The sequence below is a fragment of the Acinetobacter sp. NIPH 1852 genome (genome assembly GCF_022549455.1).
Taxonomy (GTDB): domain Bacteria; phylum Pseudomonadota; class Gammaproteobacteria; order Pseudomonadales; family Moraxellaceae; genus Acinetobacter.
In genome coordinates, this window is the sequence record NZ_JAKZGG010000001.1 from 56,820 (window position 1) to 287,505 (window position 230,686).

The following is a 230,686-nucleotide window of genomic DNA, read 5'->3' on the forward strand; positions in this document are numbered from 1 at the left end:
ATAGCAAGCTTTACACTTTGCAGTCCATTGCTGTTTTCCGTTCCGAAAGCCATTCTTATTGAAGAATTCGCAATCAAAGGGGTAGTACTCGCCACAAGTACTGCACATTCGTTCTGTGCCTAGTTCCGTATAGATAAATATCATGCTGCACCGCCTAGATTTATCAGGATGTAAGCGATGATTAGGATTGCTAGAAATGCGAGTGTATCTAAGATTTTTTTTCGGGTGTGGGCTTTCTTTTTAGATGCGAGATATGCAGGTAAATCAAGGACAGGGGTGTGTTCAATAGGTGTGCTAGACGTGCGTGTGTCTGCACTATAAATACGTGTGTTCATAGTCGTTCTCTTTGATAAGTTTTAACACTTACCGCCATTCTTTCCACGGAATGGTGGCAGCCTAAACAGGGGTGGAAATACCGCTCAAAGAGTAACGGCCAGCCTTACGACTGCCCTGAATAGACTGCCATAACGACTGACTAAACAGTTTGCAAAAAAAAAGCCGCTAATAGCGACATTCCTCTGCGCTCTTTGATGATAAAACAGGTTTCCACGCCCGCTCACAGATTTTGCTGTGATTTTTGAAATATAACGGTATCTTTTTTTTAATGCAATATCTTTTAAAGGATAATTGCGGAATTCGCCTATTGACTAAACAATAATTAAGTCAATGCGTTATGTAATGCCGTAATTATGAAGCTCGCTAATGTTTTGCTAATGCAAGATTATCAATGTATTGCATTGGGCTAATGCAACGGATTATCAAGCTCGTTAATGTTCTGTAATTGATTGATTAAGGAATTTGCAATCGTTTTGCTAATGTTTGGTTATGTCATTCTTTTTTAATTCTAATGCTTATTTTATTTATATAAGGAAAGATCGTATCAATTTGGCCTAATGCATAGGCTTAGATTGACTCTATGGATTGGATCACATTGAGCTAATGCATAGTGTCAAAGAATATAATTTAATGTACATTCTTGTTTTAACTATTGTTTGTGGGTTTCTAATGGGGTTTATTAGCGTCTTAGCTGCATTATTGCTGTTTATTGTATCTTTGGTTATGTGTATTGGATTGATTAATCCTAAATGGTTAAAGAATCCTAAAAAACCTGATGAAATTATGAAAAGATCAGAGCTTCTCGGTGGTGGTCTTCTGGCAATTGTTGTATTGACCTTTATCACTGTAGTCACCTCACCTGAACCAAGTAGCAATGTACAGAATGCTAATAATGTAAAAGCAGAGGTCAATTCTGAAAACTTAGTATCTAACAATATTAAATTCGATTATGACATTATTTCAGATGAAAAAATGAGAACAATTAAGCGTAGTGTTAATGTTGAATTGCCTGAACGTTTATCTAAAGAGCAGCTTGAACAACTTGCTTATGAAATTAAAAATTTGGATAAAAATGAATATGAGCGGACATTTATTCTTTATCGAATTAAGGGCGAAAAAAGCGATGCTGCGTGGGCAACGACACATTTCAATCCTAATTTAGAAGTTAAGTTTATTGGGCTTTAGATATTGTAAAAACTGCAAATCGAAAACAGTCAAAAACTTGAAAAGGAATCAATGTTTGTTAATATAAGAAAAGGTTATTTCTCCTTAACTTTGTTGGTTGAGTTTGTACATACCTCTCTTGCTAGGATGAAATAGTGTTGGCGCACTAATTTATTCGGAAAAACCAGTGTTGTCGCACTGGTTTTTTTTATTTCCAATTTACTTTGGTACGATGTATAGTAGTTTTATGCCAAGAAAGTTAGTTCCTATTTCCCCACCGTCCCCATACGGTGGTTTTTTTTGCCGATTAAAAAAGCCACCTCGCGGTGGCTGTTTGCTTATAGTGGGCTTAAAAACTTAATGATTTGATTCATTTGTTCACTTATATGGTTTAAGCAAATTTCATGGGCTAATGTTGGGTTTTGTTCTTCAGTTAATTTTTCAATCTGTTCATTTAAGTGGTCAAGTTTAGTTTTTAGTTGATTTACTTGGATCTGGTAAGCTTCTAAATGTTCGTTTGTCATATAAAAATCCCTATTTATCAAGTTGATATGTTTGTTTTGATAAGAGCATGTTCGCTCTCTTTCACAACGATAGCAAGGAATAAATATAACAAATTTGATATATTTTATATTGAATATATAACAAACTTGTTATATTATTGGTTTATTGTTTAAACAAGGAGCTAGCATGAGCTACAGCGAGTTTAAACGGTGGCTCATTGAACAAGGTGTTGTTTTTGTTCGTCGCGGTAAGGGTTCCCACTGGATTATCCAGTTAAATGATAAACGTAGTGTTTTCCCCGATCATGGCAGTAAAGAGATACCCAATGGAACCCGTTTGAAAATCAAAAAGGACTTGGGGCTTTAAGCCCCCAGATCCTTAAGTAGCAAAGTTAGCTTCAATTATCTTTATATGATCAGTAGTGCTTAACGCTGATAGGGTACAATAATATTAAGAGGTCTTTGAGATGGAATACGCAGTACGAATCGTGCCAGAAGGTGATGCGTTCGTTGTGTCTAGCCGCGATCTACCAGAGCTTAACAGTGTCGGATATTCTTTGGACGAGGCAAAGCAAGAAGCCTTGGACGGAATTGAAACTGCTTTAATGATTTATTATATGGATGGGAAAAAGACAATTCCTTTACCATCTGAAGCACAAGAGGGTGAATTTATAGTTCGTTTACCTGCTCAAGTTGCTGTCAAAGTTGCTTTATACAACGAAATGTTAAAGCAAAAAATCACTAGAGCTGAGTTAGGTCGTAGATTGCATTGGCAACAAGCGCAAGTAAATCGATTATGGTCATTAGATCATTCAACTAAATTGGAAAATATAGAGGCCGCATTTCATGCGCTTGGTAGGGAGATCGAGTTAGTCGTTGCCTAGCCTAACTCGTTAAATATATAAGCCACCAGAAGGTGGCTTTTTTAATGTTGTTGAACACATTGTAGGCAGATACTAATTTGAATATTGTTGTGAATATTATGGGCTGTACAGCCATATAGTGTGTGGATTAATAAAAATAAGTAAATTGTTTTCATAGGGCTGCTTCAAGTTCGAGCTGCATTGTCAAACCACCTGTAGAATAACTATGAGTGGCTTTTTCTACTATCCATTTAAGTTTGTCCACCTGCGGTTTAAATCCCTCCAGTTGTATTGGAGACTCAGTGGAAATAGAAGGAATACCGAAAGCTGTATTGATACTAAATTTTGCCTTCTGGCGTTTGATTTCATCCATTTTTGCTTTGGATGCTCGTTCAGCCTCTTCTTTGTTTGCGAAGGTTCCCTTCAGTTTTTTTACTTTGCCTTTCGTGCCTGCTGTAGCCGTTTCACGTTTAGCTTTGCTTGTGTCCTGATAGCTTGCTGATACGCCTGTGTGATCTGATTCCCTATCTTGTTCAGAGTATCTAAACTGATCACCATCTCTACGTGTAAGTAGGAGAGATGGTAAAGCCTTGCCTGAGGCAGTTTTTGCGGTACCTGCTTTGAATATTAATAAACGATCTTTTTTGACTGCCATTTCAGCACCATTTTGTTTTGACAGTCGTACTAGCAAATTTAAGTCTGATTCATTGGTTTGATCAACATGGTTGAGATCGATATTTTTTAGCTCATCGATCATCACTAATTCTAATTTATGATTAGTCGCAATACCTGAAGCAACTTCGCCGAATTTTTTACGATGATAGGATTTTGATTTAGCTTCTTTGATATTACTTTTAAAGTTAGCACTGGAGGCTTTGATCGTAATGGCATCAGGTGTGCCCGACCATTCGGTTTCATCCACAATAAAATCACCTTTATCGTGAACTCCTTCGCCAACAAAGCCAAGCTGACAATTAATTTTTACGCCACGACGTGGCAGCTCTAAAACGCCATCGCTGTCATCGAGAACAATGTCCAATTGATCAGCTTCATTGGCTCTATTATCGGTTACAGTCACGCTTAGGATGCGTTTGAGGATTTGATCGTTTAAAGGCTTGCTATCTGCAGTCAAAATACAAATGGGAGTCTTTATCATGATTAAGACTCCGCTTCCGTCTGTTGTTCAATACGTTCATCATCAACGCGAGAAAGTTTGATTGTGAAGTCTACTTTTCTGGGTACGCCATTGAATAATAAAATTTGTTTAGTTTCGTCAATACTATCGATGGTATAGACCCCATACAAATATCCACTGCCATCGACTAGAACAAAGCCTTGTCCAGTATCAGCCATTGCTGCAAGCTCATCGATCGAATAGCGATTTCCAAAGCCATACTCCTGATAAATAAGACCAGGAAGCGTGACGATATCATCACCTGCACCAATAAATTGACGCTGTTTACGACCTTTAGCCACAGCATTATCGGCATATTGCCAAGAACGTTGGCGTTGGATCTCGGTGAAGGTGAGCGTGTCAGTGGTAAAGGGGAATTGTCCTAAGCACATAAGCATGGTGATTTACTCAATCAATATCGTTGTATGAACGAGGGTTACTACTTGATACACGTTGGAATTTTGCGACTTCAGCAGCGACCTGTTGGGCTAATGATCTTTCATCCATACCTGCAGAAGGGTAGACGTTGATGGTCAATTGCATTGGTTGAGAATTTCCTGCAGCTGCAGCACCTGATAGACGTGACGAAATTGGTGGACGTGAATCAAATCGAATGCCACTTGTATCGAATGAACCAAGTAAATCCTTACTAATATTGCTTATGGCTAGACTTGGGAGCTTTGCATTTTGATCTATTCCCATTGCTAAACCATGCATGTTATATGCACCCAATTCAGCAAAGACGCGGCTAGGGGAGTGAATGCCAAACGCCCCCTTAACTGTATTTGTAATTGTTGATGCGACTTCTTTAGCTTTTGCAACGACAGCACCCATAGCACTGCCGATACCATTGGCTAAACCCTGCATAAGCATTTGCCCGAAACCAGTAAATGTACTCGGCAGTTGAAACCCAAAATAATTCATTACGCCTGCAAAGGCTTTGTAAAATAAGCCGAGAGGTGACCAGTTAATGATGGTTGAGGTTATGTTTGCGATACCACTACTGAAAAATGATTTGATACTCTCCCAAACATTACCGAAAAACTGTTTGATGGGTTCCCAATTTTTATAGACGGTATATGCCAAGATAGCCAATGTTGTGATTAGCAGAATAATAGGATGTGCTCTTGCAACAACAAATAAATATTTGAGTAGCCCACCAATCCGCGTAAACACATTGATTAGGCTGAAAGCTTTCAAGCCTAATGTTGCCATAGAAACTTTCAATATTGCTAATGGGGCGAGGATGGTCACCATTGTCATGGTTAGTACGCCCATTGCAGCAATGATTGCCAGCACCGCAACAATTATCTTGGCCATCGTTGAGACAAGCACAGGATTGCTTTTTGAGAACTCATTAAATTTGCCGATAACAGAGGTCATTGTTTGTAAAAGATCTCGTAAATCATCTTTAATGGAATCGGAAATAGTGGTTCGTAAACCATCAAAACCACTGGTAAGTTTTGTCCAGTCACCAGCAACGTTATCATTCATCGTTTCTGCTAGTTTTTTTGCCTCTCCACTAGCGGCCTTATTGATTTTGACTAACTCTTGAAGTGCGCCATTACCTGCTTGTTCCACGAGGACTTGAAGTCCACTAAATGCCTCTTCACCTGCTATAGCCTTAAAGAACTCAGCACGTTGTGCGTTGCCCATGTTCGAGGTTTTTTGTTCTAGCTCAGTCAGTATGGTTGGCAAATCTCTTAAATTACCTTTTGCATCTTTGGTGCTTATACTGAGCTGATCAAGTGCTTTTGCTGCTGCCTTGGGGGGAGCTGCTAACCGACCTAGGATCGATCGTAATGCGGTACCTGCCATTGAACCTTGTAAGCCTGCATCACCAAGTTTACCTGTGGCTGCTGCCAACGTCTCGATATCTACACCCAGTCCAGAAGCGACAGGAGCCACATATTTCATGGTTTCACCCATCATACTGATATCGGTATTGGATCTCGTCATGGTTGCGGACATAACATCGCCCAATTGTCCCATTTGATCGGCCTTCATCTTCATGCCAGTCAAAATATTTGAAGCAATATCTGCTGTTGAACCTAGATCAAGGCTGCCAGCAGCAGCGAGACTTAACATACCAGGCATCGCGGCTTTGATACTTTCAGGGGTAAATCCAGCCATCGCAAGGAATGCTTGGCCTGATGCTGCATCAGCTGCAGTGAATGAGGTTTCAGAACCAAGCTTTTGTGCTTGTTCTCGAAGTGCTTTCAACTCAGGTGAATTTTTATCAAGTCGTGTTAATGCCTGAACTCGACTCATATTAGAGTCAAGGTTTGTACCTGGTGCAATAAAACGAGCACCTGCATAAGCAGACATGCCAGCACCTGCAACTTGCATTGCCCCTTGAGAGAATTTTCCTTGGAGTTCTGAAGAGTGTCGCTGCAGATCATTTACTTTTTTTTGAGATTGGGAGATACGATCTAGCATTTCTTTCTTTTTGCGTAAAGCGACGGTCGCCGAATCAATTTTGATTCTTAACTGCTGTTCATCTTTCGAGAGATTCTTTGTACTGATCCCAGTTTGAGAAAGCGATTGACGTAAGCGCTGTAAATGTACAACCTGATCCCTTTCTTCTTGCTTCAATTGGTTGACTGCAAGCCGAGCACGGTCAAGTTCTTTTGTCATTGCACGTGTCGGTTTCGGCATTGCAGCATGTGCTTGAGCGAGTTGTGTAGCTCGCTCCTTAGCTCGTTGCATTTCACTGCGAGTTTTACCCAATGCATCGTTTAAACGTTTAAAAGAAGTAATATCCGCTTGTGTTTGATTCAACTTTTTCAAAGCAGCTTGTTGATCCTTAAATTGACCAGAAAGCCCTTTACTATTTTTTTGAATGTCTCGAATCGGCTTAGATGCTTTATCGATGATTTCAAGCACTGTTTTTAAGGCTAACTTACTCATTTATCGTTACTTTCCCAGCGTTTATGGGCACGTTCTCGCCATTGCATTAGTTCTTCAAGCTCAAAGTCATCACAGTCACTTGGCTTCCAGTGAAACACGAGAGCCAAGTCTGCGATCACATCATCTATGAACTCGGGGAGTCGTCGTTCGTACTCGCGAAAAAACCAATCAGTTCAGTCCCAAGTTTTGTTATATCGGAAGGTTCAAGTTCATAAACATCCTGCGGACTCATTACGGGTTGTGTGACACGACTTGCAACTTTTGCGATCGTGTCAATATCAAGATTGAGTAAGTTGACAAGTGATAGTCCTCTTAATGCATGAGTCTTGGGTTTGCGGAGAGTGATTTCCTTAATCATTTCTTGACCACGAATGAAACCTACATCGAATTTGACGAGTTTAATATTTGGATCAATAACGGTTTCTAGCGATTGGCTTTGTTCTTCAGTTGTCATGAAATTTTTCCTGTTTGGGATTTTTTAGGGGGGGAGGGGGATTACCTGACCTATAGGCCGAGTAGTTCACGAATTTCCTGAGCGATGTCGCTATCACCAAAACGTTCAATGCCATTAATTAAATCAAGCTCAACTTCGACTACACCATCCACTTCCATGCGGTAGTAGGTGTGGTTATAAGTCATGGTGATTTCAGTTCTGTCACCATTTTTAGTGGTACCAGGGTCAAGTTCTAATGCCTGGCCACGCATATAGATTTCTACATTTTGATTGGTGCAATTGTCCTGACGTTCATAAATACCAACATAGCGGATTGGTAAGTCAGAAGTACCGCAGACTCCTAACTGGCGGTATTGCTTGATGTCAAAACCAGCATAAGTGACTTCGCTCTCAAGCTTTTCGTAGCCCATTGCCAGAGCCACGTCACCGATCATTCCAGCGCCACGATAGTCATCCGTTTTTTTGGTAATCTTTGGAATCGTGATGGACTCAGCTACGCCTGCCCATGAATGTGTATTTACAAAGACATTAAAATTTTTGAGTGTTCTAGGAAGCATAATTAAGCACCTTCAGTTGTCGTGCCGCCACCGAGCAATTTGCTGAAATCAACTAAATAGCGGTCAGTGATACGTTGGTTTAAGCCAAGATTTTCAAGTGTTGGTACAGGGGTATAGTCGTAGTCGATCCACAATTGACCTTGTTGTAACCCTTGAATCGAGTTTTCAGCAGCGTCATACCAAACTGAAGCACCGAGTAAATGTCGTGCTGTGACGTGTTCTTGCAATTCAGCATGAATAGAATCGATGATGTCTTTGGCCAGATAGGGAGTCAGAGGCTGATCAATAAATGGAAAACAACCATTTAAAATGGTGTCTAAAATAAATTGAGCTGTCCGGGTCGAAACCTCAAATGAAAAGCGAGGGTCGTCAGAACAGTTGCGATTGCCCCAAAATCGAAAGCCCTGATGTTGAATCATAGTGGTGATGTCATGGTTATTTAGATAACCTGCATCGGTGTCAGGATCTTCAAGATCCCAAGTGATGTCTTTACTGATGCCAGTTGGTCCAGTCACAGGAATATTTGATAAGGATTTGTGCCAACCGACTTTTTCATCAGTTTCAGCACGTAAGGCTGCTGCAGCAACAACGGCAGTAAAGTTGCCATGTCCGTACAATAGGGTTGGTTCAGGCATGTTGTTCCCATGTCATAAATGGTGATGGGTCAATCATGCTGTGATTGAATTAGCTTCGCTATTCGGGCTTTCCTGATTAAATGCTATTCAGGATTGGCGTGTGGTTGTACCTTTATTTTCTATTTTCAAAACCAGTACATAGTGGTCAGTACATTGAATTCTTCATTTGTTAGTATGTTGCTAAAATAAAACAGAGGGTTAAATTTTGGCGACACCTTATATTGTAGTTGGCTGCCCCACGACTGGCGGTGGAAAAGTCATTTCAGGAAGTAATTTTTTCTTAATTGAGGGCATTCCACTTGCTTGCGTAGGAGATAAAGCAACTTGTCCTAAGCATCAAACAGTTGCAACGATCATTACTGGTGATCCGCACATGCAGGTCATGGGTAAAATGGCCGCTAGGGTTAATGACTCCCTATCTTGTGGATGTAAGTTGTTACCGATGCAGAATCTTGTTGTTCAGGATAATGGTCCATCGCCCGGCTCTAATGCTGCAAGCTCATCTACGCCTACACCTGTTCAGGATAGTTTCATTGCACAAAATCCAGATGATCACGGCATAAAATTTAAGTTGCTAGATGAAAAAACAGGGCAACCTTTAGTTGAACAATATTTCAAACTGAAAGCACCTGATGGCAGCATGATTGAGGGTTTTACAGATGAAACTGGCCATACCGAGCTTGTTGAGTCAGGAAAAGAAACAAAAGAAGTTGATTTGATTACGTTTGACTTATCTAAGCCAATGGGAAAATGGAATTAAACATGTCAGAAGATTTAAGAAATCCACATAATAGACAGGTACACCCCGAATCAATGGTTAACCCTCCGCAGGAACAAAAAGTCTGCGTCATGACGGAACCATTATGTAATCAATATATAAAAGAAAGAAATTATTATATGGCCCGTCCATATAACTTCATGCTTGATTTAGGGCAATGGACTGACGTAGCACAAAACAACATTGAGTTGTTGATGGCAGTAAGGTTTGGCATGGAATACGATGTGAATACCTTTCCAGAAAGCTACATACACGACATTGGTTTTCACACACAAATGTATATTAAGTTCCATGACTATGTACTCAAACACTCATTAAAAGAAATTCCTAAAATTGTCGGTGAGTTTCAACAAACTGCATTTAAAGTAAGATTTCTGAGTACATTCGCAATCAACGACTTGAGAGAATTGCGAAATTTAGGACCATTTGCACAGGGCAAAGGGGCTGTAAAAGCTCTAAATGATTTAAATAAGACTGTTGGGAAATTAAATGTGGTAAATGCCACCGCTGCACTAGCAGACTTAACAAAAAATGGTGGACCTCTACATATCAACAGAAATATGTTTAAACGGGTATTCAAACAAGATTATCACCCAAACATGGTACAAATTTTAAGAAATGAAGGTATATACAGAGGTGATCCAGACAATGTTCAATACTCAGAATTTGAAAAAAAATTTAGTCGTTAGTATGTTTAGTATTAGTGCATTATCTGCCTGTACAAGTACATTAACGAATAATGAGTTTAAAGAGGCCTTGGTGCACGGAAACTCAGGCGCAATAAGTATGCTCTTACTAGATTCAGCAGTGTATCGTAAAGCTGCTGAAAGGGATTTGGATGCAGTTACATGGGAGTTGTTAAAATCTACTCTATCCAAAGTTGACGTAGTGCGTCAGTTTGAAAAAGAGATTGGAGGATCATATAAAATTGAAGAAAGTTTGACATTAGGTAATATGAATCAGCTTTGCCTAGTTAATAGTTTCTTACTCACGCACAAGAAAGAGCTACCACCTAATATTGATCATTCAGAAACATACAACTGGGTTGAATCGAAGCAAAAAGTATTCATAAATAATCTAAATGAAACTTTGGGTGATAAGAGAATGCAAAACGACTGTCGATCCTAAATAAAAAAGCCAACTTCTAAAAGTTGGCTTTTAATGCATATTGCTTTAATAGTTATGAAGGAATAGCAAAGATTCGACTAGCGTAATAAGACCAACCTGATGCTGATTTATAAGCATCTACAGATTCAGCAGGGACATAGATCGGAGCATTGTTTGTGTTGTTAAAAGCAATTGTTCCTAGTACTGGTGGAACAACAGCTAAACATCTTATAGATATACAAGATATCCAATTCTGAAAAACACCTTCTCCAATGTTTATAACACTTTCGGGAATGACCAAAGATGTAGCAGATAACCAATTGGTAAAAGCATTAATGTTAATCTTAGTAATACTATTGTTTATAACTAAAGATGTTCTTCCTTCCCCTTGATTTTCAAAATAGTAATTAGGAATCGGGTCACCAGTTACCTCTCTAATCGTTTCACCATTCAACACATACTCAATATCCCAAGGTTCATCAATAATTTCAGCCGCAGCTAAACAGAATGTAAGACTTCCATCTTCATGTTCTGTAAAGGTTGGATCACCGTTTGATAAACTCCAAGCAGACCCGCTAATAGGAATTAATCTAAATCTATGGGGTTCAGAATCTTCATTCAAAATATGCATGCTTCCGTCCCAACTAACATTAAAGAAATGGCTATAGTTATCGTTAAGATATAGGGGTACGTTTGCAGTCTCAGCGAGTAGCTCTCCATCTAGTTCAATCTGCCAAGTTCCGTCAAAATAATTAAAATCGATTGAGTCATTAGCACCCTCGCAAGAAATCGGTGGCATGACTAGCTCAGATAAACAAAATGCGACTTTACGATATTCCAACTCTCCGTCAGTGTCGGGGTTATGAGGATCACTGAAAACTACTGACTGATTACCTGCCAAATCAACTAAAAAGTATTCGTCATTAACTGAATAGAAAATCTCTAATTCAATTCGCAATGGACTATCAGAATTATTAGTAAATTCAAATAAATTCGAGTCAGTTAATAAAACTTCACAATTAATATTGTTTTCAAGAAAGTGATCACGCAATCCATATTGATCGTTTGATCCCTCAATCGAAATAGGTTCGCCACCAAAGACATCAACGCCATTAACCTTAGCTTTAAAAAGCGTGGTTGGATCACTGAAATATCTTAATTGAACTGTATTTGTTGCCCCCTCACAATTAACTATTGGAGGGGTAATAACTCCCCCAAGTCTGCTCCTAAAAATACGTTGCCGCTCGTCCACTCAGGCCAAATAATTTCGATTTCTCGGTGGGCTAACTGATCACGATAAGCCACAACTAGCTCAGCAGTTTCTAACATTTCTGCATCTTCATCACGTGGGGTTATATAGCAGTATGCTCGAAGTTTTTTACAAACAGACGCTAATGCTTCAACGACATCAGGGGTTTCTACATCAGGTGCAATAATAATTTTAGGCGTTAAGCCGAGTTTCGATTTAGCTGAAAGTAAGGCTTGAATGCCTGTACGTCCTGCTTCGGTCGTTGTTCCGATAACGTTACTTTGTTCAAAAACCTCCCCAAACGGACTGTTGACACGGATTACAATCAGTGTGGGGTTGGTAATCATAGAAATGATTTCAAGATTTTTGCGTAAGTTGCCTTCGTACCCAGCTGCAGGTAATACACGATTGATCGAATTCACTAGGACTGGGGTGTTGAGTGGGAAAACAATTTCATCAGCATCATCAGCATGCGTAATCATTGCGATTACGTTTGTTTGAGCATCACGCATTGGGATGATACCTGATTGAACTTCACGTCCTGAAATTCCGTGGTGGAACTGTGCCATAGATGACTCCAAAAGTAATGTTGGCTTTGTGAGTCATATTGAAGCTAGTGATATCTGAGTGCGAATGTTTGAATCCTGATTAAATGCTATTCAGGATTTGCTGATGGGTTCATGCACGATGAGATAATTTCTTAAAAATTTCGAGATAATTGACACTTAAATCATTTTCATATGCTGCAAAAAGATTTCAATTTTAGCCCAGCATCCCTATACATATTGGTGGAAGCATATAAATGCCACCAGGCGTTATTTGGCTTGTACAACACAAGAACATTCCATAATTCTGATTTCGCTTCCATCTGAAATTATTAAAAGTGTTGTATGTAACTCCTTTTGCTATCCAGTTAAGTGTTGGGTAAGCAGTTAGCGCTCGATCAATATCTAAAAAATAAGATGGGTCTGTGATCATTATTAGCTGATTGTTAAAGCTGCTTGAAGTTTCTACAACTCGAATCATCCCACGCATCCAAAGCGCACCGTCTTTTTTGCATACCTGAATGCCGCCAGTTCCACCCGTTTCATAATAGGGTTGAATCCACTGTCCCCAAGTCCCTACAGTATCCACCTCTACCCAATTCCATTTATTTGCATCCACTTGTGCTTGCAACTTACCTATAGCAGTTTCTAATTGATCAATAGGCAATACTGGACTCACATTTGAAGTATCAAGCCCATTAAATGTTACTTGACGCACACGCGCTGAAGTGAAATATAAGTTCGTTGAGCCTTCAGGGACTTCATCAGTATTAGAGCCAACGTTTACTGCATGAACAATCCATTTGCTATCATCACCGTCCCATATTGCGACCATTCGATCAAAGCCACTACCTGAGTCTATATGCGCATAATCTCCATCGATAGCTGTAGGCAAGGCTGAAGTAAGCGCTGCATAGCTACTGAATACACCACGAAAATGCTGTACAAAATCAACTTTATCAAGCTTCTGATTATCTAGTGTTTCAAGTACAGCTTGAGCTGCTCCAACCTGATCAGCACCAACGTCATTTGCATTTAAGACAATATCACCAATTTTACCTTGAACGGAATTTACTGGTGAAGATGGGTAGGGGGTGAAAACTCCAAAAGGTATCTCAATAACACAATCAGCTTCATCAATTAATCGATCGATAGGAATTGGATTATTTGACCAACGGATCTCGATAATAATTTCTTCATTCAGCATTATGAAATTCCCTTATAAATCGTAAATGCAAATTTTCCTGAGCTTTTAACTTTTTCTTCAATCGTCAATTTTATATCCAAAAAAGCAGAACCAGTTTTCCAAGTCTGTGTAATAGACTTATCCACCTCAAATAAGATACTGCCTTTATTTGATGCCTGATCAGGAAAAATCGTTACGTTACAAGTCGCAATTTGCTCACCTTTTTGATTAATAATTTTTGATGTGATTTCCATATCTGCCGTAATCTCGATAGGTTCACGACTTTTTTTTGTTTTAAAGGTAGCGATAAATGAAAAGCTGTCGCCGATGGTAATGTAGGGTGTATTCATCATTTTTAATTCCCAATCGCAAACCAATAGAACTCTGTGCCACTGGTGGCATCATTACCCTCGTAAACTTTGAATTGTGACTTACTAACGATCTCTACATATACTTTACTGGTTCCACCACCGCTAATTTGCTGAGCAATAATTGCAAAAGCTGCATTTGGAAATTGGATAGGGAAGTTTTGAGATGTAAAATCGTCGCTGACTTTACCCCATTGCAAAATTAGGTTATTCGGCAATCGGGTATAACCATTTGGGGTGGCTGAAAAAGTTCCAAGCATCAAGTTAATAGCGGTCAATGTTCCTAAAACGGTTGCATCTCCTGCGATGTTGCCACCAGTTTTATCGTATTTATTATTCAATTGATTATTAACTGATGTTGATAATAGGCTGATTTGAGTGTTTACCCATTCTTTATTGGCTGTTACAACATTTGGATCGATTGAGATTAAAGCCTCTTTCCCTGATTCAGCAGTAATATCAATCACGATCGTGAGTTCACCACCTGCACCTTCAGCAATCACGGGTTTATACCCCCCATGATAATTGCCAATATAAACAAGCTGGCCTGTGTCATCTTTTAATCCAATTTCATGCAGGTTAAAGCCACCGATATTGGCTTCGACAGTTGCAGTCACAGTGGTAACAGCATCATTTATCACAACAGATTGAACAGGAACGGTTGCTCTTTGATTAACAAGAGCTGTACGGTTTTTTTGATCAATTGGATCATATGGAATATTGTTTGCATCACCCAAGACCATTTCACTTAATACAATTGATGCAACATCATGTGCTTGAGCAACTAAGGTTGCACCATAATCCGTCAGTGTCACATAAAATTTTGCTGTCATGTTTTATCCTAAAGTGTACTTAAATTAACGGTTTCACCTGAATGACACGCACCTGTCATTTGGTATTGGCCACTACTAACAACTTTTGCCGATATTGAAAAACTATCTCGAGCAGACTTAGTGGCTTCGACTGCAGTTTGAATCTGTAAGAGTTGATCGATTGAAACTGTGAGTTCGTTGATAATCACAACGAAAGTGAAAGGGGGTTGTTGTGGGGTGAACTCATGCCAAGCTTTAAGCTGAAAATTATTTGCAAATTTACTGATCAAGCTTTCGATTGAGGAACGTGTACCACGTTGAGCATTGAAGGTTTTGCTTTCAGATATCGAAAGGCGTTTCTCTGCTTCGCTCCAGTCAGATCTCCAATACTCGACACGATGATCCCAAGCTAACCATGCTAGAAAAGGAACAGGGCAAAATTCGACCCGATAAAGTTCAACAAAAGGGATGGGTAATTGAGTAATACGCTGACCGATCTGCTCTATATTTTTTTCAAGCTTTGTCGCATTTGGTGGGAGTAAGCTAGACATCTCTAAACTCCGTAATTGTGATATTTATGCCGACGTTCTTGGCATAATTATTCTTTTGAATCACGATGTCGTTGAGTGGCTCAAGGATAATAACGTTTTGAACTCCGCCCTGGTGCAATGCTCTAAATAATCCGCTGCGAGTGACATCATAACCAAGCGAATTAGTGATCTTTATATATTCAGCCAAAGCAGTTTCAGCTGCTTCTTTAACGACTTCAGCATCAGGACCAGGGAATAAAACTAGAGAAGTATTCAAGTTCCATTCAATCGGTGTGGCAGCTTTGACAGTAACTTTATCTGTAAGAGGTCTGCGAGTGCTTGGAGTCAGTGTGTGATCGACGATATCAAGTAAAGTTTGAACCGCAACTTCATCGATATGACTTTGTACCCAAATATCGACAAAGCCTGAGTTGGGGGTGGTGACTGCGATATCTTTGACATGGCCATGTGCTGACAAACCCCAAAATTGATAACAACCTTCTGACCCTGCTGACATCGATTCAGGTTCTAAATGAACTCGTCGTCTCAGATCCTCATCTAACTCCATTACTGCTTCAGTTGGAGGCGCGGTGGTTGGATCTGCTTCAATGATAGTTTTACGGTAAATGCCACGATTTGCTGCAAGATGGTCAAGGTCAGAACCTTTTGCATAAGCAAGCATCAGGGCTTTAGCTTTTTCATTAATTTGGCCAGTTTTTAAGAATTGGCGATAAGCAAATGTCTGCAGCAGTTTGACCAAGGGTTCACTTTCATAATTTAGAACTGGTGCAAGATCAGGATCTCTAGAAATGAGATCCGCTTTGCAGGCTTCTAGCTCGGTTTCATAGTCCAGTGTTTCTAAAACATTGGGAAAGGGGAGAGCTGATAAATCAATTCGGGTGGTGCTCATGCAGCTGCTCCGATCATAAAGTTTTCGTTAAATGGTTTTTCACCTGAGGCGGTTATTTGGTTTCCTAAAATAAAGAAATCCCATTTGCCTGGTGTCTGAGCTGATTGATTCACTTGGATCTGACTGATCTTGATTCGGGGTTCAAAACGGATCAGTGAAGTTGCTGCTGCGGACATGAGTTTTATTTGGGTAAATTCGTTACATGGTTGGTCAATTAATTCAGGAACTAAAGAACCATAAAAGCGACGGCATAAACGTGTACCGATGAGTGTGCTTAAAATGTCGTGAATCGATTGCTTTAAATGAGCATATGCTTGGCTTTCATCATCTGTGATGGCATAACCATTCAATCTAGACATGCCTTTCATCATTCACCTCCGCTAGAAGGTAATGCAGGGGTAGTTTGTCCTGGTCCATTCAGGACATTGCCGTGAGGGTGTTTAATAAGGCTGATATTTGCTGCAATGACATCGATGTCCGAAGTAATTTCATCTTCTGCATGGACCGTACCTTTAAATATTGTTTCTGGCACATCAAAAATGCATTTACTCAACTTGAAATTGGCTTCACCAGTGGTGACATTGACGACAATGCTATGCTCGCCTAATTGAATATAAACCTCGTTAGGATTATCAGTCGGTGGGGGGTTATTCTCAGAAAATAGGCTGATTTGAGGGATAGCACTGGTCAGCTCACCACCTTGAGCCGTGACAGAAAACTGTTCGCCAAGTGAAGGACATCTCCAAACCTTAACGATACCTGCAGCTATAGTAGGAATAGGAATCCAGTCAGTTTCATTTTCATCGATTTTTAAGCGTAATTTACCTGCAGATGCATCGACTGCAATCACGGTACCGATGGCTGCTAGATTTTGAAATTGTCTTGTTAAATTACTCATGATGAAATCAAAAAGCCCATGATGTTTGGATCATGGGCTTTTTAAGTATGGCTTGCTATTTAGGCATTCCTGATTAAAGGTTATTCAGGAAGTACAAAGTTAGTAATGATCAATTCCTTTCCATTATTTTCATCAGTTGAATCTGTATTTAATGACCATCGTATTTTCTTACTGTGTAAATTGAAGTCGGCAAAGAGTTCTCGTACTTCAGGAAGGTCATTTAAACTCAAAATAAATTTCCCTTGAATATTTTTAAGAATATCTCGAAGTTTGACGAAATCATCACGGCTGAAAATATTTTTTCCATAATAATTTTCACAATTGTAATAAGGTGGATCTAGATAAAAAAGTGTGTCAGGACGATCCATTTTTGTAATTAACGCATCAAAATTGCGATTTTCGATAGTAACTTTTTGCAATCGGTCATGAATAAGGGTTAAGACTTGCCGTAACTCATCTCCCAATTTTAAGTGGCGTGGACGTTCTACATGACTAAAGAAATTTGGATCTGAAATTTTTGCTCCAAAGCACGTACGTAATAAGTAATAAAAGCGAGCTGCTCGTTGGATGTCAGTCAAGGTATGTGAGGGGATCACTTTCAATCGTTCAAATTCATCACGGCTGATCAGTTGCGTTTCAAACTCTTGAAGTAATGCATCCAAATGATATTTAAATACCCGATAGAGATTAATCAGATCTCCATTGATGTCGTTTATCGTTTCATATTTGGAAGGGGATTTTTTAAATAATACCCAACCTGCACCACCAAAGACTTCACAATAGTGAGCATGTTCAGGCATCATTTCAATGATTGTTCGTGCAAGTTGTGATTTACCACCCAACCATCCTGAAAATGAACGGCCTGAAGGGTTGTAAGTTGGTTTTGATAAATCCTGAGAGTTATCCTGGTTTGAGTTTTTTAGGCGCATGATATTGCTCCATTGGTAGCTCAAGGCTATCTAACCCGACGTTCTAGACGTTCCAATGGTTAACCACACGACAGCGTGGACATTTAATTTCAATTTTTACCGAGATTTTTTCAATTTTCCCAAGTAATTTTCCGCAGTTACATCGTAATTCGATCATATTGTTAAAAATTTCTGAATTTCTGATTTAATCCATTGCTCATCATCTTTGCTGAACCCGACCACTTGACGGATTGGGTAGCGTGTTGGCTTTGCATTTTTGCTTGGCCGAATTGTTTTTCCTTCCTGGTGTACTGAAGCAACAAATCCCGTGCGTCCACCGAAACCAACTACAGCATGATTGTCTGAATATTCAGTCTTTAATTGCTTACCAATTTTTTGAAACAATGTTGCGTTACGTTTTATTTTTCCAGTTTGATCCCTTTTCCGCGGGATGAATCGATTTCCATCAGGATCTCGTTGTTGCTTAATTCGGTCACGAAATCTCACACGTAAACCCTGAGCCAAACGTCGCATTAACTCTCGGCGTTGTTTGGGTTCAAGCATCAAATCAATTTGATCAAGCCAATGATTTAATCCACCTATCGCATCCATTATCCACCTTTAGGAAAAAATCCACCTTGTAGTTCATTCCAAACAAGATCAGGGCAAATATGGTATCCATTACAGTTTGAGATCACTTTGTCACGTTGTGGGAAATCAATTTCAAGATCAAAGGTTTCAGAATCAATAATCTCAGAACTAAAAGAAATCTGAATATCTTTTCCAGTCTCATCCAAATGCAGATTATTGGATTTTAACCATTCACGAATCACCATAATTACTTCTACTGGGTCTGCACGATAATCTATGATTAATAGTCGTGCGGTATATTCTAGATATCCGTCCTTTTGTGTCCCATTGACGATCAGCAGATGACATTTATCCACTGTCATCATCGGGAAATGATCACTTAAAAATTGTTTGAGGGGAACAAGGGCTTTCATTGTTAATTATCAACAGCTGCATATAGCAATTGAGTTGCTACGCGATTGGTCCACCCTTTGCCATATGTTGGCCAAGTTGAAAGTTTTGTGTAGTAGGCCAGACGTTCAGCATTAAATTTCATTAATACATCATTTAAGTCTGCAGAGTTTATGGCTTCCAAAGTGATAGGACCAATAATTCCATCATCTGCCACACCTACTGCGCTTTGAAGTTTTCGTTTTGCTGTGGACATTCCAGCATTTATAGCAAAATCCCAAAGTTGAAAAACGATAGCCGCTTTAATTTCATTTGCATTTAAAGCATCCCACCAATCCCTTTTATAGATATTTTTGGCTTGTTCAAGCTTGATGTTTTTAATATCTAGATCTGGGTAAGTCATTGCAGAAATGCCAAACTTAGTGCCTTTAAGTTGGCCTTTTCCGATTATACCAGTTGTCCAGTTGCCACGATCTCGACGATCATCTGTGAACTTTCCTTCATGGCCAATCAAACGTTTGAATGCCTCATCAAAAGTTAATTTGCTCATATCAACACTCACTTAAAAATTGCAACAAATGCAGATTTGACTTCAGCAATGAGTTCACTAGGCTTTTTTCCTTCCATCAGTCGTATTGACTGATAGATGATTCCAATGAACAGCAAGCCAAATACGGCAAAAACAAGCATCACTGCGCCCTGTGCAGGATGCGAATAATGTGATAGTTGGTAATATTCAATGTAGGCCGCACCGCCATAAAGACTGATTGCAACACTAATGGTAAATTTGATAATCACACCTTTGGTGATTTTGATTCGACCTTCCATGTCAATATCACCACTTAAAGTTAGGGCAAAGATCGCCCCAATTACTGCAGCAATTATTTTTAAGAACCATGGTAGTCCTTTGATACTAATTGGGTCATTCATGCCCATCCCCTTAATCCCAAAGCTTGAGTGTTTGTGGTGCTGAAGCTTTGGTTAATTCTGGTAATTGTATGGATTGATGTTGGTTTAAAAATATTTGTTCATTGGTTGAATTGGCTTCAACTAAGGCAGGCAACATATCGACTGCCTTTGCACCGTAATAACGATATGCAATCGACTCCAATGTATCGCCTTGTATAGCGTTGACTGATTTCATATCAGTCGAACTCGGTTACGAGGACGATTGGTTAAATCAGCAATGGTGTGTTGAACAATCCTGCGAAGCGAATCTGCTTTGTCTTTCTGATTTTCACCACGCGACTGCCCAGTGGTGGTGGTATCAAAATCAAGATTGTCTTCACAAATAAGTGCTGCGGCTTCGTAGCTCACAGCGCGTTTATATTTGCGGATCTGTTCTTCTGATTGGATATCGATGGCTTTTAAGTCACCATTGATAGTATCCATCGCCAACAGAATTTTTTCAGTGAGTAAAAGCTCGCCTTTGGATTGATCTAAACGCACCTGTCCAAGTAAATCCTTAATGCTGATATTTGGATATTCAGCAATTGGATTTTGGACTTCAGCATCATTTACGGGTGCGTTTAGAAGCATGGGTTACTCCTTTGGCTTGGAGTCGGTGGACGCAGGATCAGTCCCATCAGCTTTTTGATCAGCCGTTGAAACTGCCTGCGAGCCGACAGTGGCGTCGGGAGACGACTCGGTTGCAGGTAGACGCAATCGTTTTTCAAGCTGTTCTAAATCCTTTTTACAGCCAGCTTTAGGATTGTGTCGAATTGCATTCTTGTAAGCTGATACAGCTTCAATGGGTTGTGCCTGGTTTAAAGCATCACCTAGAGCACGATAAATTTTGGCGCGAACTTCATCGACCATTTGTTCGCCTTCACCAAGACTGATGATGCGTTCAATCAAGGAAGCATTTGCAATTGCAATGTCGGTATCATCGATAAGTACTTCAGCACATTGCTCTGTTACGAATTCAGCAGTCGAACGTGAGTAGCCTTCAGGCATCACCATGTCATTCAGCACTGCATATTCAGCAATTTTAATTGCCAGTTCAAAATCATTGGCATCAATTGCCCAAATCATTAAATGAACTAATGTCGTGTTTTGGGGTGCAGGGGACACCGCAAGGCAACCATCGATATAACCGTAGTACTCAGGCAACCATTCTGCTTTTTTGGCAATACGCTCTTGAATAGATTTTAAACCACTTAAAATATTCAAATGGTTGAACATACGCAGTTCAACATTTGGAACATTTGTCTGATTTAAAAGTTCAGCAGGGATTTGAACCGATTGATCAGGTCCTGAAGAGAGATCCCAAGCCAATGTACGCTTTTGACGTGGATCAAGACTTTGCTGCGATTTTATGGCTTTCTCAGCCAACATTTTTTCACGATGTTGGCGCATTGAATTCATACCCATGTTAGTCATCCAGTTCGATGTTTTCGATTAACAAGCACTTGGTATAGTCTTCAACTACATAGTCCTCGTTGATTGATTGATAATCCACAGCACGATCCCATTGAGGTTCATCAACGATCGAACGATTAAATGTACCGTTTTGGATATAGATCGAAAGATTGTCAGGTGTAGTGATCAAAATTGTTTTTGCAGGGAAAGTTGGTACGTGCATCGCAGGTAAAGTGCCAAGCTGCTTATTGGCATAAATGGTACGTGCAGCCAATTGTTCAGTTGGATCTTGAATGGTATTCAAAAGTGGTAAATATTTATCGCTTAAAATTCCACGACCACAAATGGCAATCAAACCACGGTCACGGTGCTGTTCAGCAATATATTCTTCGATTCCGTATTCAACTAAGCCATCAACCGTTTTGAATTCATGGGTAGCACCAATTTGTGTTTTAAGAACACCGCCACCAATATCAATGCCTTCATAATGTTGCTCAGGTGCATTATCACGGATTTTTTGCAGCCAACCTTTTTTGACATCTTGTAATAATGGATTGGTAACACGGTCACTGGTGGGTGCTCGATATACGCCATTAAAACCGATACAAAGCTTGTCTAATGCCACAGCACGAATGACCATTTCCTGAAGCTTTTTCTTAAAATCAGTGTGATGTCGCCATGCATTCAGCAAGATCCATTTCATCGCAACGTCATAGTTGGTTTGAGTACAGTCGTATTCATCCAGTAAATCGAGTGCTCCGACAGGAGTCGGTTGTCGAGCTTGGACGTTGGTATTGGTATTACCTGCAATGGTAGAACCAATACTCATCGCAATTTTTTCGCCTTTGGCATTATCAACAGGGAAAATATTAATCAGCTTTAAGAAATCAGCACTTTGTTGATAGGCTTGGATAATTTTTTGAGTTGGTACGGGTAAAACTGCAAAGGTTTGTTTTGCACTTTCAACACCATTTGCGCGCGCAACATCAGCTTTATAAGCATTAAATAACTGACGTGCTTCAGGTTGTAGAACGACTGACATAATTATTTAATTCCTTAGTAATCGACTGTGTTTGCTGCACCACCTGTTTGAACAGGCGGTGGATTCATTGGAGTTGTGCTCATGGCATTAAATTGGTTTTGTAAACCAGTAAGACCTTGAGTGAGCTGCTGTAAAGTGGCTTCAAGATTTGCACCGGGTGCAGCAGGTGCATTTTGGTTTGATTGTTGTTCAGGAGCAGCTACAGGTGGCGTTTGTGGAACAGAAGCGGTTTGGTGAGTTGGAGCTGCTGCAGGCGGTGCGCTTAATGTTTGTTTTAATGCACCAACTTCTTGAGTTAAGGTTTTTAGACCGTTAAAGCATTGCACTAAGCCTTGTGTTAATTGTGCAGCAAGCTCATCGCTAAATTGCTCTTTTGGCTTAGGTGCAGGCGTGAACACTTCTTTAAGTTGATCAAGAAGGCTTTTACCTTCATTTGGATGTTGTTCAGACATGGTGATATAGATCTCCGAATCAGGTTGGGTACTGAGCGAATGAAGTTTGTTAGAAAATTTAATGGCTTGAGTACCGAGAGAGTTCGGAGTATCTGTCATGCCTAGACCGACTTGATAGGCTTTTCCAGTACCTGCGAAATTTCGATAGAACTCAATTGAAGGGTAAATTTTTTGCCCTTTTTTATTCATGGCTACAAAGTTTGGCAATGCAGAAAGCGTGTTGTACAAACACATCAAACCATTTTCTTCAATGGCTTCGACTTTTACGATATCCCCATAGGCATTGAAAGGTGGTTCAGGTGAAAACCCACTCCAATGTTCAATATTGATCCGACCTGCATAATGCTCAGGATTGTATGAACTCGCCATTTCTTGAATTTCTTGGCGCGTTAATTCACGCCCATCTACGGTTTGCCCTTCACGAGCAACTCGAAAGCGTTTGATTACACGTCCTTCTCCTGGTAGCTCCGCCATTTGTATTCCACATATCATTTTTACGATGATTGAAGTCTGCTTCGGGCTGAGGTATTGGCGCAATCAAACCTATCCTGATTAAGCTGTAATCAGGAAAACATCACTCAAAGAATTTTTGTGCTTAAAGCAACATTAGGCACATGAATACAAACACACCGACGTTCCTAGAACTCATGAATCCAAGACAGCAGGGAAGAATACTTTTCTCGATGGGTATGTCTGTCTCTGAAATCGCCAAACACACTGGGGAAAATCGTTCGACAGTTGAAAGTTGGAAACAGCGTGATCAATGGTCACAAACGGATGTATATGATGAGGTGACAACAGGTTTAAAAATTCGCTATATGACACTGACTTTTATGGAAAATAAAAGTAATGCGAATTACAAAGAAATGGACATGATCGCTCGTCAGTTTGAACGATGGGCGAAAATTCAAAAATATCTGGAGTCAGGTAAACAAACGGATCTCAATCCGAATCTTGAGAATCGTAATGCTGCTCCGAAAAAGAAAAAGCTGAAGAATCAAATCACGCTCGAGGACTTGGAAAAACTGGAACAAGCATTCAACGAGTTTTTATATGTTTATCAAGAAGAGTGGATGGATGCGGTTTCCTGGTCTCGAATCTTTATCTTATTAAAATCACGTCAGATTGGTGCGACTTATATTTTTGCTCTATGGGCTTTAATCGATTTATTAAAAACTGGAAAAAATAAAATCTTTATGTCGGCATCGAAAGCTCAGGCATATCAGTTCATTGAATACATCAAAGCTTTTGTTTTAGATGTGATTGGATTGGATTTGACTGGAGATCCGATCGTAATTAATGGTCCGAATGGACAAGCAACCGTGTATTACTTGGGAACCAATGCGCTGACAGCTCAAGGTCGACATGGTGATGTAATCATGGACGAATTTTTTTGGATTCGTAAGTTTTTACAGTTTAAAAAAGTCGCTTCAGCAATGGCTTCGCAAAAGATGTATAAGCAAATTTATATGTCTACACCCTCCAGTATATTGCACGAAGCCTATAGCTTTTGGACTGGCAAAGACAGCAAACGTAAATTACCGATTGAGATCGATGTCAGCAAAGTCGCTTTAAAAGCGCCAGTCAAATGCGTTGATAGAAAAACTCGTCAAATTGTGACTTTGACCGATGCTGAAGAAAAAGGCTGTGATCTATTTGATCGTGAGGATCTGCTTGCCGAATATGGAGATGATGAGTTCGCTAATCTGTTTGATTGCGAGTTTATTGATGACTCAGGTTCTTATTTTCCCCTCAAAGAAATTGTCCCCAATATGGTCGATAGTTGGGAGATATGGACAGACTTTTTCCCGAACCAAAATCCACGTTATGAAGGGGAGGTATGGTTAGGCTATGACCCATCTTTCACAGGTGATAATGCTGCCCTAGCTGTAATCGCACCGCCCAAAACACCGCTTGAACCATATCGAATTCTTGAGATTAAACAGTTTCATGGAATGAAAGCCAGTGAGCAAGCTTTGTATATCAAAAAAGTATGTGGTCGATACAACGTCACCTTTATTGGGATTGATAACACTGGAAATGGCTTAGCCGTGGCTGAACATGTTGAACTTTTCTTTCCTCAATTAACACGTCTGAACTATACCCCTGAACTAAAAATCAGAATGGGGTTAAGGGTAAAAGAGTTATTTCAAAAACGTAGACTGCATTTTGATGCAGGTTTGCAAATCGTTGCTAAGTCATTCTTGTCTATTAAAAAAGCACTTACTGGTGGTGGTGGAAATAAAACACTGATTACCAGTCGAAGTGCTGAAACTGGACATGGTGACATAGCTTGGGCAGTTATGAACGGATTGGAAAAGGCACCAATTATTCATGTTGCAGATCCATCACATCTCGGCGCACAACAAAGCCGAATCAGAGTATTTAATTCATGAAAATATTGGATAGATTATTATCAACAGTTTTACCACGTATGGACCAATTTTCTGTACATGCGCCTGATTCAACTTTGCCAGTGGTACAACCTGCACAAACAAAGATGATCATGAGTAGTTTTGGTGAAGCTGAACCTGTTTTGGATGGGCATACACTATTTGAATATGGTTATTGTCCAGTGTGGCAAGATTGGTTCGAGCTGCCATTTGATATTGCTGCGACCGCAAAGTTATATCGCGGTACCAGTCACCATACCAGTGCGATCGTTATCAAGAGAAATATTCTCTCAGGTGATTTTATTCCTCATCCACTTTTGAGCCGACATGAGTTCAATGCTTTAGCTTTAAACCTAATCACCTTCGCAAACTCTTATGCCCATATTCAATACAATCGCTTTCGGGGTGTTATGAAAATAACATCACGACCTGCGATCAATATGAGAAAGGGAACTGATCTTTCTAAGTTCTATCAGTTGGATGGTTTTCAAAGTAAACAGCATGTTTTTAAACCTGAAGAAATCATCCATATTGCTGATGCAGACATCATGCAAGAGATTTATGGTGTTCCAAATTATTTGAGTAGCATCAATGCAATTTTATTAAATGAAGCTGCGACCTTATTCCGCAGAAGATATTACAAAAATGGAGCGCATGCTGGTTTTATCTTACATATCACTGATGCTTTGAAATCACAAAATGATGTTGATGCTCTTGAAGATGCATTAAGGAATTCAAAAGGTGCTGGAAACTTCAAGAATCTATTAGTGTATACACCTGGTGGAAAAGAGAAGGGACTAAATGTTATTCCACTGGCTGAAGTTGCTGCGAAGGATGAATTTTATAATATTAAGATTGCAAGCCGTGATGATCAGCTTGCAGGACATCGTATACCACCACAGCTCATGGGTGTGGTACCGCAAAACTCAGGTGGGTTTGGCGATATAGAAAAGGCAGCGCGAGTATTTTATTACAATGAGATTGTTTATTATCAAAACCTATTAAAACAAATTAATGATCAGCTTGGTATTGAAGTCATTAAGTTTAAAGAATATGACTTAATTTCTGCCGCTACAAACACATAGACACTTAAATTATATCAAAATCTCTATATAAAATATATATTTATTAAATGTTTGTGATGCCAAGTTTAAATGCTTGGCATTTTTTTTTGCTATTTGAAATCAATAAATATCAAGTTAATAGAACCAACAAACTACAACAGGGTCGAGAGGGCAAACGCAGTCTCCTCTCCCGCCTGCGCAGTTACTAAATGTCTCATTTCTGATGCACAGTAAAAAATTACTCAAGCGTTATGTTTCATAAGGTTTAGAGCAATTTCTTTATAGTCCTTTAGATGCGCTTTGATGCATTCCGATGCAATACATAATTAAACCTTAAAGATAGTAATTTTTTAACTCTGAAAACTATATGTTTTTAGAGGTTACAACTTAAAATTAAAGGAAATAAATAAGAGTAAATTATTGTTTTTTAAGGATTTAATTTGTAACCTCTTAGAGGTTACATGAGGTTACGGATAATTTTAAATATACTAAATATTTATATAAATCATATATATAAGGGGTTACACATTGTAACCTCAAAAAGGAGTTACATGTAACCTTAAAGTAACTCTGTTGTAACTTTTATAAATATAGTAATTATTAATAATAATCATATATATAACTATATAAATATAAATCTGTAACTTTTGTAACCCTTATTTTTGATAACTTAAAGTTTGGTGCGAGTCTTATAAATGATAACTAAATACTTGTTTCTACATTGCTGATATTTCTCTGTTTTTTCTCCATATATGCACACTATCTCCACATTTATGCATATAACCCTTTGAATTAATTATCTTACTGTGATCCCGACCCTCGGGACCAAGATTCAAAGACCCCAAGCTGGTATTAAAGGCTTGGGGTTTTTTTATGGCGATTAAAAATGTTAGTCTAAGAAGCTTGTTTAATTTTTGCTCCAGTTTAGGTCGTGGTTGCTTTATAGCCATAGGCGTAAATTTTTTGAAGAATAATCAGGATCTGTTGTCATTCTAATCATTCATTATGTTATGCCTTGTACTGTTTAGGATTGCTTAAGTCGAAAGCACTTGAGTCGCCAGTATTTGTGTAATGTCAGCAGATCCTATGAAAAGGATAAATAATGAAGCCGTATCAAAGAGCCGCACTTGCTTTGGCAGTACTAAAGCTGGAAACCAATAACACAAAACGCAATATCTATGATTATACTCAATCTTATTATCCTCGTATTTCAGGTCATGCCGATAAAGAGTGCATAAAGTTTTTTGATTATGATCGAAATACCTATTTTGAGGGACGGTTTAATGGCGGTGAATATCGCCTTTATGACTATGGGCATGGTGAATACATCTCGATAAAACAAAAATCTGCTGGTTGTTACGAGGGGTATCATTATGGAAGCGGTCGTTATTATTCGATTGCATGTCAGGGAAATAATGTGAGTTTTTATGACTATGGCACCGCGCTATACTATAACTATGCATAAAAATATTTTTATTACTTCATCTTTTATAAATTAATAATTTTCAATTGCTTGTCTTTAAATAATTTTTAAACAAACATGAATGGCGAAGAGCAGTGGTCTATGACTGCTTCTTTGCGCATTGATGACAAGTGTAATCTGCTTTATTCGTCCGCAAGTTTTAGTAGACTTCTTTCATACATACCCTTGCGGAACTTCAATCGTTGCTCATTCTCTCGATGGGGGAAAATGCAAAGCGGCTAAAATGTAGAAGATCGCTTGTGTGATACGGTTCTCTTTAATCAAATATTCATGTTAAAATTTAATGAAATTTCACGTTTTGTTTCGAAATAATGAGAAGCGTTTATTGCCTTTTATGTTAAACTTTGTTAATACTAAGTGATAGTTGTCACATTTTTCTTAATAAAACGTAAGCAACCGTATAATGATAATATTCGAGAGGCGGGCATGGCTATTCAACTATTAGAATTACAGCAGGCCGAAAAGTTAAGTGCTTGTAAGATATCTTTGTCTTTAGGCCTAAACACTGAACAGAACTTGATTGAACATTTCCTGCAATTTAATCGTAAATTGATGCAGGCCAGCACAGCATTGCTCGCTTTTCACCAAGAACCTTATCTTTGGCACCGTTGCCCTGAAAAATTACAAGCAATTGATTCTACAAAGATTGCAAAAAGTTTAAATACATTATTTGTCAATGATGATCTGATCGATAGTGAGCATCCGCGCTATCCAACCTTGATTGCCTTTTTAAATACATTCAAGCGAAAAGTACAAAGTGCCATTGCATTGCATCTCAGACATCCAGATCAAACCTCATTAGGATATGTGGTTTTATTTGATGAGGACGCCCAAGCATTTAGCGAGTTACAAAAACAGCTCTTACAGGCACACTGTGTTAATTTTATGCAACAGCTAGAGTTGAAATTTAATCATGATGAATTAAAAGAATTGTACGAACAAGAAGCGGCTTTGAATGTCAGTAAAACCAAATTCTTTTCGATCATTTCACATGATTTACGCGCACCTTTTCATGGCTTACTTGGCTTTTCTGAAATATTGGCGAAAGAGCGTGATACTTTAGATGAATCCAGTATTCAAAATATCGCAGATTATCTCCATGATACTTCGCAATCGACTTATAACTTATTGGAAAGTTTGCTGAATTGGGCAATGGCTGAGGGTGGTCGTTTTGTTTATCACCCAATTAATTTTAAGTTGCGGCAGATTACCAACATTGTCACTGATATTTTGAAAACGTTGGCTTTGAAAAAACATATCGAACTGGTCAATGAAGTCGATGAGAATCTTAAAGTTTATGCCGATATGAATATGATCACTTCGGTGATACAGAACCTCGTTTCAAATGCATTGAAATTTACCGATGTTGATAGCGCTGGAAAAGTCTTTATTCGAGCGAAAAACAACGGTGACTTTGTGGAAATCCATGTCAAAGACACAGGGTTAGGTATGACTCAAGCACAGATAAAGGAGCTATTTCAGCCTCGGATTACCATGAGTTTAAAAGGGACGGCTGGGGAAAAAGGCGCTGGTTTAGGGCTGGCTTTGTGTAAGCGGTTTGTTGAAATGAACCTTGGTGAAATTAGTGCCAGCTCGAAAGAAGGGGAAGGTACGCTCTTTACTGTACGATTGCCTATAGCACGTGAACATGTGGATTCATGTGTTGAACAGCATAAAAGTCAAGAAAAATTAGCTTAAAGAGATTTTAAAGATAAGGGTGTAACTGATATAACTAGAAAGGTCTACAGACCTCATTAAGATGACATCAAGTCGAGTTTTTTTATATGAATGCAGCACAGCTACAAAGAACTTTAGTTGCCAGTCAGTATGCAGAGCAAGTTTTAAATTTATATACATTACAATTAGAACAAGATTATGCTGAAGATCAATTTCTTGGTCCACTTTCGACGGAAAGTATTTTTCAAAAAGTTCAACAGGCCATTGCAGATTTAAGTGATGAACAAGCTTGGATGAAAGCTTTGCGTATCTTGCGTGCCAAACTGATGTTTCGCTGGATTTGGCAAGATGCCAATCAACTGACGGATGTGGTTACCCTGACTCGTGAGCTTTCCGACTTTGCTGATGCCAGTATTTGTGCTGCGAAAGCTTTCGCACGTGCCCCTTTGATAGCCAAGCATGGTGAACCAATCGGTTATTCAGGTCTGGTGCAAGATCTCATTGTCATCGGTATGGGCAAACTTGGTGCTCAGGAGCTTAATCTTTCTAGCGATATTGATTTGATTTTTGCTTTTGATGAACAAGGCGAAACTAATGGTCGTAAATGTATTGATGTTCAGCAGTTCTGTATTTTGTGGGGACAAAAACTGATTTATTTGCTCGATCAAATTACCGCAGATGGCTTTGTGTTTCGCGTGGATATGCGGTTACGTCCGTGGGGAGATGGTTCCGCGCTTGCGATTAGCCACATAGGTTTAGAAAAATATTTAAGTCAGCATGGTCGGGAATGGGAACGCTATGCGTGGATTAAAGCACGGGTAATTACTGGTGGCAAAGAGGGTGCAGATTTAATGGCGATGGCACGTCCTTTTGTGTTCCGTCGCTATGTCGATTATTCCGCATTTGCTGCGATGCGTGAAATGAAAGCCATGATCGAACGTGAGGTGATGCGTCGTAATATTGAGGATGATATTAAACTGGGCGCAGGCGGGATTCGTGAAATTGAGTTTATTGTCCAAGTTTTTCAGTTGATTTATGGTGGATCAAGACGCGAACTGCATGATCGTCAGTGCTTGGTCAATTTACAGCATTTGGGGCAGGCTGAATTACTGGATCAGCAGGCAGTGACTGACCTAGAGGATGCTTATTTATTTCTAAGACGAGTCGAACATGCGATTCAAGCACTCAATGATCAGCAAACACAGTACTTACCGACTGAACCTGAACTCAGACAACGTATGTTGGATACCTTGGGTTTTACGGATTGGTCATCATTTTTAAATGTGCTGAACCAGAAGCGCGATAAAGTTAAAGTCCAATTTAAACAATTGATTCAAGAAAACGAATTTTCTGAACCTGTTGATGATTTTGAGCAGTTGGAACAGCAACTGAATACGGTATTGGATGATGATGCACAGAAACTAATTCAGAACTTCTGGCATGGACAGGCCTTAAAGAAAATTCCTGCAAGTGCACTCGAACGGCTAAAGAAATTTTGGCCACATTTGATTGAAGCAATTTTACAGTCTGATCGACCGCAAATGGCATTGTTACGTTTGATGCCTTTGGTGGAGTCGGTACTGCGCCGTACCGTGTATTTGGTCATGTTGATGGAAAGCCGTGGTGCTTTGCAACGCTTGGTGAAAATGGCAACGGTGAGCCCGTGGATTTGTGAAGAATTAGCACAATATCCAGTGTTGCTCGATGAGTTTTTATCAATGGACTTTGGTTTGCCCTTACGCAAAGACTTAGAAGACTCTCTACGCCAGCAATTACTGCGTATCGAGATTGATCAAGTTGAAGATCAAATGCGTGTGCTACGTTTATTTAAAAAGAGCAACGTTTTAACTGTTGCTGCCAGTGATGTATTGGCTGAAAGTCCATTGATGAAAGTTTCAGATGCTTTAACCGATATCGCTGAGGTCAGTGTACAAGCCACCTTAAATCTGGCCTATCAAGCGGTTGCACAACGACATGGTTATCCAATGGGGAGCAATGGACAGCGTTGCAGTCTGGATGTAAAAGGCTTCACCGTGATTGGCTATGGCAAGCTCGGCGGAATTGAATTGGGCTATGGCTCTGATCTTGATTTGGTATTTATCCATGCCTTTGAAGAACAAAGTGAAACGGATGGCAGAAAGCATATTAGTAGTGCTGAGTTTGCCATTCGTGTGGCACAGAAATTTATGTCGCTCATGACCACGCAAACGCTAGATGGGCGCGTCTATGAAATTGATACTCGTCTAAGACCGTCAGGCGAGGCGGGAATGTTGGTTACTAGCCTAAAGGCCTTTGAGCAATATCAGCAAAAACATGCATGGCTATGGGAGCATCAAGCCTTGGTGCGCGCTCGTTCGATTGCAGGTGATACACAGCTTTGTCAGCAATTTGAAACGGTTCGGTGCAAAATCCTTACTCAAGTTCGTGATGAAAACGTAGTTCGTGAAGAAGTAATCAAAATGCGCCAAAAAATGAAAGATCATTTGGGTTCATCTTCTGAGCAAAAAAAACATGGCATTTTTCATTTAAAACAGGATGCGGGTGGTATCGTTGACATAGAATTTATGGCACAGTATGCAGTGCTTGCATGGAGTGGGACGAATACAGATCTCGCCCATTTTTCCGACAATGTGAGAATTTTAGAGGATGCTGCTAAAGCAGGCTGCTTATCCAGTGAAGATGCCACAGCATTAATACAAGCTTACCTCCGTGAACGAGCTGAGAGTCACCGTTTAGCGCTTGCAAATCAATCTATGCAAGTCAATGCTGCGGATTGGCACGATACCCGCGAGATCGTTTGCAAGTTATGGCAAAGATTAGTTGATCCAAATGCAATAGCATTGGAAAGTGAATAATAGTGAAAAAAATGGAGTATGTGCGATGAGTTTGGCTGATCGTGATGGTTTTATTTGGCAAGATGGAAAAATGGTTGATTGGCGTGATGCAAAGATTCACGTCTTAACACATACACTACATTATAGTATGGGTGTGTTTGAGGGTGTTCGTGCCTATGAAACTCCGAATGGTACAGCAATCTTCCGTTTGCAAGATCATACCAAACGCTTATTAAATTCAGCAAAAATTTATCAAATGAAAGTTCCATTTGATCAAGCGACTTTAGAACAAGCACAAATTGATGTCGTGCGTGAAAATAAATTGGTGTCATGCTATTTACGTCCATTGATTTGGATCGGTTCTGAGAAGCTAGGCATCGCGGCAACGGATAATACCGTTCATGCAGCGGTTGCGGCGTGGTCTTGGGGAACGTATCTTGGTGACGAAGCAATGGCGCACGGTATTCGTGTAAAAACGTCTTCATTTACCCATCACCATCCAAACGTGACCATGTGTAAAGCAAAAGCTTGTGGTAACTACACAGTATCAATCTTGGCACACCAAGAAGTTGCTCGTGCGGGTTATGACGAAGCGATGCTGCTTGACCCACAAGGTTTTGTTTGCCAAGGCGCTGGTGAAAATGTCTTCTTGATCAAAGATGGCGTGTTACATACCCCAGATTTAGCAGGCGGTGCACTTGAAGGGATTACTCGTCAAACAGTGATGACCATTGCTAAAGACCTTGGCTATGAAGTCGTAGAGCGCCGTATTACTCGTGATGAGTTTTATATTGCTGACGAAGCATTCTTTACTGGTACTGCTGCTGAAGTAACCCCAATTCGTGAGTATGATGATCGTGAAATCGGTTGTGGTTCACGTGGTCCGATCACCACTGAAATTCAAAAGACTTTCTTTGATGCTGTTCAAGGCCGTAATGATAAATATGCGCATTGGTTAACTTATGTGAAATAAGTAAATAACCATCGATTAAGCGAAGCTCAGGCTTCGCTTTTTTATTAGCTGCTTTTTAATAGTGAAGCTGTCAACAGATTGCAATCAAAGCATCATCAATCCTTAATTAAACTCGGCTACGTTGATCTCTAAGCACAATTAAAAAATAGAGAAACAATGAAAATTACCGTGGTCGGCGCAGGTTATGTGGGTTTATCCAATGCCTTGTTATTTTCCAAACAACACGATGTGATCGTACTAGACATTGACCAAACAAGAATTAAGCAGATCAATCAAAAGATATCCCCAATTAGTGATGCCTGTATCCAAAGCTACTTAGCCGAATCGCATATTGAAGCCACCAGTGATAAAGAACTGGCTTATCAACAGGCAAAATTGATTATTATTGCCACCCCAACCAATTACAATCCTGAAACCAATTACTTTGATACCTCAAGTATTGAAAGCGTGATCGCAGATATTCAAAGCATCAATCCCAAAGCACTCATGTTGATTAAATCCACCGTACCCGTTGGCTATACTGCTGAAATTTCTAAAAGGCTCAAGTTAAAGAATCTGATCTTTTCGCCTGAGTTTCTTAGAGAGGGGCAGGCATTGCAGGATAATCTATATCCATCACGAATTATTGTCGGTGAAAAATCTAAACGCGCAGAAAAAATCGCCAAGTTGTATCTAAAAGCAACGATTAAAAAAGATGCTGTGTTGCTCTGTGTCGACTCGACCGAAGCTGAAGCGATTAAGCTATTTTCAAATACCTATTTGGCTATGCGAGTGGCTTTCTTTAATGAACTCGATACCTATTGTTTGAAGAATAAATTGAGTGCTTTAGATATTGTTACAGGTGTTGCTTTGGATCAGCGTATCGGAGATCACTATAACAATCCATCCTTTGGTTATGGTGGCTATTGCTTGCCGAAAGATACCAAACAACTGTTAGCCAATTATTACGATACGCCACAAGAACTGATTTCAGCGATTATTCGTTCCAACCAGACACGTAAACAGGCGATTATTGAAGATATTTTGAGTCGAAAAGTATCCTGTGTCGGGGTTTATCGACTAACCATGAAAGCTGACTCAGACAATTTTAGAGAGTCGGCTGTGCATGATGTGTTGCAAGGTTTGGCTGAGCAAGGTATCAACATTGTGATTTATGAGCCGACCTTGGATGTAAAGGAATATTTAGGTCATCCGATTGAATCAAGCCTACAAAAATTTAAGAGCAAATCTGATTTAATTATTGTGAACCGAATGGTTCCTATGTTTAGTGATGTAATGGAAAAAATTTATACAAGGGATTTGTTTGGAGTGAACTAGCTTTTGTACCAAAAACAAAATGAAATAATCCTAATCGTTTGACGAATTTATAATAATCAATTTAATCATGCCTATGCTAAGATAGCTCAATATTCGGTGCGTACTATTTAAGGCTTGCGATATCGGACGCGCAACGCAAAAAATATTATTTCAGGCATTCAAGGTTATCAAATGGTCGACATTCAACAAAGCTCAGCAACACACGAAGAAAATATCATTTTGTGTATGAAATGGGGAACCAAATACGGTGCTGAATACGTCAATCGTTTGTATAACATGGTCAAACGCCACCTGACCCTGCCTTTTAAAATGGTCTGTCTCACTGATCGTACCGAAGGGATTGACCCCAATGTACAATGTTTCCCAATCCCACCTTTAGATTTGCCAGCAGGTGCGCCTGAGCGTGGTTGGAATAAACTTTCTACCTTTGAGCCTGATTTATACGGCTTGAAAGGTAATGCACTTTTTCTTGATCTTGATGTTGTGATTATTGATAACATTGATTGCTTCTTTCAAGAATCAGGTGAGTTCCTGGTTATCCATGATTGGAAACGTCCTTGGCGTGTCACAGGCAATAGCTCAGTTTATCGTTTTAAGTTGGGTGCTTTTTCTGGAATTTTGCCGTATTTCCGCGAAAACTTTGATGAAATCAGTCATAAATTTAGAAATGAGCAAGAATACTTATCTTGGTTTGTGCATAAAGAAGGTAAATTAAGCTACTGGAATAAAGAATGGTGTAAGAGCTATAAATACCATTGCTTAAGAAAAGTACCATTTGCTTATTTTCAGCCACCAATCAAACCAAAAGGTGCAAAAATTATTATTTTCCACGGTGAGATTAATCCACCTGATGCAGTCAGCGGCGGCGGTGGGAAATGGTATCGTTATGTATTGCCATCGGATTGGATTAAAGACGCTTGGCAGTAAGTGTAACTGCGATAAGGACAAAAGAGTTTGATTTATGATAGATACCATACAACCTATTGATATCGTGATTGCTTGGGTTGATGGGAGTGATCCTAAGTTAAAAAACAAGCGTCAACAATTTATAAATCCATCTGCACCATCAAATGCTGTAGAAGCCACCCGTTTTGCCAGTAATGATGAAATTTATTTTTGCATTGCCTCAATTCTAAAATATGTGCCGTATTGTGGAACAATCTATGTGGTGACAGATCAACAGTCACCACAATGGTTAGATCAATTTGAACAACAAAATCTTTGTGAAAAAGGTAAAATTAGAATCGTCGATCATACCGAATTATTTGTAGGTCATGAGTCTGCACTGCCGACGTTTAATTCATTGAGCATAGAAACCATGCTTTGGAATATCCGAGGACTATCGGAGCGTTTTATTTATCTAAATGATGATTTCTTTTTTAATCGTATCTCTAATATCCATGATTTTTTAGATGCAGACCGTATGGTGGTCTATGGTCATTGGCAAAGTAATTTTATAAAAAAAATGAAATACATCATTCGTCGATTTCTCCAAGAAAAAATGGGGAAAATCGCGCAACCGAAATATTCAATTGCACAGATGTTAAGTGCAGATATGCTCGGTTTACCCAAATATTATGAAATACACCACCGTCCGCATATTCTCGATAAAACAATTTTAACTCAGTATTTTCAACAACATCCTAGTGTTTTAGAAAAGCAAATAAGTTTTAGATTTAGACATATCGACCAATTTTTGCCTGTAGGCTTGTCAAATCATTTAGCTATTCAGTCTAATCAAACGATCTTAAATGATGACGTTGAAATTGCCTATTTGAAAGATGGTCGTGATTTAGAACGGTTTATGCAGCAACTGAAAAAAGGCGAAACCAAGTTTGGCTGTATCCAAAGTCTAGATCAGTTAGAGCCAAATGCAGAGCAAACAGTACGTTCAGCATTGATCGATAAATTTAATGATGTTTTGCCGAGTCAGATTCGAGCAAGTGTCGCAGTATAAGGTAGAGATCTCATATGAAAGTCGTAACTTATCTGATCAATCTTGAAGGTAGTGACCAACGCTTAGCCAATGCAACAGCCCAATTACAAAAAGAAAATTGGGAGTTTAGTCGTTTCCCCGCATACGATGGTCGAGGCAAAGCACTCACTGAGTTTGAAAATTATGATGATCAAAGCGCTCAAAAAATCTTAGGGCGTAGTTTGATCAGTTCAGAGCTCGGTTGTTATTTGAGTCACTATGGTTGTGCTGAAAAATTTTTAGAAACTGATGCTGATTATCTCGTAGTACTCGAAGATGATATTGATGTTTTACCGAACTTTAAGCAAAATCTAAACTCACTTTTAAGTTATCTCGATCAGCATAAAGAACTTGATTGGTATGTGGTGAACCTTGCTGCGAAAAAGAAAAAACTCGCAAAAGATATTGTTCAAATCCATGAATATACACTCTGGCATGCCTATTATTTCCCGATTCGCGGTGTGGGATTGGTTTGGTCAAGACAGGGGGCAGAAGCGTTTGTTCGACTTGGTAAAACGATGCAAGTTCCTGTCGATATTTTCTTCCAAAGTTGGTTAAGTAAAAATGGTAAAGGATTGGGAGTATGGCAACCCTTTGTGCAGCCGGCGGGTATAGATAGTGATATTTTAGGTACTGTTGCGACACAGGGTATCAAACGTAAAGATTTAGAAAACCGCAGTGCGTCTCATGGTTTAAAGAAGCAGAAGCGAATGTGGCGTGATCGCTTTTATGCTATTCGACATTTGATTTCTTAAAGGTTGGTCACTTGAGTGGGTCACAATGCACCACATTATATTTATTTATAGCTGAGTATTTTGATGAAAATTTTTAAAAAATTATTCTATTTAGCAAAATTTCATTTGATGTATTCCTATAAAGTTAGGCATAAGAATAAAAAAATCGACAATTATGCGGGGATGCTCACATTTAACCCAACCGAGAAAAATATTGTTCTACCGAAAAAAATATGGATGTATTGGGAAAATGATATTCCCGAATTTGTTGAAAAGTGTATTGATCGGATGCGTGAGAAAAACCCTGATTATGAGGTTTTTGTGCTCAATCCAGATAATGTCAAGCAATATAGCCAAATTGACTTTAGCCTACTTAAAGACGCCACAGCCCAGCAAAAAGCTGATTTACTTAGATTTGATCTAATGTATCGTCACGGTGGTATTTGGTTAGATGCCAGTATCATTTTGTATGATAGCTTGGATTGGATATCGGATATTATGCAAAAAAATAAGACAGAGAACTTTGCATATTATCGACGGAAAAATACAACAAATTTGAGTTATCCTGTTTTAGAGAACTGGTTATTGGCCAGCGTTGGAAATAATCTTTTCTTTAAACAGTGGTATGATGAGTTGTATTTAGCAATTCAACAGACACCCAAAAAATATATACAGAATATTAAAGCAACAGAATCAAATACTAAGGATATATTTCAACAGATCAGTAATCTAGAATACTTGGTGGCCTATGTTGCATGCCAAAAAATTATGAGAAAAAATTTCCCTAGTATTACTTTGATTGATTGTGATGAAAATGCATTCTATTACCAAGTCAAAAATAGATGGGTGAAAGAAAAAATATTAATCAATATGGCAATTAATTATCCAGCAGATGAATACCCGAAATTGATAAAACTGGCAGGGAAAGAGCGTAACTATTTATGCCAGTTTTATAATAAAGGTATGTATTTCGAAGGGTCGTTGATTGATATTTAGTCAGATGCAGTGGGTTCTCATTTAATTTGGCTTAAATAGTTCCTGTTGGGTGAGCAGTATTGTATTTGGATGTTTAATTTTAGAGTTGTATCTTTTTAAAGGACTCTATCGCACTCTGAGGCGAAAGGTTATAGACCTGAACATTCTGCTCTGAAAGGAATGTTGCGGCTGCATCAAATGCAGGAAAGATTAAATGTAAATATTGGTCTAGCATGGTCGGTTGCTTATTTTCGCTATTTTCATAAAAACGTGGTTGTGAGAAATTGTTCATATCTAGCCCCGCGATATAAATTTCTTTGAAACCAATAGCATAACAAACTTGCAGAGCAACGTAAGGTACAGTCAAATAGTCAAAAACAGCATTAAATATATTGGTTGAGAAGCCAAATTTGTCATATAAATGGAAATATGGTTTTGTTGGGTCAATCTTTTGCTTTTTACCCATAAAAGGTTCTATCGTGTCATCTTGAAGTATGGTCTCGATGATTTTGATTTGACACTTAATCTGACTCGGATCTATTTTATTTAAAATAATACCTAAACAGCGCGGTGTGGTAAAAAAAATACAATCACTTTCAAGTACTTTTAAGACAAGATCAAAGCGTTTAGTTGTAAAGTTAAAATCAATAATTACATAATATTTAAAATGAATATAATCGAGTGAGATGGCACCATTGACACCAATATAGTCATAATCAGGGTTTGAAAAAAAACGATGATCTATCTCTTTGATTGAAGGTCCTGTTGCAACCAATACACAGGTTTTTTTGTCGCTCTTAAATGGTTTTGTATGGTCGGCGATCAATCTTTTGTTGAAGAATAATTGCTCTAGGTCACCCTCGTCATTGCGAATGGCTTTGTAATACGGCCAATAACGTCGATTATGTTTATATGCTTTGGAATGAAAAGACTTATATAGGAATTTGAGAATATTCTTGGTGATGTGATTAAAAAAAAACTGTTGCATTGAGGATACCCAGTAATAAGTTTATCGCTGTAGCAATGGAGGCGAACCATGACTAACAGGTTAATTATATTATATCTTTAATGCAAAGAGTGATCAGCGTGTCAAAAAATCTATATTGAATATTTTTCAATCGATGAACGGTACTCAGACATATATGGTCAACAGTACCGTTTTAAAGTGTGGGTTCACTCAATCATCTAAAGAAAACTTCTTCTTTTCTTTAAACGTAGACTTAAGATATTTGATCGATCGGCTGAACCAGTTCCCGTCATCTTCAGGGCGAGTTACCTTGTTACCCTGATAGTTAACTTGGGTGGCTTTTTGAAATGCGCCAAAAGGTTCCACTAGATAGTTTTCAGGTTTAAAACCATGATCCAAAGCTTCTTGATAATATTGATCAAATAGCTCAACTAAATCCTGTCTTGGATGAGGCATGATTTTACCATCAAACCAATGTTTTTGGCCTGCGGCTTCAAGACGTGGTAGCGCATATTTGTGGCTAAATTGCGTCCCCATATCTGAGTAATGCAAAATTTTAATCTGTTCAATAGTTAAGCCTTCACCATCAATATTATTGTAGGAATCTTGATAAGGTTGAACTAACTCAGGTTTGTCTTTCAAAAGCTGCATTAATTGTTTGTGGCTATTTGGATCTGCTTGTATCGCTTTCAAGGAAGGGAGGTATTGCTTTGCTTTTTCACAATCCCAAACACATGTACAAAGACGAGCTGTGCTTTTACCGCCTTTGGCAATCACGATGGCATCATGATGCATTGGGTGAGACCATAATTCAGCAATATCACAGAGTACAATGACATCAGCATCCATATAGATCGAACGACCTTCAAAGTTTGATGACTCCGCAACAGCCCAGCGGAAACCAGAAAAGGGTGTTGCCCATTTCTCAGTATGCCAGCCTTCATCGGCTTGTGGGTTGGTATACCACGGACTTTGTGGATCGTGACTGAGTTGCATCCAAACAATTTCGACTTGATGTTGGGTATGTTTACGAATGCTGTAATCAAGCACCATCATTTGCTCGAGATCACAGTTATTGGGATCACAGCCCACAAAAATTTTAATTACTTCACTATTCATATCTGCAATACACTTCATAATATATAAATCAATGCAGTAGGTAGAAATGGATCTCTAAAAATGCACTGCATGACGAATTAAAGCTAACATTGTAAGTCTATATTTTCAACATGACTAGGGTTGATGTGTGTTGAAACAAATTAGTCTAGTGGTTTCATATGGGGCATGGTTTTTAGGTAATACAAATGAGATATAGTTTGTGGTTGAATTTACAATATATAATATGAATAATACGTTAGATTTACTGCCTTAATATTGTGACCTGTTGTTGTTGATGAAGATTATACTATGAAAAATTTTGTGATTAGTCTCACGTTTGCTAATCAGCGTCGCGATCATATTCTCTCTATTTTTGAAAAACAATCGATCGAATTTAGTTTTTTTGATGCGATAACACCAATCACTCTGGAACAAGTTGCCAAGGATCTAGATTTAGATATTACAAAAACAGACTTAGCAAAAAGTGAAATAGCTTGTTTATTAAGTCATGCGGCATTGTGGAAAAAGGCAATTGATGAAAACCTGAGCTACATTGCTATTTTTGAAGATGATATACATTTAGGTGAAAATGCTGATCGCTTCTTGACGAAGAGTGATTGGATACCTGAAAACTGTTCAATTGTTAAACTAGAAGCTTTTTATCCCAAAGTTGGCGTGGCTTCATCCTCCTTTAGACCATTGCCAATGGAACGTAATCTATCATCATTAAAAACGGTACATATGGGCTGTGGTGGATATATTTTATCTCAGCAATCAGCTCGTGAATTACTATCACTATTAAAACAGTACGATAAGTTAATTCCTGTCGATCATATTGTTTTTAAAGATTATATGATGAAATTCCCTGATGATATTTTTCAAATGTTACCTGCTCTCTGTATCCAAGATCACCTATTGGCGAAGAGATATAATCTAGAGAACGAGCATAATAATTTCTCAAGCTTTTTAGAGCAAGACCGGAATATTCGTAAAGGTGAATATGAATATAAGGCTAAAAATAAGATGAAACGTAGTCTAACGCATAAAATACGAAGAGAAGGATTGCGCCCTGTTATCCAAATCATGAAGTGCTTTAAAGTGTTAGCGCGAAAGTTGAGAGGGGAGAGACTGGTAAAAGTTACATTTAAATAATTGTGTAACTTTTGGGTTTTAAGTAATCAGCTCTTTTTATAGAGGTCCTCAGAACCTTTACCACCCTTAAACCGTTTATATCCCCACATATATTCACTAGGAAAACGGTTGATCATCTGTTCAACTGCTTTATTCAATGCTGTCGTTGCAATCTCGATATCTCGATCATAAAGTTGAGGATCATTTAGATCATCACAATACACCTCAAAACCTTCGCCATCTTCACGACGGAAGCAGCTTAATCCAACTAAACGACATTGAGTTTTTTGTGCCATTTTGCTGGCAAGGGTACTGGTCAAACACGGGATACCGAAAAACGGAACCACGACACCACCTGAAGGCTGAGGCACATGATCAGGCAGAATCACGCTAAAGCCACCTTGTTTGAGATTTTTAAACAGCGCCTTTACACCATTGGCATCAGTAGGAACAAGTGTTGCATTGAGCCTCTGGCGAGCATGTAAAGCAAAGGAATTAAAGCCACTATCTTTCATCGGTTTATACATAATGGTTGGCATACCATACTGATTAACCCACGCATTCATCATTTCCCAAGTTCCGAGATGCGGTGTAATGATCAATGCGCCTTTAGGGTCTTTTAAGGCATCTGTTAAGACATCTAATTGATGAACTTTCTGGATTTGTTGGATGCTCCATTCGGGCGACATAGCCCAACATTTTCCTGATTCGATATAGCTTAGACATTGTTTGACCACACTTTCTCGAGCCAGTTGTTCTTGTTGTTCAGGAGTTAATTCAGGATAAGCTAAACCTAGATTGATTCGTGTTTTCCACAACATGCTTTTGTTGGGATTTTGATTGATCAAATACGCTGCCACTTTTGCAATACTACGCAAAAATGGCAAAGGTAAAAGACGAAGCAGTGCGCTATAAAAGGACATTTGAATTAGTCTTTTTTATCTGCATTGCCTTTGAGCACCATGTAAATCAGTGCGGCAAAAATCACTAATGCACCTGCTAGACTGCTGACGCAAAAATATAAAATTCGTTGATAGGTGGTCATATTGAAGAGTTCATTCGACAAGATGTAACGCATAAGAAACCATTGCGCAAGTGAAAACACAATAAGGACAATTGTGTGTCGACGCACATCTGGACGCATGGCCATGGGCAGATACCTTCAATAAAAAACTAGTTTATTATGCCATTAAAGAGAATCAATCTCAATTTACAAAAAAAGGCGCTGAAAACAGCGCCTTTGCTTTGCTTAAATGATTAAGCTTCTTTCTTTTGTTGTTCGCGTAAACGAATACCCAAATCACGCAATTGATTTGCTTCAACTGGTGCAGGTGCTTGAGTCAATGGACATTCAGCCGTTTTGGTTTTCGGGAATGCAATCACATCACGAATCGAAGATGCGCCTGTCATTAACATCACCAGACGATCTAAACCAAATGCTAAACCGCCATGTGGAGGTGCGCCATAACGTAATGCATTAAGCAAGAAGCTGAATTTTTCTTCTGCTTCTTCATCAGAAATACCTAAAGCTTCAAAGATCGCTTTTTGCATTTCTAAGTTATAAATACGCAATGAACCACCACCGACTTCAGTACCGTTGAGCACCATGTCGTAAGCAACCGAAAGTGCAGCACCTGGGTTGTTCTTCACTTCTTCAACACTTGATTTTGGTAGTGTGAATGGGTGGTGAACCGAGGTCCATTTACCATCATCCGTTTCTTCAAACATTGGGAAGTCTACAACCCAAAGTGGAGCCCACTCACAAGTGGAAAGATTCAAGTCATGACCGATTTTGACACGAAGAGCGCCCATCGCGTCATTGACGACTTTCGCTTTATCTGCACCAAAGAATACGATATCGCCATCTTGAGCGCCGACACGTTCTAACAGTTCAAGTACGATTGGCTCGATGAATTTAACGATCGGAGATTGAAGACCTTCAATACCTTTTGCCAATTCATTGACTTTGATATATGCCAAACCTTTCGCGCCGTAGATGCCGACGAATTTGGTATATTCATCAATCGCACTACGGGGTAATGATGCTGCGCCTGGAACACGTAAAGCAACGATACGACCTTTAGGGTCTTTAGCAGGCCCCGCGAACACTTTGAACTCAACTTCTTGCATCAGATCAGCAACATCGATGAGTTTCAACGGAATACGCATATCAGGTTTGTCAGATGCATAATCACGCATTGCATCCGCATAAGTCATACGTTGGAATTTATCGAATTTAACACCAAGAAGTTCATCGAACATCTTCACTGTTAAGACTTCCATCAAATCCATGATGTCATCGTCACTCATGAACGATGTTTCAACGTCGATTTGGGTAAATTCAGGCTGGCGATCAGCACGCAAGTCTTCATCACGGAAGCATTTAGCGATTTGGTAGTAACGATCAATACCACCGACCATCAGTAATTGTTTAAACAATTGTGGTGATTGTGGCAGAGCGTAAAAGCTACCATTTGAAACACGGCTAGGAACGAGGTAGTCACGCGCACCTTCTGGTGTTGCACGAGTGAGAATCGGTGTCTCAACGTCCAAGAAACCATTGTCTTCGAAATAATTACGAATTAAGTTGGTTAATTTAGAACGGAAACGCAGACGGTCTAACATTTCTGGACGACGAATATCCAAGAAACGATATTTCAAACGAATTTCTTCAGAAATATTGGTATTTTCATCATTCAAAGGGAAAGGCGGCGTTTCTGAAGCAGCAAGTACTTCAATATCTTTGCCTAAAACTTCAATTTGACCACTCACCATATTGGCATTTTCAGTGCCTTCATAGCGGCGACGAACGCGACCAGTAATTTTTAAAACAAATTCTGAACGTGCTTTATCCGCAGTTGCAAAAGCTTCTGGGGTATCTGGATCAATGACCACTTGCACGAGACCATCGCGGTCGCGCATATCAAGGAAAATCACACCGCCATGGTCACGGCGACGATGAACCCAACCACATAAAGTTACGGTTTGATCGATTTGGGCTTCAGTTAAAGAGCCACAGTAATGAGTGCGCATCATATTGAATTATTTATCCAAACTATATTGGCTGTAAAGGTGAATGCGTAAACAGCGCAGCACCAATGAAGAGGGAGATTATGCCTTGTTGAGCGGATTGTCTCAAGTCTTAAGCGGGTTTATTGGCACTTCACAAATGCTGAGGTGATTTTCGATCGAAAAATAACAATAATAAGCAAGACAGTGTGAAGATCGTTAGTCCTGTTTGAGTAAATTCATTGATTGATTTACCAATGAAAAAGTAAGGCTCTTTCATCCAAATCTCGGATGCGATATGACGATTATAATCCCAAAGTGATAACAGTCCGCCAATGCTTGAAATGATCAAGCTGCTCCATACAAAAACTTTAAACTCTTTTGGAATAATCGTGTCTTGTTTATGTTTTTGGAAATAGCTCAGACACATCCAAAAAATAAAGGGCAGTGCAATAATGGATGAACCAATCTGTAAAACGAAATGTAATGGATAGTTAAAGCCAAACAATGAGATTTGCTGAGCAAGCATTGTTTTAAATGCAAAAGTACGGAAATCTAAATGGGTGAGTCCATCCCAAATCAGATGTGTTGCAGTTCCCACGATAACCGCAAAACAACTCATCAAACTAAAGGCAATAAAACGGTCAAATGAGTGGATATGTAAAGGATCTTGGATCGCGAACAGACGGTAGATCACTGGACGATAAAGTAAATACCACAGGATGCAAAAGAATAGGCCAATTGGAAGATTTGGAAATAAAATGCCGCTCCATTGGTGGGTCAGTGCAATATTTCCTTGTGTAAATAAACGATAAAGATCTGGTGTCATACAGCCGATCGCTAAAGCTGCGATGGGCAAATGACCTTTACTGATTTTTGATAATGGTGGCGCAAGAACTGCATGAGACAGGGTAAAAGGCATATCGTTAGAAAACGAGTTTTTTAAAATCATGGAGCGACAGTGTAGCAAATGTTTTTTTCAGCTATGTTTTTTATTGCAAATTAAGTGAAATGTTATAGTATAACAATTAATATTTGAGCTGATCCGAGACACGGTATGTCATTTTCAAAAAGTATTCTGACTTTATCTATATTAGCTGCTGCATCAGTTTCATCATTTGCAGCAGAAAATGAGCAAGTTAAAACATTAGAAACAATACGAATTAAAGCGCATCCGCTTGAGCAAACTTCACAGGACTTTGCGGTTGCAGATACGGTGGTTGATCAAAAAACTTTAGCGCAAGGTGCAGTTACCATTGGGGATGCATTAGCCAACGAAGTTGGTATTTATTCTAACCAGTTTGGTGCTGGTTCAAGCCGTCCTGTGATTCGTGGACAAGACGGTGCACGTGTTAAAGTGTTGCAAAACTCCTCTGAAAATATTGACGTTTCAACCCTTTCACCTGACCATGCTGTGACTGTCGATCCAGCATTGGCTTCGCAGGTTGAAGTGATTCGCGGGCCATCAACATTATTATTTGGCGCTGGTACTGTCGGTGGTTTGGTCAATGTAACGGACAACAAAATCCCAACCCAAATGCCAGAAAAGGGTTATGAAGGCAATGTGGGTCTACGTTTCAACACGGGCAGTGATGAAAAACTAGCAAGTGCTGGTGTAACTGTCGGTATAGGTGACCAAGTTGCCTTGCGTGTTGAAGGACTCAAGCGCGAAGCAAATGATTATATCGCTCCTAATTACTTCCATGAGGGCGAAAAGGAACGTCGAGTCGACAATACTTTTGCGGAAGGTCAAACGGTAAATGTCGGTTTGTCTTGGATCTATGATCGTGGTTTTACTGGTATTTCATATAGTAACCGTCAAGATAAATATGGTTTGCCTGGACACAGCCATGAATATGAAAGTTGTGATGCGCACCTAACGGGACGACCTCACTTACATTGTGGCGATCATGATCATGGACATGGCGGTCATGATGACCACGACCACGACCACGACCACGAACATGCACATGGCGGACCATGGATTGACCTAAAGTCTGAGCGTTATGACTTCCGTACAGAATTAGACGACCCATTTGCAGGCTTTAAAAAGATGCGTGCGCAAGCAAGCTATACCGACTATCGCCATGATGAACTTGAAGAAGATACCATCACAACCCGATTTAAAAATAAAGGTTATGATGGGCGTTTTGAGCTGGTTCATAATCCGCTCGGTGCATGGGAAGGGGTGATTGGAACGCAATACAGTCAGCAAAAACTCACATTAACAGGCGAAGAAGCGTTCTTGGCACCAAATACCACCAAGAAATGGAGTGTATTTGCTTTAGAACATGCACAATTCAATGATGTTCATGTTGAACTTGCAGCACGTGCGGATAAACAAAAGATTGATATTGATGATTCAAGTAAGAAAGATTTTGATGGCTCAGCTTATTCATTCTCTGGTGCAGCCAACTGGGAATTTGCCCCAGATTACAAGCTGTCTTTTGTTGCCTCTCATCAACAACGTTTGCCAATGGCACAAGAGTTGTACGCAAATGGCAAACACTTTGCGACCAATACCTATGAATTGGGTAATGATCAGTTGAAGAAAGAAAAATCAAACAATCTAGAACTTGGTTTCCATTATGACAATAACAAGTTTGATTACCATGTACACGTCTACCATAACTGGTTTGATGACTACATCTTTGCACAAACTTTAGATCGTTACGAAGATTTCCGTTTGGTTGAATATACGCAAGATAAAGCGCGTTTCTACGGTGCAGAAGCTGAAGCAGGCTATCAAATCTCACCAATCTATAAAGTCAGCTTATTCGGCGACTATGTACGCGGCAAGATCGACAATGAAAATGCACCACGTGTACCCGCTGGTCGTGTCGGAACTAAAGTAAAAGCTGATTTTGGTGATGGATACAGCGGTTTGGCTGAGTACTATCATGTATTCCAGCAAAATAAGATTGCAGCATATGAAACAGATACCCAAAGTTATAATATGTTGAATCTTGGTGTGGCGTATTCAGGTCAATATAGTAATGCTGGGGATTATCGTGTCTTCCTAAATGCCAATAACGTTTTGGATGAAAAGGTGTATCAACATGCTTCATTCTTATCGACGATTCCACAAGTTGGGCGTAACTTTACTGTAGGTGTGAACTTTAGCTTCTAAGCTTAAGTAAAATTGATTATAAAACTTTGATTTTATAAACGATCACCAAATTAGCATTGAAAAATCAAAGCATAAGCTCTAGCCTTAACTCATTAGGCTAGGGCTTTTTCTGTTTATATGCGTATCTTCCAACGAATCCATCAAAAATTAAACTGGTCAGGTCGGCGTTACATGGCAGTCATATTGAGTATTTTGGTGATTGGGTATCTTGCTTCTGCAATTTACCATACCGTAAAACCACTTCCGAAAGGATTGGATTTTACTGGTCAACTACGGCATGCCAATGTGAAGTTCTTAGCTGATCAGACCTATCTAGATGCTCAGGGTCAGCAGCAAGTTGATCAGCAGATTTTTAAAGCAGTGTTTCAGTTGATTGAAGATGCCAGAAGCACCATTGTTTTGGATATGTTTCTTTTTAATCAAGAAGTTGGCGCATCCAAAATCAAGCAGATTCCATTGATGCAACAGTTGACTGACGCCTTGATTGCCAAGCGCCATGAAAATCCATTGATACAAATTGTGGTGATTACTGATCCCATTAATTCAGTGTACGGTGGTCTTGCTCCAAAGCATTATGAACAACTCCGTCAAGCTCACATTGAAGTCATTGAAACCGATTTAAAACCATTACGTGCATCGAATCCGCTGTGGTCGGGGTTTTGGTATATCTGTTGTCAAGATGTCGGCAATAATCCTGAAAAAGGCTGGCTTAAAAATCCATTTGGTGAGCAGAAAATCACGCTGCGCAGTTATCTCGCATTGTTTAATTTTAAAGCCAATCACCGTAAAACCTTGGTAGTGGATACTGAGGCAGGTTGGAAAAGTCTAGTGACTTCGGCGAATCCACATGATGGAAGTTCGCATCATAGCAATGTCGCTTTGGTGGTCGATGGTGCTACAGCAATTGATATGCTGCAAACTGAACAGGCGGTTGCGCAAATGTCGCAAGGGGGCAGCCCAATTGTGATCATGGGTGAGCTAACGGAAGATAAAAGCTTGCCCCAAGTTCAGGTGCTGACTGAAAAAGCAATTTATGATGCAGTATTGGAAATGATAAACACCGCTAAACAAGATGAACATTTGGATATCGCGATGTTCTATTTGTCTGAACGGAAGATTATTTCAGCATTAAAGCAAGCGAAACAGCGTGGTGTCCGCATCCGTATGGTGCTTGATCCGAATAAAGATGCATTTGGTCGTCAAAAAAATGGTATGCCAAATCGACAAGTGGCTTCTGAACTCAATGCAGTTGGTATTCCAATTCGCTGGTGTGATACGCATGGTGAGCAATGCCACAGTAAAATGCTGTTGAAATACAATCCCCAACAAGCTGAGTTGATATTAGGTTCTGCAAACCTAACGGCACGCAATCTGAAAAACTATAATCTTGAAACCAATATGCGTGTGATTGGTTCAGCTCAAGCGTCTGTGTTTAAGGATGCTGGACAGTATTTTGATTCTTCTTGGAACAATGCCAATGGTCGTCAAGTGACGCTTGACTATAAAAAGTATGCTGATGATTCGAAATCGAAATATTGGCTGTATCGCTTTATGGAATGGTCAGGGTTATCGACTTTTTAGAGAAAAGAGGCATATTGCCTCTTTTTTTAGTTATAGGCTGATTGTTTTATGTCTAATTTCTATGATTATTTTAGATGTACTGATTTCATCGAGTAAATTATTGATAGTGCGTGTGTTACCTTCGTCAAGATTTGCATCCCACTCATCTAGAAGGATAATTTTTTCATCTATATTCCTTATTTTATTTAAGATGAAAAGCATTTTTTGCCCTGTTGATAACTCATTCATATGCTCTCCCCATAGAATATTATGATTTGATGTCGGGATTAAAACAGAGTCATTTGGAAGTCTGTCTTTTATATAAGCCAATAGTGTCGATTTTCCAGACCCATTTGCTCCAGTTATTGTGAACCTTCCAGAATTTTCCACTTTAATTTTTAATAAGAAGTTATCATAGTTATTGATTTCTATTTGATTTATTTTTGTCTTTTTGTCTTTTTGTATTTTGGGGGGGGAGAAGTCTTTAAATGAAAAAAGAACAGATAGGCGTGCATGAAGAGATGGGAACTCTATACAGGCATGTAGTAACGAGTTTAATGAGCTTAGAATAGTAAATATACGAGTCATGTTAACAATAATAGCTGCGATTACAATACCCTGAGTCTGTTGGTTAATAATTAACTGTAGGATTAAATAAGATGTTGGTAGTAAAGCAGCGCAAGCAATAATTAAGTTTATAAGTTGTTTTGTTGCTTGTAATCTTAGTGCGGAGTTATAGTAATTGTTCGATATTGGATTGAATTCTTTTAGCCATAAATCCTTGTTTATCTTGTTTTTTAAGCTAAAGTTATCCCATAGCTTTAATAGGGTTGATCCATATTCAATAAAACTTATCTCTGATTTTTTTGATAAGTGGTATATTTTTTTGTGTGTGATTAATATGATTATAAAGCTTAATACTACACTTGCTATGTAACCTAGAGATAATTCCTTTGGAAGTAGATAACTAATAACTAATAAGCTAAATATACTATTTAGTAGTAGTGTAGCGAAATCGTGAATGAAGTATAGATATGAATTAATAGTGGAGAAAGAATTTCTTGATGAGATTGAATCTATTACTTCCTTTTTATCATGTGCATCAAGTTTTATAGGGGTATATATATCTAAGCTTATTAGCTTTTCTATATATCTTTTATGAACTGAATTCATCCATTTTTGCAAGCAAACGTAGGAGAGAAGTCCTGGTAAGTAGGGGAATAACATACAAAATAGATAAAGGATTAAATCACTATAAATAGGTTCTTGTGCTTGAAAGTGATTGATAAGTTGAGTCAAGAAATAGATGGATAGAGCAATAATAGCTTGGTGGATTATAATTAAAAAGAATGTTATAGCTGAAAATTTATCAAGAAATATAAGTTTTGAAGTATCTCTAATCATAGATTTTTTCCATTATTAAATATTAATTAGTATGGATTTAGAATTATTTAATAAATCAATTGCTCTACTTGTAATTAAGTTGTTGATATTCTCATTTTTAAGAAAAATATTTTCTAAAGAATTTATGGATATAATAGTTTGCTCTTTGAGTAGTTTTGTTGGTGGGTGGACTTTTGGTTTGTTTGGATGACCTATAATTTTATCTCTTAATAAAAGGATTTCAGTTGAGACAATAATGCTGTGTAACACCTTATCGATTGGTCTAGGTTTTTTTAAAATTGCAGACATTGCCCAATTTTCTTTGAGTAATATTTTCTCGTAATTGTAGTGTAGGTGATTATGCTCATCAATAAACATGCAATTGTGGGTCATTTCATGAATAAGAAACTCGACTATATCTATAGTTGGATGAGAAATTTTTGGATTTGCCCAAACTAAGCCGATACATTCAGAAGATGAACCACCTGAGGCAATATTTGAGGGCATAATAAATATATCTGTAATTAGTATGTTGAGTAAAGCATAATGGTCTTCTGAAATTTCTCTTAACTTTTCAATTGCATTTTCTATTTTTATCTTCTTCTCTTTTAATAAATGATCTTCAATAGGAATTATTACATTTTTCTGATTTAGATCATCTAAATCACTTTCACCAAGACCATCAAATTGCTCTTTAAGCTTCATTGTAATTTCATTTTCTATAATAACCCTGATATTTTTGCTAAAATCTATAGATCTATTTTGCTTTAAATATAAATACTTGTGATATATTTTTTTTAGCATATCAGTATTGTTGATATTTTCAATATTTAGATCAGATCTTTTAATTACTGTATAAATAATGTTGTTCAGTTGCTCATTAAGGCTGGATTGTAAAATCATAACTTCTCTCTTAATTTATTATGTTTTTTAAGGCTTTAACTTTAAAGTTAAAGCCCTTTGTAATTAATTAAGCCATATCATCATATGCAATCATTTGTAAACGAGGACCACCTCCTCCACCGTTACAAGCAGGAAGCATTGGTCCACCACAAGCTTGAATTCTGATATGTTGTATTTCATTTTTAGAGATTTGATTGACAAGGTTTGAAATTTGTTTGTCGATATTTGCTTGGTTTTTTAGCATTAGATTTTTCCTATTATTTAAGATTTACTCAATATTGAGTATTTTTATGATAATGAAAAAAGTAATAATAATCAATATCATTTGTATTTAGTGTGGTGGTTTATTTTATTTTTTAATAAATATTTGATATTTATTATTTTATTTTTGGGGTGGAGAGGTGAATAGGTGAAAAAAACTATAAAAAAGAAGTCAATTCATTGAGATAGTTTCCTCTTTGTGAGGGATTACTTTTGTTTCTATGATTAATTTGGGAGATTGCAATAATATTGTAAAACATACGCTAAGAAAGTGGTGGCGCTAACTCATCTAAATCTTTATCTGCAAGTTGCTCTAATTCACTTAGGTCTGTTTGAATTTTCCATTGTCTTACTTCGTCTACTGGATTGGGTAAACGCGCTTCTAACCAATCACAAATCACGTCTGGATTAAACTCAGGATGATTGCATTGAATTACCCAAGCCAAAAAGTCTTTTGGCTCGCCATTCATATACGGTGGGGGAGAGACTGGGAAGAATTGTGTCGGTAAACGTTCATTGGTGGATAAATAATTCAGTACATGCCCCAGTTCTTGAACCGTTTGCCAAGCGAGTGGATGTTGTACATCAATGCTAAATTTAAACCACCACGCATGTTGACCATCTGAGCCTTGCGCAACAATACGAGACTCTTGAACGCTAGGAACATGACAAAAAAACTGATAGAGACGATCAAAGTTCATTTCCGACACAGCTATTGACTCAAAACTGAAAAATGGATTCTAGCATATTCTAAAAGTGAGTTAAAAATGGCCTCCTTATTTCATCCTCAATCTGCGTTAAAAAGTATAGAAAGGTAACAGTCACTGCTGTTTTTTTGTTCTAAAATAAGACAATAATACTCAATATGGGGAGAGCGCAATGCTGCAATCTAAATATTATCATTATGCTTTGATTGGTGTGTTCAGCTGTTTCCCTATATTGCTGTATGCCGACAATGCTTGGGGTGGTTATAGTGGGGTAGAGCGTCGTTCACACCATCAAACTTCGCCGGCTTATCAAGCGCCTGCGCAAGACCCATTTGCATTTTCAAATCAGCGCTATACCCCTACAGCACCGCCGAAAGGATATTACTATCAGCCTTACCAAAACAACCATCCTTATCCTCACTATCCACAGCCGCGAGTACGGATAGAGTATTATCCAGATACTCAAACTGAGTACCGCTATAGTCGAGAGTCTTTCGTAGTTGGCAATGCCTTGCCGAGTGAGTTTCGTAGTGAGCGTTATGTGGTTCGGGATTGGGGATATTATTCATTGCGCGAACCACCAAAAGGACGACACTGGGTGATGGTTGATGGTCGTTATTTTCTGGTCACCAATGATAACTTTACCATTGAGATTATTCGGTAATGAATAGAAGTGTTGGAGATCTGCTCAGGTGATAGCTCTCCACAATTTCTTGGATATCATTACAAAGCTTTGCAATGTCCTTTGTTTTATTCATGGTTTCTCCTTGAGTTTCTTTTAATCTGAGTTCAGATCAAAACACAGAGGATCAAAGAATGAAAAAGACATTGGTATTGGTTGTTTCAGCCCTTATGCTAGGCATGTCAGCATCTGCGATGGCGGACTCATCAAATCGTTGGAAAAACGAGCATAAAGATCGTTACGATCAACGCTATGATCACCGCCAAGACCATCGTAACCCGCCACATTGGTCAAATGCCAACAAGGGGCATCATTATGGTCAACGCATTACCTTTAAACGTGGAGAGCGTTTACCATCACAGTTCCGCAGTAGCCGTTATGTCGTATCAAACTATCGCCAGCATCGCCTGTATCAACCACCGCGTGGTTATAAGTGGATGCAAGTACAAGGTCGCTATGTACTAGTCGATTCCAAATACCGTGTGTATCGTGTTGCATAAGTATGGTCAAAAATCCAAGCAGGCATTTGCCTGCTTTTTTTATGCCAGTTCATCATCTTGTGGTTTTGGTGTTTTGTTGGCAGCTAAAGCTTGTTCTTGATCTTTACCGCGAAGTACAGAAGGATAATGCCATGATGCAAAACGCACTACCAAGATAGCGCCAGCCAAGATAAAAATGGAACCAGTAATGATCACTAAATCCATGGATGCTTTATGATTATGTTGAATATCGGCAATTAGAAGGCGAGTCAGTGCAGTAATGGCGATATAAATCAGAAAGCGCACAGGCATGTGATTGGTTTTGAAATAGATACCGACCATGGCACCGAGTTCAAGATAAATAAACAGCAGTAGGATATCGTCAATCGTTGCGTATTGTTTAACCGTCAGCATTTCGATGATGGTATGCACTGCTGACCAAGCAATCATACAGCCGATAATAAACAGCGCAGTATAATGAAAAGCCTCTACCGCGTAGTGGCCTAGACGATCGAATAAGCGGTGATAGCTTGCAAGTTTATCTTTTGAGTTCGGCATAGCAATAACCACTCTCAGCATAATGATAAGAATGTTATGCAAGTTCTGTGCTGCTTTTATGAAAAGCGGATATAAAAAAACTGCCTAAACCAAATGATTTAGGCAGTTTTGATTAGCTTAGTAAAAATTAAGCTTGATTGGTGAAGTAATCTTCACTGAAGTTCATCAGTAAGTCAGAACCTGCTTCAACTTTCTTAATGCGTGAATCTAACTCAGGCAAGATACGCGTTACAAAGTATTGCGCTAAGGCAAGTTTGTTTTGGTAGAAATCACCAGACTTGTCTTTAGCCGCCGCAGCAATCTTAGCGAACATATAAGCAAAGCTGAGTAAGCCAACCGCATGCAAGTAATCAACTGCAGCAGCATTCGGGAAGTCTACATTTTCAGCCGCTTGTTCAATAATGAACTGGGTAACTGCTTCGATTTCAGTTGCAGCATCTAAGGTTGCATCTTTAATGAAGTTTAAATCAGCATCTAAGGTATTCGCAAAGTCACGGATTTCAGTGATGTATTCTGCGATGAAAGCACCACCACATTTAATGGTTTTACGACCAATTAAATCTTGTGATTGAACGCCATTGGTACCTTCGTAGATTTGAGCAATACGAAGATCACGAATACATTGTTCCATACCCCATTCACGAATATAACCGTGACCACCAAAGACCATCTGTGCATCTAAAGTCGCTTGGAATGCGGTATCCGTCAGGTATGCTTTTGCGATTGGCGTTAACAATGCAACACGGTTGTTGGCTTGCTTTACTGCTTCAGGATCAGTCGAGAACTTGGTGATATCGAGTTGTTGGCCGACATAGACCGCAAATGCACGAGAAGCTTCATTGTTAGCACGTACGTTGAGTAGCATACGACGAACATCACCATGTACTAAGATGCTGTCAGCAGGTTTGTTTGGTGATTGAGCACCGGCAGCGCTGCGACCTTGTAAACGGTCAGTCGCATATTGTGCTGCATTTTGATAGGCAAATTCAGAAGCACCAAGACCTTGGATACCCATCGATAAACGTTCGTAGTTCATCATTACGAACATCGCTGCAAGACCTTCGTTTTCTTTACCAACGAGGTAACCTTTGGCACCATCAAAGTTCATGACACACGTTGCAGATGCTTTGATCCCCATTTTGTGTTCGATAGAGCCTGGACCAACTGGGTTGCGTCCGCCTAAAGAACCATCTTCATTTACAAGGTACTTTGGTACGATGAATAAAGAAATACCGCGTGAGCCAGCAGGGGCATCAGGGGTTTTTGCAAGCACGAGGTGAATAATGTTTTCTGCTAAATCGTTATCACCGCCAGTGATGAAGATTTTAGTACCCGTAATGTTATAAGTACCGTCTTCGTTACGCTCAGCTTTAGTTTTGATAATGCCTAAATCAGTACCTGCATGTGGTTCAGTTAAGCACATGGTGCCTGACCATTCACCAGAATAGATCTTCGGTAAATAAGTTTCTTTTTGCGTTTGCGATGCATAGCTGTTTAACGCCATACCGGCACCCACAGAAAGCAGTGGGTAGAGCATGAATGAAGGGTTGGTTGCAAATAACATCTCATCAGAAAGTACAGTCAGCATTTTCGGCATTGCTTGACCGCCCCATTCTTCTTCAGCACCTAAACCAATCCAACCGCCTTCAGCGTATTGACGGAAAGCTTCTTTAAAGCCTGTAGGTGTGAATACTTCACCATTTTCCCAACGCGCGCCTTCTTCATCACCTGTGCGATTAAGCGGGTGAGTGACGTTTTGAGCAAATTTAGCCATTTCTTCTAAAATTGCTTCAGCGGTTGCAGCATCTACATGAGCAAGTTTCTCATTAGACTGCCAAAATTGTTCTGCTTTAAATACATCATTTAAGATGAATTTCATGTCTGCTAAAGGCGCGTTGTAAACTGGCATAATCGTTCCCTTATACGCACAACTTATGTGCAAAGTGATCAAATAAAACGAAGAAATAAATCAATGCTATAAATTTAGCACTGATTAAACAAAAAAAGGACGGTCAAAACTGACCAGTCCTTTTTTTGTGATGAACGTTGCATCCCATTCTAATCTATGATTAGAACGCGAAGTGTTCCGCATCGAGTTCAAACAATGGCTCAACACCAGTTGAAAGTACATCTACGTGAGAACGAACGCGTGGCAAGATCTTCTTGAAGTAGAAGCGAGCTGTCGTGATTTTCGCATTGTAGAAGTCAACTTCGGTTGTACCTTCAGCCAATTTCTCTTGAGCAACAAGTGCCATACGTGCCCATAAGTAAGCAAGTGTTACATAACCAGCGAAGTATAAGTAGTCAACCGCAGCTGCACCAACTTCATCAGGGTTTTGCATCGCACGCATACCGATTTGCATGGTGATGTCGCCCCATTCTTTGTTTGCAGCAGCTAATGGTGCAACAAATTCTTGCATCGCAGCATTGTCTTTGTTTGCTTCAACAAATTTATGGATGATCTTGGTGAAGTCTTTCAGCATTGCACCTTGAGTTTGCAATACTTTACGACCTAACAAGTCAAGTGCTTGAATCTCAGTTGTACCTTCGTATAAGCAAGCGATACGTGTATCACGTACGATTTGTTCCATACCGTGTTCAGAAATGAAGCCGTGACCACCAAAGACTTGTACGCCGTGCTTCGCAGATTCAGAACCAGTTTCAGTTAAGAATGCTTTAGCAATTGGCGTTAATAAAGACAAGATGTTGTCAGCAAACTTACGCTCTTCTTCAGTTTCGCCTTTTTCAACGATATCTGCATATTGAGCCAATAAGTAAACAAGTGCGCGACCACCTTCAGCAAATGCTTTTTGCGTTAAAAGCATGTTACGAACAGCAGGATGAACAATAATTGGATCAGCGTCTTTTTCAGGTGCTTTCGGACCTGAAAGTGAACGCATTGCTAAACGATCTTTCGCATATGCTAAAGCACCTTGGAAAGAGCCTTCAGATGCAGCAAGACCTTGAACTGCCGTACCAATACGTGCAGTGTTCATGAAGGTGAACATGCAGTTTAGGCCGCGGTTTTCAGGTCCAATCAAGTAACCTTTTGCTTGATCAAAGTTGATCACGCAAGTTGCGTTACCATGGATACCCATTTTGTGTTCGATAGAACCACAACGTACAGCGTTACGCTCGCCAACTGAACCGTCAGCATTTACAAGGAACTTAGGTACGATGAAGAGTGAAATCCCTTTCGTGCCTTTAGGTGCACCTGGTAAACGTGCAAGAACGATATGGATGATGTTATCCGCCATGTCATGTTCACCAGCAGAGATAAAGATTTTCTCGCCAGAAATTGCATAGCTACCATCATCATTTGGTTCTGCTTTAGTACGAATAATACCTAAGTCTGAACCAGCATGAGATTCTGTTAAGCACATTGTACCTGTCCAAACACCTGATACAAGGTTTGGCATATAAGTCGCTTTTTGCTCATCAGAACCATGGTGTTCAATTGTACGAACAGCACCATGAGAAAGACCTGGGTACATACCCCAAGACCAGTTCGCTGTACCCACCATTTCAGAGATAGAAATCCCTAAAGAGTTCGGCAATGCTTGACCGCCAAATTCTTCATCTGCAGAAAGAGAAGGGAAGCCAAGTTCGATATATTTTTGATACGCTTCTTTAAAGCCAGTCGGTGTAGTAACAACACCATCATTCCAAGTACAACCTTCGCGGTCGCCTGTTTGGTTAATAGGAGAAAGTTCATTCTCACAGAAATCAGCCGCTGCTTCTAGATATTGATCAACCAATTCACGGCTTACTGTGTCTTGAAATGCAGGAAGTTTCGCGTAATGTGCTTCAGCATTTAATAATTCGTGCAATACGAACTGCATATCACGTAAGGGTGCTTTGTATTGTGGCATAGCGGGTTCCTCAATACTGGTTAAACCAGAGTTATAATCTTAGTCAATGATAAATGTGCCCAATGGCACCATTTTGTACCGCTAATCGTGCAACAAGTTATAGTTCGGTACAAGCTCTTGCAGGTCATTTCTTAGTGACTGCTAAGTCAAAGTTTGTGATGTCACCTGCTCAAACCATTAGATTGTAGCGGTTTTATTGTTTTTTACTCCAACTGCTTAGTGAAAATCGTAAGCAGCTGTGTATCAGGTATTGGGCCTTCATTTATTCATGCGAATCAATGGTGCACACCAAAAAGGCGCTTAGTGCGCCTTTGAGGAAATCAAAATTAAGTTGTTTAATTACTTTGACGTTTATATTGAGATTTTTCAGGGCTAAAGTGCATTTCACATTTGCCTTGAATGGTACGTTCTTGCCATCTTACGTTAACAGTTTGCCCTGCTTTTTTGCCGACACAGGCTTTTTCAATTAATGCGCGCTGTTGTTGGCGTTCTTGACGGATTTTCCCTTGTTGATGTTGGCGTTGATCACGTTTTGCTTGCCATTCTTTACGTTGTTCTGGTGTAAGCTGTGGGCGTTGTTTGTGATCACGATAGTCACCGTCTCGTTGCATTTGATATTTACCATGATGGTGTCTTTCATTTGCATATTTGCTTGGTGGTGTTGATTGGCATGCGGTTAAAGCAAACATGGAACCGAGTAGTGTGGTCATAAAGGCAACTTTTGTTTTGTTCATTGTTTTATCCAGCAAATAGGTTGTGATTTGATGGTTAAAGATTAGATAATAAACATGAAGAAACAATGGAGAGTTTTTTTGGACCATGTTGGTTACAATCCATAAATAGAACACTATTGAGACTTAGCTTTTGAATGTTCGTCGTATTCCGATAGCCTTACGTTTATTTCTGACTGTGCTACTGACCACTTTGCTGATCGCGACGATCAGCTTGGGTGTTTTGCATTGGACCATGCAAAAGAACTTTGCACGTTATGTTGCTGATGTAGAAATGCAGAAGCTCGATCGACTGATTGCCAACTTAGCCAATGTGTATACGATTTATCATGATTGGGGCAATGCGGTTCAGGCACAAATTTTACAGATTGAAGGTACTGCTGCGCCTGACGATTATGATCGTTTATCTCAGTGGTGGTTGCGTCGTCAATATGATATTGCACTGCAACAGCGCTATTTTAATGAGCATACTTTATTAAACCTTTCTCCAGCTTTAACTCAAAACAATACTGAAATAAGAAATCGCCAGATTTTCAATGAAGAAGAACTCAGTGTTTTAAAGCAGAATTTACCTTCTGAATACCAACCCTTTGAGGGGTTACGCTTTCCGCTCAGTCCGAGTCAATTTCGCTTAAAGAAAGAAGGCTCAGAAGGTGCACAGGAAAGTAAATCGAACAATGTGAATGCGCAAGGGAAAAAGCGTTTTGTATCCATTCCTGATCGTTTGGAGCTAAGTTCTCGATTATCTTTATATAATGAAAAACAACAATTCATTGTGGGTGAGCCAACCACAGATCAAATTTCGTATCGTCCGATTATGGTTGAGCAAAAGGTGGTGGGCTATCTCGGCTTAAAGCCTGTGTTAGATCAAGATGATGCATCTAGTATCAACTTTTTTAGCAATCAAAAGCGCTATTTACTTTTAGTATACGCACTAACCGTGTTATCCAGTATGGTGGCTGCTTTACTGATGGCCGCTTACTTTAGAAATCCGATTCGTCGTTTGCTTGATGCCACATTGGAGCTGACGCGAGGCAATTATCAGTACCAAGTTAAGATTAGACGAAATGACGAATTGGGTGATTTGTCCAATCAGTTGAACCATTTGGCTGATATTCTGCATCAACATGAACAATCACGCCGTCAATGGGTCGCTGATACTTCACATGAGCTAAAAACCCCATTGGCTGTATTACAAGCGCAAATTGAGGCGATGCAAGATGGGATTCGTAAAGCGACACCAGAGCATTTAGATGCAATGATGCGACAAGTCGCCAGTTTAAAGAAGTTGACGCAGGATTTGGCCGATTTAGCGCAAGCCGAAGCGCAACAATTGAAATGTTATTTTGCTGAAGTGAATCCTTGGGATGTGGTTTTACAAGAAGTTGATAATTTTAAGTCAACTTTTGAACAACATCAGTTGGAAGTATTGCTTGCAGGAGAGGATGCAACTTTATCTTTAGATCGAGATAGGTTTAAACAGATTATCGTGAATTTATTAGGCAATTGTGTTCGCTATACAGAACAGGGTGGAAAAATACAGATTCACACTCAACAAGATGAGCAACAATGGATATTGTATGTGGACGATAGTCCATTTGGGGTCAATGACGAACAATTGGCACGACTAGGAGAGCGTTTCTATCGCGTCGATGACTCACGTACCCGCAGCACAGGTGGAACAGGTTTAGGCTTGGCACTTTCATGTAAATTGGCACAGGCATTGGGTGGTTCGTTGACTTTTGATCATTCACCACTGGGTGGATTGCGTTGTGTGCTGACTTTTCCCAAAAAAATGAAATAACGTTGAGATCCTCTTTTGCTTGAGGATAATGAATAGGATGAAGACATGAAACATATTATGTTGGTTGAAGATGAAGTGGAACTGGCGCAGTTGGTTCGTGATTATTTAGAAGCGGCTGGTTTTGAGGTCAGTATGTTTCATGATGGTCAGGAGGCTTATACGCATTTTCAACAACGCAAACCAAACTTGATGATTTTAGATTTGATGGTGCCACGGATGGATGGTTTGACCATTTGCCGTAAAGTGCGTGAACAGTCAGATTTACCCATCATTATGGTGACAGCCCGCACTGAAGAGATTGATCGGGTACTGGGTTTAAATATGGGTGCGGATGATTATATTTGTAAGCCTTTTAGCCCGAAAGAGTTGGTCGCACGTGTGCAAGCAGTTTTACGCCGCTTAGAACGTAAAGCCGAGCCTGAGCAAAATGATTTATTCCGTATTGATAAAGCACAGCAACGGATTTGGTATCAACAAAAAGCGTTGACCTTAACCCCGACAGAGTTCCGTTTATTGGAGCTATTTTTAGAGCACTTGGGTCAGGTGTATTCACGGGCGCAGTTATTGGATCACATCAACCCGGATAGTTTTGATGTGGCAGACCGTGTGATTGATAGTCATATTAAGAATCTGCGCCGCAAGATCTCTGATGCTGCTGAAACAGGAAATCGTCATGAATGGATTCAAGCTGTGTATGGCGTAGGCTATCGTTTTGAATATCCTGATGAGTAAATAAAAGTTTATCCTGTGGGCAACCCTTGCGCCACTACAATCGTGGCTCATATCCACAGAAAATGTGGATAGTTTTCTTGATCTTGTGCTGCTTGTATCTTCAGTTAGTCTAGCGTATTCAGAATATTATGGATGAATCTTGATTTTGGTATTGTTATCCACCAATTGCCAGATTTCATCCATATCAATATTGCGTACAGCGATACAACCTAAAGTCCAATCGCCTTGCGGCATATAAGTTGCGCTAGAAGGGATGGATGTTCGATCTTTGGGAACTGTGCCGTGAATCATAATATCGCCACCCGCAGATTGACCATGTTGCTGTGCATAGGCAAGGTCAGCTTGATTGGGGTAAGAAATATGCAGTGATTTATAAAAAGCACTTTGTGGATTGCGCCAATCAATTCGGTATTCACCTTCAGGCGTTTTTCCATCACCTTCAAATTGTTTATGCCCAATTGGATCAAAGCCTAAACGCATTGGATAATCACGTACGATCTCATCATGGTGTTTAAGATGAAGACGACGTTTTTCTTTAAAGACTTCGATCTCGGTAATTGGCTTGCTTTGTTTAAGTTGCTGAATCTCTTCGGTCGAAAGTGCTTTGGGCACGTGTGTATGCTGTGTCGAAATCGAACTGGGGAGGTATTGTTTATAATGATAAACCACAACGCCAATGACGATTAGAATTACAAAAATGCACAGTGCCAGCCAAACTTTCATTAATTGAACCTCTTTTTAAGATGAACAGCTCACCACAACTTCAGGCACATCACTTGGCAATGGTGCGATATCTTGTTCAGTTTCTAAATCTGATTGCTTTTGATAAGGTTGATTGAGCAGTTGAAATAGACGTTCTACCTCACTAAAGTCACCGCGTTCAGCCAGTTCGATGGCTTTTTGCGCCATATGATTGCGTAAAACATAATGTGGATTTACTTGTTGCATTGCCTGATCCAATTCAACAGTATCTTGATGCTGACGAATGTTTTGATAACGTGTGAGGAAGTCATCAAACTGCTGCACATGAATACAATCATCTCTCAAAGCTTTGTACTCGTGTTGCTGTAAACGAATAAAGCTTTGGGTGTAATCCAGTTGCTCTGTTTGCAAAAGTCCGAGGAAAGCAAAACTACAATCTAAACTGTCTTTATGAAAATTGGGGAGTCCCATTTTTTGACATAAACCTTGACTATAATATTGTAAAAATGTCGGTTCATATTGTTCTAAACATTGCGCCAAATCATGTTTGAATTGCTCTTTCTCTTCAGGCTTTGCCAATGGAATCAGTGTATTTAACCATTTCCAAAGATTCCAATGTCCAATACTCGGTTGGTTTTGATAAGTATATCTGCCTTGATAGTCCGAATGATTGTTGATCCAGTTTGGTCGGAAGCGTTCCAGAAAGCCATAAGGCCCAAAATCTAGCGTTGAACCAGTAATGTTTAGATTGTCGGTATTCATGACACCGTGTGCAAAACCGACCAGTTGCCATTGGGCAATCATCAGCGCAGTTCGATCAATCACCGCTTGAGCAAAAGCGAGAATTGGCTGTTCAGCATTTAAACATTCTGGATAATGCCATTCGATACATTTTTGTGTGAATTCTGGCAAAAGTTCAGGTGCATATTGATTGATCCACTCAAAATGCCCAAAACGAATATGACATTCTGAGGTGCGTAATAACATTGCCCCCAGTTCTAATGTTTCACGTTGAACCCCTTGGGTCGAGGTAGTAAAACCAACTGCATGACTTGATGCGATCCCCAAGGCATTGAGTGCATGACCAGCTAAGTACTCACGAATGACTGAACGAAGTACCGCGCGACCATCACCCATACGAGAGTAGGGGGTCGCACCAGCACCTTTGAGATGTAGGTCTATGGTTTGACCTTGCTGATTTAAAATTTGCCCAATCAACAAACCACGACCATCTCCAAGCTGCCCAGCCCACTGTCCAAACTGATGACCTGCATAGACCATTGCCAATGGGGTGAATTCGGAAAAAGTTTTTTGCCCACTACAAATCTCAACCCAGTTGGCTTTATCTTCTTCACTCCATTGCAATTCGTCAGCTAAGCTTTCATTGAAATGTCCTGCTTTCGCACCACGTAAGGGGGTGGGCTGTTGCTGATGATAAAGCTTGGAATCGAGAGACGCATAACGTGGGTTAAAATGCATAAGATAGAAATCTTGAAAGGGCAGAGCAAAGACTATAGCAAATTTTGATATGAGCCGCGATTGTAGCGGCGCAAGTGGGGCTTGCTGTAGTGTAACGAATAAAGTTGTTGTGCAGAATTGATCGGCATAAAAAATGGCCCCATAAAGAGACCATTTTAGAAATTATTTAGTCAGTTATTCAGAAACAGGCGCTTTTTTGATGTTGCGCATTAGGGTTTCTAAACATTCACGATGGTGGCTTAAACGATGTTCAAGCAATTGGAAATCGACTTTCAGCTTGTGATCGATTTGATGGATTCTTTCAGCCATCGCTGCTTTTTTCGCTTGAAGCTCTTGTTCTTTCAATTTTGCCCAATCATTTAAGGTATGGGTAAATGCTTCATATTCTTGAGCAATACGTTGTTTCATTTGTACGATGTCAGTATTGACGTCATGCCCATAAATCGCCAAATCCTGCTCAGCATATTTAAAGCGCATTGCAAGCTCAGCTTTTTTGATATTAAAGCTTGGAATACGACGTAAATTTTTGGCTAAACCGAGTTTAGAACTGGTCCAAATCAACCATTTTGTTGGGTCATACTGCCACCATTTCACGCCGTTACGATAATCGTATTGGAAAATGTGGTGATAGTTATGATAGCCCTCACCCCAAGTGAAAATAGCCAAGACAAAATTGTCACGTGCAGTATTTTCATCGGTATAAGGACGTTTGCCCCACATGTGGCAAAGTGAGTTGATAAAGAAGGTAACATGATGGCTAATGATGAGACGCAGTAAACCACCAAGTAAAACCACGCCCCAAATATCGCCGACAGCCCAACCAATACCACCTAAGACACCAACATGGACAGCAATCACCAGTGGGACATAGTATTTATGTTGGAACATCACCAATTTATCATTCAATAAATCAGGTGAGTTTTTATAGTCAGGTTCAGATGGTGAGTGATCACGAATCATCCAGCCTAAATGAGCATACCAAAAGCCGCGTTTAATTGAATACGGGTCTTGATCAATGTCATCGACATGACGATGATGAGTACGGTGACCTGAAGCCCAAAACAAAATACTGTTCTGAACTGCAAAAGTACCGCCAATCATCAGTAAGATTTTGAGTGGTAATGCCGCATCATAAGCACGATGTGCCCAAAGACGGTGGTAACCTGCTGTAATTCCTAAGCTACTTAAAGCCAAAAGGAAAAACAAACTGACCCAAGCACTTACACTAAAATCATAATAATAAGCATATAAAGGGATTAAAATAGCAGCAAGAATTGGAGTTCCAATTAAGGTAATGCTAGCAGTCCAGTTAATGGGTGCTTTTTTGAGTGGGGCGGAATTCATATCCGTCAGCGCTCCTAATAACCTTGTTCACACAAGATAATAAAACTAAACGAGATAGCAAGACCAATCATGACGATATATTGCTATTTTAGTCCTGATATTAACATGCTCAAATCAATAAGCACTAGTATTATTCTACAGTTGTATCGAAAGAACCGTAACAGAATTCGTTTACCACATCGGCTTATCTATTAAAAGGTGAAACAAATCAATGTCTGAGCAAATTATCGTGAAAAATCCCATTTACGCTTTGAAGGCATATGTTCACAAAACTTTAATACTTTCTGCTGTTTTGATGCTTGCCGCTTGTCAAAGCCAACCGACTAAAGTGCAAAAAAACACCTTACAACCCAAACACGCTAACCAACTTCCGAGTTTGCAGGTTCGTAAAAGTCTTGATGGAATTCAAGATGTTGATTGGCAAATTACCATGATCCAGAACAAGCGTGCATTGTTCTTTAACCAGTATCCGAGTTTTTCGCTGAACTCAATTGCTAAAAGTGTTTCTGGGCATACAGGCTGTAACAATATCTATGGTCGCTATACCTTTGATTTTGCTCAACGCAAACTTGATTTTGATGTAAGGGCGGGACATTTGAGTTGTAATAAAGCATTGGCACAAGAGGCTGATCTGTTGGATGCGATCCAACGTGTTGAGCGCTTTCAATTCGATGGCACGAACTTATATTTGCTGGATGCGAAAGGGCAGCGTTTGATTCAGGCACAAAAGAGAAAATAAAGGAAAATGGTGGAATTTATTCCACCATTTTTATAAGGATAAATGTTGCAACATGGTGGTTGGAATATCAGTAATTAAACCTTGAATACCTAACTGCTGTAAGTGTTTTGCTCGTTCAATATCATTAACGGTCCAAACACTGATACTTAGATCAGCTTGGTGAGTGATTTTAATGATTTCATCCGTTGCAAGCTGATCTTTCCAACCAATCTGATGGCATCCATATTGCTGAGCCAATTCGATTGCATGTTCAGCAATTGGTATCTCGACCAATAAGCCACGTTTAAAATGACTCTGATACTGTTGTAATGCCGCTAAAATTTTGACATCAAAACTGGTAATAGTTGCTGTTTGCTCAAAGCCTTTAAGATCATGGTATAGCTGGATAATCAGTTTTTCCGCAACAGCTTCATCAGGCACCGCTTTGATTTCAACTTCGATATGCTCAAAGTCGGTTAAGCATGCCATGACTTGTTCTAAACTCGGCGTATATTCAGGTTCAGCCCAAGTTTGCCATAGATGGCGATGGTCGAATTGTTGAGCCTGAGCTAAGCTGCAGCTTTCGACATGCTGCGACAGACCTGTGGTACGAATAAAGTTGTCATCGTGAATTACAACCAGTTGCTCATCTTGAAGTTGTCGAACATCAAATTCAACAGCACGAACGCCAAGACCATGCAGATAATGAAACCCACCTAAGGTATTTTCTGGTGCTTCACCACGTGCTCCACGATGACCGATGATTCGCATTTATGTGCTGCCTTTAAAAGGTTATTCTTGATCAATACTGTCATTAATATTTTTCTGCCACAACACTTCACTGCCACCTTCAGCACGTTGTAACGCACGAGAAGCGACAAATAACCAATCTGATAGACGATTGAGTAATTGTAATGCAGTTGCTTGAATATTTTGGTCACGCGCATGTACTGACATCAATGCGCGTTCTGCACGACGACATACCGCACGCGCTTGGTGTGCATAGCTACACGCTAAAGTACCTGACGGTAAAATGAACTCTTTCAACATCGGTAAAGATTCATTCATGCGATCAATTTCTTTTTCTAGAAATTCGATGCAAATGGGTTGAAGTAGGTGGTAATTCGGAATGCAAACTTCACCGCCTAAATCAAAGAGCCAATGTTGAATCAAGCTCAGGCTTTGGTCCCATTGATGCTTATCATTAATTTGACTTGCGCTAATTTGTGCTCGAAGTACACCAATCGTTGCATTGAGCTCATCGACATCACCCAAAGCAGTGATACGTAAATCATCTTTGGCAACACGTGAACCGTCACCTAAACCAGTTGTGCCTGAATCACCTGTACGTGTATAGATTTTACTTAAACGATGTCCCATCGGATTTCCTAAAATAAAAAAGAGGCAATGCGGTCAAGACATTACCTCGAAACTGGGGTTAAGAAAATATATTTATGATGTTATCGCAAGATTAATAACGGAATGTGACACCCGCAGAAGCTTGACGACCGCCGTTGATGTAATACACCCCGTTACCGTTATAAGCTGTTTTATAATTTACATCACCAATGTTTTCAATATTTGCAAAGAGTTTGACCATTGGAATAGGTTGCCAATACACATTTACATTCGTTGTTACATAACCTGGTGTAGTTGTTGGTGTAGTTGATGGCCAGTCTGCAAAATCCTTCGAATTCGATTTAGCAACGATAGAAGTTGAAACACCGTATTCTCCATCATCCCATCCAGTTGTTAGGCTTAAGCTTTGGCGTGGACGACGTGTTAAGTCTTTTTTAGTTTCATCATCTTTTGCTTGTACATAAGCATAAGTTGTACTTAAAAATAGTTCGTCTTGTTGCCACTTGAACGATACTTCACCACCTGTAAAAGTTGCTTTCTTAACATTTTCAAGTTTTCCAGCTTTAGAACTAATCAAGTTATCAACTTGGTTGCGGTAGACAGATAAACCAAGATCAATATTGTAGTTTAACTTTTGATCGATGCCGATCTCATAGGAAAAACTTTCTTCAGGCTTGAGGTCTGGATTTGCACCCCATGAAATCGCATACAAATCATTAGTTGTCGGTGCGCGAAATGCTGAACCTATATTGGCGTAAATGCTAGTAAGCGGCAGTAATTGATAGCGAATAGCACCTTGACCAACAGTATGTGTACCAAACTTATCATTATCTTCAACACGGACACCAACTTGTGTTTCTATACCATTATGTTGATATTGGTGTTGTGCAAAATAGCCAATTGTATCTACAGACTCTTTATATTTAACATCTTGACCACCCCAAAGGTTTTTAGAGTAAACATCACCTTTGATGTCTTTATATGTTGAACCCACTAAAATATTTTGAGTTGGAGTTATTTGCCATTTCGTATAAAGTTCAGCTTCTTGAGTTGTACTGTAAACATAATCTGGTGAGTTATTTTGGTTCAAATCATCTTTATACTGTGATAAACGAGCATGAATAGCTAGATTATCAAGAACATTCGCACGACCTTTGACATTGATAACTTCATTCTTAAAGTCTTGAGAAACTAGGTTGCCATAGTTGTCATAGTCACTATACCCTTCGTTTTCACTATAATCGACAGAAGCAGAAAATAGCTCTTTTTCGACACCAATTTTTGCACTATAGCCTTTTTGGTCAAAACTGGCTTTCTTGTTGTTTTTTACGTTTGTTACAGATGTACCATCAGTCTCTAGACGTTGCCCCCGAATTTGAGCATAGAAACCATTTTCAGCTAGGTCTGCACCAATTACAGATTTATAGGTCTTATTTTCACCAATTTCGCCTGTGATAAAAGCGGAAGTTTTTTCAGGTGTTTTTGAAATCAGTTGTACCACACCACCAATTGCATCAGTGCCATATAAAACAGAGGCAGGACCTTTTAAGACTTCGATCTGCTTAATATCTGTTGTATCGATAAAGGGTAAGGATGCTGCACCAGATGTGTTTGAATTAAGACGAACACCGTCTCTCAAAAGTAAGGTGTGATTTGAGTTTGTACCTCTTAAAAAAATGGAAGCAGTTTGCCCATAACCACCGCTTTGAACCATATTGATCGAAGCATCTGTTTGTAATAATTGTGGTAAAGATGCAATTGGAGATTGCTCAAGGATTTTTGGTTCGATAATGTTAATTCGAGCAGGTACTTCACTGATTTTCTGTTCAGTACGAGATGCTGTTACAACGATGGTATCAAGTGAGGCTGTTTTTTCACTAGATTGATTTTGAGCAAAGGCAGGAGAGGAAAACCCCATCGCAATAGCGATAGCACCAACTAAACGAGTCGGTTGAAAAGTAGTAGACATGATGTTGCTCCATACATTCACCCTTCGTGAACGTTTGCGTAGAAGATAACAACAAGCAGGTCTCCGGACTTCACTATATCATCACAATGATGATGCTATTAATCATCTTCCCACATCATACAGATGCAGTGATTTGGCGTAGAGCTGAGATTAATAATACGGTGTTACCGTTGCGAGGGCAGTGTTGGACTTACACCAACTTCCCTATAAGCAAAAAAAATTGCTTTAGACTTGTTGCAAAATTTATCAAAGTATAAAGTGTTAACGTTTTTTAAACAATCGCATTTCGGAATGAACTTTGCCCTATGAAGGTCAAATTGCATTACAATACGATGGTTTAAAAGTATTCATTTAAAATTGGACATGACATGCGCCAAATCCAACTGCGAACTCGCGCCAAGATTTGTGGAATTACCCGAACACAAGATATTCATGCTGTTGTGCAAGCTGGTGCAGATGCGATCGGTTTGGTATTTTTCCCACCGAGTCCACGTCATGTCAGCATTGAACAAGCTCAATTATTAGCAGTGCTCGTTCCGCCATACGTGCAATTGGTAGGCTTATTTGTCAATGCAAGTCCCGCAGAAATACAAACGGTGCTTGATTCAGTTCCTTTGGATGTATTACAACTACATGGTGATGAAACACCCGAACAATGCCAACAGATTGCTCAACACTGCAAGCGTCGTTGGTATAAAGCGATTCAGGTAAAACCAGATATCGATGTTGTGACCGAAATTCAACGTTATCAAGCTGCGGGTGCTAGTGCAGTCTTATTAGATGCATGGCATCCTGAGCTAAAGGGTGGAACAGGGCACAGCTTTGATTGGAATCTATTTCCACAACTTGATATTCCACTAATTTTGGCAGGCGGACTAACCCCTGAAAATGTGAGTGAAGCTATTGATACTACAGCTGCTTTTGCTGTGGATGTCAGCGGAGGCGTAGAGTCCGCAAAAGGTATAAAAGACCAACAACTCATTGAAAAATTTATGCAAGGAGTCCAACGTGGATCAGCAAAATCTTAGTCAAAAAAATCAGGCAATTGACTATACCCAGTTTCCAGATGCTCGAGGGCATTTTGGTATTCATGGTGGACGTTTTGTGTCCGAGACGCTGATGGCTGCGCTTGAAGATTTAGAAAATCTTTATGGTCGTATGAAAAATGATGCACAGTTTTTGGCAGAATTTGACCGTGATCTTGCGTTCTATGTTGGTCGTCCTAGCCCACTTTATCATGCAGAGCGATGGTCGCAGCAACTCGGCGGTGCGCAGATTTACTTGAAACGTGAAGACTTGAATCACACAGGTTCACATAAGGTCAATAACACCATTGGTCAGGCTTTATTGGCAAAACTATCAGGTAAAAAACGTATCATTGCCGAAACTGGTGCGGGGCAGCATGGCGTTGCGACGGCAACGATTGCAGCGCGTTTAGGCCTAGAGTGTGTGGTATTCATGGGTGCGGAAGACGTTAAACGCCAAGCGATGAATGTATACCGCATGCGTTTACTCGGTGCCAAGGTTGTGCCTGTGCAAAGTGGTTCAAAAACATTGAAAGATGCTATGAACGAAGCGATGCGTGACTGGGTCACCAATGTGGATAGCACTTATTACGTGATTGGTACCGTGGCTGGTCCACATCCATATCCGCAGCTAGTTCGTGATTTCCAGTCGATTATTGGTCGTGAAGCGCGCCGTCAAATCCAAGAGCAAGCAGGGCGTTTACCTGATGCTTTGGTGGCTTGTGTTGGTGGCGGTTCAAATGCAATGGGCTTGTTCTATCCGTTCTTGAATGATCAAGATGTGAAAATGTACGGTGTTGAAGCTGCAGGTTATGGCATTGAAACAGGTAAGCATTCGGCACCATTGAATGCAGGTCATGTCGGTGTATTGCATGGTAATCGTACTTATTTGATGTCGGATGAACAGGGTCAAATCATTGAAACCCATAGTATTTCGGCAGGTCTTGATTATCCAGGTGTAGGACCAGAACATAGTTTCTTAAAAGATATGCACCGTGTTGAATATGTGCCGATCAATGATGAAGAAGCGTTACAAGGTTTCCGTGATTTAACCAAGATCGAAGGGATTATTCCTGCGCTTGAAAGCGCTCATGCTATGGCCTATGTCACCAAACTTGCGCCAACGATGTCTAAAGATCAAATCATTATTGCCACTGTTTCAGGTCGCGGTGATAAGGACTTGATGACCGTTGCACGTATTGATGGTGTGGAAATGGTTGAGATGTAAATCTCAGCGGAATAAGAAAAACAGGGAAGCAAATGCTTCCCTGTTTTTTATTGTTTAAAATCGATTATGGAATCAGCTTGATACGATCTGTTGCAGGTGCACTGAGTGGTGAGTTTTGAGTCACGTATTTCTCAAAAACATCAATATCTTGTCCGCCACCAATTGGGTTCTTCCCTTGTTTTAAAACGGTGAAGTTATCACCACCATCGGCAATGAAGTTATTAACCGTGACACGATAGATTTGAGTATCGACTAGCGCTTGCCCAGAGACAAAGATATTGTTTGCTCGAGGTGTGGCAGTCGTATCTTTTTTATAAGAATAGCTGAATTCTTTTGACGGCTGTAAGATGCGAGGTGTTGTTGCATTGGCGCCAGACCATTGTTGTTCTAACAGTTCACGAATTTGTTTGCCAGTGAGACTCAACGTGACCAATGAATTGCCAAACGGCTGTACGCTAAACACATCGCCAAAGGTAATTTGATTACTGCTATTGATCAGTAAGTCTGCGCGTACACCACCTGCATTCATTAAGCTAAAATCGGAACCTTGATTGCTGGCTGCAAGTGCTGCCGCTTGTTGAGCATCCGCGATCAAATTACCCAGCGCGGTTTCGCCACTTTCAGTACGATTACGATCAATAACAGTGCTTGCAGAACCCACCACGCGTGCGGAAATTGTCGCAACGGCTGGACGATATTTATCTAATATCGCTTCAATACTTGGCGTTTTACTAAACTTTTGGTACAGATCGGTTAAGTTGACTGTCGTTGTGCCTGAGGTATAGCTTTCACTTTGTACTGGTACTTGTGTCGCATCCTTTTTGATGACATCACCTGTTTTTCCATCCAGTTCGAGTTGGATATTGGTAATGGCTGTACCGTATTGCCCCGCAGATGTGAGTAAGAACGGTTTTTGTGGATTTTGGGTTGCATAGTCACAGATATAAGATTGATGCGTATGACCAGATACCACAACATCAACCGCAGGATCTAAGCGTTCCAATACATCGATTAATGGACCACTCAACCCATCACAGGTTTTCTTATTGAATTTGGTACTTGGCGCAACGCCTTCATGCACCACCACCACAATCGCTTCGATCCCTTGTTTCTTTAACTCAGGGATCAATGCGTTGACGGTATCTGCTTCATCATGAAAGTTGACATCAGTAATCCCAGCAGCAGAAACGATGCTCGGAGTTGCCTCTAAAGTCAGCCCTACAAAGGCAACAGGAATACCGCCATAGGTTTTAACTTTATAAGCAGGGAAAAGTGTCTTGGTTGGGTCAGCTTTCATCGAAACATTGGCAGCGAGAAAGTTAAACTTTGCCCCAGAGAAGTTCGGGTTGATTTGACAGGGTTTGGTACTGGTATACTGCTGACAGCCGCCATTTTGTAAACGGCGAAGTTCATCGGTTCCACGATCAAATTCATGATTTCCCACCGCATTAAAATCGATTTGAATATCGTTCATTGCTTCAATGGTCGGTTCATCTAAAAATAGGGATGAGATTAATGGGGAAGCACTAATTAAGTCACCGGCAGACACCACCGCATTGTTGGGATATTGTGCCCGTAATTTTTTGATTGCATCAGCAAAATAACTGACACCACCGACAGGTATTTGTACCGTTTTACTATGATCATGGGGATCATCTGCTTCAATGAAGCGTTTAGGTGGTTCTAAATTGCCATGAAAGTCATTAAAGGCAAGAATATTGATACTTTGATTTTTTCGTTCAGTTTTGGGTGGTTGATTATCATCACTATCATTACAGGCGGTTAGTGCCAACAGCATTACACACAATGCATTTACTTTAAAAAGAGTACGCGTCTTCATAATTTTTTGATCAAGTGGTATAAGATTGTTTTTAAAGATAAAACTTATGTATGAATATTTGATGAAATATTGAACTTTAATCTCAGTGCAAAGACCTTAGAGTGAAGTTGAACTGTACTCAAAAAATTGTGGTCTGGTTTGGGTAAATGTTATGAATTAGCGGCTATGATAGGCAGGACGCTCTCAATCGATCACGGAACCAAAAATCATGGATTTGATACAAGCCAATGGTCAGCCACGTTATGGACGTTTTGATCAGCTACCCTCCCGAATTAACCTAGATGACTATATTTATAAAACGCCTTATGGTCATCCACTCAAAGGCTGGCGTAAACAATTAAAATATAAGAAATTCAAGTTTTGCGGTATACAGCATGAGCACTACAGTATCGGCGTTGCCATTGTTGATTTATCTTGGGCGGGACATGCTTTCTTTTATATCTATGATCATCAATCTGAAAAAGTAATTGAATGTAATGCGATTCAACCTTTTGGTTATCAAACCAAACTGGATGAACAACCGTTATTTAGTCAAAGCTATTTTAAAAAATCAGGCTATTGTTTCAACATGAAACATGCCAATGGCGTGCGTTATATCCAAATTACTAGACATGGTGAGGTCCAGCTTAAAGCGCGTATCTTTTGTGCGGGGACTGATGCACTGAGTTTATGTAGCCCGACTGGGATCAATGGTTGGACGTATACACAAAAGCAAACCACCTTAGCGGTTGAAGGTTTTTTTATCACTCCTGATCAGCAACAGATACAATTCAACGCGCAAAGTCTTGCATCATTAGATGATACCTGCGGTTTTTTACGCCCAGAGACAGCATGGTTTTGGTTGTCTTGTCAGTTCCGTGATGAACAAGATCGTCGTATTGGACTTAACCTTGCTTCTGGTGTAAATGAAAGCTTTGGCAATGAAAATGCCTTGTGGGTTGATGGGCGTTTATATCCACTTACGGATGTTTTATTTGAACAACAAGATGAAAAAAATTGGACAATTCGTTCTTTGGATGCCCGATTAAACTTGTTGGTGCAAACAGGGTGGTGTCGTTTTGAAAATATCAATTTGCGTTTGATCGGAAGCCAGTTCAATCAATGGCAAGCCAAAGTGAGTGGCACGATTGAGCAAGAAAATGGTGAATTATTGGTGTTGAAGGATCAGTATGGTTTATTGGAACAGCATTATGCGAAGTGGTGATGGTTGAGAAATCCTCCCAAACCTCCTTTTAAAAAGGAGGGGGATTCTTCTCTTTAAATATTATAGCCCTGCTTGCCAAAAAGCCTCACCCGCTGCGATTGGGTCATTGGTTTTAGCTAAAGTATCAATCCAAACATCGTATTGACGAATCACAGGATGCTGATTCGGATGGAAGTCTTTTTTAAACCAGTCGCTATATTGCGCTCTTTTTGCGGTCAAAATACCGTTACGACCAAAAAACCAAGGTAAGCCTTTACGTGCCATATCAAAACGTTGTCTTAAACTGAAACCATCAGTTTTAAGCATCACGTCGGTACGATAAAGGGTAAATCCAAACATTAATACGGTTGTAATCACCAATGCTGATTTACGGGTAAACTCAGGTACTTCGCCGACTTCTCGCATCACATCAAAAGCCACATCACGATGTTCCATTTCTTCAATGGCATGCCAAGCAAACAGGGCACGAACGAAAGGATCTGCTTCTGCCAAAGTTTCTTTTTGACTATAGAAGGTATCGGCCATCAGTGCAGTTAAATGTTCTGCTGCCGCAGTCATGGCAATGTTGTATTGTGGAGAACGATTTTTCAATTCAAATTTAAATATTTTCTTTAAACGATGGGTGAATTGATCAACAGGCATACCTTGTTCTTTCATGACTTGGTTCATTTTGTCATGCGCAATCCCATGTTGAGCTTCTTGACGAATGAAGTCCGTCACACGTTCTTGCAACTCAGGATCATTGATTTTGTCACGAAATAAACGAACACATTCAATGAAATAGCGCTCACCATCAGGGAATGTGAGGCTCAAAGCGTCAAACATACGAGTACGGAACGGATCGCCCCCAAACCAAAAACGAGGTGCTTCATTTAAGTGGAAGTCTAAGTTCGTTCTTACGATTGGATCAACCTGATAGGATACATGTGCATTCATCGGTGTTCTTCCTTTTCTTTTAATGTACTCAGTATGGGGAAAGTTCGATGAAATGTTTTGACAGTTACAGCCAAGTTTTATACAAATAGCGACAGATTAGGATGAGATTGGCGCATGTCAGTTAAAATAATTATTGGATACTTACGATTGTTGAATCGTGTTTTACAACAAGAACACATTGATTTGTCTAAAGTTGTTGTACCTGAACTTTGGCAAGCTTTTGCTGCGTGTTTAGAAAACCCAGATGAACAAGAGTTTGATGTCGAGCGTTATGTCGTACTATTACGCGCTGCTCAACCTTATTTTACCCGACCAATTACGCTTGTTTTAGCTGAACATGCCAATTTACAAGATCTCGGTTTAATGGGGTATTTGGCTTCAACCAGCTTAGACCTACAGCAAGCTTTGCAGTTATTACAGCGTTATTATTCTCTGATTTTTAAACAGACCAATTTAGAACAACTCGATGTACAACAATTTTCAGATTATATCCAAATTGTATGGAGTGCCTCGTATCCTGATTATCGTGAGATGTATGAGTTGAACTTGGCGCTGATTTTTAAAATTGCCGAATCAATTGCACAAGATACGCTCATTCCACCACAAATGATTCAATTTGGTTATGCGCCGCATACTGCATTATTCCATTTTGAAAAGTTTTATGGATGTTCAATACAAGTTCATGCTGGACAATACGCTATTCGCTTTCCTCATCAGATTTTAAAAGCCAAGAGTATTGCCGCAGATCAACAGCTCAATCAGGTTTTATCGAGTCAAGCACAGCAATCCCTGAATAGCACCAGTTCCGTTGAAATTCAGCAACAACAATTTAAACAGAAAATACAAAGTTATATTGAGCAAGGTTTATTGCAGCAAGAAGAGGTTTTGCAACGCTATGTCGCCAAGCGGTTGCATTGTTCCGAACGGACTTTGCAGCGTCAGCTCAAAGGGTATCAACTGAATTTTCAAGATATCTTAGATCAATATCGGTTGGAGCAAAGTAAACTTTATTTGCAGCAAGGAAAAACATTTTCTGAAATTGCCGAACGTTTAAATTATGCGGATCAAAGTGCATTTGGACGGGCATTTAAGCGTTGGACAGGTTTTACACCAAAGCAATTTTTAAAGTCTCTTTAGATTTAAAATGAATCTTTTCATTAGGCATAACTTTTATTTAAATAAGGATTTCTCAATGGAGTCATGTTGTATTTTCTCCTAATTGTTGGATAAACCACTACGTCTTGCACTTCAGTTGAAATATATTTCAACTTTGTTCAGGTTCGACCTACCTTGCGAAACGTTGTTTCTCATTTGGCAAAAGTAGGCAAAACCATTGTCATTCATATGAGGAGCGATTGAAGCTCCGCAAGGTTCACTTCCTTGTTCTTGTGCTTCACCAAGGCTTTAGTCGCTTTGGCTTGCTCAGGTTGTGAACGACATTTCCGAGTCTCGTATTTCGCTCAGGATTTTAACGTGTTTTTAAGCGTGGGTAATTAAAGACGATCGCAAGTATCGCAAAGATGGCCAAAATCCAGCAATAGTAGATATGTCCAATCAATTCTAAGGGCGAAAGTTTGGCAATCGAACACGCGAGAAGCAACTGTGCACCATAAGGAATAATCCCTTGAGTCACACAAGAAAAAATATCAAGTAAAGCGGCACTACGCTTTGGATCAACGCCATATTCTTTGGCGACTTCACGTGCCATATCTCCCGATAAAATAATCGCCACAGTATTGTTGGCAACGAATAGATTTGAGAAAACCACAAGGAAACTAATGCCTAATTCACCTGCACGTTGTCTTCCAAATTTAAATAAGCGAGTAATGGCGTAGATCCGTTGGATTAACCACTGTAAACCGCCTTCTTTTTGCATCAAAGCCGACAGTCCGCCGAGGAGCATGGAAAGTAATGCCACCTCAAACATGCCCACAAAACCGTTATAAATTGAATTATTCAATTGCAGCAGGTTGAATTCTGGCTTTTCAATGAGTCCTATAACACCTGATAAAATCACACCAATCATTAAAACAGCAAGTACATGTAAGCGACTAAATGCGAGCAAGAAAACGGCTAGATAAGGCAGAATTAGCCATAAATCATACGGCTTGGATTGAATCTCCTCGGCATGCTGGCTCAATGAAATATAAACGATCAAGCTGATCAATGCAGCGGGCAAAGCGATCCAAATATTGACACGGAACTTATCTCTTAATTCAACATTTTGGCTGCGTGTTGCGGCAATGGTTGTGTCTGAAATCATTGATAAATTATCGCCAAACATTGCGCCACCCACCACCGCACCAATCGCATAAATCGGGGCAATATCGGTCGCTTGAGAAAAGCCAAACGCAATCGGGGCACAGGCTGCAATTGTACCCATCGATGTGCCCATTGCTGTGGCAATAAACGCGGAGATGATAAACAGCATCGGCAAAACATACGCTGCTGAAATCAGTGAAAGTCCAAGTTGGACCGTGGCATCGACACTGCCAATGGTATTGGAAACGCTGGCAAATGCCCCCGCCAACATAAACACCATAAACATTAGAATCAGATTGGGATGACTTGCGCCCTGTAGGAAATCTTCAATTGCAGTATTGAGTTTTTGTTTATAAATGAGTAAAGCAAGAATCACGGCTGGAATAGCAGCAATAGGAGCTTTGATTTGATAAAAGGCAAATTCTGTCCCAATCATTGAATGATAAATACCACTCCCGAGAAAGATGACCAAAAATACCAATAGTGGTAGCAAAGCAAGTGCATTACTTTGTACTTTTTCCTGAGAGTGGGCAGACATAAAATCAAAAGAACATTCAAAAATTGCGCATAGTATAAAGGAGCTTGGCGGATTTCTAAAATGTAGTGCGATTGGTCTAAAATTAGGAAGCTTTGATCATTGAGAAAAAGTCCAAAATATAGATAAATGTATTAGGGCTGTTGTTGGTGGTCATAATCAGCACGTGCAATCACGTCAAACGCTGTTCAATGTACAAAAAATAGCGTTACAATGCAGTGTTTTTTGTACGACTACAAACAACTCCTCAACATAAATCAAGGAAAGCATAATCCTATGTCACGTCTTGCCACTCGTTTTGAACAGCTTAAATCTCAGCAACGTAAAGCGCTTGTTTCTTATGTGATGGCAGGTGATCCGCATCCACAGGTAACCGTTCCCTTACTTCACCAAATGGTTGAAGCGGGCGTTGATGTCATTGAATTGGGTTTACCGTTTTCTGACCCAATGGCAGATGGTCCAGTCATTGCCTTAGCCGCTGAACGTGCTTTAGCAGGTGGAACAAATACCTTAGATGCTTTGAATATGGTGAAAGAATTTCGTCAACAAGACCAAACGACACCGGTTGTTTTAATGGGTTATTTAAACCCTGTTGAAGTGATTGGTTATGAAAAGTTTGCAGCTTATGCGAAAGATTGTGGCGTTGATGGTGTTCTTCTCGTGGATTTACCACCCGAAGAATCACAGCAGTTGGGAGACATCTTAAAACAAAATGAGATGGATCAAATCTTCTTGCTTGCACCAACTTCGACAGATCAGCGTATTCAACATGTGGTCAATCAAGCCAGTGGCTTTGTTTACTATGTGTCCCTCAAAGGTGTGACAGGTGCAGCAACATTAGATACCTCAGAAGCAGCAGCGCGGATTGCAAAAATTAAATCTAAAACCAATGTGCCAGTCGGTGTGGGTTTTGGGATTAGTGATGCTGCATCTGCAAAAGCCATGGGACAAGTTGCTGACGCCGTAATTGTAGGTAGTGCTTTCGTTAAATCTTTTGCAACATTGCCAGTCGATGAGGCTGTGCAACAGACGGTGAATAAAGTGAAGGAGCTTCGAGCTGCGCTCGATGAGTTAGTATGAGTCAAGACGTAGAAATCATAACAGGGAAAGTACTTCACCCTGCAACCCCTTGGACGGAGCGTGAAGTTCCTGGGATTCAGGTCGCGGATCAACAACAGATATTCAAAGCGACCTTTACTGAACCGACGATTGAATGTCCTGAGTGTCATGCACTGGTTACTCGTACTGCGATGTCATTCAATGCTTATGTTTGCCCACAATGCGACGAGCATTTACGCATGCGTGCGCGTGATCGTTTGAATTGGTTTTTTGATCAAGTCAATACTGAGTTAGGTCAAGAGTTTAGCGCCAAAGATCCATTGAAGTTTGTAGATACTAAACCTTATCCAGATCGTATGCGTGAAGCACAAGATAAAACGGGTGAGACAGAAGCACTCGTGGTCATGCAAGGTTCTCTGAAAGGTTTAGATTTGATTGCTTGTGCTTTTGAATTTGATTTCATGGGCGGTTCAATGGGTACAGTTGTGGGTGATCGCTTTGTACAAGCGGCTGAACGCGCGATTGAACTGCATCAACCTATGATTTGTTTTGCTGCTTCGGGCGGTGCACGTATGCAAGAAGGGATGTTGTCCCTCATGCAAATGGCACGTACCTCGGCTGTGATTCAAAAAATGAAAGAAGCACGTGTACCTTATGTGGTGGTATTGACGCATCCAGTTTATGGCGGCGTAACTGCATCATTGGCGATGCTGGGTGATGTACATATTGCTGAACCGAAAGCCATGATTGGTTTTGCGGGCAAACGTGTGATTGAACAAACGGTACGTGAAAAACTGGAAGAACCATTCCAACGCGCAGAATATTTACTCGATCATGGTGTGATCGATCAGATTGTTCACCGTCATGCGTTACGTGATACTGTATATCGACTTGTTGCAAAGCTGATGAATTTACCTTGAAACCGCACGACCCACATTCAAAAGACACCCTAACAACATGGCTCGATTATTGGAGCCATGTTCATGTTACAGGCATTGATTTAGGCCTAGAACGTGTCATTCCAGTCGCTGAAAAGTTAGGTGTGATGCAGCCAGATGCGAAAGTATTTACAGTCGCGGGTACCAATGGTAAAGGTTCAACCACAACCACGTTAGCCGCTATTTTAAATGCACAAGGCTATAAAGTTGGTCTCTATCAGTCACCGCATATTTATCGTTTCAACGAGCGTGTGAAGTTGGCTGGCGTGGAAGTCAATGATCAAACTTTGATTGATGCTTTTGTTTTGGTCGATCAAGCCCGCCGTGAATGCGGTTTATCACTTTCTTTCTTTGAAGCAACCACTTTGGCTGCTTTTGTTATTTTTAAACAACAACACTGTGATGTTTGGGTGCTTGAAGTCGGTCTTGGCGGTCGTCTAGATGTGGTCAATGTCATCGATCCTGACATTGCACTCATTACCAATATCGGTTTAGACCATACTGATTGGCTTGGTGATAGCATCGAAAAAATTGCGTTTGAGAAAGCAGGCATTATTCGCCCGAATATTCCCGTCATTTTTGCAGGACAACAACAACTGCCTCAAGCAGTGCAAGATAAAGTGACCGAGACTAAGGCTCACTTGTCTGTTTTAAATCGAGATTATTTTTATCAGCTCAATGATGATGGTCAAACATGGTCATTTGCATCATCAGGAACGACATTACAGCTCCCAGTCGGGCAGTTAGCGCTTGATAATATTTCTACGGCTGTTGCTGCTGTGCTCTTGAGTGGCATAGAAATATCCCAAACAGCAATCGCACAAGGAATTCAGCAAGCGTGTTTGCAAGGTCGTTTTGAAATACGTCAAATTCAAGGTAAAACGGTTGTTTTTGATGCAGGTCACAATCCGCATGGTGTTGAATTTTTATTGAAGCAGTTGCGAAAATTCCTAAAATACAATAAACAGTACACAGAAGTTGTTGCGGTATTTTCAATGTTGGCAGATAAAGACATTGCATCGGTCACTGATTTACTAAAAACAACAGTAAAAAATTGGTTTATTGCTAATTTAGATGTGCCTAGAGCCGCGCCTGTGCAACAGTTACATGATGCATTGCACGGTCAACAGGTGCATGAGTTTGGCAGTATCCAACAAGCTTTTGAAACTGCGCTGAACAAATGTAATAACAATCAGCTGATTTTAGTCTGTGGTTCGTTTCATACCTTAGAAGCGGTCTGGGAGTATTTAGAACAATGTCAATGAATAACAAACAACGCTGGATGGGCGGCGTTGTTTTACTTGGAGGTGGTGTTTTATTGGCAGCATTACTTCTCAAAGGTAATGAAGAAATAGAACAAGACAAGACACAAACTCAGATTGAACACCCAAGTGCTCAAACTGAGTCTAAACCAAAACTTGCACAGCCTCCGCAAGACAGTGAAATGGTATCGTTACAACCCATGGCTGTTGACATTGAAACTGAAAAACGTTTGCTTGAAGAGCAGCGCCAAGCGCGTGAAAAAGCCGTTGCTGAACAAGAAGCGCTTGCGGCTGATTTTTTAAAGATGCAACAAGAAGCAGAAGCTGCTGCCGCACGTAAGGCAGCGGAGGAATATGCTGCAATTAATGCCCGTCGAAATGCTGCACAAGAAAGCTCGGATAATATTCCACCAGAGTTGATTGAAGATGACAAAGTCAAAGCACAACGACTTGCTGAAGAAAAGCGTAAGTTAGAAGAGAAGCGTAAAGCGGACGCAGACAAGAAAGCCGCTGATGATAAACGTAAAGCGGAAGCGGACAAAAAAGTAGCTGAAGATAAACGTAAAGCCGAAGCAGACAAGAAAGCTGCTGAAGATAAGCGTGAAGCGGAAGCAGACAAGAAAGCTGCCGAAGATAAGCGTAAAGCGGAAGCAGACAAGAAAGCTGCCGAAGATAAACGTAAAGCGGAAGCAGATAAGAAAGCTACCGAAGATAAGCGTAAAGCCGAAGCAGACAAGAAAGCTGCTGATGAAAAACGCAAAGCCGAAGAAGATGCGAAGAAGAAAGCAGATGCTGAAAAGGCACGCGAACTTTTGGAAAATGGCGACAAGAACTGGATGGTACAAGTGGCTTTGGCTGCAAACCAAGCCAATGCAGATGCCGTGGTATCCAAGTTAAGAGCGAAAGGCTATAAAGTTACAACCAGCCCAACCTCTAAAGGGATTCGCATCATGGTTGGTCCATCCAAAGACAGAGAAACTGCGGATGCCGCGCGTAAGAAAATTGCGGCAGATGAAAGTTTAAATATGAAATCAGCTTGGGTGATTGACTGGGTGCCACTCGAACAACGTTAAATGGTGATAACCCCCTAGATCAAATCAGGAAAGCTTCACAGGCTTTGTCTCACTGCGACTATTGCATTGAATAGGGGGAATGATGAATACAGGTGTTAGGATAATAGAGCAGGTTGTTTTTGCACCAGATTCTGTTGTTAGTGCATTGTCTGGTGTCGCTTGCGTGGGGGACGACCTCTATTTTGTTGGTGATGATGTTTGTTACTTACTCAAAACGAATCGTAAAAAAAACATGACCAGTGCGACGGTTTTTGAAAAAATTCCGTTATTTGAACCGTCTGAGCGAATACCACTTACCGCATTGAGCAAAGAAAAAAAGCCTGATTTTGAAGCATTAACTTGCATAATCTTTAACGGACAACCACAGCTACTGATTATGGGGTCGGGTTCTACGGACAATCGGAAACAAGCTTTACTCTATAATCCATCCAATAATCAAATTAGAACTTTGTTGGATGCAGTTGATTACCATTTTTTGGAACATAGTTTTGAGTTAACCGGTGGAGCAGGTCTTAATATAGAAGCAGTATGTTCAGACGATCGTCATCTCTATATTTTTCAACGTGGTAATATTAATCGCTGCCATGGTGTTTTAGTGTTTGATTTAGCAAAAATTCAAGAGGGAATTTCGTTAGAAAATGCATTTATAAATTCGCTTAACCTCACATTACCTGAGATTAAAGGTTCAGCAAGTGGCATTTCTGATGCATGTTTTTTAGTGGATAAAAGTTTGATCGTTGCCACTGCTTCAGTTGAACAAACATTAAATACCTATGATGACGGTGTGGTGTTGGGTAGTTTTATGTTGGTGTTCTCGCCTGACGGTAAAACTTTAGATACTCATTTGATTCAGAATGACAAGGGGCAAGCCCTTCCAATTAAAGTCGAAGGTATTACTTGGCTAGAGTCGAGAGACGATGGTGAGGCATTTTTATTGGTAACGGATAGTGATGGCGGCGATTCTGAAGTTTTGACGGTGGTGCTGAGCAGCTCTGCTTTTGCAAAACCGCAAAGTTAAATGGGGGTTGCTTTAAATAGAATTTCATCCCAAACCAAAGTGCTAAGTTAATGGATTCTTCAGTTGCTGTTGAATCCATTTTACATTTTCAGGGCTAAGCAACTGATCAATATTCTTCCAAATGACATGATAGCCGTAGCCACCTTGCTTCATTTCTTGTTTTGCATCATCAATTGACCAGTTTTCGAAGATAATACGATACATTGCGATCGTAGCGCCTGTACGATCAGAGCCATGATAGCAATGTACCAAGACTTTTTGATTGTGTTGTTTTGCTGTTTGAATGGCGCGCATGGCCTGCAAGAGGTCATTACGATTGATCGCCCATGTATAAATTGGAATGTGTACAAGATCAAAGGCTTGATCATTGAGAACATGGGCATCTTTATTCTTCGCTCTGAGGTTAATCACAGTCCCAATCTGATGCTGTTTCAAACTGGCGATTAAATCAGTATCTGGTTGATCGCTACGAAATACATCTGGGCTAATTTGATAAAAATTATGAGTATTGGAAATAAGCGTTCCCCAGTTTTGGGGACGTTGATCGTCACTCAAACTTGGGTGTTTCATACATCCACCTAAGCTTAAACTTGAAACGAGCATAACGGAAATGAGTGTTTTTTTCATGGTAAAGATAGCAATTGAATCTGATCGTACATTGCGCACAAATTAACGCAATATTTCATCACTTTTGAGCGTGATATTGTAATTTTTTCACAATTTCAGTTTGCTAAACTTATTCAATGATTACCTTGCACTTCGATTAAAGCATTCGCTTATCTCTTAACTCACAGCATAGCTGTTCGACTTCTTGCGAAGCTTTAGTCGCTTCTCAGGAACGAGCGTTGCTTGTTTTTATTACTACGCACTTCGTTTGTCTTGCGCTTCGCTTGAAGCCTTTAATCGGCTTCAATCCTCACTCAGGCTGGGGGGTTAATCGTAAATATGGTTTTATCGCTGTATAGCCTTGGGGAAAACGTTGTTTAATTTCTTCTTCATCTTTAAGCGATGGAATAATGACAACATCTTCGCCTTGTTGCCAATTTGCTGGTGTTGCAACCTTATGTTTATCCGTCAACTGTAATGAATCGACTACACGTAACACCTCATTGAAATTTCGACCAGTCGAAGCAGGGTAGGTAATAATCAAGCGAACTTTTTTATTCGGGTCGATAATCACCAACGAGCGAACTGTTAGCGTTTCACTGGCATTGGGGTGAATAAATCCATACAACTCAGAAACCTTACGGTCTTTATCTGCAATAATCGGGAAGTTCACTGTTGTATTTTGGGTTTCATTGATATCTTGAATCCAGCTTTGATGAGATTCAACATCATCTACAGAAAGCGCAATCGCTTTGACTCCACGTTTTATAAACTCATCTTTAAGCTTGGCGGTAAAGCCAAGTTCAGTGGTGCAAACGGGCGTAAAATCTGCTGGGTGTGAAAATAATATCCCCCAGCCATCAGCTAAAAAATCATAAAAATCAAGCGTACCTTCACTTGATTGTTGCTGGAAATTCGGGGCGATGTCGCCTAAACGTAGTGTCATATCAATCCTCAATACATACTTTATGTGGGCTGTCTTTAATATGCAGTATCGACTTTATAAATAAAATGATTGTTTTTTCATATATTTATGATGTTTTTAGATATCGAATAAGTAGAGGGGTTAAAAAATTGATCAGGAATTCACATTTAAATCGGTGTAACTTAAATGCAAATTTGCTACATTAACGCTCTTTGGTTGTGTGATGTCAGAATCGTAGGGCAGATTTTTTTACCTGTTTGAATGTAAAGCCCTTGTAGTTCTTATTTCTGACTCCATAATAACAGCTAAGAAAAAATTACCTATTTAAACTTAAACAAACAGGATTAGAGAGTTCTTCATGTTGGCAAGTCTGATCGGAGGTATCTTCGGTACTAAAAATGAGCGTGAGCTCAAACGTATGCGTAAAATCGTCGAACGAATTAACGCGCTCGAACCGACGGTATCTGTTCTTAACGATGCAGACCTATCTGCAAAAACTCAAGAATTCAAACAACGTTATAAAGACGGTGAAAGTTTAGATCAATTATTGCCTGAAGCATTTGCGGTCTGCCGTGAAGCTGCAAAGCGTGTCATGGGCATGCGTCATTATGATGTGCAGTTGATTGGTGGTATTACCTTGCACGAAGGTAAAATTGCTGAGATGCGTACTGGTGAAGGTAAAACCCTCATGGGTACCTTAGCATGTTACCTCAATACATTGAGTGGACAAGGCGTGCATGTGATCACTGTAAATGATTACTTGGCGCAACGTGATGCTGAGCTTAACCGCCCATTATTTGAGTTTTTAGGTTTAAGCATTGGCGTGATTTATTCCATGCAAATGCCCGATGAAAAAGCACAAGCCTATATCGCCGACATTACTTACGGAACCAACAACGAATTTGGTTTTGACTATTTGCGTGACAACATGGTGTTTTCTCTACAAGAGAAAAAACAACGTGGTTTAAGTTATGCGATTATTGATGAAGTTGACTCCATCCTGATTGATGAAGCACGTACACCATTGATTATTTCTGGGCAAAGTGAAGATTCATCGCATCTTTACCAGTTAATCAATAGTATTCCACCAACATTACGCCCACAGAAAGAAGAAAAAGTGGCTGACGGTGGACACTTTTGGGTTGATGAAAAACAACGTTCAGTTGAAATGACTGAAATCGGTTATGAAACAGTAGAAGATGAACTGATTCGTATGGGTTTATTGGCTGAAGGCGAGAGCTTATATTCAGCAACCAATCTGAACTTGGTTCATCATGTTACGGCTGCGATTCGTGCGCATTATCTGTATCAAAAAAATGTGCACTATATCATCGGTGTAAATCCACAGACTCAAAAAGAAGAAGTCATTATTGTGGATGAAAGCACAGGTCGTACCATGCCTGGTCGCCGTTGGTCAGAAGGTCTGCATCAAGCGGTTGAAGCCAAAGAAGGTATGGAAATTCAACCTGAGAATCAAACGCTTGCTACAACGACATTCCAGAACTATTTCCGTCTCTATAAAAAACTTTCAGGTATGACCGGTACTGCTGATACAGAAGCAGCAGAAATGAAAGAGATTTATGGTTTGGACGTGATCATTATTCCAACGCATCGTCCGATGGTGCGTAAAGATCATAATGACTTAATTTATTTAAATCGTAATGGCAAATATAGTGCCATTATTGAAGAAATTGCCAATATTCGTCAGCAGGGTGTTGCACCGATTCTGATCGGTACGGCAACGATTGAAGCCAGTGAAATCTTATCTTCTAAGTTATTACAGGCGGGTATTCAGCATGAAGTTTTGAATGCAAAACAACATGAGCGTGAAGCCGATATTATTGCCCAAGCAGGTAGCCCAAATGCAGTCACGATCGCCACCAACATGGCAGGTCGTGGTACAGATATTTTGCTAGGTGGTAACTGGAAAGCAAAACTGGCGAAAATTGAAAATCCAACAGCGGAAGATGAAACTCGTTTACAAGCGCAATGGGAAAAAGACCATGAGGATGTTCTAAGTTCTGGTGGTTTGCATATCATTGGTTCTGAGCGTCATGAATCTCGTCGTATTGATAACCAGTTGCGTGGTCGTGCTGGTCGTCAAGGTGACCCAGGTGTATCTCGCTTCTATTTATCGCTTGAAGATGACTTGATGCGTATCTTCGCGGGTGATCGTGTGGTTGCGATGATGCGCGCGATGGGCTTACAAGAAAATGAAGCCATTGAACACAAAATGGTCAGCCGTTCGATCGAAAATGCACAACGTAAAGTTGAAGCACGTAACTTTGATATTCGTAAGAACTTATTGAAGTATGACGATGTTAATAATGAGCAACGTAAGATTATTTATGCTCAGCGTGATGAAGTCCTCACTGAAAGCACTTTACAAGACTACATTGAAGAAATGCACCGAGATGTGATTAAGGGTGTGATTGCAAACTTTATTCCACCAGAATCGGTACATGATCAGTGGGATGTTGAAGGCTTAGAAACTGCTTTACGTACCGATTTGGGCGTTGAATTGCCAGTGCAACAGTGGTTAGACCAAGATCGTCGTTTAGATGAAGAAGGTTTAGTTGCGCGTATTTCTGATGAAATTGTGAACCGCTATCTTCAGCGTCGCGAGCAAATGGGTGCAGAGTCAGCAGTTATGCTGGAGCGTCACTTTATGTTGAATTCACTTGATCGTCACTGGAAAGAGCATTTGGCTGCGATGGATTACTTGCGTCAAGGGATTCATCTACGTGGTTATGCACAGAAAAATCCTGAACAAGAATACAAAAAAGAAGCCTTTAATTTGTTTGTGAATATGTTGGGTGTGATCAAATCTGATGTAGTGACTGATCTATCTCGCGTACATGTTCCGACGGCTGAAGAACTTGCAGAAATGGAAGCACAGCAGCAGCGTCAAGCTGAATCAATGCGTCTTTCTTTTGAGCATGATGAGGTCGATGGTTTAACGGGTGAAGTGACTGCTTCTGAAGAAACAGAACAGCAAAATGCAGTATTCCCAGTGCCTGAGAGTCGCAATGCACCTTGTCCTTGTGGTTCTGGTTTAAAATACAAGCAGTGTCACGGTAAAATCTAAGCTTAGGTTTTATTTGGTCATGATAGAAAAGCAGAGCATAGACTCTGCTTTTTTTACGATAAACTACTTGAGTGGAATCAAGCTTTGTAGTTTTATTAGCAGACTTACAGTTCTTCGTTGAATTGATATTAGAAGCGGGAAGACAATGAAAAAAGCATTACAACTTTTAATTTTAGCAAGTGCGGCGACATCAGGTTTTGCGCTTGCGGCAGATGTTCCACAAACTACGACAGTGGATAAAGTGCAGGCTGCAAAAGGAGAGACTTCTGCTCAAGCACAGGTTAAGCATGATGTCACAACGGTGATCAGTCCACGTACGGGCATTCGCTATACTTTAGGCGATACAGGTAACCGTCCAATCGTGTTGCAAACCGCTGCGATTGCACCAGCAAACTCTGCCAATATCAATCGTATCGTGGCATCAAACCCTGCACTCTCTGAAAAGAGCCAAGAAAAAGCCAAGATTGCTTTAATTGGTGAAGCAGCGGTACAAGCTGCGAATGCAGCAGCTGCACAAACTGCGAGTGCACAAGCACCACAGACAGCAAGCACTCAAACAGCGAAAACAAATTAATTGATCATTTTTCAATAAAAAAGAGATGCTAAGGCATCTCTTTTTTATTTTAATACAAGCCTTTATAAGAGGCTTGGTAATAAAATCAAACCAATAATGATCGCAAACATTAACCATTTTAAAGCATAGTACAGTGGGCGATTGCGTTGTTTTAAGCCACGACCATAGTGGTGAACGGCATAACCATATTTGAAAATACGGTTAATAAAACCAGTCTTATCTTGATCATCATTTGGTGAGCTTGCTGCCGACATAATATTGCGACCAAACCAGTGATTAAATCTTTGCGCCCAGCCCCATTTCATTGGACGTTCAATATCACAGAATAAGATGATCCGAGTTTGATCGGTTTTATTATGTGCCCAATGCACATAGGTTTCATCAAATACAGTGGCTTCACCATCTCTCCAGCTATAGCGCTCCTGATCGACTTCGATAAAGCAATCATCGCTATTGGGCGTCACTAAACCCAAGTGATAACGAACTGAACCTGCATAAGGATCACGGTGTTTACCCAAATAGCTTCCAGATGGAAGTTCAGTAAACATAGCGGCTTTGACTGATGGGATACTTTCTAGTAATGCCACAGTTTTTGGGCAAAGTTGTTGTGCGGAAGGGTGGCTATCCCGATACCATTTCAAATAAAAACGCTTCCAACCACGTTTAAAGAACGTGTTGAAACCTGCATCATTATTTTTTTCAGCGGCTTTGATTTGATTTTGTAGTTGAATCGCTTCTTCCCGAATCACTTGCCAATTATCTTGTAGTGGTTTGAGTTCAGGGAATTGCGCCACATCAAAAAATGGCTGGTTCGGTAACTTCGAGAAACCAGTCATAAACATATTGATAGGCGCTAAGAAGGTCGAATGATCGAATAATTGTCGAGATGCTTTTAATCGCTCTTTGCCACGATAATATGTATATAAAAAACTGACTAAAAATACGGCAACGATAATCACTGCGTACATAAGTGCAATCATCTAGAAAATGGGAGGCGGCCATTTTAGCATAAAAAATATTGTGTAGAATGTTGCGATAAAATCAATTTTATTGATTGCCGCGCCATGCGATGAATGGATGCCAATTCGTTGATTTTTTGTATATTTATTTAAACCTCCCTTGTGTAAGGGAGGTGTATTTTCGACGAAAGACGTGATTAAACTTGGTTATTTACATCGTCATGTTTAGTCTCACGCATCATTAAAAATGCGATCAACGATAAAATTGAAGCCAAGCTGAGATACAAACCCACCGCACCAAGTCCATAACTTTCAGCCAGTTTGGTTGCAATATAAGGTGCAAATGAAGCACCAAAAATGCCAGCCAAGTTAAAGGTCAACGCTGAGCCAGTGTAGCGGACTGAAGTTGGGAAAAGTTCAGACAAAATTGTACCGATTGGACCGTAGGTGAGTCCCATGATCGAAAGACCAATACATAAGAATAAAAATACCAGTATTGGATTACCTGAATCGAGTAGGGGCGCAAAACACAATCCAAATAAAGCAGAAAGTATGCAGACTGCGATGGAGGTTTTTCTACGACCAAATTTCTCTGCGAGAATGGCTGCTATCGGAATAAATGCAGCAAAACATAAGGTGGCAACCAGTTGTAGCTGAAGAAAATCTCCACGTGCATAACCGAGTTTGGTGGTTCCCCAGTTCAGCGCAAATACCGTTGTCAGGTAGAACACCACAAAAGTACAAATCGCAGCAACTGTGCCGAGTACCAACATTTTGAAGTGTTTGGTCATGACTTCTTTGAAGGGTACATTCACTTCTTTTTGCTTATCTAAGACCTTTTGGAAAGCAGGCGTTTCATGCAGTTTTAAACGAATATATAAACCGACTAACACCAGTACTGCACTGGCGATGAACGGAATACGCCAGCCCCATTGCATAAAGGCTTGTTCCGACATAAATGCATTCAGTAATAGAAATGAACCTGTTGCAAGGATAAAGCCGATCGGTGCACCCAATTGAGGGAACATTCCATACCAAGCGCGTTTTCCTTCAGGCGCATTTTCAGTGGCGAGTAAAACCGCACCACTCCACTCACCACCTAAGCCTAAACCTTGTCCTAAACGACATAAGGCGAGCAGTAGAGGTGCTGCAATACCAATTTGTACATAGGTTGGCAGTAAGCCGATGCAGACGGTTGAAATCCCCATGGTGAGCAAGGCAGCAACCAAGGTTGCCTTACGTCCGATTCGATCACCTAAATGTCCAAAAACTGCAGCACCAATTGGTCGGGCAATAAAGGCAAGTGCGAAAGTTGCAAGGGATTGTAATACGGCTGCGCCATCGCTACTTTCAGGGAAAAAGAGATGGGGGAAAACCAGTACTGCGGCTGTGGCGTAGATATAAAAGTCAAAAAACTCAATCGTAGTACCAACCAGACTGGCAAATAATACCCGTACTTTTGAATTACTTGCCACTTCAGGGGTGGCAGCCGTAGCGTTTGACGACATACAAGACCTTAATTCTCATTATCCAAGACATAGATAGATGTATTGTTTGGATATTCCTTTTTTAATGCGGAGTTTACTCAGGAAACCTGATGTTATGGAGCGCGTATTTATTGGTGCTCATCATAGGACATAACAGTAGATCGCTAAAAAATGTAACCCTGCTCCTAGCAGCACAAAAACATGCCAAATTGCGTGGCTATATCTTACCTTTTTTAAGGCATAAAACAATGTACCGACGGTATAAGCCAGTCCACCTGCGATTAATAGCTCTAGCGCCTCTCGAGAGAGATAGAGTTGCATATCATCCATCAGTAGAACAGCGAGCCAGCCCATGACCAAATACGCTGCCAGTGAAAGCTTTTGGAAACGGTGAATCAACACTAATTTAAACAGTGTTCCGATCATTGCGATGACCCAAAGTGCAATAAGTAGGTAATGTGCTTTTGCCGTTGGAATCGCGATACTTAAAAAGGGGGTATATGTCCCTGCGATGAGATAATAAATTGCGGTATGATCTAGTTTTTTATACCAATATCGTTTGTTTTCATCTTGGGCGAAGTGGTAGAGCGTTGAGCTAAGGAGTAATAGCACTAGACTAAAACCATAGATCCATAAACTCATCCATTGAGCTAAAGGGAGATAGTAACCTTTGATAATGAGAAAAATTGAGGCAATTAAAGCGAATATTGCGCCAATAGCATGACTATAAGCGTTTAGTCGTTCTTCTTTTGGATCATAATCCAACAGTGAGTTCATGTTCATGGCAATATGCTTTGCATAAAAATACGACTGTATCGTAATGCAATTTCCCTTTTAAAGTAAGACGCTTTAAAATTTAGTTTCTATTTGTTAGGTTTTCATTATGTTTGCGCCGATTTTTTCTTTTGAACAAGAACAGCAGTTTTTTCTAGAAGTACAGCAAGCTATTGAAAATAGAAGTTTTGATCGCCTGATTCTCAGTCAATATAAAGGTGAGTTGGCTGATTTAGAGAAAATGACGTTTCGGATTATTGAGCTGCAAGGGCAGGCGGTTTTGTCCTGTTTATATCACCATAAGACGCAAGACATCACCAAGAACTATACTATGGACGAGGGTGTAGAGAGAATTGCAGCATTATTAGCTCAGTCTAAGCAGGCGAATTTATTTAGCGCAACACAAGAGATTCAACTCAAGAAAAATAAAAAGAAAGCCATGTTAAATGCACAGAAAAAACAGGCAACAGGCATCGTTGAACAACAGCACAATCGTGAAAAGCAACGTTATATTCAACAGCAAAGTCCGTTCTTAACGCATTTAGGTATTACCGATGCCAATGGCCAAATTATTCCAAGCATGGCGCGTAAATGGAAACAGATTAATAAGTTTATCGAGATCTTTTCCAATGCCTATGAGCAAATTGATGCCTCACAACAAGCATTGAAGATCGTTGATTTTGGTTCAGGTAAAGGCTATTTAACGTTTGCCTTATATGATTATTTACAAGCACAAGGCAAGACACCACTGATTACTGGGGTTGAACTCCGCTCAAACTTGGTTGAGTTTTGTCAGAAAGTGGCTGATGAGGTAGGATTTAATCACCTCGATTTCTTTGAGGGAGACGTACGTAGTTATCAACCTGATGAGCGAGGATTAAATGAAGCATCGCTTCATCCGAGCGCAAGGCGAGAACCTCGTTCGAGTGACTTAGATGTGATGATCGCACTACATGCCTGTGATGTGGCAACGGATTTTGCGATTCATACAGGGATCCGTCTCAATGCTTCGATGATCATGTGTGCACCGTGCTGTCATAAAGAATTAAGACCACAACTCAAGAGTCCAGAAGTGTTGCAACCGATGTTGCAATTTGGGATTCATGCAGGGCAACAGGCAGAAATGCTTACAGATACTTTACGTGCTTTGTTGCTTAAGGCGTATGGCTATGAAACCAAAGTTTTTGAGTTCGTGTCTTTGGAACATACCAGTAAAAACAAGATGATCTTGGCGACCAAGCGTAAAAATGTTCAACAACCCGACCCTAAGATCATGCAACAAATTCAAGCCTTGAAAACCATGTATGGCATTGAAAAACAAAGTTTGGAGTTGTTGTTGCAAGATCAAATGCCAATCGAGAACTTGGGTTGTAAATGTTAATTCAAACTGAGAAAGATATGTTTAAAGTTGAAAATGGGCAATGGAGTCAATTGCAGCTACAGCAAGACGCTAAATTCATTCGAGAATTGGTCTTTATTCAGGAACAGAATATTCCTGAACAAGATGAATGGGATGATCAAGATCCAGTGTCACAACATTTTGTGGTTTATGACCAAGATCGAGCGATTGCGACGGCTCGGTTATTGCCAGATCATCATCTAGGACGTGTTGCGGTACTACCAGAATATCGAGGGCAGGGCATCGGGCGATTGATCATGCTTGACATGATTGCTTATGCCAAATCCCAAAATCGACCATTGTTACATCTTTCTGCACAAACGCATGCGACTTCATTTTATGAAAAGCTTGGATTTACGGTGCAAGGTGATGAATATGATGAGTGTGGTATTCCGCATATTGAAATGATGATGCCAATCATCAAATAAGTCGAGTCAGCAGGTGAACTCATCACTTATTTGATTGCTTGGTTTAGCTTTGAATGGGTATTAAGGATGTTGATGTTGTTCCGCAACTTCTGAGGCTGCGGAATGGCTATGGTTCAGCTCTTTTTCTTGTTGAATTTTACGTTGAGCGCCGGGCATATAGTCAGGCTCTTGGGTCATCGCCAAATAGAAAAAGCTTAAAAAGATCGTGCTTAATATCCCAACAATGATGACAAACTTCCATCCCAATACCGTTTCATTTGAATCTTTTTGTGGGGATGGTTGATTGCTCATAAGAGATTCCAAATATAAAAATGTGATTTTGCGCCTTTTTTATATCCGTTGACAAGGGGGAGACTTGTAGAGGTTTATGCTTTGTTGTGCAATACCTTAAATAGACTTCTTACACGATTCCTTGTGCTCCTCCCGATAGAAGAAACACAAAGAGGGTGTGATTAATGTTGGAAGCGATCTAATCGTTTCTTTTGTTTAGCTTAAAAATTCGGAAGATTATCGGGTCTAAAGAGAATGCCAGTCTTCAATGGCTTTTAGACCTGTTTCGACGCCGACGTCATAACTATAGCGAATCTTCGCTTTATTTTTGGAAAGTCGACTTGCCATGTTTTTTAAATCAGGTGGGCAGACTTCTAGGATTTTTTGTTCCGATGACGAGCGTACGAAATTGACCGCATCATTATAACGTTGGGTTCTTGCTAGTAGACTTTGAGCAAAACCACGTTGTTGTTTAAATAAATATTTCGCCAAAAACTGATCGCCTTTGCTACTGGCTTTATAGTAATTCTTAGGACGCGTTCGCAATACCATCAGTTTGGAAACATGATCTTGTTTGGCTGCCCAATGCACAGGCAATGCATCTGCCACCCCACCGTCAAAGTAAGGTTCACCAAAGACCTCAACGGCCTGACGTGTCAGCACAGGAATAGAACTGGATGCTCTTAACCCATCAAGAATATTGTCTCTAGAAGCTCTGATATAGGTTGCTTCACCTGAAATGGCATGGGTCAGCACCATATAAAATTCTGGATGATTGGAAAATAGATGGCTTTGATTTAGTGGATGCTCTTTTTCTACTACATCCCACATCCATTTTAAATCGAGTAAGTCACCGCCTTTGAAAAAGCGACCGTAATGGATAAATTCAGAACGAAGGGAGTGATCTAAACAAATTTCTAATGTGCGACCGTGTTGGGCTGCAAGATAATTTGCAACATTGGTTGAGCCTGAGGAAACGCCAATACACAGATCGAAAGGATTAAATTGTTGCTGTAAAAATGCATCTAAGACACCGCTGGTAAATGCACCACGCATTCCACCACCTTCAACGACGAGTGCCTGACGATTTTGTTGAAGCATTGAAAATCTCGAATAACATGATAAATCCCTGTTTAACACGGATTTATCATGTTCGACAATAGCACTTTAGTGCTGATGATGCTCTGATTCAGGGGCAACTGTTGCTGCCGCATTTTTTTTAGCCGCTTCTAATGCTTCTGGAGACATTGCAGGTGCTGTTTTCAATGCATGTTGTTGGCTACTGGTTTGTTTGTGACTTGGCATATAGTCAGGTTCGTTGGTAATCGCTAAGTAAAAAATAACCATAAAAACAAAGCTTAGAATGATCGTGATAATCAGCGCTTTCCACCCCCAAGGTGAAGTTTCTGGGCACAATTTCTCAGACATAAGACAAATTTCCAAAGGACAAAAAATAAGGCAGAATTAGGAGAATTTATAGCATATTTTGTGATGTATTAGGCAGAAGTTTTGCAGTGATTTTGTCGAATAGTAAAAAGCCCATATCGATCATGACGATCGATATGGGCTTTAACTTATTATAAAGAAATCAATTATTGGATGATTTCTTTCTTTTGTGCTTTGTCTTTCAACAATTGTGGTGGATTGAAACGTTCACCATATTGAGCAGCCAATTGTTCAGCACGTTGCAATGATTTTTCAATACCATTCTGATTTAAGAACTGAATCGCACCGCCAGTCCACGGTGCAAAACCAATTCCAAAAATCGAGCCGACATTGGCATCAATCACAGATTCCAAAACGCCTTCTTCATAACAACGCAAAGTATCAAGTGCTTGAACAAACAAGAAGCGATCAATCATTTCTTGTTCAGAAATGTCATTGTCTTTGCTCCAACGGCTGAGGCCATCCCATAGATGCTTTTTACCACTTTCAGGATATTCATAGAAACCTGCACCCGCAGCTTTACCTTTACGGTCTAACTCGTGAACCATGCTGTGTACCACATCATCCACAGGTGTTTTTGGTAGGTCTTTGCCTTCGGCTTGTAGTGCTTTACGAGTTTCATTGGTAATGTGTTCAGTCAAGGTGAGTGACACTTCATCCTGAATGGCGAGCGGACCAACGGGCATACCTGCTTTCAGTGCCGCCATTTCAATTTTGGCAGGGTGTACACCTTCAGCCAGTAAGCGCATACCTTCTTGAATAAACGTACCAAACACACGACTGGTAAAGAAGCCACGACTATCATTCACTACAATTGGGATTTTGCCAATTTGTTGAACGAAGTCATAGGCTTTCGCTAAAGTCTCAGCAGATGTGTTTTTGCCTTTGATAATTTCAACCAATTGCATTTTGTCGACTGGGCTAAAGAAGTGTAAGCCAATAAATGCTTTGTCATCTTTGCTAGCTTGCGCTAAACCCGTGATAGGTAATGTCGAGGTATTTGATGCAAAAATACCACCTTCTGCTAAATACTGTTCAGCTTCTTGGGTGACTTTGGCTTTGAGTGCTTGATTCTCAAACACTGCTTCAATAATCAAATCACAGCCTTGTAGGTCTGCTGCATCTGCTGTGGCGGTAATCAATGCTAAAACCTGATCACGTTTTTCCGCAGTCATACGACCTTGTGAAACGCGTTTATCCAATAGTTTCTGCGAATAAGCTTTGCCTTTTTCTGCATTTTCGACAGATACGTCTCTGAGTACTACAGGTGTGCCTTTGATCGCGGTTGAATAGGCAATACCTGCACCCATCATACCTGCACCAAGTACACCGACTTTGCTCGCTTGCCATTTTGCGACATCGGCAGGACGACTTGCGCCTGACTTGATCGCATTCAGACCATGCCAAAAAGTACCAATCATATTCTTGGCGACATTACCAATTGTTAATTGGGCAAAGTAGCGAGATTCGATGCGTAAAGCGGTATCCACATCAACTTGTGCACCTTCAACTGCCGCTGCCATGATGGCTTCAGGTGCAGGGTAGCAGCCTTTGGTTTTATCACGCAGCATGGCTGGTGCAATCGCAAGCACTTGAGCGACTGCTGGGGTTTTTGGATCACCACCCGGGATTTTGTAGCCTTTGACATCAAAGGGTTGTTGATACTTTGGATTGGCTTTAACCCAAGCAATAGCTTTATCTAACAGCTCTTGTTCATTCTCAGCCGTGTCATGTATTAAACCGAGAGATTTTGCTTTATCTACACCAAATTGTTTTCCTTCCATAAGGAATGGAAAGGCATTTTGTAAGCCGAGTAGGCGTACCATACGGACAATACCACCACCGCCCGGAAGTAAGCCTAAAGTCACTTCAGGTAAACCAAACTTGCTTTTCGGGTCATTGATAGCAATACGATAGTGACAGCCTAAAGCGATTTCCCAACCACCGCCAAGTGCCGTGCCGTTTAAAGCAGCAACGACAGGCACACCTAACGTTTCAATGCTGCGCAAGTCGCCTTTGAGCTTTTCAATCATGTTGAAAAATTCAGTGGCATGTTCAGGTTGAACCTGAATCAGTTCATCAAGATCGCCGCCAGCAAAGAAGGTTTTCTTGGCTGAACGGAAAATAACACCTTTGAGATCAGTTTCAGCTTTGAGTTTTTGACTCACTTCATTCAATGAATCACGGAACTCTGCATTCATGGTATTGGCAGATTGACCAGATGAATCAAGGGTAAGAATTACAATATTGTCAGCGTTTTTTTCGTATTTAATAGCGCTCATACATCATCGTCCAATATTTTATGAGCTTAATCGTAAGTGACCTGCATAAGTAAATATAAGCATCGCAGCGTCTTGTTAAGCTCTTATCTAATTTTAGGATAAACCTTCGGTTCGACCTACTTTTGTTTCGTCAAAAGTAGGCAAAACCATTGTCATTCGCAAAACCTGAGGTACGAATAGCAAAGATTAATAATCTTTGCCGTACCGCAAGGCGAAAGCTATGCTTGAGCATAAACTACGCACTTTGTTTGTCTTGCGCTGAGCCAAAGCTTTAGCCGCTTTGGCTTGCTCAGGTTGCGAATGACGTTTCCGAGTCTCATATTTCAGGGAGGTTTTGAGTGATTTACACCAACTCAATAATGGTAGCGATGCCCATACCACCACCAACACATAAAGTTGCCAGACCACGTTTTTTGCCTTGACGCTCTAATTCATCAAGTAAAGTGCCTAAGATCATTGCACCAGTTGCACCCAATGGATGGCCCATTGCGATTGCACCACCATTAACGTTGACTTTCTCAGCAGGAACTTTAAGTTCAGTGATAAAACGCATAACCACTGCGGCAAAAGCTTCATTCACTTCAAACAGGTCAATGTCATCAATGGTTAAGCCAGCTTTGGCTAATGCTTTACGTGCAGCAGGTGCAGGACCAGTCAGCATAATGGTTGGATCTGTACCCACCAATGCGGTTGCAAGTACTTTGGCACGAGGTTTTAAGCCTTGTTCTTTGACTGCTTTTTCAGAAGCAAGCAATACAACTGCTGCACCATCCACGATACCTGATGAGTTACCTGCGTGATGCACATGGTTAATTTTTTGCGCTTCAGGATATTTCTGTAGTGCAACGGCATCAAAACCCATTTGTCCCATCATTTCAAAGCTGGCATTCAGTTTTGCCAAACCTTCAACGGTGGTGTTGCCTCGAATGAACTCGTCTTTGTCTAAAATCATTACGCCTGAATGATCTTTAACAGGGATGACTGATTTATCGAAATAGCCATTTGCTTGTGCCGCTGCTGCTTTTTGTTGTGAAGCCACAGCAAAAGCATCGACATCTTCGCGGCTATAACCATCAAGCGTTGCAATCAAATCAGCGCCAACACCTTGAGGAACAAAAGATGATTTTAAGTTGGTTTCAGGATCAAGCGCCCATGGACCACCATCTGAACCCATTGGAATACGTGACATTGACTCAACGCCACCAGCAACCACGATATCTTCCCAACCTGAACGTACTTTTTGTGCTGCCATATTTACGGCTTCTAAACCAGATGCACAGAAACGGTTGATTTGGACACCTGCAACATCATCATTCCAACCCGCTGCAATCGCTGCGGTTTTGGCAATATCACCGCCTTGGTCAGCAACAGGAGTTACACAACCTAAAACGATATCATCGACTTTTGAGGTATCGAGTTGATGGCGTTGTTGTAATTCATTCAGTAATGTTGTGAGTAAAGTAATAGGTTTGACTTCATGCAGTGAGCCGTCTTTTTTTCCTTTTCCGCGTGGTGTGCGAATGGCATCAATAATATAGGCCTCGCTCATAGCTTTTCCTTGTGTCACCTTAAAATTGTTGTGTATTGAGTGTACTCAATTTAAATGTCAGTGCAATGATGATAAACATTGGCAAATCTGATGTTTTTCGCCAATTTACTGGATTGTCTAATAAGTGAATTGTTTAGTAAAATAGACAGCCATAATTCAACCCAATTATCTTGATGAAATTCATTAATGTTGTAGGAACAACTGCTTCTGGCAAAACAACGTTTTCCCGTCAGTTAGCACAAAAACGAGGATTCATGCTTATCGAAATGGATGACTTATTTTGGTTGGATGATTGGCAAGAAACATCAGATGATGAATTTTTTTCTAAATTGCAAAAGCAAATGGACCAAGCAAAAGATGGATGGGTTTTGGATGGTAACTATTCACGGACTCAAAATATAAAATTAAAGTATATTGATACGATTATTTGGTTGGATTATTCATTTTCTTTAAATCTTTATCGTTCATTAAAACGAGCAATCATCCGAGCTGCTACGCAAAAAAGATTATGGGCTAATTCTAACAATCGAGAAAGTTTTAGGAAAAGTTTTCTATCTAAAGATTCCATCATCTTATGGATGATGAATCATCATGCCAAAAATCGAAAGAAATATTTAGAAATGATGCAAAATCCCAAATATCAGCATATTCGATTTATTCGTTTAACTTCACCTAAGCAGGCGGCAGTATTTTTACAGCAGATTATGGATATGTCGGAATGACATCTTATTTATCCAAAAAGGATAGAGCAGTGGTTAATCGCAGAAGAATAAATAGCCTGAATATTCTCAGGCTATCTATAAAATTGATTAAGAATGATGTCCATGCAACTGGCGATATAAACCCGGCGTGACACCTGTCCATTTCTTGAAGGCACGGTGGAAAGTACTGGTTTCACTAAAGCCGACTTGTTGAGCAACATCTTCAAGGGTGAGATTCGGCGTCAACAATAAGTGAATCGCAGCGTCACGACGTAATGCGTCTTTCACACCTTGATAACTCTTACCTTCGGCAGCTAAACGACGACGCAAGGTTTGTGGAGATAAATACAACATTGACGCAACATCATTGAGTGTCGGCATCTCTTCGCCGATTTGGCTTTTTAGCACATCACGAATACGTGACGTCAGCGAGTTGGTGTTTTTGAATTTCACCAATAACTGAGCTGGCGCAGCTTTCAAGAATTCTTCCAAGGTTTTGTCATCTTGACGAATGGGTAAATCAAGATAATCTGCGGCAAAAGTAATTTCGGTGCGTGGTGCGTCGAATTGCATCACAGGCGCAAAAAACAGTGCATCATATTCATCGGCATGATTTGGACGTTCATAACCAAAATGAACACGTTCTAATGGTAAACGACGTTCAATCAACCATGAGGCAAGTCCATGCCAAATCATCAACATACTTTCAGTGATGAAATGATCTGGGTCTAATGCTTTAGGAATATGTGGAACCAAACGCGCTTCATGTTTATCGCGTTCTAAGCTTACTGACCATTCATCACCAAACAGTTTGTAGAATTGGGATGACAGCTCAAGTGCTTGTCCAAGTGTCTTCGAGTGAATTATTAATTGGCACATGATGGCAAATGTACCTAAACGACGCGGTTGGACATCGAAACCAACATGCTCGTCTTGGGTGACCATCCATAACATTTTGACAAAGCGAGTGTACTGCTCTGGGGAGATCCGTGCTTTGGGTTGTCGCAGCAGCTCAGCCTCTATACCGACATGTGAAAGTAATGTTTCAACGTCCATGCCTAGGCGTTTTACACCTGTTAAAGCCGCATTCACGAAGTGGATGCTGATCGTATCACGGCTCATATTGAATCCTTCAGTTTCTTTACTATTCACGATAATTGACCTAAATAACCGTCTAAAATATCAAATTGGGCAATTGACAATAAAAATAATTGCCCAATGCGTACATGTTAAATTGCCGAAACTATCAAGGTAAATGGCTGAACATGACATTGTTTTTGTGTTTATCCACACCTAGTATAAAAGAAAATTTGAACAAATTGAGTAAAAATTATTATGCCATCTGCACTAAAGGGATTGAAAGTCCTAGATTTTTCCACATTATTACCCGGTCCATTTGCCAGTATGTATCTAGCAGACATGGGTGCAGAAGTGATCCATGTTGAATCTCCAACGCGTCCAGATCTTGTAAGGATTATGCCACCCTATGCCAATGGTCAAGCCACTGCACACAGTTATCTCAACCGAAATAAGCAGTCGATTGCACTAGATTTGAAAGATGCGGCAAATATTGAACTGATCAAAAATAAAATTTCTGAGTTTGATATTGTGCTTGAGCAGTTCCGTCCCGATGTAATGCGCCGTCTAGGTTTGGATTATGAAACCTTGGCAGAGATAAATCCACGTTTAATTTATTGTTCGATTACGGGCTATGGTCAAACGGGAGGATATAAGGATCGAGCGGGGCATGATATCAATTATTTAGCGCTTGCAGGTATTTCAGGTCATAGTGGACGTCAAGATAGTGGGCCACCGCCACTGGGGATTCAAATTGCTGATGTTGCAGGTGGTTCTCTACATGCGGTGATTGGAATCTTAGCCGCAGTTGTCGAGCGGCAGCGCAGTGGTTTAGGACAATATATAGATATTTCCATGACCGATTGTGTGGCGAGTTTAAATAGTATGGCGGCTTCAGCCATTCTTGCTGGGAAAACACCACAAGCACCTGAAGCAGGAATGTTAAACGGTGCGAGTTTCTATGACTATTATGAAACTAAAGATGGTCGCTATTTTTCTGTAGGCAGTTTAGAACCACAGTTTATGGCGGGTTTAGCAGCAGCATTAGAGCTACCTATTTTGATGGCAAAAGGCACATCATTTGATCCAGAAGATCGTCAAACAGTAAAACAAGCTTTAAAAGATAAATTTAAAACTCAAGACTTCGCAGTTTGGCAGTCAATATTTCAGGCCTTAGATATTTGCGTAGAACCTGTATTGAGTCTTGATGAGGCATTGGTATCGACAATTGCTCAACAACGCGGTTGGGTCGTGGATGTTCCGGTATCTGAGAATGCTGAACAGACCGAACCTCAATTGGGTTGTCCGATTCAATTTTCTCGCTCCAAAATGCAATATACTTTTATTGGTCAGGGCTTGGGAGAGGGTAAATGGTAGAAAATATGTGCATATAATCACTGATTGTTAAAATATTGTACAGATTGTTAACATTTTGAATAAATTGTTATTTAAAAATCGGAGTAACCTTTTATAGACAATAACATAAAAGGTTACGTAAACATGACAATCTCTAAATCTATGATTGTTTCTTGTTTATCCGTTCTATCATTGAGTCTTTTTTCACATCATACTCAAGCAGCCGCAGCATTTGATCCAAATGGCCAGTGGATGTTTGGTGATTGGAACGGTCAACGCACGGCGTTACAAGAACAGGGTTATCAGTTTTCTGCAGATTACACGGGTGAATTCGCGGGAATTTTAGACTCCAAACAGCATTCTAGTCATGGTAGTGAATATACTGGTCAACTTGCCTTAGGTACACATCTTGATCTAAATAAAATTTTAGGTTGGGAAGATACCGAAGCACAACTCACTTTAACTTATCGTGATGGTCAGTCTTTGTCACAAACTGCAAATGGTCTGCAAGGACACTTAAGTTCTGCACAAGAAGTCTGGGGACGTGGTCAAACTTGGCGCTTAACTGAATTGTGGATCAAAAAGAAATTTTTAGATCAAGCGCTGGATATTAAGGTTGGTCGTTTTGGCGAAGGTGCGGATTTCAACAGTTTTGATTGTGATTTCCAAAACTTAGCGCTATGTGGTTCACAAGTCGGTAACTGGGTTGGCGACCAATGGTATAACTGGCCAGTGAGTCAGTGGGCATTGCGTGTGAAATACAATTTACAGCCTGACCTTTATGCGCAAATTGGGGCATATGAATATAACCCTGAAAACTTACAGCGCGGCAAGGGCTTCAACTTAAGTACTGATGGCTCACATGGCGCGATTATTCCCGCAGAACTTGTTTGGACACCAAAGTTAGGTGCGCTTGCTTTAGCTGGTGAGTACCGTTTTGGCTATTACTACAGTACAGCGGATGCAGAAGAAATTGCGAATCCAGCGAAAACTTCACATAAGCAGGGTGGTTGGTTTACTGCCAAGCAACAGTTAACCCGTCATGATGGTCAATCTGATCGTGGTCTAACAGGTTTCGTCAATGTCACGGTGCATGATTCTAAAACCAACTCAGTCAAAGACATGCAAAATGTCGGTTTGATTTATAAAGGCTTACTTGATCAACGTCCCCAAGACGAACTTGCTTTGGGTGTTGCGCGTATTCATGCCAATGACAAAAACAACAGTTTATTGAATGAAGAATACAACACTGAATTGTATTACGGCATTCATGCGACTAACTGGCTAACCATTCGACCAAATATTCAATATGTACACCATGTGGGTGCATTGAAGAATGGCGATAAAACGTGGGTTGGCGGCATTAAGTTCCAAACTATTTTCTAATTCTACATTCGAAAAATTTTGCAGATTTGATTCATCTATTGGGTGAGATCTGCAAGGTTTTTCGTTGTGATTTGAACTCGACCATTCGCAAGATTGATTGTCTTGTTGATGGACCTCAAAATACAAAAGATGCAAGGTGATCGTATGAATCAATCTGCTTCAAAATCGGGGCTTAGAACATTGACGGTAATAATTCTTGCCCTCATTGCATTGTTCTTGCTCGTTGGCGGTATCTGGCTCGCAGCAATCGGCGGGTCTTTTTATTATGTAATTGCTGGTGTGTTGTTGCTTATCGTAGCAGTGCAACTGTATAAGCGCGCATCTGGACCTTTATGGGTTTATGCAGCTTTGATGTTAGGCAGTGTGGTGTGGGGTGTTTGGGAAGTTGGTACTGACTTTTGGGCACTAGCACCACGTCTAGATATATTAGGTATATTAGGCTTGTGGCTTTTAGTTCCTGCGGTAACGCGAGGAATTGATAATCTGACCTCAAGTAAAGTTGCATTATCCTCTACTTTGGCGATTGCTATCGTGGTAATGGTGTATTCGATCTTTAATGATCCACAAGAAATCAATGGTGTGATCGAAACACCGCAACCTGAACAAGCAAAAGCGCTTGAAGGGATTGCACCTGAGGATTGGCCAGCTTATGGTCGTAGCCAAGGTGGCGAGCGTTATTCTCCACTTGCACAGATTAATGACCAAAATGTCAAAGATTTGAAAGTTGCTTGGACTTTCCGTACTGGTGATTTTAGAACCGAAAATGATTCAGGTGAAACCACCAATCAGGTTACACCGATCAAAATTGGTAATAATCTGTTTATGTGTACGCCACATCAGCATTTAATTGCGATTGATCCTGCAACTGGTCAAGAAAAATGGCGCTTTGATCCAAAACTGAAAACGGATAAAACCTTCCAACACTTAACCTGTCGTGGTGTGATGTACTACGATGCGGATAATACCACCAAGTTTGCAACAAGCTTACAGGCTAAAAAATCAAGTTCGACAGAATGTCCGCGTAAAGTCTTTGTTCCTGTCAATGATGGTCGTTTGGTTGCGGTCAATGCAGATACGGGTAAAGCATGCTCTGACTTTGGTGACAATGGTGAAGTCGATTTACAAGCCTTTATGCCTTTTGCCTATCCGGGTGGCTATAACCCGACTTCACCGGGAGTTGTATCAGGTACAACTGTAGTGATTGCAGGCTCTGTGACAGATAACCACTCGAATAAAGAACCATCTGGTGTCATTCGTGGTTATGATGTAAATACAGGTAAATTGCTGTGGGCATTTGATACTGGTGCTGAAAATCCAAATGCATTGCCAGGTGAGGGTGGAACTTTTGTTCACAACTCTCCGAATGCATGGGCGCCACTTGCCTATGACGCAAAACTTGATATTGTCTACGTGCCGACAGGTGTGGGTACCCCTGATATTTGGGGTGGAGATCGTACTGAGTTAAAAGAGCGTTATGCCAACTCCATGCTCGCAATTAACGCAACTACAGGTAAGTTGGTCTGGCATTTCCAAACCACACATCATGATTTGTGGGATATGGATGTACCATCGCAACCTTCGCTCGCTGATATTCAAGATAAATCTGGTCAAACCATTCCTGCGATTTATGTATTAACAAAAACAGGTAATGTATTTGTGTTAGATCGCCGTACTGGTGAGACTGTTGTACCGATTAATGAGAAACCAGTACCGCAAACAGTGAAATGGGGACCACAAACCAAAGGTGAGTTTTACTCAAAAACTCAGCCGTTCTCTGACTTTAATTTAGCACCGAAAGATAAGTTAACTGATAAAGACATGTGGGGTGCCACGATGTTTGATCAGCTCATGTGTCGTGTGAAATTTAAACGTCTGAACTACGATGGTATTTATACGCCACCATCTGAAAATGGCACTTTGGTTTTCCCGGGTAACTTAGGTGTGTTTGAGTGGGGCGGCATGTCAGTCAATGCGGATCGTCAAGTTGCAGTCATGAATCCAATTGGCTTACCGTTTGTAAGTCGTTTAATACCAGCAGACCCAAATCGTCAAGCGGTTGCGCGTGGTGCGGGTACTGAACACGGTATGCAGCCAATGTATGGTACGCCTTATGGTGTTGATATTAGCCCGTTCCTCTCACCATTTGGCTTGCCATGTAAGCAACCAGCTTGGGGCTTTGTCGCTGGTGTTGACTTGAAGACCCATGATGTGGTTTGGAAGAAACGTATCGGTACGATTCGTGATAGTTTGCCAACGTTATTCCAATTACCACCTGTGAAAATTGGTGTGCCGGGATTAGGCGGTCCAATGTCGACTGCGGGTAATGTGATGTTCGTTGCAGCGACACAAGATAATTACATTCGCGCATTTAATGTCAGTAATGGTGATAAGTTATGGGAAGCGCGTTTACCTGCGGGTGGACAAGCAACACCAATGACATATGAAATTAATGGCAAACAATACGTGGTGATTATGGCTGGTGGACATGGTTCATTTGGTACCAAAATGGGCGACTATCTCGTTGCGTATGCATTGCCAGAGAAAAAATAACTTCTTTTAGAAATAATGTAAGAAAGCCCAGATTCATCTGGGCTTTTTTGTGGGTCGTCATATAGGCTTATCAATAAAACAGTTATTAAATATGCAAAAAAAGCATTTTGTTGATGAAGGAAAGCTGGTTATGCTAGTCGCCTTTATCATGAATTTACTAGCCGTACGCCATGTATTTATATACTGATTTCGATCAACAATTGATTAATCAACGTGTTGCTCAGTTCCGTGATCAAACAGAACGCTATTTAGCGGGAAAATTGACTGAAGATGAGTACCGTCCATTACGTTTGCAAAATGGTTTATATGTGCAACGCTATGCGCCAATGCTGCGTATCGCTGTGCCGTATGGCTTAATGAATTCTAAACAGTTACGTAAACTTGCAGAAATTGCGACTGAATATGACCGTGGTTATGCTCACGTATCAACACGTCAAAATATCCAGTTGAACTGGCCTGCATTAGAAAATGTGCCTGATATTCTTGCTGAACTTGCAACTGTGCAAATGCATGCTGTTCAAACCTCTGGTAACTGTATTCGTAACACCACAACTGACCAATTTGCAGGTGTGGTTGCAGGTGAGGTGGCTGATCCACGTCCGACCTGTGAATTAATTCGCCAGTGGAGTACTTTCCATCCTGAGTTTGCCTTTTTACCTCGTAAATTCAAGATCGCTGTTTCTGCTTTAGAAGAAAAAGATCGCGCGGCAACTGCATTCCACGATATTGGTATTTATCTGGTACGTAATGAAGCAGGCGAAATGGGTTATAAAATTATGGTTGGTGGTGGTTTAGGTCGTACACCAATTATTGGTAATGTCATTCGTGAATTTTTACCACGTGAAGATTTGATTGCTTATTTAGAGGCAACCTTACGTGTCTACAACTTACATGGTCGACGTGATAACAAGTATAAAGCGCGTATCAAAATCTTAGTTAAAGCATTAACGCCTGAAGTATTTGCACAAAAAGTTGAAGCTGAATTTGAACACACCCGTGAAGCATTAAAGATTCAACCTGAAATCTTGAAAAAGTTAGATCAAGAATTCACGCCATTTGATTATCAAGCTTTAGAAGACCAAGATTTTACTGCATTGTTTGCTGAGTATCCAAAATTCAAACAATGGTTTAACGTCAACACCAATGCCCATAAGGTTAAAGGCTATCGTATCGTGACGATTTCTTTGAAACGGGCAGGTATTGCACCAGGTGATGTAACTTCTGAAGAAATGAACTTAATCGCAGATTTAGCGGATAAGTATACTTTTGGTGAGTTCCGTACCACACACGAACAGAATATTTCACTGGTTGATGTTCCACAAAAAGATTTGTTCGAATTGTGGCAAACACTTGACCAGAACGATATGGCGCGTGCGCATATTGGTTTTATTACGGACATCATTTGCTGTCCGGGTGGTGATTTCTGTTCATTGGCAAATGCCAAATCGATTCCAATTTCAGAAGCGATTACACGTCGTTTTGATGACTTAGATACTGTTTACAATCTAGGCGAACTTGATCTGAATATCTCTGGTTGTATGAATGCCTGTGGTCATCACCATGTCGGTAATATCGGAATCCTCGGTGTCGATAAAAAAGGTGCAGAGTTCTATCAAATCACTTTAGGTGGTCATGCAGATCATGATGCATCGATTGGTGATATTTTAGGGCCATCTTTTGCTGCGGACGTTGTCCCTGATGTGATTGAAGAGATTTTGAATACTTATCTTGATTTACGTACAGAAGGTGAGCGTTTTATCGATACCTATCGTCGTGTGGGGATTCAACCATTTAAGGAGCGTGCTTATGCTTAATACAACGCTACAAGTGCTTTCTAAAGATTGCACCATTGCCGACAATACTTATCAAGTCATCGCTGAAGATGGTGTGATTCCTCAAGGTGATGTGGTTGTAACAACTGCGCAAATCGATCAATTGGCAAATATACAAGGTAAAAAAGCACTTTATTTGACCGTGAATGATTCTCCTGAAACGCATCAATTTCCATTAAATGATTTTGATGCCATTTTCATTGAGTTTGCTGGCTTTAACGATGGTCGTGGTTATTCATTTGCTGCGTTATTGCGTCGTCAAGGTTACCAAGGTGAATTACGTGCGGTGGGCGATATCTTTAAGGATGTTTTAAATTATTTAAAACGCTCTGGATTCGATACCTTTGTTGTGAAAGAAGGTAAGGATATTCATGAAGCGGCTGCTGGGCTTCAAGATTTTACCAATCCTTATCAAGCTTCGACGGCTGTACCACAAGCAAGTTATCAGACTGGTGCATAAGTCGTCTGAAAATAAAAAAAGCTGAACTACGGTTCAGCTTTTTTTATGGATGGATAGTCGGATGAAATCATCAGCAGGATGTTGGTAGAGGGTTATTCACCGTCAAGTTGACAGTTCACCATCCATTTCACGCCAAATTGATCGGTAAAAGCACCATACAGTGCGCCCCAAAAGGTCTGTTCTAGCGGCATTTCGATTTGGCCATTGACAGAAAGGGCATCAAATAAACGTTTAGCCTCATCCATTTCATCCGCATCTAAATTGATGGATATATAGTGATTATTCCCTTGCGTAAATACACTGTTTGGGGCACAAAATTGATCATTTGTATCTGAAGCCATAAGTACCGTGAAGTCATTGATCGGTAAAGAGACATGGAGAATGGAGTTTTTTTCTTCTTCGGTGAACGTCACACCTTCTTCCGGTGGTAAGTCACCATAGCGGCTGATCATTGCAAATTCACCACCAAAAACTGATTTGTAAAAGTTAAATGCTTGTTCGGTTTGTCCTTGAAAATTTAAATAATGATTCAGTTGCATAGGATAGCTCCATTGTTGTTTTTTTATACAATGCATAACATAGCGGGAATTTAACGATTGGTTGATTATTATTTTGTAATTCTGAAAATAAAAGATCCTGCATGAAGCAAGACCTTTTATAGAATCGGTTAGAACTTAGATCAATTCGATCGCAACCGCCGTTGCTTCACCACCACCGATACAAAGTGCCGCAACACCTTTCTTACCGCCAGTACGTTTAAGCGCATGGATCAGTGTCAGGATGATACGTGAACCTGTAGAACCCACAGGGTGACCAAGTGCACATGCACCACCATTGATATTGACTTTTTCTGCATCGAGTTTGAAATCATCGATTGGGCACATAGTGACCATTGCAAACGCTTCATTGATTTCCCATAGATCAACGTCTTGTGCATCCCAACCTGCCTTTTTCAAGACTTTTTCGATTGCACCAACTGGCGCAATGGTAAATTCAGATGGATGTTGAGAGTTTGAAGCCGTTGCTACGATTTTTGCTAAAGGTTGTAAACCACGCTGAGCAGCAACATCACTTGATGTTAATACTAAAGCAGATGCACCATCAGAAATTGAGCTGGCATTGGCTGCTGTGATCGTTCCATCTTTCGCAAAAGCAGGTTTTAAACTTGGAATTTTATCAATTTTTGCATTTAAAGGCTGTTCATCTTGATCAACCACAACATCACCTTTGCGGCTCGATACGGTGACTGCAACGATTTCGTCTTTGAAATAGCCTTCAGTAATGGCTTTTTGTGCACGCTTCAATGAACGGATAGCAAAGTCATCCATTTGCTCACGTGTATAACTGCGCTTGTTTGCCATATCTTGCGCAAATGAACCCATTAAACGACCAGTTTCAGCATCTTCTAAACCATCCAAGAACATGTGATCTTTAATTTCACCATGTCCCATGCGATAACCGGCACGCGCTTTTGGTAAAACATAAGGTGCGTTGGTCATTGACTCCATACCGCCCGCAACAACGATTTCTGCACTGCCAGCTTTAATCATATCGGCTGCTTGCATGACGGCTTTCATGCCTGAACCACACAGTTTATTGATGGTCACGGCACCTGTAGAGTCTGGCAGACCTGCTTTACGCATTGCTTGGCGAGCAGGGCCTTGTTTTAAGCCTGCTGGTAAAACGCAACCCATGATGACTTCTTCTACATCAGTGGGTTGTAGGCCTGAGCGAGCAATTGCTTCTTTAATTGTGATTGCACCTAATTCAGGTGTAGTTGCGCTTGATAATGCACCTTGGAAGCCGCCCATTGCTGTACGAGCGCCGTTGACAATTACGATGTCAGTCATTATGTGTCTCCAGACTTTATAGTTTGTAGCAAATAATTCGTTTGCAGAGAATGTTCAAAACCTATGCAGTATAGTAAAAAAAAGCAATGAAGAAAGTGTTTTACATCGCTTAAGCTAGACTGAACAGTTCTTAGCAAGTGGCTAGAGGTTCAGGGGTAATTTGACCCATTTGGCTTAATTTTATTCGCGTATGATATTTGGGGGAATTTGCACAATAAAAGAAACTGCCATTTGAACCTCTCGGTAACCCACTATCGCCTTGGAAAGTAATCGAATTGATTCTTAGTGTACCTCTCCAGTCTAAGCTTCCATATTTATAGTTGAGTGGTGTGGCGTAGAGGAGGGTCTCACTGGGATCACGTTGTCGATTGTTATTTGTATCAATGAAGCTTATAAATCCTTTATTCCAATCCCGATCACAGGTCAATAAATCTTGACTTGCGCACAGCGTCACATTTCTTCGATAGGTTTGTGCATCAGATTTTGATTTTTGTATATGAATTGTGAGTGTTCTTTTGAGTTGAATGGCTTCATTTGACATCATTAAGTCATTAAAATGGGGTAGACTGAGACACACTAAAATTGCAAAAATTGCGATACACGTGATTAATTCACTGATTGTGAGACCTAAAATTTTAAACATTGTTTGACCCATATAATATTTCTGTAATTTTTTTATTAACAAAGTGTTAAGTAAAGACTGTATTTATTCGGTTAAGTTTAGTATTTAGACAAACTAATGATTACTTCGTACTGCAAAGACTGCTAAAATCAAAGACAGTGAACAATAAGCTATTCTCTCTATCGCTTTGAATTAAAAATTACTGAACTACAACGGAAATTGTAAGAAAATTTGTCAATAATTTACGAGGTTAAGGTTATCAAGCACTTGGAAAATTCATCAAGTGTTTGTATGATTCAAAGTGAAGTGAATAGCTTAAAAAAAATACTGTAGAACATACCTTGTTCTCAGGGGCCAAAAATCATAGGCTGAGCTTGAACAACAAACAATTGTTATCTCTGGAGGATATCCATGAAATTGAGTCGTATCGCACTTGCTATGCTTGTTGCTGCTCCCTTAGCTGCTGCTAATGCGGGTGTAACAATTACTCCATTATTGCTTGGTTACACATTCCAAGACACTAAACACAACAATGGTGGTGATCATTTAACTACTAGCGGTGAATTACAAGACGATTTATTCGTTGGTGCTGCTATCGGTGTGGAATTAACACCTTGGTTAGGTTTTGAAGTTGAATATAACCAAGTTAAAGGCGACGTAGATAGCGCTGCTGCTAACTCTGAATATAAGCAACAACAAATCAACGGTAACTTCTATGTTACTTCTGATTTGATCACTAAAAACTATGACAGCAAAATCAAACCTTATGTTTTATTAGGTGCTGGTCACTATAAATACTCGTTCACCGATGCAACTGATACTCAGTTAGGTCGTGCTGGTCGTGGTTTGAAAGAAGAAGGTACTTTAGGTAATGCTGGTATCGGTGCTTTCTGGCGCTTGAACGATGCTTTATCTCTTCGTACTGAAGCTCGTGGTACTTATAACATCGATGAAGACTTCTGGAACTATACAGCACTTGCTGGTTTAAACGTAGTTCTTGGTGGTCACTTGAAGCCTGCTGCGCCAGTCGTAGAAGTTGCTCCAGTTGAACCAACTCCAGTTGCTCCACAGCCACAAGAGTTGACCGAAGATCTTAACATGGAACTTCGTGTATTCTTTGATACAAACAAATCAGACATCAAGCCACAATATAAGTCTGAAATTGCGAAAGTAGCAGAGAAGTTAGCTGAGTACCCGAATGCGACTGCTCGTATTGAAGGTCACACAGATAACACTGGTCCACGTGCATTAAACGAACGTTTATCATTGGCTCGTGCTAACTCTGTTAAATCATCACTTGTAAATGAATACAACGTTGATGCATCTCGTTTGTCAACTCAAGGTTTCGCTTGGGATCAACCGATTGCTGACAACAAAACTAAAGAAGGTCGTGCTATGAACCGTCGCGTATTCGCTGCGATTTCTGGTAGCCGTACTGTTTTAGTTCAACCAGGTCAATAATTTCAAGTTATTGAAATTATAAAAAAGCGACTCGTTTGAGTCGCTTTTTTTATGGATATAAACGTTTTGTGGTATTGATGTAAAAGTAAACATAATGGCTAAAAACTAGAATAATCTTGTCTTAATGCTGGATAGATTGTGAGGACTATTTAGTTTTATTAAAAAAAATTATGATATCTTGTTAATGTTTTGATTAAAAAGTGATAATCTCTCACAGCTTTATTGGGTATTGTCAGATTAGCGTTTTCTAGATTTTTGGAAGAGAAATAAGTCGTTTTTCTGTGGCTGCTAGCTAAATGGTATTAAATACTTGGAAAATTGACTGGGTATTTGTATGATTCAACATAAAGTGAATACCTGAAAAAGATACAACAAGGCTATTTCTCAGTATTCAAAATTGATTAAGTTTAGAAAACAAACAAATTTTTTTTTTGGAGGTTATCCATGAAATTGAGTCGTATTGCACTTGCTATGCTTGTTGCTGCTCCTTTAGCTGCTGCTAATGCGGGCGTAACAATTACTCCATTATTGCTTGGTTACACATTCCAAGACAGTAAGCACAACAATGGTTCTGAAAACTTAACTAGCAGCGCTGAATTACAAGACGATTTATTCGTTGGTGCTGCTATTGGTGTGGAATTAACACCTTGGTTAGGTTTTGAAGTTGAATATAACCAAGTTAAAGGCGACGTTGATGGCGCTGCTGCTAACTCTGAATATAAGCAACAACAAATCAATGGTAACTTCTATGTTACTTCTGATTTGATCACTAAAAACTATGACAGCAAAATCAAACCTTATGTTTTATTAGGTGCTGGTCACTATAAATACTCGTTCACCGATGCAACTGATACTCAGTTAGGTCGTGCTGGTCGTGGTTTGAAAGAAGAAGGTACTTTAGGTAATGCTGGTATCGGTGCTTTCTGGCGCTTGAACGATGCTTTATCTCTTCGTACTGAAGCTCGTGGTACTTATAACATCGATGAAGACTTCTGGAACTATACAGCACTTGCTGGTTTAAACGTAGTTCTTGGTGGTCACTTGAAGCCTGCTGCGCCAGTCGTAGAAGTTGCTCCAGTTGAACCAACTCCAGTTGCTCCACAGCCACAAGAGTTGACCGAAGATCTTAACATGGAACTTCGTGTATTCTTTGATACAAACAAATCAGACATCAAGCCACAATATAAGTCTGAAATTGCGAAAGTAGCAGAGAAGTTAGCTGAGTACCCGAATGCGACTGCTCGTATTGAAGGTCACACAGATAACACTGGTCCACGTGCATTAAACGAACGTTTATCATTGGCTCGTGCTAACTCTGTTAAATCATCACTTGTAAATGAATACAACGTTGATGCATCTCGTTTGTCAACTCAAGGTTTCGCTTGGGATCAACCGATTGCTGACAACAAAACTAAAGAAGGTCGTGCTATGAACCGTCGCGTATTCGCTGCGATTTCTGGTAGCCGTACTGTTTTAGTTCAACCAGGTCAATAATTTCAAGTTATTGAAATTATAAAAAAGCGACTCGTTTGAGTCGCTTTTTTTATTGTCGATACGCTGTAAATATTCATTTTATTTCTCCTCAGTCTTACTCATTTGATCAAAGGCTATGTCTACCAAACACCTTTATTCAATTGTTGTTTGGCTTGTTGACGATCACGACGGTGTTGTGCGCGTGGCTTTTCTGTTTCGTGAATCCCTCCTTTCTTTAGTAAAGGGGACAAAGCTACAGGATTGCGAACTTTGATTTTTGGCATTTCTTTCAGTTTCATTTGATTATCCTTTGATACATAAAATTTGTTTAAGTGTATGCACGATTTCGATCAGTTCTGATTGGTTTGCCATCACTTGATCAATATCTTTGTATGCGCTTGGGATTTCATCAATCACTCCCGCATCTTTGCGGCATTCAATGCCTTGGGTTTGTTGAATAAGATCCTCTTGGCTAAACAGTAACTTCGCTTTATTGCGACTCATTTTCCGTCCAGCACCATGTGAACATGAGCAGAACGATTCAGGATTGGCCTTGCCTTTGACAATATAAGAGCGTGCTCCCATTGAACCAGGGATAATGCCTAATTCGTTTAAACCTGCTCGAATTGCTCCTTTTCGAGTAATGAATAGATCTTCACCAAAGTGATTTTCCCGACTGACATAGTTGTGGTGGCAATTAATCGCTTCCTTGGTCATTTGAAAGGGTGGTAGAAGTGGACGGATCGCTTCTAGAATTAACCGCATCATTTCGCGACGATTTTCATAAGCATATTCTTGTGCCCATTGCACGGCTTCTACATAGTCATCAAAGCTGTTGGAACCTTCCGCAAAGTAACTTAAATCTTTGTCTGGAACATGACCAAAACGATGTTGAGCTTCTTTCTTCGCCAGTTCAATAAAGTATGTGCCAATCACATTACCTAAACCTCGGCTACCCGAGTGTAACATTACCCAGACGTCCTGATTTTCATCTAAGCACAGTTCAATAAAGTGATTACCTCCACCCAACGTACCGAGCTGTTTCTGCCACGTCGCGTCAAACTTTCTTAACATTCGCACCAAACCCGGATGCTTTTTGATAATGGGTTGTAAGCGCTTTTCCAAAGGAATAATGCTCGAAGCTTTGGCTTTGATCTGTTTATGCAGTTCAAAACCCACAGGAACTTTGCGTTCGATTGCATGTCGCAATGGTGCAAGGTGATCTGGCAATTGTGATGCTTTTAGATTGAGTCGAATCGCATTCATACCGCAGCCAATATCTACCCCGACTGCCGCAGGAATAATGGCGTGCTTGGTGGGAATTACACTACCAACAGTTGCGCCTTTACCGACATGTACATCAGGCATCACTGCAATATGTGAATATATAAATTGCAGTTGTGCCATTTTTTTGAGTTGTTCAATGCTTTCACTATCAATGTCGTTGGTGAAGATTTTCACTGGAACGCCATATAGAGCATCAGCATTCAGTATTTTTTGTATGCCCATTTTCTTATCTCGGTCATTTTATTTTTTTGTCCGAATAGGCATAAAAAAACCTAGCGAATGCTAGGTTTAAATAGACATTCGGACAAGTGATCATGAAGATTTACCACTTGTCCGTGAGGTGACAGTGCCAAATCTTACAATGTGTTTCCTAGTTGTAATGGCATGTGTTGTCCTCCTCTATAATAGTGCCGTTGAAAATATGAGCAGAGATTCTACTCATATTTGCTGTTCAGTCAAGTATAAATCAATGATTTATTCACCTGCTTTCACATTCATATCTTTATAAGCGATTAGTTTGGTCTTATGTTTCCACTTATAACCGAGCCAGATTGCTAAAAATAGAGGAATACTGATATAGGTAGATAAAACTCCAAGCCAATCAATTTTTCCACCGAGCACAGCCTCATAGTTTTGACCAAGGATGATGATTGAGCAAAGAATAAATGCAAACCACGGTGCAAATGGGAAGAACTTGGCGCGATAGGCGAGGTCTTCCAGCTTGTAGCCTTGTAAAATATATCCTTTACGGAAACGATAGTGTGAAATCGCAATCCCTAACCAGACAATAAAGCCACACATACCTGACATATTGAGCAACCAGTTAAAGACTTGCTTTTCGCCCATAAAGGTTGTCAAAAAACATAATGCAGCAACGGCAGTTGTCGCATACAGTGCATTCATCGGTACGCCACGACGATCCAGTTTGGAGAAAAGTTTAGGGGCACGACCTTCACGTGCCATATTCCACAACATACGGGTCGAAGAATACATGCCTGAGTTACCAGCAGACAAAATCGCACTGAGAATGACCGCATTCATCAAACTGGCTGCAAAAGCAAAGCCTGCTTTTTCATACAGTAAGGTGAAAGGTGATAAGGCAATATCTTCACTTGCGGCAGCTTTTAATAGCATTGGATCATCGTAACTGACCAGTGTACCAATGATGAAAATACACAGAATATAGAATAACAGGATACGCCAAAAAATCTGTTTGATTGCTAAAGGAATGGTTTTCTTCGGATCTTTTGATTCACCCGCAGCGACCCCGACCATTTCTGTACCTTGGAAAGAGAATCCCGCAATCATTGCTACACCAATCATGGCTTGCAGACCACCTACAAAGGGCGCGTCTTGATAGGTCCAATTGGAAAAAGCGGCAACATTTGGCGTGAGCATGATTTTAACAATCATGGCAATACCAATGATAATAAAGACGATGATTGCAATCACTTTGATCATGGAGAACCAGAACTCGCTCTCACCAAAGCCTTTAACTGTTAACGAGTTGATCCCAAAAATAATCGCAAGGAAAATCGCACTCCAGTAAAACCCGGGAAGATCTGGGAACCAGAATTTCATGATGAACTGTACAGCGACGAGTTCAAAAGCAACGGTAATGGCCCAGTTATACCAGTAATTCCAACCTAAGGCGAAACCAAAGCCATGCTCAACATAACGACTACCATAAGTGAAAAATGCACCTGATGTTGGGGTGTGTGTTGCCAATTCGCCTAAACTGGTCATCAAGAAATAAATCATCAGACCAATCAGAGCGTAAGCCAGCAATGCACCACCAGGGCCAGCATTTGCAATGGTAGAGCCTGAAGCAAGGAATAAGCCAGTACCAATTGATCCACCAATGGCAATCATATTGAGGTGGCGAGCGCCGAGCTTACGCTGAAGGTGTTGGGGAGCAGATGTCTCGCTCATAAAAATTCCTTAAACTTTATATTTCGCACTGGCATACAGCACCTTGAATCCTTGTTGGTCAGTTTTGATGACACATTGACCAAAGCTTTGTTCAATAAGCGGCTGATAATTCAAAAAACGATTTGCGATGATCCATAATTCACCTGAACGTTTTAGGTGTGATTTTGCAAGCTTGCATAGCGCTTCGCTGGCATCGTAATCGGTATAGATTCCCTGATGGAAAGGCGGATTGCTGACAATCGCAGCCAAATCTTTGGGTGCATCACCAAAGCCTGTTACAGGTTGAAGATGTAACTGATCTAAATTCAGCCCATTTCGCTGAAACGTCATTTCAGTTGACCGTAATGCAAATGCATCAATATCAAGCGCAAAAATTTGTTGCTGTGGATTTAGTTTGGCCAAATATGCACTAATAATCCCAGCACCGCAGCCAAAGTCGGCAATCTTACCCGATTTTACTTGATCAAGGTAAGGAACTAATACGGCCGTTCCAATATCCAAATGATCTTGGCTAAATACACCGGGCAGTGCGCAAACTTCTAAACGATCTTGATTCACTTGTACGGTATAGGTTTTTAACCAGTGATCTAGTGGTTTCAATTGTTCAGTTTTTTCAATTTTCATGTGCCAAAGTTGACAGTGACGTGCACTATCTAATTTCTGTGTTTGACCATACTGCTGTAATTGTTTTGCTGCACGTTCAACCCCACCTTTTTTCTCACCAACGAGAAAAACGTGCTGACCTTGCTGTAAATGGCTGACCACCACATGCAGAATATAGTTCAACAATTCCTTTGATTTAGGCACAAAAATAATGACTTGTTCAAAGACAGCTTTGGGAAATTCAACTGAGAAATGTGATGAAATTCCAGCATTTAAAAAGCCTTGATGCTCAGCAAAGTTCCAAGTCCATACAGATGCCTGTGCTTGGCTGGGTAGTTCTTTGGCGAGTTGATCATTCGGGGCATTAATCAATAAGATATGCCCATTTAAATAATCTTGTTGACGTAAGACGACTTCACTACGTGGATCCATATTGATCTCTCATCAAAACAAAACCCAGTCGTGAAACTGGGTAAGTGTCGAGGTTGGATGATTATTTATGCGTTTCAGGTAAAACTATATTTAAAATCAAAGCGGCAATACCGCCTGTTGCGACACCAGAGCTAAAAATATTTTTAAATAATTCGGGTAGGTGTTCAAGAATCTGTGGAACTTGTGCAACCCCTAGACCTAAAGCTAGAGAAATTGAAATGATTAACAAGGCACGACGATCCAAATGAATACCTGACAGGATATTGATGCCAGAAGCTGCAACAGCACCGAACATAACCATTACCGCGCCGCCTAAAACGGCTTGAGGGACTGCTTGGATCACAGCCGAAACGGCAGGGAATAGACCTAAAATAACCAGTAGTGCAGCAATCCAAAGACCGACATAGCGACTGGCTACACCTGTGAGCTGAATCACCCCGTTATTTTGGGCAAAGACTGAACTTGGGAAGGTATTGAAGATACCTGCTAAAAATGAATTTGCACCATTGACCAGTACGCCACCTTTAATTCGTTGCATCCAAATCGGACCATCAACAGGTTGATTTGAAATTTTACTGGTTGCAGTGACATCACCAATCGCTTCAAGTGAAGTGACTAAATAAATAAATGCCATTGGAATAAATAAGCTCCAAGAAAAGCTTAAACCAAAATGCATCGGGGTAGGAACTTGCACAAGCGGTGCATCATTTAAAACAGAAAAATCTAAATGCCCCATAAATCCTGCAAGAATATAACCGATCACCAAAGCGATCAAAATTGCTGAACTTTTCACCCAAATAATACGAATACGATTCAGCAAAATAATGATGCCAAGTACGGTACATGACATGATTAAATTATCAGCATTGGCGAATGTTTGATTCTGCATCGCGGTATAACCACCACCCATGCTAATCAAACCTTCTTTAATCAAGGTCAAACCAATCAGCAGAACCACGATACCCGTAACCAAAGGCGTAATCAGTTTTTTGACCCAAGGTAAAATGCGTGAAACACCCATTTCGATAAATGAACCTGCAATCACAACCCCGAAAATGGCAGCCATCACTTGTTCAACAGGCGTGCCAGCAGCCACCATTGCACTACCAATACCAATGATTGGGCCAATAAAATTAAAACTTGTCCCCTGAACAATTAATAATCCCGCACCGAAAGGCCCTACTTTTTTACACTGTAAAAAAGTAGCAATGCCTGAAATGATGAGAGACATCGATAAAATCATATTGGTGTCTTCACGGGAGACACCAAGTGCGAGACAAATCAGTAATCCGGGGGTAATAATCGGGACTAAAATGGCTAAAAGATGTTGCAAAGCGGCTAAAAATGCAACAAAAGGTTTCGGGCGATCATTCAGCCCGTAAACAAGATCGAGCTGTTGCTGAGGTAGGGGTTTCGACATGGGAGCATAAAAAAGCGATAAGCATTAGTGGAATATTCTAATAGAGTTGGACTATTTTACCAACGATTCGATTGCAATTCGTCAGAAAAAAAGTTGTCTGTCAATAAACTGTCACTACTAAAGCGTAATATTTTTCTGTATAATTTGCCCTCAAATTTAAAGCGTATTGAATTATACATGTCAGATATTAAAACTCTCCGTAACATTGCCATTATTGCGCACGTCGATCATGGTAAAACGACTCTTGTAGACAAACTTTTACAACAATCAGGTGCTCTTGGTGATCGCGCAGGCGAGATTGAACGTGTTATGGATTCTAACGCGCTTGAGTCTGAACGTGGTATTACCATTCTTGCAAAAAATACTGCAATCAAATGGTTAGATGCACGCACAAACACTGAGTATCGCATCAACATCGTTGACACCCCGGGACACGCCGATTTCGGTGGTGAAGTAGAACGTGTCTTGTCGATGGTCGATTGCGTATTACTTTTGGTTGATGCACAAGAAGGTCCAATGCCACAAACTCGTTTTGTGACACAAAAAGCCTTTGCGCGTGGTTTGAAGCCAATCGTGATTATCAACAAAGTTGACAAGCCAAGCGCACGTTGTGACTGGGTTATCGATCAAGTATTTGATTTATTTGATAACCTTGGTGGTTCTGACGAACAGTTAGACTTCCCAATCGTTTATGCATCAGGTCTTCGTGGTGTTGCTGGTCCTTCACCTGAAGAACTTGCTGACGATATGACGCCATTGTTCCAAACCGTTGTAGATATCGTTGAGCCACCAGCAGTAGATGTTGATGGTCCATTCCAAATGCAGATTTCTTCACTTGACTATAACAGTTTTGTTGGTGTAATCGGTGTTGGTCGTATTCAACGTGGTTCAGTTAAATTGAACACACAAGTAACTGTAATCGATAAAGAAGGTAAGACGCGTAATGGTCGTATCTTAAAAATTATGGGTTACCATGGTTTAGAACGTGTTGATATTACCGAAGCAAACGCTGGTGACATCGTTTGCGTAACTGGTATCGACGCACTTAACATTTCTGACACTATTTGTGATCCGAAAGCTGTTGAAGCTTTACCGCCATTGTCTGTCGATGAGCCGACTGTTTCGATGACATTCCAAGTAAACAATTCACCGTTTGCTGGTAAAGAAGGTAAGTTTGTAACATCACGTAACATTCGTGAGCGTCTTGATCGTGAATTGATTCATAACGTTGCACTTCGTGTAGAAGATACTGATAGTCCAGACCGTTTTAAAGTGTCTGGTCGTGGTGAGCTTCATCTTTCTGTATTGATCGAAAACATGCGTCGTGAAGGCTTTGAGATGGGCGTATCACGTCCACAAGTGATCATGAAAGAAATCGATGGTGTGAAACACGAGCCATTCGAAAACGTGACTTTTGACGTTGAAGAACAGCATCAAGGTTTCGTTATGGAACAAATGGGTTTCCGTAAAGGCGAAATGACCAATATGGAAGTTGACGGCAAAGGTCGTATGCGTATTGAGGCAACTGTTCCTTCACGCGGTTTGATTGGTTTCCGTTCAGAATACCTAACCATGACTTCTGGTACGGGTATCATGACGTCAAGCTTCTCGCATTATGGTCCTGCAAAACAAGGTACTGTCGCACAACGTCAAAACGGTGTTCTAGTTTCTATGGTTCAAGGCGTATGCTTGGGCTATGCATTGTTCACATTGCAAGACCGCGGTCGTTTATTCGCTAAGCCACAGCTTGAAGTCTATGAAGGTATGATCGTAGGTATTAACTCACGTTCTGACGACATGGCTGTTAACCCAACTAAAGCGAAACAGTTAACCAACGTACGTGCATCTGGTACAGACGAAGCGTTAACGTTAGTTCCTGCAATTGAATTCACGCTTGAACAGGCACTTGAATTCATTGAAGATGATGAATTAGTTGAAGTAACACCTAAATCTATTCGTATTCGTAAACGTTATCTTACTGAAGGCGAACGTAAGCGTAACCGTGGTAAATAATTTTTCTTAACAGAAAAGTGAAAAACCGCTAAATTTATTTAGCGGTTTTTTTATTGCAAAAAATAAAACAACGAGCGTGCTTAAATTCATCTTTTTATTAAAATAAAATATGTTGTTAAAGTGTGAAATAACTTTCATTTTTTTGAAAAAATATTAAATTATCAACTATATGGCTGGTCGCTGTGCCTGTGTAATAAACAATGCAAAAACAGGGCACGACAAAATTCAACTCTGGAGAGTTAAGATGAGTATTATTCAAGAATTTAAAGAATTTGCTGTAAAAGGCAATGTAATGGATCTCGCCATTGGTGTGATCATCGGTGGGGCTTTTGGTAAAATCATTGATTCAATGGTCAAAGATCTTTTGATGCCAATTATCTCATGGATATTGGGTGGCGATGTCGACTACACCAACTGGTTTGTCGTATTGGGAGATAACCCGAATAGTATTAGTAATCTTGCAGCAGCCCAAGAAGCCGGTTTAAATGTGTTTGCGTATGGTAATTTTATTACTGTACTTATTAACTTCTTATTATTAGCATGGGTGGTTTTCTTATTAGTGAAGGTGATGAACCGTCTACGCAAACAAGAAGAAGCTGCACCAGCAGAACCAGCACCAACACCAGAAGATGTTCAATTGTTACGTGAAATTCGTGATGAGCTAAAAAAACAGGGCTAAATTAGCTTTAAACAAAAAACGGCACTTAAGATGCCGTTTTTTATGGCTATTCGTTTCGGGGAGAGCTGGCGATATAGATTTGATGGTCCTTTAAGCATCTAGGAAAATAGCCAACTTCATTCTAAGATGCTATGCAAATATGAGGGAGAAAGAGACAAAAATGAATCGATTGTTCGTCTACGGTACTTTATGTCCAAATCGAGAAAATGCGCATATTCTCGGTGGAATTGGGGGAGACTGGCAGCAAGCCTTTGTGCATGGCACAGTACATATTTTAGATTGGGGACCAGATAAAGGCTTACCTGCAATTGTATTAAACCAAAAAGATACTTTGGTAGCAGGCTACTTATTTAGCACTGAAAAATTACAAGAAAATTGGCAAATGCTGGACGATTTTGAAGGAATGCAATACCAACGGGTACAGACTGAAGTACATTTGAATTCGGGTGAAAAAATACTGGCATGGACCTATGTGATGAAAGCACAAGACTGAAAATCATTTCAGTTTCTGGGCGCTTAAATTTAAGCCCAATTCTGATTACTTTAAACCATCTATACGAAATTTGATTTCGATCAAGTGGAAACCAAACTGGCTTTTGATGGATCAATGTAAAATACGTTCCGCAGCAGTAAAAACGAGTTTATCGATCACAGGGACAAGCTGTCCTTTTTTGACTTCGCGGAGCTCACCGCCACGCTTTGCAGAGTTGCAGGTCGAGTATTGTTTGGCAATTTTTGAAAATCAGCACCAGAATGGATACGTTTTTTCAATTGTTCAGCCATGTCTTTATCTTTGACTAAGATATGTCGAATAATAGTTGTTTGTATGTGGTTGAGAGTGCGCCAATATACTTGAAAAATCATCTAGTTTGCTGATCTACATAATATAAAAATTTTTCTAAGAAAAATGGGCTATTTTTTACGTTATAACATTTCAAATTTAATAATAAATTTTTTTGTAACTTTGAGCATTTAAATCAAAGAAAGAAAATCTTTTGTGAGGGCATTCACATTAATAATTTATGCCATATCTAGACAATAAATGGCAGTCGCTGTTTAATTTTTAACTATTGATTGTGTACGGATTGTAAACGCAATTTAATTCAAGCAAATAAATAGAAGTGAACAGAGCTATGAATAATAAGATGAAAGTTATCTTAAGTATTGTCATTGTGTTTGGTTTGGTGATTGCACTGGTTGTTTATTTTAAACCAACTAACGAAACGTCAGTTTCGGTCAATATGTATCCAACAGATACAACATCGCAAAGTGCTCCAAACGATCAAAATGCCTTCGAAAGTCATCCAACTCAGTTAGCTTCTAATGTTGAACAGGCTGCCACTAGTACTTCGGGTGACAATGAATTGGTTGATACTAAAAGTGATATGAGCATTCAACCGATTGATCCAGAAACCGATGTAGGCAACCAAATTATTGAACCAAATTGATCAACATAATTTGTTAAAACAAGCAAAAAAAAAGGAAAATGTTCATGATTTACAAAAAGATTCTGTTAGCGCTATGCATGGGGTTATCCTTTGGGGCTAGTAATGTACAAGCGCAAATTTCACCGCAGGCTGCAAATGCGCAATTGAGTAATGCTGCTAAACAAAAAATTCAACAGGGTAAAATTGACATCAATGCATTATTACAAAATGCATCGAATGACCTGATTATTGAATATTATAACGATGCCGACCAAAATTTGACTGCGGCACAGTTAAGGAAGTATTTCCAACAACAAAAACAAATGATATCTAATCAATTTGCACAACAAAACTCGGGTGTTCAGTTGTTGCGTGATTACAATGCCTTACCTATTAGTTTTTATCGTATACAAAATCGTAATGCGTTGGTGAATTTATTAAATAATCCAAATGTCAAAGCGGTCTATCCGAACCGTGTATCCAAAGCCACATTGTCACAGAGTTTAAACCAAATTGGTCAACCTGTAGCCAAAAGTAAAGGCTTTACAGGTGCGGGTACAACAGTTGCAGTTTTAGATACAGGTGCAAATTATAGACATCCCGATCTAGGAAGTTGTACTGCACCTGGCACGCCAGCTAGTTGTCGAGTCAGCTATGCACTTGATTTTGCACCAGAAGATAACTCATTGGATGACAATGGTCATGGTTCAAATGTATCTTCAATTGTTGCTGGTGTTGCATCTGAGGCTAAAATCGTTGCTCTTGATGTATTTCGTGGCGCAAGTGCCTATGATAGCGACATTATTTCGGCTTTAAACTGGGTGACGAATCAAGCGGAAACTCTCAATATCAAGTCGGCTAACTTGAGTTTGGGTAATTCAACAAGATATTCATCAACTTGTACTTCTTCATCGTTGACTAATTCATTCCAAAAATTACGTAATGTGGGCGTAATCCCTGTGGTTGCTTCTGGTAATGATGCTTATACCAATGGTATCTCATATCCAGCATGTACAGCTGGTGCAGTCAGTGTTGGCGCTGTTTATGATGCAAATGTTGGAGGACGGGGTTATCAAAATTGCTCAGATCAATCGACCTATATGGATAAAGTGACTTGCTTCAGTAATAGTGCATCAAACTTAACCTTATTAGCACCAGGAGCACCGATTACGGCAGGGGGGTATACCCAAAGTGGTACATCCATGGCAGCTCCACATGTTGCGGGCGCAGTTGCTGTGTTGCTTGCCAATAATGCCTTACCAAATGCTAGCTTAGATGACATTGTAAACCGTTTGAAGAATACAGGAACATTGGTGACCGATCATCGTACGAATCAACGTTTTCCACGTCTGAACTTGAGTGCAGCAGTTGATGGTTTAACATCTTCAACACCAACACCAACACCAACACCAACACCAACACCAACACCAACACCAGCACCAGCACCAGCACCAAAGCAGGTGTGTACTAACTATTTCTTCTTTACAATCTGCCAGTATGTATAAATTGAACGAAGTTAAATAGTTGAATGAGTGGCAACTGATATTTTATAAGTTGCCATTTTTTATAGATTCTGGTGCCAACTTTTACACGTTCTTTAAACTTGCTTTGAATCGATTGCTTATGGCGATACTACTGCAATTGTTCTTTCGGCTAGCCGAGATTAAAGTAGTATACAAGCCTGTGTGTTTTTAGGTTTGGTTATTGACTCACATTCTAAATTTGATTTCGATCAAGTGGAAACCAAACTGACTTTTAATCGGACCATGTAAGACGCGTTCAGCAGCACTGAAAACCAGTTTATCTATAACAGGAACAAGCTGTCCTTTTTTGACTTCGCCTAACTCGCCACCACGTTTTGCTGAATTACAGGTTGAATATTGCTTCGCAATTTTTGAAAAATCAGCACCAGAATGGATACGTTTTTTCAATTGTTCAGCCATGTCTTTATCTTTGACTAAGATATGTCGAACAATAGCAGTTTTCATGCGCTGTTCTCCTTTAAAAAAAACTATGCTTTTTTCAGTTTCAATGGTTGGCATTGTGGGCAAAAAACACTTGCACGCTGTCCCAGTTTTAGGTTCTCTAAGGTCGTCTCACAGTTAACACACATCTCGCCAGCTCGACCATATGCCAAAAGGGTTTGTTGAAAATAACCATTTTCACCCATTGCATTGCTATAGTCACGTAAAGTCGAACCACCTAAATCAATGGCTTGTTGCAAGATTCGTTTGACTTCAATTACCAACTTTTCCACTTGAACTTTGGTTAAGGTTGACGCAGGTTGTGCTGGATGAACGCCGATATTAAATAGGCTTTCAGTCGCATAAATATTGCCTACACCGACCACGATATGATTATCCATTAAAGCAATTTTAATGCCGACATTTTTTTTACTTAGTTTTTCTAAAAGATATGACGAATTAAAATCATCACTTAACGGCTCGGGGCCAAGTGTATCAATTAGCTTAGTTTGATGATTTTGATCAAGCCAAAGTATACAGCCGAAGCGCCGTGGGTCATGATAGCGGAGCTGATAATCTTCAAAATCAATCACCAGATGATCGTGTTTCCTCAGTTCATCACTGGGCTGGCACAGCCGAAAACTTCCAGACATACCCAGATGCCAAAGCATTTGATCATGTTCAAACTCAGCTAAAATATACTTAGAACGACGTGAAAGGTGTATTAGGCGTTGGCCAACCAGCTTATCAATATCATCAGGTACCGCCCAACGTAAACTGGCATTCCAGACTTTCACGGCTTGGACGCGCTGTTCCAATAAAGGTAACAGGCTGGTTTTGGTGGTTTCAACTTCAGGAAGTTCGGGCATAATAAGTTCAAATTGTTTCAACAACAATACAATGAGGGTAAATGTTTAACTTACAATTATGTCGATATTTAATTTTATTTGCCAATATAGATCAGTAACAACTTTGACTGATTTAGCTAAAATTAATGTTTTCAGATAATTATAAAATAAATAGCAGCTTACTTTTAAAAATCATCGTTTCAATTTTTTGAGAAATAAGGAATCTTCATGCCTTTCTGGAAAATTAACCTGTTATACGGTTGTGTCGCAATGAGTATGGGGCTAAACAGTTCCTTACTATGGGCAGCCGAGCCTGATACTCAGCAGCCTTTGCAACTCCCAACGATTAAAGTTGAAGCGACGCGTACAGATACAAGCTATCTACAGACACCCGCTTCGGTATTTCGCGTTGATGCACCTGAGCAAATACAGTCTGCACAGGTTAATCTAACTGAACTTGTGAAAGGAATTCCAAGCTTACAGCTAAATAACCGTGAGAACTATGCGCAAGATTTACAGCTATCAATGCGTGGATTTGGTGCACGTTCTACTTTTGGCGTGCGAGGAATTCGTCTTTATGTCGATGGTATTCCTGCAACGATGCCTGATGGACAGGGACAAACCTCAAATATTGATTTGAGTAGTTTAGATCACCTTGAAGTTTTGACGGGACCATTTTCCTCCCTTTATGGAAACTCCTCTGGTGGGACGATCTTGACAACGACCAAAGAGGGGCGAGGTAAAGATTCAATTGAAATGAGCTATACGGGGGGGAGTCACAATAAAAATCGTGCAGGTTTAGTTCTCCAAGGCGGTTCAGAACATGCCAATGAACCAAGTTACGTGATTAGCTCATCGTATTTTGATACCGATGGCTATCGTGAACATAGTGATGCACGTAAGGTGCTCAACAATGCCAAATTGACATGGGATATTGAAGATGGTTCGAAGATTAATTGGATTACCAATTACGTCAAAATCAATGCAAATGACCCTCAAGGTTTAACGCGTGAACTATGGGATGAAAATCCTAAGCAACAAGTTCCATTTCTTAAGCAATTTGATGTACGTAAAAATATTGAACAAACCCAAACCGGGGTGACATGGTCGAAGCCAATTAACGATCAGCATGAGTTATATATGATGGGGTATTGGGGCAATCGTCAGGTAACACAATATCAATCTATACCCGCTACAGCTCAGGCCAATCCACGTCATGCTGGTGGAGTGATTGATTTCGATCGTAATTATTATGGTGCTGATTTCCGTTGGACTGGAAAAGAGTTGCTCCCAAATACGAGCATTAGTCTTGGTGTGGCACTTGATAGCATGGATGAACAGCGTAAAGGCTATGAAAATTTTGTCTTAATGAGTAATCAACCAAGTTATGGCGTGAAAGGTAATTTACGTCGTAACGAAGACAATAGCTTATGGAATATCGATCCTTATTTACAAGCATCATGGCAGTTTTTACCGTCATGGCGAGTAGATACGGGGCTTCGTTATAGTAATGTACATTACAAATCTAAAGACCATTACATTGCAGGTGTAAATGGTGATGATAGTGGCAAACATAATTATTCTAAGTTTCTTCCGTCCATTGCTTTGAGCTGGCAAGTTGTTCCCGAACTTTTGGCTTATGTCAGTTATGCCAAAGGCTTTGAAACGCCGACTTTCACTGAAATGGCTTATCGCCCAGACGGATCTGGTGGGTTTAATTTTGATCTTGATGCATCGAGCAGTGATACCTATGAACTTGGCTTAAAATCACAAAATCAACTCGGTGATTTTACTTTGGCTGTTTTTCAAACTAAGACCAAAGACGACATTGTCTCCGCAGGCGCAAGCAATGGACGCACGACCTTTCGTAACGCTGATAAGACCTTGCGTGAAGGGATTGAGTTGACATGGAACAAAGCACTTTGGCGTGATTTGGTGGCTAATGCCAGTTATGGTTATTTAGATGCAACTTTTGATTCAACGGTTCCTGCTGTTGGCTCTGTAGCAGAAATTGCCTCAGGAAATCTGATTCCTGGTATTGCGAAGCAACGTGCTTATGCAGCGGTGGCATGGAAACCAAACACTGGTTTTTATGGTGGGCTAGATGCGCAGTATAATGACAAAATCTATGTGAATGATACCAACACTGAAGCAGCGCCAAGTTATACCACTGTTTCAGCCTACACAGGCTATCTCTGGACATTGAATGATTGGAACGTCAATGCGTATGCGCGAGTCGATAATATGTTGGATAAAAATTACGTCGGTTCAGTGATTGTAAATGATGGCAATGGACGCTTCTATGAACCTGCGGATGGGCGCAATTGGGGTGCTGGGATTAAAGTCACTAAACAGTTTTAATCTGTTGACCACCACCAAATATCTGCTAGAAAAGTCGATATTTGGTGGTTACGGGTAAAATAAAATACTACGGTTTTGAAGCTTTGGCTTGTTGTTCTTTGGCTTTTATAATCTGTTCTACTTTTGCCAAAGACTCTTTGGCTTGAGGGATGTCTTGTCTCGCCAGTTCTGTAAAAATCTTTTTCGCCTCTGGTAAGTTTTGTTGAAGAATATCGCCATTCGCCAGCATATTACCTAGTGCCATTAATGATGGTGCATAGCCTTTTTCGGCAAGGGATTGAATCATTTTGATTGCTTGTTGACGCATCGCAGGATTCTTGTTTTTATCACTTTGCGCTAAATCATATAAAGCCCTAATGTGCATAGCAGGATAGTAGTTTTTTTGAATCAATGGTCTGAGTTGGCGAATCGCAATTTGGTCTATTTCTGGTTTGCCTTGGGCAAATAATAGTGTTGCGATTTCCACGATTGCTTCGTCAGAACCTTGTTTTGATGCTCTATCTAAATACTCTTTGAATTTTGGCGTATTCGGTGTAATACCCAATCCACCATGACGATAAAGTTGCGCTAAGGTAAAACTAGCTTTGCCGTAGCCTTTATTTGAAGCATCTTGGTAATATTGCAAAGCTCTTTTTTCATCTTTAGTCGTTCCTTGTCCATTTTGGGTCATGTAGCCAAGATTGTAGATGGCTTGAGCATTGCCTGACTCTGCGAGACGTTGCATTTCTGCAAATGCGCCAGGGTAGTTTTTTGCTTCATAGAGTTGGGTTGCTTTTGCAAAAACATCTGTTTTGGCTGAAGCTTTGCTGTCTGCTGCTAGTGTGGCGTGGCTTGCAACAATCATTAAACTGGCTATAAGCAACTTTTTCATTTTTCTTTCCCTTCGCATCGATCTGCTTTAATCCGTTGTACAGCAGAATATTTCGTTGATGTGCACATCATAAAAGTTTGGTAAAAAATGTAAATGATGATTTTGTATATATCATGCCCGAATAATACCTTTAATTTTTGATTGTTTTTAAATAAAGACTCATTAAAACAACTGGTTATGATTATCTTTTGTAGGGTTGTTGTGGAGGATTTATGGAGAGAAAGTGAATGAGGAAATAAACGCTAACGTTATTCTATATAACGTTGCATCGTGAGTTGTAGCAATTCAATTAGATCAGAATCCATATATTGATAATTATCAGGGATATCTAAAACAAACACTTTCTTATTCATGAGCTGTTTAGAGAATTTCTCTTTAATTTGTTGCTTATGTCGTATTTCCATCACAAAGATTTGATCAGCCCAAAGTATATCTTTGAGCGAAATTGTATGTTTAGCGTGGCGGCTGGTACCAGCTGATCGGGTATGGAGACCATACCCTTGTGCAAAGATGCGTTCAGCAGTTGGACTACGCCATTGATTACGACTACAGATGAATAAAACGTTCAGAGTTATAGTGTCCAATAATTAAAACGAGCTTCAATTAAGTTCTTTATTTTAGAAACTCGAGGATATTCGATTCCAAATTTTTTTGAGCGAGCGAGTTTATCTTGACGGGTACACAAGTACTTCCATTTTTTCTGGGGTTTCCACAAAAGAGAAGTATGCCGACAGTCTCGACCTCTGAAATGAAACTTTTTCTTGCGTCTCCAAGCTCTCGTGCGTTGTTGCAGTAAATCATCCATTATTAAAAAACTCATGAATTAATCGGGTTCAGCAGCCGCGATAACACATGAGTTTTGAATTTTAACTTACAGGCTAGTTTTTAACAACAGATTAGCTCGGTCTCGCCACATCACCACTTAGCGCTTCTGGCAAGTCCAACACTGTCAAATCAAGCTCTTCTAGAGCAGTTGGTTTTGCTACCACAAGTGCGATATAGCCATCTTCAATGGCGACACTATTGACCACTTCTATATCTTTAGTGATTTGAGCCGCAGGAGAGGGAGCTTCACCTTTTCCTTGAATTAAATGTAACCAGTGTTTAGGTTTTGCTTTAAACCAAAGGCGCGCCACGATTTCCTGCCCCAAGTAGCAACCCTTATCAAAATGTACACCGTCACGTTGATGTAGGCGTAATTCTTGTGGTTGAAACACATGTTCTGTTGTCTGAGTAATCCAAGCTTGTCCAGACTGAATGGCCTGTAATTGCCAAGTCTTTACATCGGTTTCTGTCTGAGAGAACTCAGTTTGATGTCCAACAATATTTGGAAAAACTTGACCAATTTCTTCTAATTTCATTTTTGAAAAAGCACCAAACTTTTTGATATGTTTGGAAAACTCTTCTGCTTGATCTTGGGTGGTGACTAGTTCAAAACTTTCTGGATTTAATTTTTTAATCCATAAACCAAAATGAATACGCCCTTTTAAATCACAAATAGCAGTGTATCGATTTTCATTTTCTGGCAAACGTTCAGTGTGAACAGTTACCTGACCCTGTAAAAATTTTTGTGCATCTATACCATTTAAGCTAAAAGCAGTAAAAGCAAGCTGACTCATAGATCGATCCTAAAGCTGCGTTTTGGTCACTAAAATATGGACTATTATTTTGCGCCATTTTTCACAAAAAAGCAGCTTTTGATTGTTGATATTCATGTTGAAATAAAGAGATTGGAAAGATCGCAATGATGATTAAATTGTGATGCTCAATCCATATATAAAAGAATAGTCTCAAGGGAGAATAACAATGCCAGGTACAGTACGATTACATCGCGTATTTAATGCGCCCCCTGAACGTGTTTTTAAAGCCTTCTTAGATCCAGATGCGTTGGTCAAATGGATGGCACCTCATGGATTTACCGCTAAAGTGCATCATTTAGATCCACAAGTTGGCGGTACTTATAAGATGTCGTTTACTAATTTTTCTACAGGGAGCATGCACTCATTTAGTGGAAAGTATATCGAAATTGTTCAAAATGAATTGCTTCGCTATACGGATCAGTTCGATGACCCTCATCTGACAGGTGAGATCCAAATGACCATCCAACTCAAGCCTGTGCTTGTGGGTACAGAGCTGAATATTACCCAAGAGGGACTACCAGATGTGATCCCTGTTGAAGCTTGTTATTTGGGGTGGCAAGAGTCACTTCATTTGTTGGGTTTGTTGATTCAAGCTGAAATCCCAGATCAATAAGCGGTTTAATTTTGAAAAATGGTCTCTATCGCTCATAATAAGACTTTTGAGATTTTTTATGTCTTTTCCAAATTGCCCACAATGCCAATCAGAATATACTTACCAAGATGGCGAACTCCTTATTTGTCCTGAATGTTCACATGAATGGAAAGAAGGTGATAGTCTAGCTTCAGAAGCACAAGAAATTATTAAAGATGCCAACGGTAATGTCTTAGTAGATGGTGATAGTGTTACGGTCATTAAAGATTTAAAAATCAAAGGTTCTTCATCAGTTGTTAAAGTCGGTACAAAGGTTAAATCAATTCGTCTGGTCGCTGATGCGAGTGATGGCCATAATATTGATTGTAAAATTGATGGTGTTGGTGCAATGAAGCTTAAATCTGAGTTTGTTAAAAAGGTTTAATTCCAACCATCTTATCTAGGAGCATGCAAATGCTCCTTTTTTATGTCAAAAGTGAATTTTAAGCTACCAAAATTGAACAAAAAACAATCTATTTAAACCGTTGTGACTGATTTATATTATGGAAGAAATAAAACAATATGAATTCCAATAATAGAGGTTGTTTATGGCTGGATGGTTTGAGGTGAGTCGGGCAAGCGATGGGCAATATCGTTTTGTCTTGAAAGCGGGAAATGGTGAAGTCATTTTAAATAGTGAATTATACAAGACCAAGGCATCGGCATTGAATGGGATTGCATCGGTGCAAAAGAATAGCCCAGATGATGTTCATTATGAGCGATTAATGTCAAAAAATGATAAAGCTTATTTTAATTTAAAGGCTGCAAATCATCAGGTGATTGGAACCAGTCAGCTTTATGCCAGTGAGCAATCTCGTGATAAAGGCATCGATTCAGTCAAAAATAATGGTCCATCAGAAAAACTTAAAGACTTAACGGTTTAAATTTCCCAATAAAGAAGCCGTTTCAATGAAACGGCTTCTTTGATTTCTATGGACTAATATTAGCGTGTCAGTTTAGCCAATAAATCATCTTTACTCAGATTACTTGCTTCTGCATCACGACGGCCTTTGTACTCGAAGATACCTGCATCTAAGCCTTTTTCACCAATCACGATACGATGAGGGATACCCATCAACTCAAGGTCAGAGAATTTAACCCCTGGGCGTTCATTACGATCATCAAGCAGTACATCATAACCTTGTGCTTGTAGCTCTGTATAAAGTGCTTCAGCAGCTTCTACGGTGCGCGGTGATTTATGTGCATTCATTGGAACGATTGCGATGTCAAAAGGTGCAATCGCTTGAGGCCAAATGATGCCTTTGTCATCGTAATTCTGCTCAATGGCAGCAGCAATCACACGTGTAACCCCTATGCCATAACAACCCATGGTGACGGTAAATGGTTTGCCATCTTCACCAAGCACTTTACAGCCTAAAGCTTCTGAATATTTTGTACCGAGTTGGAAGATATGACCGACTTCAATACCGCGTTTGATTTGCAGTGTGCCTTTACCATCTGGAGATGGATCACCCTCTACGACATTACGAAGGTCAAATACTTCAGTGAATTTCGCGTCACGATCCCAGTTCACGCCAGTGGCATGTTTATCCACTTCATTTGCACCAGCAACAAAGTCAGCCAGTATAGATGCAGCACGATCCACAATCACCGTTAAACCTTTTTCAACTAAGCCTTGAGGTCCACAGAAACCTGCGGTTAAACCGTGTTGCTGTAGTTGCTCGTCAGTTGCAAATGTCAAAGGTGCAGCAATAAGTGGATGCTTTTCAGCTTTAATATCATTTAGTTCGTGATCGCCACGTAAGAACAGGGCAACTACAGGTGTATTGCCTTTCTCATCTGCAATCCCTTGTACCAGCAATGCTTTTACCGATTGTTTCGCATCAGCGTTTAAGAATGCACAAACATCTGCAATGGTTTTTTGATCTGGTGTATCGACTAATGCAAAAGCTTGCGTAGCAGGTGCGCGTTCACCAACTAAAACAGCTTCAGCCATTTCTACGTTAGCTGCATAGTCTGACTCAGTTGAGAATGCAATATCGTCTTCACCACTGGCTGCAAGTACATGGAACTCATGAGAGGCTGAGCCACCAATCGAACCAGTATCCGCTTGTACTGGACGGAAGTCCAAACCAAGACGAGTGAAGATGCGACTATAAGTGTCATACATCACGTCATACGTTTCTTGCAAAGATGCTTGATTCGCATGGAAAGAATACGCATCTTTCATGATGAATTCACGTGAACGCATCACACCGAAACGTGGACGAATTTCATCACGAAATTTGGTTTGAATTTGATAAAAATTCAATGGTAGTTGCTTATAACTTTTTAATTCATTCCGCGCTAAGTCGGTGATGACTTCTTCATGCGTAGGGCCTAAAACAAAATCATTGTTATGACGATCTTTGAAACGCAATAATTCTGGGCCGTATTGTTCAAAGCGACCTGATTCTTCCCAAAGTGCGGCAGGTTGCGTCACAGGCATATAAACCTCTAATGCGCCTGAACGGTTCATTTCTTCACGAACAATCGCATCGACTTTCTTTAGTACACGCGTTCCCATGGGCAACCAAGAGTATAAACCAGAAGCTAATTTACGAATCATCCCCGCACGTAACATGAGCTGGTGTGAAATGACTTCAGCATCATTTGGGGTTTCTCTTAACGTTGCAAATAAAAAGCGGCTTGCGCGCATGGAAACTGTCCTAAAGTTAAGTGTTATAAAAAAGCCAAGTAAGAATGGATGAAATAATACACCCACTTTTCAGCCGTTTGGCATTATGACATGAATCATTCAATTTGGCGCAGTATAACCTATTGTAGAAGGCTTAAATATTGAAGAAATATAAAAGTCAGTCTACAGTTTTATCGAGATATAGTACTGCTTAAATAATTTTTCACGTTGATTTTATTCAAGTTTTTTTAGGCGCTGAATGATGTCTGTATATTCAGTTTCGGTTTTTTGATAAGCGTTGCGTAGACTTTCAACCGTTCTTTTGACGTTATCAATATTTTGGGTATTGTTTGTAAGATTGCTTTTGAGTTGTGCTGGAATCGCTTGTCCTTTGCGATGATATTCCATTTCTTGGCGTTTAAATCTGATTTTATCCGTTTGTAATTGTTGTAATTGTTCCTGTTGATAGCTGAGTTGTTTTTTTAGATTTGCTAAAATTTGATCCCTTTTTACGGTTGCAATCTGAACACTGCCATAAGCGCGTTTCAAGCGCAAATCTTGTTCACGTTGACGTGCAAGCGATTCTCGTTGTGAAGATTGTTGCGCATCTGCTAGAGCGTTGAAAGGTCGATTCCGTTTAATGACTTGCATATTTCGATCAAGCGCTTCATAACCGTAACGGATATGGTCAGGAGACACAGAGGTACTGACGTTGGCAATCCCATTTTTATCATAATAGCGGTACCAGACCGCCTTTGCTTGATCGGCTGCTGCGAAAGATGAAGCGTAAGGAGATAACAATAAAAAAAATGAGCAAATGTAAATGCGTGCAATCGTTTTAAAGTGTCTAACGCGGAAACCGCACTTTAACGAATCAGTCATTACATCTCCCGTAAAAAGTCAACTAAATCACTTATTTTTAAATAATAATCAATTGTATATTAGTGGTTATTTATACAATTAAAAATAGTCAGCATGCAAAAAAAATATGAATTTAATTAAAAGTGTGAGCTAATAGCGGTTGTTTGGAAAAACTGATAGATCGGTTCAAAAAACTTCATTGATAATGCAAGTAAAGATATGTTAAAAATATCAAACTGTATAAAATAAATTAAACCAACCATATAGTGTGTATTGAGTGAATGGGGCGGAACAATTAAATGGAAGATAAATTTCAAAACTTAAAGGTGATGGTGATTGACGATTCAAAAACAATTCGTCGTACAGCAGAGACCTTATTGCAACGGGAAGGTTGTGAGGTAATTACTGCGGTTGACGGTTTTGAGGCATTATCAAAAATTGCTGAAGCCAATCCCGATATCGTTTTTGTTGACATTATGATGCCACGTTTAGACGGTTATCAAACCTGTGCATTGATCAAGAATTCATTAAATTATCAAAATATTCCTGTGATTATGCTTTCAAGTAAAGATGGTTTGTTTGATCAGGCGAAAGGGCGTGTTGTGGGGTCTGACGAATATTTGACTAAGCCGTTTAGTAAGGATGAGCTGTTAAGTGCGATCCGTAACCATGTTAGCGCATAAAATTTAAAAATTGAGGACAAAATGGCTCGTATACTTATTGTAGATGATTCACCTACTGAAACATTTCGCTTTAGAGAAATTTTAACGAAGCACGGTTATGATGTATTAGAAGCAACCAATGGTGCGGATGGGGTTACGATGGCACAAGCAGAATTGCCTGACTTGGTGCTTATGGACGTTGTTATGCCAGGGATGAATGGCTTTCAAGCAACACGCCAGATTAGTAAAGCAAAAGAAACACAGCATATTCCTGTTGTGATTGTCAGCACCAAAGATCAAGCAACAGATCGAGTGTGGGGAAAGCGTCAAGGTGCAAGCGATTATTTGACGAAGCCAGTTGATGAACAACAACTTATTGACGTAATCAAAGAATTATTAAGTTAATTGATTGTTGCTCAATATGGTCTTCGCATTACTCCGCTTTTCATGACTCAATATGGGATAGAGTATGGCAGCAAATGGATTTATCGAGTTGCTTCGCTTATCCAAGCGAGGCAATAAACAATATACTTCAAGTCAAAATGAAGTCAGCCGTTGGTCTGGTATCGCATTTGAAATGTTCGGGCAATATTTTGTTGCACCATTGGGGGAAATTTCTGAGGTGATTTATCCTCCGAAATATACGCCGGTACCAAATACTCAAGCATGGGTGCGTGGTCTAGCAAATATCCGCGGACGCTTGCTTTCAGTTTCTGATTTAACTCATTTTATTTCGGGGCAACGAAGTCAATTCTCTCCAATGCAAAAAGTGATTTGTATTAGTCATCAAGACCATTATGTGGGGTTGGTCGTAGATCAGGTCTTGGGAATTCAGCACTTCAATAAAAAGAGTTTTTTCTCTCAAACGGATGAGCTAGACAATAAATTAAAAGACTATTGTCAGGGGTATTTCCACCAACATAATCAGCAATGGCATGTGTTCTTACTGAGTCGATTATTAAAAAATCCGCAGTACATGAATGCATCAATAAAGTTTATAAACTAATTTAATACGCTGTGGAAAATTAACAGGTATTTCGGGGAGAAGCTGGTATGGGCTTTAAACTTAAAAAGAAGAATGGTAGTGATAGTGCGGGATTGAAACGGGGCGGAACTTTTGTAGAAAAAATTCGGACTCAAGTGGATCAGTTTTCTCGTTTATTTGGTGAGACTGAGAAATCAAAACCAATTATCTATCGTTCCTTAATTGCTTTGGTCCTTGCAGTTATCCTCTTAATCTATTTATTCGTGAGTCTGCCGCGTTCTAATCAGTTGACTCGAAGTTTAGGTGAATTACGTTTGTTGTCGCAGATGATTTCGCGTCAAGCAACTGAGGCAACCGCATCAGGCACATCAGAATCAATGAAAAGTTTGGTTGAGTCGGAAAAGCGATTCGCTGAAAATCTTGAAATTGTGGGCAATCGCTATAACACCAATTCGGAAGAATATAAAAAGGTTGATGCGCTTTGGGGGACTGTTGCAAAGCATATTGATTTGATTGTGTCTCAAGAAGAAGTCATTAATCAACTCTATGAAACCAACATTTCAATCAGTGAAACGATTCCTGAGATTCAGGCTGAATATAACCTGATGGTTGACCAAATGGTTCGTGAAAACATGCCAAGTAGTCAGGTAATTATCACTAAAAACCAAGTGTTCATTGCCGAGCGTATTTTACGTTCTATTAACTCCGTGTTAGTGGGTACAGACAACTCAAATGCTTCTGCCAATGACTTTGGTGCAGATATTGATACCTTTGGTATTTACTTAAATGCACAATTAAATGGTAGCTCTGAGCTTGGTGTAGATCGTATTGGTTCATCTGATTTGCGTGAGTCGGTCGATAGCATCAAATCAGACTATGATTCAGTTTTAAGATTAGCTGCAGATACAGTCTTGAAAAATGCCAATCAGATCGTGCATGTACGTCAAGCATCTTCTGAAATTTTCACTCAATCTGATGCACTCCTTTCATCTTTAACGACTTTATCAGATAAAGCTGAAGGTGGTTGGGGCAACGTGCTTGCAGGTATTGCCTTGATTTTGGCTTTAGCTGTCTTGGTTTTCTCTGCATTACAGCTACTTGCTTTGCGTAGTAATACCGATAAAGAACGTGTGACACGCTTACAAGATGAGTATGACCGTAACCAAAATGCGATTTTGCGTTTACTCGATGAAATTGCTGATTTGGCGGACGGCGACTTACGCTCTTATGCGACGGTATCTGAAGACTTTACAGGGGCAATTGCGGACTCGATTAACTTTGCAATCGATCAGTTACGTGACCTCGTTTCTCGAATTACAGACACCTCGCAAGAAGTTGCACGATATACACAGAATACGCAAAATATTACCAACCAATTGGCTGAGGCATCTGAGCATCAAGCACAAGAGATCGCGGGTGCATCAGCGGCGATGAACGAAATGGCATTGTCGATCGACCAAGTATCGGCCAATGCATCTGAATCAGCTGAGGTTGCACACCGTTCTGTAAAAATTGCGACCAATGGTGCACATGTTGTAAACCGTTCGATTCAAGGTATGGATCATATCCGTGAGCAGATTCAGGAAACCTCAAAACGTATTAAACGTTTGGGTGAATCATCTCAGGAGATCGGTAACATCGTCTCGTTGATTAATGATATTGCCGATCAAACCAACATTTTGGCATTGAATGCTGCGATTCAAGCATCGATGGCAGGAGAGGCAGGTCGTGGTTTCGCCGTTGTAGCAGATGAGGTACAACGTCTTGCAGAACGTTCTGCATCAGCAACCAAGCAGATTGAAAGCTTAGTAAAAACCATTCAAACAGATACCAACGAAGCCGTGATTTCAATGGAACAAACGACTTCTGAGGTTGTGCGTGGTGCGAACTTGGCTAAAGATGCAGGGATTGCACTGGATGAGATTCAGACCGTATCTGGTGATTTGGCGAAACTGATTGCGAGCATTTCTGATGCTGCGAAGCTTCAGTCTGCTTCAGCAAGCCATATTGCGACGACGATGAATGTTGTACAGGAAATTACGTCACAAACAACAACAGCAACGTTTGATACAGCGCGTTCAGTTTCTGAATTGGCAAACATGGCTGAATCTTTACGTGAATCGGTAACTGACTTTAAGTTGCCGGATTAAGCCGGATTGGAAAGACAGATGGGGGTGTCTGTCTTTCCATTTTTTTAGAGATGTAGGATATCTCAACAAGGTGATGGCAAAATGGAACGACATCTTGTGTGATAGATACACGTATTTTTTAGCCACAACTGGTGGATAAAAACGAAAGAAGCCGCTATGAAACAAATATTAAAAACGTTAGTTGAAACGATGACGCTTCCTGAAGACAGTTATCTTGAACAAGATGCAGAAATTCTTGAGATTTTTATTGAAGAATTAGATGAAATCTTTGTTGAGTTAGAGCCATTATTAGTTCAATGGATTGAACAGCCGAGTCAACAGAATGTGCTCACGGATATTCGTCGACATTTCCATACCCTTAAAGGTTCTGGAAGAATGGTCGGGGCAAAATCTTCTGGGGAGTTAGGTTGGACGGTTGAAGACCTGCTCAATCGTGTCTTAGCTGGAACGATTCCGTTCGATACGGAAATCCAACGGTATGTACAGGTCATTTTTAATGTTTATCGCTTTAAGCTTATTCATGACTTTAAAGCGGTGAAAGCGCATATTATCGATTTAAGGCCACTGGTTTTACTCGGTCAACAATTGCAACAACAGAAAAAACCTGATTCTGTATTGACTGATTTATTGAATCTTGCCAATCAATTAAAGCATGATGATGATCTGACAGGCCTGGAATTGCTTGATGATTCAGTGAGTGATAACGAACTGGCATTAGAACAGCGCGAATCAGATGCTGAGCTGGTATTCACCAAAGCTGAAATGGAATCAGCCCAAGATGAGATGCTTGCTAAAGAGACATTAGCAATTTTCTTGGAAGAAGCAGAAGAGCATCTGGCAACCATTGATCATTTTTTACAGGATGATCGCCAAACAAATGAACAATACAACACTTTGATTCGAGCTTTGCATACGCTTCGTGGTAGCTCTGCGATGGCGCATGTGGATCACATTTTTGAAGCAAGCTCGAAAGTTGAAAATCTATTTAAAACATTATTACAAGATGAGCTAGATTCAAGTTCAAATGAAACTGCTTTACTAACGCATTATGCTCAATTCGTTCGTGATTATTTGCATAATTTAAGACAACAAGATACACCGCAGAAATCTGATGAAATCTATGCCACATTCAATGCGGCATGGGATAGCTATGACTTCCAATTAGAAGAACAACATAATGGTTCGGTGCGACCACAAGGTCTAGTTTCTCAGTTGTTGGAACTCAATATCCATGATTTGCTTGATGTGGAATCTGATTTTGAGAAACGAGCACGTGCAGAATTTCCTCAATATCTACAGTTGCTTAGTCAACAAGCTGAAATATTGTTGCAACATACCCATCATCACGCAACGATTGGGATGTATCAATATACAAGTTTGTTGCGTTCAAGCTATCAAGATTTAATTTTTAAACCAAATCTACTTCATCTAGATGCTGCATTTGAGTTATATCACCAAGTCCATCAACAGTTTACTCAATTGTTTGATACCTTGGCAGCGGGACAGCGTGTCACTTTAACCAAAGTGCATGAGCGTGTTTTAAATGAGCTCAGTTCATTTACACAACAAAATGTAGAGTCGTTAGATCAACTTGCGATTGACATAACCGCAGAATCAACACAAATAGACGCAATTGAAGAGAACAATGTACCTACACAGGCTGCAACTGATTTAACGGCTCAATTTGCTTTAGATAAACAGCAATTACAATCTGCTGAAGCAAATCGCGATTTTGATCCTGATCTCTTGGATATTTTCCTAGAGGAAGCGGATGAGTTATTGGCTGGGATCGATACAGATCTCAATACTTGGACAGTAGACGGTCAAAATTTCAATGCATTAAAAAATCTGATGCGTTATTTGCACACCTTAAAAGGTGGCGCAAATATGATACAAGCCCCTCATATTGGTCTGATTGCGCATGAGCTAGAAACCATTTATGAAAAGCTTATTAATCAGCAGCTCCAAGTAACACCGAACTTAGTTGCGATGATTCGCTCAGTCCAAGATGATATTTCAGATCGTATTCAAACGATTCGAGATCAGCAAATAGATTATCCTTCGCCCCATGTCGTAGACGCTCTCGTACAGTTAACAGCATCGACAGCGAAGACTGATGCTGAAAGCAAGGTAGCTACGCAAATTGTTAGCGAACAGAGCGTCGATGAAGAAACAACAGTGTCTGCTACAGATGTTGCTGTTCAGACAGTAACTACTCATGCTGCCGTCGATGTAACCGATCTCGCTGCTCAACTGGTACTGGATAAACAACAATTACAATCCGCAGCATCCAATCGAAACTTTGATCCAGATTTGCTGGATATCTTCTTAGAAGAAGCCGATGAGTTATTGGTGGGGATCGATGCTGATCTAAATACATGGACGGTTGATCAGCAGAATCTAAATGCACTGAAAAATTTGATGCGCTATTTGCACACCTTAAAAGGTGGTTCAAATATGATTCAAGCCCCTTATATTGGTTTGATTGCGCATGAATTAGAAACGATTTATGAAAAACTCATCAATCAACAACTACAAGCAACACCTCAGCTCATAGCATTGATTCGTTTGGTACAAGATGATATTTCTGATCGTATTCAGACGATTCGTGATCAACACGTTGACTACCCATCAACGCATGTTGTGCAGTTACTCCAGCAAGCAGAGCAATCTGATGGTGGCGTAAGTCATGCGCCAAGCGTTGACGCGGTTGAATCTGTAGTTCAAGTTGAAGACAGTGAAGTCGAAATGCTGTCTGATACACATGAGACGATTGAACAGCAGTCTGCGACAGACGACATTGAGCGAACAACTGAAGAATTGAGTTCAGTTGAGACAGAAGTTGCTGTTGAAGCGGAGTTTCCTGATCAAATCGTAGCGTTGGTTGATGAAGAAACTGCCGAGGATGATGTTCGTTCACTGGTGGAACAGACCTTCCTTGAAGAAGCAGAAGAGTTGTTAGAACAGGCTCAACAGTTATTAAAACAATGGTTCGAGCAACGTAGTAATCGGAGTGTGTTATTACAACTACAACGTAATGCCCATAGTTTAAAGGGCGGCGCGCGGATGGCTGAGCTAGATGCAGTTGCCGTCATTGCCTATCATTTAGAAAATGCGTTTGAACAATTTGGTGTGCATCATTTTAATTCAAATGTATACGACAACTTACTCAATACCGCGCTTGCATGGCTCAATGATGCTGTCTTTAAACGTCAATATGCGAATTTTGATGGTTTAAAACATAATTTAGAAAAAATGGACTTTGTTGACGTTTCAGCACAATTGCCACAAAAGCTGTCTGCACGGGATATTTTTACACCTGAATACACCATGGAGTTTGTTCAGGGTGATGGAACTGAGCCACCATCTATGCAAGGTGAGTGGGAGTCAACTGAGCGGGTAGAACAGAATAATGAGATGATACGTGTTTCTGCTGAGGTCATCGAGAAGATGATTGATTTGTCAGGAGAAAATGCGATTAACCGTTCACGTATCGAGATGGATTTAGGTCAGTTGGGCGGTACGTTGACGGAAATGGAGCTCGCGATTAAGCGTTTGGCGGATCAATTACGTCGAATGGAAGGTGAGTTAGAAAGTCAAATTATTGCACGACATGGTGGCGAAGATGCACGTTATGCTGATTTTGACCCTTTAGAGATGGATCAATATTCATCTTTAAATCAGTTGTCAAAATCTCTTGCAGAGTCAGCATCTGACTTGGTTGACTTTAAAACGACACTCTCTGAGAAGATCCGTGATACTGAAGGTCTATTGTTACAACAGTCACGTATCCAAGCAGAAATTCAAGAAAGCTTGATGCGTACCCGTTTGGTTCCATTTTCACGGCTGTTGCCACGTTTACAACGTATTGTTCGTCAAACGGCATCTACTTTGAACCGACCAACGGAACTGGTTGTGAACAATACCGAAGGTGAATTAGACCGTAGTATTTTGGAGCGTCTAGTCTCACCATTTGAGCATATGTTGCGAAATGCGATTGATCATGGTATCGAAGACCGTGAGCAACGCTTACAAGCGAAAAAGCCTGAAACAGGACATATTGTTTTAAATATCGGTCGTCAAGGTACAGATGTTGTTGTTAGCTTTAGTGATGATGGTAAAGGGATTGATGTAAATCGTATTAAAGATAAGGCGATTCAAACGGGGTTAATGACCAAAGAACAAAAACTTGATCAAGATGAGATTTTACAGTTTATCTTCCATCCTGGTTTTAGTACCGCGGCACAAGTGACTCAGATTTCTGGGCGTGGTGTTGGTTTAGACGTTGTTCAAAGTGATATTAAAGCTTTGGGTGGTCATGTCAGTGTGAGTTCTATTTTTGGCAAAGGCACGACCTTTACCATTCGAGTACCGACGACAGTGGCCGTCAGCGATGCACTTATGGTGAAAGCGGGCGACCAACAATTTGCTTTCCCACTGGCACAAATTGATCGTATTGTGCGTATTTCACCGATGGCGTTAGAGCAATACTTTGATAGCCAAGAAGACTACTTCGATATTGATCAAGAGCGCTATCGTTTGCGTTATTTATCCGAGTTTGTGGCAGGGCAGCCGATTCCACGCTTAAGCGGTATTGTGCATTCTCTGCCTGTATTGTTGATTAAAGGGGCACAAGGTCAAACAACCGCATTATTGATCGACCAGCTCATTGGTTCACGTGGTCAAATTGTTGTAAAACCAGTTGGGCAACAGTTCTCAAGTATTGGCGTGATTGCTGGGGCAACCATTCTCGGTGATGGTCAGGTCTGCTTGATTTTAGATGGTCAAAATATTGCTCGCCAAGCTCAGTCAACGCCACGTGCGAAACAAGCAGATGAAACATACACCAAACAGCGTTATGACGAACGTCGTTTGATTATGATTGTGGATGACTCAGTCACCGTACGTAAGGTTACGTCACGCTTGTTGGAACGTCAGGGCTATGATGTTGTGACAGCGAAAGATGGTGTAGATGCGATAGAGCAACTGGAAACCATTAAACCTGATTTAATGTTACTCGATATCGAAATGCCGCGAATGGATGGTTTTGAGGTCACGAATCTGGTTCGACATCATGAAATCCATCGAAATCTACCGATCATAATGATTACCTCACGGACAGGTGAGAAGCACCGTGAACGTGCCCTATCATTAGGGGTAAACCAATACATGGGTAAACCATTCCAAGAGGAAACACTTTTGGAAAATATAGATAGCTTACTTGTTGTGCGCTGAGGAGTGAATAATTATGGTGAAAAAAGGCGCAAATGCGATATTGGGTCAAATTGACCAGCAAGAGTTGCAGCATTTAATTACGGTTTCAACTGGATTTATTGACGCATACATTATTGAATGTCATCAAAAAGTTCCAATGCTGCTACCGCAAAATATCGTGTTATCTGCGATGGATACACAGACACAGGTTGATCATATTGAGTGGCATGATTTAAAACTGCCGATTTATGCGGTAAATGATCCAACCCAGAAACAGGGTGTTGCCTTGGTGGTTGAAGGTGATGATGTTTCAGAACGCTTTGCTTTGATCTGTAATGAAATGCCTTCATCGATTCGTTTACGTATCTCAGAGATCGTTGATGATGAAGGTGAAATTGATGATGCCAATGTTTTTAAGTATGTGAAAATTGGCGGCAATACATTTTATGTTCCCAATTTGCAGAATATACAAACCCAATTGGGTTTATAAAGAATATAAAAAGGAGGAACTCAGCCGATGATTGAGTTCCTCCTTTTTTATCTATGTCGTTATCACTTTGCTAGTAGTTGTTCTAGAATCTGCTCGTAGATCTCTGCCAAAGGTTCAAGGTCAGCAACGTTTACATGCTCATTAATTTGATGAATCGTTGCATTTAACACACCAAGCTCTAATACTTGAGCGCCTGTCGGGGCAATAAAGCGTCCGTCAGATGTTCCGCCACTGGTTGAAAGTTTGGTTTCTACACCTGTTACATTTTTAATCGCGACTTTTGCGGCATTGACCAATTCCCCGACTGGGGTTAGAAATGGTAAGCCTGAAAAGGTCCACTGAATGCTATAATTTAGTTGATGCTTATCTAAGATGTCGAGAACACGTTGTTGAAGGATTTCAGCAGTAACTTCTGTTGAATAACGGAAGTTAAATGTCACTTTCAATGAACCAGGAATGACATTGGTCGCGCCTGTACCTGCTTGGATATTTGAAATTTGGAAAGAGGTCGCAGGGAAGTATTCGTTGCCATTGTCCCAAACGGTTTCACATAACTCATTGAGCGCTTTAGATGAGGCGTGAATTGGGTTTTCTGCAAGATGAGGGTAGGCAACATGCCCCTGCTTACCATGAACGGTTAAAACAGCATTTAACGAACCACGACGCCCATTTTTTACAATATCACCCAATTGATGGGTACTAGACGGTTCACCTACTAAACACCATGTCATTTTTTCTTGACGTGCTTCTAGGGTTTCCACAACTTTAACTGTACCGTTAATCGATGGACCTTCTTCATCAGAGGTAATTAAAAAGGCAATAGAACCTTTATGATTAGGATGTTTTGCAACGAAACGTTCAGAAGCAACCACCATCGCGGCTAAAGCTGTTTTCATATCCGCAGTACCACGCCCATATAACTTACCGTCGCGGATGGATGGTAAAAATGGATCTGAGTTCCATGCATCTAGTTGTCCAGTAGGAACAACATCTGTATGTCCTGCAAAACAAAAAACTGGACTTTCCGTGCCACGACGAGCCCACAAGTTATCAACATCTTCAAAACGTAAGTTTTCGATATTAAAACCAATCTTTGCCAATCGCTCAGCCATGATATTTTGGCAATCATGGTCAACAGGGGTAACAGACGGTTGGCGGAGGAGTTGTAAACTAAGTTCAAGCGTATCGGAATGGTTCATGCGAGATGTAGATAAATCTGGTGAAATTTGAACCGATATAATAGGGGAATATTGCCAAGAAAGGTATGTTAAAAAAAACCTTATCTTTTCAAAGATAAGGTTTTTTGGTCTATTTTTTTTCAAATTACATTTTATCTTGGGTTTTTTCAGCAGACTGCGTTACTTTTTCTCCAGCTTTAGATACATCTTTACCGAAACCTTTGAAGGTATTACAGCCAGTTAAAACAAAAGTGGCCATGATAGACGCAACTAAGATTTTTTTCATGCTTGTCTCCGACTCAATTTAATTATGGTGTATGTAAGAGGCTAAAGAAATAAGATGAAAATGAACATAATTGTTTGACGGTAGAAGTGTTATAAAGTGTTACTTACTGAAATTTAATGAAATCAGCGCCGCTTAAATAGCAGAGAAGGCTGACGAAACATATAGAAGAAGGGTTCGGCTGTTGTATTGTGGTACAGGCCATCGCTCCACCAATCCGCTGTTGATGAAGATGCAAGTTGGTTTGGGCAAAGCCATTCTTGGCGCTGTAAACGATAATAAGAAAGTTGTGGAATGTGAGTTCCCCATTGCCCTAAACGTCTAGAGGCATTCACCCATGTTGGGAGTGTTAATTCATCTTGAGAGCGAGGCAAAAAAAGCTGCCCTTTCATCACTGCAAATTTACGCTGGATTTGAATATTATTCGCTTCTGAAAACTGAAATTGACGCTCGGTAAAATGCTTTAATTTTCGATGTAAGGTATCTTCTCTATTCAGTCCGAACCATTGTGACAAACTTAATTCGCTCTCACCTAGATAATATTTGAGAGCAACTTCCCAATGTTCAACTTCCTGCGTTTGTTGATTGAGCACAAGAAAATCGATTTCGCCTAAAGTGATTGCTCCTGAAATTTTTTGGATACTATGTCCAAGCAATTGATAGGGATGGTAAGCATCATCCAACAGCCAAAACCACAATAAATTTTCAAAACGTAAGCCTAAACGAGTGCTTTTAAGGCGTGCGAGAAAGTCAAGTAGAGGTTCTGGTTGTTGATCAAGTTGTTTCAAGCGTGGTTCATATTGCTGGTACAACGTTTGCCAAGTTTGGTCGTTGTGAACGCTGAATCTATTTTTCAGGTTTAGTTCATTTGGGATTTGAGCCAAAATATTGGGACTGGCAATGGAAAAAGCCAACTGTCGTACAATAGGATGCTTAAACTGTAACCACGGTTCAAATAAAGCGGGGCGGGTCATTATTTTAAGCATGAAGCAAACTCAATCATGGAAATAATACGCTAAGTTTAAGAAACGACAATGAAAACACTTTATACTAGCACGGTTGTTTTGACGCGTTGGTTAAATACGAAATGAAAATATTGTTTTGGCGTAGTTTAGTCATCATTTTTATTACCTTAGGGATAATTGGTGCGATTCTACCGGGGATGCCAACGACGGTATTTTTGATTATCGCGGCGTGGGCAGCATCGAAAGGATGGCCGCAAATGGATGCATGGTTACTCAATCATCCTAAATATGGCCCAACATTGCGTAACTGGCGTGAAAATGGCACGGTGCCGCGTAAGGCAAAATGGCTTGCCAGTATCATGATGTTGATTAGCGGTATCATCATGCTCTTTACCAATGCGCCGTTTTTAGTCAAAGTTTTTACCAATGTCACCATGTTTACGGTCGCTGTTTGGCTATGGCTCCGCCCCGAGCCTGAGCGAGGATAAGCAAAGCAACGCTTTGCCCGAGCGCAAGACGAGAGCTACGCTCGAGTGGCGAGTTAAGCAAACTTAAAACACTGCTTTAAGGCTTTGCCCTGAGAAGCGTTTAAAGCTTCGCAAGAAGCAGAGCACCTACGCTCGAATAGCGAGTTAAGCAAACTTAAAACACTGCTTTAAGGCTTTGCCCTGAGAAGCGTTTAAAGCTTCGCAAGAAGCAGAGCACCTACGCTCGAATAGCGAGTTAAGCAAACTCAAAACACTACTTTAAGGATTTGCCCTGAGAAACGTCTAAAGCTTCGCAAGAACACGGAGGCTATACGCGTGAGGTATAGAATAATTAAAGTCACTCGATGCATAGGTCGTGGTGAACACTCGAAAAATTGAAAATCATCTTTCACTACAAATCAAAACTACAGAAATCGCAGCATTTTTATGTTGAAATAAAGCAATAGAATCAAAGATAGAGATTGAAAATGCCTTATACACTTGAACAGGCTGATATTTTAATTGATTTGGCACAGCAAACTTTACGACTGCCGAAACACAATAAATTCTATGTCATTTCCTCAGGCAAGAATGGTATCGGCGAACAAGAAAATAGTGGCAAAACGCCAAGAGGGTGGCATCAAGTCGCACAAAAGATTGGTGCTGATGCAGAAAGAAATACGGTATTTATTGGCAGACAGCCGACAGGTGAAGTCTATGATCAACAACTTGCACAACAATTCCCACAACGGGATTGGATTTTATCGCGAATCTTATGGCTAGATGGTTTAGAAGCTGGATTTAATCAGGGGGAGGGCTGTGATACTTTTAAGCGTTATATTTATATTCATGGCACACCAGAGACAGAACCGATGGGCATTCCAATGTCGCATGGTTGTATCCGAATGAAGAATGATGAAATTATCGAGCTTTTTGAACTAATTTCAGAACAAGCTTTGGTTTATATTTCAGAACAGGCTTTGAAAGATTGATACTGAAAATGTGAATAAGTGTTTAAATAAAATACGAAAATACCGCATTTATCAAAGAATTACTTATTTTTTAATCACTCACACGGTTTTTTCGGGAAAGTGTGTCAAAAGCGTTTGACACGCTGTAAAGATTCTCTATAATGCACCTCACAAACGATAAAGACGTTAAGGGCGCTTAGCTCAGTTGGTAGAGCGTCTGCCTTACAAGCAGAATGTCGGCGGTTCGATCCCGTCAGCGCCCACCAAGCCTTTACGTTAAAACTTCAAGTGCAGCGGTAGTTCAGTTGGTTAGAATATCGGCCTGTCACGCCGAGGGTCGCGGGTTCGAGCCCCGTCCGCTGCGCCACTTAAGTTTTAACATCGTTTTACCCATAATTGCAAAATTATAGTGCAGCGGTAGTTCAGTTGGTTAGAATATCGGCCTGTCACGCCGAGGGTCGCGGGTTCGAGTCCCGTCCGCTGCGCCACTTTAAATTTGTGAGGTTGGGAATAGTATGAAGTCGGATAAATTTTTTATCTACTTCACTGAAACGAGAGTTAATTAGAAAAATCAAAGATTTTTCTCTTGCACTCGGACAAAGCTTCGCTTTGTTTGGCCTCGTTCAGGGCGCTTAGCTCAGTTGGTAGAGCGTCTGCCTTACAAGCAGAATGTCGGCGGTTCGATCCCGTCAGCGCCCACCATAGTTTGTGATACTTACTTCGTAAAGAAGTATACCGATGCAGCGGTAGTTCAGTTGGTTAGAATATCGGCCTGTCACGCCGAGGGTCGCGGGTTCGAGCCCCGTCCGCTGCGCCATTCTCTTGATATCGTTTTAAGAGAATGATAGTTTTGACAAGTATCTTTATACTTGATCTCTGAAACGAGAGTTAACTAGAAAAATCAAAGATTTTTCTCTTGCACTCGGACAAAGCTTCGCTTTGTTTATCCTCGTTCAGGGCGCTTAGCTCAGTTGGTAGAGCGTCTGCCTTACAAGCAGAATGTCGGCGGTTCGATCCCGTCAGCGCCCACCATATCTCCTTTCTAGACACTCAAATCATTGTAATCAATATCCAATTATTTTATGATTAGCCTCAATAATGATTCTAATATTGAAGTAATTTATGAGAAATCCTTATCAACGTAAGGCCGCGTCAAAATCTCAAACAACAACATCGAATTCCTCATCAAAAGACGCTTATCGCCAATTTATTCAAAATATTATTTTGCAACGTCAAGTGATTGCGTTATATCACGATGGTTGGGCTTTGTGTTCTACACCTTCAGGTCAGCATGCCCTGTCAGTTTGGCAGAATAAAGGTCTAGCAAAATTATTAATTAAAGATAATTGGGCGCAATATAGTATTCAAGAAGTCTCGTTAAAGGATTTCATTGAAAAGATGATTCCATTTCTAAAAGAAAATAATACGATTTTATCTTTAGATTTAACCCCAGAGGGGAATAATCTGTTGGTGACACCAGATACATTATTATTGGATATCAAGAACTTTTTATACCAAATCTATTTGCAACGTCCTGATATTTTTGAAGAGCTAAATTTGCCATTACCGCGTGACATCCGAATCCATCAATAAGTAGGGTCTGTTGAGATTTTACAGACCCATAATTTTATACTTGATGGATGGGGTAAACCTTAATCAGTATTCATTGAGTAGCCAACCACTGACATAAGCAAAATATTCTCTTAACCATGCGTTATATCGCGTGGCTAGTGGTGTTGTTGAGCCGACCATCGTGAAATTTGTGTAGCCTTGTTTTTTCGCAATTGCTGCGGCACGTAGCGTATGGAAATCACTTGTGACAATAACTATTGGCTGTTGAATTGTAATATCCTGTCCCTTTAACAGCGGTTGGCTATTCTTGAGATTTAGTTCGGTGCTGGTGCTTCGATCTTCTAAGATAATTTGTGCTGTGGGAATGTGATAGGTCTGTTGCAAATAACGTGACATGACCAAAGCTTCGCTCTCAGTTTCACCAAAATCCACTCCACCTGAAAGGATTAATTTTGCATTGGGTTGAGCTAAAGCGACTGGCGCTGCACGATCTAAACGTTTGGCAAGTGTGGCAGATGGTTGTCCATTTTCAACACCACTACCTAAAACAATGATTGCAGGCACAGGTGATGTGTCTTGTATGTTCGTTGTATTGTTTGCAAGATAATGGAAGAAATAGCCTAAGCTGACCAACCAGACCCAAAAGCATAACCAGCCGAATCGCCAGATTGAATGTAGGCGAAAATGATAAAAAAAGAAGCGTTCAATATGGTAATAAAAGAGCGAATATAAACAGAAAAAAAGACCAAGTAGAAGAGGGAGTACCGTCCCAATATGAATCTTTTTAAGTGCGATCAATATTGCACCATCTAAAAATAACAGAATACCAATAACGGCAAAAAAAATACGAAGCCATAAACTCAGTTGCATAATCTTAATCGAAGTCGATTTGAATCAGCTCAGTGTATGTAAAATGAATTGAAAGGCAAACTTTTTTTAATCATCAAATTTAATCTTCAAACAATAAAACGAGTGATTCAACACCCGTTTTATTGCTTTGGATTTAGTACACATCTCGACGGTAACGTCCAGTTTGACGTAATTCATCAACCTGATCTTCACCCAATATCTCGATGAGAGCTTGATCCACGCCTGCTGCCATACCATCAATGCTACCGCAGACGTAAATCACAGCCCCTTGCTTGATCCAGTTGATTAACTCATCAGCATTGTCGCGCAAGATATCTTGTACATAGATCCTTTGTTCTTGATCTCTAGAAAAGGCGAGGTCTAGGCGTTGTAGTGTGCCCATGTTTTTCCAAGCTTGAAGGGTTTCTTGGTAAAAGAAATCATGGTCGCGCTGACGTTCACCAAAAATAAGCCAATTCGCTGAATAATCTTGACGATTGCGCTGCTGCAATAAACTCATTAAACCTGCGATACCAGTACCATTGCCGATACAAATAATAGGGCGGTTGTCATCAATGAGATGGAACGATTCGTTGGTACGGATGCGCAAAGCAATATCTTGTTTAAGCTGTGCAAACGTCGTTAACCAGCCTGATCCTAAGCCGTGTTGACCCTGTTCATCGTAATGCTGACGTATCACAAGTCTTAATACTTGTTGCGATGGAATACTGGCAATTGAGTATTCACGAGTCGGTAGGGTGGGTAATTGTTCTAGCAATTGTTCGAGATCACTAAAAGGCTGAATTTCAACCCATAAGTTTTTATCCCAAAGTGCGTGCTCGATATTTTGATTACGTGATTTTATGAATGCTTGTGCTGGAATTTGCAGTTTGTCTAAGAAGGCTTGAATCTCAACCAAACTATTGGCAGGTTGAATCTCTGCGATATCACCTGCATGCCAAGTCATATCATGTGTTGCAGTGAGTTCGATATTATAAGCCGCTTGTCCCAGACTATTTGGGTTCAGCACATTACGTTGGCTTAATGTCCATTGATCAAAGGTTTTTTCGATATTCATTGCATGCAATTCATGCTGAGTCACAACCGATAAAGCCTGATTCCAGCGTTGAATATCATGGGTATTTGCATTGTCAACTTCGATTAAATCAAACAATGGCTGTGCGTGGCATTGCTGTAACCATGTATTCACTGCATGACCAAAGCTGCAATAACTGTCTACATATTCTTTAGAGCCAAGTGCGAGAACTGCATATTGCATTTGACTAAGGTCAAGGCGTTGTTGCATCAGCTTTTTGTTAAAGCCTGTCGCTAAGTCTGGTGCTTCACCTGTACCGTAGGTACTCACAACAAATAAAACCTGTTGAGCGTGTTGCAGATCTTGTTCTGTCAGTTGTTGAATAGGTTTGACGATTGTTGGTTGTTGTGCCTCTTGTAAGCTTGTTGCAGTACGCCAAGCCAGTTGTTCAGCCACGCCCGTTTGCGATGCATAAGTAATGAGCCAAGGCGTTGCATTTGGATCAATCTGTTGGCCGATCAGAGATTGGCGAGCTGCGAGTGTTAATTTTTTTTGCTTACGTCGTTTAAGGTAAAGCATCCAGCCTGTCACAAAAAATAATGGCATGGCCAATGATGCAAGCATAGCAATGAATTGATAAGTTGATCCAAAAAAGCTACCTCGATGAACAGGCAGCATGCTGCTCATGATTTTTTCATTGAGCTTTTTATCTTCGTATAATTCAAACTTTTCAAATTTGTGCTCTTGATAGTTGTATACCGCTTGGTTGCGTGCGCGTTCATGTTGTGCAATTGCATCAACAAATGTTAACTCAACTTTTTGATCGTCCTGTTTCGGTATATTTAGCGTCAAACTCGAGTATTCGCGTCCGATGTTGGCATTCACTCCAGTCCAAGTTTGGGTCAGAATCATGCCGACTTGTTGATTGGATAAATCTGGTTGTTCATTTTTATGTTGTTCAGGGTTGTGTTGATTACGTTGTGGTTGTTCTACGCCCATGACTTTGAACATACCTGAACGCCACCAGTCATAAGACCAGTACAAACCCGTACATGCAAACAAGAGGTAAAACACAATCACCCATGTGCCTACGACTGCATGTAAGTCCCAAATAAAATTACGACCTTTCAATTTAGGTTTGATCAAGAACCATTGTTTAAAAGTATGTTTCTTTGGAAAGCGTAGATAAATACCACTTAATACAAAGAAAATAAGGATCAGTGTTGATGCACCTGTGATTTGTGCACCATATTCGCCAGCCGTTAAGTTGCGATGTAATCGCTGGATAAACTGGAAAAACTCACGTCCCTTTACTTCGGGCAGTACCTCAGCCGTATAGGGATTTACCATCATGTTATAGCCACGACGTGCGCCTTCTTTTTTAATATTGACGGTGGAGGATGCTGTAGGGTCAGTCGCAATGGTAATGCTATTGATTTCAATCTCGGGTTGCTGTTGATTGAAATGTAAGTAGAGCTGAGCAGGGGTTAATTTGGGTACAACCGCAGCTTCGACCACATAGCTATCATGGTTGATCCATTTTAGAATTTGTTGATCGTATGAGTAAATTGCGCCTGTAACACCCATTAAAGACAGGATGAGACCAGCGGTGATCCCTAAAAACCAATGGATCTGAAAGAAAGCTTTTTTAAACATGGTTTTGACGGTATGCAGGTGGGAGAACAAATATGGGCAAATTATAGCGGAAGGCATTCGTTTTGATAAGAATAATATTGATTTTTATTCTCATTTGATTCTTGCAGGCGTAAAAAACCTCTCATAAAGAGAGGTTGGTTACATCAATATTCATATTAAATAGGTTTTGCCGCACCAACAGTTTCATTCAAGTGTTTACGGATTGTTTTGAATGCAAAGTTCTTAGAGTCCATACGTTTTGGCAGGATATAAGCACCTTGTTGTTGTTCACCTTTTGGCGTTTTCACTTTGAAATTTACAAGGATAAAGTCTGGTGAGTTATACCACTCGTAAATATCTTTCCAACCAATCGTAGCCGTACCTTCTTGCAGGCCTACTTTTTGACGCATCACGATACCATGAGGCTGTACACCTAAACGGATCCCTTTAATATCTTGGACAGGGAACTCTTTCATTTTACGTTTTACGTACCATTCAAGACCGAATCTTTTAATGATGTAGAAAAGCGCAACCCCGATAATCACAACCCAACAAATCACTGTTGAGTAAGTAGAATAATACTTGATGAGTCCTGCAGAAACTAAAGAAAGTACCACAAGTGCGATCATGATGATCCATGCTTTGCGGCTGAACTTGTTGGTACTGCGCCAAATCATAAGTTGAGCTTGACGTTGTTCAACTTCAGAAACTTCATAAGGAACAGGTTGTAGCGTATAAGCGTATAAATTTTTGGCGGTCATAGTTTAAAAATTGAGTCTAGAACTGGATTAAGTTTAGCATTAATTAGCGCGTGTTGGCACGACATAAACGCTCTCAATCAAAGATATATGGACGTAATAGGCGATTAGTATTGCTCCACACTTTGTTACAGTGAAGCAAACTCAGTGCCGTCTTCATTAGGCTCGTGCCGTAGACTTTGTTTAAGCATGCTTAAACGCGTCAAAATACTGAACATGAGCGAGAGTTGTTGTAAAATAATTAATGACTTTGGATCATTTTCCTCATTGCGACTCAAGCGTTGTCGGATGTTTTGCAGCATATTTTGTGCAGATAAACCAGGCACCTCATCGCGTAATAACGCACCTTGGATATCATCTAGAGCTTGGTCTAACAATGTTAAAACCTCTTGATCTTGAATTTGCTCACGATGTGCTCCAAGTGCAGCGATATAGCTTAAAAAGGTATGGCTAAGACAAAGAAACTCAAAAGCCTGTGTTTTTCGCGTGCTATCAATATTCGGTTCTGTGGCGAGTGTGGAAATCAATGAAGCGACTTCTGCATCGGTATTGTGTGCGGTACGTCGAACCACACGATAGTTCAATGCGTTATTGCGACCTTGGTGATATTGTTCAACCACTTCTGCTAAGTATTTACATTGTGCCTGTAAAGAACGTTGAATCGAGCGAGGCAGTCTACGAAACTTCCAATCTGGCCAAATGAAGCTGACCCCAAACCACGCCAAGGCACAGCCAATAACGGTATCAATCAAGCGAGGCAGACCCGCGGCAAATGCAGAACCATCTAGGTTAAAGTTAATTAACGCCAAAATCGTAATGAACGCGGTAGCTTGTGCATATTGTTTACTCCGAAGTTCGAAAAATAAAATTCCACTGAGTATCAACATGACCAGTTGTCCTTCGATTGAAGGAATAAAATAGATAATTGCTAGACCAACAATGATCCCCACCAAAGTACCGACAATCCGTAAGTATAAGCGTCGTTTAGTGGCATTGAAGTTAGGCTGGCAGACAAACAATGCGGTCATCAAAATCCAATAACCATATTCAATATTGGTGAGTTGAATAAATAGATAACCGATAAAGAGAACGATAGATAAGCGGACAGCATGCCGGAATAAAACAGATTCAGGACTTAGGTGCTGTTTTACACGCACAATAATGTCATTTACCCCTTTAAGATCATCATCTTTGAGCTGGTTTTCGACTTGTTGGACCGTGTCTAATTGCAGGTTTCGTTCTGTCTCTAGGTTTTGTAATTGTGCATCAATTGATTTTAGATTTTGATAAAGCGCAAATAAGGCATTAATCCTCACCTGATCATAGATGCCATCTTCACGCATCTTTTCTAGGGATAGTCTTAAGTTTTCAAAGCTATGTTTAAAGCGTTTGTTATGCACATAACGTGTGCGGCTTAAAATAGATTGCGCCAAGTCCTGACAAGCCTTACCTTGGATCGACAAAATCCGTTGGAAGCGGAACAAGATATCGCTGTGTTGGAAAACTTTTGCCAGTTTTTGATAGTCAATGTGGGCGGAGTCTGCACGTTCGTGAATATCTTGAACCACAAAATAATACTGTAGACTGCGCCGCGTATCTTTTTGCCCTCGGTCACCTTTGAGCCGAGTCAGTAATGCCACGCGTAAATTATTAAAAATCGCAATCAGTTTGCTATTTTCCATCGACAAATCAATCATGCTTTGCTGATAACTTGAAGGCGTCATGTCGACATCAAACAAATTTGATTTGGCATATAAGAAACTTCCTAATGCGCTATATGAGGCTGAGAGTTGATCTTGTAACTGTCGAACAGGAAATAACAGAAAACTAATTGTTGAAATGAGACCATACCAAGCTGCGCCAGCCACTAATAAAGCGGGCTGTAGATACCATTGCTCAAATAGATGCACTCCTAACATGGTGTATACGGAAATAACCAAACATCCGTAAGCAATCGTGGCATAACGACGACCGAGCGAACCCAACAGAATCCAGCCAATGCATGAGGCAATCAGTCCAATGGCAAAAACCATTGGATAGGGGAATAACAATTGAACCGAGGCAGCGGTGATAAAGAAACCGATATAGGTGTAAATCAGGTTCATGATGCGAACGGAAAAGCGATCATCAATGTCACTAATTCCCGCCGCAACCACACCTAAAGTCAATGGAATCGTAGCAAGTTGGTATCCCATCAAATAAGGAACAAATGCCGTTCCCGTAAAAGCGATTAACATACGCACGTTGTACATAAACGTGGTGTTATAGGTTGCTTGTTTTAAACGTTTGAACCAAGGATTCAAGAGCTGTCCTTTTTGTATTGTGCCGTCGATTTTATTCTTCATATTATGCACAAATTAAAGCGAGGATGCTAAGCTTACAATCTCAATAAACTTGAAAAGTACAGCATTATGCAGGCGGAGCAATCTCAAAAGCGTCAGTATTCCACAGCATGGATTATGTTACTTGCCCTATTAACGGCATTGGGGCCGCTTTCGATCGACATGTATTTACCTGCATTGCCGCAAATGGCAGACGAGTTCGGAGTTAGTACGCAAATGGTAGCCAACAGTTTGCCTGCATATTTCTTGGGGCTTGCCATCGGTCAACTTTTTTATGGACCGATTAGTGATCGTATTGGGCGTAAGACACCGTTATATTTTGGGTTAGCTTTATATGCGATCGCCAGTTTGGCTTGCGTTTTGGTTACCAATGAATGGAGTTTAATAGCCGCGCGTATTTTTCAAGCTTTAGGTGGTTGCGTGGGTGTGGTGATTGCTAGAGCAGCGATTCGAGATCGTTTGGATGTCGCAGGTTCTGCACAGGCTTTTTCTAGCATGATGATCGTGATGGGACTGGCACCGATTTTGTCACCGATCTTTGGTGCTTGGATTTTAATTTTCTTTCCTTGGCAGGTTATTTTTGTCTGCTTAGCCATCATTGGTGTGATCTGTTGGTTGTGCGTACACTTTTTCTTTACAGAATCGTTGCCTGTGGAGCGTCGTTTAAAACTATCGGTTTATCAAGTCACCACGCTCTATGCTGCGATTTTAAAAGATGAAAGTTTTAGAGTGCCGATGTTGGCAGGTTGTCTAACTGGCGCTGCATTATTTTGTTATATCAGCTCAGCTTCTGCTGTTTTTATGGGCCAATATGGACTGTCTCAGCAGCAATTCTCTTACGCATTTGCACTGAATGCGGCAGGCATTATGTTGATGTCGTCATTGAATAAGCATTTGAATACGCGAATGGGTATTTTTCCGCGCTTACGTTTAGGTGGTTCTATTCAATGCTTTGGTGCTTTGATTGTGGTGAGTGCAGGCTTGATGGTAAATGCACCTTTGTGGTTTTTAATGGTTGGCTTGTTCTTAGTGGTATCAGGTATCGGTTTAACAGGTCCAAATGCGATGGCACTGGCAATGTCTCAGCAAGGTGCGCGAGCGGGAACTGCGAGCGCAATCATGGGCAGTACCCAGTTTGCCTTTGGTTTACTCGGTGGCGTGATTCTCAATTTCTTGATTTGGAAAGCATCGCTTAATATGGGTTTGATGATGTTGATGTTTACCAGTGTCGGATTGTTGATGATTTTTAAAGTTGGTAAACAGCAAAACAGTATCTCCGTTTAGAGATACTGTTGAAAGTTTGAATTATTCATCTACAAATACAGTGAAGTTTTCTACGGGTTCACGCGGCGTAATAAAAGTATTCACTATATGGTCTGGATCGGCATAGCCTAATGCGACGGCACAGACCAGATCTTCATCTTCAGGCGCGCCAAGCACTTCTAAAACGATGGGGTGAAAATGGTTCCAAGCCGCTTGTGGACACGTATCTAAACCACGTGCTTTTGCTGCAATCATGACGTTTTGGATCATCATGGAAATATCCATTTTTGCACCAATCCCCATGATTTTATTTACGGTAAAGTATAAGGCGACAGGCGCATCAAACAATTGAAAGTTCCGTAATTGTTGTGCAGCCATTCGGTCTTTTTCACCTTTTTGAATGCCAAGTAAGCCATACAGTCCCCAGCCATTTTCACGGCGACGATCAATAAAGGGTGAAATCCACGTTTCAGGATAGTAAGCAAAGGTCTCTTGATAGTGGTGTGCCAGCTCTGGTTTTTGAAAAAGCTCAACTTGCGCCGTACAAACACGGTCAATCATTTCCGCTCGTTTTTTTCCTGTGACCACATAGACCTTCCATGGCTGTGTGTTTGTGCCAGAGGGGGCACGACTGGCTACAGCGAGAATGTCTTTAATAGTTTGGGTATCAACAGGGGTGTCCAAAAATGCACGTACTGAATGGCGTGATGTAATGGCATCATCAACGTAGCGGACTTGATCCATGTTCATAAAATCTCCTGATGTTTCTTTGATCTTTCTCATATGGTGAGACTATAAAGCAATCATGACCTTTTGCGGGTGATTTTTAAACCACCAATCAAGATTTGTTTGAAAAATAATCGACCGCCTTGGGGTTGGTCAAAATAGAATCAGTTTTTTTCTATTTGATTTCTTTTTGTGAAAAAGAAATTTATTTATAACACAATGAAATAGAAATAATATTTAGATAGATATGTTCAAAGTATTCTTGTTCTTCCCATAAAAAAATACACACAATATTCTAAATTTATGCATAATACGCCCTTTTTAAAAATTGATTAGGCTTTCCTTGCTGATAAAGGTGAGGGGGATTTTCCATGTTAAGTGTATTAAATTTACCCAATTTTATACTTATGGAAAATGTTGAAATATACACCAGACAAAGGAGCTTCTTATGAGTTCAACTCTCATCCGCAAGCCGTTCGTAGTGCAAGGTTTGGCAATGATCGTTGCAGCCTTGATGATGAACAATGCACACGCAAGCAGTGAGCAAGAGCAGATTCAACAGCTTCGCGCTGAAGTAAATGAGTTAAGGGCTTTATTAGAACAATATCTACCTCCAATAAAACAACAAAGTGATGCCCCTAAAGTTGTAGAAACACCAACTACAGTTATCGCAAATAATGACAATGCTCAGACGGTTACAACAGAGGCGACGCAAAAATCTCCTCTAGGCTTTAGCACTGCTTCAGGTGCTCAAGTGCAACTTTATGGTTTCCTACGTGGTGATGCTTCCTACCAAGTAAAAGGTGGTGATGGCATATTCAACCGTATTAACAAAGTTGACCTGGAAGGCCAAGAAAAAAATAGCGATCGTTTTTATAGCACAGCTACCGTAACCCGATTTGGTCTTGATTTTAAAGCACCTGTCGAGGGCGCCAAGGTTGGTGCTAAGTTAGAAGTCGATTTTCGTGGTGGTAGTAGTAATGATACGATACGGATTCGGCATGCGTATTTGACTTATAACGACTGGTTATTTGGTCAAACCACTTCAACGTTCTTGGCAACTGATGTACAGCCAGAAATGCTGGATTTTAACTCACCATTAGGTATTGGAACCTTCCGCACCCCGATGGTACGCTACAGCGGTAAATTGGATTCAGATATAAGTTATGCCATTGCTTTGGAAAAGAGCAATGATGATAATCGAGTACCCGCATTCACTTCTAAACTGAAATATGACTTTGCAGAAGGTAAAGGTACCAGCTCAGCACGTGTTTTATTGACTGAAGCACGCAGCAAGGCCGCTTTTGACAAAGATCATAAACAAATCAGTGCCAATGATTCAGACTTGGGTTGGGGTGTTGCTGTTGGTGCAAAATATAAGTTCACTGATGCATTACAGGCAATGATTGACTATTCACATGTCAAAGGTGACAGCAAGTTTTTGCTGTATAGCAATAATGCCTTTAATGTAAATCCAAATAATTTGGATATACATCTCAATGAATTTGATGCATTTACAGCAGGTGCAAGCTATCAGATTACGCCGAAACTGCGTAGTACTTTAGCTTATGGCGCAATGTTTGCAGATGATAGCAATGACTTTGCTAAACAGGCTGTGACCGATGCAACACAAAACAAAACTTTGCAACAAGGTTGGTGGAACGTCATGTATTCACCAGTAACACCAATTACGTTTGGCTTAGAGTATATCTATGGTGAACGTAAGACCTTTGATGGACAAAAAGGTAAGGATAGCCGTGTAGGAGCGATGGCGCGTTATAACTTCTAACCTATCCTGCGGTGTAATCATCCGTGAAAATGAGTTGATTTGATAGGCGCAGGGTTCTTACAAAGAACTGTATGCTTTTTATTAAGTTGATTGAGTTTTCACTCATTTTGAGAGTTACTATTTCATTGTTTTATTAGATGGAAAAACGTCGAAAAAACGAATGAAATAAACGGAAGAAGATATGGAATTTACTTTTAATGGTTTTTATACCTTAATTTCGGCGGTTATCGTTTTGTTATTAGGGCGCCTGCTCGTCAACAAAATTGATTTTTTAAAGCGTTATAATATTCCTGAGCCAGTCGCTGGTGGTTTAGTTGCAGCAGTATTGTCATTACTGGTTCATTCATTCTTTGGATACAGTATTATTTTTAGTAGCCAATTACAGACCAGCTTTATGTTGATCTTCTTTGCTTCGATTGGTTTAAGTGCCAACTTTATGAAGTTAAAAGAAGGTGGTATTGGCTTGGTTCTTTTCCTAGGCTGTGTCGCTGCCTATATCATTGTGCAAGATATTGTGGGCATGAGCTTAGCAACGTTATTGGGTGTTGATCCTCTCATTGGCTTAATTGCTGGTTCTGTGACTTTAACTGGTGGTCATGGTACGGCGGGTGCATGGGGGGAGATTTTTGAAACCCAATATGGTATCCAAGGCGCATTGGCATTGGGTATGGCAAGTGCAACTTTTGGTTTGATTATCGGTGGTATTATCGGTGGTCCGTTAGCCAAGTTATTGATCAATCGTCATAGCTTGGCACGTGCCAAAACACCTGCTCAAATCCAAGATCGTGATACTCATCCAGATCCGCACCCTGATGATTTAGCACCCTTTGAAAACCCACACCAAGTTCGTTTGATTACAGCTGATAATGCGATCACGACTTTGGGTATGTTTGCGGCTTGTCTTGCATTTGCAGAGTTTATGACAGGGTATAGCAAAGGCACATGGTTTGAGTTGCCAACGTTCGTATGGGCGCTTGGCGGCGGTGTGATCTTACGTAATATCTTAGAAAGTGTGTTGAAGGTCGATATCTTTGATCGTGCAATCGATGTATTTGGTAATGCGTCGCTTTCGTTATATTTAGCAATGGCACTGTTATCACTGAAACTGTGGCAATTGGCAGATTTGGCTGGTCCATTGGTGATCATTTTAACCGCGCAAACATTGGTTATGGCATTGTATGCTGCATTTATCACCTTCCGCGTCATGGGCAAAAACTATGATGCTGCGGTACTGGCAGCAGGTCATTGTGGCTTCGGTATGGGGGCAACACCAACCGCTGTTGCAAACATGCAGGCGATTACCAATATGTATGGACCGTCACATAAAGCATTCTTAATTGTTCCTTTATGTGGTGCGTTCTTTGTTGATTTAATTAACGCAACAGTGATTCAAGTGATCTTGAAATTCTTTGCCTAAGTCGAATTAAAAAGCCCCTTGTGGGGCTTTTTTGATTTATCCATTGTTAATCGGCTATGTCCATTGATACATAGCATCTGCAAAAGCGAATAAGTGATGAATGAAAAATTAAATGCCACGCTGATGTCGTGGGTACAATTCTTGAATGATCCACTTTGGAATTTCTTGGTTATTTTACTGGTTGCTGTTGGACTGTTTTATACCTTAATTACAGGTGCAGTTCAGCTACGGTTATTTTTGCAAAGTATCCGTGTGATGAAGGGTAGCCGTAAAGAGTGCAAAGATGATCATGGAATTACCCCTTTTCAGGCTTTTGTAACTGGACTCGCCAGTCGTGTTGGCGTGGGTAATATTGCAGGTGTTGCGATTGCGATTGCGATTGGTGGACCGGGTGCTGTTTTTTGGATGTGGTTGACTGCCTTTTTGGGGATGAGTTCAGCATTTGTTGAGTCGTCATTGGCTCAGTTGTTCAAAGTCCGAGATCATCAAAATAAGCAATTCCGTGGTGGACCTGCATACTATATTACTCAGGGTTTAAAGCAAAAATGGCTCGGGGTGGTGTTTGCACTTTCACTTATTCTCGCTTATGGCTTTGTCTTTAATGCTGTTCAAGCAAATGCAATTATCGGTGCGACTTCCCACGCTTGGGGATGGGATAAAGCCAATGTTATCTTGGGTTTAGGTGGTCTTGATTTAGAGGTTTCTTGGCTCGGGATCGTGCTGGTGATCATGACTGCGCTGGTGATTTTTGGTGGTATTAAGCGTATTGCGAAGGTTGCAGAGAAGATTGTGCCTTTCATGGCACTTTTATACATCGGGGTTGCTTTGTACATCGCGATGATTAATTTCCCAATGCTACCTGAAATTTTTAAATTGATTTTCACCAAAGCATTCGAGTTTGAAGCAGCGGCAGGTGGTTTCTTTGGTGCCATGATCTCTATGGCGATGATGTTGGGAATTAAACGTGGTTTGTTCTCAAACGAAGCAGGTATGGGGTCTGCACCAAATGCAGCAGCTGCATCTGATGTGAAGCATCCTGTAAACCAAGGTTTGGTGCAAATGCTCGGTGTATTTGTTGATACCTTTGTGGTCTGCTCGTGTACAGCTATTATTATTATGGTTTCAGGTTTGTACCATGAGGCTGGTTTTGAAGGTGTGACCTTAACTCAAAAAGCATTAGAAAGTCAGATCGGTGCTTGGGGTGGTGGTTTCCTTGCAGTTTTACTTTTCTTGTTTGCCTTCTCATCAATCATTGGTAACTATGCTTATGCAGAAAGTAACGTCAGATTTATCAATAACAATGCAAAACTGATGTTTATTTTCCGTGTCATGGTCTTAATGATGGTCTACTTCGGCGCGATCACCAGTGTACCATTGGTGTGGTCGATGGCTGATTTGTCGATGGGCTTGATGGCAACCATTAACTTGATTGCGATTGTGTTATTGACCCCAATCTTCTTGATTCTATTGAAAGATTATACCGCTCAACTTAAAAAAGGCGTTAAAGAGCCTGAGTTTAAGATTGATAATTATCCTGAGTTGAAGAAAAAAGTCGATTCAGATATTTGGTAATGTTCTAAGCCTAAATAGCCCCTTTCGAGGGGCTTTTTTATGAAGTTTTGTTGAGAAAATACAAAAAAATGCTACATCTTTTTTTCAATGCAGTCGTTAGAATCCGACCAGAAATTAAATAAAGATGGCAAATGTCGCGTATGAAACAGCTTGTGTTATGGATACTTGGACTTTCAGTCATGATGTTAACAGGCTGTCAAACCACCAAACATCTATCTCCAATTGTTGACGATGCTCAGGCGCATGTGGTCAGTCAACCCTTCGCTCAGATCAAAAAGCAAAAACGCCCCGTTATTGCATTAGTGCTGGGGAGTGGCGGTGCGCGTGGCTATGCGCATATTGGTGTGATTGAAGTTTTAGAACAGCAGGGTATTCGTCCCGATTTTATCGTGGGCACAAGTGCTGGGAGTATTGTTGGTTCAATCTATGCCAGTGGAAAAAGTGCAGCTGAATTGCGTGATATTGCTTTAAAGTTGAAAGCCAATGATGTACGCGATGTCAGTGTCAGCCTGAAGGGTTTCTTTGATGGGAAAAAGGTCGAAGATTATGTCAATGAGCAAGTGCATAATACTCCGCTACAAAAACTTAAGATTCCAATGTATGTGGTTGCAACAGAATTAAAAGAAGGCAGCAAGACGGTCTTTAATTATGGCAATACAGGGCAGGCGGTACGAGCGTCGGCTTCTATTCCAAGTATGTTTGTCCCGATCAAAATTGGTCATAGTGAATATGTCGATGGGGGACTAGTCAGTCCAGTGCCTGTACAGGTTGCACGCGATTTGGGTGCTGATGTGGTGATTGCCGTTGATATTTTGGCACAACCTGTTCATACCGAAACCACCAATGTTTGGGGGCTATTCAATCAAAACATTAATATTATGCAAGGGCGTTTGGCGGAAGAAGAACTCAAATATGCGGATATCGTGATTCAACCAGATCTCCGTGAAAAAGTGCATATCTTTGATGTCAAAGGACGTGAAATGACCATGCAGGCAGGCGCGGACGCTGCCAAAGAAAAGCTCTCAGATATTCAGTTAGCGATTCAAACCAAGATGCGTCCTAGTTCTAAAACTCAGCAAAACCTCACTTTAAAGTTGAATGATTTAGCGCCATAACTTTGATTGTTTTTTAGCAAAGGATTGCTTTTATATAAACAAATTAAAAATGTCTTACAAAATGCTATGAAAAGTTTGAAAAAACAGGTAAATAACTACAATTCATTAAACTTTTTTTAATCAAATTTAAGTTTGATCATATAGCATGGCGCTAGGTCATCAAAAGCAGCACAACAGGGATTGTTAAACACAATGTTTAAATCTTTTTTTCCAAACCCACGCCTATTTTTTATCTCAGTGATTATTTGGATCACCATGAATACCTTGGCTTGGTTTTTAGGTGGGAATACTTGGGGTGAATATTTAGGTTTTCCTCAAGGGTATGCAGAGGCTACATTACCCGTTGGTGTTAGTCGTTTTTGGCAAGCATCATCACTTTGGTTTTATATTTGGTTTGTGATTGCGACAGCTCTGTTTGCTGGGTTTTGGCGATTCTTTTCGGATAATAAATGGCAGCGTTGGTCGATCTGGGGCTCAGCTTTTATTTTGTTTAATATCTGGTTTGGTGTGCAAGTCAGTGTTGCCATAAATGCTTGGTATGTTCCTTTTTGGGATCTCATTCAGAAAATGCTCACCAATGGTGGTGGCGATGTCACTGAGTTATATCGAGAGACACTCGTTTTCCTCTATATCGCGATGGTTTATGTAACCTTGGCGATCTTAAATATTTTCTTTACCAGTCATTACGTCTTCCGTTGGCGTACGGCGATGAATGAATACTATGTAGAGCATTGGGAAAAACTACGACATGTTGAAGGTGCATCGCAACGTGTTCAAGAAGACACCATGCGTTTTGCTTCGATTGTTGAAGATTTAGGTGTGGAATTTGTCAAAGCAATCATGACACTTATTGCATTTTTACCGCTATTATTCCAACTGTCTAAACATGTGCCTGTCATTCCTATTATTGGGGAAATTGAACATTCCTTAGTTTGGGCGGCGGTCAGTTGGTCCATATTTGGAACTGTATTATTGGTTGTTGTTGGGATTAAATTGCCGGGTCTACAATTTAACAATCAAAAAGTTGAAGCGGCTTATCGTAAAGAATTGGTTTATGGTGAAGATCATGCAGATCGGGCCGAACCTTTAACTTTAAAAGAGCTGTTTGGTCAGGTTCGAAAAAACTACTTCCGACTATATTTCCACTATGCTTATTTTAATATGACTGCAACTTGGTATGGACAGCTTGATATTTTATACAATTTCGTGGTGCTATTTCCCGCCATTGCAGCAGGAAAATTAACATTAGGTTTATTACAACAAATTTTAGGCGTGTTTAATCGAGTTCGTGATTCTTTTCAATATCTAATTACGTCATGGAAAACGATTATTGAGCTATTGTCGATTCATAAACGTCTTAAAGCCTTTGAATCAATTTTAGATAAATAGATAATTCTAGAAAAACCTGCATTGATAAATCATGCAGGTTTTTTTTATGCGCTTATATTTATAAAAAACAGATGCCTAACCCAGCCCCAAAAGTCATAACCCATAATGGATGTATTTTCTTAAATAAGCCCAGTATTGCGGTCAAAATTACAATCAAAACCAGCAAAACGTTTTGAGCAGAAGCATCGGCGATTAGCCACGCACTGACCAAAACCAAGCCGACTGTGATGGGTTTAAGTGCTTTTTCAAAACGTGCACGTAAAGGGTGATGTTTGAATCGTTGCCAAAACTTGAGCGCATAAATGGTAATAATAGATGATGGTCCAAACTTAGCGATGGATGTCACAATGAGTCCCGCTGGTCCTGCAACATGCCACCCAACTAATGGAACGACCATCATATTGGGTCCAGGAGCCGCCTGTGCCATCGCAAACAATGAACTAAACTGTTCGGCAGTCATCCATTGGTGAACGGTAACAACTTGATGCTGCATTTCAGGCAAGATCGCATTGCCTCCACCAAAAGCAACCAGCGACAGTTGTGTGAATACCATTGCAAGCGTGAGCAATATCATGATTTTTTCACTCCCAATACCAACATATTTATCGCCAGTAAAATAACCAAGATCAGCAGCAATGGCAGCTTGACCCACAACATAAAGATAAAGGTCAGTAAAATCGTGACAATGGTTAAACGTTTTTTAAAAATAGGTTTCAACATTTTTATGCCTGTTGCAAAAAGTAAGCCTGCAGCGGCGGCAGCTAAACCTTGAATCAGATGCTTAACGCTCGATAAATGTTGAAAATGCACGTAGGTCTGATAGATCAGTAACACAATGATGGTTGGAGCAGAGATCAAGCCAAGTACAGAACTGACTGCACCTTTCGCACCTTGAAACTCCATGCCGATCGCTACTGCCATATTGATAATATTGCCACCGGGTAGTACCTGACAAATCCCCAGCAGATCTGTGAATTTAGCCTCATCTAACCATTTTTGTTCTTCTACGATGACGCGATATGCCAATGGCAGAACCCCACCAAAGCCGATCAATCCCAATTTCATAAATCCCATAAACAGCGCCTTATTATCAGGTGTTGTAGATGATGATTCATGTGCTATTGAAATGGCTTGAGCCTTCATTGGGACGGTTTCCTGATTGACTTTACTAGTAATAGGATGGTGGAATAGTGGTATATTTACAAATGCTTTATTTTTCCTTATCTATACTTTTAAGGTATGTATGATCGACATTCATAAACTCAAAGCATTTATTGCTGTTGTTGAGGAAAGTAACATTTCCAAGGCAGCCGTTCGCTTGCATATACAACAACCGCCACTGACGCGCCTGATCAAAAGTTTAGAGAAAGATTTAGATACCGTGTTGTTAAAACGATTGCCGCGTGGTGTTGAAGTGACTGAAGCAGGCAAGGCCTTATATCAAGAGGCGCTGACGATTTTGGATCATGCGGAGTCCATTCCCCGAAGAGTGCGTAATATTGCGCAAGGTAAGGAAGGTCAGATTAATATTGGATTTACCCACTCTATTGGTTTACACCCTTTTTTACCTGCTTTATTGCGTCAATATCGAGAGCAATTTTCTGCTGTTGCCATTCACTTAGAAGAGGACAGTAGTAGTGCTTTGGTGGATGCGGTGATCAATGAAAAATTAGATATTGCCTTCCTGCGGAAACCAGCACCGATACACGCCGATTTGCACAGTTTGTATGTCTTAGATGAACCTTTAGTTGTGGCTTTGCCGAGCAACCATCCTTTGGTCGAGCAGCAGGGCGCAATTCATTTACCTGATTTAGAAGCTTATGAGTTCGTGTTATATCGCCGTCTAGGCGGACAAGACTTATTTGATAATATTTTGGCAAATTGTTATCAGGCAGGATTTAGTCCAAATATTGTCCAAGAGGCGCCACGTTTAACCTCAAGTCTTAATTTGATTGCGGCAGGGATTGGACTCTCGATCGTACCCGCCTCGATCCAAGAGTTTTGGAACAAGCAGATTGTCTATCATCCTTTAGAAGCGGATCAACCATGCATTGCACCCATTTATGCAATTTACCGAACGAAAGAAAAGAGTGTGCGAGTTAATCATTTTCTGAGGTTATTAAATACGAGTAGGTTAAGTGCTTAGGCATCTGCTTAGAGTGTAATTAGAAAAAGCGTTAAACTGCTGTTGAGATGAATAATAAATAAACCAAATAGAGAAAAGCCATGAAAAATTTGCTGTCAGGTTGTTGTTTAGTTGCGATGAGCTCCGTTGCTGTTGCCCAAGAGATAAAAGGAATTGCTTTTTTTCATCAAAATTGGGAAATGTATTGCAGCAATACAGGTATTTGTCGTGCGGCTGGCTATCAAGCGGATGCGGCTGGAGATAACCCTGCTTCATTACTTTTGACACGCCAAGCAGGTGCGAAGCAAGCGGTGACAGCCAAGTTTGCTTTAGCGCTATATGATGAACAAAGTATTCCTGCTCATAAATTAAAAAATATTCGGTTCTATCTCAATGGAAAAGACTTAGGACAGGTGACGGTGGATGGCAATGAATCGCCCTTAATGGGAAAACTATCTGCATCGCAAGTCACGGCTTTATTGCAACAGGCGCAGCAAAAATCGGAAATTGTATTTAAAAATGTGTCTTTCCAATGGCAAATCTCGGACGCTGGTATGACGGCGACTTTATTGAAAATGGATGATTTTCAGAAGCGTGTCGGAACGGTAGGCGCATTGGTGAAAAAAGGTAAGGGTGATGAATCCAAAGTCTTAAAGGCTCAGCCTAAGCGAGTGATCAAGCGGGTCAATACCGCAACTGAGCCTTATTTGACCTTACAACCAAGTAACAAGCAATACCCATCTATTTATCAGCGTTTAATGGCAGCGCAACCGACTCCAAAAGAGGAGGGTTTCTGTGAAGGGACTTATGATTATGCTCGTGATGGTGCGCAATCTCAGCCGATCCAATTCTATAGGTTAAGTAATCATAAAGTATTGGCAATGAGCTTATGCTGGCGCGCGGCTTATAACGAAGGCTATGGTGCGTGGGTGTTGGATGAGTCATTAAAGGGTAAAGCTACTTTTGTGACGGAACATGCTTCTGATTTTGGTGCTGGCGTGATTGGTAGTGCGCAAAAAGGTCGAGGTGTTGGGGATTGTTGGTCAAGTTCGGAGTGGGTTTGGGATGGTCAAAAGTTTGTTCAAAGTAGAGATATGTGGACGGGAATGTGTAAAGGTTTAGCTGCTGGTGGTGTGTGGGAGTTGGATTTGATCGAAGCCGTTGTGAAATGATACCTGTCGTTACACAGTCTCACAGATGATTGTATTGGCTCTATGGTACAAAGAGACAGATTGCATTTTGGAACTGCGCTTATGTCTCGTGTTTATATTTCTCCCCGTCGTAAATTTTCTCATTTGAGTCGTTCTGTATTCATGGCTGCGGCTGTGTTAGGTACAACTCAAGTGGCAATGGCAGGGCCTACAGTTGATCAACTCAGTGATTGTTTAGTTAAGGCGACTACGGCAGCGGATAAAACCACGGTGTTGCAATGGACTTATAGTGCTTTAGCGGCACATCCTGATTTAAAAACGTTTAGTAGTGTCACGCCTGAGCAAAAAACTCAGCTTGATCAAAAGTTGGCACAAGTTTTACAGCGTGTGATCGTGGAGCAGTGTTCGGCTCAGACTAAAGCGGTGATTCAGGCAGAGGGGATTCAAGCAGTTGGTGAGGCTTTTCAGCAGTTAGGTCAGAGTGCGGGTGAGGATATTGTGAAAGACCCAGCGGTTAGACAGCAGTTGCAAGGCACATTGCGTTATATTGATTTAAATAAGTTAGTCACGACTTTTTTAACGCCTGATATTTGGAATAAGTTGGGTGTGTTAAGAGGGCAGTGATTCTAAAAAGCAGAGACTATTGATCTCTAAGATTTAATAGCCTAAGTATTTCCCATAGACAGATGTGTCTTATATCATATCTATTATTTACCTGATCTTTTCAACAGTTCTAATAATGATGGAATGACGATACACGCCGTAGCCTTTTGCATCGAGATAGTCCAAAATGTGACTCGCGAAGTTCTTCTCGTTACTTGCGCAGTTATGTTCTTTTCGTTGCCGAGTTAGTTTACGCTTGGTAAGAGATATGCTGATCGAATGGCGATACGACCAAACTTTTTTGTAGCGGTTTAAGTAATTGTTTACATAGTTCTGTGACTGTACGGTGGCAGTCTCAGGATGGTCGGGGAAGTTGGGTACTCCGTACTAAGTGGCGATTTCGCTATAAAGGAAGTCACGCATAAAGAATGACTTTGATAGTTGCATACGTCTTAAGTCTTCGAGTTTAGCAATTAAGGATATTTTTAATGGTCATGTTTTTTAGTGGAATTTTTGGGGTATATTGTATTGATTTATAGAAATTTAAAAAATAGGAGGGTGGATGGAAGTTCTTATATATAGCGTTTTTGTCTTATTTGTAACCATCTTTGTTTTTTACTTACCAGCATTAATCTTATATTTTTCTCATGTTATTAAGAAAGAAATTTTATCTAAGAAGAAAATATATACTAATATTTTTTGTTTCCTTTTTTCTTATTTAGCTATTTGTGTATTGGGAATTATTGCATATTATTTTTTCTCTGACTTTAAAGGAGCTTCATCGAGTACAGCTACAAGAACAGACATCGTCTATATTTTTACTGCAGTTGCAACTTTATTTGCACCATTAATATTAGTATATACTTTTGATTCTTGGAAAAAACAAAATTTCGAACAATCTAGGATAAAGGCTGTTAGTCAATTAAAGGAATCATTAGCCCGTCAACATAAGACTATAAATCTATTTCTAATACGTAATAGCTTAGATGATTTATTATTTTCTAATATAAACTCTATTTCAAATGAACTTGAAGAAACTTCTGAAAAAATTGACAACTTAAGATGGGATACTTTAGGACTAATCCAAAAAAATTATTATTATTTTGAAAAAGCTGAAAAAGCTGAAAAAGCTGAAAAAGCTGAAAAAGCTGAAAAAGCTGAAAAAGCTGAAAAAGCTGAGTTTGATAAGTTAATTGATATGCATAATTGTATTTACGATATTGTTAAATCTTTAGAACAGGCTTTGGAAGAAGTACATAGTTATATGAGACAAGAGGATAAAGATAAATTACTTTTCCATAAAAATATTTATTTAATTGATCCTGAAAGTAGATATTTGAAAAAATTTGCAAAATTAGATGAGAGAGAGCTACAAGCATGTAAAGAATATGCTGACCAAAAAATTCATTTAGTATTAGATGGTTACGATGATTTTTTGAATAATATTTTAAATAATATTTATAAAAGCTAAAAAACCCGCTCTAAAGCGGGTTTTCTTTTGAAGTTAGATTAGTTTAACCAATTAATTTTTTCATTAATTCATTGACTTGAGCAGGATTGGCTTTACCCTTAGACGCTTTCATCACTTGACCGACAAGACCGTTAAAGGCTTTTTCCTTACCAGACTTGTATTCTTCAACCATTTTTTCATTGGCTGCAAGCACTTCTTTGATGATCGCTTCAATCGCACCTGTATCGGTTTCTTGCTTCAAGCCTTTCTCAGCAATGATGTCATCTGCAGATTTACCTTCCGCTTCCCACATAAAGCCAAATACTTGTTTCGCAATCTTACCACTGATGGTGTTATCCACAATACGTGCCACCATACCGCCCAATTGCTCAGCAGAAACAGGAGAATCCGCCAATTCTAGGCCCGCTTTGTTTAAAGCACCTGAAAATTCGCCCATCACCCAGTTAGCCGCGATCTTACCTTGTTTCGCACCGCCAGCAGCCACCACAACAGCTTCGTAGAAGTCTGCTATTTCGCGTGACAGCGTCAACACATGCGCATCGTATTCAGTTACGCTAAAGTCAGCGATGAAACGTGCACGACGCGCTTTAGGCAACTCAGGAAGTGCAGCGCGAGCCGCTTCAATTTGTTCATCAGCAATGATGACTGGAAGCAGGTCAGGGTCAGGGAAGTAGCGATAGTCGTTCGCTTCTTCTTTCGAACGCATCGAACGAGTTTCCATTTTCACTGGATCGAACAAACGGGTTTCTTGGTCGATCTTGCCGCCGTATTCCAAAATTTCCATTTGGCGTTCAATTTCAACATTGATCGCTTGCTCAATGAAACGGAATGAGTTGAGGTTTTTCAACTCACAACGCGTACCAAATGGCTGATCTGGACGACGTAAAGACACGTTACAGTCACAACGGAATGAACCTTCGGCCATGTTGCCATCAGAAATACCCAACCAACGCACTAAAGTGTGAATCGATTTGATATAAGCAACCGCTTCTTCAACCGAACGCATATCAGGTTCAGATACGATCTCAAGTAGCGGAGTACCTGCACGGTTTAAATCGATTCCTGACATGCCTTCAAACTGGTCATGGATCGATTTTCCTGCATCTTCCTCAAGATGCGCGCGAGTAACGCCTATGCGCTTGATCGTGCCATCTTCAAGTTGGATATCAATATGACCCAAGCCGACGATTGGATTGTCCATTTGGCTGATCTGATAGCCTTTTGGTGAGTCTGGGTAGAAATAGTTCTTACGTGCAAACACAGATGCTTGGTCAATATAGGCATCAATCCCTAAACCAAAGCGAATCGCAAGATCAACCACTTCGGCATTCAATACAGGCAATACACCCGGCATCGCCAAATCAACGAGGCTGGCTTGCGTATTTGGGTCTTGACCAAATTCAGTCGATGAACCTGAGAAGATTTTTGATTTAGTTGCAAGCTGCGTGTGAATCTCGATCCCGATAACAACTTCCCAACCGTCAATCAGATTTGATTTTGGTTTAGCTAACTTTTGAGCTTCAGTCATTATGCAGTCTCCTCAGCAATGCTAGCGCGCTTGGTATGCCAGTCTGTGTTTTGTTGATATTGATGCACAATCGAAAGCAATTGTGATTCTGACCAGTAGTTACCAATCAACTGTAAGCCGACAGGCAAGCTTTCTTGATCAAAACCAACAGGGGCGTTAATGGCTGGAAGACCTGCCAAGTTCACCGCGAGAGTATAAATATCGCCTAAATACATTTCAGTTGGGCTGAGATTCGCACCGATTTTATATGCTGTAGTTGGCGCAGATGGTGCAGCGATTACATCGACATTTTCAAATGCTTTTAAGAAGTCTTGTTGGATCAGACGACGTACTTTTTGTGCTTTGACATAGTATGCATCGTAATAACCAGCAGAAAGGGCATAAGTACCAATCAAGATACGACGTTGTACTTCTGCACCAAAACCTTCTGAACGTGAACGCTTGTATAAGTCCATCAAGTCCACAGGGTTTTCACAGCGGTAGCCATAACGTACGCCATCAAAACGTGACAGGTTCGAAGATGCTTCCGCAGGTGCGATCAAGTAGTAGGTCGGAACATAGGCTTCAGTCATGTTGAGATCAATCTCAACCAAGCTTGCACCCATTTCCTCAAGTTTTTTCAATGATTCTTCGACACGGGCTTTGACCTCAGTATCTAAACCAGAGACGTTGAAGTATTGCTTAGGAATACCAATACGTAAGCCTTTGACCGATGTAGCGTTCAAGTTGGCAACGTAGTCATCAACTTCTTTATTGATAGAGGTTGAGTCTTTGGCATCATGGCCTGCGATTACATTCATCAAGTAAGCACAGTCTTCGGCAGAACGTGCCATTGGACCGCCCTGATCCAGTGATGATGCATAAGCAATCATCCCGAAGCGAGAGACACGACCATAAGTCGGTTTTAAGCCCGTTAAACCGCAGAATGAGGCAGGTTGACGGATTGAGCCGCCAGTATCCGTACCTGTTGCAATCGGCGCGAGATCAGCCGCTACAGCAGCAGCAGAGCCACCTGAAGAACCACCCGGCACATGATCAAGTGCCCAAGGGTTTCCTGTTGCGCCAAAGTAAGAGCTTTCCGAGGTTGAACCCATGGCGAATTCATCCATGTTCACCTTGCCTAAGGTCACAAGACCCGCAGCTTTGGCTTTGGCCACCACAGTTGCATCATAAGGGGAGATGAAGTTATCCAGCATTTTTGAACCAGCAGTGGTTTTAATGCCTTTGGTACAAAAAATATCTTTATGCGCCAGTGGAATACCTGCAAGTACAGATGCATTGCCAGCTTTTAGTGCAGCATCAGCGGCATCCGCTTCAGCTAAAGCTTGTTCTGCTGTAACCGTCACATAACTCTTTACTTTTGTGTCAATTTTGGCGATACGTTTTAAATAATGTTCAGTCAATTCACGTGATGAAAATTGGGCTTGTTGTAAGCCTTCAGAGAGTTCACGAATTGTTAAGCGATGTAAATCTGTCATATGAAAAATTTCTTTACATTCTAAATATAAAATATTGACTAATCGAATAAAAATTATTCAATTACACGAGGGACTAGGTACAAACCTGCTTCTGTCGCAGGAGCGACCGCTTGGTATTCATCACGGTGATTAGTTTCACTCACAACGTCAGTACGTAAGGGTTGTGGGTGATCAAATGGGCTTTTTAAAGGTTCAACATCATCGGTGTTAATGCCTTTTAACGTTTCCATCATACCTAAGATTTTATTCAAACTTTGAGCATATTCAGCAGATTGCGTGTCATTTAGGGATAAGCGAGCCAAATTTGCGATTTGCGATACAGTTTGCGCATTTAGATCCGCTGTCTGTGACGCATCAGATGATGTAGACATAACTTTACCTAATTCAGTATCAAAAAAATTCAAAATATAGTGCGTTATAATAAGCGATTGACTTGTTCAAATCATCACATTTAGTTAAAGTTGCCACCTTGTATTCACACAAAGTTTAATTGAGAACGCCCCCGTGATTCTAAAAAGACTACTTGGCTTGTTTTCGCCGGATTTAGCCATAGATTTAGGTACTGCAAATACACTTATTTATGCACCAGGCCGTGGCATTATATTAAATGAACCGACAGTTGTGGCGATTCGTCACAGTGGTTCACAAAAAATAGTTGCTGCTGTTGGTCTTGATGCTAAACAAATGTTAGGCCGTACCCCAGCGAATATTTCAGCCATTCGTCCCATGAAAGATGGTGTGATTGCTGATTTTGAAGTTACTGAAACGATGCTGCATCAGTTTATCAGTAAAGTACATGAAAAACGCTTGTTCCCCAATCATCCAAAAGTTGTGGTCTGCGTACCATGCAAATCAACTTTGGTTGAACGTCGCGCGATTCGTGAAGCCGTATTTAATGCAGGTGCGCGTGAAGTTCGTCTGATCGAAGAGCCAATGGCTGCTGCGATTGGCGCAGGTATGCCAGTTGAGCAAGCATGTGGTTCTATGGTGGTTGATGTTGGTGGTGGTACCACTGAAATTGCCATTATTTCATTGCAAGGTTGTGTCTACGCAGATTCTCTACGTATCGGTGGTGATGTTTTTGATGAGCAAATTATCAACTATGTGCGTAAAGCGCATGGTTGCGTGATTGGTGAAACAACTGCTGAAGTCATTAAAAAAGAAGTCGGTATGGCGATTGCAGATGCAGATGGCAAAACGCTTGAGATTGAAGTGCGTGGTCGTAACTTGGCTGAAGGTGTTCCTCGTGCCATTACCGTGACTTCTGATGAAATTACCCAAGCGATTACTGATCCATTACAAAGTATTGTCAGTGCGGTGAAATCAGCACTTGAACAAACACCGCCTGAACTCTCATCTGATATTGCAGAGCGTGGGATCGTACTGACTGGTGGTGGTGCATTACTCCGTAATCTCGATAAATTGATCGCACAAGAAACAGGCTTACCTGTCGTTGTGGCAGAAGAACCGCTGACCTGTGTTACTCGTGGTGCAGGTAAAGTATTAGAGTTCTTTGACAATCCAAACCATGACATGCTGTTTGTTGGTTAATTCATAAGGAATAGGCGGTGCAACCGAATCTTTTTTCAAGAAAACCGCCCTCTTTTCGTTCGTTTGTTATTGCGGTCATCACATGTTTGGTCGTGCTTTTCTTTGATTGGCGCATGCCGCATGTGGTTCAACCTGCCAGAGAAGTATTGTACGCTGCGTATAATCCAATTTATGCGCTGGCAAGTTATCCAGTACTGTCGCGTGAATGGCTGAATCAACAAACCAAGTCTGAAGCTCAGTTGCGCCGTGAAAATACCGCGATGCAAGCTGAGTTATTGCAAGCACAGGTTCGCTTGCAAAAACTTTCAGAACTTTCTGCTGAAAATAATCGATTACGTGGTCTACTTGATACGCCATTGATTATTGATGGGCGTATGCAAATCGCCGAAGTAATTGGTACAGATGCAGATCCACTACGTCATATTATTATTATCAATCGTGGTGCGCTCGATCAACTTAAAATCGGTCAGACCGTTTTAGATGACAAAGGGATCATGGGACAGATTATCGATGTCTATCCGCATAGTGCCCGAATCATGTTGCTTTCAGATAAAGAACATTCCTTATCGGTACGTTTAGAGCGTACGGGAATGCGAGCGATTGTGTCTGGTACTGGCGATTTGGGACAGCTAAAAATGCAATATGTGCCGACCAGTGCAAATATTAAAGTGGGCGACAAAGTTTTTAGTTCTGGTTTAGGTGAACATTTTCCAGCAGGTTATTTAGTTGGAACAGTCTCTAAGGTCAGCCGTCATAACTCGGGTGAGTTTGCTGAAATTGATGTCATGCCGACTGCACAGTTGGCCAGTGGTCATCATGTCGTGGTTCTGTTCTCAGAATCTTTGGCAAAGGAGCAGCCTTATGCCGATCGCTAAATTAAATTATGCCAGAACCAATAAAGACCCACTTTGGATGATTATTCTCTCCATTGTGATTGGGTCGGTACTGATGGTCTATCCATTGGCTTATGATACATCTGGATGGCGACCGTCGGTGATGTTGATGATCACGCTATTTTGGATTCTCTATCAGCCAGTTTGGTGTGGTATTTGGTTCGCATTTGCGATGGGGATCTTTGTCGATTTATTGTTAGATGCACCGCTTGGCTTAAATGCCCTGAGCTTTGTTCTGATTTGTTTTTCGACACGCTATTTTATCCGTGAACGTCGAATTTTGACTTTTGGTAATTCATGGGTGATTGCGATTATTGCCATTACTGCACATATTACCTTTTTGTGGGTGGCTCAGACGATTGCAGGTACACATTTCTCAATTGCACGACATTGGCAACCGCTCATTACGGGTATACTTGCATGGCCTGTCATTTATTATTGTTTACATAAATGGCGAATATAATTTTAGCATCCAGCTCTCCTCGTCGACAGGAGTTGTTACAGCAACTCGGTTTGGACTTTCAGATTTTTAGTCCAGAGGTTGATGAAACGGTGTTAGCGGGTGAAACAGTCGAACACTATGTGGAACGTTTGGCGAGAGACAAAGCCAAAGTTGTTTTAAGGCGTTATCCTGAAGCAGTTGTAATTGCTGCAGATACCAGTTTGAGTTTTGCTGGAAAAATTATAGGTAAACCCGAGTCAAAGCAGCACGCCTTTGAAATCTGGTCGACGCTTTCAGGACACTGGCATGACGTGTTGTCTGGACTATGCGTCGCTCAATCCTCTAAGATGCTCAGTACAGTTGTAAAAACTCAGGTTGAGTTACAAGTCTTGAGCCATGCAGAAATGGAAAAATACTGGGCAACGGGTGAGCCGATCGGAAAGGCAGGGGCATATGCGATACAAGGGATTGCTGCACGATATATTCCTCAAATTCGTGGCAGTTATAGCAATGTTGTTGGTTTGCCTTTGCATGAAACAGCACAGTTATTAGAAAGCATAAAGGCATTTCGCTGATACTTTCGGATATAAGAATTTTTATAAAGTTTTGAGTTGGTTATGGCTGAAGAGTTGCTAATTAACGTCACACCGATGGAATGTCGTGTGGCATTAATCGAAAATGGTACGGTCAATGAGCTATTTGTTGAACGTACAGTAAAACGTGGGTTGGTCGGTAATATTTACAAAGGTAAAGTTGTACGGGTATTACCCGGTATGCAGGCGGCTTTTGTGGATATCGGTTTATCGAGAACTGCCTTTTTACATATCAATGATATGGTCTGGCCGCGTTCACAGCCGACCCCAAATGTTTTTGAACTTTTGCATCCGGGGCAAATGCTTACGGTTCAAGTCATGAAAGACATGTTGGGGACCAAAGGTGCACGTTTAAGCACTGATCTTTCTATTCCATCGCGTTATCTCGTGCTTATGCCTTATGGCAATCATATTGGGGTATCCCAGCGTATCGAATCTGAGGAAGAACGAGATCGACTGCGTGGCATCATTGAGCACATTCAGGAAGAACATCTTCTTCCCGGTAGTGTGATTGTACGTACGGCAGCAGAGGGTGTGGACGAAGCTGCAATCGCCCAAGATATGAATTATCTAAGTAAACTTTGGGAATATATTCAACGCAAACAAAAAGAAGTTGCGACCCCTGAAATCATTTTCGAAGAATTGCCACTTCCACAGCGAATTGTGCGTGATCTTGCAAGTGGTGAAACCGCTAAAATCTATGTCGATTCACGTGAAATTCATGCCAAGCTCAGTGAGTTTGTTGATGAATTTGTACCGATGATCAAAAACCGCCTGATTCACTATCCGGGGGAAAAGCCATTATTTGACTTGTATAACGTCGAAGAAGACATCCAAAAGGCATTGCAAACACGCGTCGCACTTAAATCTGGTGGTTATCTGATGATCGACCAGACTGAGGCAATGACCACAATCGATGTCAATACAGGTTCTTATGTGGGTGGTCGAAGCTTAGAAGATACGGTTTTTAAAACCAATATGGAAGCCACGCAAGTGATTAGTCGGCAACTCCGCTTGCGTAATTTGGGTGGCATTCTGATCATTGATTTTATTGATATGCAAGAAGCTGGGCATCGTGAAGAGGTGATGCGTCAGTTTGAGAAAATGCTCGAACGTGATCATGCGAAGACCAAAATTACTCAAGTTTCTGAGCTTGGTTTAGTGGAAATGACACGTAAACGTACGCGTGAATCGTTGGAACATTTGCTTTGTGAATCCTGCCCAACCTGTCAGGGACGAGGATATGTGAAAACAGCAGAGACAGTATGTTACGAAATATTTCGAGAGGTCATGCGATATGCCCGTGCATTTGACTCCAAGGGTGGCTTTACTGTCGTTGCGCACCCAGCGGTGATTGATCGGCTCTTAACAGCAGAAGCCCCAGCCGTGGCGGATTTAGAGCATTTTGTGAACCGCGTCATAAAATTCCAAGTTGAAAATCTATATACGCAAGAGCAATACGATATCATTTTAAGCTAAAGTTGTAACAAGATTTCGCTTAATCCTTGTTACAACTGAAATTTTACTTTCTATCATGAATTTTAAATACTAGAACCATAAGATTAGCCATAGGCATTTTTCAGTGCCTTAGCAAATATAATGAGGTATATAATATGAATGTTAGTAAAAGATTAGTGAGTCACGGTTTTAAGCATGTTTTGGACAGCACCCCTGTAAATACATGTTACATGGTCGATAGTCAAGGTAAAGAAGTTCCGATTACCACGGCGATGATCCGCTCTGCTTGTCATCAACTGCTACAACGGTGTCGCGCAATTAAAAAATAAGGGGCTATGAAAAGCCCCTTGGTTTTTTCTGAAAGTTAATTCGCAACTTTTTGCTTTTCGAACTCTTGAATCTTTTGTTCAAAGCGTTGAATTTCTTCTTCTAAATGAGTCAGTAGATTTTGCATTTTAGGCAATGCATTGCGGCATGCAATCAATCCCACCTCAAGTTTATCGAGATAACTGGTCAAAGTAATATTCAGCGCTTGGCCATCCATAACGATTGAAGCAGGGTACAGCGCATCCAGTCTTGCACCATTCCAATATAAAGGCTCACGTGGACCCGGTACATTCGAAATCACAAGGTTAAATGCTTGGCGTTTAGGTAGCATACCTGAAACGATATTTAGACCTGCTGGACCATACACAACAGCACTATAGTTCAAAATCTCATTTGCAGTCATACGGCTAAAACGTTGTTTAGAGTTTTGTACGCTACGACGAATAATTTCTAAACGTTCAATCGGGTTTTCAATGTGCGTCGCAAGATTTGCCAAAATCATGGTAATGCGGTTACTGACGTCTGAATCATCTGTGCGCAAAGAAGCAGGAACCATCGCAATAAGCGGTTTTTTCGGCAGACTATTTTGACTAATTAAATACTCACGCAATGCACCTGAGCACACGGTAAGTACTACATCATTGATGGTCACACCCAAGACTTTAGCAATATAGCGCAAGCGATTCAGTTCAAAAGATTGTGCTGCGAAACGACGAGAAGAACTGACACGTTGGTTTAAAATAGAAGGCGGTGCTTGAAAGGTTGAAACGTAGTCTGGGTTTTTCCCCATTTCTTTAAATATTGTTTGAGACAACTCTTGCATGACTTTAGGGGTGACTTCAAGCTGAGATTTGATCCCATCTATAAAGCCTTTGATTTTGCTGACGGTCGGTGGCTTTGGTACTTTTAAACGTTTACCGCGTGTTCCTTCAACACACCATAACGGCACAACGTGTTTTTCATTTGGATCTTTAGACAGCGACTTTTCAATTAAGCGCATACCCGCAACGCCATCGACCATTGCATGGTGTATTTTGAAGTACATGGCAAAGCGATTGCCTTCAATACCTTCGATAATGTCACAGGTCCATAATGGCTTGGCACGATCAATCAGTGAACTATGCTGCTGTGAAATATAGACCAGCAATTCGCGAATACGGCCAGGGTTGGGTAGTGCAATATGGCTGAAATGATGATCTAGGTCGAATTCATTGTCTTCACCCCAAAATAAACCATTGAGTTGGTTATTAAATGGAGGTACTGGAATGCTTTTTGATTGACGAATTTCTTCCACTAAGTCATGTACGAAAGTCGGCGAAGCATTCTCAGGAAGTTCGAATAAAAACAATCCACCTACGTGCATAGGCTGTTGTCTTTTTTCTAATGAAAGAAAAATGAAGTCGATTGGGTGTAATGGGCGCATAGCAGATTAGCCTCTCGTCGCATTTTTTATAAGATACTCGTAGGATTTGCTGATATTTCAACCATGAAGTGCCAACAAACCCTATAACTCTTATTAGAATTATTGAACCGTTGTGTCGAGTATATACGGTTTGTTCTGGTTAAAATATGACTTTGTACACGGCAGTCATAAAAAATAAAACCACTGATGAATCAGTGGTTTTATTATACCAAATCTGTAATTGATTATTTTTTGAGGTTGCCAGCATGCAAGCCACATTCTTTGTGAGTGGCTTCTTCCCACCACCAGCGTCCTTCACGTTCATGCTGATTTGGAAGTACGGCACGGGTACATGGTTCACAGCCAATCGAAATAAAACCACGCTCATGCAATGGGTTGTATGGAATTTCCATCATACGGATATAACTCCATACATCCGCACTGCTCCAGTTCGCAAGTGGATTGTATTTAATCAGTTGCTTACCTTCACCTGAAAAACCAACATCGGCTTGAACCACTGGAACGTCACTTCGCGTTGGGCTTTGATCCTTACGCTGACCTGTAATCCAGCCGTCTAAAGTTGCCAACTTTTTACGTAAAGGCTGTACTTTACGTACGCCACAACACTCCTGATGACCATCTTCAAAAAAGCTAAATAAGCCTTTTTCATCTACCAGTTGCTGGACTGCTGCTGATTCAGGAAAGCAAATTTCGATATTGATCTTGTAATGTTTACGCACAGTTTCGATGAACTGATACGTCTCGGCATGCAAGCGCCCGGTATCTAAACTAAATACACGGAACGGTTTGCCAATACGAGATGCGATATCAATCAATACAACATCTTCAGCGCCTGAAAATGAAATGGCAATTTCACCTTCTTGGCTGAGCGCAAGTTCTAAAATTTCTCGTGGCGATTTATCTGCATAGTCAGCAGCGAGAGCATCTACAAGGTCAATAGTCGGAATAACAGTCATGAATGTTCCTGGCGATAGGCTTGGGCATAATTGTAAATCATTCTAAGCAAAGCGGAGGGCTTGCCGTCAACTTTAATCTTGCAGAATAAAGTCGTTTTATTCAACAACAGCGCAAAAAATTGAAAATGTTAATGGTATGATACAGCAATTTTTAACCAACATTGGACGCATTCATGGAAATCGTATGCCTAGATCTTGAAGGGGTTTTAGTTCCAGAAATCTGGATTAATTTTGCAAAAAAAACAGGGATTAAAGAACTCGAAGCGACCACGCGTGATATTCCAGACTATGATGTGCTGATGACACAGCGTCTAAATATCTTAAAACAACATGGTTTGGGTTTAAACGATATTCAGGCTGTGATCGCTGATATGGGACCTTTTGAAGGGGCAAAGGAGTTTGTTGAATGGGTCAGTACTCATTTTCAACTGATTATTTTGTCTGATACCTTCTATGAGTTTGCTCACCCATTGATGAAACAACTCGGTTGGCCAACTATTTTCTGTCATAAGTTAGAGACAGATGAAAATGGCATGATTACCGCGTATAAACTGCGTCAACCTGATCAAAAGCGTCAAGCAGTCAAAGCATTACATGGTTTGAATTTCCGTGTGATCGCAGCGGGCGATTCTTATAATGATACAACGATGCTTGGTGAAGCAGATCATGGTTTCTTGTTTGATGCACCAGACAATGTCATTGCTGAGTTTCCGCAATTTCCACCACTTCATGGTTACGAAGCATTGAAGCAAGCGATTCGCGCTGTATCGCAACGTAATATTCCAGAATAATATGTGTTTTTTCACCATCGTGTGAAAAATGTATAAAATAAAAGGCGCATAAAGCGCCTTTTATTTTATCAAACGCAATTAGAACTTATAGCCAATTTTCAAGCCATACGCGATCGCATCGTTATTGTTAAATTCGGCGATATAATTAGGCGTATCAAACTGAGAACCAGATTGTGCTTTGGCATCACCTAACCAGAAATATTTCACCCCACCAGCAATGAAGTAATTTGGAGCAGGGCTATATTGAACCCCGACACCAACATTCCAATATCCTTCTGTTGGTCCAAGTGTGGTGACTGGGTTACCTGCACCAGAGTCCCAACCGACAGATAGATTACCTGCCCATTGATCATTAAATTTACGTCCTACACCCGCAGTAACCGAATATTGATCATCGGTATAAGCGACGAGATCGAAACCCTCTTTTTTACCTGTTGAGGCAATGATTGGTGCTAACACAGAAGCTTCACCAAACTTATATGGGCGAATGGCAAAATCTTTCCAGTTCACCCAACGTATGTTAGCAAAGGCAACGGTATTTTCCATGATCCCTGTTTGTAAATCGAGATTGATTGACTGTGGGGTAGTAATCTCAGTTGTACCTTCTGAATGATTAATTTGATTTAAAATAGCATCAAAACCAGCATTGCCAGTCATACCTGCTACGCCATGTTTTTCATAAGCATTCATTTCGTGCTTAATCTTGGCACGATAGGTTAGGGATGCTTTAAGGGCGATTTCAGGGATTTGATAAGCGACACCCGCTAACCAACCCACTGCTTCATCTTTACCTGTTTTAAAGTCATAGCCATTGTATGCACTATAGCTAGTGCCACGTAATAACACAGTACTGTCTAAGGTTTGATAAACCGCACCTGCATAAGCGTTCCAGTTTCGAGTTGGCTGATAACCAAAGATTAAATTTAAATTTTCGGTACTTACCGTAACCGATGTTCTGCCGTTAAAAGGTACTGGTCGATTTTCGACAAAATTGTTTTGACCGTGATATTCAGCATCAGCACCATAAGGATGATCATAGAGTAGACCAATAGAAAAATGCTCAGTTGCTTGAATTTTTAATGCGGCACTTGGTGAGTAATACTGGTTTGCCATGTCCCCTGTATTATTTTGTGAAGTATCTTTTCCTGAAACATCTGCGCTCAGAAAGGTGATACCCGCTTCAAAATAGTTGTCAGGCTGTAAAAATGCAGCGATTGACTGACCTGAACGATCTAATGCAGCAGCAAAGGCTGAGGTCGTTGGTAGTAAACTGAGTAACACAGCTTTTTGAATGGCATGCAGCTTCATTGATATTTTCTCTCATATCACGGTATAACAAGAATGCCGCGGAAAGTAACATAATTTTGGGAAGCCTAAATATTTTACAAATGTCAATAAATGAACTGCTAAAGTCATGGAAAGGTGTTGAGTTATATGTACTTATAGATTATTCACTCTAATTTTTTTATTTAACGGTAAATTATGAGCAAAAAAAGACCGTCTTGTGACGGTCTTACTTCGTTGATATGGATTAGAAACGGTAACCAATTTTTAAGCCGTATGCGAGCGCGTTATTGTCTTCAAACTTCGCAACGTATTCATTAGTACCTGCTTGAGCGCCAGTTTGAGCTTTAGCATCACCTAACCAGAAGTACTTCACACCACCAGCAATAAAGGTCGCTGGAGTAGGGCTATATTGCACACCTAAACCAACATTCCAGTAACCATCAGTTGGACCTAAAGTCGTAATTGGGTTGCCTGCGCCAGAATCCCAACCTACAGAAACGTTACCTGCCCATTGCTCGCTGAGTTTACGACCAACACCTGCGTTTACAGACCATTGATCTTCAGAGTACTCTACTAGATTAAAACCATTTGGTTTACCTGCGACTAAACCTGCACCACCCAATGCTTTAGAGAGTTCACCAAATTTGTAAGGTTGAATTGAAAAATCTTTCCAGTTCACCCAACGGACATTGGCAAATGCAACGGTATTTGCCATGATTCCTGTTTGAAAATCAAGGTTGACAGATTGTGGTGTAGTGATTTTGGTTTTCTTATCAGCATTTAGTGCTGAAATAAGTTGTGACCCATCAACACCCAATCCACCAAGCACGCCTGCTAATTGTGGAAAACCTAATAATGAAATATCTTCTTTTATTTTTACATCATGGTCGATTTCTGAACGGTAGGTAATCGAAGCTTTAAGTGCGATTTCAGGAATTTGATACGCAGCACCCGCTAACCAGCCCACACCAGTGGTTTCTTTGATGCTAGCGTCATAACCATTATAAACACTATACGCTTCACCACGGAGGTTTACGTTACCTTTAACGGTTTGTAGCACTGGACCTGCATAAAAGTTAAAGCTCTGATTTGGTTGGAATCCAAAGACCATAGAGAGGTTTTGAGTATCAACTTTTACTTGAGTACTATTGTTACCAGTACTTGAACCAAGATAGCCTTTTGCCGCTTCTAAAGCAGCTTGGGTTTGTTGAAGTTGCTGAAGACCACCTGCGACGGTTGTATTACCGCCCTGAGCAACTTGTTGTAATGCACCCAAAATTTCTAGTTGAGTTGGATTGCTTGGATCTCCACCAGTAACACCTGTTACCGCCTGAAGTGCTGGGCCAAAGGCCGCACCAGCTGCACCGACTAATTGGGTAATAGATTTAGTTGCTAGATTATTGAGAGCACTTTGACTCAAAACACCATCATTTGGACCAGATACAAATACATTCTCCCCAGTGTATTTTGCATCAGCGCCAAATGGTTGATCGTAGAGTAAACCGAATGAAAATTTGTCAGTAAGTTGAAGTTTTAAGGCTGCGCTTGGGAAAAAATAATCCCCCGCCATATCGTCAATTTTGCGTGTTGTTGGAGTACCACCAGCTTCTTGTCCTTCTACCGTTGGGTCCAAAACTGAAATTCCAGCTTCAAAGTAGTTGCCTGGCTGTAAAAAAGCAGACATAGACTGACCTGAACGGTCTAACGCCGCTGCAAAAACTCCAGTTGCAGGTAACGTTGCTAAGATCATTGCAGTGCTAAGGTGTTTTAATTTCATTTTAAATCTTTCCTTGAACTTTTAAGATTCTTAAGTGTTGAGAAGCTATGAATTAACAACAAAACAGTTGTCTATTGTGATTGGCTATAACTTCATGTAACAAAAATACCATAATTAAAATAAGAGTAAATGTTCTAAATGAACTATTCAGTACGATTTTTTACATGAAAATGAACGGAAAATAATCTATATATATTTTATACATCTGTGTTTTTATTGATAAAATCATGAAAAATATAAATTATTTTTTTTGGAGGCGTGGATTTTTTTTTGCATTTTTAAGAAAATTATTTTTTTTAAGGTCAAAGATTTTTTGTAATAAATAGGAAATTTTTTCAATACAGTTATTTAAATTGCGCTATCAGACGGTTTAGGTGTGCAGTAAATAAGTTTACGCAAAATTTACGCATCTGTCTTTTTTCAATATAGAGAATTTACGCACTCAATTTCCATACTTATGCCGAACTATTTTTTATGGCATTACCTATGTGGGAATTTATTTCCGTATTTATGTTTGCATTGCTTCTAGCGTATCCCTTAGGACGCTATCTCGCCGATGTGATGCAAGCAAAACCGATGCGAAGCGACCGATTTTTTAAATGGATAGAGCAGCCCATTTATACTGTTCTCAATGTAAAACAAGTTGGAATGAATTGGCGCCAATATTTGGCAGCCTTTGTTCTGAGTAATATTTTATTGTTGGTGACCAGTGTCACTATTTTAATGACACAAGCTTGGTTACCACTGAATCCTGATCATATTCCAAATATGAATTGGGATTTGGCGTTACATACTGCGATTTCGTTCCTGACCAATACCAATCAGCAGCATTATTCTGGACAAGCACAGCTTTCTTATTTATCACAAATGACAGTGATCGTGGGGCTGCAATACTTGTCACCTTTAATGGGATTGGCATTATTAGTGGCAATGTTAAGAGCATTATTCTTACAGCCGAGTCAAACAGAAAACTCTGAGAAAAAGACATGGAAGAATATTAATCTGGGTAATTTTTGGATGGATATTATTCGTCCATTATTTCGGTTTTTTATTCCTTTAGCATTTATTTTCTCTTTACTGCTCACCTTTCAAGGCGTTCCAGCAACGCTTTCTGCTGGCCCGACTGTACAAGTTTTGGATCAATCAGCAGAAGTTCAAACTCAACGTATCCCTCTTGGCCCAGTGGCACCGATGGTTGCGATTAAGCAATTAGGGAGTAATGGTGGTGGTTGGTATGGTCCAAACAGCAGTGTGCCTTTAGAAAACCCAACCCCACTTTCAAATGTTCTTGCAATGATTGCAATCCTATTGATTCCATTATCAGTGGTGTTTATGGTCGGGCGCTTTGTCCAACGTCGGAAATTGATGTGGATGATTTTCGGAACGATGTTATTGATGTCAGTTGCTTCTGCCTCGTTGACATTGTGGACTGAAAAATCATCTTTGCTTGCAAACTCAGCATTGATGGAAGGAAAAGAAGTCCGTTTTGGCGCTGATGCATCCGCGTTGTGGGGCAGCTTGACCACACAAGTAAATAATGGCTCTGTCAATATGATGCATGATTCTGCTTCTCCTCTGACGGGTTTGCTTGAGCTATGCAATATGTTGATTAATGCGATTTGGGGGGGGATCGGTTGTGGTCTATTACAGTTCTTTATTTATCTGTTCTTAGCCGTTTTTATTGCAGGCTTAATGACAGGGCGCTCGCCAGAGTTATTTGGGCGAAAAATTGAAGTCACTGAAATTAAACTTTTAGCATTTGTGATCCTATTACAGCCTGTTGTGATTCTTGGGTTAACTGCAATTGCAATCGCATTTCCTTCGTTGACAGGCAATTCAAACCCTGCATTCCACGGAATCAGCCAAGTGTTTTATGAGTATGTCTCTGCTTATGCCAACAATGGTTCTGGTTTTGAGGGATTGGGCGATGACAGCTTGTGGTGGAATCTCAGTGCGAGTGTCGCATTGTTAGCAGGGCGCTATAGCGTATTGATCATCCCTGTTTTAATCGCCGTGAGCTTGGCAACCAAACCGCAAGCTGGAGAAAGCAAAGGTTCTTTACAGATTGAGTCGCCTACATTTGCGCTGACGTTGATCGCAATTGTATTGATCCTCACGTTATTGCAATTTATGCCAGTGTTGGTGATTGGACCAATTGCTGATTATTTATCTGTAAACATCTAGTGGAGCAAGCTCAATGAATCATTCAAATGCGACACAAATGGATATTTTGAATAAAGCAATTATTCAGCAAACCTTTTATAAACTGCTGCCGCAACATGCATTTAAAAACCCTGTGATGGCGTGTGTATGGGTGGGGACTGTTTTAACCGTTATTGCAACTTTAATGGGAAGTACCAGTTTAGGCTTTGGTCTATTGCTGACTTTGATTTTATTGGTGACGGTGTTATTTGCCAATTATGCAGAAGCTGTTGCAGAGGCCAAAGGACGGGGGCAAGCCGCTTCATTGCGTCAAGCTCGTGAGAATTTAACTGCAAATCGAATCGCAGACCTCAATGCGACTCCACATGTCATATCTGCAAATTTACTTAAAAAAGATGATTTAGTCGTGGTCAAGGCCGGTGAAATTGTGCCTGCTGATGGAGAAATTATCCAAGGTTTCGCCACCATTAATGAATCAGCCGTAACTGGTGAATCTGCGCCTGTACTCCGTGAAGCAGATACTGATCGTTCAGGGGTGATCGGAGGAACGAAGGTATTGTCTGATCACATTATTATTCGAGTCAGTAATGAAGCTGGTCATAGCTTTCTAGATCGAATGATTGCTTTGGTCGAAGGTGCCAATCGTCAGAAAACACCGAATGAAATAGCACTGAGTATTTTGCTCAACATTATGACCATAACTTTTGTGGTGGTGGTTGCAACACTACCGTTCATTGGTTCAATGGTGGGAATCAAGATTAGTCTTGTGTTGTTGATTGCTTTGTTGGTGTGTTTGATTCCGACGACGATTGGAGGATTATTGCCTGCAATTGGGATTGCAGGGATGAATCGCGCATTAAAAGCCAATGTATTGGCAAAGTCAGGAAAAGCGGTTGAGGTGGCAGGCGATATTGATGTGTTGCTGTTAGATAAAACCGGCACGATTACCTATGGCGACCGTCAAGCAACCGCATTTTATCCACTCAAGGGTGTTGCGATTCAAAACTTACGTCAAGCCGCAGTATTATCATCTTTAGCTGATCCAACGCCTGAAGGTAAGTCGATTGTTAAATTGGCACAAGAACAAGGTGAACAGGTTCATTCTTCTGAGATTGAAATGCAGTTTATTCCCTTTAGTGCGCAGACACGTATTTCAGGTGTGGACTTGGCAGAAAATCGCCAGATTCGTAAGGGATCTTATGATGCAATTATTCAATTACCTTATCAAAATCAAACGATTCAAGCTGAGTTAAAGCAAGTAGTCGAAACAGTTGCTCGTAAAGGTGCAACACCTTTGGTGGTGATTGATCGTGAAATGATCCTAGGTGTGATTGAGTTGTCTGATGTGATCAAGCCTGGGATTAAAGAGCGTTTTGCTTTGCTACGTGAGATGGGCATTAAAACCATTATGGTGACCGGGGATAATCCTTTAACTGCCGCCGCAATTGCTGCTGAAGCTGGGGTTGACGACTATATTGCCGAAGCTAAACCAGAAGATAAGCTGAACTGTATTCGTAAAGAGCAAGCTGCTGGTAAGTTAGTGGCCATGGTGGGGGATGGTACCAATGATGCACCTGCTTTGGCGCAAGCCGATATTGGTTTAGCAATGAATTCAGGTACGCAAGCCGCTAAAGAAGCTGGCAATATGGTGGACTTGGATTCTGATCCGACCAAGCTGTTAGATGTGGTTGAAATTGGTAAGCAACAATTGATCACGCGTGGTGCGTTAACCACATTCTCTTTGGCAAACGATGTATCTAAATACTTCGTTATCTTGCCTGCATTGTTCGCCGTGGCAATCCCTCAACTTGAAGTGCTCAACATTTTACAATTGAGTAGTCCAAGCAGTGCCGTTATTTCTGCTTTGATCTTTAATGCACTCATTATTCCAATGTTGATTCCACTTGCACTCAAAGGGGTGCAATTCAAGCCAGCGAGTGCTTTGCAATTACTCCGCCGTAATATGCTGATTTATGGTGTCGGTGGGGTGGTATTTCCATTCATTGCAATCAAGCTGATTGATCTTGTTGTTTCATTGTGGATTTAGGAGTGTGAAATGAATACATTAGAAAAACTTCCATCAATGATTGAGTCTCAGTCGTTACTACGTCCTAGCCTTGGTTTGATTATGGTTGGGTTCCTGATAGCTGGTGTGCTGTATTGCAGTGCGAGTGTTTCGATTGCACAGCTCATATTTCCAACGCAGGCGAATGGTAGTTTAATTACTACGAATGGTAAAGTTGTAGGGTCAAGCTTGGTTGGACAGTCCTTTGTGAGTGATCGCTATTTTCACGCCCGCCCTAGCGCTATTGCCTATGATGCGTTTGCGGTTGGGGGAAGTAATTTGGCTGTTTCAAATCCTGAATTACATCAGCAAATAAATGAAAGAACAGCCCAGTTTGCGCAATACAATCATACGACGGCAGAGCAAGTACCGAATGAGATGATCACTGCTTCGGGAAGTGGGATTGATCCTGATATCTCACCTGAGAGTGCGTTATTACAGGTCAAACGTGTGGCTGAACAACACCATTTAGCTGAGCAACAGGTTACTAATCTGGTCAAACAACATATTCAACCTGCTCAATGGGGGATATATGGGCAAGCCCGAGTGAATGTACTTCAGCTAAACTTGGCATTAGATCAATTATCTTCTACACCACGTTGATAGAGCAAACTTTATGCAGATTGACCGTAACAATAAAGCTGATGCATGGTTGGCACATAGTCAGCGTGAACAATCTGGACGTTTAACCATTTTCTTGGGTGCAGCGCCAGGTGTGGGTAAAACCTATGCTATGCTGACCCGAGCACATGAGTTGATGCAACAAGGTCATCATGTGGTTGTGGGCGTGGTGGAAACACATGGTCGATCTGATACGGAACGCTTGATTCAGGGGCTCAATGTTATACCAAGGAAGAATGTTGAATATCAGGATCGAACTTTGGATGAGATGGATCTCGATCACATACTGAGTTTAAAACCTGAAATTGTGTTGGTTGATGAATTGGCACATCGTAATGTACCCAATAGTCGCCATGAATATCGTTGGCAAGATGTCAATGAATTACTTGATGCTGGGATTGATGTATATAGCACTTTAAATATCCAGCATCTCGAAAGTTTGAATGATGTGGTCTATCAAATCACAGGGATTCGAGTCAGTGAAACAGTTCCCGATGCGTTATTGAAACGTCTGAAAGATATTCGCTTGGTTGATTTGCCCGTTCCAGAATTGTTGGAACGGATGAATCACGGAAAAATTTATAGAGCGGATGTTGCACCGCATGCTTTGCAAGGTTTTTTTAAGCCAGCACATTTGACTGCGTTACGTGATTTAGCAATTCAAACTGTCGCTGGACAAGTGGAAATTGATTATCGAGAAAAGTTTGTTGCTCAAGGGCAAATTATTCCGATCCAAAATCATGTCATGCTGGCGATTGATGGTTCAGAGTTTTCAGAGGATTTGGTCAGACGAGCACATCGAATCGCAGAAAGACGCAATGCAACGTGGAGCGTGATGTCGATTCAAAAGAGTCGATATCAAGACACGCAAACCTTTGCAGTCACTAAAGCTTTTAATTTGGCACGTAAGTTAGGTGCAGATACTTATTTGCTCTATAGCAATCATATCGCCTCAAGTATTTTACAAGCGGCTTATGATTATGGCGCATCGAATATTTTGCTCGGTAAGAGCCCCAAAAAATCAGTGTGGCAGCGACTATTTTCAGATCATATTGCCGATCAACTCTTAGAAAAACAGCATCCTTTTGAGATCACTTTTGTTCAGCCGTTGAAGGATAGGCAGAATGATCATCAACAGCAAGGGAATGCTTCAAGTAAATCATTTTTCGAGCAAGGTTTCGCTTTTAATCAACGTGAAATGATTGAAAGTATTTTTATCGTTCTCCTTGGATTTTTTGCTGCGGTCGTGAGTGACCGATTTATTGGTTATAGTGATTTAGCTTTAATTTTTATTGTTACCGTACTTTTGGTCGCTATGCGAGCGCGGATGGTGATTACCATCGCGACGGTATTTATTTGTTTTTTACTTTATAACTACTTTTTTATTGACCCTCGCTATACGTTTAGAGTCAGTGCCGAACGTGGTGTGATTACGATTGTGACATTTATCGTCACAGCATTATTGGTTGGACGTTTGGCAAATCAGTTACGTGCTCAAGTATTGAGTTTACGTGCTGCAAATTCAGTTTCCTTACAACTCCAAGAACTGGAAAGGAAGCTCTCAAGTTGTGTTGATATTGAGCAAGTATTAAATGTGGCGAAACAACATTTAGAAAGCGCTTTAAATGCAGCAGTTTGGTTGAGAATAGGGACTCAAGAGTTAGGTGAGACAGCTTCTTTATTGAATAAAAAAGATCAAATCGCAGCAGACTGGACGCAAAAAAATGCTAAACCCTGCGGGCGTTTTACCAATACATTGACTCAGTCGGAATGGTGGTTCAATCCAGTTCATTTAGTTGATGGATATGGTGTTATTGCGATTCAATTTAACCAACATCCCCAAACCATCAGCTTTGAACAACAACGTTTGGCTGAGTTGATGATTGATGATATTGCTCAAACTGTGTCTCGGGTGCAGTTGTCATTACAGTTGGAAAACTCTCGGGTCGTGGCTGAAACTGAAAAGTTACGTTCAGCCTTATTGTCATCTGTTTCGCATGATTTACGCTCACCATTGGCTGCGATGATTGGTTCTGCGGACAGTTTAAAATATTATAGTGAACAGATGTCGGTGTCTGACCGTCACGATTTATTGGATACGATTCATATCGAGGGGGAACGTTTAGATCGTTATATTCAAAACTTACTCGATATGACGCGATTGGGTCATCAAGGTTTGACGCTCAGTCGAGCTTGGATTGGGGTGGATGAGTTGATCGGTTCTGCAACCCAACGACTCAAACGTTATCAGCCGAATATCAATATTGAAGTGTCTTTTCACCAAGATTTGCCGCAACTCTATGTGCATCCTGCTTTGATTGAACAGGCGATTTTCAATGTTTTGGAAAATGCTGCCAAGTTCTCACCCGATGACATTCCAATTGAAGTAAAGATCCAGCAGCATGAAACTGAACTTCAAATAGATATCGTAGATCAAGGTGTTGGGATTCCTGAAGATGAGCGAGAGCAAATCTTTGATATGTTCTATACCATGCAACGTGGTGATCGTGGTAAAACTGGAACAGGTTTAGGTCTTGCTATCGTCAAAGCGATTATTGGTGCACATATGGGCAGCATTACAGCCCATGCTGGACCATATGGTCAAGGTACCTTAATTCGAATACGATTACCGTTACATCAGGATTAAAATCATTTGTATGCCACAAACATTTAATCAACAAGCGTCGGTTCTTATTATTGATGACGAACCGCAAATCAGAAAATTTCTAGATATCGCCTTACGTGCTCAAGGTTATCAAGTGCATGTTGCTGAAACTGGTATGAAAGGGTTGGAGACATTAGCAACTCGCGGTGCAGATTTATTGATTTTGGATTTAGGTCTGCCTGATATGGAAGGGCAAGCTGTTTTAACTGAAATGAGGCAATGGTCCGATATTCCAGTCATTGTTCTTTCAGCACGACCCGATGAAAATCAAAAAATTAAGCTACTGGATGCGGGTGCCAATGACTATGTGACCAAACCATTTAGTATTCAGGAGTTATGCGCTCGAATCCGTGTATTGTTTCGTAATAAATCACAGCAATCAGAACACAATATCATTTTTAATGATGGGCAATTATTTGTCGATGTCGCTGAGCATGTCGTGAAACTTGCTGGTGAGGAAATCGTTTTAACCAAAAAAGAATTTCAGCTTTTTGCATTGTTGATCCGCCATCAAGGCAAAATAGTGACGCAAAAACAAATTATGAATGAGTTGTGGGGCATCACCCATGAAGAAGATACTCACTATCTCAGAATTTTACTGAAAAAGCTTAGAACTAAAATTGGTGATTCTGCCGCAACGCCACATTATATTTTTACGATTGCTGGAGTTGGTTTGCGATTTTGCGAATAGTGTCGATTAAGTCGATCTAATTGATTGGATTATAAAATGATTTGTTCTGATTTAAATGGATGCTTGAATTGTAAATTGTTAGGTGGTTAAACGTTTTTAAGCTATAATTTTACGGTTTTTTTTATCTTTATTTTGATTGAGCAACAATGAAAAAATTATTAGTGATTACGGCATTTAGTTCTTTAGGCTTAATGGCCTGTTCAACCACAGAAACATCAAAATCAATTCAAAGCCCACAAGTGACGGCCGCGGTACAACAAATTAAATATAACGGAGCGAAAGTACCTGTTTCGATTGGTAAGTTTGATAATCGTTCAAGTTATATGAGAGGAATATTCTCGGACAATGTCGATCGTCTTGGTGGACAAGCGAAAACCATTTTAGAAACTCACCTACAGCAAACTGGTTATTTCTCGGTTTTAAACCGCGATAACTTGTCTGAACTCAAACAAGAAGTAGGTTATAGCAATACCACTCAAGCGATCAAAGGCGCGCGTTATGTGCTCACAGGTGATGTATCTGAGTTCGGCCGCAAAGAAGTTGGTGATCAGCAATTATTTGGGATTTTGGGACGAGGTAAACAACAAATTGCTTATGCCAAAGTGAACTTGAATATTGTGGATGTGAAAACATCAGAGATCGTGCATTCAGTGCAAGGTGCGGGCGAATATGCATTGAGCGCGCGCGAAGTACTTGGTTTTGGTTCTACAGCTTCTTATGACTCAACCTTGAACGGTAAGGTACTTGATTTAGCGGTACGTGAAGCAGTCAACAATTTGGTTACCGATATTCAGAATAACCGTTGGACTGCACAATAAGACAGGGTCGCTGTAAAAATGAAAAAAATTCTTTTCACCAGTCTGATGAGTATTGGATTGGTTGGCTGTGCTGCTGGACCTCAACCTTTATACAGTTGGGGGTCTTATACGCAACAGACTTATTTGATGTATAACGCGCCAGAAAAAGCCACACCCAATGCACAAATCATCAAGTTAGAAGCGGAAATAGAAAAAGCAAAAGCGAAAAATTTGGCTGTTCCACCGGGACTCTATGCGCATTTAGGGTTGTTGTTTTTACAACAGAACAATGCGCAAAAAGCAGTTGAATATTTCCAGTTGGAACGACAAGTTTATCCAGAATCAACCGTGTTGATGGATCGTTTGTTGCAGAAAATGAATGCCAATGTAGGATCGACACAGCCATGATCAAGACGTTTTTAGTTGCGAGTCTTTTGCTCACAGGTTTGGTGTTTACGGGCTGTGCATCCTCTCCTGCAGTGAATAAAGATATGACTGTGTATAAGCAGCATATGCCAAAATCAATTTTGGTGTTACCGCCTGTCAATGATTCCCCAGATGTGAAGGCAACCTATAGCTATTGGCCAACTGTGATCACACCTGTTGCTGAAGCAGGTTATTATGTCTTTCCAATTTCTGTGGTTGATTCGATGTTTAAAGAGAATGGCGTGACCAATGGTCATGATGCTCAAAGCATTCCGACTCAGAAATTACACGAAATTTTTGGTGCTGATGCTGCACTTTATATTCGAATTAAAGAATATGGCTCTAAATATCAAGTCATCCAAAGTGTTGCGACGGTGAGTGTAGAGGCAAAGCTAGTTGATTTAAAAACCAATGAGACGCTTTGGACAGGTGAGAAAAAGGCGGTTCAATCCAGTAATAATGGCAACAATGATTTACTCACTGCACTTGTTGGGGCATTGGTTGAACAAATTGCGGGTAGTTTAAATGATCGTGCTTATCCTTTAGCAACGATTGTGAATACGCAATTATTTACACCGACGCAGCATAATCCGGGTTTGGGCTTGCTCTATGGACCACGATCCCCTCGATATCAACAAGATGGTGTTGTGAAGTAATCCATTGTTCATACACATAATAAAAAGCCTCTGAATGAGGCTTTTTATTATTGAAGGTTATTTAATATTTGGATCGCCTTTTTTCAAAAAGAAATGCAAAGCGAGTTTTTGTACCCATGTACCATAAGGTGGATAAAATAATTGGGTTGGGAAGAATCGATGTCGAATAAAGACTGTTTTTGCATGTGAAAGTTCTCGGAAACCTTCTACACCATGATATGTACCCATACCTGAGTTGCCGATCCCACCGAATGGTGCATCATGGTTGACAACATGCCAACCCCAGTCATTGATGGTGACACCGCCAGAGTGAGTCTGTTTTAAAATGTGATCACGTTCTGTGGCGTCATGAGTAAAGCAATATAAGGCTAATGGACGTTCACCCACTTTAATATAATCAATCGCATCATCTAAGGTGTCGTAAGCAACAACAGGGAGTACAGGTCCAAACAACTCTTCTTTTAAAATGCGCATCTCTGCTGTGCAGTTCAGTACGATATGCACTGGCATACGGCGCGCATCTTTCTCAGTGTCGTAATCACCACACACAATGATTTGAGCACCTTTGGTTTTTGCGTCTTCTAATATTTCTTGAATCCGCTTTAAATGGCGGTCATTTACAATAGAAGTGTAATTGTCATTATTGTGAATATTGTTGCCATACATCGCCGTGAAATTGGTTTTACATTCCTGCACGAACTGCTCAACTTTTTCTTTAGGCACTAGCGCATAGTCAGGGGAAACGCAGATCTGACCACAATTGGTGGCTTTACCATGCAAAATACGTTTTGCTGCATCGGCTAATGGATAATTTCGGCTAATCAGTGCAGGGGACTTACCACCTAATTCAAGTGTTACAGGCGTTAAGTTTTCTGCGGCTGAGCGCATCACGACACGTCCAATCGCAGGTGAGCCAGTAAAGACGATGTGGTTAAACGGTAGCGATGTGAAGAGTGATGGATCAGTGATTTCCTCACCAAATACACATACCTCATCTTCACTAAAAACTTCAGCCAACATTCTTTTGAGCATGGCGTTGGTGGCTGGGGTAATCTCAGGAAGTTTGATCATGACGCGATTGCCTGCTGCAATCGCTGCAACGAGAGGACCGAGCGCCAAATAAACGGGGAAATTCCACGGTACCACAACACCCACAACGCCTTTGGGCTGGTATTGCACACGTAAACGATTGGATAGGAAAAGTAATTCAGTACTGCGTTTGCTCGGTCGCATCCACTTACGTAAGTGACGAATCGCATGTTCTGCTTCTAATACTGAACCCAGTAAATCCAGTAGTTTGGATTCGTCTAGTGAGCGTGAACTAAAGTCTGTGTTGATCGCTGTTGCGATCGCATCTTGATAGCGAATGATCTGTTTTTTGAGGTTAAATAATTTGCTGCGACGTGTGTCTAGGTCTGGATAGGGTTGAGCATCGAAAGCCGCGCATTGTTGGGTAAAAATGGTCTGCATCTTTTCATGAGCAGTATGCTCAGATGACTGTGAATGTGGGGAATTCATCATTGCTCCTTTTATACTTCATTATCTCGATTGTTTAAATATTCTAAATATTTCATCTCAATGGCTTGGGTTTGGAGAATCGAATACATCATTCGTTCATCTTACTGTTGTACAATTATTGGAACTCATTCATTGATCAAAAATAGACTTGAGATGATTTTTGAAAATTTAAACCTTCATTTATTTCATTGTATAAATTCTTTTGCTTTGAAATATCCGATTTTAGACAAAATAGCGATATTCTTGGCTGATGATTTAAACACAGTCTTTATCAGTTTTCTTGTGTTTTTATTGGTTGTGCAGTGGAAAATCTACAATGTAGTGTTTGCAAAAACATTGTTCATCGTTCTTATATCGTTGTTATTGTGTGATTTAGTGGATACTTTCTATCATCATCCACGCCCATTTCAATTTGGGGTGGGACATAAATTGATCGGTCATGGTTCGAGTTCATCCTTTCCGAGTCAGCATACCTTGACGATGGTGATCATTGCATGCTCATATTTGATGGCTGGATTTAAGCTGATTGGCGGTATCGGCTTAGTGCTGAGTCTCGTGGTTGGATTATCTCGAATTTATGTCGGCGTACATTTCCCCTTTGATATCATGGGGGCTTTCTTGATTGGCTTTATGTTGGTGGTAGCTGTCAATTATGGCTTAAAAGAATTGGCAATAAGATTGCGTAAAGCGATACCATTACTGAATTAAATCTAAAGAAAAACGGAGCATTGCTCCGTTTTTTATGGTTTATTTTGCTGGTTGAATATCAAACTCAAAGGTCCATGTGGTCGCACTCTTATTGTTCATTGGATCTGCATAACGAATATCGGTGAGATGCATACGTGCATAGCTATTACCTTTGTTACTACGGATCATGCTTGCTCCAGTAGGGTCTGCTTTAATGGTATGCATCGCTTGTAGTCCATCTGCTTGAGCAGCCGCCAGCGTTGGATAGTAGTTATACCAGCCATACGATAGTTTTTGTGAAGAAGTTTCTTGAGGTGTTGGATTCAGGATAGAGCTAATGGTATTAGACCCCCAACGCGTTATTTTTGCTGAAATAGCTGCTTTGAGGTCTGCTTCAGTGCTCGCATAGGCATTGATATCTTTGAATTTATCTAAGATGACTTTGCCTTCAGCAGAGTAGAATCCTTCAGGTTGGGATGCAACTGCACTACCAATATTTTGATTTACTTGCACATAGTAACGATTAAATGCGAGTTGCCATTTTGCTTGAGTATCTTTGGTTGTGGTGCCGCTGACAAGGTCAACATAGTTCCAGCCTTGTGTGGCATCAACGGTTAAGGTTTTGACATCATTCGGATACCGAGTGTCGATATAACGGATCGAAACATATCCTGACGTAGTTCCTTGGTAGTAGTTGTAGATTTGTACCGCAAATACGGGTTGATCTGTGGTACCTATTACATTGGTGGAAGCAGTATTGGTTGTCACTAAAAAGGTTTTAAAATTTGGTGACATTCGATGATCACCAAATAAATTATATTCCAAAAAGCTGTTATAACCATTTGTCGTTGCCATAAATGCATTGCTGTAGGCATCTATATTCCAAGCTTGACTTGGTAAACTTCCACCTTGGGTTGCATCCAGCTCTTTTGAGAGTTGTTCCCATGTTGCTGAGAAGGGTGAATAGAGTGCTCCGCCATTACCAGATCCACTCACACCACTGTTGGTAAATAACATTGGCGTACGTGTACCCATTGCAAATTGCAAATCCCAATCCGATGCTGTACATGAAACTTCTGCTTGCGTGTCAATGTCATAGCAATAGGAAGAATTTGCACTGGGTGTAATCGTCCATTGCGCTGATTTGATTTTAAATTGGTCGGTATTGCTGGAACCGTTATTTGATGTATTGTTATTGCTACCACTTCCGCCACCACCACCGCACGCGATCAGTAAAGCGCTTAAGGTACTTAGTGTAAAAAGTTTGCAAAAATGTGTGCTTAGATTAGACATACTTTATTGATCCTTTAAAAATTATTCCAGTGAAAGCGCACACCCATGTAGCTATAGCGACCAGCAAGTGGTCGATAATCGACAGGGGCAGAGAAATCACGTTGTTCATTAAAAATGTTGTCGATGCCGACAAAGGTGCTGATCATCGGGTTGATTTGATAATCAACTTGAGTGTCGATGCTGAACCAATCTGGAGAACGAAGTTTGTTGCTGTTATCGGTGTATTCTTCACTTTGATAACGGGCGCGTATGGTCAAATCAAGATGATCATTGAGTGCAAAATCACTACCTAGACGCGCGATATGTTTTGGTCGGCGGGTTAAGAAAGTACCTAGGGTTTTATCTTTTGCTTCGGTGTAGGTATAAGCGCCGTTTAGTGACCAAGACGGGGATATTTTCCATTGTGCTGAACTTTCAATGCCTTTGGTTTGAGCCTTTGCGACATTGCTATAGCTGTATAGGGTAATGCCGTTGTTGCTGCTTGCATTGTCATAGTCTGTTTGGATGAGGTCTTTAACATCATTCCAAAACAGATTGATGTCAGCATTCCATACTTCATTTTGAACAAGGCTAAGTCCGAGTTGGTAACTATCCGATGACTCTGGTTTTAAGTTGGGATTGCCAATGACGACATAACCTAAGTGGCTGTGATCAAAAGAATAAAAACGTTCTTTTAAATTGGGTACGCGATAGCCTTGACCGTAGCTAAAACGCAGATCAGCCAAAAGATTGTTGTGGTCATAAGCGCGATATTTTGTACTGAGTTTAAAGGCATTGTGGTTGCCAAAATCATCATCATTTTGAAAGCGCCAGCCTAACACTGCATCTAGATTTTTGAGTAGATTGAGATCATTTTGTAGATAAAACTCATGGCGATCGCGTTGTGCTTTACCGCCTTGCATTTCAAACTTACCGTTATTGCTTTGTTCTAGTTTTTCTTCGTGCCAATCATATCCGAATTGCCAATTTTGCTTATGCCAAGTCGGGAATGAAAATTGTGAACTGAAATGGTTATTTTCTTGTTTTGAGTTACGCAGTGCGGATAGAAAACCATCTACAGTTTGAACTGAAGTTGTATCATAGGTTTCATGGACAGCCTTTAAATCAATTTTGCCTAAATCTAAGAGTTGCAGTTGTGAACCTGCACTGATGCGTTGACGTTCAATGTCTTCAACTTTGTATTGTTTTAAGTTGAAAGGAGAGACAAAGAGTAAATCTTTTTGATGATCTTTTTCTTTATATTGATTGAAATCGGTCCATAACATGAACTGATCATTTGGCTGCCAAGCGCCATAAAGCGTGTATTGTTGACGTTTTTGTTCATCCCCTTGCAATGGATAATCACTCGGTTTAACTGCAAAGCCATCGCTGCTGAGTTGATCTGCTAGCAAACGACCTTTCAGTGTGGCATTGGCTGCTTCAATACTGATTTTTTGATGATGGTTGTTGATTGAGGCTGATTTTCCATTCGCATTTTGTTTGCCATAAGAACCGATATCGACTTGTCCTGAAACAGATATACCTTCTTGGACTTTGTTTGTGATGATGTTAATCACACCGCCCATCGCTGATGAGCCGTATTGTGCTGATGCGGCTCCTTTAATCACTTCAATATGATCAATACCACCAATTAGATATTGACTTAAATCAACGGTTGAACCTGTGCTTGCCGCTAATGGTAGCCCATCAATGAGTACGAGGACTTGATCGCTACTCAGACCTTGCAATGAAATTTCATAACCTGATTTACCATGAATTTCTCGTAATAAAATTCCAGGAATATTTTTCAAAGCATCTTTTAGGGTCGTGGCGTTGGTGCGTTTTAATTCATCTTGATTGATGATCTCTGTCCGAATCGGGCTATCCAATAAGCGTTTTTCTGAGCGTGTACCAGTAACAACAATCGTATCCAATACATGTGGTGTTGACTGTTGAGCGGCATGAAGTGAATTTTGATCCGCTTGTGTATGGGTAGAAACTAAGCCCACGGCAAGTAAAGACGTAAATAAAAAGCATGGTTTAGATAAGCATGGGGGAGATTGAATAGTCACAATATGATCACTAATGAAAATTATTTCATAATGTAAATGGTAATGATTATCGTAATAATTTACAATACCTTAAATATTTATTTCAAAAAGACACAAACACTTACATGAGTGTTTTATTTTTGTTGATTTAAATCAGTATCTTAAATAGGATTGGACGTTTTTATGCAACTTAATTTGTCTTATGTTTTAGTCGCAGTATTGGCTTTGGGGGGGGTAAATGCAAATGCTCAACAGCAACCAGCTAAATTAGCTGAGGCATTACAGTACTCATCTTTACATCAAAACCTAACCCAAGAACAAGCTCGTCAAGCAATATTGAAAATGGCGGGTGAGTATCGAGTTGATTTTCGTTTTGAAGAGCTGTATGCATTGAAAGATGGTTATTCGATCAAAGATGATGACTTGTCAAGTGGCTATGAAACCGTAATTGTGCTTGAAAATACAGCCAACAAAGTTTCTTTACAGCATATTTTGGTTGCAAGTGGGCATGTTGTTAAGCATTGGCGTCAGGACTGGGAATATGAACCTAAACACATGTGGAGTTATATTGGCGATTACAAATGGCAAAGTATTCCATTAAAGAAACAAGAAACTAAAGGCAAGTGGTTACAAACTGTTTGGCAAGTGGACGACTCTCCTCGATATGCAGGTCTAGGGCAGTGGACGCAAAATAATGGAGCGGTTGAATGGGTCTCGAATGAAACTTATCGACCATTGCCACGTCGTGAGCATACCATTCGGAATGATTACGATGTGATTATTGGTATTAATCGCCATGCCTTAACTGCAACGGGCTGGGTGCATGAGCAAGATAATATTAAATTTGATACCAAGACCAAGACTGCACTTGCGCGTGAGTTGGGGGTGAATCAATACAATAAAGTGGGTAATTTTGATTTCAAACCTGCTTATGATTATTGGAAAGAAAATGCAGCTTATTGGAGTGCGGTAAGAGCTGCATGGAATCAGGCATTTAATCAAAATAAAGTAGTTGCTTTAAAATTTGCCAAGAAAGATGAGAAGTCGCATTTTAGCTATTTTAATGATGAGGCTGCATCAGTAGCTGGCAAATCGGTTCAAGCAGATCAACTGAAATTACAAGCTAAAACGCTACTTAATCAGCAGCTTGTTGAAGGTAAAATTCATTAATTAACTATAGCTTAAATCCCATGCTTTATTGAGGCATGGGATTGTTTATTTGATGTGTTTAATTGCGCCTCTAAGGAAAATATTATTTTCATTTTATTAGTGAACTTGCTAGCATCGAAGATCAAAGATAATTTGCGATAGTGTGTGGAACAGCATGTCTTCAGGACAACAAGTTTTAATTAAACTCAGAAAAATGATTATTGCAGGAGAGTTTGAAGGCGGTACTAGACTTGCAGAGATTCCAACAGCTGATTTGCTTGGAGTTTCTAGGCAACCCATCAGAATGGCATTTCGCCTGCTTGAACAAGAAGGTTTGCTGATTAAAAATCCAACACGGGGTTATACCGTGAGAGAGATTTCTGAGAAGCTTATTCACGATGCGCTTGAGGTGCGTGGTGTACTGGAAGGATTGGCGGCAAAAACATTAGCAGAGCAAGGATTAACTGATCAGCAAAAACTCACCTTGCAAGAATGCATTCAGGAAATAGAACAGCTTTTTAATGAGCATACTGAATTTGGTGATGCTGAATTAGAGCGCTATCACCACTTTAATGTAATTTTTCACGATACGATTATTCAAGGAGCGCAAAATGTAGCCTTGCTACAAGCCTTAGCCAAAAATAATCAATTGCCTATGGCTTCGGCACAAGCAATTACTTATGATCAGACCCAAGCTTTGTCGGAGTACCGTCGACTGCATTATGCGCATTTACAGCATTGTTCCATTTATGATGCTTTGCTCCACCGTCAAGCTGGGCGTGCAGAAACATTAATGCGTGAGCACAGTAGTGTGGTGATTTTGGGTGAAACTTTAAAAAATATTCTAAGTGAACAAGATTAAAGAGTTCCTTTTAACCATTTTTAAAAGGAACTCAATACATTAAAGTTCAATCACTAGTTTTCCTGATTTTGCTCGAGAACAGCAAGGGGTAAATTGGTTATTAAGTGCATGCTCTTCATCCGTCATGAAGATATCACGATGGTCTGGAATGCCATCAACCACACGAGTGATACATGTTCCACAGATACCTTGTTCGCAGGAAATCGGCACATCAAAACCATGTTCAATTAAGGCTTGGGTTGCGGTTTGATGAGCTAAGACTTCGATTTGACGATTTGTGCCCTTAACCTCAATGGTGAAGGTTTCATTCGTGGAAGTATCCGCGATTTGAGCAACAAAATGTTCCTGATGTAATTGTTCTGCCAACCAGCCGGCTTGTAAAGCTGAGCTAATAACAAATTCCATAAAACCTGTAGGGCCACAGACATATAAATGTTTATCAGGAGAACTTTGCTCCAGTGCATGTGACATATCACAACCAGTACCTGGTTGATCTTGAATATGAAAATGGACTTGATTGCTAAAATGCTCGGTTAAATTACCATGGAAAGCAATCATGTCATGGCTGCGAACAAAGTAATGTAACTCAAACGGGATTCGTGCTGATTTAAGTCGATATGCCATCGATAAAATGGGGGTGATTCCGATACCACCTGCAAATAAAATGGCTTGTTTGGTTTTGGATTGGATCTCAAACAAATTGCGTGGTTCCCCAATCTGTAAATGGTCGCCTTCATGGTATTCATGATGAATACAACGTGACCCACCGCGTGAATGAGTATCATGTAAAACACCAATGACATAGCGATGTCGCTCACTGCAACAATTCGAAAGTGAATATTGTCGGGTTAAACCATTTTTAAGATGTACATCAATGTGTGCGCCTGCTTCAAAAGCGGGAAGCTTTGAGCCATTCGCTGAAACGAGTTCAAATGCACGAATCGAGGGGGTGAGTTGATGAATTTTCTGAATGATTACGTCCATGTTCATCTTCCTTTAAATCACACGAATATTGGGAAACTTCTGCTTAGGTATATCGGGAGTCGTTTTGTTTTCTTCAGAAAGCAGGCGATCAATAACTCTGCGTGACTGTACGCCACCTGCATCAATGTTAAGCATTAGTAATTTTCGGTGCGGATTGTTTAAAATATTTTGTTGTTGCTGTTCTAGCATTTCTAAATCTTCAGTGAAGATCTTGCCTTGGCCCTCACGAATTTCATCGGTGAGTTCGACATTGTCTGGTTGGAAATTGCGTGCCATTCCCCAGAAATACCAGTGCGAAGTTTCGGTTTCAGGTGTAATGAAATCTACGACGATTGAAGATACTTTTTTATCTTTCGGTGCATCATATCCACCACATCCCGCATGTGCGACACCCACTTCAATATGTACGTTGCTTGGAGCGAAGAAATGGCAGCGCTGCCAACGATCTACAGGCACATCATCGGCTAAATTGTTGCCACGAAGTGCCATTTGCCAAAATGGTGGTGCAATAACGTTTTCCATATAACGTTCAGTAATGACGTGATCACCGTCCACTTTAGTCACAGGTAGTGCTTCATCAATTTCTTTTTGACCAATACTGCTTGAGTGAACATAGGTCTCATGTGTCAGATCCATGAGATTATCCACCATTAAGCGATAATCACATTGGATATGAAATAAGCCGCCACCATAGCTCCATTCAGGATGTTCGGCCCATTCTAGCGTTGGAAGTTTTGATTCATCGGCCAACGCTTGTTCACCTGGCCAAACCCAAATAAACCCGAACTTTTCAATCGCCGCATACGCTTTATTGCAAGGAAAACCGTGGGTGCGCTGGGCTGGCATAGAAACAGTTTTTCCATCACACCCCATGACTAAACCGTGGTAGCCACAGACCAGATTTCCATTTTCCACATAGCCTAGGGATAGGGGGGCACCGCGATGCGGGCAAAAATCTTCAACGGCTGCTACTTGGTTTTCTTTTGCACGATAAAAAACAATCTTCTCGCCACAAATTGTACGACCAAGTGGTTTATCTTGAATTTCTTCTGGGCGGCATGCCACATACCAAGCATTTTTAATAAACATGTGTGACGTCTCCTTATCACTTATTGGATCCAATTTATAATAAATGATAAAGTTGGTCAACCCATCAAGTCGGGCTGACTTCAAATTTAACTGTTATTTTGTGCTTAAATTGATGTTTTTAGGTTGGTTTGTTTTATGGGGTGATCTAAAGAAAGGGACTTATTGGATCCATATTTGAGGGTTTTTCAAAATTTTACCATATAGTGAAGCATCATTCTTTGTTCATCTAGGCTTTTTCCATATTTTGTATCGTAGTTGATGTTTAAGAATAGAAGTTTCAAATTTTTGACGACGTGATTTAAATCATATTGGATGAGTAGGTCGCTTTCTTGTTCAAAATCATCTTTATTTTGCGTTTGAAATGAATCGCCGTATATGTATTTGTAGGTGATCTTTAGTCCTTTTATGTAGTCTTTAAAATCATAGCTAGTCACGAAGTGATAGGATTTTTCATTGGCTTTAGTAAATGCCCCTAATGTCCAGTTCATCATGTGTGGAATCGGTGATCCATCGAGTTTGGGTATCCCATCTCTACCAAAATTCTCTTGATAGCCGAATCCGGTGCTAAAGTTACCATGCTGTATAAAGTGCATTGCGCCTAAGGATGTATTGTTGTATTCACCTAATTTTGCATTCCCAATATCTGTGTGTTGAAGCATGCGGAATTTTGTACTGTGTTGATTTGACCATTGATAGTCAAAGGCGAAGTAACTCTGATTGATGATATCGGTTAAATAACCATTGTAGAATTTCCATGTGTACTGTGGTTTTTTTCCATTCCATTCGAAAAAATATAAACCATCAGATTCTTGTTTGGAGATAGCCAGTTTTCTATAGTCCTCTTCATTTCGAGGAGAATATCGGTTGATAAATCCGAGCGTGAAATTCTGTTGTTGATGATGATATTTAAATTCAGCGCCTTTGTAATTAACCCTTAATTGATGGGTGTCTACTTGTGGTGTCAGTGGGGTATTTGGAGTGATTTCACCGATATTGATACGAAAGTCTTGGTACTCAACTGCTGCGCCTAAACCGTATTTACTGTAGTGCTGGGCTTGTTGTTTTGTGTCAGGGTCAAATGGTAGGGTGAAGTCATTTGAGTGCTGATCGGAACTGAGCCGATAGGCATATTGTAAGCTGGGCATAAGGTGAAGTTGGACATCATTTAATTTTACCGACCAGTCGCCACGATAGAGCAAGCCTTGGCTCAAGCTGTTTGAATTCGCACTACGATCATCTTTGTAGTCGCGCTCAAAGCTAAAGGTTTTAAAGCTAAGCTCATTTTGAAAATTAAAAGTTTCGGTTGCATATGCAGAACAGCAGGCAATAGTAATCCCTGAGACAAACATCCCATACGTTAAAAAATCTTTCATGTTAATTCCTTTTTACGGTTCTAAATCCAACGTGACTCGTTGCTAAATCAAGCTCTTGTGGGTGTCTCGCAGCAGCGCGATAACGTGCGCAATAATTACTTGCACACAGGTATGAACCTCCTTTAATGGTGTATTGAAGGATACTGTTTGGGTCATTTCTGTAAATTGCTGGATTTCCCATATGGTGGTCTCTTGGTCCTGTATAAGGCGTTTGAGTCCACTCCCAAACATTTCCAATCATGTCGTATAGCCCAAAGGGATTTGACTTGAAACAACCTACGGGCGCCACGTCATCAAAGCCATCTTGTTGGGTGTTTTGATAGGGGAATTCACCTTGCCAGTAATTTGCAATAATGTGTCCTTGATGGGTTGGGCCAATATCTGGCTGTTGTTGAAATCCTTTGGCGGCATATTCCCATTCGAGTTCTGTTGGTAGGTCATGTCCTAACCAATGTGCATAGGCATGGGCGTCATTCCATGTGATTAGGCGTACAGGCTCACTTGGAAGTGGAGATCTATTTGTACCCCAGGGCTGCTTCCAATTAGCTCCTTGTTTAAAAGTCCACCATTGCATTTCCTCTACGGGGGTAGTCGGTTGAGCAAAAACAGCGGCACCGCCTTGTTTTTCAGCATCTGTGATATAGCCAGTTTGCTGGATAAACTCAGCAAATTGAGCGTTGGTTACTTCGGTTGCGTCAATCCAAAATGATTTGACTGAGCTGGGTTCTTGTTTGAAAGGTTTTTCATCGTCATAACCTTGTGTTGAACCAAGCTGAATTTGTCCAGCAGGGAGTTGAATCTTACCTGCAGTGTTGTTTTCTGGCCAATCGGGAGGTAGGCCAGAATAATCTGAACATTTTGATATGTCGCCTAGGTTTAAAGCCATCTGCTCATTGGGTGCATGTTTTTGACATCCAGATATGAAGAGGAGTGGTAAGAGCATGATGATCATTTTCATCAGCTAACTCCTATTTCTTGATGTATTGTTCGAAATCGACAACACCATTTTCATCGGCATATTTTAAGTACTTATCATTTAAGATTTTTACGATATCTGGGTGTTGAGTAGAAACATTATGCTGTTCATTGAAATCTCTTTTTAAATTATAAAGTTCCCAACCTTGACTGTTGAATTTTGATGGTGAGTTTTCTACAATTTTCCATTCATCATTTTTTGCATAACGACTACCGTGTAGCTCTTTGAAGTCGTAGTAATTTATGGGGCGAATACGTGCATGATTGCTTTTTAATGCAGGAATTAGGCTAAAACCAGAGGGTTGAGTTTTTTTGCTTGATGTTGGGTAAAGTTGATCAGATTGAATATTTGCTAGTTCCATCACGGTTGGGAAGACATCGCGTACAGTCGCAAAATGATTGTTGATTCCTCGATCTTTGGAGAGGTGTTGCGGATATTTGATGATAAAAGGGACTCGCACACCACCTTCTGAGGCGGCAGATTTCCAATAGGTGAAGGGTGTGCTACTCACTTCTGACCAACGTGGTCCCATATATACATAGGAGGTGGCTTTACCAATATTTTCATAGCTGTTGTCTGCTTCACCCATTGGGAAGTTATGATTTCCCCCTTCGGCGCCATTATCAGACATGAAAATGATGAGTGTATTTTCATATTGATTATGTTTTTTTAGATATTGGATAACATCTCCAATACGATCGTCCAATTGGGTGATCATGCCTGCATACACTTCCATTTTCCGAGTTTCATATTTACGTTCTTCTGGAGATAGCTCTGACCAGCTTTTGGTATTGAGTGCCTGATTTCCTTGTTGTGTTGGGAGTTTCGCGTTAGCTGGAATCAATCCTAATTTTTTCTGCTTTTCAAAGCGCTGTTTTCTGATCGCGTCATAGCCTTGATCATATTTTCCCTTATAAAGATTTAAATAAGCATCTGGTGCCTGAATTGGCCAGTGGGGTGCGGTATAGGCAAGATAAGCAAAGAAAGGTTTGGCTTGTTTATTCTTATCAAGATATTCAAAAGCTTTTTGAGTAAAGTAATCGGTGGAGAAATAGCCATCGGGCAACTCGGTTTTTTGACCATTCTCGGTATATTGGACCTTCCGTGGATAGTTTTTGGGTTGCTCTTTGAAGTGTAAGTCGAAGCCATCCAGTAGGACAAAGGATTGATCAAAACCACGTGCATGAGGATTGTGTTCTGGTGCGTGACCTAAATGCCATTTACCAACCATGAAGGTGTAATAATCTTTGCGCTTAAGAATTTCGGCGAGGGTGTAGGCATTTGGGGTTAAATGACCAGAATAACCATCAATTTTTAGTAGTGCGCGAGGGCTATCCTTGCCTACTAGAGTCTCTTGGCGTTTGGATGTTTCATACATCGCGCCTAAACCCACGAGATGATTGTCAGCTCCTGTCATGAGTTGTGCTCTGGTTGGTGAGCACATTGATGACGCATGGAAATTGAAAAGCATTTTTCCTTGCTTTAATAAGCGATCAATGTTTGGTGTCTTAATTTCACTACCGTAAACCCCTATGTCTGAAAAGCCCAAATCGTCTGCCAAAATAATCATGATATTAGGCGTTTGGGCTGTCTTGGCATGAGTTATGGGGAGGGGGCTTCCTAGAAAAGTGAGTCCAAGTGTGAACTGGGCTATTTTTTTTAGCTTCATATCGCAATCCTTTGGTTTGGGTGGTGCATCGTGCACTCAAGGGGTATTTTTTGTTTAAAAAGTAAGCTCACTAAAAGCATAATTTATTTTTACAATTGGATCCATATTTAATTTTAATAATTTAATAAATGTTTATTGATTATATTGTTTAGGCTTAAAAACGATAAAATCCAAGAGTATAATTTTAAATTTTAAATTGATTTGAAAAACATATTGATTTTTTGGATCCATTTATTCAATATAAAAGTAGCAGGATGCTTAACAACCGTATCGATAGCATACGGTTTGTGAAATCAAACAATTTTTATAAATCATTTTGGATAGGGATATGCATGATTAGCCATCGCACGCTTTTTGCTTTGATATATGTGTATTTTGTCCAATCTTGGAGATATACACATGAGCAGAGATGTTCTCAGTGAAATAAATCAAAATAAGATGAGCCGCTATCAGTGGTTCGTGATTTCAATTTGTATTTGTCTAAACATTATCGATGGCTTTGATGTCATGGTCATGGCCTTTACTGCACCTTCAGTATCTGTGGAATGGTCACTCTCTGGGGCACAAATAGGGTTGCTATTGAGTGCAGGACTATTTGGTATGGCTGCTGGTTCGATTTTTTTGGCTCCATTCGCTGATAAAATTGGTCGCCGTTTATTGATCTTGGTTTGCCTTGTGATTGCGGGCTTAAGTATGTCAGCGTGTGCTTTGGTCAATAGTCATAGTATGTTGGCGTTCCTCCGCTTTATCACAGGGATCGGAGTCGGCGGTATTCTTGCAAGTAGTAATGTTTTGGCGAGTGAATATGCGAACGGTCGATGGCGAAGTCTTGCGGTGAGTTTGATGTCCACTGGTTATGGTGTTGGTGCAACATTGGGTGGTGTGTTATCGCTTGCACTGATTGAGCATTTAGGTTGGCGTTCAATTTTCTTGGCGGGTGGTATTGCAACGATCATGATGCTGTTTGTGAGTATTTGGTTATTACCAGAATCTTTAGATTATCTATTAGCAAAAAGACCAAAACAGGCATTAAAACAAGTTAACAGCACCATGCTACGTATGGGAGCTAATCCACTTTCAGTTTTACCATTTTATCTAAAAACTGATGAAGATAATCGGGGCGATTTTGCGAAGTTGTTTGGTGGTCATCTTGGATTTCAAACGCTTTGTCTTTGGTTTGCTTTCTTTTTAGTAATGTTCGGTTTTTATTTTGTGATGAGTTGGACACCAAAGATTTTAATTTCGATGGGCATGTCGGCTGATCAAGGTGTGACTATCGGTATATTAATCAGTATTGGTGGGATTTTTGGGGCCGCAATTATTGGTTTACTTGCGTCTCGTATCAAAATCTTCTACGCATTAAGCCTATTTTTAGGATTAACCGCAATTTGTGTATTTTTATTTGTTGCTGTTTCGGCACAAGTAAGTGTGGCTCTAATTGTTGGATTGCTTTTAGGGACACTTATTAATGGCTGTGTAGCAGGTTTATATTCGATTTCACCTACAATCTATGCGGCTGATATCCGTAGTCGTGGCGTGGGTTATGCGATTGGTTTTGGGCGTATTGGCGCTATTTTATCGCCAACCGTTGCAGGTGTTTTCTTGGATAAAGGTTTAGCACCAGCCACACTTTATGCGTACTACGGGGTCGTGTTTATTTTTGCTATTTTCCTGATTTTAGCGTTAGCAAAAGCTTTTTATCGGAAAAACCAAGTACAAGAATTTTCTTCAGAAGTGACCTCTTAAATCTGCTTAAAATTAAATAGTTGAGATAATAAATGAAAAGGACATCTGTATGGGTGGGGATCTGCTTGTGCCCGTTATTTAGTCATTTGGCGCATGCTGAGCTGATTTTGGACAGTAGCGCAGAACTGACACTTAGAAATTTTTACTTTGATCGAGATTATAAAAAAGACCAATATCCCTCTACTGCTGCGCGAGATTGGGCTCAGGGTTTAATTTTTAAAGGACAGTCGGGTTATACCGAAGGTCCAGTTGGATTCGGTGTCGATGTATTGGCTATGGCTGGTTTTAACCTAATGGGAAGTCGGGTAGATGATTATGCCCGTAGTGGTTTATTGCAAATAAATGCCGATAATTCGCGCGATGATTACTATGGAAAAATCGGGCTAACAGGTAAAGCTAAATTTAGAAAAAATGAACTTTTCGTAGGAGATCTGGTGCCGCAATTGCCGACTATATTTTCATCTCCGGCGCGTTTGTTTCCACAGACTTATCGTGGCATTCGCTTTGTTTCCAATGAAATTCCCAATTTTCAGTTAGAAGGGTTTTATGTCGATGAAGTTCGTCAACGCGATTCGATTCGCTATACCGATGTTGGTGCAGATAATATTAACCACCGTTTTGATAGAGCCGCAACGACTGAGCACTTCTATAGTTTTGGGGGCAGTTACCAATTAAAAGATTACCGTTTGCGCGCTTATCATGCTGAACTTAAAGATATTTACCAACAACAATTTTTAGGCTTTAACGGAAAGCAGGCTTTAAACGAACAACTTAATTTTCTAAGTGATGTACGGTTTTTTAATAGTACTGAAACTGGAAGCAAACAAATCGGAGAGATTGATAACCGTCATATGAGTGGTTTATTTGGTTTGAATTATCACAATCATACGATTTCTTTGGGATATATGCAGTCGTTTGGTTCGACCGGATTGCCATTTTTGTCGGGAACCGAAAGTCCTGTTGTGCTTGATTTTATGAGTTCGGATTATTCCAACAAGGATGAAAAAGTCTATTCAGTTCGTTATGAGTATGACTTTAAAAATGCACAGTTAGGTGATCTGCCCTTAAATGGACTTCGCTTTATGACCCGATATGCGAAAGGGGAAGATATTGATTTGCTCCAATATGGAGATCAACGTTTTAAAGAGGAATCAATTGAGTTCGATCTAGGGTATAAAGTCCCTGAAGGAAAATTACAGGGTTTGGGAATGCGTGCACGTTTTTCTCACTATCGTAACGATATGCCGATGAATATGACTTTTCACTCAGCCAACGAAACACGTTTCAATATTGATTATAGTTTCAAGTTCTGATTGGTACGCTCAGCGGGACTCGAACCCACGTCGGTCGCTTAGGAGGCAACTGCTCTATCCAGTTAAGCTATGAGCGCATAGTGCAATGATTATAAACAAAAAAGTGATTGCCGAAGCAATCACTTTTTGATTTAACCGATCAAGTGTTAGGTCTTGGATTTACGATTTAGAATTTTAAATAAAATAAACATGAGTACAATCCAGATTGGAATCATCAGGACAGACTCTTTAAAGCCTTGCTGCCACATGATATAGAGAACTACAGCAATAAATGCTAAAACTAGATAGTTACTAAAAGGTGACCAAAGCGCAGGGAAGCTGGTTTTTAGGTCTTTCTGTTTTACCATCGCCTTAAACTTCAAGTGCGTTAAGCTAATCATTGCCCAGTTTAAAACTAAAGCGCCGACAACCACATACATCAAATGACCAAGTGCTTCTTCTGGCACAAAGTAGTTCAAGAGTACGCAGCCAAAGATCAATAACGCAGAGAGTAAAACAGCAGGGATTGGTACGCCTTGTTTGTTGGTTTTGGCAAATACCTTCGGTGCATTACCTTGTTGAGCTAAACCAAACAACATACGGCTGTTGGCATACATACCACTGTTATAAACTGAGAGTGCTGCGGTTAAAATAATAAAATTCAATAAATGAGCAGCCCAGCCGATCCCCATCTGACTAAAAATCATTACAAATGGGCTTTTATCCAAACCACCTAAGTCAAGCTGATTCCACGGCACAAGCGATAGTAAAATCGTTAATGAACCGATATAGAAAATCAGGATACGAAACACGACTTGGTTAATGGCTTTCGGAATCGTTTTCTTTGGATCTTTCGCTTCAGCCGCTGCCATTCCGATCAGTTCAATACCACCAAAAGCGAACATCAGGAAAGCCAACATGAAGAATAAGCCTTCAAAACCATTTGGGAAGAAGCCGCCATGGGTCCAAAGATTACTAAATGAAGCGGTTGAATTTGCATCAGCAGTCGCAATCAAGAACAAACCAAAAAGAATCATCGCAATCACTGCGGTGACTTTGATGATTGCTAACCAAAATTCTGACTCGCCGTAGAATTTGACATTGGTTAAGTTGACAGCGGTGATGACTACAAAGAAGAATAAAACTGAAGACCAAGCAGGAATATGAGGCCACCAGTAACTAATGTATTTTGCGACAGCGGTGAGTTCCGCCATCGCCACTAAAATATAAAGGACCCAATAGTTCCAACCAGACAAAAAGCCTGGAAATTTACCCCAATATTGATATGCAAAATGACTAAATGAACCTGCAACAGGTTCTTCGACGATCATTTCACCGAGTTGACGCATGATTAGAAAAGCAATCAAACCGCCAATCGCATAACCCAAAATAATAGATGGTCCAGCAGACTGGATCACTTGTGCAGAACCTAAAAATAACCCCGTACCAATTGCCCCACCCATTGCGATGAGTTGGATATGACGGTTTTTTAGTCCACGCTGAAGTTGAGAGGAATCGTTGTTCAAAGGACTGAGCTCGACGAGGAATAAGTGGATTATTCTAATAGATTGAAAGATTTTCGCCTAGTAAAAGTACAGGAAGGCTATGACTGGAAAGTAGTTTTGAAAAATATTTTAAAATCATATATTTGAATTGACGGTAAAATGGTGGGAGAAGAATATTTGAGCAACCAAAACACTGTTTTGCTGTTTAGATCACATTTTTTTATTTTGTTGCCATTGTTAAATCATCTCAATATGCAGAATATACAGAGTAGATTTTAACCCTGACCTTAGACTTAGAAAAATAGGGTATATCGCTATACCGTAGTTTTAGATGCAACATTTTGTACCAAGAACATGATAAAAGGATGAAATTAACATGAGTTCAGTTCCACAGATTAAAGTCCCAGCAACCTATATGCGTGGTGGTACAAGCAAAGGTGTGTTTTTCAAATTGGATGATTTACCAGAAGAGGCACAAGTCGCTGGTAAAGCACGTGATTTACTGCTTTTACGTGTTATTGGTAGCCCAGATCCATATGGCAAACAAATTGATGGGATGGGTGGAGCAACTTCGAGTACCAGTAAAACGGTGATTTTGGCAAAAAGTTCAGAGCCAAACCATGATGTGGATTATTTATTTGGACAAGTCTCCATTGATCAACCTTTCGTAGACTGGAGTGGTAACTGTGGCAATCTCACTGCTGCTGTGGGTTCATTTGCGATTTCAAATGGTTTGGTCGAAGCAGATCGTATTCCTGAAAATGGGATATGTACGGTACGTATTTGGCAGAAAAATATCCAAAAGACCATTATTGCGCATGTACCTATCACCAATGGCCAAGTGCAGGAAACAGGTGATTTTGAGCTGGATGGCGTGACTTTTCCCGCAGCAGAGGTTCAAATTGAATTTTTAGACCCTGCTGATGATGGTGAGGAGGGAGGCGATATGTTCCCTACTGGAAATGTCGTTGATCAACTCGATGTTCCTGAGGTTGGGACTTTCCAAGCAACTTTTATTAATGCCGGTATTCCAACGATATTTCTGAATGCAGAAGATATTGGTTATCAAGGTACAGAGTTACAAGATCATATCAATGGAGATGCCGCTGCATTGGCTCGTTTTGAAAAGATTCGTGCTTATGGTGCAGTTCAAATGGGGCTATTTAAAGATATTTCTGAAGCTGTATCACGTCAGCACACCCCGAAGATTGCTTTCGTCTCTCAACCTAAAACATATCCATCTTCAAGTGGTAAAACTGTTGAAGCAGCTGACGTTGATTTACTGGTTCGTGCGCTTTCTATGGGTAAATTACATCATGCAATGATGGGAACGGCTGCTGTTGCAATTGGTACTGCGGCTGCGATTCCGGGTACTTTGGTCAATTTGGCTGCTGGTGGTAATGAGCGAGAGGCGGTTCGCTTTGGCCATCCATCAGGCACGCTTCGTGTTGGCGCTCAGGCTGAATTTATCAATGGAAAATGGGCTGTGAAAAAAGCCATTATGAGCCGTAGTGCGCGTGTGTTAATGGAAGGTTGGGTACGTGTACCTGGTGATACGTTCTAAATTCATTGCGTGATGTTAGATAAAGTCTCCATTTTCGGGGACTTTATTATTTTGATTTGATTAAAAATTCAAACACAATTTAGGATCATAAATAATGTTATGATATCGCCATTCTGACAGGCTAAAGTGTCTTGTCATTTTATTCTTCCATTCAGATTTCCCGAGGCAATTGTGTCATCTATTTCTCAAGTTAATGCGGATGTTTTAAAACAAGCTCAACAACGTATTCAACAAGATTTATTGACCGCATTGGCTGCGTTTTCAATTCCAGAACCTTTAAAAGCAGCAGTTCATCACACCGTGATGTTGGGTGGAAAGCGTGTTCGTCCTGCTTTGTGCTATGCAACTGCTTCATTACAACCCAACCCTAATTTTGCCGCTGCTCGTCGTGCGGCTGTTGCAGTGGAACTGATTCATTGCTATTCATTGGCGCACGATGATTTGCCGTGTATGGATAATGATTTATTGCGCCGTGGACAACCAACCTGTCATGTCGCTTTTGGCGAAGATACTGCTTTACTAGCAGGGGATATTTTGCAGTCGATGGCATTTGAGATTTTGGGTAGTCGCTTGTTCGATGAGCAAGGGCAGGGAACAGATGCCGCGATTGTGCTTAAACAAGTTCAGATTTTAGCAACAGCCAGCTCAAAAATGGTTTGCGGACAGGTTTTAGATATCCAAGCTGAAGCTCGAATGGTCGATCAAGCTGAGTTGGAAAATATTCATCGCAATAAAACAGGGGCGTTGATTCAAGCTGCAGTTATGATGGGTGCAGTGACGATTTTTGCAGGGACGGATCAGGCGATTCCTAAATTACGTCAGTTTGGTCAGGCCGTTGGTCTGGCTTTCCAAGTGCAAGACGATATTTTGGATATTACCGCGAGCACAGAAACTTTAGGTAAAACGGCGGGTAAAGATGAGCAGGTTCAAAAATCGACTTATCCTGCGCTTATGGGATTAGAGCAAGCCCAAGCTTATGCTCAAACTTTGCATGACCAAGCTTTTGAGGCCTTAGCACACTTTGGTGATCAAGCTCGGGAGTTGTTGGAGATTTCACATTTTCTGCTTGCACGAAAAAGCTAATTGTTTGTCATTTTAATGATCTTGCCGATTGAGATAAATTCATCGAGGAGCATCTCATGGATGGAGAGCAGTTACATCAAGAGGCACTAGAGATTGCAGCACAACTTCCTTTTGCTCAGCATACCCAGCCTTTCGGACCTGATTATGAAGTTTTTAAGATTTTAGGTAAAATCTTCTTGCTCACGGCCGAGGTGAATGGTGTCAAAATGGTCAATGTAAAATGTGATCCATATAAGATTCTAGAATACCAAGAATTATATTCTTTTATTAAACTTGGCTATCACATGAATAAAAAACACTGGATTTCTATTGTTGCAAACGATTTACTCAGCTACGACTTACTAACCGATTTGATTCATGATTCTTATACGCTCGTCGTGAAAAAGCTTCCACTCAAAGATCAAAAACGTTTGAAGGCCCAATAAAAAAACAGCCCGTAGGCTGTTTTTGAGGATATCGGTAGAGACAAGTTTAGTGTTTACCCATCAATCCACGAATCGTATTCAAGACGTCAGCAGGCAATACCACAGTTTTGGCATTGCTTGATTTAGCTAACTCTTGCATTGCTTTCACATATTGTTCACCAAGCAAGTAAGCGACAGGTGTTTCTTTGTCACCAACAGCACTTGTTACCATTTCAATGGCACGTTTTGATGCTTCAGCAAGAACAACTTGTGCTTCTGCGTCACGACGAGATGCTTCTAAACGACCGTCCGCTTCTAAGATCGCCGCTTGTTTCTCACCATCAGCTTTAGTTACGGTTGCACGACGTTGACGTTCAGCAGCCGCTTGAGCTTCCATTGCAGATTGCATGGTATGTGATGGTTGAATATCTTGGATCTCAACAGTTTTAAGGGTAATTCCCCAATCTGCAATATCATCAGAAATGGCTGCTTTAAGTTTTGCCTTGATCTGATCACGTGAAGACAAAGCATCATCTAAAGCCATTTCACCAGCGATTGAACGAAGTGAAGTTTGAACCATGTTCTGAATCGCCCAAGTATAGTTCTCAATACCATAGACTGCTTTTTCAGGTGTTGTAATATTGATATATGCCACAGCATTCATCACTAAAACAGCATTGTCACGAGTAATCACTTCTTGCGACGGAATATCCAAAACAATATCTTTTGTGGTGATTTTATAAGCGACTTCGTCAATATAAGGAATAACGAAATTTAGACCAGGACGTAAAGTGGTATGGTATTTACCCAATCGTTGAACAATCCATTTGTAACCTTGAGGAACGAGACGTACCCCTTTGAAAATGGTTGTCGCAACAAATGCTAAAAACGCAATGACAACTATAGTACCGACAGACATTTGAAACCCTCTTTTTTGTTTATGAAATGCAGTGTGGTTGGACGACTAAATCATTGCCCAAAATATCAATTACTCGAACGCGATCACCCACTTTGACTGGCGTTGTACAGCGACAATGCCATTCATCAGAACCCAATACAGGGAGTGAAAAGCGGACTAAAATTTGTTCGTGCTCAAGCCCAGTTTGGATGACCATCCCAACTTGCCCGATAGTCGCTTCACGAGATAGTCCTGCTTTGGTTTTATCTATTGAAAGTGGCTTGATAAATTTGAACCAAAGAATGGTGCATAAAATAGATAAAATGCCCCAAGTAATGACCTGCGTTGGAAAGCCCATCATCGGGAAAAGCCACAATAAAATGCAGACCATGACTGCTGCGATGCCGAACCATAAAGCGGCGAATGCAGGTATGATCAATTCTGAAAGAATCAGTAAAATCCCTAATACAAACCAGTGCCAAGGTTCAACTACAAACTCCATAGATTTGCTCGCATTATTAAAGTATTGGAGGTGAATAAATATTCACCTCCAATACTCTAGCAGATCATTATCTTTATGAATATAAAAAGATTGTTTTTTTAGAATTTAGGCGCTGGAGCAGGCTTTAATGCAGCAGGTGACTTCTTAAAAGCAGTGATTGCATTTTGAATGGCGACGATCTTCGCTTGAGCGGCTTTCTCGCCTTCTAGGATGGCTTGATTACTCGATTTTAGATCAAGCACGCCTAAATGTCCTACTTTGGGTTGAATGACCACAGTCGCTTGTCTGAGTTCTTCATTAATACTGTGTTGTCCCATAATATTAATGGTCTGATCTAACAGCCCCCACATGCTCAAAGGCTTATCACCCGTTGGGCGAGCAGAAATATCGACTGCAATCACGATATCAGCACCCATATCTTTTGCTGTTTTAACAGGGATTGGGCTGACTAAACCACCATCAACATATTTGGTGTTGCCGATGAGCGCAGGTACAAATACGTTTGGAATACTACAAGAGGCACGTACAGCCTGACCCGCATTGCCTTTGATAAATTCGGCTTTTTTACCATTATCTAAGCGTGTTGCAACGGCTGCGAAACGGATTGGAAATTTCTCAATCGGTTTGTTGCCAATTTGCGCGTTGACGTAATTCTGTAGTTTTTGACCCAGAACGAATCCTTGGCTATTAAGGGTTAAGTCGCGGATATCAGACTCTTGCAGTTTGAGTGCAAGATTTTGCATTTGATAAGGCGTTTGTCCACTGGCATAAATACTGCCAACAAAGCTACCTGCACTGGTTCCCGTCACAATTTTGGGTTTAATTCCATGTGACTCCAGTACTTTAATTACACCTATATGGGCAAAGCCTTTCGCACCACCACCGCCCAAGGCAATCGCAATGACAGGCTCACGCGCTTGAATCGTTGGAGTAGGGACAGTTTTTTTTGCAGTGGGATCACAGCCAAATAATGTGAAGCTAACAAGTGCCAAACAAGACAGTCGAGCAATATTCATATCGAGTGTAGATAAATTAACCAATTGGAAGGGCACATCAGATCAGATTTGCCCTTTTTTTTCTAGTTTTTTTTTCACAAGTTTTTGTAATGGCTCGGCCAGCCATTCTGGATTCTTTGGAGAGAAGTGACCAACATAGCGTTGCATGATTTGCTCAAGATCTTGCTGATAATGTCCTGTTGGTGTGAAAGCACCTAAGCTATAAATAGTTTTGTGATCATAATCAAAGGCAAACATGACGATCGGGATACTAGCCGCATGTGCAATATGATAAAAACCACTTTTCATTTTCTCCGCTTTTTTCCGTGTACCTTCAGGCGCCATCCCGACCCATATTCTGTCGTATTGTTGAATGGTCGCAACCACTTGTTCGGTCAGACCGTGGGCAGTGTCACGATGTACAGGCACTAGTCCAGCCCATTTGAGAAAAGCTTTAAAGGGCGGTTTAAATAAAGTATCTTTGCCTAAAACAGTGACTTTTAAACCTAGACCGCCGATGGCTAGAAAACCATACCATCCATCAATATTCGAGGTATGTGGTGAGATAATCGCAACGGCTTTGGGTAGATTAGGGATTTCGCCAACGATCTTCCAACCTTGACGAAGAAAAAGTTTTTTACATAATGCACGGCTAGATGCGGTTCCACGTTGTGGAACGAGCGGCGGTAAATCAGGAAAATGTTGTGGCATAAATGAAGATATATAATGACAACTTATTTTATGTTAAACGCTGATTAAATCGGCTGCATTGGCAAAAAATAAGATTTTATTGTCACTATGCTGGAAGAATTAGATACTTAGGCGCGCTGATTGAACTCTAAAGGAATGCAAATAATGCCGAATATGCGGCAGGTTTATGTCCTGTTATTTTCTTTATATTGGGCACAGGGATTACCTGTTGGCTTTATGACGCATGCTTTGCCTGTGATTTTAAGAGCACAAGGGGTGTCATTGGCACATATTGGCGGTTTTGGTCTGTTGATGTTGCCTTGGGCGATTAAAATTTTTTGGGCACCCTTTGTTGATCGAATCGGATTGTCGCGCTTAGGGCAGTACCGCAGTTGGATCATCCCAACGCAATTATGCAGTGTGATTATCCTAATTATCCTTTCATTTTTCCCGATCCAAAGCTTGGATCAACCGAGTTATTTACTCATTTTCTTTGCATTACTCTTTCTAATGAATCTAACGGGTGCAACCCAAGATATTGCAACAGATGCGTTGGCTGTAAATTTACTAAAAAGTGATCAGCAACATTGGGGCAACACTTTTCAAGTGATCGGTTCGCGACTTGGTTTTATTGTGGGTGGTGGGGCCGTGCTTTGGGGCTTAGACTGGCTACACTGGCAAGCGACTTTTTTGACATTGGCTGGATTGGTTTTTTTGAATACGCTACCTGTTTTATTTTTTCAAGAACCAATACATTCCAGCAAACAAAATAACCCTGAAGCAGTTGCAACTCCGGTTATTCAAGCCATTAAAAACTATTTGAATTATTTTAAATCATCCGCAGAGTTAAAAGCATGGTTGATTATTTTAGTGAGCTTTAAAGTTGCAGATGGTTTATCTGGGCCATTATTAAAACCCTTAATGGTTGATATGGGTTTAAGCTTTTCGCAGATTGGGGTTTACATCACCATGTTTGGTGCTGTTGCGGCACTCATCGGAGCAGGGCTTGCAGGTGTATTACTTCGATCTGTTTCCAGACCCTCAGCCTTGATTTTTTTCTCAGTTTTAAAAATCAGTAGTTTAATCGGTTATGTGTTTTTAGCATTTGCCTATGAACAGCAATATCAGCTTAGCCCTGTGTGGTTATATGCAGTCAATGCATTTGAAGATGCCTGTTCTGCGATGCTGCTGGTGGTGATGTTGACTTTGATTATGCAATACAGTCGCAAAGCATTTGCAGGAACAGATTTTACTTTTCAGGTGTCGATTATGGCGACAGTAAGCGGTTCACTGTACATGGTCAGTGGTGTACTGGGGGATTTATTTGGTTATTATAATTATTTGATTATTATTGTGATTGTTGGTGTATTTACATTAATGCCGATTTACTTGTGGAAAAAAATAGTTTTACATAAAAAATAATCATAAGTGTTTGAAATAAAATATTTTAATGTTAAAGGTAACTCATTTTTATATTTTGGATATGCTTTTTAAGTATGTTGTGAAGTGTATGTTTTAGCCATAACCCTATGGGACAGGGACATTTTTTGCTGTTACTACGTTATGTCTTTCTCATTTAGAGTGACTAAATTTCGAAAAACATGCCTTGTACCATTTAAAAAATGTCCACTGTCGCAAGCATCTGTGAAATTTCAACAGACCCTACACATAACTTATGTGAATTAGGAATAAAAAAACAAAAGGAGTGGTGTAGCTACAATTAGTAAAATCATGTGAATAGCTAAGTAAATTTACAAGACCTCATCGCCCTTGGGTATTAGCCTAAAGTCTAAATAAGAATAATGAAATAATTTTTTAATCGTTCTGTAAGATAAAGGTGCTGTGTAGGATTTGTTACTCAAAGAAGTAAGGGTAGAAACTTAGTAACCAAATCCATGCAACTCAATACTTTGGAAGACAGTTGGTTCTTCAGTTCTTAGGAATAGTGCAGATCAACTTAGCATGGATAGGCAATATAAAATATAGATTAGGAGTTTTTGATGGAACTATTTTTAATGATAAATCATTTGTAATTAAAGGCTTAGCGCTTACGGTCACCGCTTTGATGATGAGTGGAGCACATGCGGCAGCTTCGGATAAAGAAGAAATTCAAAAGCTTCGTCAAGAAGTTGAAGCATTAAAAGCTTTAGTTCAAGAACAACGACAAGTGCAGCAACAGCAGCAACAAGTACAGCAACAACAGCAAGTACAGTTAGCTGAAGTTAAAACACAACCTCAAGCAACTGCACCCGTTTCTCCATTAGCTTCGTTAAAATCTAAGACAGGTGCTGATGTGAGCCTATATGGTTTTGTTCGGGGAGATGCGAACTACATAGTTGAAGGTGCAGACGATGATTTTAATGCTGTAAGTAAGTCAACTGGCGAAACGAAAGATAAATTACGAGCCACAGCCAAAACAACGCGTCTTGGTTTAGATTTTACCACGCCAGTTGGTGATGCGAAGGTTGGGGGGAAGGTTGAAGTAGACTTCGCGGGCACCAATGAAGCATTACGTATCCGCCATGCATACTTAACTTATAACAACTGGCTTTTTGGTCAAACGACTTCTAACTTCTTGTCGAGTCACGCACCTGAAATGATTGACTTCTCCACCAACATTGGTGGTGGTACAAAGCGTCTTCCGCAAGTACGTTATAACTACAAATTGAGCCCGACTACACAATTACTTGTTTCAGCAGAAGAAGGCGATAGCTCAGCAACTGATGATAAAGTTAAGTATAGATTACCTGTGCTGACTGCTAAAGTGACGCAAGCTTATGCAGAAGGTAAAGGTTCGGCTTCAGCGCGGGCTTTAGTTGAAAACTATAAATCAGAAAATGCGGGTGATGATAAAACGGGTTGGGGGATTGCTGTAGGTACCGACTTTAAAGTTGCTGACCCGTTGAAGCTTTTTGCTGATGCCTCTTATGTCGTGGGTAATAGTAGTTATCTATATGGTAGCAACACTGCCTATACAGTAGTGAATAATGATATTGAGCAGAATGAAGTAATCGCAGTGCAGGTAGGTGGAACCTATAAGATTTTACCGAACTTGCGTTCGACTTTAGCATACGGTGCTCACTTCGCCGATGATGGTACAGACTATGCCAAAGCCAATGCTACCGCCAATGAAAAAGTCCAACAAGCTTGGATCAACTTTATCTATACGCCAGTAAAACCTATTGATATGGGGGTAGAGTATATCAACGGTAAACGTGAAACTTTCGATGGCAAGTCTTATAAAGATAATCGTGTTGGCTTGATGGCTAAATACAGCTTCTAAAATTGATCAAAACTTAAGTTATAAAAAGTCGAGGTTAACGTTAACCTCGACTTTTTATATATGAATAGCCACCAGTTTCGTAGAGAGCTTTAAGTCATTTTTAAGTTTCTTAAATTATATTTAAACAGCTCAGAAATCGAATTTTACAATGTGATGCCGCCACAGGAAATCAAGACCAAGACTATCTCACTATTTGCATTCAATCTGATGCTTGCAATTTGGTTAGGTGTTTTTTTGAATATTGTATTCTACGAAAAAATACAGGCACTAACGCCATATACTGGGATCAAGTCAGGATTGTTCATCACTGCATCGGTGATTGTGGTTGCAGCCGCATATTACTTTATTTTGCAGATTTTCAGTTGGACATGGACGGCTAAGCCGCTTGCGATTGTATTGGTGGTGATGGGTGGCTTTTCCTCCTATGTAGTGACGAGCTTAGGGGTGTTGATCACGCCAGACCAAATCCAGAATTTGATGCAAACCGATATCGCAGAAGTGCGTGATATATGGTCTTGGGATTTGGTGATATGGGGCTTAGGCATGGTGGTATTTCCCACTATTTTGATTTTGTCCGTGACATTGACGTTAGAATCGTTTCTTCAACACATCTGGAAAAAAGCAGTTTCTCTTGTACTTTCGTTGCTATTGATTACGGGTTTACTGTTTATTTTTTATGTCGATTTTTCAGCGATCTTTCGTGAAAATCGTGATTTGAAAGAAATGATTTCACCACAAAATCTGATCGCATCTATTGCATCGTATTATAAGCACAAAGCACCGAAACAGAATTTAGCGTTGCTAAGCTATGGTGAAGACGCGAATATGCAGGCAAAGAGTGCATCAACATTGCCGAAATTGATGGTATTGGTCGTGGGTGAGACGGCCCGCGCAGAAAACTTTTCGTTAAATGGCTATGCTAAGAAGACCAATCCCAAACTCTCCAAACAAGATATTCTAAACTTTTCACAAGTCAGTTCTTGTGGGACAGCCACCGCAGTCTCCGTTCCATGTATGTTTTCAGGCATGCCAAGAAAAGCCTATGATGAACAGCTTGCGAGTCACCGCGAAGGCTTATTGGATATAGCAAAGCGTGCAGGTTATCAAGTCACTTGGATTGATAATAATTCTGGCTGTAAAGGGGCATGTGATCGTGTTGAACAGTTTAAAATCCCTGAATCTTTACAACAGAAGTGGTGTAATGAGGGTGAATGTCTAGATGATATTCTCGTTGATAGCCTTGGTGTTTATTTAGCTGAACTTGATCAAAAGGACAAGCGACCGCGATTAATCGTACTCCATCAAATCGGCAGCCATGGGCCAGCCTATTACAGACGTGTTCCGCCACAATTTAAAGTGTTTAACCCAACCTGTGAAACCAATGCCATTCAAGGGTGTACACGAGAACAATTGATTAACAGTTATGACAACAGTTTGCTTTATACCGATCATATTTTAGATGTTTTAATTAAAACACTAAAAAATACAACGCAATATCAAACAGCTTTATGGTATTTATCAGATCATGGTGAGTCAACGGGTGAAAGCGGTATGTATCTACATGGTGCGCCTTATGCGATTGCACCCACCCAACAAACGCATATCCCGATGTTGATGTGGTTTTCTGACGCATGGAAACAACACGCAAAAAAACAAGTACAGTGTCTCGCTCAGCAAGCCAAAGATGAGCTTAGCCAAGATAATTTATTTCCAACCATGCTGAGCTTGTTGGATATTAAAAGTAAGATAATTAACCCTAAAAATGACATGTTAGATACATGTTTGAATCCATAAGGTGAGATGAAATCATGACCAAAATCTTGATGATAGAAGATGATTTTATGATTGCAGAGTCAACTTTGACGCTATTGCAATATCATCAGTTTGATGTGGAGTGGGTCAACAATGGCGTAGATGGCTTGGCTTTATTGAGCAAACATGCTTTTGATTTGGTGTTATTGGATTTAGGTTTGCCTTTGATGGATGGGATGCAGATTCTTAAACAACTTCGTCAGCGTACTTCGATTCCAGTATTAATTATTTCAGCACGAGATCAATTGCAAAACCGTGTGGATGGTTTGAATCAAGGTGCAGATGATTATTTGGTTAAACCTTATGAGTTCGATGAGTTGCTGGCAAGGATTCATGCATTATTGCGGAGAGGGCATTCGGATACGGCTCAGCTAAAAAATCAGTCGCAGCTACTCAAATGTGGTGAGTTGGTACTCGATGTGGAACAACATTTGGCAACCTTTAAGGGGCAACAAATCGAGTTGTCTAATCGTGAATGGGCGATTCTAATCCCGATGGTCACACATCCAAATAAAATCTTCTCTAAAGTAAATCTTGAAGATAAGTTATATGATTTTGATAGTGAAGTGACCAGTAATACCATTGAGGTTTATGTACATCATTTGCGTGCCAAGCTGGGCAAAGATTTTATTCGCACCATACGTGGCTTGGGTTATCGTTTGGGGCAAGCATAAACGTGATGAAAAAAGCTAAGCATTATTCGCTCAAGAAAAGACTGATCTGGGGAACCTCGATTTTCAGTCTATTGTTGGGTTGTTTATTGATTTTAGCCGCCTACAGAATTTCGTTGCATGAAGTCGATAAGATTTTAGATACGCAAATGCAGTATATGGCAGAGCAATCCGCAACTCGCCCAGTGCCAAGTATGGCGAGTCGTATCGAATCGCACGAAACCTATTATTATCATAAAGAAGCGCTGTTGGTTGATATTTGGGCATATCAAGATCACAACCATTTATCTGATCCAAGTCAGTTATTGCTTCCGCCAGTTAAACAAGCTGGTTTTTATCGCCAGCAGACCAATCAAGGGAACTGGCGTGTTTATATCATTCCGCTTAAACACTATCAGATTCAAGTCAGTCAACGTGAAAGTGTGCGCCAAACCTTTGCGTGGGAGTTGGCGGGCAGCATGTTTATGCCATATTTGCTGTTATTGCCGATTGCGATCTTGGTTTTGGCTTTTATTATTAGTTTGAACTTAAAGCCTTTGGATGATTTTAAGACAGAACTGACTCAGCGTGATTCGGATGGACTCGCACCGATTAATAGTGATCATTATCCTCAAGAGCTTATGCCGACGATTGAAGAAATGAATCGTTTATTTGAGCGGATTCAACATGCTCAAACGGAACAGAAACAATTTATTGCGGATGCCGCACATGAGCTGAGAACCCCTGTAACTGCATTGAATTTACAAACGCGAATTTTGATTAAGCAGTTTCCTGAACATGATGCCTTACAAAATTTAAGTAAAGGTTTAGCGCGAATCCAACATTTGGTCACACAGCTTTTAGCACTGGCGAAACAAGACGTGGCTCTGAGTTTGATTGAGCCGAATACACAATTTCGCTTAAATGATGTCGCGCTCAACTGTGTTGAGCAATTGGTCAATTTAGCGATGCAAAAAGAAATCGATTTAGGTTTTGTACGCAATGAATTGATTGAAATGCAGAGTCTTGAATCAACAGTACATTCGATTATTTTTAATTTGATCGACAATGCGATTAAGTACACGCCTAATCAGGGCATTATTAATATTTCGGTTTTTAGTGATACGGATGACTTTGCTTATATCCAAATCGAAGACAGTGGTGCTGGGATTGAGCCAGAAAAATACGATGAAGTATTGAAACGCTTTTATCGTATCCATCATCATTTAGAAGTGGGGAGTGGCCTTGGACTTTCGATTGTCGATAAGGCGACTCAACGCTTAGGCGGCGTTTTGACGTTATCGAAAAGCCTTGATTTGGGTGGTTTATCGGTATTGGTTAAATTACCAAAGAAACTAGAGTTATATGAAATAAGCACCAAATTTGATGCTAGAAAATAAACAAAGCCTTTTTTAGCTCGTTGTGGATTCGGCGTGATCTCTTAAATAACGTAGAAATAACACACATTTTTGAATGCGTTGTCCATCATGACCTACTTTATTGACATGAAGACGTAATACCCAATTTAAACGTTTACCGATTTTACAGATATCTTTATAGACTTGTGGTTCAGTCTGTAAAGCGTTATGAAAAATTTGGCTTGCTTGGGTTAATTGCTCTGACTCAAAATGATAAGCTGTGGAGAAAATAAAAAGTATCCAATCACGGACAAAGCAATCATGCAAGCTGAGTACATCTCGCGGGTCTGTTTCAAAATCAATAAAACTAAACTGATTCTGCTTATCGACTAAAATATTACGGGCAAATGCTTCACTTAAATACCCCTCTTTTGAATGGATATTTTGGATGGCTTGAATGGCTTGGGTAAATAATAAAAATTGTGCTTCGGGCTTTGTTCTTCGACTCGTCAAGGCTTGATCAAGTTGTTTTACTTTACTTTGATGTTGAGCACTAATATCTTCTAACAAAATCCCTTTTTCAGATAGTGCTAAAACATTCGGGGTAGAAATCCCGAGTATTTTGAGTTGTTGGATACGTTTATATTCACATTGAATCGCAGCAGCCCCACCTTGATTGGGTACAGGGATCATGGCACCAAGGTTAAATATTTTGGCTAACCATTTTAAAGGAGTATATAACCACAACCCATGACGTTCAGACGCTTTCTTTAACCAGACTTTACCCGTGCTTAATTCGTATGCTTGGATTGAATCTTGTTGAGTGATAACAGTGGTTTCTAAGAATTTTTGAAAGTCATCCATTGGCAGCAATCTATTCCTAAGTCATCATATCCATTTCAATCAGCAGTCACTTTATCATATTGTGGTTCATTTACGGAATTGAAAATACATCTAGTGATGTGATTGATCAGAAGATAAATCATTTGATCTTATTTCAGCATAAAGCAGCCCAAAGAGGCTGCTTTATTAGCGATTGGTATTTTAAAAAATATCAGTGCAAAATTTTATCAAGAAACTGTTGAGCACGTTCACCACGTGGGGTGCCAAAAAATTCATCCTTGGAACAGTCTTCTACAATTTTCCCTTGATCCATGAAAATAATGCGATTGGCAACCTGACGAGCAAAGCCCATTTCATGGGTGACACACATCATGGTCATGCCTTCTTTTGCAAGTCCAACCATCACATCAAGCACTTCATTGATCATTTCGGGGTCAAGTGCAGATGTTGGCTCATCAAATAACATCGCAATGGGGTCCATGCATAGGGCGCGGGCAATCGCGACACGTTGTTGCTGACCGCCTGAAAGTTGGGCTGGATATTTGGCGGCTTGTTCACTTAAGCCAACTCGATCTAGATAGGCCAGTCCTTTCTTATTTGCCTCTGCTTCTGAGCGGCCAAGCACCTTGATTTGCGCAATGGTCAGATTCTCAGTAATGCTCAAGTGTGGAAACAGTTCAAAGTGCTGAAATACCATGCCTACACGACTGCGTAATTTGGTCATATCCGTTTTAGGATCATGAATGGGGATGCCATCCACAATAATTTTACCTTGCTGAAAAGGCTCAAGACCATTCACGGTTTTAATCAGTGTTGATTTTCCAGAACCAGACGGACCACACACCACAACCACTTCACCTTGACGGATTTGAGTAGAGCAATCAGTCAGTACCTGAAATTTTTCATACCACTTACTGACATTTTGGAGGTCTATCATTACTTTATTGTCGCTCATACACGTAACCTCCTTTGTAAACGTTTAACTGCGAATGTCGCAATGGCACTGACGGTAAAGTACACCAACCCTGCAAATAAAATATATTGGGTCAGCAAAGCCATTAAGTCTCCACGGACATAGTTTGTTCTGAAAAAGTCCAGCAAACCAATGGCATACACCATGGTAGAATCCTGAAATAGAATAATGGTCTGTTGAAGCAGCAACGGGGTCATTTTCCGAAAAGCTTGAGGAAGAATAATCAGCCGCATAGATTGACCATAACTCATGCCCAATGCTGCTGCTGCTGCTGCCTGACCTTTGGGAATCGACTGAATACCTGCACGTACAATTTCAGAAAAATAGGCGGCTTCAAACAGCATAAACGCCACAATACTGGAAACGAGGGCGGTATCAATGGTCAGATATTTGCCTGTGATTGCGGTATAGATAAACGGAACCGCAAAATAAAACCACATCAGTACCAACAGCAGGGGGATGGAACGGAATAGGTTCACATAGGCCTGAGCAATCAGATTTAGGATTTTAATCGAAGATAGACGCATCAGTGCGAGCAGCGTACCAATGATAATACCGCCAATGGTGGCAATGACTACCACTTTTAAGGTGATGCTGAAACCGTGCCAGAGCGCAGGTCCAGATTGCTGCAAATCATTTAGAAAAGAAGTAAGCCATTCCATACTACTTCCCTCCTGAAATTAAACCAGGAATACGCAGACGTTTTTCCAGTAGGCTCATTGCAGAAATCAGACAGACATTGATGACAATGAAAATCAGGGTGACAAAGGTATAAATTTCGATGGTGTTTTGGGTATATTCACTGATGGTTTTCATCTGCGAAATAATTTCAGCAACCCCAACTAGCGAAGCCACAGAAGTGTTTTTTACGCAGTTGGTTAGTTCTGAACTAAGCGGGGGTAAAATGGTACGGAAAGACTGTGGCAGAATCACATAGCGATACAATTGCACCGTCGAAAAACCCATGGCATAACCAGCATTGATCTGACCTTGGGGTAAGGCTTCAATGCCCGTCCGAACTTGTTCGCAGACACGTGCCGCGGTAAACAAGCCTAGTCCGATACTGGCAGAAATCAATGCTGTAGTATTGGCACCAAGATCACTCATCCACCAGTTTTTAATTGGCGCAGGCAGAAAGTTGGGAACCACATAAAACCAAATAAATAATTGAACGAGTAAAGGAACATTCCTAAACAGAGTGACATAGGCCGTACCTATGGCTCTGGCTGTTTTATTCGGGAGCGTACGCATGATGCCAAGGATGCTGCCAAGAAGCATGGCAATGGTCCATGCCACCACAGCAATAACCACTAGCCATCCCAGACCCGTTATAATCCAGTTCAGGTAAGTGGTATCTCCCACACCTGTAGACTGCCACAAAACTCCCCAGTTCCAGCTATAATTCATAATAACTCCTGAGAAGA

General features: G+C 40.4%; 215 protein-coding genes, 7 tRNA genes, 1 pseudogene and 1 riboswitch. Of the genes and pseudogenes, 109 read left to right on the forward strand and 114 right to left on the reverse strand.

The annotated features are described in order from the left end of the window. Positions 1-140 precede the first annotated feature (140 nt). Entirely contained in the window at positions 141-335 is a 195-nt protein-coding gene (locus MMO38_RS00315; protein WP_241321990.1) for a hypothetical protein, read from the reverse strand. Between the two features lie 604 nt (positions 336-939). On the opposite strand from MMO38_RS00315, the gene MMO38_RS00320 reads away from it, so the two are divergent. Next, positions 940-1,521, forward strand: a complete 582-nt coding sequence (locus tag MMO38_RS00320; protein WP_241321991.1) for a hypothetical protein — start codon at positions 940-942, stop codon at positions 1,519-1,521. Between the two features lie 317 nt (positions 1,522-1,838). Here MMO38_RS00320 and MMO38_RS00325 read toward each other — a convergent pair whose 3' ends face one another. Beyond that, the gene (locus tag MMO38_RS00325; protein ID WP_241321992.1) at positions 1,839-2,024 is read right to left on the reverse strand and encodes a hypothetical protein; all 186 of its coding nucleotides are present in this window, start codon (positions 2,022-2,024) and stop codon (positions 1,839-1,841) included. A gap of 166 nt (positions 2,025-2,190) precedes the next feature. On the opposite strand from MMO38_RS00325, the gene MMO38_RS00330 reads away from it, so the two are divergent. Then, positions 2,191-2,370 carry a type II toxin-antitoxin system HicA family toxin gene (locus MMO38_RS00330; protein WP_151980757.1) on the forward strand — a complete coding sequence of 60 codons (180 nt, stop codon included), beginning with the start codon at positions 2,191-2,193 and terminating at the stop codon, positions 2,368-2,370. 100 nt (positions 2,371-2,470) lie between these two features. After that, positions 2,471-2,887: a type II toxin-antitoxin system HicB family antitoxin gene (locus tag MMO38_RS00335; RefSeq protein WP_241321993.1), complete on the forward strand. Its 417-nt coding sequence runs from the start codon at positions 2,471-2,473 to the stop codon at positions 2,885-2,887. Positions 2,888-3,038: 151 nt separating this feature from the next. Here the strand turns inward: MMO38_RS00335 and MMO38_RS00340 are convergent, their stop codons facing one another. The 7 genes from MMO38_RS00340 to MMO38_RS00370 are packed head-to-tail and all read right to left on the reverse strand — an operon-like array spanning position 3,039 to position 8,596. Beyond that, the gene (locus tag MMO38_RS00340; protein WP_241321994.1) at positions 3,039-4,022 is read right to left on the reverse strand and encodes a contractile injection system protein, VgrG/Pvc8 family; all 984 of its coding nucleotides are present in this window, start codon (positions 4,020-4,022) and stop codon (positions 3,039-3,041) included. 2 nt (positions 4,023-4,024) lie between these two features. Then, complete coding sequence (locus tag MMO38_RS00345) at positions 4,025-4,438, reverse strand: phage tail protein (RefSeq protein ID WP_241321995.1); 414 nt, start codon at positions 4,436-4,438, stop codon at positions 4,025-4,027. Positions 4,439-4,448: 10 nt separating this feature from the next. Continuing rightward, positions 4,449-6,950, reverse strand: a complete 2,502-nt coding sequence (locus MMO38_RS00350) for a phage tail tape measure protein (RefSeq protein ID WP_241321996.1) — start codon at positions 6,948-6,950, stop codon at positions 4,449-4,451. Then, entirely contained in the window at positions 6,947-7,069 is a 123-nt protein-coding gene (locus MMO38_RS00355) for a GpE family phage tail protein (protein WP_347005725.1), read from the reverse strand. Before MMO38_RS00355 ends, MMO38_RS00350 begins: the two co-directional genes overlap by 4 nt. 5 nt (positions 7,070-7,074) lie before the next feature. After that, positions 7,075-7,404 carry a phage tail assembly protein gene (locus MMO38_RS00360; RefSeq protein ID WP_241321997.1) on the reverse strand — a complete coding sequence of 110 codons (330 nt, stop codon included), beginning with the start codon at positions 7,402-7,404 and terminating at the stop codon, positions 7,075-7,077. 50 nt (positions 7,405-7,454) lie between these two features. Further along, positions 7,455-7,961 (reverse strand): phage major tail tube protein, encoded by a 507-nt coding sequence (locus tag MMO38_RS00365; RefSeq protein WP_241321998.1) that lies wholly within the window; start codon positions 7,959-7,961, stop codon positions 7,455-7,457. Positions 7,962-7,963: 2 nt separating this feature from the next. Continuing rightward, the gene (locus MMO38_RS00370) at positions 7,964-8,596 is read right to left on the reverse strand and encodes a phage tail sheath subtilisin-like domain-containing protein (RefSeq protein ID WP_241321999.1); all 633 of its coding nucleotides are present in this window, start codon (positions 8,594-8,596) and stop codon (positions 7,964-7,966) included. A gap of 205 nt (positions 8,597-8,801) precedes the next feature. On the opposite strand from MMO38_RS00370, the gene MMO38_RS00375 reads away from it, so the two are divergent. From MMO38_RS00375 to MMO38_RS00385, 3 genes are read left to right on the forward strand one after another with little or no spacing between them, the layout of a single operon-like run. Then, on the forward strand, positions 8,802-9,356 hold the full coding sequence (locus tag MMO38_RS00375; RefSeq protein ID WP_241322000.1) for a PAAR domain-containing protein: 555 nt from the start codon (positions 8,802-8,804) through the stop codon (positions 9,354-9,356). A gap of 2 nt (positions 9,357-9,358) precedes the next feature. Then, positions 9,359-10,063, forward strand: a complete 705-nt coding sequence (locus MMO38_RS00380; protein ID WP_241322001.1) for a hypothetical protein — start codon at positions 9,359-9,361, stop codon at positions 10,061-10,063. Then, positions 10,023-10,502, forward strand: coding sequence for a hypothetical protein (locus MMO38_RS00385; RefSeq protein WP_241322002.1), 480 nt, complete (start codon positions 10,023-10,025; stop codon positions 10,500-10,502). The genes MMO38_RS00380 and MMO38_RS00385 overlap by 41 nt, the downstream gene beginning before the upstream one ends. A gap of 52 nt (positions 10,503-10,554) precedes the next feature. Here MMO38_RS00385 and MMO38_RS16685 read toward each other — a convergent pair whose 3' ends face one another. The 19 genes from MMO38_RS16685 to MMO38_RS00480 all read right to left on the reverse strand — a co-directional run bounded on the left by MMO38_RS16685 (position 10,555) and on the right by MMO38_RS00480 (position 23,197). Continuing rightward, on the reverse strand, positions 10,555-11,733 hold the full coding sequence (locus tag MMO38_RS16685; protein ID WP_241322003.1) for a leucine-rich repeat protein: 1,179 nt from the start codon (positions 11,731-11,733) through the stop codon (positions 10,555-10,557). Then, a complete protein-coding gene (locus MMO38_RS00395) occupies positions 11,673-12,299 on the reverse strand; it encodes a hypothetical protein (RefSeq protein WP_241322004.1) in 627 nt (208 codons plus the stop codon). The genes MMO38_RS16685 and MMO38_RS00395 overlap by 61 nt, the downstream gene beginning before the upstream one ends. A gap of 193 nt (positions 12,300-12,492) precedes the next feature. After that, positions 12,493-13,482, reverse strand: coding sequence for a hypothetical protein (locus tag MMO38_RS00400; protein ID WP_241322005.1), 990 nt, complete (start codon positions 13,480-13,482; stop codon positions 12,493-12,495). After that, positions 13,482-13,814 (reverse strand): hypothetical protein, encoded by a 333-nt coding sequence (locus MMO38_RS00405; RefSeq protein WP_241322006.1) that lies wholly within the window; start codon positions 13,812-13,814, stop codon positions 13,482-13,484. The genes MMO38_RS00400 and MMO38_RS00405 overlap by 1 nt, the downstream gene beginning before the upstream one ends. 2 nt (positions 13,815-13,816) lie before the next feature. Then, positions 13,817-14,662, reverse strand: a complete 846-nt coding sequence (locus MMO38_RS00410) for a phage tail protein (RefSeq protein ID WP_241322007.1) — start codon at positions 14,660-14,662, stop codon at positions 13,817-13,819. 8 nt (positions 14,663-14,670) lie between these two features. Beyond that, positions 14,671-15,192, reverse strand: a complete 522-nt coding sequence (locus MMO38_RS00415) for a phage tail protein I (RefSeq protein WP_241322008.1) — start codon at positions 15,190-15,192, stop codon at positions 14,671-14,673. Further along, a complete protein-coding gene (locus MMO38_RS00420) occupies positions 15,185-16,081 on the reverse strand; it encodes a baseplate J/gp47 family protein (protein WP_241322009.1) in 897 nt (298 codons plus the stop codon). Before MMO38_RS00420 ends, MMO38_RS00415 begins: the two co-directional genes overlap by 8 nt. Beyond that, on the reverse strand, positions 16,078-16,440 hold the full coding sequence (locus MMO38_RS00425) for a GPW/gp25 family protein (RefSeq protein ID WP_241322011.1): 363 nt from the start codon (positions 16,438-16,440) through the stop codon (positions 16,078-16,080). Before MMO38_RS00425 ends, MMO38_RS00420 begins: the two co-directional genes overlap by 4 nt. 8 nt (positions 16,441-16,448) lie before the next feature. Further along, positions 16,449-16,979: a phage baseplate assembly protein V gene (locus tag MMO38_RS00430; protein WP_241322014.1), complete on the reverse strand. Its 531-nt coding sequence runs from the start codon at positions 16,977-16,979 to the stop codon at positions 16,449-16,451. 80 nt (positions 16,980-17,059) lie between these two features. Continuing rightward, positions 17,060-17,908: a Dam family site-specific DNA-(adenine-N6)-methyltransferase gene (locus MMO38_RS00435; protein WP_241322015.1), complete on the reverse strand. Its 849-nt coding sequence runs from the start codon at positions 17,906-17,908 to the stop codon at positions 17,060-17,062. A 153-nt stretch (positions 17,909-18,061) separates the two neighbouring features. After that, entirely contained in the window at positions 18,062-18,499 is a 438-nt protein-coding gene (locus tag MMO38_RS00440; RefSeq protein WP_241322017.1) for a phage virion morphogenesis protein, read from the reverse strand. Continuing rightward, positions 18,499-18,891, reverse strand: a complete 393-nt coding sequence (locus tag MMO38_RS00445) for a phage tail protein (RefSeq protein WP_241322019.1) — start codon at positions 18,889-18,891, stop codon at positions 18,499-18,501. Before MMO38_RS00445 ends, MMO38_RS00440 begins: the two co-directional genes overlap by 1 nt. 2 nt (positions 18,892-18,893) lie before the next feature. Beyond that, complete coding sequence (locus MMO38_RS00450; RefSeq protein ID WP_241322021.1) at positions 18,894-19,418, reverse strand: glycosyl hydrolase 108 family protein; 525 nt, start codon at positions 19,416-19,418, stop codon at positions 18,894-18,896. A gap of 8 nt (positions 19,419-19,426) precedes the next feature. Then, a complete protein-coding gene (locus MMO38_RS00455) occupies positions 19,427-19,798 on the reverse strand; it encodes a hypothetical protein (protein WP_241322022.1) in 372 nt (123 codons plus the stop codon). 10 nt (positions 19,799-19,808) lie between these two features. Continuing rightward, positions 19,809-20,012 carry a tail protein X gene (locus tag MMO38_RS00460; RefSeq protein ID WP_241322024.1) on the reverse strand — a complete coding sequence of 68 codons (204 nt, stop codon included), beginning with the start codon at positions 20,010-20,012 and terminating at the stop codon, positions 19,809-19,811. After that, the gene (locus MMO38_RS00465; RefSeq protein WP_241322026.1) at positions 20,009-20,407 is read right to left on the reverse strand and encodes a head completion/stabilization protein; all 399 of its coding nucleotides are present in this window, start codon (positions 20,405-20,407) and stop codon (positions 20,009-20,011) included. The genes MMO38_RS00460 and MMO38_RS00465 overlap by 4 nt, the downstream gene beginning before the upstream one ends. A gap of 3 nt (positions 20,408-20,410) precedes the next feature. Then, the gene (gene gpM, locus MMO38_RS00470; RefSeq protein ID WP_241322027.1) at positions 20,411-21,241 is read right to left on the reverse strand and encodes a phage terminase small subunit; all 831 of its coding nucleotides are present in this window, start codon (positions 21,239-21,241) and stop codon (positions 20,411-20,413) included. A 1-nt stretch (position 21,242) separates the two neighbouring features. Continuing rightward, on the reverse strand, positions 21,243-22,271 hold the full coding sequence (locus MMO38_RS00475; RefSeq protein ID WP_241322029.1) for a phage major capsid protein, P2 family: 1,029 nt from the start codon (positions 22,269-22,271) through the stop codon (positions 21,243-21,245). A 14-nt stretch (positions 22,272-22,285) separates the two neighbouring features. Continuing rightward, a complete protein-coding gene (locus MMO38_RS00480) occupies positions 22,286-23,197 on the reverse strand; it encodes a GPO family capsid scaffolding protein (RefSeq protein ID WP_241322030.1) in 912 nt (303 codons plus the stop codon). 140 nt (positions 23,198-23,337) lie between these two features. Between MMO38_RS00480 and MMO38_RS00485 the strand changes: the two genes are divergently transcribed. The 11 genes from MMO38_RS00485 (at position 23,338) to MMO38_RS00535 (ending at position 38,169) form a co-directional block, all read left to right on the forward strand. Continuing rightward, positions 23,338-25,119, forward strand: a complete 1,782-nt coding sequence (locus tag MMO38_RS00485; RefSeq protein ID WP_241322031.1) for a terminase family protein — start codon at positions 23,338-23,340, stop codon at positions 25,117-25,119. Next, the gene (locus MMO38_RS00490) at positions 25,116-26,201 is read left to right on the forward strand and encodes a phage portal protein (RefSeq protein ID WP_241322032.1); all 1,086 of its coding nucleotides are present in this window, start codon (positions 25,116-25,118) and stop codon (positions 26,199-26,201) included. The genes MMO38_RS00485 and MMO38_RS00490 overlap by 4 nt, the downstream gene beginning before the upstream one ends. A gap of 1,081 nt (positions 26,202-27,282) precedes the next feature. After that, positions 27,283-27,645: a hypothetical protein gene (locus MMO38_RS00495; RefSeq protein ID WP_241322033.1), complete on the forward strand. Its 363-nt coding sequence runs from the start codon at positions 27,283-27,285 to the stop codon at positions 27,643-27,645. A 444-nt stretch (positions 27,646-28,089) separates the two neighbouring features. Beyond that, on the forward strand, positions 28,090-29,361 hold the full coding sequence (locus MMO38_RS00500; RefSeq protein ID WP_241322035.1) for a HAMP domain-containing sensor histidine kinase: 1,272 nt from the start codon (positions 28,090-28,092) through the stop codon (positions 29,359-29,361). An 86-nt stretch (positions 29,362-29,447) separates the two neighbouring features. Next, the gene (gene glnE, locus MMO38_RS00505) at positions 29,448-32,195 is read left to right on the forward strand and encodes a bifunctional [glutamate--ammonia ligase]-adenylyl-L-tyrosine phosphorylase/[glutamate--ammonia-ligase] adenylyltransferase (protein WP_241322037.1); all 2,748 of its coding nucleotides are present in this window, start codon (positions 29,448-29,450) and stop codon (positions 32,193-32,195) included. A gap of 25 nt (positions 32,196-32,220) precedes the next feature. Continuing rightward, positions 32,221-33,147, forward strand: a complete 927-nt coding sequence (locus tag MMO38_RS00510; protein ID WP_004669582.1) for a branched-chain amino acid transaminase — start codon at positions 32,221-32,223, stop codon at positions 33,145-33,147. A 156-nt stretch (positions 33,148-33,303) separates the two neighbouring features. After that, entirely contained in the window at positions 33,304-34,464 is a 1,161-nt protein-coding gene (locus MMO38_RS00515) for a nucleotide sugar dehydrogenase (RefSeq protein ID WP_004669581.1), read from the forward strand. Between the two features lie 171 nt (positions 34,465-34,635). After that, entirely contained in the window at positions 34,636-35,391 is a 756-nt protein-coding gene (locus MMO38_RS00520) for a hypothetical protein (RefSeq protein ID WP_004669580.1), read from the forward strand. 34 nt (positions 35,392-35,425) lie between these two features. Beyond that, complete coding sequence (locus MMO38_RS00525; protein WP_241322039.1) at positions 35,426-36,421, forward strand: Stealth CR1 domain-containing protein; 996 nt, start codon at positions 35,426-35,428, stop codon at positions 36,419-36,421. Positions 36,422-36,435: 14 nt separating this feature from the next. Next, the gene (locus MMO38_RS00530; protein ID WP_241322041.1) at positions 36,436-37,194 is read left to right on the forward strand and encodes a glycosyltransferase family 25 protein; all 759 of its coding nucleotides are present in this window, start codon (positions 36,436-36,438) and stop codon (positions 37,192-37,194) included. A 63-nt stretch (positions 37,195-37,257) separates the two neighbouring features. Next, positions 37,258-38,169 (forward strand): capsular polysaccharide synthesis protein, encoded by a 912-nt coding sequence (locus tag MMO38_RS00535; RefSeq protein ID WP_241322042.1) that lies wholly within the window; start codon positions 37,258-37,260, stop codon positions 38,167-38,169. A 79-nt stretch (positions 38,170-38,248) separates the two neighbouring features. On the opposite strand, the gene MMO38_RS00540 is transcribed toward MMO38_RS00535, so the two are convergent. After that, entirely contained in the window at positions 38,249-39,136 is an 888-nt protein-coding gene (locus MMO38_RS00540) for a lipopolysaccharide biosynthesis protein (protein ID WP_241322044.1), read from the reverse strand. A gap of 189 nt (positions 39,137-39,325) precedes the next feature. Further along, positions 39,326-40,234, reverse strand: a complete 909-nt coding sequence (locus MMO38_RS00545) for a glycosyl transferase (protein ID WP_034595447.1) — start codon at positions 40,232-40,234, stop codon at positions 39,326-39,328. Between the two features lie 288 nt (positions 40,235-40,522). Between MMO38_RS00545 and MMO38_RS00550 the strand changes: the two genes are divergently transcribed. Further along, positions 40,523-41,365, forward strand: a complete 843-nt coding sequence (locus MMO38_RS00550) for a glycosyltransferase family 25 protein (protein ID WP_241322045.1) — start codon at positions 40,523-40,525, stop codon at positions 41,363-41,365. Positions 41,366-41,391: 26 nt separating this feature from the next. On the opposite strand, the gene MMO38_RS00555 is transcribed toward MMO38_RS00550, so the two are convergent. The 4 genes from MMO38_RS00555 to MMO38_RS00570 form a co-directional block, all read right to left on the reverse strand. Further along, the gene (locus MMO38_RS00555) at positions 41,392-42,267 is read right to left on the reverse strand and encodes a lysophospholipid acyltransferase family protein (protein ID WP_241322048.1); all 876 of its coding nucleotides are present in this window, start codon (positions 42,265-42,267) and stop codon (positions 41,392-41,394) included. A gap of 5 nt (positions 42,268-42,272) precedes the next feature. Further along, positions 42,273-42,494, reverse strand: a complete 222-nt coding sequence (locus MMO38_RS00560; RefSeq protein ID WP_004669570.1) for a hypothetical protein — start codon at positions 42,492-42,494, stop codon at positions 42,273-42,275. A gap of 107 nt (positions 42,495-42,601) precedes the next feature. Continuing rightward, complete coding sequence (gene aspS, locus MMO38_RS00565) at positions 42,602-44,380, reverse strand: aspartate--tRNA ligase (RefSeq protein ID WP_241322050.1); 1,779 nt, start codon at positions 44,378-44,380, stop codon at positions 42,602-42,604. 127 nt (positions 44,381-44,507) lie between these two features. Beyond that, the gene (locus MMO38_RS00570) at positions 44,508-45,275 is read right to left on the reverse strand and encodes a DUF4184 family protein (protein ID WP_241322051.1); all 768 of its coding nucleotides are present in this window, start codon (positions 45,273-45,275) and stop codon (positions 44,508-44,510) included. 135 nt (positions 45,276-45,410) lie between these two features. Here MMO38_RS00570 and znuD point away from each other — a divergent pair, with 135 nt between their 5' ends. After that, positions 45,411-47,483: a zinc piracy TonB-dependent receptor ZnuD gene (gene znuD, locus MMO38_RS00575; RefSeq protein ID WP_241322053.1), complete on the forward strand. Its 2,073-nt coding sequence runs from the start codon at positions 45,411-45,413 to the stop codon at positions 47,481-47,483. Between the two features lie 117 nt (positions 47,484-47,600). Next, positions 47,601-49,064 (forward strand): phospholipase D family protein, encoded by a 1,464-nt coding sequence (locus MMO38_RS00580; RefSeq protein ID WP_241322055.1) that lies wholly within the window; start codon positions 47,601-47,603, stop codon positions 49,062-49,064. A 30-nt stretch (positions 49,065-49,094) separates the two neighbouring features. Here the strand turns inward: MMO38_RS00580 and MMO38_RS00585 are convergent, their stop codons facing one another. From MMO38_RS00585 to MMO38_RS00600, 4 genes are all read right to left on the reverse strand, one after another. Further along, on the reverse strand, positions 49,095-50,447 hold the full coding sequence (locus MMO38_RS00585) for a hypothetical protein (protein ID WP_241322056.1): 1,353 nt from the start codon (positions 50,445-50,447) through the stop codon (positions 49,095-49,097). Between the two features lie 15 nt (positions 50,448-50,462). Further along, a complete protein-coding gene (locus MMO38_RS00590) occupies positions 50,463-51,329 on the reverse strand; it encodes an HEXXH motif-containing putative peptide modification protein (RefSeq protein ID WP_241322058.1) in 867 nt (288 codons plus the stop codon). 67 nt (positions 51,330-51,396) lie between these two features. Continuing rightward, positions 51,397-51,573: a hypothetical protein gene (locus MMO38_RS00595; protein WP_241322059.1), complete on the reverse strand. Its 177-nt coding sequence runs from the start codon at positions 51,571-51,573 to the stop codon at positions 51,397-51,399. A 280-nt stretch (positions 51,574-51,853) separates the two neighbouring features. Beyond that, complete coding sequence (locus MMO38_RS00600; protein WP_241322060.1) at positions 51,854-52,300, reverse strand: hypothetical protein; 447 nt, start codon at positions 52,298-52,300, stop codon at positions 51,854-51,856. Positions 52,301-52,469: 169 nt separating this feature from the next. On the opposite strand from MMO38_RS00600, the gene MMO38_RS00605 reads away from it, so the two are divergent. After that, positions 52,470-52,961: an RcnB family protein gene (locus MMO38_RS00605; RefSeq protein ID WP_241322061.1), complete on the forward strand. Its 492-nt coding sequence runs from the start codon at positions 52,470-52,472 to the stop codon at positions 52,959-52,961. A gap of 152 nt (positions 52,962-53,113) precedes the next feature. Then, complete coding sequence (locus MMO38_RS00610; RefSeq protein ID WP_241322062.1) at positions 53,114-53,479, forward strand: RcnB family protein; 366 nt, start codon at positions 53,114-53,116, stop codon at positions 53,477-53,479. A 39-nt stretch (positions 53,480-53,518) separates the two neighbouring features. Here the strand turns inward: MMO38_RS00610 and MMO38_RS00615 are convergent, their stop codons facing one another. From MMO38_RS00615 to MMO38_RS00625, 3 genes are all read right to left on the reverse strand, one after another. Further along, positions 53,519-54,016, reverse strand: a complete 498-nt coding sequence (locus tag MMO38_RS00615) for a phosphate-starvation-inducible PsiE family protein (protein ID WP_241322064.1) — start codon at positions 54,014-54,016, stop codon at positions 53,519-53,521. Positions 54,017-54,143: 127 nt separating this feature from the next. Beyond that, on the reverse strand, positions 54,144-55,925 hold the full coding sequence (locus tag MMO38_RS00620; protein WP_241322065.1) for an acyl-CoA dehydrogenase C-terminal domain-containing protein: 1,782 nt from the start codon (positions 55,923-55,925) through the stop codon (positions 54,144-54,146). A gap of 160 nt (positions 55,926-56,085) precedes the next feature. Continuing rightward, entirely contained in the window at positions 56,086-57,888 is a 1,803-nt protein-coding gene (locus MMO38_RS00625) for an acyl-CoA dehydrogenase C-terminal domain-containing protein (RefSeq protein ID WP_241322067.1), read from the reverse strand. A gap of 62 nt (positions 57,889-57,950) precedes the next feature. Here MMO38_RS00625 and MMO38_RS16630 point away from each other — a divergent pair, with 62 nt between their 5' ends. After that, positions 57,951-58,076 carry a hypothetical protein gene (locus MMO38_RS16630; protein WP_277602748.1) on the forward strand — a complete coding sequence of 42 codons (126 nt, stop codon included), beginning with the start codon at positions 57,951-57,953 and terminating at the stop codon, positions 58,074-58,076. A 147-nt stretch (positions 58,077-58,223) separates the two neighbouring features. On the opposite strand, the gene MMO38_RS00630 is transcribed toward MMO38_RS16630, so the two are convergent. After that, the gene (locus MMO38_RS00630; RefSeq protein WP_241322068.1) at positions 58,224-58,622 is read right to left on the reverse strand and encodes a heavy-metal resistance; all 399 of its coding nucleotides are present in this window, start codon (positions 58,620-58,622) and stop codon (positions 58,224-58,226) included. 130 nt (positions 58,623-58,752) lie between these two features. Between MMO38_RS00630 and baeS the strand changes: the two genes are divergently transcribed. Next, the gene (baeS, locus tag MMO38_RS00635) at positions 58,753-60,423 is read left to right on the forward strand and encodes a sensor histidine kinase efflux regulator BaeS (protein WP_241322070.1); all 1,671 of its coding nucleotides are present in this window, start codon (positions 58,753-58,755) and stop codon (positions 60,421-60,423) included. 45 nt (positions 60,424-60,468) lie between these two features. Next, a complete protein-coding gene (locus MMO38_RS00640) occupies positions 60,469-61,155 on the forward strand; it encodes a response regulator (protein ID WP_121928727.1) in 687 nt (228 codons plus the stop codon). Between the two features lie 126 nt (positions 61,156-61,281). Here MMO38_RS00640 and MMO38_RS00645 read toward each other — a convergent pair whose 3' ends face one another. The 3 genes from MMO38_RS00645 to MMO38_RS00655 form a co-directional block, all read right to left on the reverse strand. Then, positions 61,282-61,878 (reverse strand): L,D-transpeptidase family protein, encoded by a 597-nt coding sequence (locus MMO38_RS00645; protein WP_241322071.1) that lies wholly within the window; start codon positions 61,876-61,878, stop codon positions 61,282-61,284. A 15-nt stretch (positions 61,879-61,893) separates the two neighbouring features. After that, a complete protein-coding gene (locus tag MMO38_RS00650; protein ID WP_241322073.1) occupies positions 61,894-63,336 on the reverse strand; it encodes a protein adenylyltransferase SelO family protein in 1,443 nt (480 codons plus the stop codon). Positions 63,337-63,510: 174 nt separating this feature from the next. Next, a complete protein-coding gene (locus MMO38_RS00655) occupies positions 63,511-64,680 on the reverse strand; it encodes an acyl-CoA desaturase (RefSeq protein WP_004669543.1) in 1,170 nt (389 codons plus the stop codon). 211 nt (positions 64,681-64,891) lie between these two features. On the opposite strand from MMO38_RS00655, the gene MMO38_RS00660 reads away from it, so the two are divergent. Further along, positions 64,892-65,419 carry an META domain-containing protein gene (locus MMO38_RS00660; protein WP_241322075.1) on the forward strand — a complete coding sequence of 176 codons (528 nt, stop codon included), beginning with the start codon at positions 64,892-64,894 and terminating at the stop codon, positions 65,417-65,419. Between the two features lie 30 nt (positions 65,420-65,449). Here the strand turns inward: MMO38_RS00660 and MMO38_RS00665 are convergent, their stop codons facing one another. The 3 genes from MMO38_RS00665 to MMO38_RS00675 form a co-directional block, all read right to left on the reverse strand. Next, on the reverse strand, positions 65,450-66,169 hold the full coding sequence (locus MMO38_RS00665) for a glycerophosphodiester phosphodiesterase (RefSeq protein WP_241322077.1): 720 nt from the start codon (positions 66,167-66,169) through the stop codon (positions 65,450-65,452). 21 nt (positions 66,170-66,190) lie between these two features. After that, positions 66,191-66,778 (reverse strand): cob(I)yrinic acid a,c-diamide adenosyltransferase, encoded by a 588-nt coding sequence (locus MMO38_RS00670; protein ID WP_241322078.1) that lies wholly within the window; start codon positions 66,776-66,778, stop codon positions 66,191-66,193. Between the two features lie 91 nt (positions 66,779-66,869). Then, on the reverse strand, positions 66,870-68,726 hold the full coding sequence (locus MMO38_RS00675) for a TonB-dependent receptor (RefSeq protein ID WP_241322079.1): 1,857 nt from the start codon (positions 68,724-68,726) through the stop codon (positions 66,870-66,872). A 36-nt stretch (positions 68,727-68,762) separates the two neighbouring features. After that, positions 68,763-68,976: riboswitch (cobalamin riboswitch) on the reverse strand. A gap of 118 nt (positions 68,977-69,094) precedes the next feature. Between MMO38_RS00675 and MMO38_RS00680 the strand changes: the two genes are divergently transcribed. Further along, on the forward strand, positions 69,095-69,754 hold the full coding sequence (locus tag MMO38_RS00680; RefSeq protein WP_004669534.1) for a phosphoribosylanthranilate isomerase: 660 nt from the start codon (positions 69,095-69,097) through the stop codon (positions 69,752-69,754). Beyond that, positions 69,735-70,979, forward strand: a complete 1,245-nt coding sequence (gene trpB, locus MMO38_RS00685; RefSeq protein ID WP_241322080.1) for a tryptophan synthase subunit beta — start codon at positions 69,735-69,737, stop codon at positions 70,977-70,979. Before MMO38_RS00680 ends, trpB begins: the two co-directional genes overlap by 20 nt. 64 nt (positions 70,980-71,043) lie before the next feature. On the opposite strand, the gene MMO38_RS00690 is transcribed toward trpB, so the two are convergent. Further along, on the reverse strand, positions 71,044-72,819 hold the full coding sequence (locus tag MMO38_RS00690) for a bifunctional metallophosphatase/5'-nucleotidase (protein ID WP_241322082.1): 1,776 nt from the start codon (positions 72,817-72,819) through the stop codon (positions 71,044-71,046). Positions 72,820-73,027: 208 nt separating this feature from the next. Here MMO38_RS00690 and MMO38_RS00695 point away from each other — a divergent pair, with 208 nt between their 5' ends. Next, the gene (locus MMO38_RS00695) at positions 73,028-74,023 is read left to right on the forward strand and encodes a DUF2804 domain-containing protein (RefSeq protein WP_241322084.1); all 996 of its coding nucleotides are present in this window, start codon (positions 73,028-73,030) and stop codon (positions 74,021-74,023) included. Between the two features lie 60 nt (positions 74,024-74,083). On the opposite strand, the gene MMO38_RS00700 is transcribed toward MMO38_RS00695, so the two are convergent. Then, a complete protein-coding gene (locus tag MMO38_RS00700) occupies positions 74,084-74,959 on the reverse strand; it encodes a metal-dependent hydrolase (protein WP_241322085.1) in 876 nt (291 codons plus the stop codon). 114 nt (positions 74,960-75,073) lie between these two features. Between MMO38_RS00700 and MMO38_RS00705 the strand changes: the two genes are divergently transcribed. Beyond that, positions 75,074-76,096 (forward strand): AraC family transcriptional regulator, encoded by a 1,023-nt coding sequence (locus MMO38_RS00705; RefSeq protein WP_241322091.1) that lies wholly within the window; start codon positions 75,074-75,076, stop codon positions 76,094-76,096. A gap of 331 nt (positions 76,097-76,427) precedes the next feature. Here MMO38_RS00705 and MMO38_RS00710 read toward each other — a convergent pair whose 3' ends face one another. Beyond that, a complete protein-coding gene (locus tag MMO38_RS00710; RefSeq protein ID WP_241322092.1) occupies positions 76,428-77,759 on the reverse strand; it encodes a Na+/H+ antiporter NhaC family protein in 1,332 nt (443 codons plus the stop codon). 273 nt (positions 77,760-78,032) lie between these two features. On the opposite strand from MMO38_RS00710, the gene trpA reads away from it, so the two are divergent. From trpA to MMO38_RS00735, 5 genes are all read left to right on the forward strand, one after another. Further along, positions 78,033-78,836, forward strand: a complete 804-nt coding sequence (gene trpA / locus MMO38_RS00715) for a tryptophan synthase subunit alpha (RefSeq protein WP_005195347.1) — start codon at positions 78,033-78,035, stop codon at positions 78,834-78,836. Further along, positions 78,833-79,735 (forward strand): acetyl-CoA carboxylase, carboxyltransferase subunit beta, encoded by a 903-nt coding sequence (gene accD / locus MMO38_RS00720; RefSeq protein WP_005195349.1) that lies wholly within the window; start codon positions 78,833-78,835, stop codon positions 79,733-79,735. Before trpA ends, accD begins: the two co-directional genes overlap by 4 nt. Beyond that, positions 79,732-81,018 carry a bifunctional tetrahydrofolate synthase/dihydrofolate synthase gene (gene folC / locus MMO38_RS00725; protein WP_241322093.1) on the forward strand — a complete coding sequence of 429 codons (1,287 nt, stop codon included), beginning with the start codon at positions 79,732-79,734 and terminating at the stop codon, positions 81,016-81,018. The genes accD and folC overlap by 4 nt, the downstream gene beginning before the upstream one ends. Next, positions 81,009-82,088 (forward strand): SPOR domain-containing protein, encoded by a 1,080-nt coding sequence (locus MMO38_RS00730; RefSeq protein WP_241322094.1) that lies wholly within the window; start codon positions 81,009-81,011, stop codon positions 82,086-82,088. Before folC ends, MMO38_RS00730 begins: the two co-directional genes overlap by 10 nt. An 82-nt stretch (positions 82,089-82,170) precedes the next feature. Further along, positions 82,171-83,106 carry a hypothetical protein gene (locus MMO38_RS00735; RefSeq protein WP_241322096.1) on the forward strand — a complete coding sequence of 312 codons (936 nt, stop codon included), beginning with the start codon at positions 82,171-82,173 and terminating at the stop codon, positions 83,104-83,106. Positions 83,107-83,148: 42 nt separating this feature from the next. Here MMO38_RS00735 and MMO38_RS00740 read toward each other — a convergent pair whose 3' ends face one another. Together MMO38_RS00740 and MMO38_RS00745 are read right to left on the reverse strand one after the other, a co-directional pair. Then, positions 83,149-83,733, reverse strand: coding sequence for a dual specificity protein phosphatase family protein (locus tag MMO38_RS00740; protein WP_241322098.1), 585 nt, complete (start codon positions 83,731-83,733; stop codon positions 83,149-83,151). Between the two features lie 289 nt (positions 83,734-84,022). Further along, positions 84,023-84,658, reverse strand: coding sequence for a peroxiredoxin (locus MMO38_RS00745; protein WP_241322099.1), 636 nt, complete (start codon positions 84,656-84,658; stop codon positions 84,023-84,025). A 337-nt stretch (positions 84,659-84,995) separates the two neighbouring features. Here MMO38_RS00745 and secA point away from each other — a divergent pair, with 337 nt between their 5' ends. Both secA and MMO38_RS00755 read left to right on the forward strand, forming a co-directional pair. Continuing rightward, entirely contained in the window at positions 84,996-87,725 is a 2,730-nt protein-coding gene (secA, locus tag MMO38_RS00750; RefSeq protein ID WP_121928709.1) for a preprotein translocase subunit SecA, read from the forward strand. Positions 87,726-87,870: 145 nt separating this feature from the next. Continuing rightward, the gene (locus tag MMO38_RS00755) at positions 87,871-88,299 is read left to right on the forward strand and encodes a hypothetical protein (RefSeq protein ID WP_241322101.1); all 429 of its coding nucleotides are present in this window, start codon (positions 87,871-87,873) and stop codon (positions 88,297-88,299) included. Between the two features lie 62 nt (positions 88,300-88,361). Here the strand turns inward: MMO38_RS00755 and lpxO are convergent, their stop codons facing one another. The 3 genes from lpxO to MMO38_RS00770 form a co-directional block, all read right to left on the reverse strand. Continuing rightward, a complete protein-coding gene (lpxO, locus tag MMO38_RS00760; protein ID WP_034594925.1) occupies positions 88,362-89,267 on the reverse strand; it encodes a lipid A hydroxylase LpxO in 906 nt (301 codons plus the stop codon). Between the two features lie 188 nt (positions 89,268-89,455). Then, complete coding sequence (locus tag MMO38_RS00765) at positions 89,456-90,766, reverse strand: MFS transporter (RefSeq protein WP_004669500.1); 1,311 nt, start codon at positions 90,764-90,766, stop codon at positions 89,456-89,458. Between the two features lie 120 nt (positions 90,767-90,886). Beyond that, positions 90,887-91,528 (reverse strand): hemolysin III family protein, encoded by a 642-nt coding sequence (locus MMO38_RS00770; protein ID WP_241322105.1) that lies wholly within the window; start codon positions 91,526-91,528, stop codon positions 90,887-90,889. A gap of 100 nt (positions 91,529-91,628) precedes the next feature. Here MMO38_RS00770 and MMO38_RS00775 point away from each other — a divergent pair, with 100 nt between their 5' ends. Both MMO38_RS00775 and MMO38_RS00780 read left to right on the forward strand, forming a co-directional pair. After that, a complete protein-coding gene (locus MMO38_RS00775) occupies positions 91,629-92,900 on the forward strand; it encodes an SAM-dependent methyltransferase (RefSeq protein ID WP_241322107.1) in 1,272 nt (423 codons plus the stop codon). Positions 92,901-92,917: 17 nt separating this feature from the next. Continuing rightward, positions 92,918-93,346 (forward strand): GNAT family N-acetyltransferase, encoded by a 429-nt coding sequence (locus MMO38_RS00780; RefSeq protein WP_241322269.1) that lies wholly within the window; start codon positions 92,918-92,920, stop codon positions 93,344-93,346. A gap of 60 nt (positions 93,347-93,406) precedes the next feature. Here the strand turns inward: MMO38_RS00780 and MMO38_RS00785 are convergent, their stop codons facing one another. The 5 genes from MMO38_RS00785 to MMO38_RS00805 form a co-directional block, all read right to left on the reverse strand. Then, positions 93,407-93,637: a hypothetical protein gene (locus tag MMO38_RS00785; RefSeq protein WP_005195365.1), complete on the reverse strand. Its 231-nt coding sequence runs from the start codon at positions 93,635-93,637 to the stop codon at positions 93,407-93,409. A 225-nt stretch (positions 93,638-93,862) separates the two neighbouring features. Continuing rightward, positions 93,863-94,717 carry a patatin family protein gene (locus MMO38_RS00790; RefSeq protein WP_241322108.1) on the reverse strand — a complete coding sequence of 285 codons (855 nt, stop codon included), beginning with the start codon at positions 94,715-94,717 and terminating at the stop codon, positions 93,863-93,865. Positions 94,718-94,783: 66 nt separating this feature from the next. Next, positions 94,784-95,044 carry a hypothetical protein gene (locus MMO38_RS00795; protein WP_004669488.1) on the reverse strand — a complete coding sequence of 87 codons (261 nt, stop codon included), beginning with the start codon at positions 95,042-95,044 and terminating at the stop codon, positions 94,784-94,786. 164 nt (positions 95,045-95,208) lie between these two features. After that, positions 95,209-97,344 (reverse strand): 3-hydroxyacyl-CoA dehydrogenase NAD-binding domain-containing protein, encoded by a 2,136-nt coding sequence (locus MMO38_RS00800; RefSeq protein WP_241322110.1) that lies wholly within the window; start codon positions 97,342-97,344, stop codon positions 95,209-95,211. A gap of 343 nt (positions 97,345-97,687) precedes the next feature. Beyond that, positions 97,688-98,893, reverse strand: a complete 1,206-nt coding sequence (locus tag MMO38_RS00805) for an acetyl-CoA C-acetyltransferase (protein ID WP_241322112.1) — start codon at positions 98,891-98,893, stop codon at positions 97,688-97,690. Between the two features lie 173 nt (positions 98,894-99,066). On the opposite strand from MMO38_RS00805, the gene MMO38_RS00810 reads away from it, so the two are divergent. Next, complete coding sequence (locus MMO38_RS00810) at positions 99,067-99,615, forward strand: AAA family ATPase (RefSeq protein ID WP_241322113.1); 549 nt, start codon at positions 99,067-99,069, stop codon at positions 99,613-99,615. Positions 99,616-99,702: 87 nt separating this feature from the next. On the opposite strand, the gene MMO38_RS00815 is transcribed toward MMO38_RS00810, so the two are convergent. Then, entirely contained in the window at positions 99,703-100,716 is a 1,014-nt protein-coding gene (locus MMO38_RS00815; RefSeq protein ID WP_004664725.1) for an AraC family transcriptional regulator, read from the reverse strand. 213 nt (positions 100,717-100,929) lie between these two features. On the opposite strand from MMO38_RS00815, the gene MMO38_RS00820 reads away from it, so the two are divergent. The 5 genes from MMO38_RS00820 (at position 100,930) to MMO38_RS00840 (ending at position 108,255) form a co-directional block, all read left to right on the forward strand. Then, a complete protein-coding gene (locus tag MMO38_RS00820; protein ID WP_241322114.1) occupies positions 100,930-102,048 on the forward strand; it encodes a CaiB/BaiF CoA-transferase family protein in 1,119 nt (372 codons plus the stop codon). Positions 102,049-102,192: 144 nt separating this feature from the next. Continuing rightward, positions 102,193-103,413, forward strand: a complete 1,221-nt coding sequence (locus tag MMO38_RS00825; RefSeq protein WP_241322271.1) for a carbohydrate porin — start codon at positions 102,193-102,195, stop codon at positions 103,411-103,413. A gap of 144 nt (positions 103,414-103,557) precedes the next feature. Continuing rightward, positions 103,558-105,963 (forward strand): glucose/quinate/shikimate family membrane-bound PQQ-dependent dehydrogenase, encoded by a 2,406-nt coding sequence (locus MMO38_RS00830; RefSeq protein WP_034595440.1) that lies wholly within the window; start codon positions 103,558-103,560, stop codon positions 105,961-105,963. A gap of 170 nt (positions 105,964-106,133) precedes the next feature. Continuing rightward, complete coding sequence (locus MMO38_RS00835) at positions 106,134-107,777, forward strand: nitrite/sulfite reductase (protein ID WP_241322115.1); 1,644 nt, start codon at positions 106,134-106,136, stop codon at positions 107,775-107,777. Beyond that, positions 107,770-108,255 carry a DUF934 domain-containing protein gene (locus MMO38_RS00840; RefSeq protein ID WP_241322117.1) on the forward strand — a complete coding sequence of 162 codons (486 nt, stop codon included), beginning with the start codon at positions 107,770-107,772 and terminating at the stop codon, positions 108,253-108,255. Before MMO38_RS00835 ends, MMO38_RS00840 begins: the two co-directional genes overlap by 8 nt. A 92-nt stretch (positions 108,256-108,347) precedes the next feature. Here MMO38_RS00840 and MMO38_RS00845 read toward each other — a convergent pair whose 3' ends face one another. The 3 genes from MMO38_RS00845 to MMO38_RS00855 form a co-directional block, all read right to left on the reverse strand. After that, on the reverse strand, positions 108,348-108,794 hold the full coding sequence (locus MMO38_RS00845; RefSeq protein WP_241322118.1) for a VOC family protein: 447 nt from the start codon (positions 108,792-108,794) through the stop codon (positions 108,348-108,350). Between the two features lie 135 nt (positions 108,795-108,929). Next, entirely contained in the window at positions 108,930-110,105 is a 1,176-nt protein-coding gene (locus MMO38_RS00850) for a thiolase family protein (RefSeq protein ID WP_241322120.1), read from the reverse strand. A 130-nt stretch (positions 110,106-110,235) separates the two neighbouring features. Next, positions 110,236-110,748, reverse strand: coding sequence for a GspH/FimT family pseudopilin (locus MMO38_RS00855; protein ID WP_241322122.1), 513 nt, complete (start codon positions 110,746-110,748; stop codon positions 110,236-110,238). Between the two features lie 390 nt (positions 110,749-111,138). Between MMO38_RS00855 and omp38 (MMO38_RS00860) the strand changes: the two genes are divergently transcribed. Together omp38 (MMO38_RS00860) and omp38 (MMO38_RS00865) are read left to right on the forward strand one after the other, a co-directional pair. Further along, the gene (gene omp38, locus MMO38_RS00860) at positions 111,139-112,188 is read left to right on the forward strand and encodes an outer membrane protein Omp38 (RefSeq protein ID WP_241322123.1); all 1,050 of its coding nucleotides are present in this window, start codon (positions 111,139-111,141) and stop codon (positions 112,186-112,188) included. Between the two features lie 444 nt (positions 112,189-112,632). Beyond that, positions 112,633-113,682 carry an outer membrane protein Omp38 gene (omp38, locus tag MMO38_RS00865; RefSeq protein ID WP_241322124.1) on the forward strand — a complete coding sequence of 350 codons (1,050 nt, stop codon included), beginning with the start codon at positions 112,633-112,635 and terminating at the stop codon, positions 113,680-113,682. A 119-nt stretch (positions 113,683-113,801) separates the two neighbouring features. Here omp38 (MMO38_RS00865) and MMO38_RS00870 read toward each other — a convergent pair whose 3' ends face one another. From MMO38_RS00870 to MMO38_RS00890, 5 genes are all read right to left on the reverse strand, one after another. Continuing rightward, on the reverse strand, positions 113,802-113,960 hold the full coding sequence (locus tag MMO38_RS00870) for a hypothetical protein (RefSeq protein WP_004669472.1): 159 nt from the start codon (positions 113,958-113,960) through the stop codon (positions 113,802-113,804). 4 nt (positions 113,961-113,964) lie between these two features. Beyond that, positions 113,965-115,170, reverse strand: coding sequence for an RtcB family protein (locus tag MMO38_RS00875; RefSeq protein WP_241322126.1), 1,206 nt, complete (start codon positions 115,168-115,170; stop codon positions 113,965-113,967). 252 nt (positions 115,171-115,422) lie between these two features. Then, positions 115,423-116,880: an amino acid permease gene (locus tag MMO38_RS00880; protein WP_241322128.1), complete on the reverse strand. Its 1,458-nt coding sequence runs from the start codon at positions 116,878-116,880 to the stop codon at positions 115,423-115,425. Positions 116,881-116,889: 9 nt separating this feature from the next. Next, on the reverse strand, positions 116,890-117,915 hold the full coding sequence (locus MMO38_RS00885) for a methyltransferase (protein ID WP_241322130.1): 1,026 nt from the start codon (positions 117,913-117,915) through the stop codon (positions 116,890-116,892). A gap of 61 nt (positions 117,916-117,976) precedes the next feature. After that, positions 117,977-119,335, reverse strand: a complete 1,359-nt coding sequence (locus MMO38_RS00890) for a uracil-xanthine permease family protein (RefSeq protein WP_005195391.1) — start codon at positions 119,333-119,335, stop codon at positions 117,977-117,979. Positions 119,336-119,512: 177 nt separating this feature from the next. Here MMO38_RS00890 and typA point away from each other — a divergent pair, with 177 nt between their 5' ends. The 3 genes from typA (at position 119,513) to MMO38_RS00905 (ending at position 122,520) form a co-directional block, all read left to right on the forward strand. Continuing rightward, positions 119,513-121,348 (forward strand): translational GTPase TypA, encoded by a 1,836-nt coding sequence (gene typA, locus MMO38_RS00895; protein WP_005195392.1) that lies wholly within the window; start codon positions 119,513-119,515, stop codon positions 121,346-121,348. 244 nt (positions 121,349-121,592) lie between these two features. Further along, positions 121,593-122,027, forward strand: coding sequence for a large conductance mechanosensitive channel protein MscL (mscL, locus tag MMO38_RS00900; RefSeq protein ID WP_004640655.1), 435 nt, complete (start codon positions 121,593-121,595; stop codon positions 122,025-122,027). Positions 122,028-122,187: 160 nt separating this feature from the next. Next, the gene (locus tag MMO38_RS00905; protein WP_241322132.1) at positions 122,188-122,520 is read left to right on the forward strand and encodes a gamma-glutamylcyclotransferase family protein; all 333 of its coding nucleotides are present in this window, start codon (positions 122,188-122,190) and stop codon (positions 122,518-122,520) included. A gap of 45 nt (positions 122,521-122,565) precedes the next feature. Here the strand turns inward: MMO38_RS00905 and MMO38_RS00910 are convergent. After that, positions 122,566-122,855: pseudogene (locus MMO38_RS00910) on the reverse strand (peptidylprolyl isomerase). A 317-nt stretch (positions 122,856-123,172) separates the two neighbouring features. Here MMO38_RS00910 and MMO38_RS00915 point away from each other — a divergent pair. Both MMO38_RS00915 and MMO38_RS00920 read left to right on the forward strand, forming a co-directional pair. Beyond that, positions 123,173-123,475, forward strand: coding sequence for a hypothetical protein (locus MMO38_RS00915; protein ID WP_228127766.1), 303 nt, complete (start codon positions 123,173-123,175; stop codon positions 123,473-123,475). A 44-nt stretch (positions 123,476-123,519) separates the two neighbouring features. Further along, entirely contained in the window at positions 123,520-124,959 is a 1,440-nt protein-coding gene (locus tag MMO38_RS00920) for a S8 family serine peptidase (protein WP_241322133.1), read from the forward strand. A gap of 204 nt (positions 124,960-125,163) precedes the next feature. Here MMO38_RS00920 and MMO38_RS00925 read toward each other — a convergent pair whose 3' ends face one another. Then, a complete protein-coding gene (locus tag MMO38_RS00925; RefSeq protein ID WP_004669452.1) occupies positions 125,164-125,442 on the reverse strand; it encodes a peptidylprolyl isomerase in 279 nt (92 codons plus the stop codon). A 23-nt stretch (positions 125,443-125,465) separates the two neighbouring features. Continuing rightward, positions 125,466-126,287 (reverse strand): bifunctional DNA-formamidopyrimidine glycosylase/DNA-(apurinic or apyrimidinic site) lyase, encoded by an 822-nt coding sequence (mutM, locus tag MMO38_RS00930; RefSeq protein WP_241322135.1) that lies wholly within the window; start codon positions 126,285-126,287, stop codon positions 125,466-125,468. Between the two features lie 207 nt (positions 126,288-126,494). Here mutM and MMO38_RS00935 point away from each other — a divergent pair, with 207 nt between their 5' ends. After that, on the forward strand, positions 126,495-128,627 hold the full coding sequence (locus MMO38_RS00935; protein WP_241322136.1) for a TonB-dependent receptor: 2,133 nt from the start codon (positions 126,495-126,497) through the stop codon (positions 128,625-128,627). A gap of 67 nt (positions 128,628-128,694) precedes the next feature. Here MMO38_RS00935 and MMO38_RS00940 read toward each other — a convergent pair whose 3' ends face one another. From MMO38_RS00940 to MMO38_RS00955, 4 genes are all read right to left on the reverse strand, one after another. Then, positions 128,695-129,498, reverse strand: a complete 804-nt coding sequence (locus MMO38_RS00940; RefSeq protein WP_241322138.1) for a sel1 repeat family protein — start codon at positions 129,496-129,498, stop codon at positions 128,695-128,697. A gap of 248 nt (positions 129,499-129,746) precedes the next feature. After that, on the reverse strand, positions 129,747-130,067 hold the full coding sequence (locus tag MMO38_RS00945; RefSeq protein ID WP_241322272.1) for a protein tyrosine phosphatase: 321 nt from the start codon (positions 130,065-130,067) through the stop codon (positions 129,747-129,749). Positions 130,068-130,069: 2 nt separating this feature from the next. Next, positions 130,070-130,303, reverse strand: a complete 234-nt coding sequence (locus MMO38_RS00950; RefSeq protein ID WP_241322139.1) for a hypothetical protein — start codon at positions 130,301-130,303, stop codon at positions 130,070-130,072. A gap of 91 nt (positions 130,304-130,394) precedes the next feature. Next, positions 130,395-131,117, reverse strand: a complete 723-nt coding sequence (locus MMO38_RS00955) for a folate-binding Fe/S cluster repair protein (protein ID WP_241322140.1) — start codon at positions 131,115-131,117, stop codon at positions 130,395-130,397. A 187-nt stretch (positions 131,118-131,304) separates the two neighbouring features. On the opposite strand from MMO38_RS00955, the gene MMO38_RS00960 reads away from it, so the two are divergent. The 3 genes from MMO38_RS00960 (at position 131,305) to MMO38_RS00970 (ending at position 132,653) form a co-directional block, all read left to right on the forward strand. Then, positions 131,305-131,751, forward strand: a complete 447-nt coding sequence (locus tag MMO38_RS00960) for an SRPBCC family protein (RefSeq protein WP_241322141.1) — start codon at positions 131,305-131,307, stop codon at positions 131,749-131,751. A gap of 58 nt (positions 131,752-131,809) precedes the next feature. Beyond that, on the forward strand, positions 131,810-132,154 hold the full coding sequence (locus MMO38_RS00965; protein WP_004669437.1) for a zinc ribbon domain-containing protein YjdM: 345 nt from the start codon (positions 131,810-131,812) through the stop codon (positions 132,152-132,154). Positions 132,155-132,317: 163 nt separating this feature from the next. Continuing rightward, positions 132,318-132,653: a YegP family protein gene (locus MMO38_RS00970; protein WP_241322142.1), complete on the forward strand. Its 336-nt coding sequence runs from the start codon at positions 132,318-132,320 to the stop codon at positions 132,651-132,653. Between the two features lie 59 nt (positions 132,654-132,712). Here MMO38_RS00970 and MMO38_RS00975 read toward each other — a convergent pair whose 3' ends face one another. Next, a complete protein-coding gene (locus MMO38_RS00975; protein ID WP_241322144.1) occupies positions 132,713-134,428 on the reverse strand; it encodes a proline--tRNA ligase in 1,716 nt (571 codons plus the stop codon). Positions 134,429-134,641: 213 nt separating this feature from the next. Next, positions 134,642-135,289, reverse strand: a complete 648-nt coding sequence (locus MMO38_RS00980; RefSeq protein WP_004669432.1) for a hypothetical protein — start codon at positions 135,287-135,289, stop codon at positions 134,642-134,644. A gap of 278 nt (positions 135,290-135,567) precedes the next feature. Between MMO38_RS00980 and pilG the strand changes: the two genes are divergently transcribed. The 6 genes from pilG (at position 135,568) to MMO38_RS01010 (ending at position 144,769) form a co-directional block, all read left to right on the forward strand. Next, positions 135,568-135,951: a twitching motility response regulator PilG gene (gene pilG / locus MMO38_RS00985; protein WP_004640629.1), complete on the forward strand. Its 384-nt coding sequence runs from the start codon at positions 135,568-135,570 to the stop codon at positions 135,949-135,951. A 21-nt stretch (positions 135,952-135,972) separates the two neighbouring features. Beyond that, positions 135,973-136,335 carry a response regulator gene (locus tag MMO38_RS00990; RefSeq protein ID WP_004669429.1) on the forward strand — a complete coding sequence of 121 codons (363 nt, stop codon included), beginning with the start codon at positions 135,973-135,975 and terminating at the stop codon, positions 136,333-136,335. Between the two features lie 64 nt (positions 136,336-136,399). Next, entirely contained in the window at positions 136,400-136,936 is a 537-nt protein-coding gene (locus tag MMO38_RS00995; RefSeq protein WP_004669427.1) for a chemotaxis protein CheW, read from the forward strand. Between the two features lie 47 nt (positions 136,937-136,983). Continuing rightward, on the forward strand, positions 136,984-139,065 hold the full coding sequence (locus tag MMO38_RS01000; protein WP_005195414.1) for a methyl-accepting chemotaxis protein: 2,082 nt from the start codon (positions 136,984-136,986) through the stop codon (positions 139,063-139,065). A 156-nt stretch (positions 139,066-139,221) separates the two neighbouring features. Continuing rightward, positions 139,222-144,300: an Hpt domain-containing protein gene (locus tag MMO38_RS01005; RefSeq protein ID WP_241322145.1), complete on the forward strand. Its 5,079-nt coding sequence runs from the start codon at positions 139,222-139,224 to the stop codon at positions 144,298-144,300. Between the two features lie 13 nt (positions 144,301-144,313). Continuing rightward, positions 144,314-144,769 carry a hypothetical protein gene (locus tag MMO38_RS01010; protein WP_005195417.1) on the forward strand — a complete coding sequence of 152 codons (456 nt, stop codon included), beginning with the start codon at positions 144,314-144,316 and terminating at the stop codon, positions 144,767-144,769. 62 nt (positions 144,770-144,831) lie between these two features. Here the strand turns inward: MMO38_RS01010 and dapE are convergent, their stop codons facing one another. The 3 genes from dapE to MMO38_RS01025 form a co-directional block, all read right to left on the reverse strand. Then, positions 144,832-145,968 (reverse strand): succinyl-diaminopimelate desuccinylase, encoded by a 1,137-nt coding sequence (dapE, locus tag MMO38_RS01015; protein ID WP_004669419.1) that lies wholly within the window; start codon positions 145,966-145,968, stop codon positions 144,832-144,834. A 124-nt stretch (positions 145,969-146,092) separates the two neighbouring features. Next, positions 146,093-146,233: an entericidin A/B family lipoprotein gene (locus MMO38_RS01020; protein ID WP_004669417.1), complete on the reverse strand. Its 141-nt coding sequence runs from the start codon at positions 146,231-146,233 to the stop codon at positions 146,093-146,095. 122 nt (positions 146,234-146,355) lie between these two features. Then, positions 146,356-147,216 (reverse strand): DUF1853 family protein, encoded by an 861-nt coding sequence (locus tag MMO38_RS01025; RefSeq protein WP_241322146.1) that lies wholly within the window; start codon positions 147,214-147,216, stop codon positions 146,356-146,358. 101 nt (positions 147,217-147,317) lie between these two features. Between MMO38_RS01025 and MMO38_RS01030 the strand changes: the two genes are divergently transcribed. From MMO38_RS01030 to MMO38_RS01070, 9 genes are all read left to right on the forward strand, one after another. Further along, positions 147,318-147,683 carry a YbaN family protein gene (locus MMO38_RS01030; protein WP_121928670.1) on the forward strand — a complete coding sequence of 122 codons (366 nt, stop codon included), beginning with the start codon at positions 147,318-147,320 and terminating at the stop codon, positions 147,681-147,683. Between the two features lie 467 nt (positions 147,684-148,150). Then, positions 148,151-148,654, forward strand: a complete 504-nt coding sequence (gene elsL / locus MMO38_RS01035; RefSeq protein WP_005195424.1) for a cell wall-recycling L,D-carboxypeptidase ElsL — start codon at positions 148,151-148,153, stop codon at positions 148,652-148,654. A gap of 169 nt (positions 148,655-148,823) precedes the next feature. Beyond that, positions 148,824-148,899 (forward strand) — tRNA-Val (locus tag MMO38_RS01040). Between the two features lie 24 nt (positions 148,900-148,923). Next, positions 148,924-149,000, forward strand: a tRNA-Asp gene (locus MMO38_RS01045). Positions 149,001-149,044: 44 nt separating this feature from the next. After that, positions 149,045-149,121: transfer RNA gene (locus tag MMO38_RS01050), tRNA-Asp, on the forward strand. 138 nt (positions 149,122-149,259) lie between these two features. Continuing rightward, a tRNA-Val gene (locus MMO38_RS01055) sits at positions 149,260-149,335 on the forward strand. A gap of 38 nt (positions 149,336-149,373) precedes the next feature. Then, positions 149,374-149,450: transfer RNA gene (locus tag MMO38_RS01060), tRNA-Asp, on the forward strand. Between the two features lie 139 nt (positions 149,451-149,589). Beyond that, positions 149,590-149,665: transfer RNA gene (locus MMO38_RS01065), tRNA-Val, on the forward strand. Between the two features lie 90 nt (positions 149,666-149,755). After that, positions 149,756-150,226 carry a DUF2750 domain-containing protein gene (locus MMO38_RS01070; RefSeq protein ID WP_241322147.1) on the forward strand — a complete coding sequence of 157 codons (471 nt, stop codon included), beginning with the start codon at positions 149,756-149,758 and terminating at the stop codon, positions 150,224-150,226. A gap of 63 nt (positions 150,227-150,289) precedes the next feature. Here the strand turns inward: MMO38_RS01070 and MMO38_RS01075 are convergent, their stop codons facing one another. The 4 genes from MMO38_RS01075 to yccS form a co-directional block, all read right to left on the reverse strand. Continuing rightward, positions 150,290-151,075, reverse strand: a complete 786-nt coding sequence (locus MMO38_RS01075) for a YdcF family protein (protein WP_241322148.1) — start codon at positions 151,073-151,075, stop codon at positions 150,290-150,292. Between the two features lie 133 nt (positions 151,076-151,208). Continuing rightward, positions 151,209-153,746 (reverse strand): sulfite reductase flavoprotein subunit alpha, encoded by a 2,538-nt coding sequence (locus MMO38_RS01080; protein WP_241322149.1) that lies wholly within the window; start codon positions 153,744-153,746, stop codon positions 151,209-151,211. A 155-nt stretch (positions 153,747-153,901) separates the two neighbouring features. After that, positions 153,902-154,486, reverse strand: a complete 585-nt coding sequence (locus MMO38_RS01085; protein ID WP_004669402.1) for a YcxB family protein — start codon at positions 154,484-154,486, stop codon at positions 153,902-153,904. A 125-nt stretch (positions 154,487-154,611) separates the two neighbouring features. Beyond that, positions 154,612-156,786 (reverse strand): YccS family putative transporter, encoded by a 2,175-nt coding sequence (gene yccS / locus MMO38_RS01090; protein WP_241322274.1) that lies wholly within the window; start codon positions 156,784-156,786, stop codon positions 154,612-154,614. A 108-nt stretch (positions 156,787-156,894) separates the two neighbouring features. Here yccS and MMO38_RS01095 point away from each other — a divergent pair, with 108 nt between their 5' ends. Then, positions 156,895-158,109: a multidrug effflux MFS transporter gene (locus tag MMO38_RS01095; RefSeq protein ID WP_241322150.1), complete on the forward strand. Its 1,215-nt coding sequence runs from the start codon at positions 156,895-156,897 to the stop codon at positions 158,107-158,109. A gap of 21 nt (positions 158,110-158,130) precedes the next feature. On the opposite strand, the gene MMO38_RS01100 is transcribed toward MMO38_RS01095, so the two are convergent. After that, positions 158,131-158,838: a nitroreductase gene (locus MMO38_RS01100; protein WP_241322152.1), complete on the reverse strand. Its 708-nt coding sequence runs from the start codon at positions 158,836-158,838 to the stop codon at positions 158,131-158,133. 424 nt (positions 158,839-159,262) lie between these two features. Between MMO38_RS01100 and MMO38_RS01105 the strand changes: the two genes are divergently transcribed. The 5 genes from MMO38_RS01105 to sbmA all read left to right on the forward strand — a co-directional run bounded on the left by MMO38_RS01105 (position 159,263) and on the right by sbmA (position 166,096). After that, positions 159,263-160,603 carry a DcaP family trimeric outer membrane transporter gene (locus tag MMO38_RS01105; protein ID WP_241322154.1) on the forward strand — a complete coding sequence of 447 codons (1,341 nt, stop codon included), beginning with the start codon at positions 159,263-159,265 and terminating at the stop codon, positions 160,601-160,603. 181 nt (positions 160,604-160,784) lie between these two features. Next, positions 160,785-162,020, forward strand: coding sequence for a sodium/glutamate symporter (gene gltS, locus MMO38_RS01110; protein ID WP_005195435.1), 1,236 nt, complete (start codon positions 160,785-160,787; stop codon positions 162,018-162,020). 96 nt (positions 162,021-162,116) lie between these two features. Beyond that, positions 162,117-163,592 (forward strand): alanine/glycine:cation symporter family protein, encoded by a 1,476-nt coding sequence (locus MMO38_RS01115; protein ID WP_005195436.1) that lies wholly within the window; start codon positions 162,117-162,119, stop codon positions 163,590-163,592. 140 nt (positions 163,593-163,732) lie between these two features. After that, a complete protein-coding gene (locus MMO38_RS01120) occupies positions 163,733-164,707 on the forward strand; it encodes a patatin-like phospholipase family protein (protein WP_241322276.1) in 975 nt (324 codons plus the stop codon). Positions 164,708-164,899: 192 nt separating this feature from the next. Beyond that, complete coding sequence (gene sbmA / locus MMO38_RS01125; RefSeq protein WP_241322155.1) at positions 164,900-166,096, forward strand: peptide antibiotic transporter SbmA; 1,197 nt, start codon at positions 164,900-164,902, stop codon at positions 166,094-166,096. A gap of 58 nt (positions 166,097-166,154) precedes the next feature. Here sbmA and MMO38_RS01130 read toward each other — a convergent pair whose 3' ends face one another. Together MMO38_RS01130 and MMO38_RS01135 are read right to left on the reverse strand one after the other, a co-directional pair. Then, complete coding sequence (locus tag MMO38_RS01130; protein ID WP_241322157.1) at positions 166,155-166,670, reverse strand: chromate transporter; 516 nt, start codon at positions 166,668-166,670, stop codon at positions 166,155-166,157. Continuing rightward, a complete protein-coding gene (locus MMO38_RS01135) occupies positions 166,667-167,239 on the reverse strand; it encodes a chromate transporter (protein ID WP_241322159.1) in 573 nt (190 codons plus the stop codon). Before MMO38_RS01135 ends, MMO38_RS01130 begins: the two co-directional genes overlap by 4 nt. 100 nt (positions 167,240-167,339) lie before the next feature. Here MMO38_RS01135 and MMO38_RS01140 point away from each other — a divergent pair, with 100 nt between their 5' ends. From MMO38_RS01140 to MMO38_RS01155, 4 genes are all read left to right on the forward strand, one after another. Beyond that, positions 167,340-168,242 (forward strand): LysR family transcriptional regulator, encoded by a 903-nt coding sequence (locus MMO38_RS01140; protein ID WP_241322160.1) that lies wholly within the window; start codon positions 167,340-167,342, stop codon positions 168,240-168,242. Positions 168,243-168,322: 80 nt separating this feature from the next. Then, positions 168,323-169,393 (forward strand): DUF1176 domain-containing protein, encoded by a 1,071-nt coding sequence (locus tag MMO38_RS01145; protein ID WP_241322162.1) that lies wholly within the window; start codon positions 168,323-168,325, stop codon positions 169,391-169,393. Positions 169,394-169,474: 81 nt separating this feature from the next. Then, positions 169,475-169,996 carry a hypothetical protein gene (locus MMO38_RS01150; protein WP_241322163.1) on the forward strand — a complete coding sequence of 174 codons (522 nt, stop codon included), beginning with the start codon at positions 169,475-169,477 and terminating at the stop codon, positions 169,994-169,996. A gap of 541 nt (positions 169,997-170,537) precedes the next feature. Further along, entirely contained in the window at positions 170,538-171,446 is a 909-nt protein-coding gene (locus tag MMO38_RS01155; RefSeq protein WP_241322164.1) for a hypothetical protein, read from the forward strand. A gap of 43 nt (positions 171,447-171,489) precedes the next feature. Here MMO38_RS01155 and gatB read toward each other — a convergent pair whose 3' ends face one another. Genes gatB through gatC form a run of 3 tightly spaced genes read right to left on the reverse strand, consistent with a single transcriptional unit; the run spans position 171,490 to position 174,823 of the window. Further along, entirely contained in the window at positions 171,490-172,974 is a 1,485-nt protein-coding gene (gene gatB / locus MMO38_RS01160) for an Asp-tRNA(Asn)/Glu-tRNA(Gln) amidotransferase subunit GatB (protein ID WP_241322166.1), read from the reverse strand. Continuing rightward, complete coding sequence (gene gatA / locus MMO38_RS01165; RefSeq protein ID WP_241322167.1) at positions 172,974-174,452, reverse strand: Asp-tRNA(Asn)/Glu-tRNA(Gln) amidotransferase subunit GatA; 1,479 nt, start codon at positions 174,450-174,452, stop codon at positions 172,974-172,976. The genes gatB and gatA overlap by 1 nt, the downstream gene beginning before the upstream one ends. 53 nt (positions 174,453-174,505) lie before the next feature. After that, positions 174,506-174,823 (reverse strand): Asp-tRNA(Asn)/Glu-tRNA(Gln) amidotransferase subunit GatC, encoded by a 318-nt coding sequence (gatC, locus tag MMO38_RS01170; RefSeq protein ID WP_004669364.1) that lies wholly within the window; start codon positions 174,821-174,823, stop codon positions 174,506-174,508. Between the two features lie 133 nt (positions 174,824-174,956). Between gatC and MMO38_RS01175 the strand changes: the two genes are divergently transcribed. From MMO38_RS01175 to MMO38_RS01200, 6 genes are all read left to right on the forward strand, one after another. Beyond that, complete coding sequence (locus MMO38_RS01175) at positions 174,957-176,003, forward strand: rod shape-determining protein (protein ID WP_121928651.1); 1,047 nt, start codon at positions 174,957-174,959, stop codon at positions 176,001-176,003. 17 nt (positions 176,004-176,020) lie between these two features. After that, complete coding sequence (gene mreC, locus MMO38_RS01180) at positions 176,021-176,878, forward strand: rod shape-determining protein MreC (protein WP_004669359.1); 858 nt, start codon at positions 176,021-176,023, stop codon at positions 176,876-176,878. Further along, entirely contained in the window at positions 176,865-177,359 is a 495-nt protein-coding gene (mreD, locus tag MMO38_RS01185) for a rod shape-determining protein MreD (protein ID WP_004669357.1), read from the forward strand. The genes mreC and mreD overlap by 14 nt, the downstream gene beginning before the upstream one ends. Further along, entirely contained in the window at positions 177,347-177,913 is a 567-nt protein-coding gene (locus tag MMO38_RS01190; RefSeq protein ID WP_241322168.1) for a Maf family nucleotide pyrophosphatase, read from the forward strand. The genes mreD and MMO38_RS01190 overlap by 13 nt, the downstream gene beginning before the upstream one ends. Positions 177,914-177,955: 42 nt before the next feature. Beyond that, positions 177,956-179,410: a ribonuclease G gene (gene rng, locus MMO38_RS01195; RefSeq protein WP_004669353.1), complete on the forward strand. Its 1,455-nt coding sequence runs from the start codon at positions 177,956-177,958 to the stop codon at positions 179,408-179,410. Between the two features lie 134 nt (positions 179,411-179,544). After that, positions 179,545-179,718, forward strand: a complete 174-nt coding sequence (locus MMO38_RS01200) for a PA1571 family protein (protein ID WP_004669351.1) — start codon at positions 179,545-179,547, stop codon at positions 179,716-179,718. A 35-nt stretch (positions 179,719-179,753) separates the two neighbouring features. On the opposite strand, the gene MMO38_RS01205 is transcribed toward MMO38_RS01200, so the two are convergent. After that, positions 179,754-181,139, reverse strand: a complete 1,386-nt coding sequence (locus tag MMO38_RS01205) for a wax ester/triacylglycerol synthase family O-acyltransferase (protein ID WP_004669349.1) — start codon at positions 181,137-181,139, stop codon at positions 179,754-179,756. A 224-nt stretch (positions 181,140-181,363) separates the two neighbouring features. Next, complete coding sequence (locus tag MMO38_RS01210) at positions 181,364-182,095, reverse strand: phosphoadenylyl-sulfate reductase (RefSeq protein ID WP_241322170.1); 732 nt, start codon at positions 182,093-182,095, stop codon at positions 181,364-181,366. A 173-nt stretch (positions 182,096-182,268) separates the two neighbouring features. On the opposite strand from MMO38_RS01210, the gene thrH reads away from it, so the two are divergent. After that, positions 182,269-182,886: a bifunctional phosphoserine phosphatase/homoserine phosphotransferase ThrH gene (thrH, locus tag MMO38_RS01215; RefSeq protein ID WP_241322172.1), complete on the forward strand. Its 618-nt coding sequence runs from the start codon at positions 182,269-182,271 to the stop codon at positions 182,884-182,886. Positions 182,887-182,964: 78 nt separating this feature from the next. Here the strand turns inward: thrH and MMO38_RS01220 are convergent, their stop codons facing one another. Together MMO38_RS01220 and MMO38_RS01225 are read right to left on the reverse strand one after the other, a co-directional pair. Continuing rightward, positions 182,965-184,194 (reverse strand): outer membrane protein transport protein, encoded by a 1,230-nt coding sequence (locus MMO38_RS01220; protein WP_241322173.1) that lies wholly within the window; start codon positions 184,192-184,194, stop codon positions 182,965-182,967. Between the two features lie 223 nt (positions 184,195-184,417). Next, positions 184,418-185,950 carry an outer membrane protein transport protein gene (locus MMO38_RS01225; protein ID WP_241322175.1) on the reverse strand — a complete coding sequence of 511 codons (1,533 nt, stop codon included), beginning with the start codon at positions 185,948-185,950 and terminating at the stop codon, positions 184,418-184,420. Between the two features lie 486 nt (positions 185,951-186,436). On the opposite strand from MMO38_RS01225, the gene kdpA reads away from it, so the two are divergent. The 8 genes from kdpA (at position 186,437) to MMO38_RS01265 (ending at position 196,034) form a co-directional block, all read left to right on the forward strand. Beyond that, positions 186,437-188,134, forward strand: a complete 1,698-nt coding sequence (kdpA, locus tag MMO38_RS01230; protein WP_241322177.1) for a potassium-transporting ATPase subunit KdpA — start codon at positions 186,437-186,439, stop codon at positions 188,132-188,134. A gap of 13 nt (positions 188,135-188,147) precedes the next feature. After that, positions 188,148-190,160, forward strand: coding sequence for a potassium-transporting ATPase subunit KdpB (gene kdpB / locus MMO38_RS01235; protein WP_241322178.1), 2,013 nt, complete (start codon positions 188,148-188,150; stop codon positions 190,158-190,160). Positions 190,161-190,169: 9 nt separating this feature from the next. After that, positions 190,170-190,781: a potassium-transporting ATPase subunit KdpC gene (kdpC, locus tag MMO38_RS01240; protein ID WP_241322180.1), complete on the forward strand. Its 612-nt coding sequence runs from the start codon at positions 190,170-190,172 to the stop codon at positions 190,779-190,781. A gap of 13 nt (positions 190,782-190,794) precedes the next feature. Next, entirely contained in the window at positions 190,795-193,446 is a 2,652-nt protein-coding gene (locus MMO38_RS01245) for a sensor histidine kinase KdpD (RefSeq protein ID WP_241322181.1), read from the forward strand. Positions 193,447-193,456: 10 nt separating this feature from the next. Continuing rightward, a complete protein-coding gene (locus MMO38_RS01250; RefSeq protein ID WP_005195468.1) occupies positions 193,457-194,155 on the forward strand; it encodes a response regulator transcription factor in 699 nt (232 codons plus the stop codon). A gap of 146 nt (positions 194,156-194,301) precedes the next feature. Further along, positions 194,302-194,973, forward strand: coding sequence for a CsgG/HfaB family protein (locus MMO38_RS01255; RefSeq protein WP_241322182.1), 672 nt, complete (start codon positions 194,302-194,304; stop codon positions 194,971-194,973). 18 nt (positions 194,974-194,991) lie between these two features. After that, positions 194,992-195,360 carry a DUF4810 domain-containing protein gene (locus MMO38_RS01260; RefSeq protein ID WP_121928639.1) on the forward strand — a complete coding sequence of 123 codons (369 nt, stop codon included), beginning with the start codon at positions 194,992-194,994 and terminating at the stop codon, positions 195,358-195,360. Then, the gene (locus MMO38_RS01265) at positions 195,357-196,034 is read left to right on the forward strand and encodes a GNA1162 family protein (RefSeq protein ID WP_241322183.1); all 678 of its coding nucleotides are present in this window, start codon (positions 195,357-195,359) and stop codon (positions 196,032-196,034) included. The genes MMO38_RS01260 and MMO38_RS01265 overlap by 4 nt, the downstream gene beginning before the upstream one ends. A gap of 57 nt (positions 196,035-196,091) precedes the next feature. On the opposite strand, the gene MMO38_RS01270 is transcribed toward MMO38_RS01265, so the two are convergent. Continuing rightward, entirely contained in the window at positions 196,092-197,552 is a 1,461-nt protein-coding gene (locus MMO38_RS01270; RefSeq protein ID WP_241322184.1) for a coniferyl aldehyde dehydrogenase, read from the reverse strand. A 153-nt stretch (positions 197,553-197,705) separates the two neighbouring features. Between MMO38_RS01270 and MMO38_RS01275 the strand changes: the two genes are divergently transcribed. Further along, positions 197,706-198,260 carry a phosphatase PAP2 family protein gene (locus MMO38_RS01275; RefSeq protein ID WP_241322185.1) on the forward strand — a complete coding sequence of 185 codons (555 nt, stop codon included), beginning with the start codon at positions 197,706-197,708 and terminating at the stop codon, positions 198,258-198,260. 39 nt (positions 198,261-198,299) lie between these two features. Here MMO38_RS01275 and MMO38_RS01280 read toward each other — a convergent pair whose 3' ends face one another. Continuing rightward, positions 198,300-199,532 carry an HmuY family protein gene (locus MMO38_RS01280; protein WP_241322186.1) on the reverse strand — a complete coding sequence of 411 codons (1,233 nt, stop codon included), beginning with the start codon at positions 199,530-199,532 and terminating at the stop codon, positions 198,300-198,302. Positions 199,533-199,546: 14 nt separating this feature from the next. Beyond that, positions 199,547-201,598 carry a TonB-dependent receptor gene (locus MMO38_RS01285; RefSeq protein ID WP_241322278.1) on the reverse strand — a complete coding sequence of 684 codons (2,052 nt, stop codon included), beginning with the start codon at positions 201,596-201,598 and terminating at the stop codon, positions 199,547-199,549. Positions 201,599-201,745: 147 nt separating this feature from the next. Here MMO38_RS01285 and MMO38_RS01290 point away from each other — a divergent pair, with 147 nt between their 5' ends. Together MMO38_RS01290 and MMO38_RS01295 are read left to right on the forward strand one after the other, a co-directional pair. Beyond that, the gene (locus MMO38_RS01290) at positions 201,746-202,732 is read left to right on the forward strand and encodes a DUF6607 family protein (protein ID WP_005195482.1); all 987 of its coding nucleotides are present in this window, start codon (positions 201,746-201,748) and stop codon (positions 202,730-202,732) included. 142 nt (positions 202,733-202,874) lie between these two features. Continuing rightward, positions 202,875-203,573 (forward strand): GntR family transcriptional regulator, encoded by a 699-nt coding sequence (locus tag MMO38_RS01295; RefSeq protein WP_241322187.1) that lies wholly within the window; start codon positions 202,875-202,877, stop codon positions 203,571-203,573. A 39-nt stretch (positions 203,574-203,612) separates the two neighbouring features. Here MMO38_RS01295 and MMO38_RS01300 read toward each other — a convergent pair whose 3' ends face one another. The 5 genes from MMO38_RS01300 to MMO38_RS01320 all read right to left on the reverse strand — a co-directional run bounded on the left by MMO38_RS01300 (position 203,613) and on the right by MMO38_RS01320 (position 209,664). Further along, positions 203,613-204,557, reverse strand: a complete 945-nt coding sequence (locus MMO38_RS01300) for a PDR/VanB family oxidoreductase (protein ID WP_241322188.1) — start codon at positions 204,555-204,557, stop codon at positions 203,613-203,615. A gap of 12 nt (positions 204,558-204,569) precedes the next feature. After that, positions 204,570-205,646 (reverse strand): aromatic ring-hydroxylating dioxygenase subunit alpha, encoded by a 1,077-nt coding sequence (locus MMO38_RS01305; RefSeq protein ID WP_241322190.1) that lies wholly within the window; start codon positions 205,644-205,646, stop codon positions 204,570-204,572. Positions 205,647-205,831: 185 nt separating this feature from the next. Beyond that, entirely contained in the window at positions 205,832-207,019 is a 1,188-nt protein-coding gene (locus MMO38_RS01310; RefSeq protein WP_241322192.1) for an OprD family outer membrane porin, read from the reverse strand. Position 207,020: 1 nt separating this feature from the next. Next, a complete protein-coding gene (locus MMO38_RS01315; protein ID WP_241322193.1) occupies positions 207,021-207,977 on the reverse strand; it encodes a formylglycine-generating enzyme family protein in 957 nt (318 codons plus the stop codon). Positions 207,978-207,987: 10 nt separating this feature from the next. Further along, complete coding sequence (locus tag MMO38_RS01320; RefSeq protein ID WP_241322194.1) at positions 207,988-209,664, reverse strand: arylsulfatase; 1,677 nt, start codon at positions 209,662-209,664, stop codon at positions 207,988-207,990. 399 nt (positions 209,665-210,063) lie between these two features. Here MMO38_RS01320 and MMO38_RS01325 point away from each other — a divergent pair, with 399 nt between their 5' ends. Both MMO38_RS01325 and MMO38_RS01330 read left to right on the forward strand, forming a co-directional pair. Further along, positions 210,064-211,410, forward strand: a complete 1,347-nt coding sequence (locus MMO38_RS01325; protein WP_241322196.1) for an MFS transporter — start codon at positions 210,064-210,066, stop codon at positions 211,408-211,410. A 32-nt stretch (positions 211,411-211,442) separates the two neighbouring features. Then, a complete protein-coding gene (locus MMO38_RS01330; RefSeq protein WP_241322198.1) occupies positions 211,443-212,723 on the forward strand; it encodes an OprD family outer membrane porin in 1,281 nt (426 codons plus the stop codon). A gap of 1 nt (position 212,724) precedes the next feature. Here MMO38_RS01330 and MMO38_RS01335 read toward each other — a convergent pair. Then, positions 212,725-212,800 (reverse strand) — tRNA-Arg (locus tag MMO38_RS01335). A gap of 69 nt (positions 212,801-212,869) precedes the next feature. Further along, positions 212,870-214,228, reverse strand: a complete 1,359-nt coding sequence (locus MMO38_RS01340) for an amino acid permease (RefSeq protein ID WP_241322200.1) — start codon at positions 214,226-214,228, stop codon at positions 212,870-212,872. Positions 214,229-214,583: 355 nt separating this feature from the next. Between MMO38_RS01340 and prpF the strand changes: the two genes are divergently transcribed. From prpF to MMO38_RS01355, 3 genes are all read left to right on the forward strand, one after another. Further along, positions 214,584-215,771 (forward strand): 2-methylaconitate cis-trans isomerase PrpF, encoded by a 1,188-nt coding sequence (gene prpF / locus MMO38_RS01345; RefSeq protein ID WP_241322202.1) that lies wholly within the window; start codon positions 214,584-214,586, stop codon positions 215,769-215,771. Between the two features lie 171 nt (positions 215,772-215,942). Further along, positions 215,943-216,854 (forward strand): polyprenyl synthetase family protein, encoded by a 912-nt coding sequence (locus tag MMO38_RS01350; protein WP_241322204.1) that lies wholly within the window; start codon positions 215,943-215,945, stop codon positions 216,852-216,854. Between the two features lie 56 nt (positions 216,855-216,910). Next, positions 216,911-217,279 carry an MmcQ/YjbR family DNA-binding protein gene (locus tag MMO38_RS01355; RefSeq protein ID WP_241322205.1) on the forward strand — a complete coding sequence of 123 codons (369 nt, stop codon included), beginning with the start codon at positions 216,911-216,913 and terminating at the stop codon, positions 217,277-217,279. A gap of 46 nt (positions 217,280-217,325) precedes the next feature. On the opposite strand, the gene MMO38_RS01360 is transcribed toward MMO38_RS01355, so the two are convergent. From MMO38_RS01360 to MMO38_RS01375, 4 genes are all read right to left on the reverse strand, one after another. Continuing rightward, complete coding sequence (locus MMO38_RS01360; protein ID WP_004669314.1) at positions 217,326-218,177, reverse strand: SPFH domain-containing protein; 852 nt, start codon at positions 218,175-218,177, stop codon at positions 217,326-217,328. A 19-nt stretch (positions 218,178-218,196) separates the two neighbouring features. Next, positions 218,197-218,658, reverse strand: coding sequence for an NfeD family protein (locus MMO38_RS01365; RefSeq protein WP_004669312.1), 462 nt, complete (start codon positions 218,656-218,658; stop codon positions 218,197-218,199). Between the two features lie 98 nt (positions 218,659-218,756). Continuing rightward, positions 218,757-219,674, reverse strand: coding sequence for a patatin-like phospholipase family protein (locus MMO38_RS01370; protein WP_241322280.1), 918 nt, complete (start codon positions 219,672-219,674; stop codon positions 218,757-218,759). Between the two features lie 42 nt (positions 219,675-219,716). Beyond that, entirely contained in the window at positions 219,717-220,364 is a 648-nt protein-coding gene (locus MMO38_RS01375) for a 1-acyl-sn-glycerol-3-phosphate acyltransferase (protein WP_241322207.1), read from the reverse strand. 144 nt (positions 220,365-220,508) lie between these two features. Between MMO38_RS01375 and MMO38_RS01380 the strand changes: the two genes are divergently transcribed. The 5 genes from MMO38_RS01380 (at position 220,509) to MMO38_RS01400 (ending at position 227,488) form a co-directional block, all read left to right on the forward strand. Continuing rightward, positions 220,509-221,765 (forward strand): MFS transporter, encoded by a 1,257-nt coding sequence (locus tag MMO38_RS01380; protein WP_241322208.1) that lies wholly within the window; start codon positions 220,509-220,511, stop codon positions 221,763-221,765. Positions 221,766-222,351: 586 nt separating this feature from the next. Then, positions 222,352-223,626 carry a DcaP family trimeric outer membrane transporter gene (locus tag MMO38_RS01385; RefSeq protein WP_241322282.1) on the forward strand — a complete coding sequence of 425 codons (1,275 nt, stop codon included), beginning with the start codon at positions 222,352-222,354 and terminating at the stop codon, positions 223,624-223,626. Between the two features lie 153 nt (positions 223,627-223,779). Next, positions 223,780-225,420: a phosphoethanolamine--lipid A transferase gene (locus MMO38_RS01390; RefSeq protein ID WP_241322284.1), complete on the forward strand. Its 1,641-nt coding sequence runs from the start codon at positions 223,780-223,782 to the stop codon at positions 225,418-225,420. A 14-nt stretch (positions 225,421-225,434) separates the two neighbouring features. Beyond that, positions 225,435-226,112, forward strand: coding sequence for a DNA-binding response regulator PmrA (locus MMO38_RS01395; protein ID WP_004669301.1), 678 nt, complete (start codon positions 225,435-225,437; stop codon positions 226,110-226,112). A gap of 5 nt (positions 226,113-226,117) precedes the next feature. Next, the gene (locus MMO38_RS01400; RefSeq protein ID WP_241322210.1) at positions 226,118-227,488 is read left to right on the forward strand and encodes an ATP-binding protein; all 1,371 of its coding nucleotides are present in this window, start codon (positions 226,118-226,120) and stop codon (positions 227,486-227,488) included. 12 nt (positions 227,489-227,500) lie between these two features. Here MMO38_RS01400 and MMO38_RS01405 read toward each other — a convergent pair whose 3' ends face one another. The 4 genes from MMO38_RS01405 to MMO38_RS01420 form a co-directional block, all read right to left on the reverse strand. After that, a complete protein-coding gene (locus tag MMO38_RS01405) occupies positions 227,501-228,310 on the reverse strand; it encodes a serine/threonine protein kinase (protein WP_241322212.1) in 810 nt (269 codons plus the stop codon). Positions 228,311-228,500: 190 nt separating this feature from the next. Continuing rightward, complete coding sequence (locus tag MMO38_RS01410; RefSeq protein WP_171063413.1) at positions 228,501-229,226, reverse strand: amino acid ABC transporter ATP-binding protein; 726 nt, start codon at positions 229,224-229,226, stop codon at positions 228,501-228,503. Positions 229,227-229,240: 14 nt separating this feature from the next. Then, positions 229,241-229,924: an ABC transporter permease subunit gene (locus MMO38_RS01415; RefSeq protein ID WP_004669291.1), complete on the reverse strand. Its 684-nt coding sequence runs from the start codon at positions 229,922-229,924 to the stop codon at positions 229,241-229,243. 1 nt (position 229,925) lies between these two features. Beyond that, a complete protein-coding gene (locus MMO38_RS01420) occupies positions 229,926-230,669 on the reverse strand; it encodes an amino acid ABC transporter permease (protein WP_004669289.1) in 744 nt (247 codons plus the stop codon). Between the last annotated feature and the right edge of the window lie 17 nt (positions 230,670-230,686).

Excerpts from the sequence above, each read along its gene's own strand:
- MMO38_RS00315 (WP_241321990.1), bottom strand. The coding sequence starts at position 335 with ATGAACACACGTATTTATAGTGCAGACACACGCACGTCTAGCACACCT.
- MMO38_RS00320 (WP_241321991.1), top strand. The coding sequence starts at position 940 with ATGCATAGTGTCAAAGAATATAATTTAATGTACATTCTTGTTTTAACT.
- MMO38_RS00325 (WP_241321992.1), bottom strand. The coding sequence starts at position 2,024 with ATGACAAACGAACATTTAGAAGCTTACCAGATCCAAGTAAATCAACTA.
- MMO38_RS00330 (WP_151980757.1), top strand. The coding sequence starts at position 2,191 with ATGAGCTACAGCGAGTTTAAACGGTGGCTCATTGAACAAGGTGTTGTT.
- MMO38_RS00335 (WP_241321993.1), top strand. The coding sequence starts at position 2,471 with ATGGAATACGCAGTACGAATCGTGCCAGAAGGTGATGCGTTCGTTGTG.
- MMO38_RS00340 (WP_241321994.1), bottom strand. The coding sequence starts at position 4,022 with ATGATAAAGACTCCCATTTGTATTTTGACTGCAGATAGCAAGCCTTTA.
- MMO38_RS00345 (WP_241321995.1), bottom strand. The coding sequence starts at position 4,438 with ATGCTTATGTGCTTAGGACAATTCCCCTTTACCACTGACACGCTCACC.
- MMO38_RS00350 (WP_241321996.1), bottom strand. The coding sequence starts at position 6,950 with ATGAGTAAGTTAGCCTTAAAAACAGTGCTTGAAATCATCGATAAAGCA.
- MMO38_RS00360 (WP_241321997.1), bottom strand. The coding sequence starts at position 7,404 with ATGACAACTGAAGAACAAAGCCAATCGCTAGAAACCGTTATTGATCCA.
- MMO38_RS00365 (WP_241321998.1), bottom strand. The coding sequence starts at position 7,961 with ATGCTTCCTAGAACACTCAAAAATTTTAATGTCTTTGTAAATACACAT.
- MMO38_RS00370 (WP_241321999.1), bottom strand. The coding sequence starts at position 8,596 with ATGCCTGAACCAACCCTATTGTACGGACATGGCAACTTTACTGCCGTT.
- MMO38_RS00380 (WP_241322001.1), top strand. The coding sequence starts at position 9,359 with ATGTCAGAAGATTTAAGAAATCCACATAATAGACAGGTACACCCCGAA.
- MMO38_RS00385 (WP_241322002.1), top strand. The coding sequence starts at position 10,023 with ATGTTCAATACTCAGAATTTGAAAAAAAATTTAGTCGTTAGTATGTTT.
- MMO38_RS00395 (WP_241322004.1), bottom strand. The coding sequence starts at position 12,299 with ATGGCACAGTTCCACCACGGAATTTCAGGACGTGAAGTTCAATCAGGT.
- MMO38_RS00400 (WP_241322005.1), bottom strand. The coding sequence starts at position 13,482 with ATGCTGAATGAAGAAATTATTATCGAGATCCGTTGGTCAAATAATCCA.
- MMO38_RS00405 (WP_241322006.1), bottom strand. The coding sequence starts at position 13,814 with ATGATGAATACACCCTACATTACCATCGGCGACAGCTTTTCATTTATC.
- MMO38_RS00410 (WP_241322007.1), bottom strand. The coding sequence starts at position 14,662 with ATGACAGCAAAATTTTATGTGACACTGACGGATTATGGTGCAACCTTA.
- MMO38_RS00415 (WP_241322008.1), bottom strand. The coding sequence starts at position 15,192 with ATGTCTAGCTTACTCCCACCAAATGCGACAAAGCTTGAAAAAAATATA.
- MMO38_RS00420 (WP_241322009.1), bottom strand. The coding sequence starts at position 16,081 with ATGAGCACCACCCGAATTGATTTATCAGCTCTCCCCTTTCCCAATGTT.
- MMO38_RS00425 (WP_241322011.1), bottom strand. The coding sequence starts at position 16,440 with ATGTCTAGATTGAATGGTTATGCCATCACAGATGATGAAAGCCAAGCA.
- MMO38_RS00430 (WP_241322014.1), bottom strand. The coding sequence starts at position 16,979 with ATGAGTAATTTAACAAGACAATTTCAAAATCTAGCAGCCATCGGTACC.
- MMO38_RS00435 (WP_241322015.1), bottom strand. The coding sequence starts at position 17,908 with ATGCGCCTAAAAAACTCAAACCAGGATAACTCTCAGGATTTATCAAAA.
- MMO38_RS00440 (WP_241322017.1), bottom strand. The coding sequence starts at position 18,499 with ATGGATGCGATAGGTGGATTAAATCATTGGCTTGATCAAATTGATTTG.
- MMO38_RS00445 (WP_241322019.1), bottom strand. The coding sequence starts at position 18,891 with ATGAAAGCCCTTGTTCCCCTCAAACAATTTTTAAGTGATCATTTCCCG.
- MMO38_RS00450 (WP_241322021.1), bottom strand. The coding sequence starts at position 19,418 with ATGAGCAAATTAACTTTTGATGAGGCATTCAAACGTTTGATTGGCCAT.
- MMO38_RS00455 (WP_241322022.1), bottom strand. The coding sequence starts at position 19,798 with ATGAATGACCCAATTAGTATCAAAGGACTACCATGGTTCTTAAAAATA.
- MMO38_RS00460 (WP_241322024.1), bottom strand. The coding sequence starts at position 20,012 with ATGAAATCAGTCAACGCTATACAAGGCGATACATTGGAGTCGATTGCA.
- MMO38_RS00465 (WP_241322026.1), bottom strand. The coding sequence starts at position 20,407 with ATGCTTCTAAACGCACCCGTAAATGATGCTGAAGTCCAAAATCCAATT.
- gpM (WP_241322027.1), bottom strand. The coding sequence starts at position 21,241 with ATGGGTATGAATTCAATGCGCCAACATCGTGAAAAAATGTTGGCTGAG.
- MMO38_RS00475 (WP_241322029.1), bottom strand. The coding sequence starts at position 22,271 with ATGTCAGTCGTTCTACAACCTGAAGCACGTCAGTTATTTAATGCTTAT.
- MMO38_RS00480 (WP_241322030.1), bottom strand. The coding sequence starts at position 23,197 with ATGGCGGAGCTACCAGGAGAAGGACGTGTAATCAAACGCTTTCGAGTT.
- MMO38_RS00485 (WP_241322031.1), top strand. The coding sequence starts at position 23,338 with ATGAATACAAACACACCGACGTTCCTAGAACTCATGAATCCAAGACAG.
- MMO38_RS00490 (WP_241322032.1), top strand. The coding sequence starts at position 25,116 with ATGAAAATATTGGATAGATTATTATCAACAGTTTTACCACGTATGGAC.
- MMO38_RS00495 (WP_241322033.1), top strand. The coding sequence starts at position 27,283 with ATGAAGCCGTATCAAAGAGCCGCACTTGCTTTGGCAGTACTAAAGCTG.
- MMO38_RS00500 (WP_241322035.1), top strand. The coding sequence starts at position 28,090 with ATGGCTATTCAACTATTAGAATTACAGCAGGCCGAAAAGTTAAGTGCT.
- glnE (WP_241322037.1), top strand. The coding sequence starts at position 29,448 with ATGAATGCAGCACAGCTACAAAGAACTTTAGTTGCCAGTCAGTATGCA.
- MMO38_RS00510 (WP_004669582.1), top strand. The coding sequence starts at position 32,221 with ATGAGTTTGGCTGATCGTGATGGTTTTATTTGGCAAGATGGAAAAATG.
- MMO38_RS00515 (WP_004669581.1), top strand. The coding sequence starts at position 33,304 with ATGAAAATTACCGTGGTCGGCGCAGGTTATGTGGGTTTATCCAATGCC.
- MMO38_RS00520 (WP_004669580.1), top strand. The coding sequence starts at position 34,636 with ATGGTCGACATTCAACAAAGCTCAGCAACACACGAAGAAAATATCATT.
- MMO38_RS00525 (WP_241322039.1), top strand. The coding sequence starts at position 35,426 with ATGATAGATACCATACAACCTATTGATATCGTGATTGCTTGGGTTGAT.
- MMO38_RS00530 (WP_241322041.1), top strand. The coding sequence starts at position 36,436 with ATGAAAGTCGTAACTTATCTGATCAATCTTGAAGGTAGTGACCAACGC.
- MMO38_RS00535 (WP_241322042.1), top strand. The coding sequence starts at position 37,258 with ATGAAAATTTTTAAAAAATTATTCTATTTAGCAAAATTTCATTTGATG.
- MMO38_RS00540 (WP_241322044.1), bottom strand. The coding sequence starts at position 39,136 with ATGCAACAGTTTTTTTTTAATCACATCACCAAGAATATTCTCAAATTC.
- MMO38_RS00545 (WP_034595447.1), bottom strand. The coding sequence starts at position 40,234 with ATGAATAGTGAAGTAATTAAAATTTTTGTGGGCTGTGATCCCAATAAC.
- MMO38_RS00550 (WP_241322045.1), top strand. The coding sequence starts at position 40,523 with ATGAAAAATTTTGTGATTAGTCTCACGTTTGCTAATCAGCGTCGCGAT.
- MMO38_RS00555 (WP_241322048.1), bottom strand. The coding sequence starts at position 42,267 with ATGTCCTTTTATAGCGCACTGCTTCGTCTTTTACCTTTGCCATTTTTG.
- MMO38_RS00560 (WP_004669570.1), bottom strand. The coding sequence starts at position 42,494 with ATGGCCATGCGTCCAGATGTGCGTCGACACACAATTGTCCTTATTGTG.
- aspS (WP_241322050.1), bottom strand. The coding sequence starts at position 44,380 with ATGATGCGCACTCATTACTGTGGCTCTTTAACTGAAGCCCAAATCGAT.
- MMO38_RS00570 (WP_241322051.1), bottom strand. The coding sequence starts at position 45,275 with ATGCCTTTTACCCTGTCTCATGCAGTTCTTGCGCCACCATTATCAAAA.
- znuD (WP_241322053.1), top strand. The coding sequence starts at position 45,411 with ATGTCATTTTCAAAAAGTATTCTGACTTTATCTATATTAGCTGCTGCA.
- MMO38_RS00580 (WP_241322055.1), top strand. The coding sequence starts at position 47,601 with ATGCGTATCTTCCAACGAATCCATCAAAAATTAAACTGGTCAGGTCGG.
- MMO38_RS00585 (WP_241322056.1), bottom strand. The coding sequence starts at position 50,447 with ATGATTAGAGATACTTCAAAACTTATATTTCTTGATAAATTTTCAGCT.
- MMO38_RS00590 (WP_241322058.1), bottom strand. The coding sequence starts at position 51,329 with ATGATTTTACAATCCAGCCTTAATGAGCAACTGAACAACATTATTTAT.
- MMO38_RS00595 (WP_241322059.1), bottom strand. The coding sequence starts at position 51,573 with ATGCTAAAAAACCAAGCAAATATCGACAAACAAATTTCAAACCTTGTC.
- MMO38_RS00605 (WP_241322061.1), top strand. The coding sequence starts at position 52,470 with ATGCTGCAATCTAAATATTATCATTATGCTTTGATTGGTGTGTTCAGC.
- MMO38_RS00610 (WP_241322062.1), top strand. The coding sequence starts at position 53,114 with ATGAAAAAGACATTGGTATTGGTTGTTTCAGCCCTTATGCTAGGCATG.
- MMO38_RS00615 (WP_241322064.1), bottom strand. The coding sequence starts at position 54,016 with ATGCCGAACTCAAAAGATAAACTTGCAAGCTATCACCGCTTATTCGAT.
- MMO38_RS00620 (WP_241322065.1), bottom strand. The coding sequence starts at position 55,925 with ATGCCAGTTTACAACGCGCCTTTAGCAGACATGAAATTCATCTTAAAT.
- MMO38_RS00625 (WP_241322067.1), bottom strand. The coding sequence starts at position 57,888 with ATGCCACAATACAAAGCACCCTTACGTGATATGCAGTTCGTATTGCAC.
- MMO38_RS16630 (WP_277602748.1), top strand. The coding sequence starts at position 57,951 with ATGGCACCATTTTGTACCGCTAATCGTGCAACAAGTTATAGTTCGGTA.
- MMO38_RS00630 (WP_241322068.1), bottom strand. The coding sequence starts at position 58,622 with ATGAACAAAACAAAAGTTGCCTTTATGACCACACTACTCGGTTCCATG.
- MMO38_RS00640 (WP_121928727.1), top strand. The coding sequence starts at position 60,469 with ATGAAACATATTATGTTGGTTGAAGATGAAGTGGAACTGGCGCAGTTG.
- MMO38_RS00645 (WP_241322071.1), bottom strand. The coding sequence starts at position 61,878 with ATGAAAGTTTGGCTGGCACTGTGCATTTTTGTAATTCTAATCGTCATT.
- MMO38_RS00650 (WP_241322073.1), bottom strand. The coding sequence starts at position 63,336 with ATGCATTTTAACCCACGTTATGCGTCTCTCGATTCCAAGCTTTATCAT.
- MMO38_RS00655 (WP_004669543.1), bottom strand. The coding sequence starts at position 64,680 with ATGAATTCCGCCCCACTCAAAAAAGCACCCATTAACTGGACTGCTAGC.
- MMO38_RS00660 (WP_241322075.1), top strand. The coding sequence starts at position 64,892 with ATGTCTGAGCAAATTATCGTGAAAAATCCCATTTACGCTTTGAAGGCA.
- MMO38_RS00665 (WP_241322077.1), bottom strand. The coding sequence starts at position 66,169 with ATGCGAATCATCGGTCATCGTGGAGCACGTGGTGAAGCACCAGAAAAT.
- MMO38_RS00670 (WP_241322078.1), bottom strand. The coding sequence starts at position 66,778 with ATGGGACATCGTTTAAGTAAAATCTATACACGTACAGGTGATTCAGGC.
- MMO38_RS00675 (WP_241322079.1), bottom strand. The coding sequence starts at position 68,726 with ATGTCTACTACTTTTCAACCGACTCGTTTAGTTGGTGCTATCGCTATT.
- MMO38_RS00680 (WP_004669534.1), top strand. The coding sequence starts at position 69,095 with ATGCGCCAAATCCAACTGCGAACTCGCGCCAAGATTTGTGGAATTACC.
- MMO38_RS00690 (WP_241322082.1), bottom strand. The coding sequence starts at position 72,819 with ATGAAGACGCGTACTCTTTTTAAAGTAAATGCATTGTGTGTAATGCTG.
- MMO38_RS00695 (WP_241322084.1), top strand. The coding sequence starts at position 73,028 with ATGGATTTGATACAAGCCAATGGTCAGCCACGTTATGGACGTTTTGAT.
- MMO38_RS00700 (WP_241322085.1), bottom strand. The coding sequence starts at position 74,959 with ATGAATGCACATGTATCCTATCAGGTTGATCCAATCGTAAGAACGAAC.
- MMO38_RS00705 (WP_241322091.1), top strand. The coding sequence starts at position 75,074 with ATGTCAGTTAAAATAATTATTGGATACTTACGATTGTTGAATCGTGTT.
- MMO38_RS00710 (WP_241322092.1), bottom strand. The coding sequence starts at position 77,759 with ATGTCTGCCCACTCTCAGGAAAAAGTACAAAGTAATGCACTTGCTTTG.
- trpA (WP_005195347.1), top strand. The coding sequence starts at position 78,033 with ATGTCACGTCTTGCCACTCGTTTTGAACAGCTTAAATCTCAGCAACGT.
- accD (WP_005195349.1), top strand. The coding sequence starts at position 78,833 with ATGAGTCAAGACGTAGAAATCATAACAGGGAAAGTACTTCACCCTGCA.
- MMO38_RS00730 (WP_241322094.1), top strand. The coding sequence starts at position 81,009 with ATGTCAATGAATAACAAACAACGCTGGATGGGCGGCGTTGTTTTACTT.
- MMO38_RS00735 (WP_241322096.1), top strand. The coding sequence starts at position 82,171 with ATGAATACAGGTGTTAGGATAATAGAGCAGGTTGTTTTTGCACCAGAT.
- MMO38_RS00740 (WP_241322098.1), bottom strand. The coding sequence starts at position 83,733 with ATGAAAAAAACACTCATTTCCGTTATGCTCGTTTCAAGTTTAAGCTTA.
- MMO38_RS00745 (WP_241322099.1), bottom strand. The coding sequence starts at position 84,658 with ATGACACTACGTTTAGGCGACATCGCCCCGAATTTCCAGCAACAATCA.
- secA (WP_121928709.1), top strand. The coding sequence starts at position 84,996 with ATGTTGGCAAGTCTGATCGGAGGTATCTTCGGTACTAAAAATGAGCGT.
- MMO38_RS00755 (WP_241322101.1), top strand. The coding sequence starts at position 87,871 with ATGAAAAAAGCATTACAACTTTTAATTTTAGCAAGTGCGGCGACATCA.
- lpxO (WP_034594925.1), bottom strand. The coding sequence starts at position 89,267 with ATGTACGCAGTGATTATCGTTGCCGTATTTTTAGTCAGTTTTTTATAT.
- MMO38_RS00765 (WP_004669500.1), bottom strand. The coding sequence starts at position 90,766 with ATGTCGTCAAACGCTACGGCTGCCACCCCTGAAGTGGCAAGTAATTCA.
- MMO38_RS00770 (WP_241322105.1), bottom strand. The coding sequence starts at position 91,528 with ATGAACATGAACTCACTGTTGGATTATGATCCAAAAGAAGAACGACTA.
- MMO38_RS00775 (WP_241322107.1), top strand. The coding sequence starts at position 91,629 with ATGTTTGCGCCGATTTTTTCTTTTGAACAAGAACAGCAGTTTTTTCTA.
- MMO38_RS00780 (WP_241322269.1), top strand. The coding sequence starts at position 92,918 with ATGTTTAAAGTTGAAAATGGGCAATGGAGTCAATTGCAGCTACAGCAA.
- MMO38_RS00785 (WP_005195365.1), bottom strand. The coding sequence starts at position 93,637 with ATGAGCAATCAACCATCCCCACAAAAAGATTCAAATGAAACGGTATTG.
- MMO38_RS00790 (WP_241322108.1), bottom strand. The coding sequence starts at position 94,717 with ATGCTTCAACAAAATCGTCAGGCACTCGTCGTTGAAGGTGGTGGAATG.
- MMO38_RS00795 (WP_004669488.1), bottom strand. The coding sequence starts at position 95,044 with ATGTCTGAGAAATTGTGCCCAGAAACTTCACCTTGGGGGTGGAAAGCG.
- MMO38_RS00800 (WP_241322110.1), bottom strand. The coding sequence starts at position 97,344 with ATGAGCGCTATTAAATACGAAAAAAACGCTGACAATATTGTAATTCTT.
- MMO38_RS00805 (WP_241322112.1), bottom strand. The coding sequence starts at position 98,893 with ATGAGCGAGGCCTATATTATTGATGCCATTCGCACACCACGCGGAAAA.
- MMO38_RS00810 (WP_241322113.1), top strand. The coding sequence starts at position 99,067 with ATGAAATTCATTAATGTTGTAGGAACAACTGCTTCTGGCAAAACAACG.
- MMO38_RS00815 (WP_004664725.1), bottom strand. The coding sequence starts at position 100,716 with ATGAGCCGTGATACGATCAGCATCCACTTCGTGAATGCGGCTTTAACA.
- MMO38_RS00820 (WP_241322114.1), top strand. The coding sequence starts at position 100,930 with ATGCCATCTGCACTAAAGGGATTGAAAGTCCTAGATTTTTCCACATTA.
- MMO38_RS00830 (WP_034595440.1), top strand. The coding sequence starts at position 103,558 with ATGAATCAATCTGCTTCAAAATCGGGGCTTAGAACATTGACGGTAATA.
- MMO38_RS00835 (WP_241322115.1), top strand. The coding sequence starts at position 106,134 with ATGTATTTATATACTGATTTCGATCAACAATTGATTAATCAACGTGTT.
- MMO38_RS00840 (WP_241322117.1), top strand. The coding sequence starts at position 107,770 with ATGCTTAATACAACGCTACAAGTGCTTTCTAAAGATTGCACCATTGCC.
- MMO38_RS00845 (WP_241322118.1), bottom strand. The coding sequence starts at position 108,794 with ATGCAACTGAATCATTATTTAAATTTTCAAGGACAAACCGAACAAGCA.
- MMO38_RS00850 (WP_241322120.1), bottom strand. The coding sequence starts at position 110,105 with ATGACTGACATCGTAATTGTCAACGGCGCTCGTACAGCAATGGGCGGC.
- MMO38_RS00855 (WP_241322122.1), bottom strand. The coding sequence starts at position 110,748 with ATGTTTAAAATTTTAGGTCTCACAATCAGTGAATTAATCACGTGTATC.
- omp38 (WP_241322123.1), top strand. The coding sequence starts at position 111,139 with ATGAAATTGAGTCGTATCGCACTTGCTATGCTTGTTGCTGCTCCCTTA.
- omp38 (WP_241322124.1), top strand. The coding sequence starts at position 112,633 with ATGAAATTGAGTCGTATTGCACTTGCTATGCTTGTTGCTGCTCCTTTA.
- MMO38_RS00870 (WP_004669472.1), bottom strand. The coding sequence starts at position 113,960 with ATGAAACTGAAAGAAATGCCAAAAATCAAAGTTCGCAATCCTGTAGCT.
- MMO38_RS00875 (WP_241322126.1), bottom strand. The coding sequence starts at position 115,170 with ATGGGCATACAAAAAATACTGAATGCTGATGCTCTATATGGCGTTCCA.
- MMO38_RS00880 (WP_241322128.1), bottom strand. The coding sequence starts at position 116,880 with ATGAGCGAGACATCTGCTCCCCAACACCTTCAGCGTAAGCTCGGCGCT.
- MMO38_RS00885 (WP_241322130.1), bottom strand. The coding sequence starts at position 117,915 with ATGGATCCACGTAGTGAAGTCGTCTTACGTCAACAAGATTATTTAAAT.
- MMO38_RS00890 (WP_005195391.1), bottom strand. The coding sequence starts at position 119,335 with ATGTCGAAACCCCTACCTCAGCAACAGCTCGATCTTGTTTACGGGCTG.
- typA (WP_005195392.1), top strand. The coding sequence starts at position 119,513 with ATGTCAGATATTAAAACTCTCCGTAACATTGCCATTATTGCGCACGTC.
- mscL (WP_004640655.1), top strand. The coding sequence starts at position 121,593 with ATGAGTATTATTCAAGAATTTAAAGAATTTGCTGTAAAAGGCAATGTA.
- MMO38_RS00905 (WP_241322132.1), top strand. The coding sequence starts at position 122,188 with ATGAATCGATTGTTCGTCTACGGTACTTTATGTCCAAATCGAGAAAAT.
- MMO38_RS00915 (WP_228127766.1), top strand. The coding sequence starts at position 123,173 with ATGAAAGTTATCTTAAGTATTGTCATTGTGTTTGGTTTGGTGATTGCA.
- MMO38_RS00920 (WP_241322133.1), top strand. The coding sequence starts at position 123,520 with ATGATTTACAAAAAGATTCTGTTAGCGCTATGCATGGGGTTATCCTTT.
- MMO38_RS00925 (WP_004669452.1), bottom strand. The coding sequence starts at position 125,442 with ATGAAAACTGCTATTGTTCGACATATCTTAGTCAAAGATAAAGACATG.
- mutM (WP_241322135.1), bottom strand. The coding sequence starts at position 126,287 with ATGCCCGAACTTCCTGAAGTTGAAACCACCAAAACCAGCCTGTTACCT.
- MMO38_RS00935 (WP_241322136.1), top strand. The coding sequence starts at position 126,495 with ATGCCTTTCTGGAAAATTAACCTGTTATACGGTTGTGTCGCAATGAGT.
- MMO38_RS00940 (WP_241322138.1), bottom strand. The coding sequence starts at position 129,498 with ATGAAAAAGTTGCTTATAGCCAGTTTAATGATTGTTGCAAGCCACGCC.
- MMO38_RS00950 (WP_241322139.1), bottom strand. The coding sequence starts at position 130,303 with ATGGATGATTTACTGCAACAACGCACGAGAGCTTGGAGACGCAAGAAA.
- MMO38_RS00955 (WP_241322140.1), bottom strand. The coding sequence starts at position 131,117 with ATGAGTCAGCTTGCTTTTACTGCTTTTAGCTTAAATGGTATAGATGCA.
- MMO38_RS00960 (WP_241322141.1), top strand. The coding sequence starts at position 131,305 with ATGCCAGGTACAGTACGATTACATCGCGTATTTAATGCGCCCCCTGAA.
- MMO38_RS00965 (WP_004669437.1), top strand. The coding sequence starts at position 131,810 with ATGTCTTTTCCAAATTGCCCACAATGCCAATCAGAATATACTTACCAA.
- MMO38_RS00970 (WP_241322142.1), top strand. The coding sequence starts at position 132,318 with ATGGCTGGATGGTTTGAGGTGAGTCGGGCAAGCGATGGGCAATATCGT.
- MMO38_RS00975 (WP_241322144.1), bottom strand. The coding sequence starts at position 134,428 with ATGCGCGCAAGCCGCTTTTTATTTGCAACGTTAAGAGAAACCCCAAAT.
- MMO38_RS00980 (WP_004669432.1), bottom strand. The coding sequence starts at position 135,289 with ATGACTGATTCGTTAAAGTGCGGTTTCCGCGTTAGACACTTTAAAACG.
- pilG (WP_004640629.1), top strand. The coding sequence starts at position 135,568 with ATGGAAGATAAATTTCAAAACTTAAAGGTGATGGTGATTGACGATTCA.
- MMO38_RS00990 (WP_004669429.1), top strand. The coding sequence starts at position 135,973 with ATGGCTCGTATACTTATTGTAGATGATTCACCTACTGAAACATTTCGC.
- MMO38_RS00995 (WP_004669427.1), top strand. The coding sequence starts at position 136,400 with ATGGCAGCAAATGGATTTATCGAGTTGCTTCGCTTATCCAAGCGAGGC.
- MMO38_RS01000 (WP_005195414.1), top strand. The coding sequence starts at position 136,984 with ATGGGCTTTAAACTTAAAAAGAAGAATGGTAGTGATAGTGCGGGATTG.
- MMO38_RS01005 (WP_241322145.1), top strand. The coding sequence starts at position 139,222 with ATGAAACAAATATTAAAAACGTTAGTTGAAACGATGACGCTTCCTGAA.
- MMO38_RS01010 (WP_005195417.1), top strand. The coding sequence starts at position 144,314 with ATGGTGAAAAAAGGCGCAAATGCGATATTGGGTCAAATTGACCAGCAA.
- dapE (WP_004669419.1), bottom strand. The coding sequence starts at position 145,968 with ATGAACCATTCCGATACGCTTGAACTTAGTTTACAACTCCTCCGCCAA.
- MMO38_RS01020 (WP_004669417.1), bottom strand. The coding sequence starts at position 146,233 with ATGAAAAAAATCTTAGTTGCGTCTATCATGGCCACTTTTGTTTTAACT.
- MMO38_RS01025 (WP_241322146.1), bottom strand. The coding sequence starts at position 147,216 with ATGCTTAAAATAATGACCCGCCCCGCTTTATTTGAACCGTGGTTACAG.
- MMO38_RS01030 (WP_121928670.1), top strand. The coding sequence starts at position 147,318 with ATGAAAATATTGTTTTGGCGTAGTTTAGTCATCATTTTTATTACCTTA.
- elsL (WP_005195424.1), top strand. The coding sequence starts at position 148,151 with ATGCCTTATACACTTGAACAGGCTGATATTTTAATTGATTTGGCACAG.
- MMO38_RS01070 (WP_241322147.1), top strand. The coding sequence starts at position 149,756 with ATGAGAAATCCTTATCAACGTAAGGCCGCGTCAAAATCTCAAACAACA.
- MMO38_RS01075 (WP_241322148.1), bottom strand. The coding sequence starts at position 151,075 with ATGCAACTGAGTTTATGGCTTCGTATTTTTTTTGCCGTTATTGGTATT.
- MMO38_RS01080 (WP_241322149.1), bottom strand. The coding sequence starts at position 153,746 with ATGTTTAAAAAAGCTTTCTTTCAGATCCATTGGTTTTTAGGGATCACC.
- MMO38_RS01085 (WP_004669402.1), bottom strand. The coding sequence starts at position 154,486 with ATGACCGCCAAAAATTTATACGCTTATACGCTACAACCTGTTCCTTAT.
- MMO38_RS01095 (WP_241322150.1), top strand. The coding sequence starts at position 156,895 with ATGCAGGCGGAGCAATCTCAAAAGCGTCAGTATTCCACAGCATGGATT.
- MMO38_RS01100 (WP_241322152.1), bottom strand. The coding sequence starts at position 158,838 with ATGAACATGGATCAAGTCCGCTACGTTGATGATGCCATTACATCACGC.
- MMO38_RS01105 (WP_241322154.1), top strand. The coding sequence starts at position 159,263 with ATGAGTTCAACTCTCATCCGCAAGCCGTTCGTAGTGCAAGGTTTGGCA.
- gltS (WP_005195435.1), top strand. The coding sequence starts at position 160,785 with ATGGAATTTACTTTTAATGGTTTTTATACCTTAATTTCGGCGGTTATC.
- MMO38_RS01115 (WP_005195436.1), top strand. The coding sequence starts at position 162,117 with ATGAATGAAAAATTAAATGCCACGCTGATGTCGTGGGTACAATTCTTG.
- MMO38_RS01120 (WP_241322276.1), top strand. The coding sequence starts at position 163,733 with ATGAAACAGCTTGTGTTATGGATACTTGGACTTTCAGTCATGATGTTA.
- sbmA (WP_241322155.1), top strand. The coding sequence starts at position 164,900 with ATGTTTAAATCTTTTTTTCCAAACCCACGCCTATTTTTTATCTCAGTG.
- MMO38_RS01130 (WP_241322157.1), bottom strand. The coding sequence starts at position 166,670 with ATGATATTGCTCACGCTTGCAATGGTATTCACACAACTGTCGCTGGTT.
- MMO38_RS01135 (WP_241322159.1), bottom strand. The coding sequence starts at position 167,239 with ATGAAGGCTCAAGCCATTTCAATAGCACATGAATCATCATCTACAACA.
- MMO38_RS01140 (WP_241322160.1), top strand. The coding sequence starts at position 167,340 with ATGATCGACATTCATAAACTCAAAGCATTTATTGCTGTTGTTGAGGAA.
- MMO38_RS01145 (WP_241322162.1), top strand. The coding sequence starts at position 168,323 with ATGAAAAATTTGCTGTCAGGTTGTTGTTTAGTTGCGATGAGCTCCGTT.
- MMO38_RS01150 (WP_241322163.1), top strand. The coding sequence starts at position 169,475 with ATGTCTCGTGTTTATATTTCTCCCCGTCGTAAATTTTCTCATTTGAGT.
- MMO38_RS01155 (WP_241322164.1), top strand. The coding sequence starts at position 170,538 with ATGGAAGTTCTTATATATAGCGTTTTTGTCTTATTTGTAACCATCTTT.
- gatB (WP_241322166.1), bottom strand. The coding sequence starts at position 172,974 with ATGACTGAAGCTCAAAAGTTAGCTAAACCAAAATCAAATCTGATTGAC.
- gatA (WP_241322167.1), bottom strand. The coding sequence starts at position 174,452 with ATGACAGATTTACATCGCTTAACAATTCGTGAACTCTCTGAAGGCTTA.
- gatC (WP_004669364.1), bottom strand. The coding sequence starts at position 174,823 with ATGTCTACATCATCTGATGCGTCACAGACAGCGGATCTAAATGCGCAA.
- mreD (WP_004669357.1), top strand. The coding sequence starts at position 176,865 with ATGCCGATCGCTAAATTAAATTATGCCAGAACCAATAAAGACCCACTT.
- MMO38_RS01190 (WP_241322168.1), top strand. The coding sequence starts at position 177,347 with ATGGCGAATATAATTTTAGCATCCAGCTCTCCTCGTCGACAGGAGTTG.
- rng (WP_004669353.1), top strand. The coding sequence starts at position 177,956 with ATGGCTGAAGAGTTGCTAATTAACGTCACACCGATGGAATGTCGTGTG.
- MMO38_RS01200 (WP_004669351.1), top strand. The coding sequence starts at position 179,545 with ATGAATGTTAGTAAAAGATTAGTGAGTCACGGTTTTAAGCATGTTTTG.
- MMO38_RS01205 (WP_004669349.1), bottom strand. The coding sequence starts at position 181,139 with ATGCGCCCATTACACCCAATCGACTTCATTTTTCTTTCATTAGAAAAA.
- MMO38_RS01210 (WP_241322170.1), bottom strand. The coding sequence starts at position 182,095 with ATGACTGTTATTCCGACTATTGACCTTGTAGATGCTCTCGCTGCTGAC.
- thrH (WP_241322172.1), top strand. The coding sequence starts at position 182,269 with ATGGAAATCGTATGCCTAGATCTTGAAGGGGTTTTAGTTCCAGAAATC.
- MMO38_RS01220 (WP_241322173.1), bottom strand. The coding sequence starts at position 184,194 with ATGAAGCTGCATGCCATTCAAAAAGCTGTGTTACTCAGTTTACTACCA.
- MMO38_RS01225 (WP_241322175.1), bottom strand. The coding sequence starts at position 185,950 with ATGAAATTAAAACACCTTAGCACTGCAATGATCTTAGCAACGTTACCT.
- kdpA (WP_241322177.1), top strand. The coding sequence starts at position 186,437 with ATGTGGGAATTTATTTCCGTATTTATGTTTGCATTGCTTCTAGCGTAT.
- kdpB (WP_241322178.1), top strand. The coding sequence starts at position 188,148 with ATGAATCATTCAAATGCGACACAAATGGATATTTTGAATAAAGCAATT.
- kdpC (WP_241322180.1), top strand. The coding sequence starts at position 190,170 with ATGAATACATTAGAAAAACTTCCATCAATGATTGAGTCTCAGTCGTTA.
- MMO38_RS01245 (WP_241322181.1), top strand. The coding sequence starts at position 190,795 with ATGCAGATTGACCGTAACAATAAAGCTGATGCATGGTTGGCACATAGT.
- MMO38_RS01250 (WP_005195468.1), top strand. The coding sequence starts at position 193,457 with ATGCCACAAACATTTAATCAACAAGCGTCGGTTCTTATTATTGATGAC.
- MMO38_RS01255 (WP_241322182.1), top strand. The coding sequence starts at position 194,302 with ATGAAAAAATTATTAGTGATTACGGCATTTAGTTCTTTAGGCTTAATG.
- MMO38_RS01260 (WP_121928639.1), top strand. The coding sequence starts at position 194,992 with ATGAAAAAAATTCTTTTCACCAGTCTGATGAGTATTGGATTGGTTGGC.
- MMO38_RS01265 (WP_241322183.1), top strand. The coding sequence starts at position 195,357 with ATGATCAAGACGTTTTTAGTTGCGAGTCTTTTGCTCACAGGTTTGGTG.
- MMO38_RS01270 (WP_241322184.1), bottom strand. The coding sequence starts at position 197,552 with ATGAATTCCCCACATTCACAGTCATCTGAGCATACTGCTCATGAAAAG.
- MMO38_RS01275 (WP_241322185.1), top strand. The coding sequence starts at position 197,706 with ATGATTTTTGAAAATTTAAACCTTCATTTATTTCATTGTATAAATTCT.
- MMO38_RS01280 (WP_241322186.1), bottom strand. The coding sequence starts at position 199,532 with ATGTCTAATCTAAGCACACATTTTTGCAAACTTTTTACACTAAGTACC.
- MMO38_RS01290 (WP_005195482.1), top strand. The coding sequence starts at position 201,746 with ATGCAACTTAATTTGTCTTATGTTTTAGTCGCAGTATTGGCTTTGGGG.
- MMO38_RS01300 (WP_241322188.1), bottom strand. The coding sequence starts at position 204,557 with ATGGACGTAATCATTCAGAAAATTCATCAACTCACCCCCTCGATTCGT.
- MMO38_RS01305 (WP_241322190.1), bottom strand. The coding sequence starts at position 205,646 with ATGTTTATTAAAAATGCTTGGTATGTGGCATGCCGCCCAGAAGAAATT.
- MMO38_RS01310 (WP_241322192.1), bottom strand. The coding sequence starts at position 207,019 with ATGAAAGATTTTTTAACGTATGGGATGTTTGTCTCAGGGATTACTATT.
- MMO38_RS01315 (WP_241322193.1), bottom strand. The coding sequence starts at position 207,977 with ATGAAAATGATCATCATGCTCTTACCACTCCTCTTCATATCTGGATGT.
- MMO38_RS01320 (WP_241322194.1), bottom strand. The coding sequence starts at position 209,664 with ATGAAGCTAAAAAAAATAGCCCAGTTCACACTTGGACTCACTTTTCTA.
- MMO38_RS01325 (WP_241322196.1), top strand. The coding sequence starts at position 210,064 with ATGAGCAGAGATGTTCTCAGTGAAATAAATCAAAATAAGATGAGCCGC.
- MMO38_RS01330 (WP_241322198.1), top strand. The coding sequence starts at position 211,443 with ATGAAAAGGACATCTGTATGGGTGGGGATCTGCTTGTGCCCGTTATTT.
- prpF (WP_241322202.1), top strand. The coding sequence starts at position 214,584 with ATGAGTTCAGTTCCACAGATTAAAGTCCCAGCAACCTATATGCGTGGT.
- MMO38_RS01355 (WP_241322205.1), top strand. The coding sequence starts at position 216,911 with ATGGATGGAGAGCAGTTACATCAAGAGGCACTAGAGATTGCAGCACAA.
- MMO38_RS01360 (WP_004669314.1), bottom strand. The coding sequence starts at position 218,177 with ATGTCTGTCGGTACTATAGTTGTCATTGCGTTTTTAGCATTTGTTGCG.
- MMO38_RS01365 (WP_004669312.1), bottom strand. The coding sequence starts at position 218,658 with ATGGAGTTTGTAGTTGAACCTTGGCACTGGTTTGTATTAGGGATTTTA.
- MMO38_RS01370 (WP_241322280.1), bottom strand. The coding sequence starts at position 219,674 with ATGAATATTGCTCGACTGTCTTGTTTGGCACTTGTTAGCTTCACATTA.
- MMO38_RS01375 (WP_241322207.1), bottom strand. The coding sequence starts at position 220,364 with ATGCCACAACATTTTCCTGATTTACCGCCGCTCGTTCCACAACGTGGA.
- MMO38_RS01380 (WP_241322208.1), top strand. The coding sequence starts at position 220,509 with ATGCCGAATATGCGGCAGGTTTATGTCCTGTTATTTTCTTTATATTGG.
- MMO38_RS01390 (WP_241322284.1), top strand. The coding sequence starts at position 223,780 with ATGCCGCCACAGGAAATCAAGACCAAGACTATCTCACTATTTGCATTC.
- MMO38_RS01395 (WP_004669301.1), top strand. The coding sequence starts at position 225,435 with ATGACCAAAATCTTGATGATAGAAGATGATTTTATGATTGCAGAGTCA.
- MMO38_RS01400 (WP_241322210.1), top strand. The coding sequence starts at position 226,118 with ATGAAAAAAGCTAAGCATTATTCGCTCAAGAAAAGACTGATCTGGGGA.
- MMO38_RS01405 (WP_241322212.1), bottom strand. The coding sequence starts at position 228,310 with ATGGATGACTTTCAAAAATTCTTAGAAACCACTGTTATCACTCAACAA.
- MMO38_RS01410 (WP_171063413.1), bottom strand. The coding sequence starts at position 229,226 with ATGATAGACCTCCAAAATGTCAGTAAGTGGTATGAAAAATTTCAGGTA.
- MMO38_RS01415 (WP_004669291.1), bottom strand. The coding sequence starts at position 229,924 with ATGGAATGGCTTACTTCTTTTCTAAATGATTTGCAGCAATCTGGACCT.
- MMO38_RS01420 (WP_004669289.1), bottom strand. The coding sequence starts at position 230,669 with ATGAATTATAGCTGGAACTGGGGAGTTTTGTGGCAGTCTACAGGTGTG.